This is a genomic window from Streptomyces sp. NBC_00388, from assembly GCF_036061255.1.
GTDB lineage: Bacteria > Actinomycetota > Actinomycetes > Streptomycetales > Streptomycetaceae > Streptomyces.
The window spans coordinates 2,719,723-2,922,500 of record NZ_CP107948.1 but is presented as its reverse complement, the minus strand read 5'-3'; the positions used below and the strand labels follow the sequence as shown (position 1 = coordinate 2,922,500).

The window sequence follows — 202,778 nt, the reverse complement described above, 5'->3', positions numbered from 1 at the left end:
GACTATTCGGCACGATCGGTTGTTTTTCACTAGTACTGCTTCGGCGTGGAATGTGAGAGGTGATGGGTCGGGCCGGGCACGCTGTTGGGTATCTGAAGGTACGGGCTCACTTGTTGAGTTTGTGTCTTCGGTTGCCGGCCCCAGTGCACTCGCCCTTTTGAGGGTGGGGTGATGGGTGGTTGGTCGTTGTTTGAGAACTGCACAGTGGACGCGAGCATCTGTGGCCAAGTTTTTAAGGGCGCACGGTGGATGCCTTGGCACCAGGAACCGATGAAGGACGTGGGAGGCCACGATAGTCCCCGGGGAGCCGTCAACCAGGCTTTGATCCGGGGGTTTCCGAATGGGGAAACCCGGCAGTCGTCATGGGCTGTCACCCATGCCTGAACACATAGGGCATGTGGAGGGAACGAGGGGAAGTGAAACATCTCAGTACCCTCAGGAAGAGAAAACAACCGTGATTCCGGGAGTAGTGGCGAGCGAAACCGGATGAGGCCAAACCGTATGTGTGTGATACCCGGCAGGGGTTGCGCATGCGGGGTTGTGGGATTGCACTTCAATAGTCTGCCGGCTGTTGGGCAAGTCAGAAACCGTTGGTGTAGGCGAAGGACATGCGAAAGGTCCGGCGTAGAGGGTAAGACCCCCGTAGCTGAAACATCAACGGCTTGCTTGTGTGACTCCCAAGTAGCACGGGGCCCGAGAAATCCCGTGTGAATCTGGCGGGACCACCCGCTAAGCCTAAATATTCCCTGGTGACCGATAGCGGATAGTACCGTGAGGGAATGGTGAAAAGTACCGCGGGAGCGGAGTGAAATAGTACCTGAAACCGTGTGCCTACAAGCCGTGGGAGCGTCGCTCATATTCTTCGGAATGTGGGTCGTGACTGCGTGCCTTTTGAAGAATGAGCCTGCGAGTTAGCGGTGTGTAGCGAGGTTAACCCGTGTGGGGAAGCCGTAGCGAAAGCGAGTCCTAATAGGGCGTTTGAGTTGCACGCTCTAGACCCGAAGCGGAGTGATCTAGCCATGGGCAGGTTGAAGCGGCTGTAAGAGGTCGTGGAGGACCGAACCCACCAGGGTTGAAAACCTGGGGGATGACCTGTGGTTAGGGGTGAAAGGCCAATCAAACTCCGTGATAGCTGGTTCTCCCCGAAATGCATTTAGGTGCAGCGTCGTGTGTTTCTTGCCGGAGGTAGAGCACTGGATAGGCGATGGGCCCTACCGGGTTACTGACCTTAGCCAAACTCCGAATGCCGGTAAGTGAGAGCGCGGCAGTGAGACTGTGGGGGATAAGCTCCATGGTCGAGAGGGAAACAGCCCAGAGCATCGACTAAGGCCCCTAAGCGTACGCTAAGTGGAAAAGGATGTGGAGTCGCAGAGACAACCAGGAGGTTGGCTTAGAAGCAGCCATCCTTGAAAGAGTGCGTAATAGCTCACTGGTCAAGTGATTCCGCGCCGACAATGTAGCGGGGCTCAAGCGTACCGCCGAAGTCGTGTCATTTCAGCAATAGGGCCAACGCCCGCTGGGATGGGTAGGGGAGCGTCGTGTGCCGGGTGAAGCAGCCGCGGAAGCGAGTTGTGGACGGTTCACGAGTGAGAATGCAGGCATGAGTAGCGATACACACGTGAGAAACGTGTGCGCCGATTGACTAAGGGTTCCTGGGTCAAGCTGATCTGCCCAGGGTAAGTCGGGACCTAAGGCGAGGCCGACAGGCGTAGTCGATGGACAACCGGTTGATATTCCGGTACCCGCTTTGAAACGCCCAATACTGAATCCTCTGATGCTAAGGCCGTGAAGCCGTCCTGGAGCCTTCGGGCAAAGGGAAGTGGTGGAGCCGCTGAACCAAGGTGGTAGTAGGTAAGCGATGGGGTGACGCAGGAAGGTAGTCCAGCCCGGGCGGTGGTTGTCCCGGGGTAAGGGTGTAGCCCGTCATCCAGGTAAATCCGGATGGCACATGGGGTGAGACCTGATGCCGAGCCGATTGTGGTGAAGTGGATGATCCTATGCTGTCGAGAAAAGCCTCTAGCGAGTTTCATGGCGGCCCGTACCCTAAACCGACTCAGGTGGTCAGGTAGAGAATACCGAGGCGTTCGGGTGAACTATGGTTAAGGAACTCGGCAAAATGCCCCCGTAACTTCGGGAGAAGGGGGGCCATTCCTGGTGATCTGTTTTACACAGTGAGCTGGGGGTGGCCGCAGAGACCAGCGAGAAGCGACTGTTTACTAAAAACACAGGTCCGTGCGAAGCCGTAAGGCGATGTATACGGACTGACGCCTGCCCGGTGCTGGAACGTTAAGGGGACCGGTTAGTGATCTTTCGGGGTTGCGAAGCTGAGAACTTAAGCGCCAGTAAACGGCGGTGGTAACTATAACCATCCTAAGGTAGCGAAATTCCTTGTCGGGTAAGTTCCGACCTGCACGAATGGCGTAACGACTTCTCGACTGTCTCAACCATAGGCCCGGTGAAATTGCACTACGAGTAAAGATGCTCGTTTCGCGCAGAAGGACGGAAAGACCCCGGGACCTTTACTACAGTTTGATATTGGTGTTCGGTTCGGCTTGTGTAGGATAGGTGGGAGACTTTGAAGCGGCCACGCCAGTGGTTGTGGAGTCGTCGTTGAAATACCACTCTGGTCGTGCTGGATGTCTAACCTCGGTCCGTGATCCGGATCAGGGACAGTGTCTGATGGGTAGTTTAACTGGGGCGGTTGCCTCCTAAAGAGTAACGGAGGCGCCCAAAGGTTCCCTCAGCCTGGTTGGCAATCAGGTGTTGAGTGTAAGTGCACAAGGGAGCTTGACTGTGAGACCGACGGGTCGAGCAGGGACGAAAGTCGGGACTAGTGATCCGGCAGTGGCTTGTGGAAGCGCTGTCGCTCAACGGATAAAAGGTACCCCGGGGATAACAGGCTGATCTTCCCCAAGAGTCCATATCGACGGGATGGTTTGGCACCTCGATGTCGGCTCGTCGCATCCTGGGGCTGGAGTCGGTCCCAAGGGTTGGGCTGTTCGCCCATTAAAGCGGTACGCGAGCTGGGTTTAGAACGTCGTGAGACAGTTCGGTCCCTATCCTCTGCGCGCGTAGGAATATTGAGAAGGGCTGTCCCTAGTACGAGAGGACCGGGACGGACGAACCTCTGGTGTGCCAGTTGTCCTGCCAAGGGCATGGCTGGTTGGCTACGTTCGGAAAGGATAACCGCTGAAAGCATCTAAGCGGGAAGCCTGCTTCGAGATGAGTATTCCCACCCCCTTTGAGGGGTTAAGGCTCCCAGTAGACGACTGGGTTGATAGGCCAGATGTGGAAGCCCGGTAACGGGTGGAGCTGACTGGTACTAATAGGCCGAGGGCTTGTCCTCAGTTGCTCGCGTCCACTGTGTTAGTTCTGAAATAACGAACGACCGTGTTGTATCCGGTGTTGGTTAATTTCATAGTGTTTCGGTGGTCATTGCGTTAGGGAAACGCCCGGTTACATTCCGAACCCGGAAGCTAAGCCTTTCAGCGCCGATGGTACTGCAGGGGGGACCCTGTGGGAGAGTAGGACGCCGCCGAACAATTTTTAGCCTCAGTCCCGGACCGTTATGGTCCGGGACTGAGGCATTTTTGCGTTCAGGGGCCGTTCAAATCCACGCGCGAAGGTCCCGCACTGGGGCCCTTCCCTTCCCTCCTTCTCTGCTCCAGGGAAGCCCTGAAGGGGAGCAGGGGGGGGCAGAGGCAGTGCGGTGGCACGTCAGTCGAGGGGCCGGATGCGGTTCCCTGTGCCGTCCACAGCTGTGCGGGTGCCGGTGGACTCTGTTTTGTCACGAGGGTCAACCGGCCGACAGCACCGATGAGTTCTTGCAGGCGGGTTCGGGTTGCCCGGTGGGCCGGGGGGCTCTTACCGGTGAAGGCAGGCAGGATGCGGCCCGTTCAGGCGTCCTGGTGGTGGTGAGCGCTGGGAGGGGGCGCCAGAGACCCGAGCGGGCCTCCGGAAGAGACCCGAGCGGGCCTCCGGAAGAGACCCGAGCGGGCCGGCGGAAGAGACCCCGCGCGGGCCGGCGGAAGAGACCCCGCGCGGGCCGGCGGAGCGCACGCTGACGCGCTCGGCGGTGTCGGGCTCCGCAGGGGTCGGCCTCAGGGGCGTGGGCATGTTCCGGATCCACCGGATGGGCCGTCAAATGGGCCCTCAACGGAGGCCGTGCGGCGGGCTGTTCGACGAGCTTCGACCAGCTTCGGTCAGTCGGCTGTGCCGCTGGGATGGAGACGCGATGATTCAGTGGTGCCTGCTGCTGTGGCGGGTCGTATCGTGCGCCCGCCACAGCAAGGGCCGTCTCGCGGAGGTGCAGTTGTGCCCGCTCGGTGAGCGGTGCCCACTCGTGGCGGGCAGCGCGTCAGCTTCGGGGGGTCTCGTAGCCGGGGACTCCCGCGGAGCGCGCCAGGTCGATGTCGAGCGCCTCGCGGCGGATGCGCTGGTCGACGTAGAGGAGCACCGTCACACCGGCTGTGAACGGGTACGTCAGCGCCGTCGTGAGCATCGCCCCGATGCCGCTGACGATCAGGTACGGCCAGCCGAACTCCGGTGTCTTGCCGGAGACGAGATCGTCGATTCCCTTGCCGTCGGCGATCATGGCAGCCGCGTTGAACGGCAGGTCGACCAGGGCGGATACGAGAGCTGTCAGCAGCAGGGTCAGCAGCGTGATGCCGAAGATGCGCCACCAGACGCCCTTGACCAGCTTCGCCGAGCGGCGCAGTGCCGCGGCGACGCCCTGTCGCTCCAGCATCAGCGCGGGTCCGGCAAGGCTGAAGGAGATCCACAGCCAGGCGACCACGAGGAGCGCGGCCAGCCCGCCGAGGGCCGCGAGACCGGCCCCCGCGGTGCCACCGACGAGAATGCCGGGAAGGAGACCGACGGTCATCACCGCCGCGTAGACGACCGGCAGCAGCAGGCTCAGTCCCACCAGCCGGGAGAGCTGGGGCCTGGCCTCGCGCCAGGCGTCGCTGAGCGTCACAGGGCGGCCCAGCACGGAACGGCTGACGACCACGGTCAGTACCGCGGTGGTGAAGATCGTGCCGATCAGCGTGATCGCGTACACCGGGCCCAGGCTGAGCAGACTCGTCCGCAGCTGGTCGAGGCTCTGGCGCAGCTGCTCGGAAGGAGTGGCGCCGCTGTCGACCTGGGCCGGCTCGGGCAGCACGTAGTGCTGGATGAGGATGGCGCAGACCTGGATGACGGCGGCCACGCCGATCGTGACGCCGAGGGCCGTGCGCCAGTGGGCGCGCACGGTCGACACCGCGCCGTCGAGGATCTCGCCCACGCCGAGCGGCCGGAGAGGGATGACGCCCGGCTTGGCAGCGATCGGCTGCTGGCTTCCCCAGCCGCCCTGCTGCGGTCCGCCCCAGCCGCTGTGCCCGGGGCCGCCCTGCGGGCGCGGGGTCCGGCCGGATGTCTGCTGCGGGGGTACGGGATGTGGAGCCGGCGGCGACCACTGCGCGGCCGGCGGCTGGTCGCTGGACCACTTCGGAGCGGCCTCCCCCTGGCCGGACGGCTCGGCGGGGCGGGGTACGCCCGGCTCCTGGCCGTCGGAGGGGGCGGATCCGGGCGAGGCCCAACCCGGAGAGTCATTCATGGTCGCTCCTTCACACATGCCTGTCCGCCACCTGCCTGTCCGCGCGTCGAGGCAGCAGGTCGGCAGCCATCGTGTCATGCGGGGTGAGGCAGCGGAGCCGCTGCTCTCTCACCATTGCACCTTCAATTGTCGGTGCCCCACGGGGCAGACTGTGCGGATGGCTGATCAGGACGCACAAACCCCGCCGGGTGCGGGGCCGCCCATGCTTCCTTCGCTGCGCTGGGACGAGCCGCCGGAAGGGCCGGAGGGCGCGGTCGTCATTCTGCTCGACCAGACCCGATTGCCCGGCGAGGAGGCCGAGCTGGTCTGCACGGATGTTCCCGCGCTGGTCCGCGCGATCCAGACGCTCGCCGTCCGGGGGGCTCCGCTCCTCGGTGTGGCCGGCGGCTACGGGGTCGCGCTCGCCGCCGTACGGGGATACGACGTGGAGGAGGCCGCTGCGCTCCTCGCGGGCGCCCGGCCCACCGCGGTGAACCTGGGATACGGGGTGCACAGGGTGGCCGGGGCGTACCGGGCGGCTGCCCGGGCCGGTGCGGACGCCGGTGCGGCAGCGGGGGCGGCGCTCACCGAGGCCCGGGCCCTGCACCAGGAGGACGTGGAGGCCAGCCGGCAGATGGCGGCCCGGGGGCTGGCGCTCCTCGACGAACTGCTCCCGGGCGGCGGGCACCGGATTCTGACACACTGCAACACCGGGGCCCTGGTCTCGGCCGGTGAGGGCACTGCTTTCGCCGTGGCGCTGGCGGCGCACCGTGCGGGGAGTCTGCGGCGTCTGTGGGTGGACGAGACGCGGCCACTGTTGCAGGGGGCGCGCCTGACGGCGTACGAGGCGGCCCGCAGCGGTATGGCGTACACACTGCTCACCGATGGTGCGGCCGGCTCGCTCTTCGCTGCGGGTGAAGTGGACGCCGTGCTGATCGGCGCCGACCGGATCGCCGCGGACGGCTCGGTGGCCAACAAGGTGGGCAGCTATCCGCTGGCCGTGCTGGCCAAGTACCACCATGTGCCGTTCATCGTCGTCGCTCCGACGACCACGGTCGATCTGTCCACGCCGGACGGTGCGTCCATCGAGGTGGAGCAGCGGGCAGGCAGGGAGGTCATGGAGTTCGGCGGGGTGCCGGTGGCCCCGCTGGGGACGCAGGCGTACAACCCCGCGTTCGATGTCACACCCCCCGAGCTCGTGACGGCAGTCGTCACGGAGACGGGGGCCGCGTCCCCTGTCACCAGGGACGCACTCACCGCATTGTGTGGCAGGTCACGCCAGGTAACGATTAGCTAATGGGATGATGTCGGTATGAAGGGACGCGTCCTTGTCGTCGATGACGACACCGCACTGGCCGAGATGCTCGGCATTGTGCTGCGTGGTGAAGGTTTTGAGCCGTCATTTGTAGCGGACGGCGACAAGGCACTGGCTGCATTCCGTGAGGCCAAGCCGGACCTGGTGCTGCTCGATCTCATGCTGCCCGGACGGGACGGCATCGAGGTCTGCAGGCTGATCAGGGCCGAGTCAGGTGTGCCGATCGTGATGCTCACGGCGAAGAGCGACACGGTCGATGTGGTGGTGGGGCTCGAATCCGGGGCCGACGACTACATCGTCAAGCCGTTCAAGCCCAAGGAGCTCGTCGCCCGTATCAGGGCGAGACTGAGGAGGTCGGAGGAGCCCGCGCCGGAACAGCTGGCGATCGGTGATCTGGTCATCGATGTGGCCGGTCACTCCGTGAAGCGGGAGGGGCAGTCCATCGCGCTGACCCCGCTGGAGTTCGATCTGCTGGTCGCGCTGGCCCGCAAGCCCTGGCAGGTGTTCACCCGCGAGGTGCTGCTTGAGCAGGTCTGGGGGTACCGCCATGCCGCGGACACCAGGCTGGTCAACGTCCATGTCCAGCGGCTGCGCTCGAAGGTCGAGAAGGACCCCGAGCGTCCGGAGATCGTGGTGACGGTCCGCGGTGTCGGATACAAGGCCGGACCGAGCTGACATGGGCCCGAGCAGCGCCGCTCCGGCGCCCGGGGAGCCGGGAGCACGGCCGGAGCGGCCTGCCGGGCCCGAGGTGACCGCGACCCGGTCCACCGCGTCGCCCGGCCCGTCAGGCGGGGCGCCCGGTCGGCGTTCCGCGCTGGGCAGGTTCGGCGACCGCTTTCTGCGGGGCGGCCGGCTGCTTGAGGACGGGGCCCCCGGTGGCCCCGTACTGCGACTCTTCGCGCGCTGGGTGCGGCGTCCGCTGCTGCCCGCCGTGCGTCTCTGGCGGCGGAACATCCAGCTCAGGGTGGTCGCCGGGACACTCCTGATGTCGCTGGTCGTGGTCCTGGTGCTCGGATTCGTCGTGATCGGCCAGGTCCGCAACGGTCTGCTGGACGCCAAGGAGAAGGCCGCGGTCAGTCAGGCCGCGGGAGGTTTCACCGTCGCCAAGGACAAGGCGAACGCGGCGACGGCGTCCGACAGCGGCGACGCGTCCGACCCCGGGGCGGCCAGCAATTCCCGCCAGTGGCGCACCGATCTCGTCGCCCAGCTGGCGAGTGGCGGTCAGGGTGCGTACAACGTGGTCACGCTGGCCCCGGCCTCCGAGGAGACGGGGGCGGGCAACGGCGGGGAGCGTACGTCCGGCCAGGTCAGCCCGGACAGCGTCGCCGAGAAGCTGCGCACGGACGTCGACCAGGGGACGGCGCCCTACAAGACGTACACGGACATCAAGTACGTCGACGGGCGTGCGCCGGAGCCCGGTCTCGTCGTGGGGCAGCGGCTTGAGGACATCGACCACAAGCCGTACCAGCTCTACTACCTCTTCCCGCTCTCGCAGGAGGAGAAGACCCTCAGCCTCGTGAAGCGCACGCTGGCCACCGCGGGACTGTTCGTGGTGGTGCTGCTCGGGGCGATCGCCTGGTTCCTGGTACGGCAGGTGGTCACACCCGTACGGATGGCTGCCGGGATCGCCGAGCGGCTCTCGGCGGGCCGTCTCCAGGAGCGGATGAAGGTCACGGGCGAGGACGACATCGCCCGGCTCGGAGAAGCGTTCAACAAGATGGCACAGAGTCTCCAGCTGAAGATCCAGCAGCTGGAGGAGCTCTCCCGGATGCAGCGCCGGTTCGTCTCTGACGTGTCGCATGAGCTGCGCACCCCGCTGACGACGGTACGGATGGCCGCCGACGTCATCCATGACGCGCGCAGTGACTTCGACCCGGTGACCGCGCGCTCCGCCGAGCTGCTCGGCGATCAGCTCGACCGTTTCGAGTCGCTGCTCGCCGATCTGCTGGAGATCAGCCGGTTCGACGCGGGCGCCGCGGCGCTGGAAGCGGAGCCGATCGATCTGCGGGAGACCGTGCGCCGGGTGATATCCGGTGCCGAGCCGCTCGCGGAACGCAAGGGCAGCCGGATCCGGGTCGTCGGCGACGAGCAGCCGGTGGTGGCCGAGGTCGACGCGCGGCGGATCGAGCGTGTGCTGCGCAACCTCGTCGTCAACGCCGTGGAGCACGGCGAGGGCAATGACGTGGTGGTCCGGTTCGGTGTCGCGGGGGGCGCAGTGGCGATCGCCGTCCGCGACTACGGCGTGGGGCTCAAACCGGGCGAGGCGACACGGGTGTTCAGCCGTTTCTGGCGTGCCGACCCCGCGCGGGCGCGCACGACAGGCGGCAGCGGGCTCGGCCTGTCCATCGCTGTCGAGGACGCGCGGCTGCACGGCGGCTGGCTGCAGGCGTGGGGCGAGCCGGGCGGCGGTTCGCAGTTCCGGCTGACCCTGCCGCGCACGGCGGACGAACCGCTGCGCGGCTCCCCGATCCCGCTGGAGCCCGAGGACTCACGGCGTGGCCGCGCCGGAGCGCAGGCCGACGCCGGGCGGCTGATCGCTGTGCCCGCCCAGTCAGGAGCCGACCGCTCACCGCTCCCGGCGCCGCCCCGTGCGATACCGGCCGACCCGACGGCTCTGCCGGGCAGCGGTGCCCGGGTGGTGCCGAGGGCCGGTGACTCCGCAACGCAAGCTTCGGACCGGGAGGACACCGCCCGTGGGCGATGATCGTGGGGGCAGCCGCGGCGTGAGAGGGCTGCGGGCGTACGCGTGGCTCGGCTGCGGCGGCATACTGCTGGCCGGCTGCGCTTCGATGCCGAACACCGGTGACATCGAGGCCGTCGATCCTTCGCAGCGCAGTGACTCGCAGGTCAAGGTGTACGCGGTGCCGCCGCGCGAGGGCGCTGCGCCCGCCGAGGTCGTGGACGGTTTCCTGGAGGCGATGACCAGTGACGACCTGCAGTTCGCCACGGCCAGGAAGTATCTGACCAAGGAAGCGTCACAGAAGTGGGATCCGGGTGCGCGGACCACCGTGCTCGCCGACGGGCCCACGCGCCGGGCGAATCCGGCCAACGACCGGGACGCGCCGCAGGTCTCATCGACGTTCGAACTGAGCGGCACGGAAGTCGCCGTGGTCGACAAGCAGCACGCGTACCAGCCCGACAAGGGCATGTACCGCAACTCCATCCACCTCGTGCACCAGAACGGGAAGGAGTGGCGCATCGACGATCTGCCCGCCGGTCTGCTGCTCAGCCTCTCCGATTTCCAGCGCAACTATCACTCGGTCAACAAGTACTACTTTGCGTCCGCGCAGAACTCCGGGACACCGGGGTCGTCCGGGGCGCCCGACGACTCGTCCGGCCGGAACTGGCTCGTCGCCGACCCCGTCTATCTCCGCCAGGGCATCGACCCGGAGACACGGATGGATCCGCTGACGCAGACCGTCGCCTCCCTGCTGGCGGGGCCGACCGACTGGCTGAGTCCGGTGGTCGATTCACGCTTCCCGGTGGGCACGGCGCTCAAGAAGGGCGTACGCGCGCTGGCACTCGATGACCGGAACGGCCTGAAGGTGCCGCTCAACGGCAAGGCGTCCGGCATCAGGCAGGGGCAGTGCCGGCAGATGGCGGCCCAACTGCTCTTCACCCTGCGCGATGTGACGTCCATGCGGGTCGAACAGGTGGAGCTGGAGCGGGCGGACGGCTCCCAGCTCTGTGTGCTCAGCGCGGACCAGGCGCAGGAGTACGCCCCCGACCGCACGTCGGGCAGCCCGGCGGGCGAGTACTTCGTCGATGCCAAGGGGCGGCTCGTACGGATGCAGGCCATCGGCGGTGACACCTCGGGGCAGACGGAGCCCCAGCCCGTCCCGGGTCCGCTCGGAGCGGGTGCCAAGCCGCTGAGCACGGTCGCGGTGGCGCGTGACGAACGCCGTGCGGCGGGGGTGTCGAAGGACAGCGGCACGTTGTCCGTGGCGTCGGTCGTCTCCGGCGACGACGCGTCGGACCAGCTGTACAGCAGCCATGCGAAGCTGGAGAAGAACCGTCTGTCGGCACCGAGCTGGGACGGCCGCGGGGACCTCTGGGTGGCCGACCGGGATCCGGCGAACCCGCGGCTGCTGCGGTTCCCCGGTGGTTCCGGCCGGCCGCAGACGGTCCCGGTCCCCGGCCTGGACGGCGCGCGCGTCTCGGGGCTGCGGATGTCGTCCGACGGGGTGCGGATCGCGCTGTTGCTGACGAAGGACGGGCACACGACGCTGAAGGTGGGGCGGGTGGTCCGGGAGGGGTCCGGGGACAGTCCTGCGGTCTCCGCGGTGGACGAACTGCGTCCGGCCGCACCGCAGATGGCGGATGTCACTGCGGTGTCCTGGGCGGGCCGCAGCCGTCTCGTGGTGGTCGGCAAGGAGGCGGGCGGGGTGCAGCAGGTGCGCTATATGCAGGCGGACGGTTCGGTCTCCGGTGTGAATCCGCTGCCGGGCGCCAACCGGATCACGGCTGTCGCCGCTTCGGACGACGACCGGCTGCCGTTGATGGCGCTCTCGGACGAGGACGGAATTGTGCGGCTGCCTCCGCGGGCGAATTGGAAAACGGTGGTGGAGGAAGGCAAGTCGCCGGTCTATCCGGGATAGCCGCCGGTCCGTTCCTGTCCATGACGTGACCGTGGCTGCCCGTCGTGCCCGCGGTCGTGAGTACGGGCCCGGACTGTTACGGGATGCCGGCGGGTAACCGTTTCGGGACTGCCCGGGTAAAGCGGGGGAACGGCTCCGCGGGGGAGTTGTCCGGGCCGGCCGGTGTGCCGGCGGCCGGTTATCCACAGGGGTGGCCGGATGCTGCGCCACTCGGCAGAGTGGAGTCATGCGGGGGTGGTGGCGGGAAATCTCGGGAGTGGTGCTGCCGAGCGCGTGCGGAGGCTGTGGCACGCCTCGTACGGCGCTCTGCGCGGAATGCGCCGACGCCCTGTGCGGCGGGCCGGCGCGCAGGGCCAGACCGGATCCCCGGCTGCCGGGGCTGCCCGCGGTGTGGGGCGCCGCGGCGTACGAGGACGCCGTGCGGGCGGTGCTGCTCGCGCACAAGGAGAGAGGCGCGCTGGGGCTGGCCGGGGTGCTCGGCTGTGCGCTCGCGGCGGCGGTGCGGGCCGCGGCGCGGCGGAGCGCGGGGCAGGGGGCGCTGCTGCTCGTTCCTGTGCCCTCGTCGCGTACGGCGGTGCGGGCCCGGGGCCATGACGCCGCCCGCCGGATCGCCCGTGCCGCCTCGGCCGAGCTGCGCAGGAGCGGTACACCCGCGCGGACAGTGAGCGCGCTCAGGCAGCGGCGCGCAGTGGCCGATCAGACGGGCCTGGACGCCCCGCAGAGGCTGGCGAACCTCTCGGGTGCACTCGAAGTGGTGCCGGGGGGCGTACGTCTGCTGGACGGGGGCAGGGTGGTGTTGGTGGACGATCTCGTCACGACCGGAGCATCACTGGTGGAGGCGGCACGTGCGGTACGGGCAGCGGCAGGCCGGGAATTACCCGGGCTCAGGGAGCAGGTGGCCGCGGTCGTCGCGGCGCCTCCCATATCTTTCGAAATAAACCGGAACTGATAGTTAACTTGCATCGTTGCAGGTAGTGAGGGAGAAAAACCACCTGAACGGAGGTACGCGCGAGTAGCGGGTGCCGATACCCGTCCCAGCGAGCTATGTTCGGTTGTGAGGAATGGCGAAAGCTGTGGCTCACTTGAAAGCACGGACGTGCATGGCACTTTCCGGTTCTGCCGGTCCGGTTGGGAAACCGCCGACTTGCGAGCCGGAGGTTGGTGTGGGTGGGGATCTTCCCGACGGGGGAGGAGGAGGTGAAAGTCACCAAGTCCGAGACTCCGGTGCTCACCGGGGTCTGGTGCAAAAGGGAGCTGCTCCGCCGCAGAGCGGAGCGATCCGGGAACGGAGTTCTGCGTGGACATCGTCGTCAAGGGCCGCAAAACCGAAGTACCCGAGCGGTTCCGGAAGCACGTCGCCGAGAAGCTGAAGATTGAGAAGATCCAGAAGCTGGACGCCAAGGTGATCAGCCTGGACGTCGAGGTTTCCAAGGAGCCCAATCCGAGGCAGGCCGACCGTTCGGACCGTGTGGAAATCACGCTGCACTCCCGAGGCCCGGTGATCCGGGCGGAGGCGGCGGCAGGCGACCCGTACGCAGCGCTGGATCTGGCCACGGGCAAGTTGGAGGCGCGGCTGCGGAAGCAGCACGAGAAGCGCTACAACAGGCGGGGCGCGGGCCGTATTTCGGCAGCCGAAGTCGTCGAGGTCGTGCCGGACACGGCGCAGATCAACGGCGACGGTGAGTTCACCGCCGACGTGGCAGCCCAGACCATCCCGACCACCAGGATCGGTTCGCTCGAAGTGCAGGGCGACGGGCCGCTGGTGGTGCGTGAGAAGACGCATGTCGCCGCCGCGATGACGCTCGACCAGGCGCTCTACGAGATGGAGTTGGTGGGGCACGACTTCTATCTGTTCGTGGACGCGGACACGAAGGAGCCCAGCGTCGTCTACCGGCGGCACGCCTACGACTACGGTGTCATCCACCTGACGACCGACCCGCTCGCCGACATGGAAGCGGCCGGCGCCGGCGGTGCGCTCGGCGGATGACCTCCTGAGCCGTTGCGGTGCCCCTGGAAGTGCGCAGGCGCCCCCAGGGGCACCGCCGTGCGGTGGGATCGCGCCTGGGGGGCACGTTCCGTCGTACCCGTCGTTCCGGCATGAAAGCATGACGGCACGCGCCAATCGGGCTTCTGTGAGCTGGGGTTGGTGCCGTACATGAACTTCGGGCCCATGCTTCAGGGGGAGGAACGATGGCGGACCGCTTCGGTCCCGTGCACGACCGGGACGAGGACCCCATGGACCAGGGCGGGGCTCCGTGCAAGGAGCCGATCAGAGTCCTGGTGGTGGACGATCACGCCCTTTTCCGGCGCGGTCTGGAGATCGTCCTCGCCGCGGAGGAGGACATCCAGGTGGTCGGCGAGGCGGGTGACGGCGCCGAAGCGGTGGACAAGGCCGCCGATCTGCTGCCCGACATCGTGCTGATGGACGTACGGATGCCCAAGCGCGGGGGCATCGAGGCCTGCACCTCCATCAAGGAGGTGGCCCCCAGCGCGAAGATCATCATGCTGACGATCAGCGACGAGGAGGCCGACCTCTACGACGCGATCAAGGCGGGGGCCACCGGCTATCTCCTCAAGGAGATCTCGACCGACGAAGTGGCGACGGCGATCCGCGCGGTGGCCGACGGACAGTCTCAGATCAGCCCCTCCATGGCGTCGAAACTGCTCACCGAGTTCAAGTCGATGATCCAGCGCACCGACGAGCGCAGGCTCGTACCGGCGCCGCGGCTCACCGAGCGTGAGCTGGAGGTCCTGAAACTGGTGGCCACCGGGATGAACAACCGGGACATCGCCAAGGATTTGTTCATCTCCGAGAACACCGTGAAGAACCACGTCCGCAACATCCTGGAGAAACTGCAGCTGCACTCCAGGATGGAGGCCGTGGTCTACGCGATGCGCGAGAAGATCCTGGAGATCCGCTGAAGGACCCGCCGGGCGCAGCCGCTTCGGGGCGGCTGCCGGGCTTGAGCCGCCCGGCAGCCGGACACGTCCGATGAGTGGTTCGCCGCGGGCCGCTACCGCTGTGCGTCCAGCGCCGCGGTCAGGGCCTCGGCCAACGGCGCCCGCAGCGCCGGCTCGTTGACGCGCTCCACCCGTACGTCCGTGCATCCCACCCAGGACGCCGCCTCGGCCAGCGCCTCCGCCATCGGCCGTACTGCCTTGCGGTTGTCCAGGGAGATCTGCCGGGCGACCAGGGTGGCGCCCTCCCGTGCGGGGTCGGCCCTCCCCACGAGCTTCCCGCCCGCGAGCAGGGGCATCGAGAAGTAGCCGTGGACCCGCTTGGGCTTGGGGACGTACGCCTCCAGCCGGTGGGTGAAGCCGAAGATCCGCTCCGTACGGGCGCGCTCCCAGATCAGCGAGTCGAACGGTGAGAGCAGCGTCGTGCGGTGGCGGCCGCGGAGCGGGGAGGCCAGTGCCTCCGGGTCCGCCCAGGCCGGTTTGGACCAGCCCTCCACCGTGACGGGTACGAGGCCCGATTCCGCGACGACCGCGTCGAACTGCTCGCCCTTGAGCCGGTGGTAGTCCGCGAGGTCCGTGCGGGTCCCCACCCCCAGGGACTTCCCGGCGAGCGCGACCAGCCGGCGCACACACTCCAGGTCGTCGAGCTCGTCATGGAAGAGGGCGCCGGGAATCGCGCGCTCGGCCAGGTCGTACACCCGCTTCCAGCCGCGCCGTTCGGTGCACACCACCTCGCCGTACATCAGTGCCCGCTCGACCGCGACCTTCGACGCGGACCAGTCCCACCACTCCCCGCCGTTCTTCGCGCCGCCGAGCTCGGTGGCGGTCAGCGGGCCCTCCGCGCGCAGCTGTTCGATGACGGTCTCGTAGACCGCGTCGGGGAGCTCGTGGTTCCAGTGCGGGCGGTCGCGGTAGGCCCGGCGGCGGAAGGCGAAGTGCGGCCACTCCTCGATGGGCAGGATGCAGGCCGCGTGCGACCAGTACTCGAAGGAGCGGCCACCGGTCCAGTACGCCTCGTCGACGGTCCTGCGCCCGACGGCTCCCAGCCGGGCGTACGGAACGAGCTCGTGCGAGCGGGCCAGGACGGAGATGGTGTCCAGCTGGACTGCGCCCAGATGTCTCAGCACGCCGCGCACCCCGCCCCGCCGGTCGGGCGCGCCCAGGAAACCCTGGGCGCGCAGCGCTGTCCGGCGGGCCTCGTCGGCGGAGAGTTCGACGGCTGGGGGCGGCACAGGAGTCATGCACCGAACGATAGGCCGGGGCACTGACAACGAGGGCGCGGCCGGCGGACCCGGATCAGGCGGTGGGCGGACCGGCGCGGCGGGCGGTGAGCGCCGTGGCAGCGGCGCAGGGGGAGTGCGGCGCGCGGCAGGAGGGCGGGCAGCCGCTCACGGTCCGGCCGGCAGGTACGCGTGTCCCGTGGGGTACCCCAGGTCGGAGGGGAGTATCGCGCCCACCCAGGCATCCCGGCGGGTGCCCTTGTTGAGCAGGTCCGCGCGCAGGACACCCTCGATACGGAAGCCGGCCTTCTCCGCCACCGCCCGCGACCCGGCGTTGCCGACCTCGGCCCGCCATTCCAGGCGCTCCGCGGCCAGCGTCCGCAGCGACCAGTGCGTGAGGACGGTCACGGCCTCGGCCGCGAATCCCCGGCCCCGGTGTTCCTTCGCCACCCAGTAGCCGATCTCCCAGGTGCCCGGCTGCCCGCGCTGGAACACGGAGATCGCACCGACCAGCCGGCCGTCCTCGCGGGTCAGCACGGCGAAGGCCAGGCTGGTGCCGGCCCGCCAGCCGTCCGGGACCATCCGCCGGGTGAAGCTCTCCGCGTCCTCGCGCCGGTACGGGGAGGGAACGACCGTCCAGCGCTGGATGTCCGGGTCCTGACAGGCCTGGAGGACGGCCTCGGTGTCGGCGACGGTGAAAGGGCGCAGCAGCAGCCGCTCGGATGACAGGGTGACAGGGTCCATCGGGTGATTCTCCGCCCCGTGCCGGGCGGGGGCCATGCCTTTTTCGGGGTTCTCCCGGCACCTTCCGGAGGCCCCGACCGTTGTCCTGAGCGGCAGGCCTCCCGGCGCGGTGGGGTCCTCGCTTACGATGGCCGTTGCTCTACCCCGGTTTGCCGCGTGAAAGTAAGCCGGGCTCCCTGGTCGGTCTGTTTCTCCGGCCCGGGTCCGGGGGTAGCACCCCGGGAGGTTCAGCCCTGAACTCGACCGCGCCAGGCCCGACCGGCAAGGAGACCAACCCCCGTGTCCGTCTTCAACAAGCTCATGCGTGCAGGCGAAGGAAAGATCCTGCGCAAGCTGCACCGCATTGCGGACCAGGTCAACTCCATCGAAGAGGATTTCGTCAACCTCTCCGACGCCGAGCTGCGGGCCCTCACCGACGAGTACAAGGAGCGGTACGCCGACGGCGAAAGCCTCGACGACCTGCTGCCCGAGGCCTTCGCGACCGTCCGCGAGGCCGCCAAGCGCGTCCTCGGCCAGCGCCATTACGACGTACAGCTGCTGGGCGGCGCCGCCCTGCACCACGGTTATGTGGCCGAGATGAAGACCGGCGAGGGCAAGACCCTGGTCGGTACGCTTCCCGCCTATCTGAACGCGCTGTCCGGCAAGGGCGTCCACCTGATCACGGTGAACGACTACCTGGCCGAGCGCGACTCCGAGATGATGGGCCGGGTCCACAAGTTCCTGGGGCTCGAAGTCGGCTGCATCATCGCCAACATGACCCCGGCGCAGCGCCGTGAGCAGTACGCCTGCGACATCACGTACGGCACGAACAACGAGTTCGGGTTCGACTACCTCCGCGACAACATGGCGTGGGCCCAGGACGAGCTCGTCCAGCGCGGCCACAACTACGCCATCGTGGACGAGGTCGACTCGATCCTGGTCGACGAGGCCCGTACGCCGCTGATCATCTCCGGCCCGGCCGACCAGGCCACCAAGTGGTACGGCGACTTCGCGAAGCTGGTCACGCGGCTGACCAAGGGCGAGCCTGGCAACCAGCTCAAGGGCATCGAGGAGACCGGCGACTACGAGGTCGACGAGAAGAAGCGCACGGTCGCCATCCACGAGCCCGGTGTCGCCAAGGTCGAGGACTGGCTCGGCATCGAGAACCTCTACGAGTCGGTGAACACCCCGCTCGTCGGTTACCTCAACAACGCGATCAAGGCCAAGGAGCTCTTCAAGAACGACAAGGACTACGTCGTCATCGACGGCGAAGTCATGATCGTCGACGAGCACACCGGCCGTATCCTCGCCGGCCGGCGCTACAACGAGGGCATGCACCAGGCCATCGAGGCGAAGGAAGGGGTGGACATCAAGGACGAGAACCAGACGCTCGCCACGATCACCCTGCAGAACTTCTTCCGCCTGTACGGCAAGCTCTCCGGCATGACCGGTACGGCCATGACCGAGGCCGCCGAGTTCCACCAGATCTACAAGCTCGGTGTCGTGCCGATCCCGACGAACCGGCCGATGGTCCGCATGGACCAGTCCGACCTGATCTACCGCACCGAGGTCGCCAAGTTCGACGCGGTGGTCGAGGACATCGCGGAGAAGCACGAGAAGGGCCAGCCGATCCTGGTCGGCACCACGTCGGTCGAGAAGTCCGAGTACCTCTCGCAGCAGCTCTCCAAGCGCGGAGTGCAGCACGAGGTGCTGAACGCGAAGCAGCATGACCGGGAGGCGCCGATCATCGCGCAGGCCGGGCGCAAGGGCGCCGTCACGGTCGCGACGAACATGGCCGGCCGCGGTACCGACATCAAGCTCGGCGGCAATCCGGACGATCTCGCCGAGGCGGAGCTGCGCCAGCACGGCCTGGACCCCGACGAGAACGTCGAGGAGTGGGCCGCCGCCCTGCCCGCCGCGCTGGAGAAGGCCGAGCGTGCGGTCAAGGCCGAGCACGACGAGGTCAAGGAGCTCGGCGGCCTGTACGTGCTGGGCACCGAGCGCCACGAGTCGCGCCGTATCGACAACCAGCTGCGCGGCCGTTCCGGACGGCAGGGCGACCCGGGCGAGTCCCGCTTCTACCTCTCGCTCGGCGACGATCTCATGCGGCTGTTCAAGGCCCAGATGGTCGAGCGGGTCATGGCCATGGCCAATGTGCCCGATGACGTCCCGATCGAGAACAAGATGGTCACCCGGGCCATCGCCTCGGCCCAGTCGCAGGTCGAGCAGCAGAACTTCGAGACGCGTAAGAACGTCCTGAAGTACGACGAGGTGCTGAACCGGCAGCGTGAGGTCATCTACGGCGAGCGCCGCCGGGTCCTGGAGGGCGAGGACCTGCACGAGCAGGTGCAGCACTTCATGAACGACACCATCGACGCGTACATCCAGGCGGAGACGGTCGAGGGGTTCGCCGAGGAGTGGGACCTGGACCGCCTGTGGAACGCGTTCAAGCAGCTCTACCCGGTGAAGGTCACCGTCGAGGAGCTGGAGGAGGCGGCGGGCGACCGGGCCGGGATCACCGCCGAGTTCATCGGTGAGTCGATCAAGGACGACATCCACGAGCAGTACGCGGGCCGTGAGGAGCAGCTCGGCTCCGAGATCATGCGTGAGCTGGAGCGCCGCGTGGTCCTCTCGGTGCTGGACCGCAAGTGGCGCGAGCACCTCTACGAGATGGACTACCTCCAGGAGGGCATCGGCCTCCGTGCCATGGCGCAGAAGGACCCGCTGGTCGAGTACCAGCGTGAGGGCTTCGACATGTTCAACGCCATGATGGAGGGCATCAAGGAGGAGTCCGTCGGCTATCTGTTCAACCTGGAGGTCCAGGTCGAGCAGCAGGTCGAGGAGGTTCCGGTCCAGGACGCGGCGGAGCGGACCTCGCTGGAGAAGGACGCGGTGCCCGCGGGTGCGCGCCCGGAGATCCACGCCAAGGGCCTGGAGGCCCCGCAGCGGCCCGACAGGCTGCACTTCTCCGCCCCGACGGTGGACGGCGAGGGCGGCGTCGTCGAGGGCGACTTCGAGAACGAGGACGGTCCGTCCCGCTCGGAGGCGGACGGGATGACGCGCGCGGAGCGCCGCAAGGCCCAGAAGGGCGGCGGCCGCCGCCGCAAGAAGTAGCGGCACGAGGCAGGGGCCGCGGCGCGAGCCTGGTATGCCGTGAGGGCCGGGGACGGACACCGCAGAAGCAGCGGTGTCCGTCCCCGGCCCTTTTCTGCCGGTGCGACCTGGGGCCCGTGAGCCGGCACTGCCGTGCCCGGCGGCTCAGCCGGGGGAGGGCCTCACACGCCGACCCGTTCGCCGCCCAGCTCCACCGCCGCGCACCGCCAGCGCAGATCGGCGCCCTGTTCGAGGCGGAACGCCATCGCCTGTACGTGTTCGCCCGAGCCGATCCTGGCGAATGCCTCGATCACCCCGGGCGCCGGGACGAACTCGCCGCAGTGGCGTACGACGGGCCGCGGGCCCGGTGCCCGCAGTGGTGCGCCCGGCGCCAGCGTCACCAGCTGGTCGTAGGCCTCACCGATGGTGTGGCCGAGCATCCAGTGGACGGGCCGCTGCCCGCTGAGTACGGCAAGCAGCCGCTCGGCGAACCAGTAGTGCGGCTTGAGCCGCCGGCTCCGGATCGGGGTGGTGGTGGCGGGCCTGTGCTGGTCGTGGCGGCCTGCCGGCCTGGTCCGCTGCATGAAGTGAGAGCCCCCGCTCTGCCGGGCCCGGTTCGATACCGGGCGGTAGCTTTCCTGCTGCGCCTCTTCTACGGGGGGTGGTGAAGCCGTGGCAAGGGAGACAGGGCCGCGCGGGCGCCTCGGCGGGGGATCACCTATCCGGGTGACGGGCCGGTGCGACCGGCGGATTCCGCGCGCTCCCGCGCGCCTCCGGGTGGACGCCGTCGTGGGCCGCTCCCGGCACCACGAAGGGGGACTCGGTACGTATCCTGGACTCTCTTCATCAGGCTTCACCGGGCTCTGCCCTGGCCGCGTCCGACGCCGGCCGGCTGCCCATCCGACGACGAAAGCGGCCGGCCATGCGTGTGTACGTCCCACTGACCCTCCCCGGTCTCGCAGCGGCGCACGCGGCGGGCGAACTGGGTCCCGGCCCGCTGACCGCCTACGCCGTCACCCCCGGCCTGCGGGAGTGGTACGTCTCCGACGACATCGAGGAGCTGGAGTACGCGGCCCTCAACCGTGCGGCCTCCGCCTCGCTGCGGCTGCTGGCCGGGGCCCCGGAGATCGCCCGCCGACGCGTGGTCGTCGCTGTCGACGTGCCGGACCAGGACGCGGTGGCCGACCCCGACCGCGGGCTCGACGCGGGTGCGCTCGGCGAGGTGCGGCTCGCTTCCGCGGTGCCGCTGTCGAAGGCCGCCGCTGTCCATGCCGACGCCGATGACGCCGAGCCGGACGTCGCCGCCGCGGCCGGCGCCCTGGGCGCGGCCGATCACGGCGACGACGACGCGCAGTTCACGGTGGACGGCGCCGAGGACCACGAGCTGCTCTGGTTCGGTGTGCAGGAGATCCCGCATCTGATCGCCTGACGGTCCGTTGTCGTACCCCGCGCGTACGGTTGTCGAAGTGGGGATCGCGGGGGCGCGGTCCGGCACGGTCCGGGAGGAGCCCGGCGGGCAGGGATGCCGGCCGGCGTCGAGCGGCCTGAGCGGCTGGAACGTGTGAACGGGGGCTGGACATGAGCAGGGACGCGGGTACCGGGGCGGTCGCACCGGCGGGGACGCACATCGTCTGGGACTGGAACGGGACGCTGTTCCACGACACCGACGTGGTGATCGAGGCGACGAACGCCTCGTTCGGCGAGGTCGACCTGGCGCCGATCACGCTGGAGCGGTACCGGGAGCTGTACTGCGTGCCCGTTCCGCGTTTCTACGAGCGGCTGATGGGCCGGCTGCCGACGGACGCCGAGTGGGCCGTCATGGACGAGGCCTTCCACCGGCACTACTGGGCGCTGGCCGGCGGGGCCGGGCTCGCCGCGGGTGCCGAGCAGCTGCTCACGGAGTGGCAGGCGTCCGGGCTCACCCAGTCGCTCTGTTCGCTGGCGCCGCACGAGCATCTGATCCCGATCGTGCGGACGCATGGGATCGAGCGGCGTTTCCTGCGGGTGGACGGCAGGACCGGGCCGTCGAACGAGGGCAAGGCGGAGCACATGGTGCGCCACCTGGCCGGGCTCGACGGTGTCGTTCCCGGACGCGTCGTGGTGATCGGTGACGCGGTGGACGACGCTGTGGCGGCCGCGCACGCGGGGGCGCGGGCCGTGCTGTACACGGGTGGATCGCACAGCAGGGCCAGCCTGGAGAGAGCCGGGGTGCCGGTGGTGGACTCGCTGGCCGAGGCCGTCAGGACCGCCCGCGAGTGGGGTTACTGACCGGTCCCGGACCTGGCCGGACTGTCGAAGTGCGGCATGCCGACTTGTACAGATGCGGCCCGTGACGCTCACCGGTCCGGGGGAGATAGCCTGGTCCCGTGATCAGCGCGATATCTCGCGGGGGCATTGACGCCTCTGCCCTGCGCCCGGAGCACTACGGTGTCCGGGTCATCGCTGGCACCCCTCACCCGGACAGGCCTTCGAAAATGGCCATTAACGTCGCGGGTATCTCTCATTGCGGCATAACGTCGACTTCGACCGGATACCCCGCGTCGTGGTCGTGGCGTTGTACTGCTTCTTTCACCTACGTCACGCAACGGCGCGCGACAGGAGCCAGAGGACATGCAGACCAAGCTGGACGAACCCAAGGCCGAACTGCTCGCACGCGCGGCCCAGGTGGCTGAGAACAGCCCGGCCGGAGGACTACTTCCGGGCGGGTCCACGAGCGGGGGGACTCCGGACCGGGACACTGTCCTTGCGTATCTCCAGCGCTACTACCTGCATACCGCTCCGGAGGACATCGAGTACCGCGACCCCGAGGACGTCTTCGGCGCGGCGTTCTCGCACTTCCGGCTGGCCGAGAAGCGCCCGCAGGGCACCGCGAACGTCAGGGTGCACACCCCGAGCGTCGAGGAGAACGGCTGGACCTGCAGTCACACGGTCGTCGAGGTCGTCACCGACGACATGCCCTTCCTGGTCGACTCGGTCACCAACGAACTGACCCGCCAGGGCCGCGGCATCCACGTCGTGATCCACCCGCAGCTCCTGGTCCGGCGCGACGTGACCGGCAAGCTCATCGAGGTGCTCGGCAAGGACGAGACCGGCGAGGGCCTCCACGACGTCCTGGTCGAGTCCTGGATCCACGTCGAGTTCGACCGGGAGACCGAGCGCGCCGATCTGAAGCAGATCAGCACGGACCTGCTGAGGGTGCTCTCGGACGTCCGGGAGACCGTCGAGGACTGGGAGAAGATGCGCGATGCCGCGCTGCGCATCGCCGACGAGCTGCCCGCCGAGCCGACCGTGGGCGATCTGCCGGGACGAGAGGTGGAGGAGTCCCGCGAGCTGCTGCGCTGGCTCGCCGCCGACCACTTCACCTTCCTCGGCTACCGCGAGTACCAGCTCACCGACGACGACTCGCTGACCGCGGTGCCCGGCACCGGGCTCGGTATCCTCCGCTCCGACCCGCACCACAGCATCGACGAGGAGCACCCGGTCTCGCCGTCGTTCAGCAGGCTGCCCGCCGACGCCCGCGCCAAGGCCCGTGAGCACAAGGTCCTCGTGCTCACCAAGGCCAACAGCCGCTCGACGGTCCACCGCCCGAGCTACCTCGACTACGTCGGTGTGAAGAAGTTCGACGCCAAGGGCAACGTCGTCGGCGAGCGGCGTTTCCTCGGGCTCTTCTCCTCCGCCGCGTACACCGAGTCCGTACGCCGGGTGCCCGTCATCCGGCGCAAGGTCGCCGAGGTCCTCGAAGGCGCGGGCTTCACGTCCAACAGCCACGACGGCCGTGACCTGATGCAGATCCTGGAGACGTACCCGCGCGACGAGCTGTTCCAGACCCCCGTCGACCAGCTGCGCTCCATCGTCACCAGCGTGCTCTACCTCCAGGAGCGGCGCCGGCTCCGGCTCTACCTCCGCCAGGACGAGTACGGGCGCTACTACTCGGCGCTCATCTACCTGCCGCGCGACCGCTACACGACCGCGGTGCGGCTGCGCCTCATCGACATCCTCAAGGAGGAGCTCGGCGGCACCAGCGTCGACTTCACCGCCCGCAACACGGAGTCGATCCTCTCCAGGCTGCACTTCGTCGTGCGGGTCCCCGCGGGGACCGAGCTGACCGCTCTCACCGACGCCGACGCCGACAGGATCGAGGCCAGGCTCGTCGAGGCCGCCCGCTCCTGGGCCGACGGCTTCGGCGAGGCGCTGACCGCCGAGTGCGGTGAGGAGCGTGCCGCCGAACTGCTGCGCCGCTACGGCCAGTCCTTCCCCGAGGGCTACAAGGCGGACCACTCCCCGCGCGCCGCCGTCGCCGACCTCGGCCGCCTCGAACAACTCAAGCCGGGCGAGAAGGACTTCGCGCTCTCGCTGTACGAGCCGGTGGGTGCCGGCCCCGGTGAGCGCCGCTTCAAGATCTACCGGATCGGCTCGCAGGTCTCCCTGTCCGCCGTGCTCCCGGTGCTCCAGAAGCTGGGCGTCGAGGTCACCGACGAGCGCCCCTACGAGCTGCGCTGCGCGGACCGTACGCACGCCTGGATCTACGACTTCGGGCTGCGGATGCCGCAGATCGAGGGCGCGGGCGGCGACCATCTCGCCGACGACGCCAGGGAGCGCGTCCAGGAGGCATTCGCCGCTTCCTGGACCGGTGAGGCGGAGAACGACGGGTTCAACGCCCTGGTGCTCGGCGCGGGGCTGACCTGGCGGCAGGCGATGGTACTGCGCGCGTACGCCAAGTACCTGCGCCAGGCCGGATCGACCTTCAGCCAGGACTACATGGAGGACACCCTCCGCAACAACTCCCACACCACCCGGCTGCTCGTCTCGCTCTTCGAGGCCCGGATGTCGCCGGGCCGCCAGCGGGCGGGCACCGAGCTGACGGACGGCCTGCTCGAAGAGCTCGACGGCGCGCTCGACCAGGTGGCGAGTCTGGACGAGGACCGCATCCTGCGCTCCTTCCTCACCGTCATCAAGGCGACGCTCAGGACCAACTTCTTCCAGAGCGTCCACGAGAGCGGCGACCGCAGGGACCGGGGCGCCGAGCTGGACGCGTACCACCCCTACGTCTCCATGAAGTTCGACCCGCAGGCCATTCCGGACCTCCCCGCGCCCCGCCCGGCGTACGAGATCTGGGTGTACTCGCCGCGCGTCGAGGGTGTGCACCTGCGGTTCGGGAAGGTCGCCCGCGGTGGGCTGCGCTGGTCCGACCGGCGGGAGGACTTCCGTACGGAGGTGCTCGGCCTGGTCAAGGCGCAGATGGTCAAGAACACCGTGATCGTGCCGGTCGGCGCCAAGGGCGGCTTCGTCGCCAAGCAGCTGCCCGACCCGTCCGACCGGGACGCCTGGATGGCCGAGGGCATCGCGGCGTACAAGACCTTCATCTCCGCGCTGCTCGACATCACCGACAACCTGGTGGCAGGCGAGGTCGTGCCGCCCAGCGGTGTCGTACGGCACGACGAGGACGACACGTACCTCGTCGTCGCCGCCGACAAGGGCACCGCGACCTTCTCCGACATCGCCAACGAGGTCGCCGAGTCGTACGACTTCTGGCTCGGGGACGCCTTCGCGTCCGGCGGCTCCGCCGGCTACGACCACAAGGGCATGGGCATCACCGCCCGCGGCGCCTGGGAGTCCGTCGAGCGGCACTTCCGGGAGCTCGGCCACGACACCCAGACCGAGGACTTCACCACGGTCGGCGTCGGTGACATGTCCGGGGACGTCTTCGGGAACGGCATGCTGCTCTCCGAGCACATCCGCCTGGTCGCCGCCTTCGACCACCGTCACATCTTCATCGACCCGACCCCGGACGCGGCGACGTCCTTCGCCGAGCGGCGCAGGCTGTTCGACCTGCCGCGCTCGTCGTGGGCCGACTACAACACCGCCCTGCTCTCGGCCGGCGGTGGCATCCACCCCCGCAGCGCCAAGTCCATCCCGGTCAACGCGCATGTCCGTGAGGCGCTCGGCATCGAGTCGAACGTGGCCAAGATGACCCCGGCCGATCTGATGAGGGCCATCCTCAAGGCCCCGGTCGACCTGGTCTGGAACGGCGGCATCGGGACGTATGTGAAGTCCTCCGCCGAGTCCAACGCGGACGTCGGCGACAAGGCCAACGACGCGATCCGCGTCAACGGCGAGGACCTGCGCGCCAAGGTCGTCGGCGAGGGCGGCAACCTGGGCCTGACCCAGCTCGGCCGGATCGAGTACGCCAGGTCGGGCTGCGGCGGCTCGGGTGGCAAGATCAACACCGACGCGATCGACAACAGCGCCGGCGTGGACACCTCCGACCACGAGGTGAACATCAAGATCCTGCTCAACGGGATGGTCACCGAGGGCGACCTGACCGTCAAGCAGCGCAACAAGATCCTCGCGTCGATGACCGAGGAGGTCGGCGCCCTGGTGCTGCGCAACAACTACGCCCAGAACACGGCGCTCGCCAACGCCGAGGCCCAGGCCCCCTCACTGCTCCACGCCCACCAGCGCTTCATGCGCAGGCTGGTGCGGGACGGGCATCTGAACCGTTCGCTGGAGTTCCTGCCCACCGACCGGCAGGTGCGTGAGCTGCTCAGTGCGGGCAAGGGGCTGAGCCAGCCCGAGCTGGCCGTGCTCCTCGCGTACACCAAGATCACGGCGGCCCAGGAGCTGATCGCCACCGGTCTCCCGGACGACCCGTACCTGCAGAAGCTGGTGCACGCGTACTTCCCCAAGCCGCTGCGGGAGAGCTACCCCGAGGCGATCGAGGGGCATGCGCTGCGTCGCGAGATCATCACGACGGTCCTGGTCAACGACACGGTGAACACCGGTGGCTCGACCTTCCTGCACCGGCTCCGCGAGGAGACGGGCGCCTCGATCGAGGAGATCGTGCGGGCGCAGGCGGCGGCCCGTGAGATCTTCGGCCTGGCCGAGGTGTGGGACGCCGTCGAGGAGCTGGACAACAAGGTCGCGGCCGATGTCCAGACCCGTATCAGGCTGCACTCACGCCGGCTCGTGGAGCGCGGTACGCGCTGGCTCCTGGGGAACCGTCCCCAGCCGCTCGACCTGAGCGAGACCATCGCCTTCTTCACCGAGGGCGTGGAGAAGGTCTGGAGCGAGCTGCCGAACATGCTCAAGGGCGATGACCTGCAGTGGTACCAGGGCATCCTGGACGAGCTGACCGGCGAGGGTGTCCCGGAGGCGCTGGCCCGCCAGGTCGCCGGATTCTCGTCCGTCTTCCCGGCGCTGGACATCGTGGCGATCGCGGAGCGCACGGACAAGGACCCGATGGCCGTGGCCGAGGTGTACTACGACCTCGGTGACCGGCTGGCGATCTCCCTGCTGATGGACCGGATCATCGAGCTGCCGCGGGCCGACCGCTGGCAGTCCATGGCCCGCGCCTCCATCCGCGCGGACCTGTACGCGGCGCACGCGGGGCTGACCCTCGACGTGCTCTCGGCGGGGAACGGCGTTTCGACGCCGGAGCAGCGCTTCACGGCCTGGGAGGAGAAGAACGCGTCGATTCTGGGGCGTGCGCGCACCACGCTCGACGAGATCCAGTCCTCGGACGCCTTCGACCTGGCGAACCTGTCGGTCGCGATGCGGACGATGCGCTCGCTGCTGAGGACGCACATCTGAGACACGGAGACAGCGAGGGGGCACGCGGTGTGCGTGCCCCCTCCGCGGCCCCGGCCCGCCTGTACGACAGGCGGGCCGGGGCCGCGGCGTCTCCCGCCGCGGCGGTTACTTCTTCTTCGTGAACTCCTCGTACGCGGCGACGACTTCGTCTGCGGGACCATCCATCCGCATCGTCCCCGACTCCAGCCAGATGGCCCGTTCGCAGGTCTCCAGGATCGACTTGTTGCTGTGGCTGACCAGGAAGACGGTGCCCGCGGACGCGCGCAGTTCGGCGATCCGGTCCTGGCTGCGGCGCTGGAACTTCGCGTCGCCGGTGGAGAGGGCCTCGTCGATCATCAGGACGTCATGGCTCTTGGCCGCGGCGATGGAGAAGCGCAGCCGTGCGCCCATCCCCGATGAGTACGTCCGCATCGGCAGTGAGATGAAGTCGCCCTTCTCGTTGATGCCGGAGAAGTCGACGATCTCCGCGTAGCGCTCCCGGACCTCCTCGCGGGTCATTCCCATGGCCAGGCCGCCGAGGATCACATTCCGCTCGCCGGTCAGATCGCTCATCAGGGCGGCGTTGACCCCCAGCAGCGACGGCTGGCCCTGGGTGTAGACCCGGCCCGAGGCGGGTGGCAGCAGTCCGGCGACTGCCTTCAGCAGCGTGGATTTGCCCGACCCGTTGGATCCGATCAGGCCGATGGCCTCGCCCTTGTGCGCGACGAAGCTCACCCCGCGGACGGCGTGCACCTCGCGGGTCCCCGGCCGGGGCTTGCGCGTGACGATCCGGTTGAGGGCGGAGGTGGCGGTGCCCTTGCCGGATCCGGTGCCCTGGATCTTGTAGACGATGTGGAGGTCGTCGGCGATGACGGTCGGGATCCGCGCGCCGTGCGGGCCTGCCGCGGCGAGCGGGGCCGGTGCCGCGCCCGGGGCCGTCACCGGGGTCATGGTCGGGGACAGGGTGTCCACCTGGTTCTCAGCCACGTCCGTACTGCTCCTCTGCCTTCCAGAAGTAGATGAAGCCGCCCACCCCTGCAACGACCGCCCAGCCGACGGCCAGCGCCCAGACGTGGGGCGGAAGCTGGTTCGCGTGGTAGCTGTCGATGAGCGCGTATCGCATCAGGCTGATGTAGACGGCGGCCGGATTGGCCTGCAGGGACAGCAGGACGAGGTGCGGAAGATTGTCGTGCGACAGCACCTTCTTGATGCTCCACATCACGCCCGAGACGTACATCCAGGTGCGCAGGATGAACGGCATCAGCTGGGAGACGTCCGGGGTCTTGGCCGCGAGCCTGGCCATGACCATCGAGATTCCGGTGTTGAACAGCGACTGGAGCACCAGCGCGGGGATCGCCAGCAGCCAGCTGGGCTCCGGGTACTTGCCGAAGCAGACCAGGATGACGATGAGCGCGCCCATCGAGAAGAGGAGCTGCTGGAGCTGCTGGACGGCGTACGCGATGGGGAGTGAGGCGCGCGGGAAGTGCAGCGCTCGCACCAGGCCCAGGCTGCCGCTGATCGCGCGGGTGCCCGTCTGGATCGAGTTGCTGGTGAACGTCCAGATGAAGACGCCGGTCACCAGGAACGGGATGAAGTCGGGGACGCCGTGGCTGGTGCCGAGCAGGACACCGAAGATGAAGTAGTAGACGGCTGCGTTGAGCAGCGGCGTCATGATCTGCCAGACCTGCCCCAGCTTCGCCTGGCTGTACTGGGCGGTCAGCCGTGCGGTGGCGAAGGCGGTGATGAAGTGCCGGCGCCCCCAGGTCCTGCGGATGTACGTGAACAGCGGGGGGCGGGCACCGCTGATGGTCAGGCCGTGTGCGGCGGCCAGTGCGGCCAGATCCTGCGGGGGCTGCGGGGAGACGCTCGGAATCGCCGCCTCCGTGGCGGGCGCGTTCCTGGCTGTCGTGGGGATCACAGCATTCGCTTTCGACGGAGTTCGACGGGTTCATACCGGAAGAGCGGGCGCGAGCGCCTGCGACGTACGTCGCAACGGATCCGTATCGTCGTTACGTCGAGGCTAAGTCGGAATGACGTCGAAACGCAACCGTCTCGTCGCGACGAATAGGTAAACTTCTCCCCATGGCATCCCCTGATCCCCGCACGACCCGCCGGGCCCCCGCCGGAGCCGCCGTGCTCCGCGAGGACGTGACGGAGGCCATCCGCGCCGCTGTCTTCGAGGAGCTCGCGGCGGTCGGGTACGCGCGGATGTCGATCGAAGCCATCGCCCGCCGGGCCGGCGTCGGCAAGACCGCCGTCTACCGCCGCTGGAAGTCGAAGCTGTACCTGGTCCTCGACCTGGTCACGGCGTTCGCCGCGCAGGGCCTGCCCGCACCCGCGACCGGTTCGCTGTACGGCGATGTACGCGCCCTGCTCGCCGTGGCGTCGACCGCGCTGCGTCACCCGGTCGCCTCCCAGGTCATCCCGGATCTGCTGGTCGAGGCGGCACGCCAGCCGGAGATCGCGGACGCGATCAAGGCGGCGCTGCTCGACAACCAGAAGGGCGTCGCCGCCGCGGTGGTCCGCGACGCGGTGGCCCGTGGTGAGCTGCCCGCCGACGCCGATCCGGCACGGGCGCTCGAACTGATCGTGGGGCCGCTCTACTGGCGGCTCGCCGTGGTCAGGGACGGCCTGCCCAAGGGGTATCTGGACGGACTCGCGGCGGCGGCGGTGGCTGCGCTCAAGGCGTGACAGCCGATGCGCCCAAGGCGTGACGGGGCGGGCACCCAGGGGCCGCTCGGACCCCCGCCGCGAAGCCACTGAGCAGCGGGAAAACCGGCAGATTCGCCCGGGACACGACAGACCGACCGGATGCGGCGGAGGCCCCCGGCGATAGTACTGTGCACCCGCAACGAGAGATCACCGGCGCAGAGCAGTGGGAAACGAGTGCACAGCATGACCATCAGAGTCAGCGTGATCATCCCGGTCTACAATCCGGGGCCCTACATCGAGGACTGCATCGCTTCGCTGCTGAGGCAGAGCCTCCCTGACGACGCGTACGAAGCGATCTTCGTGGACGACGGGTCCACCGACGGCACCGGCGAGCGGCTGGACCGGCTCGCAGCGGAACACCCCCTCGTGCACGTCGTCCACCAGGAGAACTCCGGCTGGTCCGGCAAGCCCCGGAACGTCGGGATCGCCGCCGCGCAGGGCGAGTTCGTGATGTTCGTCGACAACGACGACTGGCTGGGCGACGAGGCGCTGGAGCGGATGTACGACTACGGCGTCAAGAACGCCGCCGATGTCGTCGTGGGCAAGATGGCCGGCAAGGGGCGACCCGTCCCGCGTGAGCTCTTCCGTGTCAACCGGCCGCGCGCCACGGTCAGGAACGCCCCGCTGATCGACAGTCTCACCCCCCACAAGATGTTCCGCAGGTCCTTCCTGGACGAGACGGGACTGCGCTTCCTGGAGGGGCGCCGCCGTCTGGAGGACCATGTCTTCGTCGCGGAGGCGTATCTCCGGGCGAAGAGCGTCGCCGTTCTCAGCGACTACGTCTGCTACTACCACGTCAAGCGGGACGATGCCTCCAACGCCGGTTTCCGGCGCATCGAGCCGGTGGGCTACTTCCGCAACCTCGGCGAGGCCCTCGACGTCGTGGAGAAGTACACCGAACCGGGGCCCCTGCGCGACAAGCTGTACCGCCGCTGGTTCCGCAACGAGATGATCGAGCGGATGCGCGGCGCCCGGCTGCTGGCCACACCGGACGACGGCTACCGCCAGGACATGTTCCAGGAGATGCACAAGATCGCCGTGGAGCGGTTCGGCCCCGGGGTCTCCGCCTCCCTGCTGCCCACGCAGCAGCTCGTGGGCGCGCTCATCAAGGCGGACCGCTACCAGGACGTCGAGCTCTTCGCCCGCTGGGAGAGCGGCATCGCCGCCCATGCCGAACTCACCGGGCTCGCCTGGGAGGACGGCACGCTGAAGCTGGCCTTCACCGCCGGGCTGCGGGCCGGCGACGAGCCGGTCCACTTCGTCAAGGAGGGCGGCGAGGAGCTGATCGGCCTGCCCGACGGCCTGAACAGCCCCGACGTACTCGCCCAGCTCGGAGTGAGCCCGCTGGCGGCCACCGGCCGTGCCAAGGCCGAACTCGTCCTGCGGGAGCGGTCGAGCGCCGCCGAGTTCTACCAGCCGGTCGAATTCACCAGGGAGCGCGTGGACGGCCCCGGGCCCGCCCAGTTCCGGCTGGTGCTGCGGGGGACCGCGGCCGTCACCCCCGGCGTGGCGGCCGGGGGCGCACCGCTCGGCGCCGGAGTCTGGGACGTCCTGGTCCGCGTCCATCAGAGCGGATGGAACAAGAACGTCCGGCTCGGATCGGTACGGAGCGATGCGGTCACGGCAGGACGGCAGGCGGCCCTGGTGGGCGAACCGGCGCAGGTCGTCGTCCCGTACTGGACCGCGTCGCACGGCAACCTCTCGCTCGACGTCGGTGCGACGACCGGTGTGCTCGGCAGGGAGTACCGGAAGGTCGGGGTCCGGGAGACCCGGGTGATGGACGAGCCGCTGTTGCTGGAGATGCTGCTCCCGCTGCACACCGAGGCCGTTGACGGGGTACCGGCCGCGCTCCACCTCACCGAGCGCAAGGGAGCCGGGGACACCGTACGTACGGCCGCGACGCTCACCGCGTCCAGGGGGCGCGCCGGAACGGTCCTCTGTGTCGAGCGGCCCGCCGGGCAACTGCCCGCAGGCACATGGGAAATGGCGGTGAGCGCCGGCGGCGACGGTGCGGCGCGCACGCCGCTTCCCCTGGTGCTCGTCGCCTCCGGATCCTCCGGTGAGCTGACGCTCCGCCGGCCGCGCGAGAGCCTGGTGCGCAAGCGGGCCCGGCTGATGCGGAAGCTCCGGCGCAGCGTGCTGGGGCGGGCCGTGCGCAAGGTACGGCGGCTGGCTGCGTCGAGGTAGGGGCGGGTGGCAGCGGGGTGACGGGACGTCGCCGGGGGCGTACGCCGGGGTATCCGGCCCTGAGGTGCTTGGTGTGGCGGGGCGGTGCTGAGGCGGATGTCGTACGGAGGGGCGCGGAGGGGATCCTCCACGCCCCCTCGTACGACGCGGCCGTCGCTGTCCTGTCGCCGTCGGGTGATCAGTAGCCGCGCAGCGCCGTGAGCTCGCCGCGTACCGTCCGCAGACCTGCGGTGCGGCCCCGCCTGCGCGCCAGCGCCGGCCAGATCCGTGAGCCGAGCAGGGCCTCCGGCTCGACGGCCTCCACTCGTTCGAGCAGTGCCTCCGGGACCTTCTGGGGGTCCGGCGTCACCCACTCCTGGACGATGGCGTCGTACGCGTCCTTGAGGACGGTGTTCGACGGGTCCAGACCGAAGACCAGGAAGACGCCGGTGGGCTGGGTGTCGACCTGGACGGTGATGAGATCCGGCCGGTGCCTGGCCACCACCGGGATGAACTTGTAGACGTCCCCGGTCCACGGCCCCGACGGCGTGACCCGCTCGCGGACCGCCTCCGCCTGGTTGCGCGGCAGCATGTCGTCCAGGACCACCACGCTCGACCAGCCGCCGAACCGCTCGGTGTTGATGAAGTCGCGCAGCGCGTACTCGAACAGGTGCATCCCGTCGATGAACGCCAGATCGACCTGGTTGGAGCCGGTGTACGCGCCCAGCAGCGGGCGGCCCTTGCGGACGTTGCGCAGCGGATTGCGGCAGCTCATCAGATGCCCCATCGGCTGCCGTCCGGAGAAGAACGTGTCGCTGGTCGACGTCACCAGCTGCAGGTCGCAGTGGAGCCGGGTCCGGATCTTCGGGGCCGGGTCGACCGCGATGCTGGGAACGCGGGAGAGGGCGAGGCTGCGCCCGTCGTTCGTCCCGATCTCCAGATAGGTCCGCGGCTTCAGCACCGCGTGCAGCCGCTGGAGGAATTCGTGCCTGTGCATGGGGACTCTCTCACGTGGGGGGATGGCACATCGTGATCAAAAGGCCATGTCGGGCTTAACGAAGGTGTCATGAGGCGGTTGCGCCGGAGCGCGTCCCAGGTCGCCCGAACCACCCTTTCGGGCAGACGCCCGCCCCGTTCCGCCGTGCCCTGCGCTGCGCTGTCCTGCGCTGCCCTGCCTTGCGCTGCCCCGGCCTGCCACGTGGCCTCGTCCCGCCCCCCCGGCGCACGGAAGGGGCGGGCCCGCCCCGTACCTCCGGGGAGCGGACCCGCCCGGCCCCGCCTCCCGGGTGCACCGCCGGCGGGCTGCCTACTTCACGGCGCCCGCCATGACGCCGTTGACGAACTGCCGCTGGAATGCGAAGAAGACCGCCAGCGGGATCACCATCGAGATGAACGCACCGGGTGCCAGCACGTCGATGTTGTTGCCGAACTGCCTGACCTGCTGCTGGAGCGCCACCGTGATCGGCGGGTGCTTGGAGTCCGCGAAGACCAGGGCGACCAGCATGTCGTTCCACACCCACAGGAACTGGAAGATCCCCAGTGAGGCGATGGCCGGGCCGCCGAGCGGCATGACGACCCGGGTGAACAGCCGGATCTCCCCGGCGCCGTCCAGTCGCGCCGCTTCCAGGAGCTCCCGCGGGATCTCCGCGAAGAAGTTGCGCAGCAGGAAGATGGCGAAGGGCAGCCCGAACGCCACATGGAAGAGGACCACCCCCGCCGTGGTCTCGAAGAGCCCGATCTCGCCGAACAGCTTCGAGACCGGGATCAGGGCCACCTGGACCGGCACGACCAGCAGGCCGACCACGACCAGGAACCACCAGTCGCGGCCGGGGAAGTCCATCCAGGCGAAGGCGTACGCGGCGAGTGAGCCGATGACCACCACCAGGACGGTCGCCGGGACCGTGATCATGACCGTGCTGAGCAGGGAGTCGGTGATGACCTTGTTGTCGAGGATCCTGGAGTAGTTGTCGAAGGTCAGCTGCGAGGGCGCGGTGAAGACCTTCCACCAGCCGGACGCCGCGATGTCGGACGAGCCGCGCAGCGAGGAGAGCAGCAGGCCCACCGTCGGCATCAGCCAGAACAGGCCGACCAGGACGAGGAAGACCCGCATCGCCGTGCCGCCAGCGCGGGCGGCGATCCTGGCGGCCAGCGGTTCCCTCTTCGCCGCCGCCGAGGCTGCGGGCAGCCGCTCGCCGGGCACGCGGGGTGCGGGCACCTGGGCTTCGGTGGTCATCGGCGCCCCTCCTTCCGCATCCTGCGGATGTTGACGAGCATGATGGGGACGACCAGGAGCAGCAGCAGGACGGCGATGGCGCTGCCGGTCCCCAGATCGGCGTCCGTGCCGAACGAGGAGCGGTAGAGCTGGAGGGCCAGTACGTTCGCGTCGTCCTGCGAGGAGCCCGGCGCCACGATGAAGACCAGGTCGAAGATCTTCAGGACGTTGATCATCAGGGTGACCAGCACCACCGCGAGGACCGGGGCGAGCAGCGGGATGGTGATCCGCCGGAAGACCTGCCACTCACTGGCCCCGTCCACCCGGGCCTGTTCGAGCAGTTCACGGGGGAGCCCGGCAAGCCCCGCCGCGATCAGGACCATGGCGAAGCCGGCCCACATCCAGACGTAACTGCCGATGATGGACGGGGTGACGAGCGTCGGACCGAGCCAGTCGACGCCGTTGTACGGCTCGCGGAAGTTCGAGTCGGGGAGCCGCAGCAGCGCCCCGTCCGCCGCTGCGGGCAGGGTGAAGGTCCCGTCCGGCGCGGCCTTGGCGCTCGCCACCACCTTGCCGCCCTTGACCGCCTCGACCGTGACCCCCTTGAGGCCCAGTTCCCGCGGGTCGATGACGTTCGGCCGGCCGCCCCCGCCCAGGGTGAAATCCAGCCAGGCCGTACCGGTCACCGAGCCGGCCGCGGCCTTCGGCGCGACCGCGGGTTCCGCCGCCGACGGCATCTTCGCCGGCAGGACGCCGACGAGCGGCAGCCGGACCGGGGTGCCCGCGTGCACCGGCTGCCGGGTGAGGAACGAGCCGCCCCCGCCGGGCTTCAGCGGGGCGACCGGCAGCGGATGCGCGCCCGGATAGCCCGCCGAATCGGCGAAGGTGTCGTGCACGCCCACCCAGACGGCGTTGGCCACACCCCGCCCCGGATCCTGCTCGTACACCAGCCGGAAGATGATGCCGGCCGCCAGCATCGAGATGGCCATCGGCATGAAGACGACCAGCTTGAACGCCGTCCCCCAGCGGACCCGTTCGGTGAGGACGGCGAAGATCAGGCCGAGCACCGTCGCCACGGTCGGCGCGACGACGACCCAGATCGCGGTGTTCTTGATCGCGGTGCGGATCGAGTCGTCGGTGAAGAGGGTCTTGTAGTTGTCGATGCCGATGAAGCTGGAGCCTGCCTGGTCGAAGAGGGACCGGTAGACCGAGTACCCGATCGGGTAGACCACGAGCGCGCCGAGCAGCACCAGGGCCGGCAGCAGGAATCCTGCCGCCAGGACCTTACGTGTGCCTGTCACGCTCTTGTGCGGCTTTCCGGCGGGGGACGGGCCCTTGAGCACGTCCCCCGCGACAGCGGAGGTCATCGCGGCATCAGTTCTTGTACGCCTTGGCCGCGTCGGACTCCAGCTTCTGCTGGGCCCCTGCGATGTCCTTCGGGTTCTTCAGGAAGTCCTGGAGGTCCTTCCACTCACCCTTGCCCGGCGTGCCGCCGAAGGACTGCGGTGCCTGGTCCGACATGTCGAAGCGGATGTCGTTGCCCGCAGCGACGAGTGCCTTGGCGATGGTCCGCTGCACGTCATTGGGGTAGGCCGACAGATCCAGCCCCTTGTTGGGGGAGACGAAGCCACCCGACTGAGCGGCGATCTTCGCGGCGTCCGTGGAGGCGAGCCACGTCAGGAGCGCCTGCGCACCCTTCGAGTCCTTGAGGATCACCGCGGCGTCGCCGCCGGTCACCACCGGAGCCTTGGCGCCCACCGCGGGGAACGGGAAGACCTTCGCGTCGGTGCCCACCTTCGCCTTGGTCTGCGCGATGTTGGTCTGGGCGAAGTCGCCCTCGAAGACCATCGCGCCCTTGGGCTGGTCGCCGCCGGTGAAGGTCTGGGTGACCGATGCGGGGAACTCGGTCTGGAGCGCGCCGTCGGCGCCGCCCGAGATGAGGGACGGCTTGCCGAAGAGCTGCGCGAGCGAGGTCAGCGCGGCCTTCACCGAAGGGTCCGTCCACTTGATCTTGTGCTGGGCGAGCTGGTCGTACTTCTCCGGGCCCGCCTGGGAGAGATAGACGTTCTCGAACCAGTCGGTCAGGGTCCAGCCGTCCGCGCCCCCGACCGATACCGGGGTGACACCCGAGGCGGAAACGGTCTCCGCGGTCTTGAGGAAGTCCGGCCAGGTCTTGGGCTCGCTCGCTCCCGCGTTCTGCAGCGCCTTGGCGTTGTACCAGACCAGGGACTTGTTGGCGGCCTTGAAATACACGCCGTACTGCTTGCCGCCGACGGCGCCGAGATCCTTCCAGACCTGCGAGTAGTTCTTGTCCAGCTGCGCCCGCGCGTCCGGGCCCACCGGCTTGGCCCACTTCTTGGCGACGGCCTGGGTGATCGCACCGACCTGCGGCATCATCGCCACGTCCGGCGGGGCGCCACCCGCGATCTTCGTGCCGAGGAAGTTGACGATCGGGTCCTGCGCGGGCACGAACGTGACCGACGCTCCCGTCCGCTTCTCGAACTCCTTCAGCACCTTGATGAAGTTCGCCTGCTCGGGGCCGGTCCAGACGGCGGCCACCTCCAGCTTCGTACCGCTCAGCCTGGGCAGCGCGACCCCGGACGCGCTGCTCTTCCCCGCCGGCTTGTCGCTCCCGCTGTCCTTCTTGCCGTCACTGCCGCATCCCGCGGCGAGGACGAGCGAGCCCGCGGCCACCACGGCCAGAACGGTCCTGCGTGAACGTAGAGCTGTGCCTGTTGTGCGCATCTGCCCCGACCTCTCCCATGCGCGTGCGGTCGGCGCGCCCATGACATCGGCGACGCCGTTGTCCCGTGAGCACAGTCCTACGCCGGGTCACTGCGGGGCCGCAATACCGGACCTTGATCCAACTGCCTTATCGTGATGGGCCCGTGACGTTACGTCAGACATTCAGGGAGGGTATGGACATCGCGTCCACCGAGCGGGCTGCCCGCTCCAGGGCGCTGGCCAGCAAGGCCAAGTCCGTTGGCCCGTTGCCGAGTTCACGGACGGGTCGGCGGGCCGGCGGGTCTCCCATCCGCTCCCATTCCAGCGGGACGACCGTGGGGCGCAGCGTCGCCGTGCGCGGGATGCGACCGGTCACCCGGCCGCCCTGGAAGGGCGTCACCCCGCGGTCCGGGCGCCCGAGCCTGCCCCGGCCGGGCGACGGGGCGTCCGGCGCGGGCGAGGTCGGAGGCGCGTCGAGCACCACCCGCAGTCTGCTGACCCTCGCAAGCTCCGTGTCGGCCGTACGGTCCGGCCGGGCCGAAGCGGCGATCAGGTGGACACCGAGCCGCTCACCCTCCCTGGCCACCGCCTCCAGCGCGCGGACGACCGAACCGGCGGTGGGGCGGCCGGGGCTGCCGAGCGCCGGTGCGACCAGCGCGTCGAAGTCGTCGACGATCACGACGAGCCGGGGGAGCGGTGTCGGGCCGGGCATCGGGTCCGTGCGTGCCCCGGCCGGGCGCAGCCGCAGGGTGCCGCTGGTCGGTGACTCGATGTCGCCGCTCTGCTCGGCCGGTCCGGGCTGGCGCCGGCCGACCAGCCGCTCCGCCACCTCCCGGGTCCTGTGCCAGTCGGCGAAGGTACCCGAGCCCAGCAGCTCGGCCCTGCGCTTCAGCTCGCCGCCGAGCGCCTGTGCGAACTCCCGCATCCGGACCGGGTCGGACGCCACCAGATGTGTGGAGGCGTGCGGCAGCTCGGTGCAGGGCCGAAGGCCCTCGCCGCGCTCGCCGCCCGCGCCGTCGACCAGGATCAGCCCGAGCCGGTCCGGCCGGGCAGCCGCGGCCAGCGATGCCGCTGTGGCGCGCAGCAGCTCCGTACGGCCACTGCCCGCCGGCCCCTCGATCAGCAGATGCGGCCCTTCGGTGGCCAGGTCCACGGTGACGGGGCCACGCGGTCCGGCGCCGAGCACCGCGGTCGTCTCCGCCGCTGCCGCCCAGCGGGCCATCAGGGACGCGGGGGTGGCACGGGCCAGCCCCAGCTCGTCGAGCAGCCGGGACGAAGCGGGCAGCGCCGCGGCCTGCCGTGCCGGGGTACCGGCCGCTGACGCGTCGGCCCGCAGGGGTGCCAGAGCCCGGGCGAACCGCTCGGCCCAGGCCGCCGACACCGCGTCGACCACGGCGAACGTGCCGCGGCTCGCGGACTGCCCGCCGCCGGTCGCCGGACGGATCCCGCGCGCCGTGCGCAGCAGCCGCAGTGCGGTGGCCACGTCGCCGCTCAGCAGGGCGGCGGCGCCGCACTCGCGGAAGGCGAGCGAGGCGGCGCAGGCAGCCTCGTAGGTCGTTTCGAGCGGGGAGGAGGGGGAGGCCGGCGCTGTCTCGGCGAGACAGAGGACGTGGACCCCGCAGGCGGCGCCCGCCGATGCCAGCCGCGCGGTGGTCTCGCGCAGGGTGGCCGAACCGGGATCGCCGTCCACGATCAGCACGGTGCAGGGGCCGTCGTACCGTTCGGCCGCCGCAGAGACGGCCCCCGGTTCGGCCGAGGCCCAGCCGGTGCCGAGCGGGCTGTCGTCCAGGCGCCGCACCAGCTCGGCGGTGCGGGCGGTCGCCTGGTCCTTGTCGTACGCCAGCAGGAGCCGGCAGTCCTGACCGTGGGCGGGCCGGACGTGGGGCAGCCAGCCGAGCCAGCCCCAGTCGCCCCTGCGCGCCTCCAGGGAGCGCGCCCGGTCCGTGCTGATCAGCACGATCTCCAGGTCCGCCGGGGGATGCAGCGCGGCGAGCTGCGCGACCGCCGAGCGGGCCAGGCCCGCCAGGCGCTCGCGGGGACCCGCGAGACCGAGCGACCCCGCCTCGCGCAGCGAGACGGTCACCGGCACCGCGGGCACCACACCGGCCCCGCCCGGGCCGGTCCTGTCGGCCGTGCCGAGCCGGATGACGAGCGCCTCGCTGTGGTCGGGTGCCCGCTCCCAGAGCCGCGGCCCCGGGCCGAGCGCGGTCAGCAGCAGCGCGGCCGGATCGGGCCAGGTGTCCGCGCCGGGCACGCCGGCCGCCGGGCCCGCGGGGAGCTCGGACGGGCCCGCGGACTGCGCCGGCGGGCTGTCGCGTACGGCATCGGGCCTGCTGCCTGCCAGCCGCCTCGCCCAGGCCCCTATGCCGCCCCGCCTGCGCGCGCCGTCGTCCGGGCCGGACGTCTCGTCGGTCTCCCGCCGGGCCCCGTCACGCGTATCGCTGCCGTCGGAGGGGCCGCCGGAACGGGCACGCCCGCTGTCGAGGCCGCCGTCCGGCGTCCGCTCATGGGCCTCCGGCGCCCGGTCGGGCCGCACTCTGGTGCCACGCGGTGGCGTGCCCTGGCGGCCCCGGGGGGTGAACCCGGGGTCCTGGGCGTAGGCCGCCGCGGCCTCGTCGTAGAGGTTGCTGTAGGGGTCGTGCGGCTGCTGGGCGCCGGCGCTCCGCGCGCCCGGCCCGCCGGACTGTTCGGGTATCCGGGTCTCGGCGGGAGAGGAGGACGCCTGCGGTGAGCCGGAGCCCGGACGGGAAGCGGGAATCGCACCGGTACCGGCCGGGCGGGCGCCATCGGGGCCGGTGGCCTGTGCGGGCACGAACCCGTATCCGGGCTCGCCGGGCGGGCGGCCCGCGCCGGCACCGCCGCCCTGAGCCCGCGCAGCCCCCGGCCCGTATCCGGCTGCCGCTTCCTGAGCGGCCGCTGCGCCACTGCCGGTGTCCTGGCCCGGCCCGTCGCGCACGACCCGCAGATGGCCCTCGCCGTCCGGGACGGCCACCGGCCGGTCGCTCCGCGTCCCACCGCCCGCCGTGGTGATCCGCAGCGCGGACTCGCCGACCCGGAGCAGGGAGCCAGGCGTCATGCGGACCGGGGCGTCGCCGACGCCGGATCCGTCCAGCGTCGTGCCGTTCGTCGAGCCGAGGTCGGCGACCGTCACCCGGCCGTCCTGCTCCACCGTGACCGTGCAGTGCAGCCGCGAGACGTCCGGGTCGTCCAGCGGAACGTCGGCGCCCGCCGAACGGCCGACGCTGATCCGGCCGCCGTGCAGCAGATGGACACCGCCCGCGTCCGGCCCCGCGACCACATGGAGCTGGGTGGTGGAGCCGTCGCCCCGGTCGTCCTCCTCGGCCGGCACCTGGAGCGAGAGCACCGCTCCGTCCACCAGGGGAGGCTCACCGAGCGCGGAGCGCTGCAGGTCGAGGCGGTGCCCGCCCGCGTACAGCACCACGCTGCCGGAGCCGGAGCCGTCCGGACCGGCTGCTGCCGTGGCGAGGCCGGAAGCGACCGTGGCCAGCGCCGCCCCGGCGGGGGCGGTGACGAGCACGTCGCAGGAGCGCGTCCCGGACGCGGATCGGCCGCTTCGCGGCGCGAGGACGGTCAGCCGGATCTGCATAGCCGTCAGCGGTCCCTTCTGCGGAGGGTGCCTGGCAGGAGCCGCCCTGTGATCTCCCCCACCCGGCAGGTCAACACGGATCCAGGGGACTCCCGACCCCACAACTCCGTGCTGGAGGCATCCTCGCATCTGCCACTGACAACACGCCCGGCGGTCACGGCCGAGTGATCTTGAATGGTCGGCTCTGGGCCCAAAAGTGCCTGGTTGGGATCGGCCCTGACCTGCCAGGAGGCGCCGGCGGGGGCGTCGCGGCAACCAACAGGGCGGTGTTCGCGTCTTCCCTTCGAACACAGCTGGAACACGGCCCCCACCTGCTCCGGACGTCAACCGGAGCACCCACCGTCACCCCCGCCGGACCCAGCGGAAGCGGCTGCGCAAGATCGTCGGCCGGTGCCCACGCGGGCGGCACTAGAGTGGGGCGGACATCCGGGCGGGGGGCCGGTGGACCAGGCAAGGGACGACGATCACAGGGAGCGCATGACGTGCGGCCCGTAGGCAGCAAGTACCTGCTCGAGGAGCCGCTGGGACGCGGCGCCACGGGCACCGTCTGGCGTGCCAGCCAGCGGGAGACCGCGGGCGCCGAGGCGGCCGTCGCCGGTCAGCCCGGCGAGACGGTGGCCATCAAGGTCCTCAAGGAGGAGCTGGCCGGCGACCCGGACGTGGTGATGCGGTTCCTGCGGGAGCGCTCCGTCCTGCTGCGGCTGACCCACCCCAACATCGTGCGGACCAGGGACCTCGTCGTCGAGGGCGATCTCCTCGCGCTCGTGATGGACCTGATCGAGGGCCCGGACCTGCACCGCTATCTGCGGGAGAACGGGCCGTTCAGCCCGGTGGCCGCCGCGCTGCTCACCGCGCAGATCGCCGACGCGCTCGCGGCCAGCCACGCCGACGGTGTCGTCCACCGCGACCTGAAGCCCGCGAACGTGCTGGTCAAGCAGGACGCCGACGGTCAGATGCACCCGATGCTCACCGACTTCGGCATCGCCCGCCTCGCGGATTCGCCGGGCCTGACCCGTACCCACGAATTCGTCGGCACTCCCGCCTACGTCGCACCGGAGTCCGCCGAGGGCCGTCCGCAGACATCAGCGGTCGACATCTACGGTGCGGGCATCCTGCTGTACGAACTGGTCACCGGGCGGCCCCCGTTCGCGGGCGGCACGGCCCTCGAAGTCCTCCAGCGGCACCTCAACGAGGACCCGCGCAGGCCCACCACCGTCCCCGAGGCGCTGTGGACGGTCATAGAGCGCTGTCTCAGCAAGGACCCGGACCGCCGCCCCAGCGCGGAGAACCTGGCCCGCGGGCTGCGCACCGTCGCCGGTGGGATCGGTGTCCACGCGACGCCCGCACAGGTCGCCGCCGCCCTCGGAGTGGGCGCGCTGCTCGCGCCGGACCCCGCGCCCGCCGAGGTGCCAGGGACGGCCGGAGCCGCCGACCCCACCCAGGTACTGCCGAACAACGCCGGTGCCTACGACCCCGCCGCGCAGACCAGCGTGCTGCCGACGGGTGCCGCGGGCCCGGGCGGACCGGGCGGACCGGGCGCCGCCGACCCGACCGCTGTGCTGCCGCCGGTGCCGGGCCGCTCGCCCGGCCAGCCCGAGCAGCCGCACCCCTGGCAGAGCCAGCTCAGTGCGGCCCGCGACCGCAACGAGCAGACCCAGGTGCAGTACCTCGCGCCGGAGCAGGACCCGCTGCGCCACCGTCCGCAGCGGCCGCAGCGCCGTCAGCAGCAGTACCCGCAGCAGCCGCCCCAGCAGTACGCCCCCCAGCAACAGCAACAGCAACAGCCGCAGCAGTACGCGCCGCAGCGCCGGCAACAGCAGCGCCCGGAGCAGCAGTACGCGCCGCCGCAGCAGCCCCCGGCGCCCGCTCAGCGCGAGCCCCGGCCGCCGAGGCAGCGCAGCGCCAACCCTGTGAAGATCCCCGGCCTCGGCTGCCTCAAGGGCTGCCTGGTCATGGTCGTGATCCTCTTCGTGGGTTCCTGGCTCATCTGGGAACTGACCCCGCTGCAGGAGTGGATCGGTACCTCCAAGAGCTTCATCTCGGAGATCTCCGACGGCGTCGGCTCGGTCCGTGACTTCGTGGAAGGTCTCGGCGGATCGGGCGGAAACGGATCGGGCGGGAACTGACAGCCCGCGCGGGACGGCCGGGGCGGGCAGCGCACCGCACCCGGCCGACCGGTGTGTATACATGTCGACTTCCGCGGAATGAATTACCCCCGCAGAAGTGAGGGTTCCTGCCATCCGGGGCACTGAACACCCCGACGCCCGCGTATTTTGGGAGCCGGGGACCGCCCGGAGCCCTGCGCCTGTCCAGGGACACCGCCCCGGGCACGGCACAGCGCCAGCCGCTGAGGGAGCAGTCTTGGCACGGAAGATCGGCAGCCGGTACACCGCGCACCAGATCCTGGGGCGCGGGAGCGCGGGCACGGTATGGCTGGGCGAGGGGCCTTCGGGACCTGTCGCCGTCAAGCTGCTGCGTGAGGACCTCGCGGCCGACCAGGAACTCGTCGGCCGCTTCGTGCAGGAGCGCACCGCGCTGCTCGGCCTCGACCACCCGCATGTCGTCTCCGTACGTGATCTGGTCGTGGACGGCAACGACCTCGCCCTCGTGATGGACCTCGTCCGGGGCACGGATCTGCGTACCCGCCTCGACCGCGAGCGCCGCCTCAGCCCCGAGGCCGCCGTGGCCATCGTCGCGGACATCGCGGACGGCCTCGCCGCCGCGCACTCGGCGGGCGTCGTGCACCGTGACGTCAAGCCCGAGAACATCCTCCTGGACATGCAGGGCCCGCTAGGCCCCGGCGGATCCCACCCGGCGCTGCTCACGGACTTCGGCGTCGCGAAGCTCATCGACGCCCCGCGCCGGGCCCTCCCCGCAGGTCCCGCAGGACCGGGCCGCCTCCAGGCTTCGAAGATCATCGGCACCCCCGACTACCTCGCCCCGGAGATCATCGAGGGCCTGCCGCCGCGTGCGTCCGTCGACATCTACGCCCTGGCGACGGTCCTGTACGAACTCCTCGCGGGCTTCACCCCCTTCGGTGGCGGACACCCCGGCGCCGTTCTGCGCCGCCATGTCACGGAGACGGTGGTGCCGCTCCCCGGTATCCCCGACGACCTCTGGCAGCTGCTCGTCCAGTGCCTGGCCAAGGCGCCCGCGTCCCGGCTGCGCGCGTCGGAGCTGGGCCAGCGGCTGCGCGAGCAGCTTCCGCACCTCGCGGGCATCCCGCCGCTCGACGTGGACGAGCCCGACGACCCGGAACCGGCGGAGCAGCAGTACGAGGAGACGTCGTACGAGCCGGCGGCGCCTGCCGAGGCCCGCCGTCGCGGCGCCGTACCGCTTGTGCCCGGTTCCTCCGCCGACTCCAACCGGGACACCCACACGAGCATGCGCGTCCCGGCCCCCGACGAGCTGGCGGGCGGCCCGCTGGGTACGGCCCGTGCGCCCCGCTCCCCGAGCAAGCCGGGCTCCGCCCGCCACCGCTCGGCGGCCGAGGCCGTGCGCAAGCGGCGCATCAAGCTCGGCGCCGCCGCGCTGGTCGTCGCGGCCGCGGTGGGCGTCGGAGGCTGGCTGGCCACGTCGTCGGGCGACAGCGAAGGTCCCGCACCGCAGGACAGCCACCGGTCGGCGCCCTCCGCACCGTAGGGCCCGGCCCGCTGCCGTCCCGCGGCCCCGGCCCGAGCGGAGGGCCGGGGACCGCCCCCGCTCCAAGCCGTTACGCTGGTGGCGTGGCAGTCGTCGATGTATCCGAAGAGCTGAAGTCCCTCTCCTCGACCATGGGGTCGATCGAGGCCGTCCTGGACCTCGACAAGCTGAGGGCCGATATCGCCGTGCTTGAGGAGCAGGCCGCGGCGCCGTCCCTGTGGGACGACCCCGAAGAGGCGCAGAAGATCACCAGCAAGCTTTCGCACGCGCAGGCCGAGGTCCGCAAGACGGCGACGCTGCGTGGGCGGATCGACGACCTGGCGGTGCTCTTCGAGCTCGCCCAGGCCGAGGACGACGCCGACACCCTGGCCGAGGCCGAGTCGGAGCTCCAGGCCGTGCGCAAGGCGCTGGCCGAGATGGAGGTCCGCACCCTCCTCTCCGGTGAGTACGACGCCCGCGAGGCGCTCGTCAACATCCGCGCGGAGGCCGGCGGCGTCGACGCGGCGGACTTCGCCGAGCAGCTGCAGCGCATGTACCTCCGCTGGTCGGAGCGGCACGGCTACAGCACCGAGGTCTACGAGACGTCGTACGCGGAGGAGGCCGGCATCAAGTCGACCACCTTCGTCGTGAAGGCGCCGTACGCGTACGGCACGCTCTCCGTCGAGATGGGCACCCACCGGCTGGTGCGTATCTCGCCCTTCGACAACCAGGGGCGCCGCCAGACCTCCTTCGCGGGTGTCGAGGTGCTCCCGGTCGTGGAGAAGACCGACCACATCGAGATCGACGAGACCGAGCTGCGCGTGGACGTCTACCGCGCCTCGGGCCCCGGCGGTCAGGGCGTCAACACCACCGACTCGGCGGTCCGGCTGACCCACATCCCCACCGGCATCGTCGTCTCCTGCCAGAACGAGCGCTCACAGATCCAGAACAAGGCCAGCGCCATGAACGTCCTCCAGGCGAAGCTCCTTGAGCGCCGCCGTCAGGAGGAGCAGGCGCTGATGGACTCGCTCAAGGGCGACGGCGGCAACTCCTGGGGAAACCAGATGCGTTCGTACGTCCTGCACCCGTACCAGATGGTCAAGGACCTGCGCACCGAGTACGAAGTGGGCAACCCGCAGGCGGTGCTCGACGGTGAGATCGACGGCTTCCTCGAAGCCGGAATTCGCTGGCGCAAGCAGCAGGAGAAGTAGACCGCCCTTCCCGCGCCCTCGAACCAGCGCTTTATCGACATAGTCAGTAGGGGAACTGCCGTCCTGGAGACGGCAGTTCCCCTACTGCGTCACAGTCGTATTCCCGTACGCCGGGCAAGTCGCAGCATTTCAGGCATCGCGCCCGCAACGGCCTTGACGCGGTTCTTAAAAGTGGGAAAAGTGACACGCTGCATGCGTAATTCTGGGGCGCGTGTGATCGGGGGACGGATTGCACACTCCCTACGGCCTGCCTGCCCCGTGCGCTGCACCACTGACGATGAGCTACTGGGGGTAGCAGCCAGATGACCAAGAAGACGCGGATTCGCGTAGCGCGCATAGCTGCAGGCGCAGTGATCGCCGCAGGCGCCTCGCTGACCGCCGCGGGTGCGGCACAGGCCGCAGGTATCAATGTCTCGCTTCCGGGCGCCGAGGTGTCCGTACAGACGACGGGCGACGGCGGCGACAGCGACGGCTCGACCGGCGATCCCTGCTCGCCGCTCGACCCCACCTGCACGGACACGGGTGGCACCACCACGGGCGGTGACACGACCGGCGGTGACACCACGGGCGGTCCGACGACCGGCGGTGACACGACCGGCGGTGACACCACGGGCGGTCCGACGACCGGCGGTGACACGACCGGCGGTGACACCACGGGCGGTCCGACGACCGGCGGTGACACGACCGGCGGTGACACGACCGGTGGTGACACGACCGGTGGTGACACCACGGGCGGTCCGACGACGGGCGGTGACACGACCGGTGGCGACACCACGGGCGGTGACACCACGGGCGGTCCGACGACCGGCGGTGACACCACGGGCGGTGACACCACGGGTGGTACGACGACCGGTGGCGACACCACGGGCGGTGACTCCACCAGCGGCGGTAACGCCACCGGGGGTGACACCTCCGGCACGACCGGCGGTGGCGGCCACCACGGCACCTCCGGCTCCACGAGCAACGGCAGCTCCACGACCGGTGGTTCCGCCACCGGCACCCAGCCCGACAACCTCGGCTCGCAGCCGGTGGAGCAGGGCAAGCCCAAGCAGGAGCTCGCCGAGACCGGTGCGGGTGAGACCACGTTCCTGATCATCGGTGCCGCGACGATGATCGCCGGTGGCATCGGCTTCCGCATGCTGCCGCGTCTCGCCGGCCGCGGCGGAAACCTCGCCTGAGGATTCAGCGCGTACGAGGAAGGGCCCCGGGTTCCGATCGGAACCCGGGGCCCTTCCCCATGCTGAGCGGAGCGCTCAGGAAGACGTCAGATCGTCTGGTGCGCCAGCAGAGCCAGCGCGGCCACCAGCACGAGCAGCGCGCTGATCAGAACGACCGGGCTCAGTCCGCCGAAGGGGCCCTCTTCCTGCTGGAGGCGCTCCCTGCTGGCCCGGCAGACACGGCAGCGGCCCTCGCTCACTGGAGACGCGCAATTGGCGCATACCAATCGGTCGTAGGTCATGCGCACTCCTCCCATGCGGCGGAGCCGTTCCACGCGCTGTCATTCCCGACAACGCCCGGCGAACCGCAACTGTTCCCCCTACCACTGTGCCAGCTCGCACGCGTTTCGGCGCGCCCCGCCTGATTCCGCCCGGTCCGTACCCCGGCCCAACGCGGACATACCACGCATCGACGGATGCTGCATGCGGGCGCACTGCGGCTTCGCGTAATGTCACGCACACCTATTCCCGGCCGACGTGGTGCACTCGTGATCCGATTCGACAACGTCTCCAAGACCTACCCCAAGCAGAATCGCCCCGCCCTGCGGGATGTCTCCCTTGAGATCGAGAAGGGGGAGTTCGTCTTCCTGGTGGGTTCCTCAGGTTCGGGCAAGTCGACTTTTCTGAGGCTCGTCCTGCGCGAGGAGCGCACCAGCCACGGCATGGTGCATGTCCTCGGCAAGGACCTCGCACGCCTGTCGAACTGGAAAGTGCCGCAGATGCGCCGCCAGCTCGGCACGGTCTTCCAGGACTTCCGTCTGCTGCCCAACAAGACCGTCGCGGAGAACGTCGCGTTCGCGCAGGAGGTCATCGGCAAGCCGCGCGGGGAGATCCGCAAGGCGGTGCCGCAGGTGCTCGACCTGGTCGGCCTCGGCGGCAAGGAGGACCGGATGCCCGGCGAGCTCTCCGGTGGTGAGCAGCAGCGTGTCGCCATCGCACGGGCCTTCGTCAACCGCCCCATGCTGCTGATCGCGGACGAGCCGACCGGCAACCTCGACCCGCAGACCTCCGTCGGCATCATGAAGCTGCTGGACCGCATCAACCGCACCGGAACCACTGTGGTGATGGCCACCCACGACCAGCAGATCGTCGACCAGATGCGCAAGCGCGTCATTGAACTTGAGAAGGGCCGTCTCGTACGCGACCAGTCGCGCGGCGTCTACGGCTACCAGCACTGAAAGGACGCCATGCGCGCCCAGTTCGTCCTGTCGGAGATCGGCGTGGGTCTCCGCCGCAATCTCACGATGACCTTCGCGGTCATCGTCTCCGTCGCCCTGTCCCTCGCCCTGTTCGGTGGCTCGCTGCTCATGCGCGACCAGGTGAACACGATGAAGGGTTACTGGTACGACAAGGTCAACGTCTCGATCTTCCTCTGCTCCAAGGGTGATGTGGAGTCCACCCCGAAGTGCGCCAAGGGTCCGGTGACCGAGGAACAGAAGAAGTCCATCGAGACCGACCTGAACAAGATGACCGACCTTGTCCAGAAGGTCAGTTACGAGAGCACCGACGAGGCGTACAAGCACTACCAGCAGGAGTTCAAGGGCGCCCCGATGACGGGCTCCATCACGCCGGACCAGCTCCAGTCGTCGTTCCGCGTCAAGCTCAAGGACCCGACCAAGTACAAGGTGATCGCCACCGCGTTCGCCGGCCGGGACGGCGTCATGACCGTCCAGGACCAGCGCGGCATTCTGGAGAACCTCTTCGCCCTCCTCAACGGGATGAATGTGGCCGCCCTCTGTGTGATGGCCCTGATGCTCGTGATCGCGCTGATGCTGATCGTCAACACCGTGCGCGTGTCGGCGTTCAGCCGCAGACGCGAGACCGGGATCATGCGTCTGGTCGGCGCGTCCAGCTTCTACATCCAGATGCCGTTCATCATGGAGGCCGCGTTCGCCGGTCTGCTGGGCGGACTTGTGGCCTGCGGGATGCTGCTCGTCGGCCGGTACTTCCTGATCGACCACGGCCTCGCCCTGCACGAGAAGCTGAACCTGATCGACTTCATCGGATGGGACGCCGTTCTGTCGAAGCTGCCGCTCGTACTCGCGATCGGTCTGCTGATGCCCGCGCTCGCTGCCCTCTTCGCATTGCGCAAGTACCTGAAGGTGTGAGACACGCCCTGTACGCCATGGGGTGAACGCCCCATAGGGCCCACGGGCATCGGTCTACAGTGGTCGCCATGTCAGGCCCGGAATTCGTTTCGCCGCCCCGCAGCCATCGCCGCGGGGCGGCTCTGGCTTTGGTCTTCGTGAGCGTTCTCGCCACGGCGGCGGCCACCAACTCCCTGCCCGGCGACGAGCGGACACCCCGGCCCGCCCGGCCCCGTACCGCCGCCCCCACCGTCGACCGCGCCGAACTGGCCAGGGCGGCATCGGACGCGGTCGCCGACGGCAAGTCGGGTACGGAGGCGGCCGAAGGCGTCGTCAGCCGCAGCGGCGACCGCTGGGGCGCCGTCTACGACCGGACCGGCTACGAGCAGTTCGAGGCCTCGCTCGACGGCCGGTACACCGGCGTCGGGCTGCTGGCCCGGCGCAGCCGCGACGGCCGGATCGAGGTGGCCAGGGTCCAGCCGGGCGGCCCCGCGGCCCGGGCAGGTCTGCGGGCAGGCGACCTGCTTCGTACGATCGACGGCCGCCAGGTGGGCACCCGGCCGGTCACCGATGTCGTCTCGCAGCTGCGCGGAGGCGACAGCGCGTCCGTCCCCGGCACCCCGGTGGTCGTCGGCGTACGGCGCGGCGGCGACACGGTGACGCGGACCCTGCACCGGGCCACGCTCACCACCCGGCCCGTCACCGTGACGCGGCTCTCGGGCCGGGCGACCCTGATCAAGGTCACCGCTTTCACCAAGGGCTCGGGCGCCCGGGTGCGCGAGGCCGTCCGGGCCGCTCCCGCGGGCAGCGGCATCCTGCTGGACCTGCGGGGCAACAGCGGCGGCCTGGTCACGGAGGCCACCACGGCGGCCTCCGCGTTACTGGACGGCGGCCTGGTCGCCACGTACGACGTGCACGGCGCCCAGTACGCCCTCTACGCCCGGAGGGGCGGCGATACGGCCCGGCCGCTGGTCGTCCTGATCGACGGCGGCACGATGAGCGCGGCCGAGCTGCTCACGGGCGCCCTGCAGGACCGCGGCCGGGCGGTCACGGTCGGTTCCCGCACCTTCGGCAAGGGCTCGGTCCAGATGCCGAGCGCGCTGCCGGGCGGCGCGGTGGCGGAGCTCACCGTCGGCCACTACCGCACGCCCGCCGGCCGCAGCGTCGACGGGCGGGGCATCACACCGGACGTGGCGGCGGGGGATCGGGCGGAGTCGAGCGCCGAGACAGTATTGAGTGGCCTCGGGGGAGGGTCTTAGTGCGAAAATGGACGCACTATGGCTAAGGAAACCGGGCGGAAGATGATCGCCCAGCACAAGAAGGCACGGCACGACTACCTCATCCTCGACACGTACGAGTGCGGGCTGGTCCTGACCGGGACCGAGGTGAAGTCGCTGCGCATGGGCCGGGCCTCCCTGGTCGACGGCTTCGTCCAGATCGACAACCACGAGGCGTGGCTGCACAACGTGCACGTCCCCGAGTACACCCAGGGCACCTGGACCAACCACAGCGCGCGCCGGAAGCGGAAGCTTCTGATGCACCGCATGGAGATCGACAAGCTGGAGTCGAAGGCGCAGGAGTCGGGCCACACGATCGTGCCCCTGGCGCTGTACTTCAAGGACGGCCGGGCCAAGGTCGAGATCGCGCTGGCGAAGGGCAAGAAGGAGTACGACAAGCGGCAGACCCTGCGCGAGAAGCAGGACCGCCGCGAGACGGACCGGGCGGTCTCGGCGGTCCGCAGGAAGCAGCGCGCCTGACGGTGATGACCGGCCCTGAGCCTTGACCGGTCTGCGGGCTGCGACCTGCCGGGGACTGCGACCTGCCGGGAATACAGTGGCACCGTCGCACGTTGGTCACGTACGATGGCACTGCACCCCACGGGGCGCGGTACCACCTTGAAAAATCAACATGGGGATGATCGGTTTCGACAGCGGCTGTTGAAGCAGGTGAAGCGAGCCGAGGAAGCGGCAATGATCTCGTAAACCATATGTCGCAAACAATAATCGCCAATTCTAAGCGCGATTCCCAGTCCTTCGCCCTCGCTGCCTAATAAGCAGTGACTGAAGGACCCTAAATGGGTGTCAGCCCGGGGAAGTTCCCGACCCGGATCCTGGCATAATCTAGGGAACTAAACCACTGGTCCCGGTCACGGGGACCAGTGGGAAATCAAACAGTGACTGGGCCTGTCGGAGACTTGTTCGCGAGATCTCCGGGGCCGAGAAAATCGCAGCGAACTGCGCTCGGAGAAGCCCTGATTCTGCACCGTTGGACGCGGGTTCGATTCCCGCCATCTCCACCACCCCATGTGTGGCTCATGCCCTGCCGGATTATCCGGCAGGGCATGAGCTTTTTTATGGGGATCAGTCGGCTTTCATTCGCCGGGTGCGGTCACCTTGGCAGGAAGCTGCGAGGGGCGGTCGCATTTGGCGTCTTTATGGGAGGCCTTGGCGTAGTCGAGGGCCAGGTCGATCAAGTGCTGTCGAATTTGCTTGTCCGAGCCCTGCATAGGCTTGCGGGCCAGTGCGGTGACGGTCAGGTTGTGAGGCTGTCCGCTTGAGCTCTCGTGGGCGTAGCAGGGGACATCGATGACGGCCAGTTGAGGCCCCGATACGCCCTTGATGCCCGCGTCGAAGTAGGTGGTCTCGTGACTACTGGGTGGAACATGGTTTTTTTCCCACTTACGCCAAGGTGTCTCAACACCTATTTTGGCGGTGAGTAGAAGTAGTTCCTTTTTGTCGCCGTCGACAATGCAGCTGATGTTGTACGACCAGTCCGGTGTGTTGTCGGAGGTCACGCTGAAGCGATAGTGATCAGCCTGCGGAAGGCTCGAATTGAGAGTATCGGCCACCGCATTTTTGTCGGATACATTGCTGCAGACGTCGGAAGAACTTATGTGGTCGCGGGACCCGTCGAACGCTCCGACTAGATAGGCAAGGAGCATTCCGATACAGGCAATAGTAGTGCCAGCGACTGAGCTGTAGATGAGCAATTTGCGGTTGCGGGACGCTTTCACAGTAGACACCTGATCGCTCTCGAACTAGTTGGCAGAACCGTCGGCATTACTCTGGCCTACGAGGCTGTAAGCAGCACGAAATCCCTTGCCGGCCTCGTCTCCGGCTTGAGATTCAGAATTTTCGGAGCCGGTGGCAGCCTTGGCCGCTTTCTGGGAAGTTATAATGGCTGATTGTTCTGCGTCTCCCTTCTTTGTCACATTCTGGTACACCTGCCGCTTTTCCTCCGCCCCTCCGTCATCGCCGAATCCATTGATGAGGCCGTTGAAGACGGCGCCAGCGGCTGTTCCGGCCAATCCGCCGGCCACGACGCCTGCCGGGCCGGTGAACGGTGCCGTCGCAATGGTCGTTGCGCTGCCGACAACGGAGCCTCCCCATGTGCTGACTTTCCCCTTCCATGCATCGCCTCGCGCGGACTCATCGGCGTTGTCCTTTTTAGCCTGGAAAAGTTGCCCCTCCTCTAGAACCCCTTGGAATAGTCCCGTGTCGTAGGAGATCTTGTTGACGGTATTTGTGGTGCTCTCCGGGTAGGTATCAGGATGCTTTACTTGCTGTTCCATCAGCGCTGCAGCGTAGACATGTTGGGAGATGTTGAGGGTGTCGTAGCCTTCCTTGTTCCGGGCCACTGCGTGTAGGAAGCGTGCGGCATCGTAGGTGGGGATTACTGCCGTTACTCCGGAGGTTGGGAAGAGTTGGTTCCCGTTGGCGATATCCGAGTCCAAGCTACGATGCAGATCCGGCATGTATTCGGCGGACGCGTTCGCGAAGCTGTCCGACATGAAGGCATAGTTGCGTAGGCGATCCGGGTCTGCTGAAACCGACTTGACGAGGTCGGTGAAGAGGTCGGCCTGCGCCTTGGAGTGCTTCACGTCCTCGACGGTCGCTTTTTCGCCTGGGCGATGGCCCGTGGTGGCTGCTTCAATGGCCCACGCCATCGAGTTGCGTCCGGTCACGCTCTCCTTGTCATGCTGGCTGTCGTTCGGCCACTTGCGGTTCTCGAAAAGGTACGTGAAGTCGGACTCGGTTTTTCCGTTGGCTCCCTTATGCTTTGCCGCGAAGAACTTCGTTGCAGCATCCGGGCTGTTGGCGAGAGCCTTCATGTATCCGGTCATCGGGTCGTATCCCTGGTCGTTCCCCAGTTGGTTGAGGGTGCCCTCGTCGATGCCTCCTCCACCCCACCCCGAACCGCCGAGCTGCTTGGACTTGTCCAGCACCCGCTTGTCCTCTGCGACGAGGGCCTTCCCGTAGTCAGTAAGGAATTTGTCGTCGTAGTCGCCGTACCGCATAAGGTTGCTCATGACGAGAAACCCATGGGGGCCACCGGAATCGCCGTGCGGAGGGGGACCCGGCGTTCTGATCGGTTTGTCACCGATCTCGACCATTTCCTTCTTCCAGGCCTTCATGGCCGGGGTGTCGGAGTTGGTTGCCTGGGCGATTGTGAGGCTGAGGTTCTTCTGTAACTCGTCCAGATCTCCCTTTCGCTCAAAGTCCGGACGGTACGCGGGAGAGTCACTGAGTCCACTCATCTTCTCTCAGAACTGCAGCGTCCTGCTCGGTCCGAGGGCCGTGGCGAACTTCTCCGCGAACGGGTACTGGTCGTTGTTCAGCGCGAGGATCGCGTTCAGTTCGTCGAACTCCGCGGGGGAGAGGTCCTTGGGATCCTTCCTGGCGAGCTCTGCGCCGCGCTTGGCTTCTCTGGCTGCTTCCGCTATAGCGGCGCGCGAGACCTGCGACTCGGAGATCTGGACCATTCCGCCGGAGTGGGGATACGGGTCATTTTCCGTGTTCATGCTCAAGTGGTATCGCTGCTTCAGCAGGGGGAGTTCGTCTCTGGCCCAGTTCGCTACGTGCACGACGTCGGAGAGTTCCTGCCCCCCAGGCCGTAGTAAGCGAGCTGTGTCTTGTAGTAGGACGCCCGGTTCGAGAGGTTCTCCTGATCCCGCTGTATGGAATCGATTGTGGTCTTGAGGGGGCCCGGATCTATCCCGGAGAAAACGTTCTGGGTGCCTTGATTTACCCTGGCCATGCGTGGGCTTCCTCCCCCATGTCAGATGTTCAGGCAGTTCCGAGATGTCCTCATGGCAGACGCCTGTTGCGGTTCATTGCCTGAGCTTCCTCGGGGGTGACCTTCTCCGGCATCTGGTCGACTTCACGCTGAATATCTGCGATCACCTGGTCGATTCGCGTACGCACGGTTTTGCGGCGGCCGGTCACGTCGCTGTGCCATTTATCGGCGTTCTTGCCGACCCAAGATTTTTTGGAGTCCCGGCCACCATTCCCGATATCCGCTGCCGCCCGCTTCAGCGCCCCTACGAGGTCGGCTTGCTCCTTTGTGAGCTGCTGCTTCAGGCCCATCAGCCGCTCTCGGTCCGGGTTGTCCACCTTTGTTGCTTCGCTGTCGTCTGCCACGGCCCTCCCCCTTCGCAACCATCGATCCTTGCACGGGGTTTGGGATTGTGAAAATGGTCTTCCACTCCCGGCGTGCCGTAGCCGGAGTGCCGCCTTTCGTGCCGGTCTCGTGGGTGTTGGTGAACCCTGCCCAAGGGCTGTCCCGTAATCCCTGGTGGATCAGCGCGGGGCGTCGGATGCGGTGCATCGCAAGGCGGAGGGGCGCTCGCATACTGGATGTATTCGGGCGTTCCGGCAACGCGGCGAGGCGCCGTAGCTGTCGTCGTGCGCCCGCCGGGGATTACGGGACAGCCCTTACGTGCGCGTGGCCGTGCGATCGTCGGCCTCCAGGCCGCCGGTACCGGTGAGACTGTTCCGGCGGGCTTTCTCGCGTGGGCGGCGTGGAAGCAGCAGGGGAGTGGCGAGGAGGAGGATCCCCGCGGCTGCGATGGCGATACGAGGGCTCGTGGCCGCGGCGAGGAGGCCCCATGCCGCCGTCAGGGCCGCGATGGAGGCGCTGCTGCTGACTGCCCAGGCCGAAAGAGTGCGGGCGATGCGGTCCGGGTCCGTGTGGTCGAGCCGGTAGGTGGCCAGCACCGGGTTGAACACTCCGCAGCAGGTGACCAGGGAGAGCTGGACGGCGATGACGAGCACGATCCCGGGGACGCCGGGCTGGACGAACGCCAGGCCGAGAGGCCAGCACGCACGCAGCGCCCCGGAGGTGAGCATGACCGGGCGCTGCCCGTACCGCTTCACGAGCCGGGACGCGAGGCGTGAGCCGGCGAGACCGCCGACGCAGGGGGCCGCGAACACCAGGCCGTACTGCCAGGGTGCGAAGCCGAGGTGGTTCAGCAGGAGTACGGCGAGCAGCGGCTCGGAGGCCATGATCAGCCCGTTGACCACGACCGAGTTGAGGAAGAGGGGGCGCAGGCCGGAGTGGGTGAGGATGTAGCGCCATCCTTCGAGCAGGTCGCCTGCGCGCAGCCGCAGGGCTCCGGTCCGGGCGGGGCGCGGGTCGGTCCCGCCGATGGCGCGGATGCCCAGTGCCGAGAGCAGGTAGCTGACCGCATCGGCCACCACGGTCGTCATGGGGCCGAAGACCGCGATCGCGGCCCCGCCGAGTGGCGGTCCGACCACGGTCGCCGTCCATGTCGTGGACTCGAAGCGGCCGTTCGCGATCAGCAGGTCCTCCGGTGCCACGAGTGACTTCAGACAGGCGCCGGAGGCCGCCTTGAAGGCGATGTTGGCCGTGGCGACGACGACGGAGACGACGAGCAGCTGGGTGAAGGTGAGCCGGCCGAGCGCGAACGCGGCGGGGATGGTCATCATCGCCGCGAACCGGATCAGGTCCATGACCACCATGACCGACCGCTTGCGGCAGATCTCCACCCAGGGGCCGAGCGGCACAGCGATCACCGCTCCCACCGCCCGCCCCGCCGCAGCCAGCGCTGCCACCTGGGTCGGTCCGGAGTGCAGTACGAGAATCGCGATCAGGGGGAAGGCGCCGAACCCGAACCCCGTGCCGTACGAGCTGATGGCGAACGCTGCCCACAGCCACCCGAACCGCCGGCCAAGGGCCTTTCTGCCTGTCATGCCCCACGCACCTCTCGCCGGTCCGGACCGCCTCACGCCGTCCACCGGGCATCAAAGCGAGTGGCGCAGGGCGATGGCAAACAACCGCTTCACCACGGAGACACAACCATGCGTTGTACGCAGCGGCTCCGGAGGGCCGGAAGTGCGGCCGGACGCTGGTGCGGCGTCCGGTGCCCACTCTCCGGGGAAGGGCGGGGCGGCCCTCAGGTCAGATTGAGCCCTCCGTCGAGCACGATGACCTCGCCGGTGAGGTAGGCGCTGGCGATCACCGAGGACACCAGGCCGGCCACGTCGGACGGCCGGGCCGGGCGGTGCATGGGCGCCCGGTCCCGCCACAGCTCGTGCGCCTCGGCCCAGCCCGCCGTCATCGGCGTGTCCACCAGCCCCGGAGCGATCGCGTTGACCCGTACGTCCGGTCCGAGCGCGGCTGCCAGCAGCCGGGTCGTGTGATTCAGCGCGGCCTTGCTCGCCGCGTACGGCACCGACGCGCCCTTGGGGCGCACCCCCGCGTGGCTGGTGATGTTCACGATGCTGCCGCCCGCGGGGGACCGGCGCAGCGCCGGCAGTGCCGCCGTGCACAGCACCCAGGGGGCGATCAGGTTGACCTCCAGCAGCTGCCGCCAGTCCGCCGGTGTCGCCGCGGCCAGGTCGTCGTGCGGGATCGGCCGGCTGATGCCCGCGTTGTTCACCAGGACGTCCAGCCGTCCGAACCGTTCGAGCGCCGCTTCGACCAGCCCCCCGGCCTCCTCCTCCACGGCGAGATCTGCCCTCAGATACGCACCGCCGAGCTCGGCGGCCAGCGCCTCACCCGCCTCCACGCTGCGCCGTGAGTGCACGACGACCCGCATCCCGTCGGCCGCCAGCCTCCGTGCGACGGCCTCCCCGATCCCCGACGTGGATCCGCTGACCAGGGCGACGGGCCGGTCCGTCGGTTCGCTCCTCATGCCGCGAGATCCTGCCACGCCTGCTCCGGTCCGTTCCGCGCCGTCCCACAGCGGGGAGGTGCCGTCTCACGCGGCGGAAAGGCCCTCAAGGCTGCGGAGGAACGTCAGCCCGGGGCGTCCGGAGAGCCGCGTCCCGCCGGTGACGGCGAATCCCGTACGGGCCAGCACGGCCCGGGACGCCGCGTTGTCGAGGGTGGTGGCAGCCTGTAGCGCGGTCAGTCCATAGTCGCCTGCGGCCAGGCGGCACACCTCCCGTACGGCGGAAGTGGCCAGCCCGCGTCCCGAGGCCCGTTCCGCGATCCGGTAGCCGAGCGTGGCGCTGCCGTCCGCCACGTCCACCAGGTTGATCCGTCCCTGGATCTCGCCCGCGGCACCGATCAGCAGGTGGAAGTGGCAGATCCCGGCCTCCTGCTCGGCCAGCAGGTCCCGGAGCCGCTCGGCGAACCGGGCGAAGTAGTCATCGCCGCGGTCGGGGATGGAGGCCGCGAAGTAGGCCCGGTTCTCCTGCTCGAAGGCGAGGAGCGCGGGGGCGTGGTCGAGGCGGAGTCGATGGAGTCCGGGCATGGGCAGGACTGTAGGCAACCGGCCGTCCGCCCGCCAGGGGCGGGGCCCCGGCGTACCGCCGCCGCGTATCGCTACGCGCTTGTTTCCGCCCGGCGGAGCATCCCTATCGACGGCTCGGCGGCCCGCTCCCTCTAAGGGGCGTCCGCAGAGTCGCCTGAGTCGCCCGAGTCGACCTGCGGCCCGGCCCCGGCCGGTCCGTGACCCGGGCCGGCCCCGCCCCGGTACGTCGCCGCGCACAGCAGCAGGGCCAGGGCCGCCGCCGAGGTGGGGACCGTGTATCCGGCGGGGGCGCCGGCGTGTTCCACCACCCAGCCCGCCGTGGCCGAACCCGCTGCGATGCCGCCCAGCAGAGCGGTCACGACCAGCGTCATCCCCTCGTTCAACTGGCCCTGCGGGGTGCTCCGCTGCACCAGCGTCATCCCGGTGACCATGGTCGGAGCGGTGGCCGCTCCCGCCGCCAGGAGCGTGCTGCCCAGGGCGAGGATGGAGCCGGTGGCCGACGCGGCGACCAGGGGGCCCGTCATCAGTACGGTCATGGCGGCCAGGCAGCCGAGCAGGCGTCCGCGCACGTTCCGCGCCGGGCGGGCCGACCCGTACAGCAGGCCGGCGGCGCACGATCCGGCGGCCTGGAGTGCGAGGACCGCGCCGGCCGCCTGGCGGTGGCCCTGTGCGTCGGCGAAGGCGATCGTGGTCACCTCCATGGCGCCGAAGACCGCGCCGGTCGCGAGGAAGATCGCGGTCAGGGACGGGAATCCGGGGGCACGGAGCGGCGAGCGGGTCGCCGCCGTACGGGGCGCGGGCGGTGGTTCCGTGGCGCGCTGGGCGGCGAAAACCAGCACCCCGCTGACCAGGAGGACGGCTCCCACCAGGGTGCCCGCCTCCGGGAAGAGCGACGAGCAGAGGAACGCGGCCACCACGGGGCCGAGCATGAAACAGAGCTCGTCCACGGCCTGTTCGAAGGAGTTGGCGGTGTGCAGGGTGTCCGGGTCGCCGCGGTGCAGGTGCGCCCAGCGGGCCCGGGACATGCCGCCCGTGTTCGGCGTGGTGGCGGTGGCCGCGTAGGCGGCGTACAGCGTCCAGTCGGGCGCGTCGTACCGCACGCAGAGCAGCAGGGCCAGTGAACCGAGCGCCGCGAGCAGGGTGGCGGGCACGGCGACCCGGCCCTGGCCGTGGCGGTCGACCAGACGCGCCGTCCACGGGCCGACGACCGCGGTGGCGGCGAGGCCGGTGGCCGTGACGGTCCCTGCGAGCGCGTACGACCCGCGCGCCCCGGCGATCATGATCACGGCGCTGACGCTGAACATTCCCATGGGGAGCCGGGCGAGGAGGTTGCCCGCGGTGAAGGCGCGCGCTCCGGGGGTCCCCAGCAGCCTGCGGTACGGGGCGAGTGCGCCGCCCGCGGTACGCGGAGCGGGGCCGGGGCGGCCGTCGGGGCCTGAGCCATCGGCAGGGGGAGGTCCGGCGAGGGGCGTGGGGGTGGGTGTGTGCTCCGGCATGGTCACCAGCCTCCGCGGGCGGAAGACGTCCGGTCCAACACCTGTCCGGGGCCGATTGACGCGGTTGCGTTGTAGGTTCGCCGGATGCCTCAGCGCCTTCCGGACATCGAGCCCCGTCTGCTGCGCGCCTTTGTCGCCGTCGCCGAGGATCTGCATTTCACCCGCGCCGCCGCCCGGCTCTACGTGGCCCAGCAGGCGCTGAGCCGTGATGTCCGGCGGGTGGAAAGGGAGGTGGGCGCCGAACTGTTCGTGCGGACCACCCGGCAGGTCTCGCTCACGGCCGACGGGGTGCGGCTGCTGCCCTACGCCCGGCGGGTGCTCGCGGCGTACGACGAACTGGCCGCGGCCTGGACGTATGACGAGCGCCCGCTGCTGGTCGATGTGGGGGCGCCGGTCGGGACCGCTTCCCAGGTGCTGGCGCGGGCTCGCGAGATCGCGCCCGACGTCGAGTTCGTGGCGCGCTTCCACACTGGCCTGACGGGCGGGGCGGCGGAGATCGTGGCGGGGCGCCTCGACGTCTCGGCGGGCCGGATCGCCGGCCTGGCCCCGGAGGTGATCGGCCTGCTCGATCACCGGCCGGTCCGGTTCGAACGGATGGCGGTCCTGCTCCCCGACGACCACCGACTCGCTCCCCTCGCCGAGGTCCCGCTGGACGGGCTGGCCGGGGAGACGCTCTACGCGGCAGCGGGAAATCCGGCCACCGCGGAGTGGACCGACCTCGCGGCGCGGCTGTTCGCCGGACGGGGGATCTCGCTGGCCGAGCCGTTCCCGGAGATCGACGGGGCGGAGGAGTTCACGCGTGTGATGCGCAAACGCCGCTGGTCGGTGCTGGCGAGCACGGAGTTCATCCGGGTCCCGGGCATGGTGCTGCGTCCGCTGGTCGATCCCGTGCCGCTGTCACCGATCTCGCTCGTGTGGCGAAAATCCTTGCGACACCCGGGCCTCAGTGCACTTCATCAGGTGATCGACGAGGGTGTGACCGCCCACGGCTGGCTGGACCGGCCCGCGGGTTCCTGGCTGCCTGCCGTGGACATGGCGATGTTCGGGCAGATCAGGGGGGCATATGAGCAACTGTGAACAACCGTCCTGAAGTGGCTTGAACCTGCGCTAGATTCGCCCACCGGACGCAGCGAGGCAGGGGGCGCCCGGGCCTGAGTGGGGACTCGGTCCGGCGGCATCCGTCCGGTCAATGACGCGCAGTGAATCGACCTTGGGGGGATGTGCTGACAGTGGTGGAAAAATGGCGAGAAGGCGCCCGTTTCGGGCAGATGTATGAGCCGCACGATGTGACGGTCCAACTGGACGGAGCGGGCAGGGAATTGCCCGGCCCCCTGCAGCGTGTCGGTACGGCGCGCGGGTCGTACGGAGCGCGCGGTCGGAGCGTGCCCGGGGCGCGTGACGTGTCCGGGGCGCGTGACGTGTCAGGGGTGCATGAAGTGTCCGGTGGATGTGAAGTGCCCGGCGTACGCGCGTTGTTGGGTGGCGCTCCGGATACGCTCACCGGCCCCGGCGAGCTCCCCGGCCCGGCCCGGCCCGGCGGCCCGGACACCCTCGCCCGTCCGGGCGGCGGTGATGCGCCCCCGGTCCCCGAAGCCCCGATCAGTGACGCCCCGGCCCCCGACACCCCGGTCTTCGTGGACGCGAGCGGTCGCCGTGGCCGGAAGTACCGCCGGATCGGCTGGCTGGTCGCCCTCGCGTGCGCCTCCTATGCGGCGCTGCTGGTCTCCACCGTCGTCGGCGGGAGCTCCACCGCTCCCTGGCTGCTGATCCCCGGGCCCGCCGACGGGAAGAAGGCGGACAGCGTCAGGGACCCGGCAGAGCCCGTGGCATCGCCTGCGCCGGGGGAGCAGGTCCCGGGGGCGACTGCGGCCCCGGTCCCGGTGGACGCCGCGTCCACCGGAGCGCCGAGGCCGGCGACCGCCGTCTCCCACGGGGTGTGGGCCGCACCCGTGCCCGCCGGGCCCCGGGCGGCTCCGTCCCGTACACCCGGGGCGCCGGGTAAGCCCCGCAGGCCCGCGCCGCCCGTCCCGGTGCCCGGCAGCTCCGCGGATCCGGCGCCGGTTTCCGCTCCGCCCTCCGGCGGCGGGCACCTGCCGTCCCCCTCCGCACCGGCCCCTTCGGGCAGCGCGACCGCGCCGGCCGGACCCGAGCAGTCCGCACCTTCAGAGAGCACACCGTAGGCAATGAGAACTGTCCGAGGGCCGAGAGCCGCACGAGCGAAGAGAACCGCACGAGCGGGGGGAGCTGCCGGAACCGCGGCGCCCGCCCGCCCGGCCACCCCCGCCGGACCGATACCGTCCGGCGGCTCCGGCTCCGGCTCCGGCTCCGGCTCGGGCTCCGCGAGCCCCGCAGGTCAGGCAACGCCCGGCAACAGCCCCGCGCCCGCCGGACGTTCGGCGAAACCCGGCCGTCCCCAGCGGTCGCTCCGGCGCAGGCCACCGATGCGCTACCTCCTGCCGCTGCTCCTGCTCGTCGCCCTCTTCGGGGTGCTCGTGATGCGTGGCTACGTGCACAGCGAGATCGTCGCCGACCACCGGGTCCGCCCGCCGGCCCCGACCGGCGACGTCCCCGGCCACATCCTCGACGGCGGCCCGGTGATCGACGCCCGGTCCAAGGGCGAACCCACCAGTCTGCGCATCCCCGACCACCGGATCGTGCTGACCTTCGACGACGGACCCGACCCGGAGTGGACCCCGAAGGTCCTCGACGAGCTGAAGAAGTACCACGCACACGCCGTCTTCTTCGTCACCGGCACCATGGCCTCCCGCTATCCCGGGCTGGTCAGGCGCATGGTCGACGAGGGCCACGAGGTCGGTGTGCACACCTTCAACCACCCCGACCTGTCATACCAGTCGAAGAGCCGCATCGACCGGGAGCTCTCGCAGACCCAGCTGGCCATCGCGGGCGCCGCCGGTATCCGCTCCTCCCTCTTCCGGCCGCCCTACTCGTCGTTCGCCGACGCGCTGGACGACAAGAACTGGCCGGTGGTGAAGTACATCGGCAGCCGCGGCTACATCACCGTGCTCGACACCGTCGACAGTGAGGACTGGCAGCGCCCCGGCGTCGCCACGATCCTGCGCAACGCCACCCCCGGCGGCGGCCGGGGTGCTGTCGTCCTCATGCACGACTCGGGCGGGAACCGCGCCCAGACCGTCACGGCGCTCGGCCGCTATCTGCCCGAACTCCAGCGCAGGGGCTACACGTTCGCGAGCCTCACCGACGCACTGGGCGCGCCGTCGGCACAGACCCCGGTCGGCGGGGCCGAGCTGTGGCGCGGCAAGGCGTTCGTCTTCGCCGTCGGGCTCTCCGACGACATCTCCGGCATCCTGATCGGCTGCCTCGCCGTCGTGGGTGTGCTGGTACTCGCCCGCTTCGCACTGATGCTGGTGCTCTCCTTCCTCCACGCCCGCAAGGTCCGCGCACCGGGCTTCCGCTGGGGGCCGCCGGTCACCGAACCCGTGTCGGTGCTGGTCCCGGCGTACAACGAAGCCGCCTGCATCGTCAGTACCGTCCGTTCGCTGGCCGGCAGCGACCACCCCATCGAGGTCGTCGTCATCGACGACGGCTCGTCGGACGGCACGGCGGACCTCGTGGAAGCGCTGCGGCTGCCCGGCGTCCGGGTGGTGCGCCAGCCCAACGCGGGCAAGGCCGCCGCGCTCAACAACGGCATCGCACACGCCCGGCACGACCTCGTGGTGATGATGGACGGCGATACCGTCTTCGAAGCGGCCACCGTGCGCGAGCTGGTGCAGCCCTTCGGCGACCCGGCGGTCGGCGCGGTCGCGGGCAACGCCAAGGTCGGCAACCGGGACAGCCTCATCGGCGCCTGGCAGCACATCGAGTACGTGATGGGCTTCAACCTCGACCGCCGGATGTACGACGTCCTGGGCTGCATGCCCACCATCCCCGGAGCCGTCGGTGCCTTCCGCAGGACGGCACTCGACCGTGTCGGCGGCCTGAGCGAGGACACCCTCGCCGAGGACACCGACATCACGATGGCCCTGCACCGCGACGGCTGGCGCGTGGTCTACGCGGAGAACGCCCGCGCCTGGACCGAGGCGCCGGAGAGCGTCCAGCAGCTCTGGTCGCAGCGCTACCGCTGGTCGTACGGCACGATGCAGGCGATCTGGAAGCACCGGCGCGCCCTGGTCGAGCGCGGGCCTTCCGGACGGTTCGGCCGGGTCGGACTGCCACTGGTCGCGCTCTTCATGGTGCTGGCACCCCTGCTGGCCCCGCTCATCGATGTCTTCCTGCTGTACGGGCTGATCTTCGGCCCGACGGAGAGGACGGTGCTGGCATGGCTCGCCGTGCTCTCCGTGCAGGCGGTGTGCGCCGCGTACGCCTTCCGGCTCGACCGCGAGCGGATGCGCCATCTCGTCTCGCTGCCGCTCCAGCAGATCCTCTACCGGCAGTTGATGTACGTCGTGCTGCTCCAGTCATGGATCACCGCGCTCACCGGCGGCAGGCTGCGCTGGCAGAAGCTGCGCCGTACCGGAGTGGTCGCCACCCCGGGCACGCCGCCAGCACCGCGCCGGCCCGTCAGCGACGGGGACAACACCCGCAGCGAGAACCGGAGGCCCGTCGCGTGACCGCCACCACACCGGTGCCCGGGGCGTCCGTCCCCGCCCCTGCGCCACCCGCGACGCGACCGGCAGGAACGGCTTCGGGGCCCGCCCTCGCCCCCGCCCCGGGCCGTGACCGCTATCTCGATCTGCTCCGGACCACCGCACTGGTCCGTGTCGTCTTCTACCACCTGTTCGGGTGGGCCTGGCTGTCGGTCGTCTTCCCCTCCATGGGAGTCATGTTCGCCCTCGCCGGCTCCCTGATGGCCCGTTCGCTGGGGCGGCCCGCTCTCGGCGTCATCCGCGGCCGGCTCCGCCGCCTCCTCCCGCCGCTCTGGGCGTTCGCGGCGCTGATGGTGGGGATGATGATGTACGCGGGGTGGCGCCCCTCCGTCTCCAAGGTGCTGCTCTACCTGGTGCCGGTGGGCGCTCCGCCCTACCCGGACGCGCTCGGTTCCGCGTCGGGGTGGCTGGACCTGGACTGGCCGGACCAGGCGGTGGGGCCGCTCTGGTATCTGCGTGCCTACCTCTGGTTCGTGCTGCTCTCGCCGCTGCTGCTCCGGGCCTTCCGCAAGCTGCCCTGGCCCACCCTGCTCGCCCCGCTCGTCCTGACCGCGGTCGTCGGGACCGGCCTGGTGACGGTCCCCGGCGAACCGGGCCTGGCCCTCACCGACTTCGCGGTCTACGGCTCCTGCTGGATCCTGGGCTTCGCGCACCAGGACGGGCTGCTCAAGAAGGTGCCGCGCTACTTCCTGGTGTCCTGCGCCGTCCCCGTCATGGGGTTCGGCCTCTGGTGGGCGCACGGCCATCTCGGCCCCGACGGCTGGGACCTCAACGACATCCCGCTCGCCCAGGCCACCTGGTCGTTCGGTGCGTGTGCGCTGCTCCTCGCGTACTCCCCGAGCTGGCGCGAACTCCCGCCCGGGCTGGCCAGGTTCGACAAGGTGATCACGCTCACCAACAACCGGGCGGTGACCATCTACCTCTGGCACAACGCCCTCATCATGGCCACCGTGCCGGTCGTCGACCAGCTCTACAACGTGCCGTTCATCGAAGGCCGGTTCGACTCGGCGCTGACCGCGACGTACAGCGTGTGGATGTTCCTGGCCGTCTGGCCGCTGATCGCGCTGATCGTGCCGGCCGTCGGCTGGATCGAGGACCTCGCCGCCGGACGCCGCCCGCAACTCTGGCCGGACGGCGCACGGCGCCGTCGCCCCGCCGCCCCGCGTCGCACTCCTGGGTGAGAGCGCGGCAGGCCGACGGCTGCCGCACGCGCTCGCTCCGCTCCGCCTGTCCTGTCGCGATCCCGGCGGTATACCTTCGCGGTACGGCTCCGGACCCGGCGACGCCGCAGCTCAGCCACGGCAGGCCCCGGTGCGCCGGCAGGGCGGGGCAGCAGGGGAGCGCCGGTGGGGCCGGGGCCCGTCACGCGCTCCCGGGAGGCTCACGCACCATGCACGACACCGCACCACCCCAACAGGGCCCACTCGCCGGGTTCACCGTCGGCGTCACCGCCGCCCGGCGGGCGGAGGATCTCATCGCGCTGCTCCAGCGGCGGGGCGCGGAGGTCCAGCACGCCCCGGCCATGCGTACCGTGCCGCTCGCCGATGACAGCGAACTCCGTGCCGCTACGGAAGCGTTGGCCGCCACCGCCCCGGACACCGTCGTCGCGACCACCGCGGTCGGCTTCCGCGGCTGGCTCGACGCGGCTGAGGGCTGGGGGCTCGGTGAGGCGTTGACCGCGCGGCTGCGCGGGGCGGAACTGCTCGCCCGCGGCCCCAAGGTCACGGGGGCGATCCGGGCCGCCGGGCTGCGGGAGAGCTGGTCGCCCGCGTCGGAGTCCATGGCCGAGGTGCTCGACCGGCTGCTGGCGCAGGGGGTGGCGGGCCGCCGGATCGCGGTTCAGCTGTACGGGGAGCCGCTGACCGGCTTCGTGGAGGCGCTGCGGGGCGGTGGCGCGGACGTGGTCGGCGTGCCGGTGTACCGGTGGATGCCGCCCGAGGACATCGGTCCGCTCGACCGGCTGCTCGACGCGACGCTCGCCGGGTCGGTCGACGCCCTGACCTTCACGAGTGCGCCCGCCGCGACCTCGCTGCTGGCCCGTGCGGAGGCCCGCGGGCTGCACTCCGGGCTGCTCGCCGCGTTCGGTCGCGGGGTGCTCGCGGTCTGCGTGGGCCCGGTCACCGCCCTGCCTCTTGAGGCGCAGGGCGTCGAGACGCTCCAGCCCGAACGCTTCCGGCTCGGACCGCTGGTGCAGGTGCTCTGCGAGGAACTCCCGTCCCGGGGCGCTGTGCTGTCCGTCGCGGGACACCGGGTCCAGATCCGCGGCCGGGCTGTCCTGGTGGACGGTGTTCCCCACCCCGTAGCGCCGGCGGGAATGGCCCTGTTGCGGGCGCTGGCCCGCCGTCCTGGCCGGGTGGTGTCCCGTGCGGACCTGCTGGCGGCGCTCCCGGGGGCGGGTCGCGACGAGCACGCGGTGGAGTCGGCGATGACCCGGCTGCGGGCGGCGCTGGGAGCGCCGGACCTGATCAGGACGGTGGTCAAGCGGGGCTACCGGCTGGAGCTCGATCCGGCGGAGGACCCGGCGTACGGCGACGGCGACGGCGGGTGAGGTGCGGCGGTCGCGGCGCGGCAGGGGAGGGGACGATCCTCCGACCCGACCCGACCCGACCCGACCCGACCCGACCCGACCCGGCCCGACCCGACCCGGCCCGGCCCGGCCCGGCCCGGCCCGGCCCGGCCCGGCCCGGCCCGGCCCGGCCCGGCCCGGCCCGGCCCGGCCCGACCCGACCCGACCCGACCCGGCGGCCGTGGCGGCGGGCCCGTGGCGTTAACGTGCCGGGATGATGACCGAGAAGATACGGCTGCGTCCGGTCGAGCTCTCCGACGCCGAAGCCCTCGCCACCGTCCTCGACCGCAACCGTGAGCACATGCGGCCCTGGGATCCGGCGAGGCCCGAGTCCTTCTACACCGCCGACGGCCAGCTGGAGCGCCTCCGGGGCTCGCTGGCCGAGCGGGAGGCCGGGCGGGTGATGCCATGGGTGCTGGAGGAGACCGGTACCGGGAACATCGTGGGGACCATCACCCTCAACAACATCATCCTCGGACCGCTCTGCAGCGCGGTCCTCGGCTACTGGGTCGACGCGGGCTGCACCGGTCGCGGTGTGGCGTCCGGCGCGGTCGAGGAGGTCTGCCGGATCGCCCGCGACGAGTTCGGGCTGCACCGTGTCGAGGCCGGGACGCTGCTCGACAACGTTGCCTCCCAGCGGGTGCTCACCAAGTGCGGCTTCGAGTCCTTCGGGGTGGCGCCCCGCTACCTGCACATCGACGGAGAGTGGCGCGACCACCGCCTCTTCCAGCGAATCCTGCACGACCGGAACTGAGACCGGCACCGGTATCGGTCAGGAGTACCTCCCAAGCGCACCTGCGGCGGGGGTTACGGCCCGGCAGCTCGCCGGGCACTGTAAGAGGTATGGGTTCGCACGCGTACGAGCTGCGGTTCGACTCCGGGCGCATCTGCCTGGACCTGGTGGCGACGGGGACGGATTCCGTCGACCAACTCGACTGCGGGCGGCGGCTCGCCGCCTGGCTGACCGGAGCGGGACTCGTCCCGGCCGGTACCGCGCTCCCGGCCATCGGCGCAGGGTGGCTGCGGGCCTTCACCGAACTCCGTTCCTGTGTGGCCGAGTTGATCCGGGAAGAGATCGCAGGCCGCCCCGCGGAGAGGGCTCTGGAGCAGGTCAACGCGTGTGCGGCGGGCGCACCACCGGGGCTGCGCGCGGTACGTGGCGAGGGCGGCCGACTCGTCAGGGAGCTGGCCGCGGCCCCGGAGCGCGACGCCCTGCTCGCCGTCGTCGCCCGCGACGCCGTCGACCTGCTCACCGACGCCGGTGCCCGCGCGCTGCTGCGCCAGTGCGCGGGCGACAACTGCCGGCGGCTCTATCTCGACACCTCCCGCGGTCACCGCCGCCGATGGTGCTCCAGCGAGGTCTGCGGCAACCGGGAGCGGGTGGCCAGGCACCGCCGCAGGGCGGCCGTGGCGGCCCGCACCTGAGGCCGGGGCGCGTGGGCGGCCCCCCGCGGCGCGGCGGCCCGCAGCACTCGGCCCGCCGGCGGAGGGCCTCCCGCACGGCCGGTGCGCCCCGCCGCGCCGGCCGCCCGCTGAACGCCCACGAAAGTCCGGACCAAGGCCGCAGGAACGCCGCCGGAACGCCGCCTGACATACGCTCCCCCTTCGCATAAGGTTGACGGTCGCCCAATGCATGCAAGAAGGGGGCCTCAGTGGCCGCGCAGGACGCCGCTGTCGACTCGGTCAGAGACCGCGAGATCGCGACCGAGCAGGAGCACCTGGATCAGGTGTACCGACGCCTTGAGGAGAAGATCCACGAGGCTGAATTCCTCATGAACGACGCCGCCCAGCGCGGCCAGGTCGGCACGCCTGGCGCACTCGCCGAGCGGGACGCCCAGGTCTTCCGGGCCGGCATCCACCTCAACCGCCTCAACAACGAGTTCGAGGACTTCCTCTTCGGACGTATCGACCTGCTGCACGGCAAGGACGGCAAGAAGGGCCCGGACGGCGCGTACACCGCCGTCGAGCCGGCCGACGACGCCGTACGCCCCGACGACACCGCCGATGTCGCCGAGACCCTGCACATCGGCCGCATCGGTGTCCTGGACTCCGACTACTCTCCGCTGGTCATCGACTGGCGAGCCCCGGCTGCCGCACCCTTCTACCGCTCGACACCGGTCGAGCCCGGCCGGGTCGTACGCCGACGGGTCATCCGCTCCAAGGGCCGCCAGGTCCTCGGGGTGGAGGACGACCTGATGCGCCCCGAGCTGACCGCGGCCCTGGACGGGGCTCCGCTCGCCGTCATCGGGGACGGTGCGCTGATGGCCGCGCTCGGGCAGGCCCGCAGCCACACCATGCGGGACATCGTCTCGTCCATCCAGGCCGAGCAGGACCTGGTGATCCGGGCGCCCGCCGCATCCGTCACCGAGGTGTCGGGCGGTCCGGGCACCGGCAAGACGGCGGTCGCGCTGCACCGCGCCGCGTACCTGCTCTACCAGGACCGCCGCAAGTACGCGGGGGGCATCCTGGTCGTCTCGCCGACGCCGCTGCTCGTGGCGTACACCGAGGGCGTGCTGCCCTCGCTCGGCGAGGAGGGGCAGGTCGCGATCCGCGCGGTGGGCTCGCTGGTGGACGGCGCGGAGGCGACGGCGTACGACGATCCGGCCGTCGCCCGTGTCAAGGGTTCGTCGCGGATGCTCCAGGTGCTGCGCAGAGCGGCGCGCGGGGCGCTGGAGAACCCGGCGCAGCGCCCGGCCCGGCAGCGGTCCCGCGGCGGCGCGGCGGGCCGGGAGACGGAAGGACAGCTGTCCTTCGGCGACACCGGCGAGGCGGGGGAGCCGGGGCAGGCGCAGGATCCGCAGGAGACGGGGGCGCCCGTGACGCCGGACCGGCTGCGCGTGGTCGTGTTCGGCGGCCGGCTCGAACTCGACGCCGACGAACTCCAGCGCATCCGCCACAACGTCCTCGGCGGTACCGCCCCGGTCAACCTGCTGCGCCCGCGGGCGAGGCGGCTGCTGCTCGACGCGCTGTGGGCGAAGTCCGGCGGCCGGGCCCGGGGCGCGTCCGCGTACTCGGGTGACCCGGAACTCGCCGCCGAGCTGCGGTCGTCCTTCGACGACGACGTCTCGGCCGAGGACAGCTTCACCGGCTTCCTGGACGCCTGGTGGCCGGAGCTGACCCCGCGCGGTGTGCTCGCCGCGATGTCCGACGAGCGCAGGCTCGGCCGCTGGGCCCGCCGGGTGCTCAACCAGGGAGAGGTGCGCAAGCTGGCGCGCTCGCTCCGGCGCGAGGCGCTCTCGGTGCACGACGTGGCGCTCCTGGACGAGCTGCAGGCGCTGCTGGGCGCCCCGCACCGGCCCAGGAAGAAGCGCGAGTACGACCCGCTGGACCAGCTCACCGGTCTTGAGGAGCTGATGCCGCACCGCGAGGAGACCCAGTGGGAGCGGGCCGAGCGGCTGGCCCAGGAGCGCACCGAGTACGCCCACGTCATCGTGGACGAGGCCCAGGACCTCACGCCGATGCAGTGGCGGATGGTCGGACGCCGGGGGCGCCAGGCGACCTGGACGGTCGTGGGCGACGCGGCCCAGTCGTCGTGGTCGGCCCCGGACGAGGCGGCCCAGGCCCGTGACGAGGCACTCGGCGCCCGCCCGCGCCGTCACTTCACGCTGACCGTCAACTACCGCAACCCGGCGGAGATCGCGGAGCTCGCGGCCAGGGTGCTGGCGCTGGCGATGCCGGGAATGGAGTCGCCGTCAGCTGTCCGCTCCACCGGTGTCGAGCCGCGCTTCGCGGTCGTACGGGACGGGGACATGGCGGGCGCCGTGCGGGAGGAGGCCGGGCGGCTGCTCGACCGGGTCGACGGGACGGTCGGCGTGGTGGTCGCCATGAACCGGCGCGAGCAGGCCAGGAAGTGGCTGGCCGGGCTCGGTGACCGGGTGGTGGCGCTGGGCAGCCTGGAGGCGAAGGGGCTGGAGTACGACGCGACGGTTGTCGTGTCACCCGCGGAGATCGCCGACGAGTCCCCGGCCGGGCTGCGGGTGCTGTACGTGGCGCTGACCCGGGCGACACAGCAGCTCACGGTGGTCTCGGCGGCCGGTGACGCGCCGGACGACAGCGGTGTGCCGGACCTGCTTCGGGACTGAAGGACCGGCCCGCCGGGAGCCGCGGCGTCCGGCCCTCGTGACGGGCCGGAAGTCAATGCGCGTGAGGGAATCACTTTCGCGGGTGGTTTGTTAACCTGGTCGGTGACACCGGTTCGATCCAAGCCCCCGGGCCCAACCTTCGTCGCTCAGAGCGACCACTTGCCGCGAGGCGAGCATGGCGGGCCGGTGTCGCCTACTTCACAGGAAAGGTCCGTACCGCCCTCGGGTGGTGCGGACCTTTCTCGTGCGACCGGGTCCTCCGGCGTGTCCGGCCAGGCCGTGTGACGCACCGTGACCGCCCGTGATGCATCTTTCTGCGAGCTGTCGCCGCTGGGGGCTTCCCCGACCAGGCACTTTCTCGTATGGTGGAAAACACTTTCCGAATCGGAGGTCCCATTACCAGCTACTGGCTGGTAGGTGCGACCATCGGATGCGTTTTACTGAACAGCCAGGAAAAGCAAAGGAAGTCGGCCATGGCAACGGCGCCCAGCGTCTCGTACTCGATCACGGCGCGTCTGGAGGTCCCCGCGAGCGGGACCGCGGTCAGCCAGCTCACCACGGCCGTGGAATCCTCCGGAGGCTCGGTCACCGGCCTCGACGTCACCGCTTCCGGCCACGAGAAGCTGCGCATCGACGTCACCATCGCCGCCTCCTCCACCGACCACGCCGACCAGATCGTCCAGCAGCTCAGGGGCATCGAGGGGGTCGAGCTCGGGAAGGTCTCCGACCGTACCTTCCTGATGCACCTCGGCGGCAAGATCGAGATGGCGTCCAAGCACCCCATCCGCAACCGTGACGACCTCTCGATGGTCTACACGCCGGGTGTGGCCCGCGTCTGCATGGCGATCGCGGACAACCCCGAGGACGCCCGCCGGCTCACCATCAAGCGCAACTCGGTTGCAGTGGTGACGGACGGCTCCGCCGTGCTGGGCCTCGGCAACATCGGCCCGATGGCCGCACTGCCGGTCATGGAGGGCAAGGCGGCCCTCTTCAAGCGCTTCGCCGGGATCGACGCCTGGCCGATCTGCCTCGACACCCAGGACTCCGACGCGATCGTGGAGATCGTCAAGGCCATCGCGCCGGGCTTCGCCGGCATCAACCTGGAGGACATCTCGGCGCCCCGATGCTTCGAGATCGAGGCGCGCCTGCGCGAGGCCCTCGACATCCCGGTCTTCCACGACGACCAGCACGGCACCGCGATCGTCGTGCTCGCCGCGCTGACCAACGCGCTGCGCGTGGTGGACAAGGGGTTCAGCGAGGTCCGTGTGGTCATGTCCGGCGCCGGCGCGGCCGGTACGGCCATCCTGAAGCTGCTGCTGGCCGCAGGCGTCAAGCACGCGGTCGTCGCCGACATCCACGGTGTGGTGCACGCGGGCCGCGCGGACCTGGTCGACGCCGCGCCCGAGTCGCCGCTGCGCTGGATCGCCGACAACACCAACCCCGAAGGTGTGACAGGCACGTTGAAGGAGGCCGTGGTCGGTGCCGACGTCTTCATCGGCGTCTCGGCTCCCGACGTGCTGGACGGCGACGACGTCGCCGCCATGGCGGACGGCGGGATCGTGTTCGCGCTCGCGAACCCGGACCCCGAGGTCGACCCGGCGATCGCCCGTCAGACGGCGGCAGTTGTGGCCACCGGCCGCTCCGACTTCCCGAACCAGATCAACAACGTGCTGGTCTTCCCGGGTGTCTTCCGCGGTCTGCTGGACGCGCAGTCCCGCACCGTCAACACCGAGATGATGCTGGCCGCCGCGGGCGCGCTCGCCGACGTCGTCGGCGCGGACGAGCTCAACGCGAACTACATCATCCCCTCGGTCTTCAACGACAAGGTCGCCGGGGCGGTCGCGGGAGCGGTCAGGTCGGCCGCGAAGGCGGCCGGTGTGGCCGCCGCGGCGCCCACGTCCGCCTGACGCCCGGCGCGTCGCGGGACTCGCGGCGCTGAACGCCCCTCTAGGGTGGCGGGAAATGAGCCATGGGCGCCCACAGCCTGGTTTCACGGAGTCGACGGAGCGTCACCACCCCGGAACAGTGACGCGTTCGTGTGACTCCGGTGAGTGCCGGATTGGCTTTACCGCCGTAAGTGGGGGCAGGATGCATATTCGGGCGCGAGGGTCTGACGTCAGACCCGGGTCCGGGGACTGTCCTAGGGCCCTGGCAGCATCGGCTTCGATCTCACGCCTTACAGGCAAGAAGAACACGGGAGTAACAACATGAACCGCAGTGAGCTGGTGGCCGCCCTGGCCGATCGTGCCGAGGTGACTCGTAAGGACGCCGACGCCGTTCTGGCCGCTCTCGCCGAGACGGTCGGCGAGATCGTCGCCAAGGGCGACGAGAAGGTCACCATCCCCGGCTTCCTGACCTTCGAGCGCACGCACCGTGCCGCTCGCACCGCGCGTAACCCGCAGACCGGCGACCCGATCAACATCCCCGCCGGCTACAGCGTGAAGGTCTCCGCGGGCTCGAAGCTCAAGGAAGCCGCCAAGGGCAAGTAGTCCCCAAGCGCAGAGCACGGACCTGAGGGCGGCCACCCGGCAAGGGTGGGCCGCCCTCAGGCATGTCCGGGGCCCGCCCGCCCCGGGGGCCCGTATCCGTCCGTGTCCGCGCCCTCAGACCCGCCGGGCCCCGGAGTCCGCGCCGCGCTCCCGGCCCGCGTCCTCCCGGAACGTCTGCAGGTCCACGTCTGCGAGCGAAGCGGCGAAGGTGGTGCGGGGGCCAGCGGCGATGCCCGGGACCGTGGGCACGGCCAGCAGGCGGCACCCCGCGGCCAGTGCCGCCGCGGCGCCGGTCGGCGTGTCCTCCACGGCGAGACAGCGGGCCGGATCGGCCCCCAGAGCCGCCGCCGCCGCCAGATACGGGTCCGGGTGGGGCTTTCCGCGCGCCGACTCGCCCGAGGCGACGGAGGCCGCGAACCGGTGCGCGCCGAGCGCGTCGAGGACCATGTCCGCCACATGCCGCTCCGATGCGGTGACCAGCGCCACCGGGATGCCCAGCGCCGCCGCCTGGTCGAGCAGGCGCAGGGCGCCCGGCTGCACGGTGACACCGGACGCCACGCTCCGGGTGAAGTCGCGGTCGAGGCGGGCCGCCACGTCCTCCACCGTCAGGCCGACACCGTGCTCGCGGACCGCGCGTTCCGCCGCGTCGGCCACCGGAGCCCCGGCGTAGGCGGACACGATGCCGGGCCCGGCGGGGACGCCCGCCGCACCGAGCAGCCGGGCGACGGTCTGCAGCCAGGCGTGCTCGGTGTCGACCAGGGTGCCGTCCATGTCGCACAGCAGTGCTGCGGGGAGCGTCATGAGGGCTCGCTTTTCTGTTCCGGTGCGGTACGGGCCAGGGGGTTGGCCTGTATGGAGTTGCGTACGGTGAAGACGACCGAGCCGGGGCGGTAGCGGTCGTCGGAGGTCTCGACGGGCCGCCCGTCGGCGGTGAGGGTGGTGCGCCGCACCCGCAGCAGCGGACTGCCGCGGCGCACCCGCAGCTCGCGGGCGTCCAGGGTGCCCGCGGCGACGGCGTCCAGATGGTGCTCGCCGTGCGCGAAGACCAGCCCCGTGTCGTCGAGCAGCCGCTGGGTGACGGACTCGCAGTCGGCGGGCAGTGCTTCGACGGCGCCGGCCGTCCACCCCGCGTACACCGTCCGCTCCAGCAGGACCGGGGCACCGTCCAGCGTGCGCAGCCGCAGGACGCGCAGCACGCCGTCACCGGGTGCCAGTTGGAGGAGAGCTGCCTCCTCGGCACTCGCGCCGCCGCGCACCGAGTCCCGGACGAGCCCGCCCGGGACATGCCCGCCGGTCCGCGCCCACTGCGCGAAACTGCGCAATTCGGTGAAACTCTGACGGGGTGTGGTGCTCAGCACAGTGTGGCGCGTGCCCTGCCGGGATCCGAGCAGGCCTTCGGCGACCAGCGTCGCCAGAGCCTGCCGGACGGTGCCGCGCGAGACGCGGTGCACCGCTGCCAGATCGGTCTCCGACGGCAGCGCGGAACCGACCGGAAACCGGTCTTCCGCGAGGTCACGGCGGAGAGCGTCGGCAATCTCCTGATGCCGTCGGGTCACGTGTCTCCTCCTGGTGGGCCCGGTGTTCCGGGCGACGGCTGATCATGTCATCTGTGCACACCGTCATGCATCCCACGGAGGTTCGATGTATGTGTCTCACCGATCCGCGCGATCTTAAACCAAAACTTCTATAACGCTTCTGACCTGCGGTTTTTAGGATCGTTCGGGGTTGTTTGCCGGTCGTCTTGCTGTTAGCTTGCCCAGGCTTACTGACTGATGGCTTGTCCAGACAAGTGGCTGGCCTTGAATCGCAGGAGTACAACGTGAACCCATCCCGACCGGCCCGCTTCGCATCCATCGCGGCAGCCGTGCTCGCGACCGCGACGGTGGCCAGTGGCTGCGGGGCCGCTCCCACCGCCGACGCCGCGAACAGCAAGGCGGCCAAGGCGTCGTCGGCAGCGGATCTCGGCGGGATGGCGGCCCTCGCCAAGGCGGCCAAGAAGGAAGGCACGCTGAACGTCTACGCGCTCGCCCCCGACTGGGCCAACTACGGCGAGATGATCTCGGCCTTCCGGAAGAAGTACGGAATCAAGGTCAACAACGAGAACCCCGGCGGCAGCAGCCAGCAGGCACTCAACGCCGCGGCGAAGCGCAAGGGCCAGGACCGGGCCGTCGACGCGCTCGACCTCGGCACCGCGTACATGCAGCAGGCCAAGGCGCAGAAGCTGCTCGCCCCGTACAAGGTCACCGGCTGGAACGGCATACCCGCCGCGCAGAAGCAGGCCGACGGCTCGTACATGAACAACTACGGCGGCTACATCTCGATCGGCTGCGACGCCAAGGCCGTCGCGCACTGCCCGAAGACCTTCAAGGACCTGCTGAAGCCCGAGTACAAGGACAAGGTCGCCCTGAACGGCAACCCGGGCGAGTCCAGTTCGGCTCTGGCCGCCGTCTTCGCCGCCACGCTGGCCAACGGCGGCACGCTCGACGACGTACAGCCCGGCCTGGACTTCTTCAAGGAGCTGAAGAAGAAGGGCAACTACGTCCCCGCCGAGTCCACCCTGGCCACCATCCAGAAGGGCGAGACCCCGATCTCGATCGACTGGGACTACCTCAACCTCGGCTACGGCGCGAAGCTGAAGGCCAAGGGCGTCGACTGGAAGGTCACGGCGCCGTCCGACGCCGAGTACTCCAACTACTACAACCAGGGCGTCAACAAGTACGCCCCGCACCCGGCTGCCGCCCGTCTGTGGCTGGAGTTCATCTACAGCACCGAGGGCCAGAACATCTGGCTGCGCGGCTTCTCCCGGCCCGCCCTGCTCGACGTGATGGAGAAGAACGGCACCGCCGACAAGGCCGCGGCCGCGCTCCCCGACGTGAAGGGCACACCGAAGACCGCGAGCCCCGCGCAGGAGGCCAAGGCCAAGGAGGCCGTCGTGCAGGGCTGGGCCAAGGCGGTCAGCTGACGATGGCCGACCAAGCCGTTGGTACGGCGGTCGCCGCCGGGGCGAAACCGGCCGTACGCCGCCGGGGCCGCCACCGCTGGCCCGCCGTCCTCCCGTACTTCGTCTTCCTCGCCCTCTGCTTCGGCCTCCCCGCGGGGACCATGGCGTACAACGCCTTCATGGTCACCGACCCGGCGGGCGGCGCGGCGCGGTTCGGCACCGACAACGTCAGCAGCTCGCTCTCCGGGGCGTACGCGACCGGCCTCACCGGATCCGTCGAACTCTCCGTCGTCAGCGCCCTGCTGGCCACTGTCCTCGGCGCGCTGATCGCCCAGGCCGTCGCCACCTCGAAGCGTCCCGCACTGCGCAAGGCGGTCGTCGCGGCCTCCGGGGTGTTCGCCAACTTCAGCGGCGCACCCCTCGCCTTCGCCTTCATCGCCACGCTCGGTACCACCGGCACGCTCACCAGGCTGCTGTCACTGCACTCCACCGGCTTCAGCCTCTACAGCTTCACCGGCCTGGTGCTCGCCTACCTCTACTTCATGATTCCGCTGATGGTGGTGACCGTGCTGCCCGCGCTGGACGGACTGCGCACCCAGTGGCAGGAGGCCGCCGCGTCCTGCGGTGCCACCCGCCGGCAGTTCTGGCTGCACATCGGCATCCCGGTCCTCACGCCCTCGCTGCTCGGAGGGGCGGTCCTGATGTTCGGCACCGCCTTCGCCTCCCAGGCCACCGCGGCCGTGATGACGGGCAGTTCGGTGCCGCTGATCACCCTCCAGATCTCCAACGCCCTGAACGGCAACGTCCTGGCGGGCCAGGAGAACCTGGCGCTCGCCATGAGCCTCAACATGGTCGTGATCGCCCTCCTCGTGATGGCCGTACAGATCCCGCTGCAGCGACGGAGTGCACGATGGCTCGGATGACGACAGCAGGCACGGCCGGGCGCACCCGCGGCCCGGTGCTCGCACTGGCCGCGCTCTACTTCCTGGTGCCGGTCCTGGCCTCACTCTGGTTCACGGTCGACAACGCCGACGGGATCAGCTTCGACCCGTACACCAAGGGCCTCGGCTCCGACGGGATGACCAGCAGTCTGCTGCTCTCCCTGGGGCTCGGGCTGGCCACCGTCGTCCTCGGGCTCGCCCTGATGGTGCCCACGACGGTCGCCGTCGCCCTGTACTTCCCCGGGCTCCGGCGCACGGTCGAGATTCTCTCCATGATGCCGCTGGTGGTGCCCCCGATCGCCCTGGTCGCGGGCGTCAGCACCGTCCTGTCCTGGCAGCAGGACCTCGCCACGACCCCGCTCTACGGGACCTTCCAGGCCCTGCAGAACAAGGACTTCCCGCTGATCCTGGTCCTGGTCTACACGGTGATGTCACTGCCGTTCCTCTTCCGGTCGCTGGACGCGGGGCTGCGCGCCGTCGACCTCCGTACGCTCGTCGAGGCATCCCGGAGCCTCGGTGCCTCGCGCACCCAGACCCTGCTGCGGGTCGTCGTACCGAACCTGCGCTCCGCGGTGATCGGCGGCGCCGTGCTCAGCCTGGCCATGGTGCTCGGCGAGTACACCGTCGCCTCCGTCCTGGGCTTCGCCCCGTTCGCCGTCTGGATGGTGCAGGTCGGCGACAGCGAGGCTCAGCTCTCCGTCGCCGCTGCGATGTTGAGTCTCCTGATCAGCTGGGGGCTGCTGCTCCTGCTCACGACCCTGGCCGGCGGCCGCAACCGAAGGAAGACCACACGATGAGCGTTCCCGTACAACTCAGGAACCTGCGGAGGGACTTCGGTTCCACGGTGGCACTCGCCGGACTCGACCTGGACATCGGCCCGGGCGAACTGGTCGCGCTCCTCGGGCCGTCCGGCTGCGGGAAGACCACCGCGCTGCGCATCATCGCGGGGTTCGAGACGGCGGACAGCGGCGAACTGCTGATGGACGGGCGGGACGTCACCTCGGTCCCGGCCCACCGGCGCGACATCGGCATGGTGTTCCAGTCGTACAGCCTCTTCCCGAACATGACCGCGGCCGAGAACGTGGCCTACGGGCTGCGGGTACGCGGCCGGGCGGCGGCGGAGCGGCGTACGCGCTCCGCCGAACTCCTCGAACTGGTCGGCCTGCCCGGCCGCGGGGACCACTACCCGCACCAGCTCTCCGGCGGCCAGCAGCAGCGCGTGGCGCTCGCCCGCGCGCTCGCCGTGCAGCCGCAGGTACTGCTCCTCGACGAACCGCTGTCGGCGCTGGACGCCAAGGTGCGGCTCACACTGCGCGAGGAGATCCGCCGCATCCAGCTGGAGCTGGCGATCACCACGGTCTTCGTCACGCACGACCAGGAGGAGGCGCTGTCCATGGCCGACCGGGTCGCCGTGATGAAGGACGGCAGGCTTGAGCAGTGCGCGGCCCCCTCCGAGCTGTACGAGCGCCCGGCGACGCCGTTCGTGGCCGAGTTCGTGGGCACCATGAACCGGCTGCCGGGCACGGTCCGCGACGGCGGAGTGGTGGAGCTCTTCGGCCGGCGCCTCCCCATCCACGGGGACGCTCCGGCCACCGGCCGCGAGGTCGATGTCCTGCTGCGCCCGGAAGGGCTCGCGGTCGGGGCGGCCGGCGCGGGCGAGGGGACGGAGGCGACCGTGCGGGTGGCGACCTTCCTCGGTCCCACCACCCGGCTGCACCTCACCACGGACAGCGGCCTCGCGCTCAAGGCCGACCTGCCGAGCTGGGAGGCCGGCCTGCTCACGGTGGGCACCCGCTGCACCCTCACCCCGCACGAGAACCCGGTGCTGGTCGCCGAGCGGTGAGGCGACGCCGGAGGGCGGGGCGGCGGAGGGCGCGGGTGTACCGCGGCCTCCGGCGCCCCGCCCTCCTGGCCGGACGGAGCTCGCCCGCGGGCGATCAGACCAGCGAGGCTCCCGGCAGCTCGACCTTCGCGCCCAGCTCGATCAGCTTGTCGAGGAAGTTCTCGTAGCCGCGGTTGATGAGGTCGATGCCGTGCACCCGTGAAGTGCCCTGTGCCGCCAGCGCGGCGATCAGATACGAGAAGCCGCCGCGCAGGTCGGGGATGACCAGGTCGGCGCCCTGCAGCTTGGTGGGGCCGCTGACGACCGCCGAGTGCAGGAAGTTGCGCTGGCCGAAGCGGCAGTCCGAGCCGCCCAGGCACTCGCGGTACAGCTGGATGTGGGCGCCCATCTGGTTCAGCGCGGAGGTGAAGCCGAGCCGGGACTCGTACACCGTCTCGTGGACGATGGAGAGGCCGCTCGCCTGCGTCAGCGCCACCACCAGCGGCTGCTGCCAGTCGGTCTGGAAGCCGGGGTGGACGTCCGTCTCCAGCGCGATGGCGTTGAGCGGGCCGCCCGGGTGCCAGAAGCGGATGCCCTCGTCGTCGATCTCGAAGGCACCGCCGACCCGGCGGAAGGTGTTGAGGAACGTCATCATCGAACGCTGCTGGGCGCCGCGCACATAGATGTTTCCCTCGGTCGCCAGCGCCGCCGAGGCCCAGGACGCCGCCTCCAGGCGGTCCGGCAGCGCCCGGTGGTTGTAACCGCCGAGCTGGTCGACACCGGTGATCCGGATCGTCCGGTCGGTGTCCATGGAGATGATCGCGCCCATCTTCTGCAGTACGCAGATGAGGTCCTCGATCTCCGGCTCCACGGCCGCGTTCGACAGCTCGGTGACGCCCTCGGCGAGCACGGCCGTCAGCAGGACCTGCTCGGTCGAGCCGACCGACGGGTAGGGCAGCCGGATCTTGCAGCCGCGCAGCCGCTGCGGGGCCTCCAGGTACTGGCCGTCCGCCCGCTTCTCGATCGTCGCGCCGAACTGGCGGAGCACCTCGAAGTGGAAGTCGATCGGCCGGCCGCCGATGTCACAGCCGCCGAGGCCGGGGATGAACGCGTGCCCCAGACGGTGCAGCAGCGGGCCGCAGAAGAGGATCGGGATACGCGACGAGCCCGCGTGCGCGTCGATGTCCGCGACGTTGGCGCTCTCGACGTGCGACGGGTCGAGGATCAGCTCGCCCGGTTCCTCACCGGGGCGGACGGTCACTCCGTGCAGCTGGAGCAGCCCGCGCACGACGCGCACGTCCCGGATGTCGGGCACATTGCGCAGTCGGCTCGGACCGCTGCCGAGCAGGGCGGCGACCATCGCCTTGGGCACGAGGTTCTTCGCGCCACGAACGCGGATCTCGCCCTCGAGCGGGTTACCGCCGTGGACGAGCAGGACATCGTCGGTGCCAGTGCCGGTCATGAATCTCGCGTTCCGGTGGAGGAGGGTGGACAGAGGGGCAGTCTCAAAGGGTAAGGGGCGAACACCCCCCTTCCATAAGGCACAGGGGGGCTCTCGTGCGTCATGACTTCGCTACAACACGCTCCGTACGGAATCAGTCACACGGTGCCTCCGTCGCGGGGCGCGCCGCAGCCGCCCGCAGGACCGCGCTCCTGCCGCGCTGAGCTGCGCCGGGTGCGCGCTCCCGGCCCCGTGCCCCGCGGGGCGCGAATGTGCGGGATCATGTCTGCCATGACGGAGGTGTCCTCGCTCACAGGGCGGCTGCTGGTTGCCACCCCCGCCCTGGCGGACCCGAATTTCGACCGCGCCGTGGTGCTCGTCCTCGACCACGACGCGGAGGGCTCGCTCGGCGTGATCCTCAACCGCCCGACCCCGGTCGCCGTCGGTGACGTCCTGGCGGGCTGGGAGCAGCTCACGGCGGAGCCCGGGGTCGTCTTCCAGGGCGGCCCGGTCTCGCTGGAGTCGGCGCTGGGCATCGCGGTGATCCCGGGCGGCAGCGGCGGCGCGCCGCGCGAGGTCGCGGCCATCGACGAGCCCACTCCCCGGCGCAGGCCGTGGGGTGACGCGGCCGCGGGGCTGCGGCGGCGCGCCGACCGGAACGACCCTGTCGGCTGGCGGCGGGTGCACGGCGCGATCGGCCTGGTCGATCTGGAGACCCCGCCCGAACTGCTCGCGGCGGCGCTCGGTTCGCTGCGGATCTTCGCCGGGTACGCGGGCTGGGGCCCGGGGCAGCTGGCCGCGGAGGTGACCGCGGGGGCCTGGTACGTGGTGGATTCCGAGCCCGGCGACGTGTCGTCGCCCGAGCCGGACGGGCTGTGGCGGTCGGTGCTGAGGCGCCAGCGGAGTGGTCTTGCGATGGTCGCCACCTATCCGGACGACCCTTCGCTGAACTGAAGGCGGACCGAGTCAGTACCCTTGGCCCCCATGAGCACTCTTGAGCCCGAGCGCGGGGCAGGTACGGGGACCCTCGTAGAGCCGACGCCGCAGGTGTCGAACGGCGACGGCGACCACGAGCGCTTCGCCCACTATGTCCAGAAGGACAAGATCATGGCGAGCGCGCTGGAAGGCACGCCTGTGGTCGCACTGTGCGGCAAGGTCTGGGTGCCGGGCCGCGACCCGAAGAAGTATCCGGTCTGCCCCATGTGCAAGGAGATCTACGAGTCCATGGGCGCCGGAGGCGACAAGGACAAGGGCGGCAAGGACGGCGGCAAGAAGTAACACCCCGTTCCACCGCGGGCGTACGGCGCGGCCCCGCCCCTCCTCCGGGAGGCGGGCCGCCGCCGTCGCGTGCCCGGGCCGGCCGGCCGGCCCTGCCCCGGCCGTCGCACCCACGTGCCGCGCTTCCTCCGCAGGTCGGCGCCGCGTCCTGCCGTCCGCCCGGTCCGTCAGGCGCTCCCGCGCTTTGCCGCCCAATTGGTCTATGCCACTTGCCGGTAGGTCCGGCAGGATGGGCGCATGGATCTGATTCCCGCGCCTCTCGGCGCACAGGACACGCAGGACACCGGGGCGTTCACCGTGGACGCCGCGACGGTCGTCGACTCCGGCCCTGGCACCGAGGGGGTCACCCGGTGGCTGCGCCAGGCGCTCGGTGACGCGACCGGACTGCCCCTCGGGCCGGCCTCCGTGTCCGGTCCCGCTTCCGGGGAGGGTGCCGCCGGCGGGGTGATCCGGCTGCGGATCGACACCGCGGCCCCGCTCGGTCCCGAGGGATACGCGCTCCGCGTCGACGGCGAGGGTGTCCTCCTGCGCGGCGGCAGCGCGGCCGGCCTGTTCTGGGGTGCGCAGACGCTGCGTCAGCTGTTCGGCCCCGGCGCCTTCCGGCGGGCGCCGCTGCGCCCGGGCGCCCCGTGGCGGCTCCCCGCCTGCTCCATCGAGGACCGCCCCCGGTTCGCCTGGCGCGGCATGATGCTCGACGTGGCACGGCACTTCATGCCCAAGGAAGGCGTGCTGCGCTACCTCGACCTCCTCGCCGCCCACAAGCTCAACGTCTTCCACTTCCATCTCACCGACGACCAGGGCTGGCGCATCGAGATCAAGCGCTACCCGCTGCTGACCGAGGTCGGCGCCTGGCGCTCGCGTACGAAGTGGGGACACCGCGCCTCACCGCTCTGGGACGAGAAGCCGCACGGCGGTTACTACACCCAGGACGACATCCGGGAGATCGTCGCGTACGCGGCCGAACGGCACATCACCGTCGTTCCCGAGATCGACGTCCCGGGGCACTCGCAGGCCGCCATCGCCGCCTATCCGGAGCTCGGCAACGCCGACGTCATCGACACGTCCGCCCTGACCGTGTGGGACACCTGGGGGGTCAACCCCAATGTGCTCGCCCCGGCGGAGAGTTCGCTGCGCTTCTACGAGGGCGTACTGGAGGAGGTCCTCGCCCTCTTCCCCTCGCCCTTCATCCACCTCGGCGGCGACGAGTGCCCCAAGGAGCAGTGGAGGAAGTCGGCGGCAGCCCAGGCGAAGATCGAAGAGCTGGGCCTCGGCGACGAGGACGGGCTCCAGGCGTGGTTCATCCGGCACTTCGACGGCTGGCTCGCCGAGCGGGGCCGCCGCCTCATCGGCTGGGACGAGATCCTGGAGGGCGGTCTCGCGCCCGGCGCGACCGTCTCGTCCTGGCGCGGTTACGCGGGCGGGATCGCCGCGGCCGAGGCAGGCCACGACGTGGTCATGTGCCCCGAGCAGCAGGTGTATCTGAACTTCCGCGAGGACGGTGCCGAGGACGAGCCGATGCCCATCGGCTGGGTCCGCACCCTGGAGGACGTCTACCGCTTCGAACCCGTACCGCCGCAGCTGGGCCCGGAGGCAGCCACCCATGTCCTCGGCACCCAGGCCAACCTCTGGACCGAGGTGACGGAGAACCAGAGCCGGGTGGACTACCAGCTGTTCCCGAGGCTCGCCGCCTTCGCCGAGGTCGCCTGGTCGGCGCTGCCGGAGCCGGCCGCCCGGGACTTCGCCGGGTTCTCCCACCGGATGGTGGCGCACTACGCCCGGCTCGACGCGCTCGGCGTCCAGTACCGTCCGCCCGGCGGCCCGTTGCCCGCGCAGCGCCGCCCCGCGCCGGACGGGCTGACCGCGGCGGATCTCGGACGCCCGATCGAGGGACCGCCCCCGAACGTGTGAGCGCGTGGCCGGGTGGGTGCCGGCTTCCCGCCCCTCCGGAACGGTGAACCTCCGGGCCGAACAACTCGGGCAACGCGTGCAGAAGAGCGGTAATGGGCAGTTCGCGGCCATCCCGCGTGAATGCGGACGTTCAGTCTGGGAAGGGATGGATCTGCCCTTCGCGGACCCTCCCGTCGGGCAGTCCGGAAGATGTGCCAGAGTTGCCACGTCCGGGCTCCGAGCACGTACCGTACGGCGCAACAGGCGGGACAGCCGGGACACCGGGAAGGGGCAGCTGGGTTGACCACGCACGCACCGCAGGCGGCGCAGTCCGTGACGCTGCCGGCGTCGCTCGACGAGGCTGTGACGGCACTGACGGCCATGCCTGCCGCCGTCCCCGTCGCGGGTGGCACCGATCTGATGGCAGCGGTGAACTCGGGGCTCCTGCGGCCCACGGGACTCGTCGGGCTCGGCCGGATCAGCGAGATCCGCGGCTGGCACTACCAGGACGGCCACGCCCTGCTCGGCGCCGGCCTCACCCACGCCCGGATGGGGCGGCCGGACTTCGCCGCGCTCATCCCCGCACTGGCCGCAGCCGCGCGCGCCGCGGGCCCGCCGCAGATCCGCAACGCGGGCACGCTCGGCGGCAACATCGTCACCGCCGCGCCGACCGGCGACGCGCTGCCCGTCCTCGCCGCGCTGGAGGCCACCCTGGTCGTCGCGGGACCGGACGGCTCCCGCCGCGAGACCCCGGTGTCGCACCTGCTCGCGGGGCGGGACATGCTCCAGCCCGCCGAACTCGTGGGCTTCGTACGGGTGCCGCTGCTGCACGCGCCCCAGGTCTTCCTCAAGGCCACCGGGCGTACCGGCCCCGGCCGCGCCACCGCGTCGGTAGCGGTGGTCCTCGACCCGGCAAGGCGCGGCGTCCGCTGCGCGGTCGGAGCCGTCGCACCGATGCCGCTGCGGCCCATGGAGGCCGAGCAGTGGATCGCCTCGCTCATCGACTGGGACGGGGAGCGCGGGCTGGCGCAGGAGGCGCTCACCGCCTTCGGTGAGTACGTCGCCGCCGCCTGCATCCCCGAAGCGGCACCGCCCCCCGACGGGGGAGAGGCGCAGCCGCTGCCTCCGGCCGTACTGCACCTGCGGCGGACCGTCGCCGCACTGGCCCGGCGAGCACTGGGGAGGGCACTCTCGTGACCACCAACGACGACCGGGGCGGCTGGCAGCCGGTCCCGCAGGGCGGCGAGTACGACGCCGAGGCCACCGCGTTCGTACAGCTCCCCGACGACATGGACCCGTCCGGCGCCCCGCTGGCCGCGCCGGGTCACGGCTACGTACCGCCGATGATCCTGCCGCTGACCCCAGCGGCGGGCACCGACCCGGGTGCCACCGGACAGTGGTCGGTGCCGCAGATGCCGCAGGCGCCCGGGCAGCAGCCCGATCCGTCGCAGCAGCCGCACCAGCACCCCGACGCGCACCAGCAGGCGCATCAGCCGCAGGCCCCCGGGACGCCCTACTGGCCGGAGCCCGCGCAGGACCCGTACGCCGGGCAGGCGTACCCGCAGGACCCCAGGGCCACGGGCCAGTGGACGTTCGCCGACGCACAGGGCTCGCACGTCCCCGAACAGCCGCACCACCAGCAGCATCAGCACGGCGGGGATCTCACAGGACAGTGGACGATCCCGGTCGCCGAGGGGGACGTCCCCGAGGAGTCCGGCGAGTACACCGCCTCCTCGCTGGCGCGCCCGGCGACGCTGCCCGGCGGCGCGCCCGCGCCGTGGGCCGTACCCGCGGAGCCCGAGGCGGACCAGGGGACCCCGGCGGACGGCACCCCCGTACCCCAGGACGAACAGGGGCTGCCCGCCGAACCGTCCGCCGGGGCGGAACCGGCCGGGGTGGAACCGGCCGGAGCGGCCGGCGAACCGGACGCACCGGAGGCCGGTTACGAACCGGAGCCGCCTGACGAAGCCGGTTACGGAACGGACCGTGACGGCGAGCCCGGGCCCGGCGCCGAACAGGGCCCGCACGACGCGCAGATCCCGCACGACGCGCAGATCCCGCACCCGGCTCCGGCTCCTGACGTCCCGGCCCCCCGCGCGGCCGAGTCCGGCGCACCGCCCGTGGCGGAGCCGCAGACCGCCCCGCCCGCGCCCGGTCCCGACCCGGCGCACCACGATCCCGCTACCGCGCCCGGTGAGCCCCCCGCTGCCGCCTGGAGCGAGCACACGCCCGCCTCCTACGTCCTGCGCGTGAACGGCACCGACCGCCCCGTCACGGACGCCTGGATCGGCGAGTCGCTGCTCTACGTCCTGCGGGAGCGGCTCGGCCTCGCGGGTGCCAAGGACGGCTGCTCGCAGGGCGAGTGCGGAGCCTGCAACGTCCAGGTGGACGGCCGCCTCGTCGCGTCCTGCCTGGTCCCCGCGGCCACCACGGCGGGCTCCGAGGTCCGTACGGTCGAGGGCCTCGCCGTCAACGGCGAACCCTCGGACGTGCAGCGGGCGCTCGCCGAGTGCGGAGCCGTCCAGTGCGGCTTCTGCATCCCGGGCATGGCGATGACGGTCCACGACCTCCTGGAGGGCAACCACGCCCCGACGGAGCTCGAAACAAGACAGGCCCTGTGCGGCAACCTCTGCCGCTGCTCCGGCTACCGGGGTGTGCTGGACGCGGTGGGCGAGGTGGTCGCCGGGCGTGCGGCGACCGGCGCCGCGACCGAAGAGGCCCGTATCCCGCACCAGGCAGCACCCGGGTCCGGCGGCATGCAGCCGGCCAACCCGCAGCAGCACGACGGAGGCATGGCGTGAGCAGCGACGCGGCCACCGCGGCCACCGCGAACACCCCGGAGACGGAGGGCCCGGAGCAGGAGCCGCCGGCGCACGGGCTCGGCGCCTCGCTGGCCCCGGCCGACGCCCGCGCGAAGACCGAGGGCACCTTCCCCTACGCGTCCGACCTGTGGGCCGAGGGCCTCCTCTGGGCGGCCGTGCTGCGCTCCGCGCACCCGCACGCCCGGATCCTCTCCATCGACACGTCCGAGGCGTCCGCGATGCCCGGCGTCCGCGCGGTGGTCACGCACGCCGACATCCCCGGCGATGCCGCCCACGGCCGCACGGTCGCCGACCGGCCCGTCTTCGCCTCCGAACTGGTCCGCCACCACGGCGAGGCCATCGCCGCGGTCGCCGCCGACCACCCGGACACCGCCCGGCTCGCCGCTGCCGCCATCGCGGTCGAGTACGAGGTGCTGGAACCGGTCACCGACCCGGAACAGGCCTTCGAGGCCGAACCGCTGCACCCCGACGGCAATCTGATCCGCCACATCCCGCTGCGGTTCGGAGACCCGGACATCACCGGCGAGGTCATCGTCGAAGGCCTCTACCGGATCGGCCGCCAGGACCCGGCCCCCATCGGGGCCGAGGCCGGACTCGCCGTGCCCCGGCCCGACGGCGGGGTCGAGATCTACACGGCCTCGACCGACCCGCACACCGACCGCGATCTGGCCGCCGCCTGCTTCGGCCTGGAGCCCGACCGGGTCAAGGTCGTGGTGACCGGGGTGCCAGGCGCGACCGGTGACCGCGAGGACACCAGCTTCCAGCTCCCGCTCGGTCTGCTCGCGCTGAAGACCGGCTGCCCGGTCAAGCTGGCCGCGACCCGCGAGGAGTCCTTCCTCGGCCACGCCCACCGCCACCCCACCCTGCTGCGCTACCGCCACCACGCGGACGCCGACGGCCGCCTGGTGAAGGTCGAGGCGCAGATCCTGCTGGACGCGGGGGCGTACGCCGACGCCTCGTCCGAATCGCTTGCGGCGGCCGTCGCGTTCGCCTGCGGTCCCTACGTCGTCCCGCACGCCTTCATCGAGGGCTGGGCGGTCCGTACGAACAACCCGCCGTCCGGCCACGTCCGCGGCGAGGGCGCGCTCCAGGTCTGCGCCGCGTACGAGGGCCAGATGGACAAGCTCGCGGCGAGACTCTCCATGGACCCGGCGGAACTGCGGCTGCGCAACGTGCTGGCCACCGGGGACCTGCTGCCCACGGGACAGCCCGTCACCTGCCCGGCCCCCGTCGCCGAACTGCTGCACGCCGTCAAGGACTTCCCGCTGCCCGCGCTGCCCAAGGACACCCCGGAGGACGACTGGCTGCTGCCCGGCGGCCCGGAGGGTGCGGGCGAGCCCGGCGCGGTGCGCCGCGGGGTCGGCTACGCGCTGGGCATGGTCCACATGCTCGGCGCCGAGGGAGCCGACGAGGTCTCCACGGCCACGGTCAAGGTCCACGACGGCGTCGCCACGGTCATCTGCGCCGCGGTCGAGACCGGCCAGGGCTTCTCCACGCTGGCCCGGCAGATCGTCCAGGACACCCTCGGTATCGAGGAGGTCCATGTCGCGTCGGTCGACACCGACCAGCCCCCGGCCGGGCCCGCCACGCACGGCAGGCACACCTGGGTCTCCGGCGGCGCGGTGGAGCGGGCGGCGAAGATGGTCCGTACCCAGCTGCTCCAGCCGCTGGCCCACCAGTTCGGCATGTCCACCGAGCTGCTCCAGATCGCCGACGGCAAGATCACCTCGTACGACGGGGTGCTCTCCACGACGGTCACCGAGGCCATGGACGGCAAGGAGCTCTGGGCGACCGCCCAGTGCCGCCCCCATCCGACCGAGCCGCTCGACGAGTCGGGCCAGGGCGACGCCTTCGTCGGTCTCGCCTTCTGCGCGATCCGCGCGGTGGTGGACGTCGACATCGAACTCGGCTCGGTCCGGGTCGTGGAGATGGCCGTCGCCCAGGATGTCGGCCGGGTCCTCAACCCGCGGCTGCTCGCCTCCCGTATCGAGGCGGGCGTCACCCAGGGCGTCGGCGCGGCCCTCACCGAGAACCTCCGTACGACACGGGGCGTGGTCCGCCACCCGGACCTCACCGGTTACGCGCTGCCCACCTCCCTGGACACGCCGGACATCCGCATCGTGAAACTCATCGAGGAACGCGACGTGGTGGCCTCGTTCGGCGCGAAGGCGGCGAGCGCGGTGCCGGTGGTCACGTCTCCCGCCGCGGTGGCGGCAGCGGTCCGGGCCGCGACCGGGCGCCCGGTCAGCCGGCTCCCGATCCGGCCGCAGGCCGCGGTGGTCACGGGCTGAGGGCTCCGGGGGCGCCGCCCCCGGGCCGCCGGTTCCTTTCTCCTCCGCTGTGCGCGGCCCCGGGGGCCGACCGGACCCTGCCGGCCGCAGCACACCAACTCCCTTCCCGCAGTCGGTTCGTGCGCACATCACACATATGGGCCCTCCCGCACCGCCCGGAGGATGCCGCTTTCCGCTCAGGGGTAGTGCTGCTCTGATCAGCGACCTCTCGGGAAGGGCCGAACGTCAGTGTCAAAGCCTTTTGAATTGCCGGAGTTCTACCTGCCGCATCCGGCCAGGCTGAATCCCCATCTCGAAGAGGCCAGAGCCCATACCAAGCAGTGGGCCAGGGACATGGGAATGCTGGAGGGCTCCGGGATCTGGGACGAGCACGACCTCGACTCCCACGACTACGCCCTGCTCTGCGCGTACACCCACCCGGACTGCGGCGGACCCGAGCTGTCGCTCGTGACCGACTGGTACGTGTGGGTGTTCTTCTTCGACGACCACTTCCTTGAGGAGTTCAAGCGGTCGCAGGACCGGAAGGGCGGAAAGGCCTATCTGGACCGGCTGCCCGCCTTCATGCCGATGGATCTGGCCGACGGGTTCCCCGAGCCGCAGAACCAGGTCGAGGCGGGCCTCGCCGACCTCTGGGCGCGGACTGTCCCCCGTATGTCCATGGAGTGGCGGGAACGCTTCGCCGTGAGCACGGAGAACCTGCTCAACGAGTCCCTCTGGGAGCTCTCCAACATCAACGCGGGACGCGTCTCCAACCCGGTCGAGTACATCGAGATGCGGCGCAAGGTCGGCGGTGCGCCCTGGTCCGCGGGGCTCATCGAGTACGCGACGGGCGCGGAGGTCCCCGCGGTCATCGCGGGCTCGCGCCCGCTGCGCGTCCTGAAGGACACGTTCTCCGACGGCGTGCACCTGCGCAACGACCTCTTCTCGTACGAACGGGAGATCCAGGAGGAGGGCGAACTCAGCAACGGCGTCCTGGTGCTGGAGACCTTCCTGGGCTGCACGACCCAGGAGGCCGCGGAGGCGGTCAACGACCTGCTCACCGCGCGGCTCCACCAGTTCGAGAACACCTTCTTCACCGAACTCGGCCCGCTGTTCGCCGAGTTCGGTGTCGACCCGAAGGGCGCCGCCGAGACACTCACCTATGTGAAGGGGCTCCAGGACTGGCAGTCCGGCGGCCACGAGTGGCACATGCGCTCAAGCCGCTACATGAACGACGGCGGGGCGGTGGCGGAGTCCGGGATGCCGCTCGGGCCGCTGGGGCTCGGCACCTCCGCAGCGGACATCAAGAAGCTCTTCGGGAAGACCGGCGCCGGCCGTCTCCGCAACCACCTGCACGTCCCGCACCAGCGCGTCGGGCCGTCCCGCCTCCCCGACTTCGACATGCCGTTCGCGCTCACGCTCTCCCCGCATCTGGATGCCGCACGGCGCAATCTCGTCGCGTGGGCGCACCGGATGCGGATGCTCGACGACATCTGGGACGAGCGGCAGCTCATCGGGTACGACTTCCCGATCTGCTCGGCGGGCATCGACCCGGACGCCACGGCGGATGAGCTGGACCTGTCGTCCGGCTGGCTGGCCTGGGGGACGTACGCCGACGACTACTTCCCGCTGGTGTACGGGCGCACCCGGGACCTCGCGGGTGCCAAGGCGCAGAACGAGCGGTTCTCGCTCTTCATGCCGCTGGAGGGGGAGGCGCCCCCGCCGGAGAACGTCATGGAGCGGGCGCTGGCCGACCTGTGGGCGCGTACGGCGGCCCCGATGGACGAGACAGCCAGGCGTACCTTCCGTACCGCCGTCGAGAACATGACGGCCAGCTGGCTCTGGGAGCTGTCCAACCAGGCGCAGCACCGCATCCCGGAGCCGGTCGACTACATCGAGATGCGCCGGATGACCTTCGGCTCCGATCTGACGATGTCCCTGGCCCGGCTCGGGCAGGGGCACCGGATCCCGGACGAGGTCTTCCGCAGCGGCCCGGTGAAGTCGCTGGAGAGTTCGGCCGCCGACTACGCCTGCCTGATGAACGACGTCTTCTCGTACCAGAAGGAGATCGAGTTCGAGGGGGAGGTGCACAACTGCGTCCTGGTCGTCCAGGCGTTCTTCGACATCGACTACCCGACCGCGCTGGCCATGGTCGACGACCTCATGGTGTCGCGCATGCGGCAGTTCCAGCATGTGGCCGAGCACGAGATCCCGGTCGTCTGCGAGGACTTCGGGCTGGACGAGCAGGCCCGTGACGCACTGCGTTCCTATGTGCGGGGGCTGGAGGACTGGATGGCGGCCATCCTGAACTGGCACCGCGTGACCCGCAGGTACGCGGAGGCCGACCTGCTCGCCGGCGGCCCGGGATCCCGCTATCTGCCGCCCGCGTCCACCGGGCTCGGTATGGCGGCCCTGGGCCTGGCGGAGCTGGTCGGCCGCGGGTGAGGCGGCGCCCGGAGGGGTCGCCGCCCCTCCGGGCCCGCCCGGCACCCGGACGCCACGGTCGCATGTCCAGTTTGCGGCGTATTTCCTATAGTGGGCTGCGTCCTGCACCCCGATGAGGAGTCAGCCGTATGAGCAATCTGTTCGTCGTCGCCTACAACGATCTCGACACCGCCAATCAGGTCCGCGACAAGCTCATCGCGCTGAGCCGTCAGCACCTCGTCGAGCTTGAGGACGTGGTCGTGGTCGAGCGCCGGGAGGCCGACGGCAGGATCAAGCTGCACCAGGGCGTGAACCTCGCCGCTGCGGGAGCGACCGGCGGGGCGCTCTGGGGCGGGCTCATCGGGCTGCTCTTCCTGGCACCGCTGCTCGGCGCCGCCGTCGGGGCGGCGGCGGGCGCGGCCGGCGGCGCCGTCAGTGACACCGGGGTGAACGACGACTTCATGCGCGAGGTCAGTGCGAACCTCCGCCCGGGGGCCGCCGCGCTCTTCGCGCTGGCCAAGTCGGACGCGGTCGACAAGGTCGTGAACCAGCTGGCACCGTTCGGCGGCCAGCTGGTGCAGACGTCACTCTCCTCGGAGGACGAGGAGCACCTCAAGGCGATGGCCCAGGCGGCGCGGGGCGGCAGTGCGGAACAGCCGACGACGAGGCCGGAGGGGCATCCGGAGTCGATGGCCCAGGCGGCGCGGGGCAAGGACACCGAGCAGCCGACGACGAGGCCCCAGGCCTGAGTCCCGGGCGTTGCGACGGGGGTCCGGGCAGGGCCGGACACGTATCCCGGCCCGCCCCGCCGCACACCGGGCGGTCAGGCAGGTACTTCCCGGCAGTCCGCCGCCCCGACGACCCGCGTGTCGACGGTGATGCCACCGTGCGGGCGTCCGCCGGCGATCGCCGCCGCCCGCAGGCAGAAGTGCACCCACATGTTGAACTGGATCTCCTTGGAGAGCCTGAGCCGGCAGTACAGCACGTCCGCCAGCCGGTCACCTGCCCGGGACCAGGCCTCGATCCCGAAGGAGAGCAGCTCGCCCTCCCGGCGCGCCCGGAACTCGATCTGGCCGGCTTCGAGATGCCCCCGCAGCGTTCCGAACCTGAACGAGACCGGGTCGCGGTGCAGTACACGGACGGGCCCGTCCCACGGTCCGGGCATCCGTACCCGGTATTCGTCGCCGACCTGAATGGTCCCGGCGGACCCTGCCGTCTTGTCGAACACGGCGGCGCTGGACGGGGCCGCCCGGTTCAGGTCGGCCATGACGGCGCCCATCAGCTCCTGGGGACTCGCCCCGCTGCCCTCGATCAGGACGGAGAAGCGCCGGTGGAGCATGGGCCCCACGCCGTCCGTCAGTCGTTTGCTGCGCCGGTCCACCAGCGCGGCGGGCACGGCGGGAGGCAGGTCGCTGCTGTCGCCGGCCGACTCGCTGCGGTGCAGTGCGCAGACCCGCCAGAGATAGTTCCAGGACGTGATGGCCATCCCGGCGGGGAACCGCAGGAGGACCCCGATCCGGCGCCGGCGGGACGCCTGCCACGGTTGCTCGGTATGCGCTGACGTCATAGCGTTCACGATACGGTCAAAGTCGGCATTACATACTTTTCCGTACCTGATCGCTCCGGCGACGTCCTCGTCCCCGCGCGGTACGCCCTGATCCAGTGGTAGGCACGCAGTGGTAGGCACGTTGAGCAGTGGGAGGCATGGTGCAGATCTCGCGGGTGCTGAGCCGCGCAGGAGTGCGCGGCGCCCACATGGAGGTGGCCGCGATGGCCGGGGTCGCGGTCTGTATCGGGTTCTGGATGCGGGCCAAGGGATACGACCAGGACGAGCGGGGAAACGCGGAGCGGCGGGCACTGTTCGTCGGCCTCTGGCCCGCCACGCTGTGGCTCATCGGCCAGTCCGTCCGCGAATTCGAGCGGACCGGGCAGTCCGGTTAGCCGGGCGGTCCGTGCCGGTCGGTCTGTGCCGGGCAGCCCGATTGGTCAGCCCGTCCGTGCCGGCGTCAGTCCGTTCGTGTCGGTCCGTCCGTGCCGGGCGGTCCGGTTGGCGCGTCCGTCCGCTGGCGCCGGTCCGCGGAGTTCTCCAGTGAGGGGCGTCCATGCTGCGTGAAAGGCGACTCCACGGCGAGGACGCCGCGTCGGTGCTGCACTCCCTGGCCGGCCGTACGGTCAACTACTCCCTGCCGCGCGGCGAAGCGCCCGCACGGGAGGAGGGGTGGCACATCGACTCGCTCCGGCGGCTGCTCGCCCACGAGCGGCCCGGTGACCCGGAGCCCGGCGGGGCCTGGGACATCGCCTGCCGGCTGGTGCGCGACTACCAGTTCCCCGAACCGGGCATCCTCCGTGCGCTCTACCACCAGGGCGACACCCTGCTCGGGCGGGACATCCTGCTGGAGGGGCGCTTCCTCGGCCTCCGCTTCGACATGGGGGTCAGGATCACGTCGGTCACCGACGAACAGCAGGGCGCGGGGGAGACCGCGCGGCGGGTCTGGGGGTGGGGCTACCGGACCCTGGAGGGGCATCTGGAGGAGGGGGAGCTGCTCTACCAGGTCATCAAGCACCTGCACTCCGGCGCTGTCGAGTTCCTGATCACCGGATACTCGCGGCGGGCGCCGATCCGTAATCCCGTCGTCCGTGCGGGCTTCGTCCTGTTCGGCCGCATGACGCAGCGCCGCTTCTACCGCGCCAGCGCCGACCGGCTGCGGAGCCTGACCCGCGCCGAACTGCTCGGCGCCCCGCCGGCCCGGCCGCAGCCCTCTCCGGCGGGCGACGGCCTCGTCATCGTGCCGAGCGTCTCGGCCACGACCTAGAGCCAGGTCGGGCCGTGCCTCCCCCGGATACGGTGCGGTCACCCGGGCGGGAACAACCGGGGGGGGGACCCCGGCCCCCGGACCCCCGGCCGGGAACAACCAGGGGGGGGCGTCCGTACTCGGAGGCCGTGGCGGGAATCGAACCCACGTGCTGCGTCTTTCCGGGGGCGGCCCCCGGACCCCCGGCCGGGAACAACCAGGGGGGCGGGCGTCCGTACTGGGAGGCCGTGGCGGGAATCGAACCCACGTGCTGCGTCTTTCCGGGGGCGACCCCCGGGCCCCCGGCCGGGAACAACCAGGGGGACGGGCGTCCGTACTCGGAGGCCGTGGCGGGAATCGAACCCACGTGCTGCGTCTTTCCGGGGGCGACCCCCGGACCCCCGGCCGGGAACAACCAAGGGGGCGGGCGTCCGTACTCGGAGGCCGTGGCGGGAATCGAACCCACGTAACTCGCTTTGCAGGCGAGTCCCTAAACCACTCGGGCACACGGCCGGACACTCGATCGGCTCCGTCCGACTGCTCAGGACCGATCCAGTACGCCGACCGTAGGCGCCCCGCACCCCAGGCCTCAAGACCGCCGGGCGCCCCGCAACGTGACTGCCATGCCGCGTTCATGGTCGTACGACCAAGGGACGAGACGGACCCCGCCTCCCGACAGGGTTCCTCCGGGGTTTCGCCTCTTACTCTGGTTCCATGACCGCCCTGGAATCCCGCGACGCCGAGGTCGCATCCGCCACCGTGCCCGCAGACCCCTCCACCCCTGTGACCGGCGGGATTCTCGGCAGCGCGCACCGGGCCCTCAGCATCGGCATCGTCACCGTCGTCCTGCTCATCGCCTTCGAGGCGACCGCCGTCGGCACCGCGATGCCGGTTGCGGCGCGGGAGCTGCACGGCGTCGCGCTCTACGCCTTCGCGTTCTCCGCGTACTTCACCACTTCCCTCTTCGCGATGGTGCTCTCCGGCCAGTGGGCCGACCGGAACGGACCGCTGCGCCCCCTCGCCACCGGGATCACCGCCTTCGCGGCCGGACTGCTGCTCTCCGGTACGGCGTCCACGATGTGGATCTTCGTCGCAGGGCGGGCGGTGCAGGGCGTCGGCGGCGGGCTGGTCATCGTCGCGCTGTACGTCGTCGTCAGCCGCGCCTACCCGGAGCGGCTGCGGCCCTCGATCATGGCCGCCTTCGCCGCGAGCTGGGTGGTCCCCTCCGTCGTCGGGCCGCTCGCCGCCGGGGCGGTCACCGAACATCTCGGCTGGCGCTGGGTCTTCATCGCGATCCCGGTTCTGGTGGTGCCGCCGCTCGTTCTGGCGCTGCCAGCCATCCGCCGCAAGGCGGCGGGCCCCGCCGACCCCGCCATGCCCGCGCCCGCCTTCGACGGGCGGCGCATCCGGCTCGCGCTCGGGATCTCGGTGGGGGCCGGGCTGCTCCAGTACGCGGGCCAGGACCTGCGGTGGCTGTCGCTCGTCCCGGCCGTGGCGGGCACAGCGCTGCTGGTCCCGGCCGTGCTCGGGCTGCTGCCGCGCGGTACCTGCCGCGCGGCGCGCGGGTTGCCTTCCGTGGTGCTGCTGCGCGGGATCGCGGCGGGGGCGTTCGTCGCCGCCGAGAGCTTCGTCCCGCTGATGCTGGTCACCCAGCGCGGGCTCTCGCCCACGCTGGCCGGTCTCTCTCTGGCGGCCGGCGGCGGGACCTGGGCGCTCGGCTCGTACGTGCAGTCCCGGCCGCGCATGGAGCCGTACCGGCAGCGGCTGATGGTGACGAGCATGGTCCTCGTCGCGGCGGCCATCCTGGCCGCGCCGAGCGTCCTGTTCCCCTCCGTCCCGGCCTGGACGGTCGCCGTGGCCTGGGCGTTCGGCTGCTACGGGATGGGCACGGTCGTCGCGTCGACGAGCGTGATGATGCTGGAGCTGTCCGCCCCGGAGGAGGCGGGCGCGAACTCGGCCGCCCTGCAGATCTCGGACGGCCTCTCGAACGCGCTGCTGCTCGCGGCGGGCGGCGCGGCCTTCGCCGCGCTGGGCGGAGGAGCGGTGGGCATCCTGCACGACGGGGCGTCCGCCCCGCACCCCGCGGCGTTCGCTGCGGTGTTCCTGCCGATGGCGGCGGTGGCCCTGGCGGGGGCGTGGGTGGCCACCCGGCTGCGCACCGACTGAGCGGTACCACTCCGGGCGCCCGGCCTGGGTGTCCTGTGCCGTCTCCCTCACCATGGACGGCGTGCAGTTGCGCCCTGACAGCGATGCGGCCGAGTGGCCGGTGATCGCGGTAGCCGCCGGGCGCACGGGAGTGGTCAGGGAGTTCTCCCACGAACTGCGCGCCCTCGCGGAGCGATCCCGGCCCCGGCGAGTGAGCCGGGTCTCATCGTGCAGGGGGCGGCGCCGTTCGCGCCGGGGGCCGACCGGGCCGCAGGTAGGGTGGCCCGGTTGTCGTACCGACGCCCCGTGCACCTCTGAGAACCGACGGAGACCGTGACTACTACCGCCTCCCACCACCTCTCACCCGCCTTCCCCGGCCGCGCCCCCTGGGGCACCGCCAGCAAGCTGCGCGCCTGGCAGGAAGGCGCGCTGGAGCGCTACCTCCATGAGCAGCCCCGTGACTTCCTCGCGGTCGCGACCCCGGGCGCGGGGAAGACCACCTTCGCGCTGACGCTCGCGTCCTGGCTGCTGCATCACCACGTCGTGCAGCAGATCACCGTTGTCGCGCCGACGGAGCACCTGAAGAAGCAGTGGGCGGAGGCCGCCGCCCGGATAGGGATCAAGCTCGACCCGGACTACAGCGCGGGGCCCCTGAGCAAGGACTACGACGGTGTCGCGGTCACGTACGCCGGTGTCGGCGTACGCCCGATGCTGCACCGCAACCGCTGCGAGCAGCGCAAGACGCTGGTGATCCTCGACGAGATCCACCACGCGGGCGACAGCAAGTCCTGGGGGGAGGCGTGCCAGGAGGCGTTCGACCCGGCGACCCGGCGGCTCGCGCTGACCGGTACGCCCTTCCGCTCGGACACCAACCCGATCCCCTTCGTCGCGTACGAGGAGGGCAACGACGGCATCCGGCGCTCGTCCGCCGACTACACGTACGGCTACGGCAACGCGCTCGCCGACGGCGTCGTCCGCCCGGTGATCTTCCTCAGCTACAGCGGCAACATGCGCTGGCGCACCAAGGCGGGCGACGAGATCGCCGCCCGGCTCGGCGAGCCGATGACCAAGGACGCCATCGGCCAGGCCTGGCGCACCGCGCTCGCGCCGACCGGTGAGTGGATCCCGAACGTGCTGCGCGCCGCCGACCAGCGCCTCACCGAGGTCCGCAAGGGCATCCCGGACGCCGGCGGGCTCGTCATCGCCTCCGACCAGGACACCGCCCGCGAGTACGCCAAGATCCTCCGGAAGATCACCGGCGACCGGCCCGCGGTGGTCCTCTCCGACGAGAAGGCCGCGTCGAAGAAGATCGACCAGTTCGCCGCCGACGAGTCCCGCTGGATGGTCGCGGTCCGGATGGTGTCGGAGGGCGTCGACGTACCGCGTCTCGCCGTCGGTGTGTACGCCACCACCATCTCGACACCGCTCTTCTTCGCCCAGGCCGTGGGCCGCTTCGTGCGTTCCCGCAGGCGCGGTGAGACCGCGTCCGTCTTCGTGCCGACGATCCCGATGCTCCTCGACTTCGCGAACGAGATGGAGGTCGAGCGGGACCACGTACTCGACAAGCCCAAGAAGGGCAGCGACGAGGAGAACCCGTTCGCGGAGGAGGACAAGCTCCTCGCCGACGCGGAGAAGCTGGAGGACGAGGAGACCGAGGACCAACTGCCCTTCGAGGCACTCGAATCCGACGCGGTCTTCGACCGGGTGCTGTACGACGGCGCCGAGTTCGGGATGCAGGCACACCCGGGCAGCGAGGAGGAGCAGGACTACCTCGGCATCCCCGGCCTGCTGGAACCGGACCAGGTACAGCTGCTCCTCCAGAAGCGGCAGACCCGGCAGATCGCGCACAGCCGCCAGAAGCCGGCCGAGGAGGCCGACCTGCTGGAGAAGGCCGCCGAAGCACGCCCGGTCGTCACCCACAAGCAGCTGCTCGAACTGCGCAAGCAGCTCAACACCATGGTCTCCGCGTACACCCACCAGAGCGGCAAGCCGCACGGCGTGATCCACACCGAGCTGCGCCGCACCTGCGGGGGCCCGCCCAGCGCGGAGGCGACCGCCGGGCAGCTGAAGGAGCGCATCGCGAAGGTCCAGGAGTGGGCCACCCGGATGCGGTGAGGGCCGGGGCTGTCGGCGGCGGGGTACGGGCCGTCGGTTCAGTCCTCCCCCCTCCGGACCAGTGCCAAGTCCAGGCCGTTCCCCCGGGCGGCCACCACCAGGTCGTACGTCGCACGCGGGACACGCTCCCAGGACCTGCCGCTTCCGACGCGGCGGAACCGCTGCAGCGGGTGGTCGCTGTTGGTGTACCAGCGTGCGTCCGGGCCCAAGACCACGATCACATCGTCACCTGGAGGGGGACAGACCGGCCGGAGCAGTTGTCGGCACACCTCGCCGATGGACAGGCCGGACGCCTGTGATGCGAGTGCTGACCACGTGCGGAGGTCTCGGATGCCTGTCCGGATCGGCCGCCGGTCCAGCCTGTCGCCCCTGCGGCCGAGGAGGAGTCGGGCCGCGGTCTGCTCCTCGTCGATGTACTCGCCGTCAGATGGGGCTCGGAACCTCGCTTCCCCCTGGGGAAGTGTGGGCGGACGTGGTGGTCGTTCCGTGACCGGTGTCCCGGCCGGGTGAGTTACCGAAGCGGGCCGGGGAGCCGAAGGTAAAAGGTCGGCATAAAGAGATTGAAGGTAAAGGAAGGTAATCCGGTCACGGAGTGCGGCTATTCCGCCATGATCACGGCAAACCGTCGACCGACTGCCCGGATTCTGGACTTGCCCTTCCGCTGAGCGGACCGGCTCGCTACTGTCCCGGCAACGCATACGCCCCGTGGCAGAGCCGCCGCGGAGCGCAGCCGGTGCCCTGGCCTGCCGGCGGCCGCTGCGCGCGTCGCCGACGGGAACCGGCGCCGTGACTTCCGTGGTGAGCTGCCGCGACTACCACGTAAGGAGTGGGCGTCGTGACCGCCGAGACTTCTCAGACGCTCGACCGGGGACTCCGCGTCCTCAAGCTGCTCGCAGACACCGACCACGGGCTGACCGTCACCGAGTTGTCCAACAAACTCGGGGTCAATCGCACGGTGGTCTACCGACTGCTCGCCACGCTGGAACAGCACACCCTCGTCCGCCGCGACCTGGGCGGCCGCGCCCGGGTCGGGCTCGGGGTGCTGCGCCTGGGCCGCCAGGTGCACCCGCTCGTACGGGAAGCGGCGCTGCCCGCACTGCGCTCCCTGGCCGAGGACATCGGCGCGACGGCGCACCTCACGCTGGTCGACGGTTCGGACGCGCTGGCAGTCGCGGTGGTCGAGCCGACGTGGACGGACTACCACGTGGCGTACCGGGCCGGCTTCCGCCACCCGCTGGACAAGGGCGCGGCCGGGCGGGCGATTCTCGCCTCCCGGCAGGGGCTGCCCGACGGGCCCGGCTACACGCTCACCCACGGCGAACTGGAGGCGGGCGCGAGCGGCGCCGCCGCACCGCTGGTCGGGGTGACCGGGGTGGAGGGGAGTGTGGGCGTGGTGATGCTCGCCGACTCCATACCGGAGCGGGTGGGTCCCCGGGTGGTCGACGCGGCGCGGGAGGTAGCGGAGGCCCTGCGCTGAGGTGGGGGAGGGGCTGCGCCGACATGCCGGAGGGGCCGATTTGCCCCGCCCGATAGATTGTCTCCGTGCTCCTCCGCAATCCGCGCTCCCGCGCCCTCGCCGTCTGTGCCGTCCTGGTGCTCGCCCTCCTCGGTACGGCCGCGTTCGCGCCGTTGCCGTTCTCGGTGGCGCAGCCCGGCCTGACCGCCGACGTGCTCGGTGACGACAAGGGGCAGCCCGTCATCAGCGTGACGGGAGCGCCCGTACGGAAGACGTCCGGGCAGCTGAGGATGGTGACCATCGAGGCGACCGGGCCCTCCACCGACGTGGATCTGGGACAGGTGGTCGACGGCTGGTTCCGTACCGACCGGGCGGTCATGCCGCGCGACGCCGTCTACCCGGGCGGTGGCAGCGACGCGCAGATCGAGCAGCACAACCTCAACGAGATGAAGGGCTCGCAGGACGCCGCGACCGAGGCCGCGCTCTCCTACCTCGGGGACAGCTCACGCAAGGTCAAGGTGGCCCTGCACCTCGCGGACGTCGGCGGTCCGAGCGCCGGGCTCCTCTTCTCGCTCGGCATCGTCGACAAGCTGGACGGCGACGGCGCGGGCGGCGATCTCACGGGCGGCCGGACCATCGCCGGTACGGGGACGATCGCAGCCGACGGGAAGGTCGGAGCCGTCGGCGGAGTGGCGCTGAAGACGCAGTCCGCCGCCCGGGACGGGGCCACCGTCTTCCTGGTGCCGAAGGCGGAGTGCGCGGATGCCGGGTCCGGGCTGCCGCACGGGCTGCGGCTGATCCCCGTCACCACGCTCAAGGGCACGGTCTCGGTCCTGCGGACGCTGAAGATGGGCGGCTCGGTACCGAGCTGCTGAGAGCCCGGCCCCGGCCGGGAGCTCATCCCTCGGGGTCCCCTCCCCGGCTCGCCTGCTCGACCAGCGGGATGATGCGCAGCGGGACCGGGTTCTCCATGACGATCGCCGTCGAGGCGCGCACGATCCCGTCGAAACCCACCACCAGGTCGATCACCCGCTGGAGGTCGGCGTTCGACCGGGCCACCAGACGGCAGAGCATGTCGCCGTGGCCGGTCGTGGTGTGCAGTTCGAGCACCTCGGGAACCCCGCTGAGGTGTGCCCGGACATCCGCCCCCTGGCCCTGCTTGATCTCCAGCGTGGCGAAGGCGGTCACCGGGTAGCCGAGGGCCGCCGGATCCACGTCGGGGCCGAGCCCCCGGATGACGCCGTGCGACTGGAGCCGGTCGAGCCGGGCCTGGACGGTCCCGCGCGCCACGCCGAGCCGCCGTGACGCCTCCAGCACGCCGATCCGCGGCTCCCGGGCCAGCAGCACGATCAGCCGGCCGTCCAGTCCGTCGATGCCCATGCCCGGCTCCCGCCACTCGCGGATGCCACCGTTCTGTGGTCACCCTGTACAGATGGACCGCCCATCCTGGCCCCGTACTGCACATCTTGCCCAGCGAAAACCCGAACTATTGCGCACCTTGCGATACGGCGGGACGCTTCCCCCATGACTGAGACCACCCAGCACACCCCTGACACCGCGCGTGAGGCCGATCCCTTCCCGGTGAAGGGAATGGACGCGGTCGTCTTCGCCGTCGGCAACGCCAAACAGGCCGCGCACTACTACGCGACCGCCTTCGGCATGAAGCTCGTCGCCTACTCCGGACCGGAGAACGGCAGCCGCGAGACCGCCAGTTACGTCCTGACGAGCGGCTCGGCCCGCTTCGTGTTCACCTCCGTCATCAGGGCCACGACCGACCACGGCCGTTTCCTCGCCGGCCATGTCGCCGAGCACGGCGACGGCGTCGTGGACCTCGCCATCGAGGTGCCGGACGCCCGTGCCGCGTACACCTACGCGACCACGCACGGCGCCACCGGGCTCCAGGAGCCGTACGAGGTCAAGGACGATCACGGCACGGTGGTCATGGCGGCCATCGCCACGTACGGCACCACCCGGCACACCCTGGTCGAGCGCACCGGCTACGACGGCCCCTACCTCCCCGGGTACGCCGCTGCCGAGCCGATCGTCGCGCCGCCGGCCCGGCGTACCTTCCAGGCCATCGACCACTGCGTCGGCAACGTCGAGCTCGGCAAGATGAACGAGTGGGTCACCTTCTACAACAAGGTCATGGGCTTCACCAACATGAAGGAGTTCGTGGGCGACGACATCGCCACCGAGTACTCCGCCCTGATGTCGAAGGTCGTCGCCGACGGCACGCTGAAGGTGAAGTTCCCGATCAACGAGCCGGCGATCGCGAAGAAGAAGTCGCAGATCGACGAGTACCTGGAGTTCTACGGCGGCGCGGGTGTCCAGCACATCGCGCTCGCGACGAACGACATCGTCGGTTCGGTGCGTGCCATGCGGGCGGCGGGCGTCGAGTTCCTTGACACCCCCGACTCGTACTACGACACGCTGGGGGAGTGGGCCGGTGAGACCCGCGTTCCCGTCGAGACCCTCCGCCAGGAGAAGATCCTCGTCGACCGCGACGAGGACGGTTATCTGCTGCAGATCTTCACGAAGCCCGTCCAGGACCGGCCGACGGTCTTCTTCGAGATGATCGAGCGGCACGGGTCCATGGGATTCGGCAAGGGGAACTTCAAGGCGCTGTTCGAGGCCATCGAGCGGGAGCAGGAGCGCCGCGGCAATCTGTGACGGACGGCGTGACGGACGGCGCGTGCGGCAGGAGCCGGGGCTGAGCCCCGGCTCCTGCCGCACGGTCGTTCACTCCTCCTCGTCCTCCTCCGGCTCCTCCTCGTCCTCTTCGTCCTCTTCGTACTCGTCGTCCGGCTCGTCCCCTTCGTCGTCCTCTTCGTCTTCGTTCTCGTACTCGTCGTCCTCTTCGCCGGTCTCTTCTTCCTCGTCGTCCGGCTCTTCCTCGTCGGTGCCGTCCTGGTCCTCGTCGTCCTCAAGGCCCTCCTCGTGGCTGCGGACGACTTCCCCGTCCCGGATCTCACCGCGCCAGCCCTCGACCTCGTCCTCGTCCCCGGTCAGGGTGACGTAGCGCTGGAAGTGCTTGAGGTCCAGGCGCAGTCGCCGCCCCTGGGCGCGCCAGAGGTTGCCCGTCTTCTCGAAGAAGCCGGCGGGCGTGTACTCGACGACGGCGACGACTCGCGTCAGGCTCGGTGCCAGTTCGTGGAAGGTGATCGCACCGCGGGTCGTCCCCTTGGCGCCCTCGGATGTCCAGACGATGCGGTCGTCGGCCACCTGGTCCTGCACCGAGGCCTTCCAACTGCGGTTGGAGAAGGCGACCTTGAGCTTCCAGTCGCTCTCGATCTCGTCCGACTGCTTCACGCCGGTGACACCCTTGGTGAAGGAACTGAATTCCTCGATCTCGCACCAGCGGTCGTACACGATACGCAGTGGTTTTCCGATGTCGATGGCTTCGACGATATTGACTACCTTCTGGCTGCCTGCTTTACCGCTGCCGCCGCCGAAGGCGTTCTTGACCGTGTCCACCGCCTTGTCCTTCGCGGCGCCGGCCTTCTCGCCCACAAAGGCCTTGACGGGGTTCTCGCCGCCCATGACCCGTTTTCCTATGTCGAGGATGCCGCCGCCTTCGCCGTCCCCGGATTCCCCGAGGTTCTGCGCGAGGTCGGTGAGTTTTCCGCTTGCCGAATCCACCAGCCGCTGCCCCTGGGCTCCGACGTAGGCGGACAGCTGTTCCTTGACCTGGTCGAGGGGGGACGGGCCCTCGTCCGCGGGCTCTTTTTCCTGCTTCGCCATGAGAGCTACCTCCTCCGGCTGTTACCGCTTGAGGACTTCTTTGCGGCGCTCTTCTTCGCGGGCGCCTTCTTGGCCGCAGTCTTCTTGGCTGCCGTCTTCTTCGCCGCGGGCTTCTTGGCTGCGGCCTTCTTGGCCGGGGCCTTCTTCGGCGGGGCCTTCTTGGCAGGGGCTTTCTTGGCAGGGGCCCCGGCGGCCGCTCCGGCCGGTCGTTTCGCGGGCCGGCGACGGCGGGGTTCCTCTTCCTCGTCGTCCTCTTCGTCCTCGCCGTCCTCCGGCTCGTCCTCCTCGTCCTCTTCCTCGTCGTCGTACGCCTCGTCTTCCTCGTCGTCGTACGCCTCGTCGTCCTCCGGCTCCTCGTCCCGGCCCTCGTCGTCCTCTTCCTCGTCGTCGTACGCGCCGGGAGGCTCCAGCAGGGCGCTGGTGCGCTGCTGGAGGGCGTCGGCGACCGATTCGAGGCGGCGGTTGGCCTGTGCGGACAAGGCGGTGCGACCGGCGCTCAGCACCTCGCCCCGTACCTGCTCGATCAAGGGCGCGACCTGGGGGTTCTCCGCCAGCTTGCGGGCGCCCATGCTGATCATGTCCCGCGGATTCAGCGGCAGCTGCTGACCTGCTACCAGGGAAGCGAGCCCGATGGCCAGCTTTCCCTTCTTCGTCCTGCCGAGGACATAACCTGCCGCCACGGCAGCGGCGAGTGACACTTTCGTATTGTTCTCCATGAGCGCTCCTCAATCAGAGCTGGTTCGACGCCAGGGGATCTCCGGGGCGCGGACACCGTGGCGAGGATGCGGAGCGCGGCGGAGGAGACACCCACCGGGTGGGGCTCCCGCGCTGCCGCTCTGCGCACCCTCGTCGGGCTGGCCGGGACGAGCGAGCTGTCCCCCTACCGCACCCGCCCGCTCGGCTCGTCACTCTCTTCGTCGTCCGGTCCGGCCAGGTGCACGTCGGACACCTTGATGTTGATCTCGACGACTTCCAGACCCGTCATCGTCTCCACGGCGTCCGTCACACGGGTGCGGATCTCCTTCGCGGCGTCGGCGATGGGCTCGCCGTACTCCACGATGACCTCCACGTCGATCGCGGCCTGGGTCTCACCGACCTCGACCTTGACCCCCCGGCTCGGGTCGGGCGTCTTCGAGACCCTGTCGCGGACCGACCCCATCGCCCGGGACGCGCTGCCGCCCACGGCGTACACACCGTCGGTCTCGCGTACCGCGATGCCCGCTATGGTCGCGACGACCGTGTCCGCGATGGTCGTCGTCCCCCGGGTTCCGCCGCTGTCGCCGCTGCCCAGGGTGGTCGAGTGGGTGCTGTCGTTACTGGCCATGGGAAATCCTCCAGTGAGAAGAAGGCCGGCTCTGTGAGAGGCGTCCTGCAATGCGTCCGGTCAACGCCGAACCGCACCACGGTGCGCCCCTCTCATTCCAATGTCCTCCGCGCTTCGGTAAGCCGCCATTCGTGTGGATGCTGATTGGGCGGACCGCAGCCTGGTAAAGGGGCGCAGGGCCGAAACCAGCCTTTCGGGCCACCCCGCGTGCGGGGTGTCCCAGGGGTCCACAGAATGACGAACATGGCAGAACAGCGATCCCGGAAATCCGGGACCTCCCGGTCTGCGTCCTCCACCACGGCCAGAAAGAACGTCAAAGGTGCGGAGGATGCGGCAGAACGTGCATGCCTGAGCCTGAAAAGGCTGATCAGCCACAGAACCGAGGGTGTCTCCGCCGTCTCGCGGAACGACGGTGGCTGGCATGTCGACGTGGACGTACTCGAACTTCCCCGCATTCCCGACACGACGAGCCTTCTCGCCACCTACGAGGTGGACCTCGACGAGGAAGGGTCCCTCCTGCAGTACCGCAGGGTCCGGCGCTATCGCCGCGGCCAGGCGGACGAATGAGTCCCGGCGTCCGAGACCAGTGCCTACCCGGAAAGACGGTCCTCCCATGAGCACATACAGCGAGGAGGTTGTCCGCGTACCCCGCGCCGGCAGCCTCTACGACGTCCTGGAACTCATTCTCGACCGCGGCATGGTCATCGACATCTTCATACGGGTGTCCCTGGTCGGCATCGAAATCCTGAAGATCGACGCGCGCATCGTCGTCGCCAGCGTCGACACCTACCTCCGCTTCGCCGAAGCCTGCAACCGGCTCGACCTGGAGAACGACTCGACGAGCAGGACCGTGCCCGAACTCTTCGGCGGCGGCATGGCGAAGAGCGCCGGGAAGGCGGGCGCCAAGAAGGCCGCGCACTCCGTGGGGGACAAGGTCAAGAAGGCCGTCGGAGTCGGCGGCGGTGGCGACGACGACGATGACCACGACGCGCGGGAAGAGGAACGACCGAGGCGGCACAAGGCGGCCCGGTCGCGGAGCACCGACGGTGCCCGCACACGCCGGCACAGGGAGGAGAGCTGACCGATGGCTGCGACAGGCATCTACGTGTACGGAATCGTGGGCGGCGCCCACCCGCTCCCGGCGGGCGCCACGGGCGTCGGCGAGCCGCCCGCCGGGATCCGGCTCCTGCCGGCCGGTGAACTGGCCGTCGTGGTCAGTGAGGCCCCTCCGGGGCTCAGGGCACGACGCCGCGACCTCATGGCCCACCAGGGCCTCCTCCTGGAGCTGGCGGAGGACGGGCCGGTGCTGCCGATGCGCTTCGGGGTGGTCGCACCGGACGAGGCCACCGTCCTCGCCGATGTCGCGGCCCGCCGCAGCGAGCACGCCGCCGTCCTGGAGCGGCTCGGCGCGCATGTCGAGATGAACGTGAAGGTCATGCCGGTACAGGACAACCTGGCCGCACTGATCCGGGAGGATCCCGTGGTCCGCAGGGTCCGCGAGGAGACCCGCCGCCGGCCCGGCTACGAGGCCGACATCCGGCTGGGCGAGGCGGTATCGGCCGGGCTGCGGCGCAGAGCCGTCGCGGCCGCCGCCCTCCTGCCGGCCCAGTGCGCGGAGATCGCGGGCGACATGCGCCCGGGACCCGAGGTCGAGGGCTGCGTCCTGAACGCCTCCTTCCTCGTCCCGCGGCACCGCGAGGCCGACTTCCGTGCCGTCGTCGAGCGGTGCGCCGCCACCCATCCCGGCCGCCTGGAACTCCGGCTCACCGGCCCGCTGCCCTGCTACAGCTTCGTAGGCCCGGAACCCGCCCCGGCCAGGGTCTGAGATGGGACTGCTCTCCGGGGTACTGCTCCTGCCGCTGGCACCGGTACGCGGCGTGATGTGGGTCTCCGACCGGCTCGTCGACGCGGCGGAGCAGGAACTGTACGACCCCGGCGTGATCCGCGCACAGCTCGCCGAACTGAACCGCTCCCTGGACGACGGCGAGATCGACCTGCCGCAGTTCGAACGGGAGGAGGAGCGGCTGCTGGACCTCCTCGACAGGAGAACACCCGCACCCCACCGCCGTATCGACCCGACCCCAGGGGGCTCACCCATGGACGACACCGCAGAGGCGGCGCGGACGGCGCCGGGAACCGGGGGCACCCCGTGACGGAAGTGGACAGCTGGGGCCGGGAGCCCACCACGCACGCACCCAGCACGGCCAACCTGGCCGAGATCCTGGAGCGCGTACTCGACAAGGGCATCGTCATCGCGGGCGACATCAAGATCGACCTGCTGGACATCGAGCTGCTCACCATCCGGCTGCGCCTGTTCATCTCGTCCGTGGAGACGGCCAAGAAGGCAGGCATCGACTGGTGGGAGACCGACCCGGCCCTCTCGTCACGCGCCGCGCACAACGCCCTCGCGGAGGAGAACGAGCAGCTGCGTGACCGCCTCCGGGAGCTGGAGGGCGACGACGAGGACCCCATCGGCCGAAGGGAGCTGCGCCACCGATGACCGTGCCCCCGCACAGCCCGCCCGGCAGCGCCGGCCCGCCCGCCACCTATGTGTACGCCGTCTGCGGGCCGGACCGTCCCGCGCACCCGGGGCCCGGCCCAGGCCACCCGGGCGGCGGGCCCCTGCGCTTCCTCGCCTTCGGCTCGCTGCGGGCCGTGGTCCAGGACGTACCCGCGGACGCCTTCTCGGAGAGCGCCCTGCGGGACCGGCTCTCCGACCCCGCCGAACTCGAACGCTGTGCGCGGACCCACCACGAGATCGTCACCGCAGCCACGGCCGGCGGCCCCACGGTGCCGCTTCCGCTGGCCACGCTCTACCTCGGTGACGAGCGCGCGGCCGACGCCCTCAGGGAGAACCACGAACGGTTCCGCGACGCGCTCGCCCGCACCGCCGGACGGGCCGAGTGGGCCGTCAAGGTCTATCTGACACAGCCCGCGGCCGGGACGGACCGGACCGGGCCCGCAGGAACGCCCCCGGCGGGAACGGGCCCCGGAGACGCACGCCGCCCCGGGGACGGACGCGAGACGGGCCGCGCCTATCTCAACCGCCTGCGCGGCGTCCGGCAGCAGCGGGAGCTGCGCCAGGACAACGCACTGGCCGCCGCCGAGCAGGTCGACAGCGCCGTGCGCGAGCTGGCCGTCGGTGCGGTCAGGCGCCGCCCGCACGGCCCCGAGGCCACCGGTCAGGGCCGCACCCAGGTCATGAACGCGGCCTATCTGATCGCCGAGGAGCACAGCGACCGGCTGGCGAGCACGGTCGGCACGCTCCGCGGCCACCCCGCTCTCGACGGCATCGAGATCGAGATCTCGGGGCCGTGGGCCCCCTATTCGTTCACGGACGGAGGCGTTCATGCAGGGCAGCCGTAAACCCGTCCCCTGGCAGGGCCCCGAGGCCACGGCCCCCATCGGGGTCCCGCTCGTCGATCTCCTCGACAGAGTGCTCGGCACCGGTGTCGTCATCAGCGGAGACCTGGTCATCGCCATCGCGGACGTCCCGCTCGTCCGGCTCTCGCTGCACGCGCTGCTGGCCTCCGTCAGCGAACGGGTCCCCGCGCCGTGGGCCGACAGCGGGCCGCTGTGAGCGACGCCCGTGTGGACATCGATCCCGAGAGCGCCGGCCGCGACCTGGCCTCGCTCGTCCTCACCGTCGTCGAACTGCTCCGCCAGCTGATGGAGCGCCAGGCGATCCGCCGCTTCGACACCGGCGAACTGACCGAGGAGCAGGAGGAACGGGTGGGAACCACACTGATGCTCCTCGACGAGCGGATGACGGAGCTCTGCGCCCGCCACGGGCTGCGCCGCGAGGACCTCAACCTGGACCTCGGGCCGCTCGGCACCCTGCTGTCCCACGAGTCCCGCTGACGGGGCCGCCGGCCACGCCCCCGGCTCCCCCCTTCCCAGCGGAGCACGCCGGTGCCAGGCTGGGATCATGACTGATCTGCTCGAACGCCTGCGCACCGGACTCCCGGCGGAAGCCCTGATCAGCGACCCGGACGTGATGGCCTCGTACGCCAGGGACACCGCCGGGTTCTGCGACGCCGGGGCGCCCGCGGCCGTCGTCCTGCCGCGCACCACCGAGCAGGTCCAGCACGTCATGCGGACGGCGACGGCCCTGCGGACACCCGTCGTCCCGCAGGGCGCCCGTACAGGTCTCTCCGGCGCGGCCAACGCCACCGACGGCTGCATCGTCCTGTCGCTCACCAAGATGGACCGGATCCTGGAGATCAGCCCCGTCGACCGGATCGCCGTCGTCGAACCGGGCGTCATCAACGCCGTGCTCTCGCGGGCGGCCGCCGACCAGGGCCTGTACTACCCGCCGGACCCCTCCAGCTGGGAGATGTGCACCATCGGCGGGAACATCGGCACGGCGGCCGGCGGCCTGTGCTGTGTGAAGTACGGGGTGACCGCCGAGTACGTACTCGGCCTTGAGGTGGTCCTCGCCGACGGGCGGCTCCTGACCACCGGCCGCCGCACCGCCAAGGGCGTCGCGGGCTACGACCTGACCCGGCTCTTCGTGGGCTCCGAGGGCAGCCTCGGGGTGGTCGTGAAGGCCGTGCTCGCGCTGAAGCCCGCCCCGCCGCGGCAGCTCGCGCTGGCAGCCGAGTTCCCTTCGGCCGCCGCCGCCTGCGACGCGGTCTGCCGGATCATGGAGCGCGGACACACCCCCTCACTCCTCGAACTCATGGACCGCACCACCATCCGGGCGGTCAACGCGATGGCGCACATGGGCCTCCCGGAGACCACCGAGGCGCTGCTGCTCGCCGCCTTCGACACCGCCGACCCCGCCGCCGACCTGGCCGCGGTCGGCGAGCTGTGCGCGGCGGCGGGCGCCACCGAGGTCGTGCCCGCCGAGGACGAGGCGGAGTCCGAACTGCTCCTGCAGGCCCGCAGGCTGTCCCTCACCGCGCTGGAGACCGTCAAGTCGGCGACGATGATCGACGACGTGTGCGTACCGCGTTCGAGGCTCGGCGCCATGCTCGACGGCACCGCTGCCATCGCCGGGAAATACGACCTGACCATCGGCGTCTGCGCCCATGCGGGCGACGGCAACACCCACCCCGTCGTCTGCTTCGACCACGACGACCCCGACGAGTCGCGGCGGGCCCGCGAGTCCTTCGACGAGATCATGGCGCTCGGGCTCGAACTGGGCGGCACGATCACCGGGGAACACGGGGTGGGCGTCCTCAAGAAGGAGTGGCTGGCCCGTGAACTGGGGCCGGTGGGCGTCGAGATGCAGCGCGGGGTCAAGCAGGCCTTCGACCCGCTGGGCCTGCTCAACCCGGGCAAGCTCTTCTGACCCCGCCCCGTCCCCGGCCGGCCCCCGCGGCCCGGGCATCCGCCGGTCACTGGCTGTCGTCGTCGGACTCGTCCGATGGCCAGGGGTCGCGCAGCCACAGATCGTCCGCGGGCAGCGGTGTCAGCAGTGCGGCCAGGCCGTCGTCGATACCGAGACGCGAGCTCTCCGAGCCCGGGGGCACGGCCCGCAGCGTCCGCTCCAGCCAGGCGGAGACCTGCGCGGTCGGCGCTTCCAGCAGGGCGTTGCCGTCGGGGGAGGACAGCGCGATACAGATGACGCTCTTCGCGTTCACCTTCGTGGGCCAGATCCGTACGTCGCCGTGGCCGCACGGCCTGAACACGCCCTCGACCATCAACTCCCGGGCGAACGACCAGTTCACCGGGGTGTCGGAGGCGATGTGGAAACTGACGTGCACGGCATAGGGGTCGCCCGTTCTGTAGGAGAGCCGGGCAGGGACAGGGATGCTGCGCTCCGGCGACAGCACCAGCTTGAGCTCCAGTTCACGTTCCACCACGGTGTTCATGGCGTGTGCTTCCTCTCCTTGTACGTACGCCCAACGGCGGGCCGTACAGGGTGAGAGCACCCTGCCCGGTATTCATTACGCTGGTTTCGAGGATGATTTGGCGATGACCGGAAAGTGGTCGATGCAGCAGGACCGGTCCGTGGGCCCACGGCGGTCTGATAGATGTGGAGCCTTGAATTGCGGCTCTCAAGGAGATACGGGACCACGGTGATGAGCGCCCCAACCCCGGCAACCGGCGACGGCAGCCCCACGCCCGGCTACTACCCAGACCCATCCATCCCCGGATATGTGCGGTATTGGAACGGTGCTTCGTGGGTGCCGGGTACGAGCCGTCCGGCACCCGCCGACGACGGCCGGGCGATGCCGGTACCGCCCGGCGGCACGGCGCCCGCGCCCGCCGCGCCGCTCCCCGCGGTGCGCAGGCCGCCCGGCGCGTCCGGGGTCCCGCAGGCCGAGGAGACCGGGCCGGTCTTCTTCGACGAGGAGCCGGAGTACGGCCCGCAGGAGCCCGCGTCCGCCTGGCAGGCCGATGCCTCCCGGCAGGGCGGCTTCGGCGGTGACCGCGACCGCCGGATCTCCTGGGGCGGACCGGACCCGCGCACCCCGGCCGAGGCCCCGGCCAGGCCCGGGGACCCCGAGCAGTCCGACACCGCGCGGCCCGGGCCCGGCGGGCCGGTCCCCGAACCGCGCCGCGCCGAGCTGCCCGCAGGGCAGGAATCCTCCCGGCCCGCGCTCCCCACCGGCCGGCAGGCACCGCCGTCCGACGGGACGGTCACCCTGCGCGCGCTGCGGCCCGGGAGCGAGGCGGGTGGCGGCCCCGGCGGTGGCGCGCCCGGCGAGGCGGCCCCGACGAGCAGGACCGACGGCACCCTGTCCATCCGCGCCGTACGCCCGCAGCCCCAGCCGCCGCAACAGCAGACCGCGCCCGCGCAGCAACCGGTGCAGCAGTCCCAGCCGCAGTTCCCGTCCCCGCCTCATGTCCCGCAGCAGCTCCAGCCCGCACAGCCGCAGCCTCAGCAGCCTCAGTCCCCGCAGCCCCAGCCGGGCCGGCCTCCGCAGCCGTACCCGGAGGCGAGCGGCCCGCAGGCCCCTTCCTGGCCGCAGCAGGTACAGCAGCTCGCCCACGCCGCCGACGGGGGTGACCAGGAGCGGCTGCCGCCGTGGAAGCCCCCGGTCGAGGACGTGTTCCAGGCCGCCGCCCGCGCCCAGGCCGCCGCCCGGCCGGCCGGACTCGGCCGGCGGTTCGCCGCCCGGCTGGTCGACACCGTCGTCCTGGGGGCCGTGGTCGGCGCGGTGGCCGTGCCGTTCCTGACGAAGGCCGCCGACCACATCAACGACAAGATCGACGAGGCCAGGCTCTCCGGGACCACGGTCACGGTCTGGCTGCTCGACGGCACCACGGCCGGCTGCCTGGGCGTCGTCATCGGGGCGTTCCTCGTCCTGGGGCTGCTGTACGAGGCCCTGCCGACGGCCAAGTGGGGCCGCACCCTGGGCAAGAGGCTCTTCCGGGTCCAGGTCCGCGACATGGAGTCGTACGAACCGCCGACCTTCGGCGGGGCGCTCACCCGGTGGCTGCTCTACGGGGTGCTCGGGATCCTGGTGGTGGGCATCGTCAACGTGCTGTGGTGCCTCTTCGACCTGCCCTGGCGGCAGTGCCTGCACGACAAGGCCGCACGGACATTCGTGGCAGCGGGCTGACAGGGACTCACTCGTACGGTCCTGACCGGATGCGCGGCCCCGCCGGGCGCGGTCGACTCGGTAGATGAGTACCGATCAGCCGCCGTCCGGGCAGCCCCCCGAGGACGACCCCTTCCGCAAGAGGCCGCAGGGCGACTACCCGCCGCCTCCGCACGCGGGCGGCAACCCGTACGGCAGCGCGCCGCCTCCGCCGCCGCCCCCGGGCGGCGGCGATCCGTACGGTGGCGGCACGCCCCCGCCGTACGATCCGAACGCCTACGGCGGCGGCCCCTACGGCGGCGGCGAACCGCTCGCCGGGATGCCGCCGCTCGCGCCCAGCGGCAAACGGGTGCTGGCCCGCATCATCGATATCGTGATCGTCGCCGTGGTCGTCTGGCTGGTCTCACTGATCTTCGGCGGGCTGAGGTACAACACGGACCACATGAACTACGGCAGGTCGGTCGGCCAGAGCCTGATCGCGGCGGTCCTCTACGTCGGGTACGACACGATCATGACGGTCAAGCGCAACGGGCAGACCGTGGGCAAGGGGCTGCTCGGCCTGCGGACGGCCAATCTGAACGACGGTACGACGCCGACCACTCAGGCGGCCTTCGTCAGGGCCGCCGTGCTGTGGCTCCCCGCCGTGTTCTGCTGCGCCTGTGTGTGGACGGCGATCTGCGGTGGCTGGAGCTTCTTCGACAAGCCGTACAAGCAGGGACTGCACGACAAGGCGGCGAAGACCGTCGTGGTGGTCATGAAGCCGTAGCCGGTAGCCGGTAGCCGGTAGCCGGTAGCCGGTGGCTCCCGGCCCTCGCGGCCCGGAGCCGCGCCGGCTCCGCGGGTCCGCGGATCAGCCCCGCAGCGAGTGCCCGCCGACCCGTTCGGCCGTGGCGGGCGGAGCGGGGGCCCGCAGACCGGCCGGTGTGGCGGTGGCGTCGGCCGCGGTACGGTCCGTGCCGGTCTCCTCGCCTCCGGCCCGGGCGGCCCGGCGCGCCGACTTCGGCATGGGGACGGTCACCGCGACCAGGAGACCGAGGACCAGGGCCGCCACGACGATGACCGCGACTCCGACGCCCGATGAGGTGCGGGAGAGCAGCAGCATCGCGAGGGTCGAGAAGACGACGGTGGCCGAACCATACGAGAGCTGTGCGGCAGTCGGACGCGTCATGGCGGTATCCGTCCTAGGGACAGCGGTGGGTGGTCGACTCGGCGGGGCGTGTCGGCGTGTACGTCGAGCGCGACTCTAATCCGACGGATGCCCGAGCGGAACCATTAGTAAGCGTGGCCTTACCCACGGTGCCGGTGCACGGGGGGCGCACGGAGTCACGTTCACAACCCACCGGCCGGACCGACGCGCCCGTTGACCCACCGTGAGGTCCTCCGCAAGGGATGAGGGTTGGCTGTGCGGCGGCTGTGAGGCGTCCGGATACCGGAAATGACGCACTGCATAATGCAGTTGGTCTGTGCAAGTCAAGATCTGTCTTTTCTCTCGCACCTCCGATCGAATGTCGTCACTTACGACGCGTTCGGGGAGGACAGCACCAAGTGAACATCAAGAGACGGGCAACGACCCGTGTGGCCGCCGTGCTCGTGGCCATCGCCGCGACCACGGCCACCGCTTCTGCGTACGCCACCGCGCAGGCCGACACCAAGGCCCCCGCGGGCAGCGCGGCTTCGAAGAAGATCGACCGCCGCGACCCGGCGACCGGGCTGAAGGGCCAGAAGCACAACCTGGACGGCCCGTTCAGCAAGCAGCAGAACAAGGAACGCCAGTCCGCGCTGGAACAGGTCATATCCGGCCACAAGAAGGTGCAGTCGCAGGACGGTTCCAAGGTGGTGCGCCTCGACGACAAGAAGTACGTCGAGCTCGGCCGCGAGAAGACCGACAAGATATTCACGGTCCTGGTGCAGTTCGGGAACACGGTCGACAACACCACCATGTACGACCCGGACGGCCCCGACGGGCCGAAGCCGCCGGTGAAGAAGTACGGCGGCACGGCAGGCCCGGCGCACAACAAGATCGCCCAGCCCGACCGCAAGAAGGACAACAGCACGGCCTGGCAGGCGGACTACAACCGCCAGCACTTCCAGGACCTCTACTTCGGCACCGGCAAGGGCAAGGACTCGCTCAAGTCGTACTACGAGAAGACCTCGTCCGGCCGTTACTCCGTCGACGGCGAGGTCGCCGACTGGGTCACAGTGCCGTACAACGAGGCCCGTTACGGCTCCAACTACTGCGGCTCCAGCATCTGCGCGAACGCCGGTGACCTGGTCCGCGACGGCGTCACCGCGTGGGCCAAGGCCCAGAAGGCGGCGGGGAAGACCGACGCCCAGATCAAGGCGACCCTGGCCAGTTACGACCAGTGGGACCGCTACGACTACGACGGCGACGGCAACTTCAACGAGCCCGACGGCTACATCGACCACTTCCAGATCGTGCACGCCGGCGAGGACGAGTCCGCCGGCGGCGGCGCCGAGGGCGCCGACGCGCTCTGGGCGCACCGCTCCTACGTGTACGGCACGGACACCGGCAAGACCGGCCCGGCCGACAACAAGTCCGGCGGCACGCCGATCGGCGACAGCGGCATCTGGGTCGGCGACTACACCATGCAGCCCGAGAACGGCGGCCTCGGTGTCTTCGCCCACGAGTACGGCCATGACCTGGGCCTGCCGGACGAGTACGACACGACCAACACCGCTGAGAACAGCGTGGGTTTCTGGTCGCTGATGTCGGCGGGCTCCTGGCTGAGCACCGGTGACAACGCGATCGGCAACAAGCCGGGCGACATGTCCGCCTGGGACAAGCTCCAGCTGGGCTGGCTCGACTACGACACGGCCAAGGCCGCGAAGAAGTCGACCCACAAGCTCGGGCTCTCGGAGTACAACACCAAGAACAAGCAGGCGCTCGTCGTCTCGCTCCCGGACAAGCCCGTCACCACCACGATCGCCAAGCCCGCCGAGGGCAGCAAGCAGTGGTGGAGCGGAATGGGTGACAACCTCTCCAACACCCTGACCCGCTCGGTCGACCTGACCGGTAAGTCCAAGGCCTCGCTCGACCTTTCGGGCTGGTGGGACATCGAGAAGGACTACGACTTCCTCTACGCCGAGGTGTCGACGGACGGCGGCGCCAACTGGACGGCCGTCGACGGCAAGGCCGACGGTGCGCAGATCCCGCGCGACGGCGGCGACAAGCCCGCGCTGACCGGTACGTCCGGGGCGTACACGTCCCTCTCGTACCCGCTGGACGCCTACGCGGGGAAGAAGATCGACCTCCGCTTCCGCTACGCGTCCGACGGCGGCGTCTCGGGCAAGGGCTTCGCGGCCGACGCGATCTCGGTGAACGCCGACGGCGCCCCGCTCTTCACGGACAACGCGGAGACGGACGACGCCGGCTGGACCGCGCAGGGCTTCTCGCGCATCGGTGAGTCGTTCACCAAGGACTACCCGCAGTACTACATCGCGGAGAACCGCCAGTACGTGTCGTACGACCAGACGCTGAAGACGGGCCCGTACAACTTCGGCTTCTCCAAGTCCCGCCCGGACTGGGTGGAGTACTACCCGTACCAGCGCGGCCTGATGATCTGGCAGTGGGACACCTCGCAGCCCGACAACAACGTCAGCGCCCACCCGGGCCAGGGTCTGATCCTGCCCGTGGACTCGCACGCCAAGCCGCTGAAGTGGGCGGACGGCACGGTCATGCGGAACAAGATCCAGCCCTTCGACGCGCCGTTCAGCTGGTTCCCGACGCCCGGGCTCACGCTGCACAACGCGGACGTCGCCAAGCGGATCCTGCCGCAGCTCGGCCGGCCGGTCTTCGATGATCACCAGGGCACGTACTGGTACAAGGACAATGAGACCGGAAGCGTGAAGGTAACTGACACCAACACCCGGATCTCGATCCTCCAGCAGCCGCAGGATGGCTCGACGATCACGGTCCAGGTCGGCGCCTCGCACAGCTGAGTCACATCGCCGCAGGTCAAAGCATGATCGGCCGTTGCCCTCTAGCGGGCGGCGGCCGATCGTGTTTAGGTGCCTCTTGCACGGCTCTTATTGACACAACGTCTCACGGGGGAGATGAACGGTATGCCAGGTGGCGGATTCAGCAGACTTCCGAACGGCAGCGTGGTGGTCGCACTCACCCTGCCGAGCCCGGACCGGATGACCCATGTCCGGATACTCGTCCACGCGGTGAACAGGGCCCGCGCCCTGACCCGGCTGCGTAATCTCGGGATGCGGGCGGTGTATCTGCGCGGTAACGCACAGCCGCCGTCGCCGGACGAGATCACGGCGGTCCTGCACCATCCGGACGGGCTGCTGTGGCGCGCGGCGCCGCAGGAGGAGTCGGAGCTCTGGCATCCGATCCGGGCCCTGCTGGGCGAAGGCGTCTGATCCGTACGGCCGGGCCTCCGTTACGGCCGGGCCGTTTCGCGGGGCGCGCGGGCGCGGCCGGTCCCGCGGGACCGGCAGGGGTGCGGCGGGCGGGACGCCCTCACACCACCGGCTCGCCGGTCAGCTCCACCCCGGCCGCCCGCATCTCCTCCAGCGCGCGGCCGGTCGTCGCCTCGGCCACCCCGGCCGTCAGGCCCAGCAGCACATGCGTGCCGAACCCGGCCCGCGCCGCGTCGAGCGCCGTCGCCCGCACGCAGTGGTCGGTGGCGATGCCGACCACGTCGACCGCCTCGATCTCGCGGGCCCGCAGCCAGTCGGCCAGCGGGACGCCGTTCTCGTCCGAGCCCTCGAAGCCGCTGTACGCCGCCGCGTAGGCGCCCTTGTCGAAGACGGCGCTGATGGAGCCCGACGCCACGGCGGGCGCGAAGTTCGGATGGAACCCGACGCCCTCCGTGCCGGCCACGCAGTGCGGCGGCCAGGAGTGGACGTAGTCCGGGTTCCGGGAGAAGTGGTTGCCCGGGTTCACGTGGTGGTCGCGGGTGGCCACCACGTGCCGGTAGCAGGCGGAGGACTGGCCGATCAGGTCGGTGATGGCGGCGGCGACATCCGCGCCCCCCGCGACCGCGAGGCTTCCGCCCTCGCAGAAGTCGTTCTGCACATCGACGACGATCAGGGCGCGGTGCATGGCGGGATCCTTGTCCTGGTGGGAGAAGGGGTGGCGGGGGAGTGGTGTGCGCCGGCGCGTGAGGGCGCCCCGGCAGCCGTTCCATTCCCGCTCACCTGTGGTTCATGCGTACGGGAGCGGCTCATGCGTGCGCAATCGGTCACGCGTGCTCGGTGGGGATGACAGCCTCGCCGCGGGAGAGCTGGCAGGCGGACATCGGCAGGGTGGCCCGGACCGCCAGATGGCGTTCGCGCACCGTGTCGAGCGACTCACGCTCGATGACCTCGCCGCCCTTGACCAGCTGCACCAGGAGCTGCCGGTCCGCGAGGTCCGCGGGCACCGGGCCGGTACCGATCACCTCGGCCTCGGCGATGCCGTCGGCGTCGGTCCTGCGCGCCGCCCACTTGCGTCCGCCCCGCGAGGTCTTGGCGCCCATCGACTTCTTCGCCACGGGCTCCAGCGGGGCCTGCGGGTCCGCCGACGTGGCGCGGGCCACCAGTTTGTAGACCATGGAGCAGGTGGGGTGCCCGCTGCCGGTGACGAGCTGGGTCCCGACGCCGTACGCGTCGACGGGGGCCGCCGCCAGCGAGGCGATGGCGTACTCGTCGAGGTCCGACGTGACCACGATCTTCGTCCCGGTCGCCCCCATCGCGTCCAGCTGCTGGCGGACCTTGTGCGCGACGAGCAGCAGGTCCCCGGAGTCGATGCGTACGGCGCCCAGCCCCGGACCCGCCACCTCGACCGCCGTGCGGACCGCTTCGGCCACGTCGTAGGTGTCGACCAGCAGGGTGGTGTCACCGCCCAGCGAGGCGACCTGGGCGGTGAACGCCTGCCGTTCGTCGTCGTGGAGCAGGGTGAAGGCGTGGGCGCTGGTGCCCACGGTGGGGATGCCGTACCGGAATCCGGCAGCCAGGTCCGACGTGGTGGAGAAACCGCCGACGTACGCGGCGCGGGCCGATGCGACGGCTGCCAGCTCGTGGGTGCGGCGGGCGCCCATCTCGATCAGCGGCCGGCCGCCGGCCGCCGCGTTCATCCGGGAGGCCGCAGCCGCGATGGCCGAGTCGTGATTGAGGATCGAGAGGATCACGGTCTCCAGGAGCACGCACTCGGCGAAGGTTCCCTCGACGCGCAGGACCGGCGATTCCGGGAAGTACACCTCGCCCTCCGGGTAGCCCCAGATGTCGCCGCTGAAGCGGTAGGAGGCGAGCCACTCGGCGGTCGGTCCGTCGACGATCCGCTGCTCGCGCAGGAACCGGAGCTGGTCCTCGTCGAAGCGGAAGTTCTCCACGGCGTCCAGGACGCGTCCGGTGCCCGCCACGACGCCGTAGCGGCGCCCCTCGGGCAGCCGCCGGGTGAAGACCTCGAAGACCGACCTGCGGTCGGCCGTGCCCGCCTTCAGGGCGGCCTGGAGCATCGTGAGCTCGTACTGGTCGGTGAAGAGCGCTGTCGACGGCACATGTACCGGCAGGCCAAGGTCCGCAACGTTCACAACGGTCAACCTCGCACTTTCGTCCGGGCCGGTCCGGCTCCGCCGGCCGGGTCCCCCGGGGCTGTCCCCCGCTCGATGGGGCGTGCGAACGATGCTACCCCCTATTTCGTCAGAGTGACGAGATCTAGGGACCGGTGTGTGCGCCGCCACTCCACGGGTGGCAGCATGGGGGTGTGAGCGTCGCCCCCGTAGAGATCGAACGTCCCGAATCGGCCGAGGAGACCTTCGCGGTCCCCGAGCCCGACGTGCCCTGGCTGACGCTCGTCCACAACGACCCGGTCAACCTGATGAGCTACGTCGCCTATGTCTTCCAGAGCTACTTCGGCTACTCGAAGGACAAGGCCCACAAGCTGATGCTCGACGTGCACCAGAAGGGCCGGGCCGTGGTCTCCAGCGGCAGCCGTGAGGAAATGGAACGCGACGTGCAGGCGATGCATGGGTACGGCCTCTGGGCCACCCTCACCCAGGACCGCAACTGATGGCCGGACAGTTCGAGGCAGTGCCGGGCGGCGGCGCCGCCATCGCGCTCGACCAGGTCGAGATGTCCATCCTGCGCTCGCTCGCCGTGCAGCTCCTGGAGCTGGTCGGCCCGGGGGAGGAGCCCGTCGAGGGCGAGGACCCGCTCGCCGCCCTGTTCGCCGAGGGGCCGAGCAAGCCGCCGGACGACCCGGCGCTGGCCCGCCTCTTCCCCGACGCGTACGGGGAGGAGGAGCCCGGCTTCTCGTCCGAGTTCCGCCGCTTCACCGAGAACGACCTGCGCACCCGCAAGCGCGAGGACGCGCTGGCGCTCGTACGGACCCTCGACGCGGCGGGCGGGGCGAGTGAGACCGACGCCTCCGGCGAGCCCCGGGAGGCCTCCCGCAAGCCGCGCCGGCGCAGGGGCGCCCTGCCCGAGGGCACCGTGCTGCTCACCCTCTCCTCCGACGACTCGCGCCACTGGCTCGGGGCGCTCAACGACCTCCGGCTGACCATCGGCACCCGCCTGGAGGTCTCCGACGAGGACGAGAGCGAGGACGGCGGGCTCTACCGGCTCCCGGAAGAGGACCCCCGCAGGCCGATGGTGATGGCCTACCTCTGGCTCGGGGCGCTCCAGGAGACCCTCGTCGAGACGCTGATGCCCTAGCGCTCGTGCGGGCGGGCGGGAACGCCCCCGGCGGGCACGGTGACGGACGTTCCGCCGGGCATTCGCACGGATACCCCGGCGGGCTTTCACATGGGCTCCACACGGGCGCACCTGCGGGTATTCCGGCGGAGATCCATCCCGGACCCCGCCTCCCGGCACGCTCGGGCCACGTATTCGGTCGTCCGCTCAAAGGACGCTCAAATCCGGATAACGATCACATTACCGTGGCGGTTTACTTTGCTCCGCCCGGCGCGTTTCGTCCGGTTTTTCCAGTGGCGTGAGTCACATTTCACCGGGACGATCACTAATGCCGCCGTGTTAAATCTGCAGACCACCCGGGGACACCACCCCCGTCCCCGGGACCGCCAGTCAGGCCGACCGCCGACAGCACTCCATCATCCGCGGGTTCTGCCCTCCAGGATCGTCACAGTCGATCCGAGCCTCGTCAGGCCGGATCGGCATGGAGAAAGGCGCACCACCATGACCTCAGTGCAGGTCGACCAGGAATACGACGGCAGTGAGGCCGAGGACGGCCGATCGGGCGAGGGATACCAGCGCGGCCTGGGAGCCCGCCAGATCCAGATGATCGCGATCGGCGGCGCCATCGGCACCGGTCTGTTCCTCGGCGCGGGCAAGGCCATCGCGAAAGCCGGACCCAGCCTCATCCTCGCCTACGCCATCGCAGGCCTGGTCATCTTCTTCATCATGCGGGCCCTGGGCGAGCTGCTCATGTACCGCCCGGTCTCCGGCTCCTTCTCCGAGTACGCGCGAGAGTTCATAGGCCCCTTCGCGGGCTATGTCACCGGCTGGACGTACTGGCTCTTCTGGGTCGTCACCGGCATCACGGAAGTCACCGCCGCCGCCACCTATATGACCTACTGGTGGAATATCCCGCAGTGGCTCTCCGCGCTGGTCTTCACGATCATCCTCTACGGCGTGAACCTGATCTCCGTGAAACTCTTCGGTGAGCTCGAGTTCTGGTTCTCGATGGTCAAGGTCACCGCCATCGTGGGCATGATCCTGATCTGCGCCGGAATCCTCACCGTCGGTTTCTCCGACGCGGGCGACACCGCGAGCGTCACCCACCTCTGGGACCAGGGCGGCTTCTTCCCCAAGGGGATCACCGGCACCCTGATGACCCTGCAGATCGTGATGTTCGCCTTCCTGGCCGTCGAGCTGGTCGGTGTCACCGCGGGGGAGTCCAAGAACCCGAAGAAGGTCCTGCCCAAGGCGATCAACACCGTGCCCTGGCGCATCGCGGTCTTCTACATCGGTGCACTGATCATGATCCTCTCGGTCGTCCCCTGGACCGAGTTCCACGCCGGCGTCAGCCCCTTCGTCCAGGCCTTCCAGAAGATGGGCCTCGGCATAGGCGCCGGCATCGTCAACTTCGTCGTCCTGACGGCGGCCCTCTCCTCCTGCAACTCCGGTATGTACTCCACCGGCCGGATGCTGCGCGACCTGGCGCTCAACGGACAGGGCCCGAAGGCCTTCACTTCGCTGACGAAGAGCGGCACCCCGCTCCTGGGCACCACCGTCTCGGCCGCGCTGATGCTCGTCGGTGTCTGGATCAACTACCAGTGGCCGGGTGAGGCGTTCAACTACGTCGTCTCGTTCGCCACCATCTCCGGTATGTGGGCCTGGATCGTGATCCTCATCTGCCAGATCCGCTACCGCGCCAGGTCGGACCGCGGCGAACTCCCGAAGTCCAGCTTCCGGGCTCCCTGCTCCCCCTGGGCCAGCTGGTTCTCGCTCGCCTTCATCGCCCTGGTCATAGTGATGATGGGCATCGACAAGGACACCCGCGTCTCGCTGTACGCCGCCCCCTTCTGGGCCGCGCTCCTCGGCGTCACGTACCTGGTCCTGAAGGCCCGCAACCCGGAAGGTGCGGCCTTCACCAAGCGCTGAACCGGGCCGCGGCCTCCGCGCCGGCCCGGCACTTCTCAGCATGGGGGCACCCCCGTACCGCACTCCGGTACGGGGGTGCCCACATGCTTATCCTGAACGGCATGCTGACCCTTACCCAGGCCCTGTACGACCAGATCGTGGCGCACGCCCGCGCCGACCACCCCGACGAGGCGTGCGGCGTGGTCGCGGGCCCGGAGGGCTCCGGCCGGCCGGAGCGGTTCATCCCGATGCTCAATGCCGCGCGCTCACCCACGTTCTACGAGTTCGACTCGGCGGACCTCCTCAAGCTGTACCGGGATCTCGACGACCGCGACGAGGAGCCGGTGATCGTCTACCACTCGCACACCGCGACCGAGGCCTACCCCTCCCGTACGGACATCAGCTACGCGAACGAGCCCGGCGCCCACTACGTCCTCGTCTCCACGGCCGACACGGACGAGGCCGGCCCCTTCCAGTTCCGCTCGTACCGCATCGTCGACGGCGAGGTCACCGAGGAGGAAGTAACCGTCGTCCCGTAGCCGGTTCACCCCCTCTGTCCGCGATCCGGACCGATCCATCCCGTATGGCGAGATCACCCCTCGGACCGGGGTGCGGGAATCGATACGATGAGCCCATGGTTTCCCACGACGTGAGCGAAAAGACGACGGACACGACGTCCGTCACCTTGCGCGCCGCGTCCACGCTCTTCCTGGGAGCCTTTGGATGTGGAGCCGCCCGGCTGCACGTCGACCTGTGCCGCCTCGACAGCGCAATCTGTCCGTGCCGCGCTGCCGTCTGAGCCGCGGCCCCGCGTAAGCACCACGCACCACCACCGGCACTACCGGCACCACGCGCGCCGCCGCACTCTCCGCCTCACCATCCGACAGGAGCCCAGCCATGGCCATCGAGGTCCGCATCCCGACCATCCTCCGCACCTACACCGACGGCGCCAAGGCGGTCGAAGGCAGCGGTGACACCCTCGCCGACCTGCTCACCGACCTCGAAACCCGGCACAACGGCATCCGGGCCCGGATCGTCGACGGCGACCAGCTCCGCCGCTTCGTGAACGTCTACCTCAACGACGAGGACGTCCGCTTCCTCGACGGCATCTCCACCAAGCTGGCCGACGGCGACAGCGTCACGATCCTTCCGGCCGTCGCCGGCGGCATGGTCTGAGCCTCGGATGCGATACGACTCCCCGCTCGCCGCGGTGGGCAACACCCCGCTCGTACGGCTCCCACGGCTGTCCCCTTCGGACGACGTCCGGATCTGGGCCAAGCTGGAGGACCGCAACCCGACCGGATCGATCAAGGACCGCCCCGCGCTCCACATGGTCGAACAGGCCGAGAAGGACGGCCGGTTGACGCCCGGCTGCACCATCCTGGAGCCCACATCCGGCAACACCGGCATCTCGCTCGCCATGGCGGCCAGGCTCAAGGGCTACCGGATCGTCTGCGTCATGCCGGAGAACACCTCGCACGAACGCCGCGAGCTGCTCACCATGTGGGGTGCGGAGATCATCTCCTCACCCGCGGCAGGCGGCTCCAACACCGCCGTACGCGTCGCCAAGGAACTCGCAGCCGAGCACCCCGACTGGGTGATGCTCTACCAGTACGGAAACCCGGACAACGCGGGCGCGCACTACGCGACCACCGGCCCGGAGATCCTCACCGACCTGCCCTCCATCACCCACTTCGTGGCAGGTCTCGGCACCACCGGCACCCTCATGGGCGTCGGCCGCTACCTGCGCGAGAACGTCCCGGGCATCAGCATCGTCGCCGCCGAGCCGCGCTACGACGACCTGGTCTACGGTCTGCGCAACCTGGACGAGGGCTTCGTCCCGGAGCTGTACGACGCCTCGGTGCTCACCACCCGCTTCTCGGTGGGCAGCGCCGACGCGGTGACCCGTACCCGTGAACTGCTCCAGCAGGAGGGCATCTTCGCGGGCGTCTCGACCGGCGCCGCGCTCCACGCGGCGATCGGCGTCGGCAGGAAGGCCGTCAAGGCCGGTACCCCGGCGGACATCGTCTTCGTCGTGGCCGACGGCGGCTGGAAATACCTGTCGACCGGCGTCTACACGGCCCCCACGACGGAGGCGGCCATCGAAACACTCCAGGGCCAGCTCTGGGCCTGAGCCTCCCCCCCCTGAGCGACCCGGGCGGCGGCCGGAGACCACCACGGTCCGGCCGCCGCCCACGCTGCTTCGTCCGCCGCTCCGCGCGGCCGGCGCATCCCCGCCGTACGCCGGGGATGCCGTGCCCCGGGCGCCGCAGCACTACCCCGCCAGATGCCGCACCCGGTCCCACACCGCGGGATCGACATCGCCCGCCCACCGGCGGAACTCCCGCACCCGGACATCCCGCAGCTCGTCCGTCTCCAGGAAACTCTGCCGCCCCCGCGCATCGCCCACCGCCCCCGCCGGCAGCGCGATCACCCCGGGCCGCTCCTCGTGATGCTTACTGGTGATCTTGGCGACCAGGGCCGCGTCACCCCGCACCGACAGCACCAGGCACGGCCGGTCCTTCCCGCCCGGCCCGTCCTCGTACGGCACGACCGCCCACCAGATCTCACCCGCCCGCGGCCCCCGCCCGCCGGTCCGCTTCGGAGGTCGCCGCCCCGCGGGACCCCGCGGCTCACGCCCCCGCGCCCGCCCCGGAGGCCGCCTCCGCCCGCTCTGCCGGCGCCCGCCCCGCGCCCGCCCGTCGACGACCGACGCGATCAGGGCAATCAGCACCACGGCCACCAGCGCCAGCACCCACCTCGTATCCATACCCAGGACCGTACCGGTGGCGCCGGACACCCGGCAGGACCCCGGAGCCGGACCCGGAGAGGCCCCCGGGCCCGCTCGGCCCACCCGAACCGGTGACAGTGCAGGTGAGTTCGCCCACAACGGTGTCCTGTGGAGGAGCGGCCGTCGCTCCGGCGCCTTAGGCTCGATGGACCGCTCGACCCCCGTCGCCCGGCCCGTCCACGGAGGTTCCCACTCCATGAAGCTCACCGTCGTCGGCTGCTCGGGGTCGTTCCCCTCCGCGGAATCGGCCTGTTCGAGCTACCTCGTGGAGGCCGACGGCTTCCGGCTGCTCCTCGACATGGGCAACGGCGCCCTCGGCGAGCTGCAGCACTACTGCGGTCTCTACGACCTCGACGCCATCTTCCTCAGCCATCTCCACTCGGACCACTGCATCGACATGTGCGCGTACTTCGTCGCGCGCTACTACCGGCACGACGGCGGGCGCTGCCCCGCCATCCCCGTGTACGCACCCGAGGGCGCGGCCGAACGGCTGACGACGGCGTACGCGGACACGCCGTCCTCCACATCGATGGGCGAGGTCTTCGACTTCCGCACCCTGAAGTCCGCCTCGTTCGACATCGGACCGTTCTCGGTGCGCACGGAGAAGGTCCGCCACCCGGTCGAGGCCTACGCCATCCGGATCGAGCACGGCGGCAGCTCGCTCACCTACTCCGGGGACACCGGCGTCTGCGACCCGCTGCACGAACTGGCCGTCGGCGCGGACCTGTTCCTCTGCGAGGCGTCCTTCACCCACGGCAAGGAGGACGTGGCCGACCTCCACCTCAACGGCCGCGAGGCCGGAGCGCACGCGGTACGCGCCGGAGTGGGGCGCATGGTGCTGACCCACATCCCGCCGTGGACGGACGCCAAACGCAATCTGGCGGACGCACAGGCGGTGTTCGACGGACCCGTGGAGCTGGCCAGGCCGGGTGCGGTATACGAGATCTGACCTGCGGCAGGTGCGCGCGGGCCCTGGAACCGGTGCGGTTCCGGGGCCCGCGTCCGTCCGTCAGGCCTTGGTCACGTCCTCGACGTCCTCGTCCGGCTCGCGCCCAGGCGTCATCACGTTGAACTTGGTGATCACGAACCGGAAGACCACGTAGTAGACCACCGAGAAACAGAGGCCGATCGGGATGATCAGCCACGGTTTCGTATCGAGGTGCCAGTTGATGACGTAGTCGATCAGACCCGCCGAGAAGCTGAACCCCGCATGGACCCCCAGGGCCCAGGTGATGCCCATCGAGGCACCGGTCAGCAGGGCGTGCAGCCCGTACAGCAGCGGCGCCGCGAACATGAACGAGAACTCCAGCGGCTCGGTCACCCCGGTCACGAACGACGTCAGCGCGACCGAGATCATCAGCCCCGTGACCTGCTTGCGCCGCTCCGGCCGCGCACAGTGCGCGATGGCCAGGGCCGCCGCGGGAAGCCCGAACATCATGATCGGGAAGAAGCCGGACGTGAACTGACCCGCACTCGGGTCGCCCGCGAAGAACCGCGTGATGTCGCCCTGTACCCCGGTCCCGTCCGGCTTGCTGAACGTACCCGCCTGGAACCAGAAGAACGTGTTCAGGAACTGGTGCATGCCGATCGGGATGAGCAGCCGGTTGGCCACACCGAAGATCGCCGAGCCCCACGCGCCCAGGCTGATCAGATGCTTCGAGAACCAGGTCAGCGCATCGCCCACCGGCTGCCAGACCAGGCCGAACACCACACCGAGCACGACGGCGATGAAAGCCATCAGGATCGGCACGAGACGGCGGCCGTTGAAGAACCCCAGCCAGTCCACCAGCCTGGTCCGGTGGAACCGCTGCCAGACGATCGCCGTCAGCAGCCCGATGAGGATGCCGCCGAGAACGCCCGGATTCTGCGGCATGCCCGCCGGAAGCGCCTTCGTCACCGTGCCGTCGATCGGGTAGGCGCCCAGCACACCGTGGTAGACGAGGAACCCGACGACCGCGGCCAGCGCCGTGGAGCCGTCCGCCTTCTTCGCGAAACCGATCGCGACACCGATACAGAAGAGCAGCGGCAGACCGAACGCCCCGTCGAGGATCGCGTTGCCGCCGGCGAGGAAGACCTTGGACGTCCGGTCCCAGAACGCGCCGTGCAGATAGGCGGTGAAGAGGTTGCCGAGCGACACGAGCAGACCGGCCGCGGGCAGCACGGCCACGGGCAGCTGAAGGCTGCGGCCGACCTTCTGCAACCCCTGGAAGAGCCCGTTCCACCACTTCTTCTGCGGTGTGCCCTGCGGTACGGCCGCGCTGCTGGTGCTCATTCGGCGTCCTCCTGGCGTGGCCTGCCGGCGATCGCCGTACATGGCTGCAATGCGTGGCTGCAGACCACCCGCGGCGCGGTCCGATGCGGTGCCCCGGGCGCTGCACCAGTGACCGCCATCTTCCGAGGCGGCACGGCGCACCGCCCGTATAAGTGGGCCAATCGTGCGTTACCGTGACGAAACGGACCGGAGAGCCGGGCCGCCAGCAGAGACTCAGGAGTCAGACATGGCCACTAAGGCTGAGAAGATCGTCGCCGGGCTCGGCGGCCTCGAAAACATCGAAGAGGTCGAGGGCTGCATCACCCGGCTCCGCACCGAGGTGAAGGACGCCTCCCTCGTGGACGACGCCGCGCTCAAAGCCGCAGGCGCCCACGGCGTCGTCAAGGTGGGCACCTCGATCCAGGTCGTCGTCGGCACCGACGCCGACCCCATCGCCGCGGACATCGAGGACATGATGTGAACGGATGAGACGCCGACGCCCGGACCGGCGGCCCCCGGCCCCGCCACCGGTCACGGGCGTCCCTCCCCACCGCGGCCGATAGGCTCGGCCCCATGTCTCGTATCGACGGCCGCACCCCCGAAGAACTCCGCCCGGTCACCATTGAGCGCGCGTGGAGCAAGCACGCCGAAGGCTCCGTCCTCATCTCCTTCGGCGACACCAAAGTCTTCTGCACCGCCTCCTTCACCGAAGGCGTACCGCGCTGGCGCAAGGGCAGCGGAGAGGGCTGGGTCACCGCCGAGTACTCGATGCTCCCCCGCTCCACCAACACCCGGGGCGACCGTGAGTCCGTCCGCGGCAAGATCGGCGGCCGTACGCACGAGATCTCCCGCCTCATCGGCCGCTCGCTGCGCGCGGTCATCGACTACAAGGCGCTCGGCGAGAACACGATCGTGCTCGACTGCGACGTCCTCCAGGCCGACGGCGGCACCCGCACCGCCGCGATCACCGGCGCGTACGTCGCCCTGGCCGACGCCATCACCTGGGCGCAGTCCAAGAAGCTCATCAGGTCCGGCCGCAAGCCCCTCACCGACACGGTCTCCGCGATCAGCGTCGGCATCGTCGACGGAACACCGCTCCTCGATCTCCGCTACGAGGAGGACGTCCGCGCCGAGACCGACATGAACGTCGTCTGCACCGGCGACGGGCGCTTCGTCGAGGTCCAGGGGACGGCCGAGGCCGAGCCCTTCGACCGCAAGGAGCTCAACGCCCTGCTCGACCTGGCCACCGGCGGCTGCGCCGATCTCACCGCACTCCAGGCCGAGGCGCTCGGCAAGTAGCACAGCGGTCCGCCCCGGCACGGACGCCCGCGTCGCACGGGGACGGGCGCGGCCGGGTGGGCCCGGCGTGGGGGCGGCGTGGGGGCGGCGTGGGGGCGGCGTGGGGGCGGACGGGGCGTGCGGCAGGCCGCCCCGTCCGCCCCCTGATACTGGACGCATGACCCGTCTGATCCTCGCCACCCGCAACGCCGGGAAAATCACCGAACTCGAAGCGATCCTCGCCGCCGCGGGCCTGCCCCACGAACTGGTCGGCACGGACGCGTACCCGGAAGTCCCGGACGTCAAGGAAACAGGCGTCACCTTCGCCGAGAACGCCCTGCTGAAGGCCCACGCCATGGCCCAGGCCACCGGCCTCCCGGCCGTGGCCGACGACTCGGGCCTCTGCGTGGACGTACTGAACGGCGCCCCGGGCATCTTCTCGGCCCGCTGGGCAGGCACCCACGGAGACGACGAGGCGAACCTCCGTCTGCTGCTCGCCCAGCTCTCGGACATCGACGACCCGCACCGGGGCGCCCACTTCGCCTGCGCGGCGGCCCTGGCCCTCCCCGACGGCACGGAACGTGTGGTCGAGGGCAGCCTCTTCGGCACCCTCCGCACGACCCCGGCCGGCAGCGGCGGCTTCGGCTACGACCCGATCCTCCAGCCCGCGGGCGAGACCCGCACCTGCGCGGAGCTGACAGCGGGGGAGAAGAACGCGATCAGCCACCGGGGGCAGGCGTTCCGCGCGCTGGTGCCGGTGGTGCGGGAGCTGCTGGGCTGACGGAGAAAGGCGTGGCCTCCACGAAGGAGGCCACGCCTTTCTGCCCAGTGCGCCCGATCGGATTCGAACCGATATGCACGACCACCTAAAGATCGTCGCTCACCAGGTGGCGTACGGGCGCGCAGACCAGAGGAACTTTACTTCGTCCCCCGGAGCGATGGCGAGCGGTTGGCGAACGTGCCGGTCTGGCTGTGACACGACGGGCACAAGTAGCGGAGATTCTCCCGGCGGTCGTCCAGCCGGTCGCCGTTGATGTGGTCGATCTCCAGCACCAGCCGCTTGCCCTGCCAGCTCTCACCGATACCGCATTCGGCGCAGACGTGTGGGACGGTCAGGTCGTCGAGTGCTCGCCGCAGCTTCACCGTTCTGGTCCGGGGTGAGCCGGGGGCGCGTCGCCGCAGTGTCTCTTCGGCCGAACCTCGATGGGGCGAGACCGTGCCGCGAGCGTGGCCTTGACCGGTGAAGTGGTCGGTCGGAATTCCGTGGGCTTCCAGACTTCGGCCGACGCGGGCCCTGGCGGCCCCCGATTCCTTTTGCCCGAGCCCTCTGAGGACGCCGGCCAGACTGCTGGACCGGGCGACCACGGTGGCCAGTGGCTCACGGGGGAGTACAGGTGGGCCGTGCTTGCGGCCCTTGCGGAAATGCGACGTGTCGATGCCGAAGCGTTGGAGTTTGCTGCTGATGAGTCCGTACGGGCTGTCGCTCGGCGGGTAGCCCAGGTATTCCACCATCTCCCGGATGCTGTACGTGTGGGCAGCCGCGTCTTCGAGCAGTTCCCGCGAGTAGCTCCGTCTGTCGCGTGCGGGTAGCGACTCGTCGGCGAAGTGCGAGATGCCGACGCCGTAGTGCTCCAGCCGGAGCCGCAGGTACCGCATGGTGCGGGCGTCCATGGGGGAGTCCAGCCGGCGCATGAGGTCGACGAGACTCGTGGAGACGGCCGCGGTCCTGGCCAGCAGATCGCGTGGGTACTTCGCTGCGCTCACGCGGCCACCCGCCTGCGTCCGCGATACGTGTCGGTGACCGCATGGCAGTTGGGGCACAGGAGCCGGAGGTTTGCGGGATCGTTGTTCCACCATTCGCCGTTGACGTGGTCGACTTCGAGGCGGAGAGGCCGGTTGTTCCACTCCGGGCCGGTGCCGCACATCGCACACCGCTCCGGTATCCCCTTCCGCAGCAGTTCGCGGCGGAGGCGCTCGCCCGGGACTCTGCCTTCATCAGGGGACCGGACCGTCAGGACCTCGGCCCGGGAGCGCTGGGGGCCTCCGCTCGTGCGTGGGGTGAAGTGCGAGATGTCGATCCCGTACGCCCTGATCCGACGGCCGATGTGGGTGTGGTTCCCGCCGACCGGGTTGATGCCCAGACGGCACAGCACTTCCCGGATGCTCGTCGAGGCGGTGACCGCCGCGCGAAGCCTCTCCTCGGTGTGGCGTACCCATCGGTCCGGGAAGTGGGAGGTGTCCACCCCGGCCTCGGCCATCTTCCTGCGCAGATACCGTCTGCTGCCCGGTGTCGCTGTGCCGCCGCACCAGCGCACCGCCTCGTCCCAGCTCTTTGTCTCGCGAGCGGCTTCTTCCAGCAGCCCGCGCGTGTACCTCGTCGGCATGCTCCCCCTCCGTCCCGGTCACACGTTCGCAACCTCGTACGGAGTAACGAACCGCTGACCGGACAGTCACGTCCGGGAAACGGAACGTCCCGTACCGGGTGGGACCGGTACGGGACGTCGGGGGAGCCGCGGTACGGCTCCGGGGGTGGGTCAGAAGCGGGGTTCGGGGGCCTGGGACTCGACCATTTCGGCCGCCTCCTCCTTGGTCTCCACCGACGGGGGCGAGCCGTCCAGCGGCTTCTGCGCGGTCTCCTTCATGCAGGCCACCGCGATCACACCGACCAGCGATGCCGCCATCGCGTAGTAGGCCGGCATCAGATTGCTGCCGGTCAGGCTGATCAGGGCGGTGATCACCAGCGGTGTCGTGCCGCCGAACAGGGAGGCAGAGAGGTTGTAGCCCACCGAGAGCGAGCCGTACCTGACCTGCGTCGGGAAGAGCGCGGGCAGCGCCGCCGACATCGTGCCGAGCAGGCAGACCAGGGCCAGGCCCATCAGCAGCAGGCCCGCCGTGATGGCCGGGATGGAACCCTGCCTGACCAGCAGGAACGACGGCAGCGAGAGGAAGAAGAAGCCGAGCATGCCGGTCATCAGCAGAGGCTTGCGGCCGAAGTGGTCGCTCAGCTTGCCCACCTGGTTGATGATCAGCATCAGGAAGACCATGACGCCCAGCAGGATCACCAGGCCGTGCGTCTCGCTGTAGTGCAGCTCGTCGGAGAGGTACGTCGGCATGTACGACAGCAGCATGTAGTCCGTGACGTTGTACGCGCCCACCAGGGCGATGCACAGGATCAGCGAGGGCCAGTAGTCCCGGAAGATCTTGCCCAGGTCGCCCTTGGCCGAGGTCTCGACGCCGTCGGCCGCGTCGACCGCGTGGACGCTCTCGCCCTCCAGCCGCTGGAAGGCGGGGGTCTCGTCGAGCCGGAGCCGCAGATAGAGGCCGACCAGGCCCAGCGGGCCCGCGACCAGGAACGGGACGCGCCAGCCCCAGCTGTCCATGCCGTCACTGCCGACGAATGTGGTCATGATCGTGACAAGCCCGGCGGCGCCGACGTACCCGGCCAGCGTGCCGAACTCCAGGAAGCTGCCGAAGTACCCGCGCCGCTTGTCGGGCGCGTACTCGGCTATGAAGGTGGAGGCGCCGCCGTACTCACCGCCGGTGGAGAAGCCCTGCACCAGGCGGAAGAAGATCAGCAGCACCGGGGACCAGAAGCCGATCGCCGCGTACGAGGGCAGGATGCCGATCGCGAAGGTGCCGATCGACATCATGATCATCGTCATGGCGAGGACCTTCTTGCGGCCGATCTTGTCCCCCATCGGCCCGAACACCATGCCGCCGACCGGACGGATCAGGAAGGCCACCGCGAAGGTCGCGAACGACGAGAGCAGCTGGACCGTGCCGCTTCCTCCGGGGAAGAAGACATGGCCGATCGTGGCCGCCAGGTAGCTGTAGATGCCGAAGTCGAACCACTCCATGGCATTACCCAGGCTGGCTGCCTTCACCGCCCGCTTGATCGCGGCCTCGTCCGTCACCGTGATGTCGGTGCGGCGCAGCCGCGGGTTCTTCCTTCGGTCGATCACCCGGAAGAGTTCGCGGTGGCGTTTGACCGCCTCGGGGTCGGCGGCGGTCTCGTGGCCGGTGTCCGCCATGGTGATCGTCCTCTCTGTGGGCATACAAAAACACGCAGGAGGCTCTTCTGCACAGCGATGGCGATCGCAAACCAGGGCTCCGAAGAATTGGGACCTTGGTCACGTATTTTCAGCGGATACCGGCCACTACCGCAACTTTTCGGGCTTTTCGACCTTTCGGGCGGTGCCTCTCACCGGGCCCGGCGGGCCGAGGGGTGAGGGGTGAGGGGTGGTGATCAGAGGTGCTCGGAGCCATTCGGGAGGTGCTCAGAGGCGCCAGGAAGTACTGGTGCCTGGAGGTGGCCCCCTGAAGGCGCCCGGAGGGCCCCCGTGAGGTGTCCGGAAGCCGTTCAGAGGCCGAGGTCCTTGATGATCTTGGCGACGTGACCGGTGGCCTTGACGTTGTAGAAAGCGTGTTCGACCTTGCCGTTCTCGTCGACGACGACGGTCGACCTGATCACGCCGGTCACCGTTTTGCCGTAAAGCTTCTTCTCCCCGAATGCGCCGTACGCGGCGAGGGTCTCCTTGGACGGGTCGCCGACGAGCGTGACCTTCAGGGACTCCTGCTCGCGGAATTTGGCGAGCTTCTCCGGCTTGTCCGGGGAGACCCCGATGACGTCGTATCCGGCGCCGGCCAGGAAATCGAGATTGTCCGTGAAGTCGCAGGCCTGCTTGGTGCATCCGGGGGTAAGAGCCGCCGGATAGAAGTACACGATGACCTTGCGCCCCTGGTGGGCGGCGAGAGAGATCTCGTTGCCGTCCGCGTCGGGCAGGGTGAAGGCGGGGGCGGTGTCGCCGGGCTGCAGTCGCTCGCTCATCGGGCTCTCCTCGGGAGGATCTGTGATCGTGACGTAGGGATGGGGCAGAGCGTAATAGGGGTGCCGCGGGGTGCGTTCCCGCTGGAGCTGACAGACTGTCGAGCAACGACTACCGGACACGACCACGGAGGCAGCGCAGTGTCGGATGCCACGGATGCCAGGACCCCGGCGCAGATCGAGGCGGACATCAAGACCCGGCGCGCGGATCTCGCGGACACGCTGGACGAGATCGGTGTGCGGCTGCACCCCAGCACGATCGCGGGGGACGCCAGGGCCAAGGTCACATCGGCCGTCGACCAGACGGCGGGGCGCGCGTTCGTCGCGCTGAACCGGGCCGCGAACGGGGTGCGGGCGCAGTTCGTGACCGAGGAGGGCTCGCCCCGGCTGGAGCGCGTGATCCCGGTGGCGCTCCTCACGGTGGGCCTGGTGGGTCTCTGCGTGACGTCGGCGACGAAGACGAAGCGGCGGCAGCCGGGGCTCTGCGCGACGACGAAGCGGCGGCGCTGAGCTGCTCGCCCGGGCCCGCCCCGTGCGGCCGGTGGTCCGCGGGCGCGGACCCTTCGGTGAACACCGTGCTCCGGGCCAGGTAGGTTCGAGCCCGTGAGCGAGAAGATCCACGACGACAAGCTGCCCATCCGGATGCTGCACGACCGTGTGCTGGTCAGGTCCGACACCCCGGAGGGTGAGCGGCGCTCCGGTGGCGGGATCCTGATCCCGGCCACCGCGGCTGTCGGCAAGCGGCTGGCCTGGGCCGAGGTGGTGGCGGTCGGGCAGAACGTCCGCACTGTGGTGGCGGGGGACCGGGTGCTGTACGACCCGGAGGACCGCGCCGAGGTCGAGGTCCGGGGTGTGGCGTACATCCTGATGCGGGAGCGCGATCTGCACGCGGTGGCTTCCGAGCGCGTGTCCGACGACTCCACCGGCCTGTATCTGTAGCGCTCCGCCCGGCCCTGCTGTGGCGCTGCCGGCCCTGCTGTGGTGCTGCCCGGCCCTGCGGTAGAGCTCCGCCCGGCCCTGCGGTGCGCAGCCGCCGCCGCCCCGCACGCTCTTTGCTACGGTGGAACGACCCCGACGAGACGCGCCGTACCGGGCAGACCGACAGCAAAGACGACGCACCCTGCTGATCCGTCTCGCGGAGGTGCCGTCATGGCCTGGATTCTGCTCGTCGTCGCCGGTCTGCTCGAAGTGGCCTGGTCGATCGGGATGAAGTACACCGAAGGTTTCACGAGGCTGTGGCCCAGCCTCTTCACCGGCGTGGGCATCGTCGCGTCCATGCTGTTGCTGTCCCAGGCGGCCAAGACCCTGCCGATCGGTACGGCGTACGGGGTCTGGGTGGGGATCGGCGCCGCCGGTGCGGCGGTGCTCGGCATGGTCGTGCTGGGGGAGCCGGCCACCGCCGCCCGGATCTTCTTCGTCTGCCTGCTGCTGGTCGCTGTCGTCGGCCTGAAGGCGACGTCCGGGCACTGAACGCCCCTGGGGCCGGCCGTGCGGGCGACAGTCCGCCCTGCGGCCGGCCCTCTTGCCCCGTTCTTCCGCCGGTGACTCAGGCGCGCCCGGCCGCGAACGGTCCGGTGGCGCCGAAGGCCAGCTCGGCGAAGCGTTCGCCGATGCGACGGTGGGTCGCGGCGTCGGGGTGGAGCTGGTCGGGCAGCGGCAGTTCGGCGAAGTCAGCTTCGCCGTAGAGAGCGTTGCCGTCGAGGTAGTGCAGATGGGGGTCGTCCTCCGCCCGCTGCGCCACGATGCGGGCGAGCTCCGCGCGGATGACGTTGAGGGTGAGCTTCCCCGCGGCGGTCTCCGCGGGGTCTCCGACGGCCTTGAACTGCACTGTGCCGTTGCTGAAGTCCGGGGCGCAGGGCCCCGGGGTGTCCTCGTGGATGGGGCAGTGGATGGGGGAGACGACCAGCAGTGGCGTGGTGGGGTGGCCCTCCCGGATCGTGTCGAGGAAACCGTGCACGGCCGGGGTGAAGGCACGCAGCCGCATCAGGTCGGCGTTGACGAGGTTGATGCCGGTCTTGACGCTGATCAGGTCCGCTGGGGTGTCCCGCAGGGCGCGCGCGGTGAACGGGTCGAGCAGTGCGCTGCCGCCGAGCCCGACGTTGATGAGTTCCGCGCCGCCGAGCGCGGCGGCGAGCGCCGGCCATGTGGTGGAGGAGCTCTCGGCGTTGGAGCCGTGGCTGATCGAACTGCCGTGGTGCAGCCAGACCTTGCGACCGCGGGCCGGCACGGCTTCGACGGGGGCGTCGGTGCGCAGGGCGATGAGTTCGGTGACCTCGTTGTACGGCAGCCAGATCTCCAGGTCCTTCGGTCCTGCGGGCAGACCGGTGAACCGGACGGTGCCGACCGGGCCCGGGTGGGTCTCCGCTGAACCGGTGGCCATGTCCACCAGGCGTACGTTGCCTCCGGTCACGGAGGCCCGGTCGGTCAGCCGGCCGTCGATGAGCAGGTCGTACAGCCCGTCGGGCCGGGGCGGGACGCCCTGGTAGGCCATCTTGGTGCGGAGCGTGTCCAGCTCGATGGTGGTGGCCTCGGTACGGATGGCCAGCCGTACACCGGACGGCTGGGCCTCCGCCATGGCCAGCTGCTCGTCGGAGTACTGGGCGCGGGCCCGGGCGGGCAGCCGGTGCGGCAGGATGCCGTGCTCGGTGCGTTCCAGGTCGAGGGCGCCCCGTATGAGGTCCTCGGTGAGGGGGATGCTGAGGGGGGCGGCTTCGTGGTGCGGGGAGTTCATGCTCCCAGCCTGTCAAGGGGATTACCGATCCGCACACCATTTTGAGCCGGGAGCCGGGAGCCGGGAGCCGGGAGCCGGGAGCCGGGAGCCGGGCCCGCCCGCTTCCCACCGCCGCCCGTGCCTACCCGTCGCCCCTGCCGTACCGCGCCGCCCCTGCCGTACCGCGCCGCCCGTGCCGTACTCCGCCGTCAGCCGCCCGTGGTGCCGCCGCCCCCGTCCTCGCCCCCCGGGCCTCCGTCGCCCCCGCCGTTGTCGCCACCGCCCGTGTCCCCGCCGTCCGTCAGCCCGCCGATCACGCCGGGGTCCTCGGTGCTGGGAGCCTCCGACGGCTCAGGGGGCGCCGTCGTGGGCTCCGTGCTCGGCGGTGCGGACGACGGCCCGGACGGGCTCTCGCCCGGGGAGGGCGAGGCCGTTGCCGAGGGCGAGGCGGAGCTCTCGGCCGGAGAGGGCAGTGCCTCCCGGCCGGCGCCCGACTGGAGGTCGAGGTGGAAGGCCGTGCGCGGGGTGCCCGAGAGCGCGGCGCCCGTGTACTGACCCCAGATCTGGGCGGGCGCGCCGCCACCGTTGATGCGGGCGAGGCCGAGGGCCCCGTACAGCGGCTTCTGCACGCCGGTGGCCGGGTCCTGGCCCATCACGGAGATGACGGTGGACAGGTCGGGTGTGTATCCGGCGAACCAGGCGGCCTTGTCGTTCTCGGCGGTGCCGGTCTTGCCCGCGGCCGGCCGTCCCGCGGACTTCGCCGCGGTGCCGGTGCCGCTCGCGACGACGCTCTTCAGGATCGATGTCGTGGTGTCCGCGGCCTGCCGGCTGATGCTCTGGACGGTGCTCCTCTTCGGCAGCTTCAGCGTCTGGCCGTTCTTGGTGACCTTCTCGATGATCGTGTACCGCCCGTGCTTCCCGTGGCCCGCGAGTGTCGCGTACGCCTCGCTCATGTCCAGCACGCTGGCGGTGGCCGGGCCGAGCGCGATGGAGGGGTACGGGTTGAGGTCGGGGGTGTTCCTGGCGATGCCGAGGTCGATGGCGGTCTGCTGGACCCGGGAGGGTCCGACGTCCTCGGCCATCTGCGCGTACACCGCGTTCACGGACTTGTCGGTGGCGGCGGAGACGGTGATGCGGCCGTACGACTTGTCGTCCTCGTTGCCCGGTGCGTAACCGGTGGAGCCGTTCGGTCCCTGCACCATGCGGTGGTTGGTGCCGTCGTAAATGGTGTTCGGGGTGATCCTGCGCCCGTCCTGGGTGGTCGACCGGTTCTCCACGGCCGAGGCGAAGACGAACGGCTTGAAGGTGGAACCGACCTGGTAGTCCCGGCGGGTGGCGTTGTTGACGTACTGCTTCGTGTAGTCGATGCCGCCGTACATCGCGACGACCTTGCCCGTGTCGGGTTCCACCGAGGCGCCGCCGACCCGGACGTTGCGGTCGGCGCTGCGGCTCTTGCTGAGCTTGCTGGTCACCTGGTCGCGCACCGCTGTGCCCAGCGCCCGCTGCTTGCTGCGCTGGAGGGTGGTCGTGATGCGGTAGCCGCCGGTGGCGAGGGTGTCCTCGTCGATGATCTTGTTGCTGGTGAGGTCGTCCTTGACGGCCTGGACGAGGTAGCCGCGCTGTCCGGAGAGGCCGGACGACGGCTTGGCCTTGCCGGGCACCGGAAACTTCTCCCGCGCCCGTGCTCCGGGGCTGAGCCACTTCTTCTTGACCATGCCGTCGAGGACGTAGTTCCAGCGGGCCTCGGCCCGGCCCTTGTTCTCCGGGTGCGCCACGACGTCGTAGGCGCTGGGGGCGTTGAGCAGGGATGCGAGGTAGGCGCCCTGGCCTGCGTCGATGTCCTGGATGTTCTTGCCGTAGTAGGCCTGGGCCGCGGCCTGGATGCCGTAGGCGTTGCGCCCGAAGTAGCTGGTGTTCAGATAGCCCGCGAGGATGTCGTCCTTGCTCTCCTCGCGGTCGAGCTTGATCGAGATGAAGAACTCCTTGACCTTGCGGCTGATGGTCTGTTCCTGGCCGAGGTAGTAGTTCTTGACGTACTGCTGGGTGATGGTCGAGCCGCCCTGCGTGCCCTTGCCGGTCACGGTGTTCCACGCCGCGCGGACCATGGCCTCGGGGTCGATGGCGCTCTCGGAGTAGAAGTCGCGGTCCTCGGCGGAGAGCGCGGCGCGCTGGACGACGAGGGGGATCTGGGAGAGCTGCACGTTCTCGCGGTTCACCTCGCCGTCGCGGGCGAGTTCGGTGCCGTCGGAGTAGAGGTAGATGTTGCTCTGGGCGGTGGCCGCGGTGTTGGCGGTGGGGATGTCGACGAGGTTGTAGCCGGCGATGAAGCCCCCGACGATCAGCAGCAGGATCACCAGGACGGTGCCCAGGACCATCCGCCAGGTGGGGATCAGCCGGCGCCAGCCCGTGCGCCGGGGGCGCTTGCGTTTCCCGGCGGGCTGTCCGGCGCCGGCGTCCCCGGGGCCCCCGGGTGCGCCGCCGCTGCCGCCGGGCGGCCGGGGGCCGCCGCCTTCGCGGTCCCGCGGGGTCCAGCCGGGCTGCTGTGGCTGCTCGTCGCTCACTGTCTCTCCAGCGTCCGGCACAAGGGTGGCGTATCGGGTGAATCGTTACGTACGCCCATAAAACACTGTCGGGGCGTCCGGTTCGAACTGCGCGGATTATTCGGTCGCGGCGCACGCCCTACTGGACTAGGGTCGGCCGCTTTGGTGCTGCGCGGGGCGGGCGACAGGCGAGGGGGCTCAGGGTGCGGCTGTACGCGGTGGTGGCCTCGGGAGGGTTCCGGCGCTTCGCGACCTACCGGGTGGCGACGGCGGCGGGGGTGTTCACCAACACCGTCTTCGGTTTCATCATGGCGTACACGTACATCGCCCTCTGGGACGAGAGCCCGCACCTCGGAGGCTACGACCAGGCGCAGGCCCTCACGTATGTGTGGCTCGGCCAGGCGATGCTGACGACGATGGCGCTGATCGGCGGCGGCCTGGAGGAGGAACTCATCGAGCGCATCCGCACGGGGGATGTCGCGATCGACCTCTACCGCCCCGCCGACCTCCAACTCTGGTGGATGGCAGGCGATTTGGGGCGCGCCGCTTTTCAGGTCCTCGGACGCGGAGTGGCGCCCATGGCTCTGGGGGCGCTCGCCTTCGATCTCGCGCTGCCTTCCGACCCTTTCGTGTGGCTCGCGTTCGCGGGGGCGCTCCTCCTGGGGGTGATCGTGAGCTTCGCGATCCGCTATCTCGTGGCGCTCTCCGCGTTCTGGCTGATGGACGGGGCGGGTGTCGCCCAGATCGCGGGGATCGCCGGGATGTTCTTCTCCGGGATGCTGCTGCCGCTGAATCTCTTCCCCGGGCTGCTGGGCGAGATCGCCCGGGTGCTGCCCTGGTCGGTGCTGCTCCAGGTGCCCGCCGACATCCTCCTGGGCAAGCGGACCGGGTGGGGGCTGGTCACCGCGTACGCCTTCCAGCTCGGCTGGGCCGTCGTGCTGCTCGGCGCCGGGCGGCTGCTGCAGTCCGCCGCGACCAGGAGGGTGGTGGTGCAGGGTGGCTGACGGACTGCGCGCGTACGGGCTGATCGCGGGGATGTGGATCCGCTCGACGATGGCGTACCGGGCGTCGTTCGTGATGACGGCCCTCGGCAACTTCGCCGCGACCGGCCTCGACTTCGCCGCGATCCTGCTGATGTTCTCGCACGTGGACCGGCTCGGCGGCTACTCGCTGGGCGAGATCGCCTTCCTGTACGGGCTCGCGTCGACCGCCTTCGGCCTCTCCGATCTGGTGATGGGCTCGATGGACCGGCTGGGCCGCCGGGTCCGCGACGGGACCCTGGACACGCTCCTGGTGCGCCCGGTCCCGGTGATCGCCCAGATCGCGGCCGACCGCTTCGCCCTGCGCAGACTGGGCCGCCTCGCCCAGGGGCTGCTGATCCTCGGCTACGCGGTGGCGGTCGTCGATATCCGCTGGACGCCGCTGGCGGTCCTGATGGTGCCGATGATGCTGGTCAGCGGGGCGGTGGTGTTCTCCGCCGTGTTCGTGACGGGTGCGGCCCTCCAGTTCTGGGCGCAGGACGCTTCGGAGGTGCAGAACTCCTTCACGTACGGCGGCGTGACGCTGCTCCAGTACCCGCCGACGGTCTTTGCGAAGGACCTGCTGCGCGGCGTGACCTTCGTGATCCCGCTGGCCTTCGTCAACTGGCTGCCCGCGCTGTACGTGCTGGGCCGGCCGTACCCTCTGGGCCTGCCGCAGTGGCTGGCGTTCATGCCGCCGGTGGTGGCGGCGGTGTGCTGCGCGGTGGCGGGGGTGGCCTGGCGGGCGGGGCTGAGGGCGTACCGCAGTACGGGGAGTTAGCGCCGGGCCCGGTGATGGCCCCCGTTGCCCGGCGGCCTGCGTCTGCCCGGAGCGCCGCACCCTGACATGGGGTCAGGGGCGTTTCGGGGTAGGGCCCGGGGCTTCCCCGTGGTGGCCCGGCGGGGCGCCGCAGCAGGGTGGGAGTCATGCAGATCACCACTGAGAAGCGCCCCCCGGCCGTCCTCCGCGGGGCCGCCGGGCTCGCCTTCGCCGCCGCCCTCGCGGCCATGGCCACCGGTGCGGCGAGCGCTCCCGCCGCCGCTGCCGGCGCGCCTCCTGCTCCCTCGTACGACTTCAGCGACTGCCCGGACATCCCGGCCGGTGTCGACGCGGCCGACTGGAAGTGCGAAGTTCTCACCGCGAGCGGCCCGTTGACCCTCGGCAGCCGCAGTATTCCGGCACTGGCGCCGATGACCATCACTCATGCCGAGGGTCCGCTGCCCGACGGGAGCGACGGGCAGGTCTGGGGCGCTCTGCGCAGCGCCGCGACCGCTGTCCCCGGCGGGCTCCCCGGGAGCACCGCAGGCCGCAGCCCGCTGCTCGCCCTGTCCCTCCGGCCTGAGTACGGCGGCCGGTCCGACTTCTACTCCGTCGGGGACAGCATGGGCCTGTTCACCCTGCGCTTCCGGGTACTCGGCCCCCTGTTGCCGCACAACTGCGTCATCGGCGCCGACAGCCCCGTCGAACTGCACCTGAAGCGGGCCGGTGACTCGCAATGGGTCTCGAAGAACCCGCCGGTCATCAAGTTCGACGCGTACGACGACGCCTTCACCGCCCCGGCCGCCGACGGCTGCGGGCCACTGGGCAGGCTCGTCAACGACCGGCTGGGCCTCCCGGCACCGGCCGGGAACACGATCACCCTGTCCGCGCGGTACACCTTCAAGACGTACGACCGGCTTCCGCCGCGCTGACGCCGTGCCCGTTCCCGGGGCGCAGGCGGCGCCCGGCGGCGGTGCCGGCCCGCCGAAGGATCATCTCAAGCGTGCCGGCCCCAGTGCCCCCGGTGGATGACCTCACCCATGCCACGTCGCCGCTCTTCGACGCGAGGACTCTGCGCGGGCATGTCGTCAGCGCGGTAGCCGACCGTGATCCCGCCGATGGGGGCGTACTCGTCAGGTATCCCGAACTCGGCGCGGAAAGGCCGCAGATGTTCGGGCATGATGCCGAAGAAGCATGCGCCGAGGCCCTCGTCGACAGCGGTCAGCAGCATGAGCAGGGATGCCATCCCTGTGTCGATGTACCAATAGGGTGCGGGCCAGCGGGCCTCGGCCCGGTCCTCCCACCCCTTGTCGGGCTCAGCGTAGCGTTCGAGATAGGCCGCCTTGTGCGCCAGAGGCACTACAACCAGCGGGGCGTCCTGCATGGTCGGTGTCTTCTCGACACGGGTAGGTACGAATGGCCAGAAGCGGGCGCGGTCCTCAGGGTCGGTCAGGGCCAGAAATGACCAGCCCTGGGAGAAGCCGGCCGACGGTGCTCGCAGAGCAGAGCCAAGGAGTCGCTCGACCACATCGGGTGCCAGCGGTTTGTCGGAGTAGTGCCGGACCATGCGCCGGCGCCGAACCACTTCGGAAAATTCCATGTCGGCAGATGCTGCCACGCAGGCCCGGCTGTGTCAGTGCCGGCGGCCGGGCTCGGGCGTCCTCTGCGGCTGAACCGCCGAGCCGACGCGTAAGTCCGTGCCTCCGCCGAAAAGGCCGGTGCCCGCAGCCCTGCCGCTGGGCATGATGGCCCTTCCGCCTCCATGCGACCCGGAGCCGGTACGGGAGCGCACGACGGGAGCTGAACCACTGTGACCAGCACGACTGCCGGCTTCATCGAACTCGAAGCCCTGGAGAAGGTCTTCGACGTACGCCGCAAGTCCGGCTTCCTGCGCCGGGAGAAGCATCAGGTGCGCGCCGTCGACGGCATCACCTTCCGGGTCGCCCGGGGGGAGATGGTCGGCTACATCGGGCCCAACGGCGCGGGAAAGTCCACCACCATCAAGATGCTCACCGGCATCCTCACCCCCAGCGCCGGGCACATCCGCGTCGCGGGCCTCGACCCCTCACGCGAGCGGACGAAGCTCGCGCAGCGCATCGGCGTGGTCTTCGGGCAGCGCACCACCCTCTGGTGGGATCTGCCGCTGCGCGACTCGTACCGGCTGGTGCACCGGATGTACCGCATTCCGGACGCCCGGTTCCGCGAGAACATGGACCGCTGTGTCGAACTTCTCGATCTGGGCGAGCTGTTGGAGGTTCCCGTACGTCAGCTCTCGCTCGGACAGCGGATGCGCGGTGACATCGCGGCCGCGCTGCTGCACGACCCCGAAGTGCTCTACCTGGACGAGCCGACGATCGGCCTCGATGTCGTGTCCAAGGCCAAGGTCCGCGGCTTCCTCAGGGACCTGAACGCCGAGCGCGGCACCACCGTCCTGCTCACCACGCACGATCTGACCGATATCGAGCAGCTCTGCAAGCGGGTGATGGTGATCGATCACGGGCGGCTGATGTACGACGGTGCGCTGGCCGGGCTGCACGAGGTGGGGGAGAGCGAGCGGACCCTGGTGGTGGATCTGGAGCGGGAGCTCCCGCCGATCGACATCCCGGCGGCTCGCACCATCCGGGTGGAGGGGCCCCGGCAGTGGCTGACGTTCCCCGCGGCCGACTCGGCGGCGCCGCTCGTCGCGGCCGTCGCGGCCGACTACCCACTGGTCGATCTCGCGGTGCGGGAGCCCGACATCGAAGCCGTCATCGCCAAGATGTACGCGGACCGCAGCTATCAGTAGCCGTATCAGGATCCGTAGCCGCACCAGCAGTCCCGGGATCCCCGGCGGGAAGCTTCGGAGCCGGGAGCGCCGCCCGGCCCGTCCCGCGGGCACCGGACGCCCCGCCGTTTTCCGCGACGGGGCTCCGGGGGCCGGCGCGGCCGGGTCAGGCGCTGGCCGGCGCGGACCTGGTCAGCGCGTCCAGGTCGAGGGTCATCGCCATCGTGCGGTAACCGGCGTCGCTCGGGTGCAGGTGGTCGCCGGAGTCGTAGTCGGGCCGGAGCCTGCTCGGGGCGTACGGGTCACGGAGCGCCTTGTCGAAGTCGACCACCGAGTCGTAGACCCCGCCCGCCCGGATGATGGCGTTGACCTGCTGGCGTACGGCCTCCAGCTGCGGAGTCACCCCGAAGTGGCCGCCGAACGGCGTCAGCGTCGAACCGACCACGTGCAGCCCGCGGGCCCGTGCCTGCTGGGCGAGCTTGCGCAGCCCGTCGGTGATCTGCCGGGCGTTCACGTTGTGCGGCAGGCGCAGGATGTCGTTGACCCCCAGCTCGATCACGACGGCCTTCGCACCGGAGCGCCCGAGGACATCGCGGTCGAAGCGGTCGAGGCCGCTCTGTCCCTTGCCTGCCAGCAGGACGCGGTTGCCGCTGATGCCCTCGTTCAGCACCCCGTAGTGGCCGCCGAGCCGCCCGGCGAGTACGTCCGTCCAGCGCTGGTTGGTGTCCGTGGTCGAGGTGATGCCGTCGGTGATCGAGTCGCCGAAGGCCACGACCGAGCCGCGTGCCTCATGGGTGAGGACGTCCACGGCGGTGAGGTAGCGCCAGTACGGCGTCTCGACGGTGTGGCCGCCCAGGTCGGCGTACGAGACCTGCCGGGCGTGCGGGTGGTAGGTGACCGGGCCGCTCGGCGACGGGGTGGTGAAGGAGACCGTGACGTTGCCGTTGCTGGGCACCTGGATGCGGGCCGCGTCGCTGATGGTCTGGCCACCGGCCGGGATCGTCACGTAGTGGCGCCCGTCGAAGGTCACCGCCTGGACCGAGCCGTCGGCCGCGACGGACGCCTCGGTGACCTTCAGCGGCTGGGTGCCGAACAGGTTCGAGAGGGTGATCCGGGTCAGCGAGCCGCCGATGCTGGTGTGCACGACGTTACGGATGGTGCTCCCGGGGAGCCCGTTCGGCGTGCCGGGCTCGGGGCCGACGGGCGCCGCGGACCAGGTGCCCGTCCAGGTGCCGGAGGCCGGCACCCCCGACGAGACCCGCGAGGGGACACCCGCGGACACCGTGGTGGCCGGGGTTCTCACCATCGCGAAGATGCCAACGGAAACGAGCGTCACCACTGCCGCAAGCGTGGCGAGCAGGGCGTAACCACGGCGCCTGGTCATGAGCGGTCGGTCTCCTCGGGAACTCGACGTGCGTCCCAGGAGTAGCTCAGGCAGGGACAATACGTACGGGGGCGGTACAGGTGCAGGAACGGGCGGAGCAGGCGGAGCTGATGGAACGTACTGGCAGGGAAACGGAAGCCGGGGCCGGACCTGGGACGGAAGGCGTCACAGGTACCGCGCCACTGGGCTCCGTTGCCTACAGCGCGGCAGACGAGGAGAAGCGGCGTGGGGTCCGCCGTATGAAGACGACGGCCACCGGGCTTCTCCTTCTGGTCGCTCTCATTTTCGTACTCGCCACTTGGGCCTCGCACACCGGGGGCGGGTCCTGGACAGGCTATGTCGCTGCGGCTGCCGAGGCGGGCATGGTGGGCGCCCTGGCGGACTGGTTCGCCGTGACGGCACTGTTCCGCCGGCCACTTGGTCTCCCCATTCCTCATACCGCGATCATCCCCAACAAGAAAGACCAGCTTGGGGAGTCACTTGGTTCCTTTGTTGGTGAAAATTTTCTGTCTGAATCTGTCGTAAGGGCCAGATTGCGGGCTGTGGGCGTCGGCGGGCGCCTCGGATCGTGGCTCGCGGAGCCCGAACACGCCGATCGGGTGACGGCGGAGCTGTCTACGGCGCTGCGCGGCGCCCTCACCGTCCTGCGCGACTCCGACGTCCAGGCAGTGGTCGGCGAGGCCATCACCCGCCGCGCGGAGGCCGCCGAGGTGGCACCCGGTGTCGGGAAGATGCTGGAGAAGGTCGTCGCCGACGGCGGTCACCGCCGGGTCGTCGACCTGGTCTGCGTACGGGCCCACGACTGGCTGACCGTCCACTCCGACTCGGTGATGGACGCGGTGCAGGGCGGGGCGCCGGGGTGGACACCGCGGTTCGTGGACAAGAAGATCGGCGACCGCGTCTACAAGGAGCTGTTGCGCTTCATCACGGAGATGCGCGACATGCCCGAGCACCCGGCCCGCGGCGCCCTCGACCGGTTCCTGGAGGACTTCGCGACGGACCTTCAGTCGGACACGGACACCCGGGCGCGGGTGGAGCGCCTCAAGTCGGACCTGGTGGGCCGTACCGAGGTACAGGACGTGATCGCCTCGGCGTGGTCCTCCGTACGCGCCATGATCATCTCGGCGGCGGAGGACGAGCAGAGCGAGCTGCGGCTGCGCGCCCGTGCCTCGCTGCTCTCCCTGGGGGCCCGGCTGGCGACCGACGGCCGCCTCCAGCAGAAGCTGGAGGGATGGCTGGAGGACGCCGCGGTGTACGTGGTGACCACGTACCGCGACGAGATCACGTCCCTGATCTCGGACACGGTCGCGGGCTGGGACGGCGAGCAGACCTCCCGCAAGATCGAGGCACACATCGGCCGTGACCTGCAGTTCATCAGGATCAACGGCACGGTGGTCGGCGCGCTGGCGGGCCTCGTGATCTATACGGTGTCGCACGCGCTGGGGGCGTGACGCGGGGGCTTGACGGAGGAGGCGGGAGGCAGAGGAAGCCGGGTGGGAGCCGGGCAGGAGCCGGGGGGAGCCGGAGGGAGCCGGGCGGAGCCGGGCAGGAGCGGGCGGGGTGGTCGTCCGGCTGCCGGGGCTCCGGCACTCGGCTGGTTTTCCTCTTCCTATGCCCGGCGCGCGACCACGGTCGAGGCTGCGGCGACCGCCCCTGCGACGGAGAACACGGCAGGCCAGGCACCGATCTTCTTGGCGAGGGGGTGGGACCCGCCGAACGCCGCGAGGTAGACACCGGTGAGCGCGGCGGCCTTGGCCGTACCGGCCTCCTGCTGCCACTGCCGGGCGGCGACCGCACCGGCGGCGGCGAGCGTCACTCCGCCGAGGGGGCGCTTCCTGGTCCAGCGGGCCACGGCGAAACCGCCGACGAGACCGGTGGCTGCTACGGCTGCTGCGGGAATCTTTGCCATGAGGACGAGGCTAATGGCGCGGATCCGGAGGCCGGGGGCGGGGGCAGCCCTCAGGCGTCGTGAGCGTCGGGCGCCGTCGCGCACCCGCCCCGGCAGGGGCAGCGCCGGGACATCACCGCGCTACCCGGCCGCCCCTCGGGCCGCGTCGCGTGCGGGGGCGGCGACCACACCGTACGTACGCCCGCCCGCGACGTACTCACCGAGCGGGCGCATACCGAAACCGTCCACATGCACCCGCCACGACGCCCGGTTGTCGGCCTCGATGAAAGCCACCACGACATCCGCCCGGCCCCACGCCGCCTCGACCGCCATGGTGAAGAGCCCCTTGGCCACTCCGCGCCCCCGGAAGGCGGCGTCGACCACGACCGGTCCGTACAGCAGCCACCGTGACGCACTCAGCGGACGCCCCTGCCAGCGCAGCGAGTCCTGAGCGTCGAGCAGCGCCCGGACCGGGGGAGGCGGCGCGGACAGACTCCCGGGAGCGGACAAGGCGAGCAGACCGGCCACGCGCCCCGGGCCGGCGTGGCTGCCCCCGCCTCCCGACGCGTCCGCCGCACCGGCATCCTCCGCCGCGTCGGCGACGAGGAGACTCCCGCCCGTGGCCATGGCGCGCAGGGCGGCGGCATCGAAGCTGCCCTGCACAAACCCCTGCTCGGAGCGTTGCCGCTCGGTGAGTGCGTCGCGGTGGTTGGCGGCGAAGAGCGCCGCCATGGCGGGAACATCGGCCTCAGTGGCATACCGGTACTGCATGCTCCCGATCGTGCCACGGGCACCGTCAACGCCGGGTGAGGCGATCCGCCGGCCCGGCGCCGGGCCGGGCCGGGGCCGATGCCAGGCTCCTTTGCCGGCCGAGAGGGCGCGGACTCCGTCCCTCCGCCCCACACCGCACGCGGCCGGCGCCGGCCGGGGGCAGCCCCTCACTCGGGCCGGTCGGCCCGTTCTGGCTGGTCCTGCTCGGTCTGCTGGTCCTGCTCGGCCTGCGGGGCCTGTTCGGCCTGCTCGTTCTGTGGGGAGGGGGTTGCTGCCTGCGGGTACGGGACGAACATGCTCAGGCGATAGGTCGTCGGCTGCTCCGACCGACCGCACAACGTGTCCACCCGCAGCATCGACGCATCGGCCAGCCCGAGTTCGTCCCGGACACGGGGCACCGAGCGCTGCCACTCCGCCGCGTCCTGAGTCTCGAATACGACTTCCCAACGCCCTGCACCGGCGCCCCGCAACGGGCCGCCCCGCTGCTGATTCCTCCGCTTACGCTGCTTCGGCACGTGCCCAGCATGTCCTCCGGCCGGCCTGGCGGGCAAACGCGGGGCGGGGCGGGGCGGGGGAGGAGGACGCGGGGTAGACGGTGCGCGGGCAGCCGGGCACACAGCTGCGCGTAGCTCGCGACCGCAGGCCCGTTGGCAGCCGACGAACACACTGGGACGCTAGCCGCGTGATCGCAGAGGGAGCACAACCCATGGACATCGAGAACCTGGCCAGGGGCGGTCTGGACTGGCTCGTCGGCTCGGCGCGGGAAACGGACACCAGCAATGGCTTGGGGTGGGCGGACACGGCCGACGACGAGCGGAACTCAACCCTCTACAGCGGTGCTGCGGGAATCGTGCTGGCGCTGCTCGAAGGACGGGAGCACTTCGGTGACGACAGATACGGGGATGTCGCTGTGCGAGGCGCGCGGACAGTCGCGGCCTCCGTCGACGCGTGCGCGGACAGCTCTCTGTATCTCGGCCTGACCGGGATGGCCGTGGCCCTGCGCGCGGCCAACGACCTACTGGGAGACGCTGCCGCAGGAGCCGCCGCCGACCGGGCGATGGACCGGGTGCGCGGTCAGTTCGACGGGACGCGCTGGGGCAACTGGTTCGAACTGCTCGCCGGCAACGCGGGTATTGCCCTGGGCGCTCTTGCCACTGGTGACGTGGAGCTGGCCGTACTGGCGGTAGAGCCCTACCTGCGTACCGCAGAACGGAGTGCGGGAGGCGTTAACTGGGAGGTTCTGTCCGGGGTATCGGCGCGATTCCACCACATGTCGCACGGCACGCTGGGCATTGCGTACGCACTTGCCGCCGTCGGACGCGCCGCCGATCGCCCCGATCTGAGGGAGCTTGCGGTGGCGGGCGCATCGGATGTGGTGGCCCGTAACGAGGCGGGCCCGGCGGGCTTCCTGGTCCCGCACTCCGACCCACAGCACAGCCCAGCCCATACCGACCGCTACAGCTACGGCTGGTGCCACGGACCAACCGGCGACGCCCAAGCATTCAGACTCCTGGCTGCGGCCCTCCAGGATCCGGTCTGGCAGGCACACGCGGACCAGTGCTGGCACACGGTCACCCGCTCAGGGCTCCCACAGAGGCTGCGCCCGGGCTTCTGGGACAACAACGGCCGGTGCTGCGGGACGGCAGGGGTGCTGGCACTGGCTTGTGACCGGCACGTGGAACACCGCGACGGACTGGACTTCGCCCATATCCTCGCCGCAGACCTGGCTTCCCGCGCAACACAGGACGCCGACGGGGCGCGCTGGTCGAACGTGGAGCACCGGGCCATCCCGAACACGCTCGAACCCCGGCCGGGCTGGGCCATGGGCAATGCGGGCATCCTCCGAGAACTGCTTCGCTACGCCCGCATCGGAACGGGACGAGATGCGGGGTACGCGGTCGACTTGCCGGACCACCCGGTCGCGAGGCCGGGTCAGTCGTGAGCGGCGAGGACTCGGCGGCAGCGCGCGGCGATCCGAGTGGCCTCAGCCGAGTTGATCCGTTCGCACAGCGCCTATGAATCCTGCCCAAGCAGCTCCGCCCACGGTGAGACGTACGGAGTTCGGCCGTGACGAATCCCGCACCAGCGCGCCGTCGCGCACAGGCGCGTACTCGACGCACTCCGTGCCGCTACCCCCGCTGTAGGTGGACTTGAACCAGCGAGGTTCCGACTCCTTGGCCATCAACTCTCCTGAGCGACAGTGCGGATGAGGTCGGCGGAGGCGGTGATATCGAGTGCCTGCGCACAGAGGTACTGGAAGGCCAATCTATAGCGTTCGATTTCCTTCGGCTTCTCCATGAAGAGGCCGCCTCCGATGATGTCCACGTACACCACGTCCAGGTCGGGAGTTTGGCCACCGAGGACGATGAAGCTGCCCACTGCGGCGGCGTGTGCTCCGGCACTGAAGGGCAGGATCTGCACGGTGATGTGCGGACGGTCGGCAGCCGCCAACAGATGGAGCAGTTGGCCCCGCATCGTGTCGAGACCGCCCACCTGGCGACGGATAGCCGCTTCATCGATGACGGCCCACACATGCGGCGGCTGTTCGCGGTTGAGGAGGTCCTGTCTCTTCATGCGGATGTCGACCATGTGCTGCACCTCCTTCTCGGTGCAACGCATTTCAGAGGCGCGATGGACGGCCTCTGCGTACCCCCGGGTTTGGAGAAGGCCTGGGATGTACATGCAGGCGTAGTGATCCTCGCTGATCACCTCATCCTCAAGCGTGAGCATGAGATTCATCGAGTCAGGGATGGGATCGTCCAGTGAGCGCCACCACCCCTGGATCTTGGCACCCTTTGCCAGCTCGACCAGGGCTGCACGTTCAGCGTCAGTGGCGCCGTATTGGCGGCAGAGAGCGTCCACGACCGGCCACTTGACCGGCCCCTCCTTCGTCTCGTACCGGCTCAACGTCGCTTTGGAGATACCGACGCCCACTCCTGCCCCTTCGAGGGTGAGGCCCCTCTGCTCGCGTAGGCGACGGAGATCTGAGCCCAACTGGCGCCTGCGTGTGGTGGGGCCAACAACCATGATTCCAGCCCTTCGTGTTGATGAGAGGGTGCCCGCCGTCTCACCGCGGGAGCAAGGAGGCGTACGCAGGGGGCGCGCCACATGGCGTAGTGCTCCTCCCGAGTCGTTGTGAGAGTTCCATTTTGAGAGTTTCACTGCGACTCTAGGTGAGGCGGCGACTACGTGACGCTAACCATCACTCAGTATCGAGGAGTTGAGGGACATGGCTTACTACAGCTTCGAAGCCCCGCGTCAGGACTGGAAGCTGGCCTTCCTGGCGGAACCGGAGGAAGTCGCCAGACTTCGTGGTGCGCTGCGCCAGCGCTTGGCCCTCTGGGGCCTCTCGCAACAGGTTGATGCGGCCCAGCTGTGTGTCAGTGAACTGACCGCCAACGTCATCAAGCATGTGGGGGCGGGGACGCCTACCACTCTTACTGTGTCCACGGACGGAGCGCGTCTGCGCATGGAGGTTCGTGACCCGGACAGACGCGCGCTGCCGACACTTCTCTCTCCTGACATGAACTCTGAAGGCGGACGCGGTATGGCACTTGTTGACGCTCTTGCCGACCGTTGGGGAGTGCTGCTTTCAGCGGACTGCAAGATCACTTGGTGTGAGCTTGATCTGGCCCCGACCGCTAAAGGCGCCCCTGCTTCGGACCGAATCATGCGTGCCGAAGCTCTGCTCGGACTGCATGGCGAGTCAGCTGGGGGAGGTGAGGTTCCTCGCACCCGGCTAGGCGCCGCCTGCGCAGAGGAGGCTGTGACGGGCGTGATCACAGATCTCCTCTACTGGCTGAGGGCTCGCGGATGCGATCCGGAAGTGGCCCTGGATCAAGCGCAGATGCACTTTGAGGCGGAAGCGTTGTCGATGGCGGGACGAATGGAGGACACAACTTCGCGTGGGATGAATCCTGTCCAGTCGGAGTGAGCGTCTTGATTACCCTGTGGCGATCATCGAGTACGACCAAACGTCTGCTGGGATCTTGTGTTTCAGATCCCAGGTGATCGCCATCGGGCGACTGCCCCTGTGCTCCACGTAGGTGGCCTGACCAAGCAGCATCCACGGCTGGGCTCCGCCGATGTCGGTGCTCTTGTAGCGGCGGGCGAAGAGCAGGACGTGGCTACCGTGCGCCGTGTGATTCTGGTACCGGAGCCCGGTGCGAGACGTATCTGAGGTCTGGTTCTGTGATTCCCAGTGGAAGCGGGTCTCGCTCAACGCATAGTCCCGGTAGCGAGTTTGAGGAGAGAAATCCTTCTCGTCCTTGTCGATCGTGATGAGGAGAGCGTCGGTCTGCACGGACTCGCACCACTTCACGCCTTCGCGGAAGTCCCCAGGCATGAAGCCGCCAACGAACGATTGGCCGAGGGCGGGCAAGATTTCCTCGCGACTGTACGAGGCGTGCACGGTAAGGGGCAGGCCGGCATGGTCGCCGAGGAGTGGTACCGGGATGTGTTCGGTGTGAGCCAAGTTGTAGTCGAGTACTTGGCGCACTTCGCTGCGGAATGCGGGCTGGCGTCGAAGGGTATCGAAGCCTTCGTCGTAACTCGTAAAGCCTTTACGCGTAATTCCGCCGAGTGGCCAGAGTTGAAAGAAGAACATACGGGCGTAGGCCTGGCTGTGTTCGGGGAGCTCACCGTAGCGCGGAGCGTCGTCTTGGAGTAGGCGCTGGTACTCGCCCACCCGCAGCGGGTCGTCCACGTGCAAGAAGGCTGGCACGCGCTTGAGTAGGGATGATTCCCCATCGGGTCCTACGCGTGTCATGAGGCCAGCACGACGCAGAATGCCAGTCCAGGAATTGCCGTTTCCCTTGTAGAGCTCTTTGATTTCACGACCACTGTCCTCCAGGTATGCGGAGATGAGAGGTTCCCCATACGCGGAAACCTCGCGAGCGAGCGTGGTGACGTTGACCCCGATTTGATCCTTAATATTTGCAAGGATCGTCGCCTTCGCCTTCTCCTCAAGCACAATTTGGCAGCCAGAAGGAAGTTGCGGAAAATCATCTGCGATGTTGTCCAGGAGACGTTTACGGCTCAGGTTCGTGAGAGCCCGAAACTGATTCTCGAAGCGGAACTCCTTACGGTGCTGACCAATGAAGTCCAGTACAGTCAACACGGACTTGTTCTCGTAGTGGCGGAGCCCCCTGCCTAGCTGTTGCAGAAATACGGTCGCGCTGGAAGTGGGGCGGAGCAGGAGCAGCGCGTCCACGCTAGGTATATCGAGCCCTTCGTTGAAGAGGTCGACTGAGAAGACCACTTGAAGCTTTCCAGCGCTGAGTTCGGCGAGCGCCTGCCTGCGTTGATCGGCTGGAGTCTCTCCGGAGACAGCGACGGCGTTCAGCCCAGCCGTGCGGAAGTATTCCGCCATGAAGTGGGCGTGGGCCACCGATACGCAGAAGCCGAGCGCCCGCATGTGTCCCAGATCGGTGATCTTCTCCTCTACGGCCTGTACTACTAGCCGCGCACGTGCATCGTTGCCAGTGAGTACATTGCTCAGCGCTGCGGAGTCATAGGCCCCGCGCTTCCACTCAACGGCACTTAGATCAGTGTTGTCGCTGATGCCGAAGTAATGGAAGGGGCAGAGCAGTCCGTTCTCCAGGGCTTCCCAGAGGCGCATCTCGGCGGCGATCCGACCGTCGAAGAACTCATCCTGAATATTCTTTCCGTCCATCCGCTCCGGCGTCGCGGTCAAGCCTAGTAGTTCCTTCGGGCGGAAGTGGTCGAGGATTTTACGGTAGGTTGGCGATGTTCCATGATGGAACTCATCGATCACAATCACGTCAAAGTGGTTTGGATCTAGCTGGTCAAGCATCCTTTCATTGAGTGACTGCACGCTGGCGAAGACGTGGAACCAGCGCTTGGGGATCTCTCCGCTGTGTAGTTCCTCGCCGAAATTAGCATCGACTAGAACATTCTGATATGTCTGCAATGACTGTTGCAGAATCTCCTTTCGGTGAGCGACAAAAAGCAGGCGAAGGTCTCTCCCCTTTTCCGCGCGCAGCGCCTTGTAGTCAAGAGCAGCCATTACTGTCTTGCCTGTACCGGTAGCCGCCACGAGGAGATTGTGATGGTGCTGGTGAATCTCGCGCTCAACCTGCAAACGCTCCAGCATGTCTCGTTGATGTGGATACGCGGTTACTTCGCGTGTGGACAGTGTGATTTCGGAACCGCCCGACCGTGGCGAGCCCTTGCCGGCCAGGGCCAGCGCCTCGTCAAGACGCTCCGCGTCGCGCTCAGGGTCGTATGACTCGAAAGTCGGGTCGCTCCAGTAAGAGTCGAAGGTAGCTTCGAACTTCCGGAGCACGTCCGGTGTAGCGACGGAGGAGAGCCGTACGTTCCATTCCAGTCCGTCGAGCAGAGCTGCCTTCGATAGGTTCGAGCTTCCGACATACGCCGTGTCGTATCCACTGTTGCGCCGGAAGAGCCAGGCTTTCGCGTGGAGGCGTGTCGAACGCAACTCGTAGCTGATCTTCACCTGCGCGTTGTACCTCTGTACCAAGCGGTCAAGGGCCTTGCGCTCCGTGGCGCCGATGTAAGTCGTGGTGATCACGCGGAGAGGCACCCTGCGTTGATGCGCTGCCTGCATTGCCTGCTCCAACACTCGGAGCCCGGTCCAGCGGACGAAGGCACAGAGCAGGTCGACGCGGTCGGCTGTGGCCAGCTCTGCGCGCAGTTCGAAGCCCAGGCTCGGGTCCTCCGGCGCGTTGGTGATGAGGGCACTCTCAGACAGGGGTGTGGCGGGCCGAATTGCGTACACGCCTGGCGCCTTCTGATCGGCTACTGCCAGCAGTTGACGGGGGCCTTCGGCGACGAGGTCTATCCACTCGCGAGCGCCTTCGATGGTGCTTAGCGACTTCAAGATCTGGTTGACCGTGAGCACTTGCTCTTCGAAGGCCAGGCCCCGGAGTACGCGTTGCACGATCTCGGCGATGTAGCGAGACAGGACGTGAGGGGAGGACTCCTCACCCACCAGGCTGTCGATCGCCTTCCAGCCCTCAGCCTCAAGCTCCGCGATCCGCTTCTGGAGCCGGTGAGTGATCAGCGTCTCGTACAGACCAACTACCGGTGCGACATCGGTGAGTTCTCGGGGCATAGCAACACCTCTCGCCAGACGATCACTGCGTCCGTTGTATCAAGCACCACCGACAATCGACCGCCCGTGGGTTGCGGGTGATCAGTTCAGACCATCCGACACGTAGAGAACGGTCTAACTCATGCGCAAATTCAGGCTTGTTCGAATAGTTTCTGATCATGACCATGCGCGAACTGCTCGTTGAGATAGCCGGAACGTACGACCGGACGGCTGGGACGGGAGTCGATGTGCCTGGCCAGCGCGTGTTGCGTGGTGTAGCCGCGCGGACTGATCTGTCATGTCCAGATGGGTTTGTGATCAGGGGGTATGGCGGACAGGGTTCCGCAAGCACCTGTCCGTGGATAGGTGTATTTGACCCGGTAATTAACGACGACCCGAAGACCGGTCTCTACGTCGCCTACATCTTCAGTGCGGACCTGTTGGCCGTGACCCTCACTCTTCAGCAGGGCGTCACGGAGCTGGAACCAAAGTTCGAGAGGAGGCGGGACTTCTACTCGTACCTTGAGGGCAAGGCCGTCGAGCTCCGCAGCACACTCCCGGATGTCTTGGTGGACGGCTGGCAGGCGCGACCGCTCTTCGGGTCGAAGGGTGACCGTCCGATGGCGTACGAATCCGCCAGTGTCACCGCACGTCGCTACCAGATCGACGCATTGCCGACAGACGCTGCCCTGAGGGCGGAGCTTGACCACGCCGCCAACCTGCTCCAGCGGGTATCGGCGAGTGGACGCGCGATGGAGATCGACTGGTCCGACAGCGGGCTCGTCGTGAACTTTAAAGGGGACGGGCACAGCAAGAGCGGCGGACTGGGGGGCTTCGTACCGAAAGACAGCAGCGAGTACAAGGTGAAGATCCCGGCCCGAGAAGCCATGAGGTCCAAGGACCACGAGCGCCTGATCGGCGAGTTCGGTCCCTATATCGCAGCGCGGGGGTTCGTCCCCAGGAACCGTGGCGTCCACCCCAAGGACGTCACGTTGCATCTGGTCGACGAGCCTGAAGGGCCGCAGGTGGAGTGGCTGGTGGAAGCCAAGGTGGTGCGGAAAGGCAATGTCACTCAGGCGGTTCGGGAGGCGGTGGGCCAGCTCAAGGAGTACAGCTATTTTCTCTACAGAGAAAGCAAGCTGTCGCAGCCATATCTGGTGGGGCTCTTCACCGAAGATATCGGGGTATACGCCGCATATCTTGAGGCGGAGGGTATTGCATCCCTCTGGCAGACGGATCGCGGCTGGGCGGGCTCGCCGAAGGCTGTCAACTGGGGTCTAGTTGAGCCCTAAGAGTTGCCCGCTTCGCCTGGGCTGATCGTGGCGGGCTGGATCCGCCCCATTCTGTCCAAGCTGTGAACTCAGAAGGGGGCGTGTCAGGGGGCCAGCGGCGCTGGAAGAACTGGGCGCCTACGCCCCATGACACCCCCGATAAGCATCCCCCGACCCGCACCAGCACGCCGCGTTCCGCGCCGGCGGCCAGGAGACGGCCCGGCCGCGGGCTGCCAGGGTGGTCGCGTACTGGGGGAGCAGTGCCGTCTCCGACGGGGACGCCGACTCGGAGGCCGCGAAGGCTTCGTACGACGGGATGCTTCCCGTCACGATGCCCAGGTTCGTCGTGCCCGCCGCCGACAGTTCGCGCAGCGCCGCTTCGATCTCGATCAGGTGCGTCATATGGGAGGGGTACTCGGACTCCAGGTCCGGGTAGGCCGCCAGCAGTTCGGCGAGCTCCGGGGCCTGCCAGTGCAGCACCGCCACCGGGAACGGGCGGGACAGCGCCGCCCGGTATGTGCCCAACTCCGACTGGAGGCGGGCGATTTCCGCGCGCAGGACCGCCGGGTCGTCCGAGCCGAGTGCCCACAGGCGGTTCGGGTCGTGCAGTTCGTCGAGGCTGATGTCGCCCGTGTGCAGGGAGTCCGCCAGGGCGTCCCAGGTGTCGTGCTCGTGGCCCAGGGCGCGGCTGACGCGGTGGCGGCCCGTCAGGAGGGCCTGGGCCGCGTACGGCACCTCCTCCGCCGGGTCCACCAGGAGGGTCAGGGCCTTCGTGAAGGTGGCGTGCGCCGCCTCCGGTTCGTCGTGGGCCTCCAGGGTCTCCGCGACGATCGCCCAGGGCGACGGGTCCTGCGGGGTGGAGGCGCGGATGCCGTCGATCATGGCGCGCGCTTCCGCCTCGTGGCCGTACTCCCAGAGGTTGGCCGCTTGCAGGGCCTTGATCAGGGCGAGGTTCTCCGCCGGGCCGGTCAGCAGCCGGTCGTAGAGGGTCGTGGCGCGGGCGCGGTCGCCGGCCAGTTCCAGGTGGGCCGCGGCCTGCAGCAGCAGCGGCTCCTGGTCCTCCGGGTACTGCTCGGCGGTGCGCAGCAGCCGCTCGGCTTCGGCGAGGTGATCAGCGGGAGTATCGGGGCGCATGCTGCACACCGTACTGCGGTGCGGGCCTCTGGAGACTTCTGGATCCAGAGCTTATGGTGCCGCCCGTGCAGCAGCCGATGCGGAATGTGATTCCGGTAGTGGTGCAGCGGGCGGCCTCGCGGCGCCGCACCGTCCTCGCGCGCGGGCTGTGGACCGGCGCCGAAGTCACCGTGACGCTGGGCCTCGTGGTGCTGCTCTTCGTCGTGCACCAGCTGTGGTGGACCAATCGCGAGGCCCGGCAGGGCGCAGCCCGTCAGGTGCGGGCGCTGGAGCGGCAGTGGGACGGCGGCCCTGGGCGCGGAAGCGGTCCCGGCGGCAGGAATGTGACTCCTGCCACTCCGTCGTCCGGTCGGGCCGGCAGTCCGGATGCCGGCTCCGGGCCGGACGGCCGGTCGCGGTCCGGGGGCGGTGCGGCCGGCCGGCGGTCGGCTCGCGGGCCCGTCTGGGACAAGGCGTACGCGGTGATCCGCATCCCGCGTATCGGGATCACCGCGCCGATCGCCCAGGGCATCAGCAAGCAGAACGTGCTCAACAAGGGATATGTGGGGCATTACGTGCAGACCGCCGGCCCCGGTCAGGCGGGGAACTTCGCGCTCGCCGGGCACCGCAACACCCATGGCGAGCCCTTCCGTTACATCAACCGGCTGCGCCACGGCGACACCGTCACCGTCGAGACGGACAGCGCCGTCTACACCTACGTGGTCGACAAGGGCATCCCGCAGACCTCCGCGCGCGACAGCGGGGTGATCGCCGCCGTGCCGCGCAGCACCGTCGAGCCGCAGTACGGCTACCGCACCCCCGGCTACTACCTGACGCTGACCACCTGCACGCCCGAGTACACCTCCCGCTACCGGCTCGCGGTCTGGGCCACGCTGCGGTCCATGCGGCCCCGTTGAGCCGCCGGGCAGGGCCTAAGGTCTTGGGCGTGCTCAGACGTCGTCCTCAGCTGTTGTGGCTGCTTGTGCCCTTTGTCCTGTTCCTCGGGGCGGTGCCGTTCGTCAATCGCGTGCGGCCCGTTCTGCTCGGACTGCCCTTCCTCTTCCTCTGGATGATCGCGGCGACGCTCCTCACGCCGCTCGCCGTCTGGCTCACCCACCGTGCGGACCGGCGGGGTGAGCGCCGGTGAACGCCGCCGTCGCCACTTCGATCTTCGCTGTGTTCATGGTGGCGACCGTGGCTCTGGGCCTGGTCGCCGTCCGGGGTGGCCGGACCGGCGGGCTCGCCGAGTGGTCGGTGGGCGGCCGGAGCCTGGGGCCGGTCTTCATCTGGGTCCTGATGGCCGGTGAGGGCTACACGAGCTTCAGCTATCTCGGCGCGGCCGGCTGGGGCTACAACTACGGGGCCCCGGTGCTGTACGTCGTCGCGTACATGTCGTGCGGGTACGCCCTCGGCTACGTCGTCGGGCCGACCCTCTGGGCGTACGCCCGGCGGCACGGCCTCGTCTCGATCACGGACATGATCGCCCACCGGTACGGCAGGCCCTGGCTCGGCGCCGCCGTCGCCGTCCTCGCGACCGTCTTCCTGCTGCCGTACATCCAGCTTCAGATCACCGGCATGGGTGTCGTCGTCTCGACCATCTCGTACGGGGCGATCAGCCTCAACTGGGCCTATTTCGTGGCCTTCGCCGTCACCACCGGGTTCGTCGTGATCAGCGGGCTGCGGGGGAGTGCCTGGGTCTCCGTCCTCAAGGACGCACTCGTCATCGGCACGCTCGCCTTCCTCGCTCTCTACGTGCCGCTGCACTACTTCGACGGGTACGGGGACTTCCTCCACCGCGTCGTCACGGAGAAGGGCGACTGGCTGACGTTCCCCGGCCACGGGGGCGGCGGGCCGGGCGGCAGCGGGCTCGGGCAGGCCTGGTATGTGACCACGTCCCTGCTCAACTCCCTGACCGTCGTGATCTTCCCGACCACCGTCGCCGGGTACCTCGGGGCGCGCAGCGCCGATGTCCTGCGGAAGAACGCGGTCTGGCTGCCCGCGTACAACATCCTGCTCTTCGTCCCGATGTTCCTCGGCCTGGCCGCTCTGTTCGTGGTGCCGCACCTGACCGGCGCCGACTCCAACCTGGCGCTCTTCAAGCTGGTGGTGGACTCGCTGCCCGCCTGGGCCGTCGGTGTCATCGGGGTCGCGGCGGCGCTCTCCTCGATCGTGCCGATGGCCATCTTCATGCTGGTCATCGGCACGATGTGGGGGCGCAGCGTGCTCTCGCTCGTACCGCGCTTGCGGGACCGGCAGAAGGGCGCGTCGCAGTGTGTGGTCGTCGTGGCGGGCGCGCTGGCGCTGCTCCTGACGTACACCGCGCCCAACACCCTGGTACGGCTCTCCCTCATCTCGTACGAAGGGATGGCGCAGCTCCTGCCGATGCTGCTGCTCGGACTGGTGTGGCGGCGGCTGACGCTGCTCGGCGCGGGCAGCGGGCTGGCCGTGGGGGTGGCGGTGGTCTGCGCGTTCGTCTTCAGCGACCACGATCCGGTGTGGGGGGTGAACGCCGGGATCGTCGCGCTGGGCGCCAATCTCGTGGTCGCCCTCGCCGTGACGTACGCGGGGCCGCGCGACCGCGATCCACGGCCGGACGGCGAGGTGCTCGCCCGCGATCCGGTCGGGGCTCAGGGCGGGGCCGCCGAGGGCGGGGAGGGAGCCTGGGGCTGAGCGGCCGGGGCCGTGGTCCGAGGCGTGTCGTCAGGCGCCGTCGGGGCGCTCACCGCGTGCAGGGGAGCCCGGGCCGGCCGGTGAGCCGTGCCCCCTCCCGGCGCCGCGCGGACTGCTGGAACCGATCGATACGGGTCGTGTATAACGGCTGAAGGTACGTTTTTCGGCATGGGGTACTCGGTGAAGTACCCGATTCTCGGCGTGGAGCACCCGGTGCCCTCGTGACACGGACACCGGAAGGGGTGGGAGACATGGCCGCTCGGCTCATGCGTCTGTCCCGCCCCGCGGTGGCCCTGCTCCTCTTCCTGCTCGCCCAGGCGCTGCTCACCGAGGGCGGCACCCTCTCCTCCGCCGTGGCGCTCGCAGCCACCGCGGCGGTCGGCTCCGCGCTCGCCGCCTGCGCGCTCATCAGCTCGCGGAACGCGCCCGCCGTGCCGCGCACCCGGATCCGTACGGCCATCCGCGACCGTGAGCGGCGTACGGCCTTCCTGCCGCAGCGCGATCCCGACGCCTCGGGCAGGCCCAGGCCCCGAGCGCCCGGTCGTCCCGTCCCGACGGCCGCGTAGGACACCCTCCGCACTCTTGTGCACCCCGGTCCCCACCGCGGTCCGTCACGCCGACATGTCTCCCTGTCCGGCCCGCGACGAGACCCCCGGAGGGTTTTCCCGTGTTCTCTTCCTTCTTCGCTGCGTTCGCCAGTCTGGTCACGCACCTCGCCGACCTGCTCCAACCGCTCTTCCACGGGTCGGCGACCGCCGCCGCGATCGTGCTCTTCACGCTGTGTGTCCGGCTCGCCGTGCACCCTCTCTCGCGGGCCGCGGCGCGCGGGCAGAAGGCCCGCACCAAGCTGGCCCCGCGCGTGGCCGAGCTGCGCAAGAAGCACGCCAAGGATCCGCAGAAGATGCAGAAGGCCATCATGGAGCTGCATGCCGAGGAGCAGATCTCCCCGCTCGGCGGCTGCCTGCCGAGCCTGCTGCAGATGCCCGCGTTCTTCGTGACGTACCACCTCTTCTCCAGTGCGCGGATCGGCGGCTCGTCGAACTCGCTGCTCGGTCACACCCTCATGGGCAGTCCGCTCGGCGGCCGGCTCAAGGACGCGATCGGGAACGGCGGGCTCCTCGGTGAGCAGGGCGCCGTCTATCTGGTCCTCTTCGTGATCGTCGCCGCTGTGGCCACGTTCAACTACGGCCGCACCAAGCGGATGATGGCCGCCGCCCCGGCGCCCGCGGCGGAGGGGCCCGGAGCCGGTGCGATGGGCGCGATGACCAAGATGATGCCGCTCATGTCGTTCGCCACACTCCTCACGGTGGCCTACGTGCCGCTTGCCGCCGCGCTGTACGTCGTCACCAGCACCACCTGGACCGCCGTCGAGCGGGCCTTCCTCTACCGGGACACGCTGCCCGCGGCGGCGGCGGTCGCCAGCCCGCTGTAGGGGCCCGGCACCCGGCCCGGCCTGCGGTCCTGTGTGCGGCCGGTCTCCGGCGACGGGGGGGGCGGTGGTCCAGCTTGTGAACGGGGTCTTGCGGCCTGGACCTCGAACTTGGAGGATCAGCCAATCCCCCCGATGGCCGCAACCCATCGGCCGGACCGGTCCAATCGTTGGGAGACTGACCATGAAGCTGCTGCGTGTCGGAACGGCCGGGGCCGAGCGCCCCGCACTGCTCGACGCCGACGGAACCCTCCGTGACCTCTCCGCGCTGGTCACGGACATCGACGGAGAGCTGCTCGCCGATGAGGCCGCCCTCGACCGGATACGGGCTGCCGCCACCGCGGGGGAGCTGCCCGTCCTCGGGGGCGAGGCGCCGCGCATCGGCCCGCCGATCGGCGGGATCGGCAAGATCGTCTGTATTGGGCTGAACTACCACGACCACGCGACGGAGACGGGTGCGGACATCCCCGCCGAGCCGATCGTCTTCATGAAGGCGCCGGACACGGTCGTCGGCCCCGACGACACCGTGCTCGTACCGAGGGGCAGCGAGAAGACCGACTGGGAGGTCGAGCTGGCGGTCGTCATCGGGCGTACGGCCCGCTACCTCGGTTCTGCGGAGGAGGCGCTGGGGCACGTCGCCGGATACACGGTCGCGCACGACGTCTCCGAGCGGGCCTTCCAGATCGAGCGCGGTGGCCAGTGGGACAAGGGCAAGAACTGCGAGACGTTCAATCCGCTCGGCCCCTGGCTGGTGACCGCCGACGAGGTGGCCGACCCGCAGGCGCTGCCGCTGAAGCTCTGGGTGAACGGTGAGCTGAAGCAGGACGGCACGACCGCCGACCAGATCTTCCCGGTCGGCGAAGTCGTGCGGTACCTGAGCCAGTTCATGACGCTCTACCCGGGCGACGTCATCAACACCGGTACGCCCGCCGGGGTGGCCATGGGGCAGCCCGACCCCAAGCCGTACCTGCGGGCGGGCGACGTGGTGGAGCTGGAGATCGAGGGGCTCGGGCGGCAGCGGCAGCCGCTGAAGGACGCGTAGCGGCCGACCCGGTCCAGCCCGCTGGGAGCCCCTGTCGGAGCCGGGGGCCGGCGGGACACCGCGGGAAGAAGCTGCGGGCCGGTGGTCGTCCACCGGCCCGCAGGCCCGTATACCCGCAGACCCGCAGACCCGCAGACCCGCTGTACGGCGCACCGCGCGTCCTGCCCGCCGCAGCGCACGTTGTGAGGAGTGCAACGTCCGTTGTGGATAGGGTGATGCGCATGACGAAGGAGCGCCGATGACCAGCACGGGTGCCGGAGGGGCGGCGAGGGGCGGGGCCCCGGAGGTCCGGCTGCGCCGGGCCAGGTCCGACAAGGCGGCGGCGATCTCCCGCGCCGCCTGTGAGGTCTTCGGCCGCGACGGCTACTCGCGCGCGAGCATCGACACGATCGCCGCCGAGGCCGGCGCCTCCACCCGTACCCTCTACAACCACTTTCCCGGCGGGAAGGAAGAGCTCTTCCGCACGGTGGTGCAGTGGAGTTCCGGCCAGATGCGCGAGGCCCAACTGGCCCTGCTGGCACGGTATCTGGACGCGGACCGGCTGCCGGGCGCGGGGGAGCTTGAGCAGCAGCTGCTCGCTCTCGCCCGTGACTGGGTCGGTCTGATGGCGGATTTCCGCGACCACTTCTCGCTGGTGCGGCACATCTACGCGGAGGCCGGGCATGTGCCTGCCGAAGTGCTGGATGCCTGGCAGGAGGCGGGACCGCGCGCGGTGGGGCGGCAGTTCGCCGTCTCGATGGCCGCGCTGGACGCGGCGGGGCTGATCGATGTGCGGGACGACCCGGCTCTGGCCGCCGCGCACTTCATGGCGCTGACGTCGACCGACATCGTGCACCGGTCGTACTGGGGCATCAGCCCGCTGCCCCCCGGGGAGGTCGACCGGATAACGGCGGTCGGGGTGCAGGTCTTCCTGCGCGCGTACGGCCGCTGACCCGGCGCGGGCCGGGTCAGCGGGAACAGCCGTAGCGGCGGCGGGCTTCGGCGCCGGACGGGATACGGCGCCGGGGTGCGGGACGCTGAGGTGCCGGTGATTCGGGCGGCCGGGCGCCCGGGATCAGTCGCCGACGGCGAGGAAGCGGGTCAGCGCCTCCACGACCAGCGCGTGGTCCTCGGCCTGCGGCAGGCCGGAGACCGTGACCGTGCCGACGACACCGGTGCCCGCGACGGTCAGCGGGAACGAACCACCGTGCGCCGCGTACCGGCCAGGATCCAGCCGGGACGCGTCCTCGAACGTCGTCCCCTTGGCGCGGAACCGGGCGCCGACCAGCAGCGAACTCGCCGCGTACCGCTCGACGACCCGGCGTTTGCGCTCGATCCAGGCGTCGTTGTCGGCGCTTGACCCGGGCAGCGCGCAGTGGAACACCTGCTGGGTGCCGCGCCGGATGTCGATCGCCACCGGGGCATCGCGCTCGCGGGCGAGCCCGGTCAGCAGGGTGCCCAGCACCCAGGCGTCGTCCAGGCCGAACTGCCGCAGCACCAGGCGGCGTTCCTGCTCCTCCAGCTCCGCCACTCCCGGCAGCCCGGGCCGGGCGGCGCTCACAGCTCCACCGTGACGCCGTCGCGCGCGGAGCGGCGTGCGGCCTCGATGACGTCCAGCGCGGCTGCCGCCTCCTGCGCCGTGACCGGCGGCCGGCCGCCGTCGCGCAGAGCCGCGGCGACACCCGTGTAGAACGCCGGGTAGTCACCCGGCAGCGTCGGTACGGGCGTACCGCCGCCCGTCAGCGGGGACTCGCCCGCGCCGACGCGGCCCCACAGCGACTCGGGCTCCTCGCCCCAGTGCGCCGCGGAGTGCGGGCGCGCGCCCGCGCGGAGCGCCGCCTCCTGGGGGTCGAGGCCGTGCTTCACATACCCGGCCGCTGAGCCGAGCACCCGGAAGCGCGGGCCGAGCTGGGCGGTGGTGGCGGAGGCGTACAGGTGGGAGTGGACGCCGTTCGCATGGGTGATCGCGATGAAGGTGTCGTCGTCGGCGCGCGCGTCCGGGCGGCGGACGTCCGACTCCGCGTACACGCGCACGGCGGGGCCGAAGAGGACCAGCGCCTGGTCGACGATGTGGCTGCCCAGGTCGTAGAGGAGTCCGCCGATCTCCGACGGGTCGCCGGATTCGCGCCAGCCGCCCTTGAGCTGCGGGCGCCACCGCTCGAAGCGGGATTCGAAGCGCTGGACGTCGCCCAGCCGGCCGTCCGCGACGAGCTCGCGGAGCGTCAGGAAGTCGTTGTCCCAGCGGCGGTTCTGGAACACGGAGAGCAGCAGCCCGCGCTCGTCGGCGAGGGCCGCCAGGGCCCGCGCGTCGGCTGCCGTGCCCGCGATCGGCTTGTCCACGACGACCGGCAGCCCGGCCCTGAGCGCGGCGGTCGCGAGCGCCACGTGCGTCCGGTTCGGGGAGGCGATCACGACCAGGTCGAGCTCGTCGGCGCGCGCCCAGAGGTCGTCCGGGCTCTGCGCGAACCGGACGCCGGGGAACTCGGCGCGCGCCTGTTCCCGGCGCTCTTCGTTCGAGGTGACGATGGTGTCGAGTACCAGGCCTTCGGTGGCCGAGATCAGCGGTGCGTGGAAGACGGAACCCGCGAGGCCGTAGCCGACGAGTCCGACGCGGAGCGGGGTTGCAGTCATGCGTTCCACTTAAGCAACGGTGTTTCCAAAGTGCAAGTGTGCCGCACAATGGGGGTGTGAACAGGAGCGACACCGCCGGGTCCGGCGCCAATCTGCCCGCGCTGCGCAGCCATAACGCGGCGCTCGTGCTCGAACTGCTGCGGGCGGCGGGGGAGGCCGGGATCAGCCGCCTCGAACTGGCCGAGCGGACCGGACTCACCCCCCAGGCCGTCAGCAAGATCACCGGCAGGCTGCGGGCGGAGGGCTTCGCGGCGGAGGCCGGCCGCAGGGCCTCCACCGGGGGCAAACCGCGCACGGTACTGCGGCTGGTGCCCGGCGCCGCGTACGCGGTCGGGCTGCACCTGGACCGGGACCGGGTGAGCGCCGTACTGGTGGATCTGGCCGGGGCCGTCGTCACGGGGCGCAGCGCGGAGCTGGACTTCGGGGCGGGAGCGGACGCGGTGGTCGCCGCGGCGGCCGGTGCGGTGGCCGGGGCGGTGGCGGAGGCGGGTGCGGCAGGTCCGGCGGCCGGCCGGCCCCCGGCGCCGGACATCCTGCCCCCAGACCCCCGGTCCCCGGGCGTTCCCGTCCTCGGGGTCGGTGTCGCCGCCCCCGGCCCTCTCGACCACGACACCGGGGTGCTGCGCCGGGTCACCGGGTTCCCGCAGTGGGACGGCTATCCGCTGCGGGACGCACTCGCGGAACGCCTCGGGCTGCCCGTCGTCCTCGACAAGGACACCAACGCGGCCGCGCTCGGCCTGGCGCTGCGCGGGCCCGGCGACTCCTTCGCCTATCTGCACCTCGGGACCGGGCTCGGCGCCGGGCTCGTCCTGGGGGGCGCGCTCTACCGGGGGCCGCGCACCGGCGCCGGGGAGTTCGGGCACCAGACCGTGCAGCTCGACGGGCCGCCGTGCGGCTGCGGCGGCCGGGGCTGTGTCGAGGCGCTCTGCCTGACCGCGGTCGCCAGGGGCGACCACGTGGCGGCAGCGCGCTTCCTCGGCGTCGGTGCGGCCAATCTCGTGCGGCTGCTCGATGTCGACCGGGTGGTGCTCGGTGGCCGTACGGTCGACGCCGCCCCTGATGTCTTCGTGCGGGGCGTGGGCGCCGTACTGGCCGAGCGCGCCCGGCAGGGCGGAGGCGGGGACGCGGTCCCGGTGGAGGCCGCGGGCGGCGGTCGGCGTCTCGTCGCCGAAGGGGCCGCGCAGCTGGCGCTCGCCCCGGTTTTCGGCCATTTCGGGCGGGCGGCGGTGCCCTTCAACGCCCGGCGGACCTGATGGCCATGGGCTGATCGGGCGGGAGGGCGCGGGCATTCGGCGGTACGCGGTCGTGGCGGGGGCGGCCCGGCGGGGCGGTGCGGTTCGGTGTCCGGAGCCCGGACCCACGCGATCAGCAAAGGCGTCCCCCCATGCGACTGCGCAGTGCCCTTGCCACCGGGGCGGCCCCGGCCGCCGCCTCCGCTCTGGCCTCCCTGCTGCTCGCCGCCGCACCGGCCGCCGCCGCACAGGACCACGCCGCCCGGGACGCCACGGCCCCGGCCGCACCCGTCCGGGCCGGAGCGCCCTCCGCGGCTGCCTGCGTCGGGCGGAACGGCTCCGACTTTCCCGTCGAGGCCCGGATCCAGGGCGGCCCGACCGCGTACACGGCAGGCGGCGCGTACGACACCTGGTCGCTCGAACTGACCAACACCTCCGACGGGGCCTGCCTCGACATCCACCCCGTGGTCGTCCTCGTCGACCGTGGACGTGAGCTGCAGGACCGCCAGATCCGGCTGGAGTTCGAGGACCCCGACGCGCACCGCTGGCAGCCCGTGGCCTTCACGACCACCGACGAGGACGAGCACATCGGGCCGTTCGCCGACGGGACCGGCGGGACCGAAGGGGCCGGGGGCACCGGTGGGGTCGAAGGGCCCGGCGGGCCCGCCGGGTTCGACGTCCCGGCGGGGCGGACCCTCTCCGTCCCGGTACGGCTCGCGTTCGCCGGGGGGACCGTCCCGGACGAGGTCACCGCCAGTGCCGCCGTCGTCCGGCGCCACGGCGACGACGGCGACTGGGTCGGCGACTCCGGCGACTACCGCTTCGCCATCACCGACACCCCGCCCTCCGCCCCCACCGGGACGGACGTCCCGGGCGAGCGGGTCCCGGGGGAACGGATCCCCGGCCGGGTGCACGACGGGGCGATCGGAGGCCGGATCGGTGACGGACCAGGGGTCGGCCCCCGCAGGTTCGCGGGCCAGCTCGCCAGGACCGGCACCCAGCACCACCGGCTGCGCACGCTGGGCGCCATCGCCTGCACCTGTGTCGTGCTGGGCGCGGCCCTGGTCGTGGGGTCGCGGCGCCCGAGGATCCAGCGCCGCCGGTGGGGCCAGCGGGTGTCGTAGAGGGTCCGCTGCCGGCCGGGGCGCCGCGGGGCGTGCCCGTTCACCCGGGTCTGGGACCATCGCCCCGTGGACTACCCGCACAGCCAGGCACCTGGCGCACCGATCCGCTCCGGGATCCCGGAGCACGGCCGCATCCCCAAGTACTACGCGGTCAAGGCCCATGTCGCGCTGCTCATGGAGGAGTTGGGCGAGGGCGAGGCGCTGCCCACCGAGCGCGATCTGGCCGTGCGGTACGAGGTGTCCCGCGAGACCGTACGCCAGGCGCTGCGCGAACTGCTCCTGGAGGGGCGGCTGCGGCGGCAGGGCCGGGGGACCGTCGTCGCGGGCCCCAAGCTCGAACAGCCCCTGTCGCTGGCGAGTTACACCGAGGGAGTGCGACGTCAGGGCCGCACGCCGGGGCGCCACCTCATCTCGCTCGACCGCTTCCCCTGCCCCGACGCGCTCGCCGCCGAGACCGGTCTCGGCCGGGGCGAGCCCGTCTGGCATCTGGAGCGGGTACTCCTCGCGGACGACGAGCGGGTCGGCCTGGAGAGTACCTATGTGGCGGTGGCCCGAGTCCCCTCGCTGGAAAGCGAATTCGACCCCGACTCCTCCTTCTACGACTTCCTCCGGGACCGGCTGGGCATCCGCTTCGGCGACGCCGACGAGCGGATCGAGACGGTCCTGGCCACCCCGCGCGAGGCGCTGCTCATCGGGACGCCGCCCGCGCTGCCGATGCTGTTGATCCACCGTGTCTCCCGTGACACGGAGGGGCTGCCGCTGGAGCGCGTACGGACGCTCTTCCGCGGCGACCGGTTCAGCTTCACCACCCGGCTCGCACCGAACTGAGCCCGCGGGGGCGTGGAGGGGCCGCGCCGTCCGCGGGCGGGTGCGGGCCGCACTCGAGCCTCTCCGGTAACGGGTAGGTAACGGGTCTAGTCCAGTCTTGTGGGGCTGTTCACCGTGCCGTTGCCCCGGGGTCGGCGCGGGGTCACCGGCCGCGCGCAGCGTGGACGTCGTGAGAGTCATCGTCGTAGGAGCCGGCGTGGTGGGAACCATGCACGCCTGGCACGCAGTGGAACGCGGCCACGAGGTCGTACAGATCGAGCGGGAGACGGAGGCGCGGGGCGCCTCGCTCCGTAACTTCGGGCAGGTGTGGGTCAGCGGGCGGGCCGGCGGGGAGGAGCTGGAGACCGCGCTGCGCGCCCGGGAGCTGTGGGAGGAGATCGGCAAGCGGGTGCCCGGCATCGGTTTCCGCGCCACCGGCTCGCTCACCCCCGTACGCAACGGCCTGGAACGGGCCGTCGCCGAGGCCGCGCTGGAGCGGGACGACGCGGCGGCCCGCGGATACCGGCTGCTGACGCCGCGGGAGGCGCGCGGGGTCAACCCGGCTCTGCGCGGGGAGTTCGAAGCGGCGCTGTGGTGCGGGCAGGACGCGGCAGTGGAGCCGCGCACCGCCCAGCTGGAGCTGAAGAAGGCGCTGCTGGCCTCCGGGAGATACCGCTATCTCGGCGGACGGGAGGTCCGTGAGGTCGTCGGCTCCGGCGCGGTGCGCGACGACCACGGCGACGTGCACACCGGCGATGCTGTCGTCCTCTGCACGGGCGCCTGGCTCGGCGGGCTGGTGCGCGAACTGGCCCCCGCGCTGCCCGTACGGCGGGTCCGCCTGCAGATGATGCAGACCGAGCCGCTCGGCGAACGCCTCACCACGTCCGTGGCCGACGCCGACTCCTTCCGCTACTACCCGGCGTACGCCTCAGGGGCGCTCGACGCCCTCAACGCGCACCAGGCCCAGGACCCGGTGGCCGCCGAGCACCGGATGCAGCTGCTGATGGTGCAGCGCGCCGACGGCGGGCTGACCATCGGCGACACCCACGAGTACGCGCACCCCTTCGCCTTCGACGTGCGCGAGGAGCCGTACGAGCATGTGGCGCGGGTCGCCGCGGCCTTCCTGGGGCGTCCGCTGCCGAAGATCCGCCACCGCTGGGCCGGGGTGTACGCGCAGTGCACCGACACCGCCCGCGTCATCCACCGCGAGCAGGTGCGCGACGGTGTGTGGCTGGTCACCGGGCCCGGCGGGCGCGGCATGACCTGTTCCCCGGCGATAGCCGAAAAGACCGCGAACGACCTTGGCTGGTGAGTGAGTTGACCGTGAACAAGCCGATCAATCTGGTGGTGCTCGACATGGCGGGCACCACCGTCGCCGACGACGGGCTCGTCGAGCGGGCCTTCGCCGCGGCGGCGCGGCGGATGGGATCCGAGCCGGATCCGATGCTCGACCACGTGCGCGCCACCATGGGCGAGTCCAAGATCTCCGTCTTCCGGCACCTCTTCGGGGACGAGACGAAGGCCCAGCAGGCCAACACCGTATTCGAGACGGCCTACGGGGAGCTGGTGACCGCCGGGCACATCGCCCCGGTGCCCGGCGCCCGCGAAGCCATCGGGCAGCTGCGTGCCGAGGGCAGGACCGTGGTGCTGAGCACCGGATTCGCCCGCGTCACGCAGGACGCGATCCTCGCCGCACTCGGCTGGCAGGACCTCGCCGACCTGACGCTCTGCCCGGCCGACGCGGGCGGCAGGGGCCGCCCCTACCCGGACATGGTGCTCACCGCCTTCCTGCGGACCCGCGCCGTCGAAGGGGTGGACCGGCTCGCGATCGCGGGTGACACCTCGTACGACATGCTCAGCGGCGTGCGGTCCGGGGCCCGGGTCGTCGCCGGGGTGCTCACCGGGGCCCATGACCGGGAGCAGCTGGAGCAGCACGGGGCCACCCACGTCCTGGGTTCGGTCGCCGAACTCCCGGAGCTGCTGGCCCGGGTGGAGATATGACCAGCGGGATCCGCTTCGACGGGGTCTCCGTCGCGTACGGCGACAACACCGTCCTCGACTCGCTGGACCTGACCGTCGAGCCGGGGGAGGTGATGGCCCTGCTCGGACCCTCCGGATCGGGCAAGACCACCGCCCTGCGCGCGGTCGCCGGCTTCGTCCGGCCCCGCGCGGGCCGGGTCCTCATCGGCGGGCGCGACGTGACGCGGCTGCCCCCGCACCGGCGGGGTGTCGGCATGGTCGTCCAGCAGTACGCGCTCTTCCCGCACATGCGGGTCGAGGACAACGTGGCCTTCGGGCTGCGGGCGCAGAAGGTGCCCAGGGCCGGGATCCCGCAGCGCGTCGCCGAGGCGCTCGGGATGACGGGCATGGCCGACTACGCCAGGCGCTACCCCCGTGAGCTCTCCGGCGGCCAGCAGCAGCGCGTCGCCATCGCGCGGGCGCTGGCCATCCGGCCCGGGGTGCTGCTCCTCGACGAGCCGCTCTCCGCGCTCGACGCCCGGCTGAGGTCCGGAATGCTGGCCGAACTGGCCAGGCTGCACCGCGAACTGCCCGAGGTGTCGATCCTCTATGTCACCCACGACCAGGTCGAGGCGCTCACCCTGGCGGACCGTATCGCCGTGATGGACCGGGCCCGCCTCCAGGACTGCGGCACCCCGCAGGAGCTGTACCGCCGCCCCCGCTCCGAGTTCACCGCCTCCTTCGTCGGCAACGCCAACCTGCTGCCGGTCACGGTACGCAGAGCGACCGCGGACGGCGCCGTCGTCTCCTTCGCCGGTGAGGAACTGACCGTGACCGGCGCCGAGGGCGCCGCGGGCGGCGCGGCGGCCACGCTGTGCGTCCGCCCCCACCTGGTCGGAATCGGCGCGGGCCCGAACGGCCTGCGCGGCCGGATCACCGAGGTCCAGTGGCGCGGCTCCACCCACCGGCTGCTGGTCGACGTGGACGGCCACCGGGTCACGGCCGACGTACGAGAACTGCGTGAGACCCCGGCGCTGGGCGACCCGGTGGCACTGCACTTCGCCACCGAGGACGCGGTGCTGCTCACGGCGGGCGTGGCGCCCGGCGGTGCGCCGCCCGGGATCGAAGCCGGGACTGCCACCGGAGCCGGGGGCACCCCGGCGGGCGAGTCATCCGGCGCCGGGGCGCCGGCCCCGCGGGCCAACGCGGGGGCGGGGGTGTCCGATGGCTAGCGCCACCACGGTCGCGGCGACCGCCGGGAGCACCCCGGCCGCATCCCGCTCACTGCCCCGCTGGGTCTGGGCGCTGCCGCCCGTCACCGCACTGGCTCTGGTCTTCCTCTACCCGCTGGCGCTCGTCGTCCAGCAGTCCTTCACCCCCGACACGGGCGGCACGTCCATCGCGCCGTACACCGACGTCTTCGCGTCCGACGCCTTCCGGCAGGCGCTGACGACCACGGTCTGGCTGGCCGCCGGCTCCACTGCCGGCTGTCTCGTCCTCGGGTTCGCCCTCGCCGTGGTGATCGCCTTCGTGCCCTTTCCCGGCGCGAAGGCGGTCGCCCGCTTCGCCGACGTCTTCCTCTCCTTCCCGTCCTTCCTGATCACGCTGGCGCTGCTCTTCGTCTACGGCTCGGCCGGTATGGCGAACGGGGCCTGGACGGACGTCACCGGAGCGCACCAGGGGCCGTTCCACTTCCTCACCACCCCGTGGGGCGTTCTCCTCGCGGAGATCACCTACTTCACCCCCTTCGTGATGCGCCCGCTGCTCGCGGCCTTCTCCCAGCTGGACACCGCACAGCTGGAGGTGGCCTCCTCACTGGGGGCGGGGCCGGCCCGGATCGTGCGACGGGTCGTCCTTCCGGAGGCACTGCCCGCGCTCGCCGCAGGCGGCAGCCTGGTGCTCGTCATGTGTCTGAACGAGTTCGGCATCGTGCTCTTCACCGGCGCCAAGGGCGTGACGACGCTGCCGATGCTCGTGTACAGCAAGGCGATCCTCGAATCCGACTACCCGGCCGCCTGCGTGGTCGCTGTCGTCAACGTGGCCATCTCGGTCGGCCTCTACGCCCTCTACCGGATGGTGGTGCGCCGTGCTGGTGCATAGCCGTGCGGGCAAGTGGACCACGTGGGTCCTCTTCTTCGCCCTCTTCCTGCCCCTGTTCGCCCTGCCGCTCCTGGTGATCCTGCTGGCCTCGTTCGCCACCAACTGGTCGGGGGCGCTCCCCTCGGGGGCGACGCTGAGCCACTACGCCGCCGCCACCAGCGGGGGCTCCTTGCAGGCACTGACCACCAGCCTGGTCACCGCCGGGTGTGCGAGCGTGCTCGCACTGACCGCCGGGACCTGGTCCGCGCTGGCGGGCGCCGCACTGAACCGGCGCGGACGGCGCTTCATGGACGCGCTGTTCATGCTGCCGGTCGCGGTGCCCTCGGTGGTCGTGGGCCTCGCCGTGCTGGTGGCGTTCAGCAAGCCGCCGGTGCTGCTCAACGGCACCTCCACGATCGTGATCCTCGCGCACACCCTTCTCGTCACGGCCTTCGCCCACCAGTCGGTCGCGGCTGCCCTCGTGCGGCTCGACCCGGCGTACGAGCAGGCGGCGGCCTCGCTGGGGGCCGGCCCCGCGTACGTCCTGTGGAGGGTGAGACTGCCGTTGCTGCTGCCCTCCCTGACGGCGGCGGCCGGGCTCTGCTTCGCCCTCTCGATGGGGGAGCTGAGCGCCACGATGATGCTCTATCCGCCGGACTGGACCCCGCTTCCCGTCCAGATCTTCGCGGCCACCGACCGCGGCTCGCTCCTCACGGGCGCGGCGGTCTCCGTGGTCCTCATGGCGGCGACCCTGCTCGTCCTGTCCGGAGTCTCCCGCATCCGCACCCGCGCGTCCTACCGCTGAACTCCCTCTGCCACCCCACCGGCCGACCCGACTTCCAGGAGACACGAACGTCATGCGCCACCCCATCAAGCCGCTCGCCGCCGTCGCCGGGGCGCTGGTACTCGCCGGTTCCCTCACCGCCTGCGGCGGTTCCTCCGCAGCGTCCGACGCCAAGGTCGTCACGGTCTACAGCGCCGACGGCCTCAAGGGCGAGAACAACGACGGCTGGTACGACCGGGTCTTCAAGGACTTCGAGAAGCAGACCGGTATCAAGGTCGAGTACGTGGAAGGCGGTTCGGGGGAGGTCGTGCAGCGCGCGGTGCGCGAGAAGTCCAACACCCAGGCCGATGTCCTCGTCACGCTCCCGCCGTTCATCCAGCAGGCCGACTCCAAGGGGCTGCTCCAGAAGTACGCGCCCAAGGGCTCCGGCCAGGTCGCCCCGGCCGACAAGGGGGCCGACGGCACCTGGACCTCGGTCGTCAACAACTACTTCGGGTTCGTCTACAACAAGAAGGAGCTGAGGACCGCCCCCACGACCTGGGACGAGCTGCTCGGCTCCCGGTACAGGAACAAGCTCCAGTACTCGACGCCGGGCGTCGCGGGCGACGGCACCGCCGTGGTCGTCAAGGCGATACACGACTTCGGCTCGAAGGAGGCGGCCATGACGTACCTGGGCAGGCTCCAGTCGAACAACGTCGGCCCTTCCGCCTCGACCGGCAAGCTCGCTCCCAAGGTCGACAAGGGGGAACTGCTGGCGGCCAACGGCGATGTGCAGATGAGCTACGCGCAGTCGAAGACCATGCCGAACCTCGGCATCTGGTTCCCCGCGAAGGCGGGCGGGAAGCCGACCACCTTCGCGCTCCCGTACGCGGCCGGCCTGGTCAGCAAGGCGCCGCACTCGGCGAACGGCCGGAAGCTGCTGGACTTCATGCTCGCCGAACAGGCGCAGAAGCAGGTCAGTGCCATCGGGGGCGGCTTCTCCTCCCGCCAGGACGTCAAGGCGTCCGACGCCGACGCGACGGCGCTCGGCGCCCTGATGAAGGGTGTCGACGTCTTCGCCCCCGACTGGGACGACATCTCGAAGAACCTCGCGGCGTACGTCGAGGACTGGAAGTCCGCCACCCACAGCTGACCGGTCGCCGGCCACCGCCGTCCGGCTGCCGTCCACGACCGGCCACGCTCTGCTGAACAACCCATGGAACACCGGGCGTTGGTGAGAACTTCACCGCACGCCCCTGGTCGTTCGCGATCTATTGCGAAAGGATAACGGGTCTAGTCCGAGTCCGGTGCCCCTGCTGCTGCGGGGGCACCGGACTGCCCGGCTCCGCCCCCGCACCACCCCATCCCTCACCGGAGGATCACGTGTCTTCGCAGCTGTCGCGCCGCTCCCTCCTCATCGGCGCCGCCTCCCTCGCCGTCGCGGCGGGCCCCCTCGCCCAGGTCGCCCGCGCCGCGGACAGAAAGCCCAAGGTCCTGGTCATCGGCCTGGACGGCACCCTGCTCAGCAAGATCGACGTGGCCGACGCACCCCACATCAAGGCGCTGAGGGCGGCAGGTCTGACCGCGCCGAGCCCGCTGTACGCAGCGCCTTTCGCCCCCACACTCTCCGGCCCCGGCTGGTCGACGATCATCACCGGTGTCTGGCCCGACAAGCACAAGGTCATGGACAACACCTTCGCCGGACAGGACTTCGCCAGGTACCCGGACTTCCTGACCCGCGCCGAGAACGCGAAGCCCGCGCTCGGCACGTATGCCATCGCGTCCTGGAACCCGATCACCACCACGGTCTTCTCGGCGAAGGTGGACACCCGCGTCAACACCCCGAGCGCCGAGTACGACACCGGGACCACCTCGCGGCTCGTCAGCAGGCTCGCCACCGGCGATTCCGACGCGCACTTCGTCCAGCTCGACGGGGTGGACGAGGCGGGGCACGCGCACGGCGCCGCGAGCCAGGAGTACCTCGACGCGATCCACGCCGTGGACACCTCGGTCGGACAGTTCGTCGCGGCGGTCGAGTCCCGTCCGGCCTACGCGTCGGAGAACTGGCTGATCATGGTCACCGCCGACCACGGCCACACGGACCCCGGCGGTCACGGTGGCTCCAGCTGGCAGGAGCGCCAGACCTTCCTGATAGCCCGGGGGGCCGGGATCGGCGCCGGGACGACCCGGTACGACATCCGGATGCCGGATGTCGCCGCCTCCGCCCTCGCCCACCTGGGCATTGCCATCGACCCGGCCTGGGGGCTCGACGGAAGGCCGCTCCAGCAGCCCGGTGACGACGCGTTCGACGCCCTGCGCCCGCAGCTGACCGGGCCGGCCGACGAGAGCGGCATCGGTGCGGGCGTCATCGGCTTCACCCACACCCCGCCGCCCGGCTGGTCGGTCGACAACTCCCGGATGGGCACCGGCGGGGTCACCGAGTGGCGCGGCTGGTCGTTCACCACCGACGAGTTCTGGACGAAGGCCCAGCCCGACCAGCAGCGCGAGTCCAACGTCAGGGCGCGCGGCGTCTTCGCGGTCGCCGACGGTGACGAGTGGTCGGACAAGGCCCTCACGGGAACCTACGACTCGACCCTGATCAGTCCGGCCTACCCGGTGCGGGGCGGGCGCACCGCGACCCTCACCTATACGACCTACTACCGGCAGGAATCCCCGCAGCGAGGTGAGGTGCTGGTCAGCTACGACGGCGCGGCCCCGGTGAGCGTGCGGACGTACACCGCCGACACCTCGTCCCGGGTGGAGAGCCTCACGCTCCAGGTCCCGGCCGGAGCCACCAGCGCCCAGGTGCGCTTCCGCTACACCGGCGGGAACAACTGGTTCTGGACGGTCGACGGGGTCAGGGTCACCGCGGGGTGACGCGGCAGGGTGCCCGCAGCACTGCCCGGTGCTGCGGGCACCCCGGGACCGGCCGGCCGAGCGGGGCGGCCGGACCCGGGGCGGCCGGGTCAGACGAGGTCGACGAGGTCCGCGATGGAGTCGACGACCGTGGTCGGCCGGTACGGGTAGCGGCCGATGTCGTCCTTGCCCGTCAGCCCGGTGAGCACCAGGAAGGTCTCCATCCCGGCCTCCAGCCCGGCCAGCACATCGGTGTCCATCCGGTCGCCGATCATGGCGGAGGTCTCGGAGTGGGCGCCGATCGCGTTGAGACCGGTGCGCATCATCAGGGGGTTGGGCTTGCCGACGAAGTAGGGATCCTTGCCGGTCGCCTTGGTGATCAGCGCGGCCACGGAACCGGTCGCCGGCAGGGCGCCCTCCGGCGAGGGGCCGGTGTTGTCGGGGTTGGTGGCGATGAAGCGCGCACCGTTGTTGATCAGCCTGATCGCCCGCGTCAGCGCCTCGAACGAGTAGGTCCGGGTCTCCCCGAGGATCACGAAGTCCGGGTCGGAGTCGGTCAGGACGTATCCGGCCTCGTGCAGGGCGGTGGTCAGCCCGGCCTCGCCGATGACGTACGCGGTGCCGCCCGGGTGCTGGTTGTCGAGGAACTTGGCGGTGGCGAGGGCGGAGGTCCAGATGTTCCCCACCGGCACCTCCAGGCCGATCCGCTGGAGCCGTGCGTGCAGGTCACGCGGGGTGTAGATCGAGTTGTTGGTGAGCACGAGGAACGGCTTGCCGGTGTCGCGCAGCTTCTTGATGAAGGCATCGGCTCCCGGCACGGGAACGCCCTCGTGCATCAGTACGCCGTCCATGTCCGTGAGCCATGATTCGATGGGCTTGCGCTCTGTCATGCGGGCTGGCTCCTGGCGGCTCGGCGGATGATCACCGGAGATCCGAAGATACGGGGGCTCCGAGGCGGCCATCCTATTCACGCCGGTGCGGTGGCCGGAATGGGCTGTCCACCGACGGCCACCTCCCCCTGTGCGTACCGGATGCGGACCGGCAGGACCGGCCTCCGCCGTGACCCGCCCCGGTGCCGCGGCCGGGGGCGCCCCCCGATCGGACGTATGTGCGGCTTTCCGGGATGCGGGGCGCAGACCCAGACGGCAACCTTCGTAGCAGGAGGTTCACTATGCGTCTGATACCTATCACTCTCTGTGCCGCTACGGCAGTCGCGGCTGCCCTCGTCCCCACGGCCGCGATCGCTTCCCCGGGCGAAGGGTCCTCGGGAACGGTCACGGTCAGCCCGTCCGTCATCGCTCCCGGCGAGGAGGTGGACCTGAGGGTGAGCTGCAAGAGCGGCACGCCCTTCGGCAGGTCCGACGCCTTCGACTCGCAGGCCGAGTTCTCGCCCGCCGCCGCCCGCGGCTCCATGTACGCCGCCGCCAGGATCCGCGCCGACGCCGTGTCCCGGGACTACACGGTCCAGGTCAAGTGCGGGCGCACGACCGTGACCGGCACGATCACCGTCGTCCGCGAGGGCGGCCACGGCCACCACCCCAGGCCGCTGATCACTCCGACCGCGCCCGTGCACGCCGGTGGCGGGGCCACGGCCACGGTCGCGTCCGAGGAGTCGGCTCCGGGTACCCGGCAGACCGTCGTCGGGCTGGTGCTCGCCGGGATCGCCGCCGTGGCGGTGGCCGGTCGGAGCGTCCGGCGCCGGCGCAGCAACTGAGATGTCGTCCGAGGGCTCGTCATCGGGCAGCGGACGGCTGATGACCGGGGTCGCCTGGGCCGTGCTGCTGCTCGGGCTGTGGCTCTGGGGCCGTCAGATCACCGAGGGTCCCGAGGGGAGCTCGGGGCCGAAGACCGGTGACGTGGCCGCGGTGGGCCGCCCGCTCGGCGTCTCGCTGCCACCGGCGCACGACCCGCTCGCCGGTGAGCGGCCGGAGCGCGTGCAGATCCCGTCGGTGGGGATCAATGCCCCGGTCGTGCCCCGCGGTCTCGACGCCCATGGCGCGGTCGACCCGCCGCCGTTCGAGGCCCCGGACGAGGTCGGCTGGTTCGGTGGCGGTGCCCGTCCCGGCGCCGCAGGCCCCGCGCTGCTCGTCGGTCATGTCGACACGAACACCAGGAAGGCCGTCTTCTACGGCCTGAGCGCGGTGCGGCCCGGCGAGAAGGTCCGGGTGACGGGGTCCGACGGCTCGGTCAGTGAGTTCACCATCGACGACGTCCAGGTCTTCCAGCGCAGCCACTTCAACGCGAAGAAGGTGTACGGGGAGCGGGTGCACGGCCGTGCCGAGTTGCGGCTGATCACCTGTGGCGGCTCCTTCGACCGTACGACGCGGGCGTACAGCGCGAACGTGGTGGTGTCGGCCTACCTCACGGGTGTACCCAGGGGCTGAGCCCCGGGGGGCGTGCGGGGTGGCCCGTCCGGACGTGTCCCGACCCGTTTGCACCAAGGGGCCGGTGTGATCCGGCGGTGAGGATCATGACCGTTCGCGCAGGGGCGCCCCTGCGCTCCTGAGGGCGAACGAACGAAGCCCCTCACCGTGCGGTGAGGGGCTTCGTTATCGCGTGCGCCGCCAGGGACTCGAACCCCGGACCCGCTGATTAAGAGTCAGCTGCTCTAACCAACTGAGCTAGCGGCGCCTGCTGACCTGGAGAACTTTACCGGACCGGGGGAGGTGCTCAGGACCCCGCTGTGGGCGAGATGTGTGCTTTGCCCCCATTCAACACGTCAAAATGCGATTCCTCCGCACCGTTGGAAAACTGACGACCGTGCAGATGCGCCCTGGGTGGCGCTTCAGACGACGCGGAGGGGACAGGCATGACGGTTCCGGTCTTCGAGGAGTACGAGCCTGCGGGCGACTGCGGATGTGCGGGATGTGCCGCCAGGCGCCGCTCGGCCGCCCACACTCTCTCCCGGAGAGAGGGCGGCCACCCGGCGGCCCATGGCGTGCGGCGTGCGCTCGTGCTGGCGACCACCGCCGGTGTGGTGCTCGGCGGGGGCACGGCAGTGGCCGCCCCCGGGCCCGGAGGCCAGGGCCAGGAGCCGGCCGCCGCACCCGTCGAGGCCGCGAAACTGCCCGCCACCACCCGGTCGGCGATCATCAGCCGCGCGGCGAGGTGGGTGGCGGCCAGGGTCCCGTACCGCATGGACAAGAAGTGGAAGGACGGGTACCGGGAGGACTGCTCCGGCTTCGTCTCGATGGCCTGGGGGCTGGACCGCAGCGAATGGACAGGGAGCCTGGCCGGGTACGGGACCCGGACGCACAAGAGCCGGCTCCGGCCCGGCGACATCCTGCTCTTCCACAACCCGGCGAACCCCAACAAGGGCTCCCACGTCACCATCTTCGGGGGCTGGACCAACTCCGCCCACACCTACTACCTGGCGTACGAGCAGACGCATCCGCACACCCGCGCCCAGTCCACTCCGTACAGGTACTGGGCCAACTCCAGCCGCTACGTGCCCTACCGCTACAAGGGGCTGCGGGCCGGCGCCGGTGGTTCCGTACCGACCGCCGGCTACCCGGGGAGGGCGGTCTTCGGCAAGGGTGCGAAGAACAGGCACGTCACCCGTCTCGGCCGGATGCTCGCCGCGCACGGCGGCGGCCGTTTCTACCGGGAGGGGCCGGGCCCGCGCTGGGGCGAGGCCGACCGGCTGGCCACGCAGGCCTTCCAGCGGGCGCAGGGCTGGACCGGCGCCGACGCGGACGGCCTGCCCGGCCGCACCACCTGGAACCTGCTGGTGAAGGGCGGTGGCAAGAACATCCCGGCGGCCGGGAGTGCCACCGCCTCCGGAAGCAGGGCCACCGCCTCCGGCATCAAGGGCAGCAAGGGCATCGAGGGCAGCACGGGCGGCAGGACCGGCGCGGGCGGTAAGAGCGGCCGGGGGAGCACGGGCGCTGCCACGGCCGGTGGCGCTGTCCCCGCCGCGAGCGCCACTCCGGCTGCCGGGACCGGCGGTACGACCGGTGTGGGCACTGCGGGCGGTGCGACCGGAACGGGCAGCGCGACCGGTACGGGCAGGGTCACGGGCGCCGGCATTCCCGGAAGTACGGACAGCGCCGGCAGCACCGGCAGCACCGGCAGCACCGGCACTGTCGGCGGTACCGGTGGCCCCCGCAGGCCCAGCAGCCCCCACGGCGCAAGCAGGCACGGCAGGCCCGGCGGTGCCCGGGGCACCGGCGCCACCGCCGGTCACGCGGCCGGGCCCCGGGCATTTCCCGGCGCCGCGTTCTTCAGGCCGGGCCGGTCCGGTCCTGAGGTGCGCAGGCTCGGCGAGCAGTTGGTGAGGAAGGGCTTCGGCCGGTACTACACATCCGGCCCCGGGCTCCGGTGGAGCGAGGCGGACCGGCGCAATGTGCAGGCGTTCCAGCGGGCCCAGGGATGGTCAGGCACGGCGGCCGACGGATATCCCGGGCCGGAGACGTGGAGGCGACTTTTCGCATGACCGAGACGACAGCAGCGACCGGCGGCCCTTCGCGCAGGTCCGCGCCGGGTGTGAACGAGACGACGGCCGAGATCCCCGTCCACCTCCTGTTCGGTGACGATCCCGGGGGCGGTGTCGCGGGTCCGGCCGCCACAACCGGGGAAGCGGCGGGGCGGACCGGACTCCCGGGAGGAACCGCCGGACGGATCGGACTCCCGGGGGGTCCGGCCGGTCCGGAGCGCAGGCCGCCGGGGAGCGGCGCGCCCGTCCAGGGCTCCGTCCGGCCCGCACCGCCGGTCGATTCCCGGCTCGCCGAGCGGCGGGGTGCCGCGCTGCCCGGCGCCGTCGCACTGCTCGCCGGCGCCGTGGCCCTCACCGGCTTCGTGGTGGTGCTGTGGAAGGCCAGGGCGGTCCCGGCGCCGGTGGCCGGGCTGCTTCGGCTGGACACGGCGCCGTACGACGGGATCGGGCCGGGGGCCGGCGCGGTGCTCGCGGTGCTCGGTGCGCTGGCCCTCCTGGCCTTCGGCGGGCTCGGGCGCGGCCGGGTCGGTCACGCGTGGGTCCTCTCGCTCTTCGGCGGCTACCGGGGGAGCGTGCGGCGGACCGGGCTGGTGTGGATGAGTCCGCTGCTGCTGCGCCGCCGGGTCGACGTACGGCTGAGGCACTGGCGCAGCGAGCCGCTGCCCGCCGCGGACGCCGACGGTACGGCGCTGAGCGTCGTCGTCCTGGTGGTGTGGCGGATCAAGGACACGGCCCGGGCCGTCTACGCCGTGGAGGACCACGAGGCCTATCTGTCCGAGCAGGTGGAGGCGGCGGTCACCCGCGTGCTCTCGCGGTTGCCGGCCGACGCCTTCCACGAGGACGGGCCCACGCTGCGCGACAGCGAGGCGGTCGGTGACGCGCTGACCCGGATGCTGCAGGCGGAGACCTCTCCGGTGGGCGTCCAGGTGTTCTCGGCGCAGCCGACCCGGATCGAGTACGCCCCGGAGGTCGCGGGCGCGATGCGGCGGAGCCGGGTCGCCGCACTCGACGCCAGGCACCGGGACACCGTGCTGACCTCGTTGGTGGACGCGGTGGACGACACGGTGACCCGGCTGACCGCACGCGGGCTCGTCGAGCTCGACGGCTATGAGCGCAACGCGCTCGTCAGGGACCTGACGGTCGCCTTCTGGTCGGGGGGCAACGGTGCCCCCTCCTGAGCCACCCTCCTGAGCCTGGTGCCGGACTCCCGCCAGGGGGGCCTCTTCCCGCACTCCTCGCCGAATGGGTACAGACCTGTTTTTGATATGGACACGGCGAACCGACGTCCATACTCTGGGGCTTGGTCTAGACCGCAGCTCGGCACACCGAACTCCCCCAAGTTCCGAGGAGTGCAGCATGCGCAAGAGAATAGGTGCGGCCGTGGTCGGCCTCGCCGTGGCGGGGGTCTCCCTGCTCGCCACCGGCAGCGCCAGCAGCCACGGGTACACCGACCAGCCCATCAGCCGGCAGAAGCTCTGTGCCAACGGCACCGTCACCAACTGCGGTGCCATCCAGTACGAGCCGCAGAGCGTCGAGGCCCCCAAGGGGTTCCCCGGCGCCGGTCCCGCCGACGGCAAGATCTGCTCCGGCGCGCACGACGACTTCGCCCAGCTCGACGGCGCCAAGGCGCCGAACGGCGGGGCGTGGCCCACCACCAAGCTCACGGGCGGTCAGGCGTACACCTTCCGCTGGCAGTTCACCGCCCGCCACGCCACGACCGACTTCGAGTACTTCATCACCAAGAACGGCTGGGACGACTCGAAGCCGCTCACCAGGGCCGACCTCGATCCGCAGCCGTTCATGACGGTCCCCTACGGCAATCAGCAGCCGCCCGGAACCGTCTCCCAGCAGGGCACCATCCCGACCCAGAAGACCGGCCACCACGTGATTCTGGCCGTGTGGAACATCGCTGACACCGGCAACGCCTTCTATGCCTGCTCGGACATCACCCTCTGACCGTGCGCTTCCGGCCATGCCCGGGTGGTGCGCGGACCGCCGCGCACCTGTGACCGCGGGCCGCCGGCCCTTCATTTCTGACGGCACGTCAATTACCTTGCGGCGCCATGGGAAACGCAGAGACCTTCGCGGAGCTCGTGCAGCGCCAATGGGGCGATCAGCGGCCCGGGCTGCGCTCGGGCGACCTGGTGATGACTCATCACCAGGTCGCGTCGGGCGCAGCCGCGCGGGCCGCGCTTCTGGTGGATCTGCTCCCGGCCGGGGCCGAGCCCCACGTCGGGGTGCTGCTCCACAACACCCCGGAATTCCCGCTCTGGCTGAGCGCGGCGGCCCTCGCGGGGGCCGCCGTCGCCGGGATCAACCCCACCCGGCGCGGGCCCGAACTGGCCCGTGACATCGTGCATACCGACTGCCGTGTCCTGGTCGTGTCGCGGGAACTGCTGCCGCTGCTCGACGGCCTGGAACTCCCCGGTGTGCGGGTGCTGATCACCGGATCCGACGCCTATCGCGCGCTGCTCGCCCCCTACGCGGACGCGGTCCCCGGCGAAGCGGTCGCGCGCTCCGTGAGCCCGTCCACGCGGATGCTCCTCACTTTCACATCGGGCTCCACGGGCGCCCCGAAGGCCGCGATCTGCACCCAGGGGCGGCTGGCGGCCGCCGGACAGTCCCTGGTCACACACTTCGGGACCGGCCGGGACGATGTCCACTACATCTGTATGCCGCTCTTCCACGGCAACGCGGTGATCGCCAACTGGGCCCCCGCCGTGGCGGGCGGCGCCGCCGTCGCGCTGCGCGCCCGCTTCTCGGCCTCCCGCTTCCTGGCCGACGTACGGGCCCACGGCGCCACGTACTTCACCTACGTCGGCCGCGCCGTGCAGTATCTGCTCGCCACCCCCGAACGCCCCGACGACCGCGCGCATCCGCTGCGGGTCGGTTTCGGTACGGAGGCGGGGGCGGTGGACGTGGCGCGCTTCGCCGAACGGTTCGGCGTCCGGCTGGTCGAGGGGTACGGGTCGTCCGAGGGCGGCGCGGCCGTCCAGCGCACCCCGGGCACACCCCCGGGGGCGATAGGCCGGGCCGCGCCGGGTGACGATCTGGCGGTGCTCGACCCGGAGACGTCCGATGAGCGGCCGCGCGCCGTCTTCGACGAGCGCGGCCGCCTCACCAACGGCACCGCGGCGATAGGGGAGCTGGTCAACCGCGGCCCCAGCCCGTTCGAGGGGTACTGGCGCAATGAGGCAGCGGAGGCCGACCGCAGGCGCGGCGGCTGGTACTGGACCGGCGACCTCTTCTACCGCGACACCGAGGGGTTCCTCTACTTCGCCGGCCGTACGGACGACCGGCTGCGCGTCGACAGCGAGAACCTGGCCGCCGCGATGATCGAGAACATCCTGGCCCGCTGGCGGGACGCGGCGGCGGTAGCGGTGTACGCGGTGCCCGACCCGGTGGCGGGCGACCAGGTGATGGCGGCGCTCGCCCTGCGCGAGGGCGCCGCCTTCGACCCGGCGGCCTTCGCCGCCTTCCTGGACCAGCAGCCCGATCTGGGCACGAAGATGGCCCCGGCCTTTGTGCGGATCGTCCCCGCGATGCCGGTCACTGCGACCAACAAGGTGCACCGGGTGGGGCTGCGCAGGGAGGGCTTCCGCTGCGCCGACCCGGTGTGGCGGGCGGCCGGCGGGGTGTACGGGCGGCTCACGGACGAGGAGTCGGAGCGGCTGGTGGCGGAGTACAGGGAGCGGGGCCGCGCCGAACTGCTGACCCGGTAGCGGAGTTGCGGGTCCGGGGTGAGCCGCCCGTCCCCGGGGGCCGCAGGAGCGGCAGACCCTGCGCCGCCGGCTCGGCCGCACGCCCACGCGGTACCGCGTCCCCCCGCTCCCGGAGCAGCACCAGGGTCAGCGCCGCCCCCGCCAGCAACAGCACCGCGCCGCCCGCCGCCGCCACCTGCATGCCGTGCACGAAGGCCTCCCGCGCCAGGTCCACGATGCCCGGATCCCCCACGGCCCGTGCCCCGCCCAGCGTCTCCCGTGCCTGGCCGGGCGCCGACGCGGGCATACCGGCGCGGTAGACGGCCGTGCCGACCGAGCCGAGGACCGCCATCCCCATCGCCCCGCCGAACTCCTGTCCCGTCTCCAGGAGCGAAGCGGCCGAACCCGCCTTCTCCCGTGGCGCCGAGGCAAGCGCCATATCGGCGACCAGGGCCATCACGGTCACGATGCCGCTGCTGCTGATCGCGGCGCCCGCCAGCAGCAGCCAGAGCGAGTCCGGGCCGACGAGAGCCAGGACGGCGAACCCCGCCGCCGCGATGACGAACCCGGCGGCCACCACCGACGAGCGCTTCACCCGCTGGGCGACCGCGGTGGCGGTCGGCGCGGCGGCACCCACCGCGATCGAGGGGGCCATGGACCAGAGCGCCGCCTCCATCGTGCTCATGCCGAGCACCGACTGGAGGTACTGCGTGGTGAAGTACGAGGACCCCATCATCGCGAAGGCGGCCAGCGCGTTGAGCGTGATCCCGGCCCCGAACCCCCGCTTCCCGAACAGTGCGGGACTGATCATCGTGGAGCGGCCCGAGCGCTGCCGGCGCACGAAGACCGTGCCCACGGCCGCTCCGGCCAGGACGCAGAGCAGCATCGGGACCCCGAAGCCGTGCGCTGCCATCTCCTTGACGCCGTAGATCACCGGGAGCACGGACCCCATCGACAGCGGCACGCTCAGCAGATCGAACCGGCCGGGCTCGGGGTCCTTGAACTCCGGCACCAGGAAGGGGACCAGGACCAGCAGCAGAAGCATCGCGGGCACATTGATCAGGAAGACCGAGCCCCACCAGAAGTGCTCCAGCATGATCCCGCTCATCACCGAACCGAGCGCGATGCCGCCGGCCATGGCGCCCGACCAGATACCGACGGCCTTGGAGCGCTGTCTCCCGTCGGTGAACATGTTGCGGATCAGCGCCATGGTGGAGGGCATCAGCGTCGCTCCGCCGACGCCGAGCACGGCTCGTGCGGCGATGAGCATCTCGGCGCTCTGCGCGTACGCGGCTCCGACCGATGCCACTCCGAAGGCCGCGGCCCCGAACAGGAGCAGCTTGCGGCGGCCGATCCGGTCGCCCAGCGAGCCCATCGTGATGAGGAGCCCGGCCAGGGCGAAGGCGTAGATGTCGAAGATCCAGAGCTGCTGGGTGCTGCTCGGGCCGAGCTCCCGGCTGATGGACGGGATGGCGAAGAACAGGACGGACACGTCCATCGATACCAGCAGCAGGGGCAGCAGCAGGACGACGAAGGCGGTCCACTCCTTGCGGCCTGCGCGGGCCGCCGTGGTTCCTCCGGATCGGGCGGGGTGCACGGGACCGGGCTGGTGCGTCGATTGCGTCATGCAGGAAACTGTACGAGCGTATTAAACGGCTGTCTATGACGATTGTGTAATACATTTGTACGTCGCGAACAGGGTGCGGAAACATGCATAAAAGGTGAGGAAAGGGCCGCAGGAGACGGTGCGGGGGCGGGGAGGGGCGTGCGGTGCGGCCGTCCGGGCGGGCCCCGCGCACGAAAAAGCCCCCCGCTTTCGCGAGGGGCTTCTTCCGTCGGTGCGCCGCCAGGGACTCGAACCCCGGACCCGCTGATTAAGAGTCAGCTGCTCTAACCAACTGAGCTAGCGGCGCCTGCTGACTCGGAAATACTAGCGGGTCCCGAGGGGTGCTCCAAACCGGCTCGGGATCGCCCGCGGGACCGGCCTCAGATGGCCAGTGAGAGCACCACGGGCGCGGCCTGCCGGTTCAGTGAATCCGCGGCCGCGCGCAGCCGGTGGGCGTGCTCGATCGGCAGGGACAGGGCCAGGCATCCGACGGTGGAGCCCGCGGTGAGCGGCACCGCGGCGCAGACCGTGCCCACCGCGTACTCCTGGATGTCGAGCACCGGGACCGTGGCCGGCTGGGAGTCCAGCTTGGAGAAGAGGACCCGCTCGTTGGTGATCGTCTTCGAGGTGAGGCGGGCGATCTTGTGGCGGGACAGGTGATCGCGGCGGGCGTCCTGGTCGAGCTGGTTCAGCAGGCACTTCCCGGCCGCGCTGGCATGGACCGACGAGCGGAAGTCCACCCACTCCTGGACCGCGGGTGTCAGCGGGCCGTCGGCGACCTGGGTGATCTTCATTTCCCCGTCGATGTACCGGCTGATGTAGACAGCGGCACCGACCGAGTCCCGCAGCTGGTCGAGGGTGCTCTGGAGCTTGGCCTGGAGCGCGGCCTCGCGGGAGACGCCCGAACCGAGCAGGACGAGAGAGTCCCCGATGATGTAGGCGCCGTCGCTGACCTGCTCGACGTACCCCTCGCGGCGCAGCATCAGCAGCAGGGCGGAAAGGTGGAAGGTGGGCAGGCCCGTCTCGCGCGCGATGTCGGCGTCGGTCACGCCGCCGCCGTACTTGGAGACGGTCTCCAGTACGCGGAGCGCGTACTGCACCGAATGGAACGGCGCGGTCGGCTCGGGCTTCAGCGCCACGGTTCCCCCTACAGGTTGTGACCGTTTGCTCGCGTACCACGATAGCCGCCAAGGGCCTGTTGTGGGGGGCCTGTTGATGAGTTGATGGCGCGCCCCGTGCCGTCAAGCTGGGGCGCGCCACCGTGGCATATGCCAGAGTCAAGGTTCCGACTGGGAGCCTGAGGTCAGAGCACTGCGCTGAGGAACTCGCGGGTACGCGCGTGCTCCGGATCGCTGAAGATTTTCTCCGGGGAGCCGGACTCGATCACCTTCCCGGAGTCGAACATCAGCACGTCGTCGGAGATGTCCCGGGCGAAGTTCATCTCGTGGGTGACGCACAGCATGGTGATGTCGGTCGTCCGGGCGATGTCGCGCAGCACATCCAGCACCCCCGCCACCAGTTCCGGGTCGAGCGCCGATGTGACCTCGTCGAGCAGCAGCACCTGAGGACGCATCGCCAGGGCGCGGGCGATGGCGACGCGCTGCTGCTGGCCGCCGGAGAGCTGGTTCGGTCTGGCGTCCGCCCGGTCGCCGAGGCCGACCAGGTCGAGCAGGCCCTTGGCCCGCTCGGCCGCTTCGTCCTTGGACATCCCGAGGACCCGGACCGGGGCCTCGGTGATGTTGCGCAGCACCGACATGTTGGGGAAGAGGTTGAACTGCTGGAACACCATGCCGATGTTCTTGCGCACCTCACGGAGCTGCTTCTCGCCCTTCGACGGGAAGAGCTGTTCACCGTTGACGGTGATCACCCCTTCGTCCGGCTTGAGCAGGGTCATCAGCAGTCTGAGGATCGTGGTCTTCCCGGAACCGGAGGGTCCGATCAGGGTGACGTGCTTGCCGGGCCTGACCGAGAAGCAGAGGTTGTCGAGGACGGTGTTCTCGCCGAACCGCTTCGTGACGTTGTCGAAGCGGATCAACTCGTCCGTGGTGACCGGCTTCGCCGGGCTCCGGACGGCCTCGACCGCTGCGGCGGCCGGGGTTATGGGGGTCTCGGGGGTCTCGGGGTGCGTGGGGTTCGCGTCAGCGGACAAGGCGGCGCTCCAGGGCTCGTACAAGAAGAGATGCCGGATAGGCGATGACGATGAAGGCGACGCCGACGACGGTGAGCGCCTCGTTGTACCGGAAGGTCATACCGCCCTCCAGGCGGGCCTGGCCCAGCAGGTCCAGCACGCTGATCGCGACGACCAGCGGGGTGTCCTTCAGCATCGCGATGACGTAGTTGCCGAGGGCGGGAAGCACCCGTCGGATCGCCTGCGGCAGGATCACCGCGGTCCAGGTGCGGCTGCGGGGCAGGGAGAGTGCGGTGGCCGCCTCCCACTGCCCGGCCGGCACCGCGTCGATGCCTGCCCGGTAGACCTGGGCGGTGTAGGTCGAGTAGTGCACGCCGATGGCGACCGTGCCCGTGGTCAGCGCGGAGAACTGGATGCCCCACTCGGGCAGGACGAAGAAGAGGAAGAACAGCTGTACCAGCAGCGGGGTGTTGCGGATGAACTCGGTGACGAGGTTCACCGGCCACCGGACGAAGCGTGTCCGCACCCGGTAGCCGAGCGCCCAGACCAGGCCCAGCGTGAAGGAGAGCACCGAGCCGAGCACCAGGATCTGGAGGGTGGTGAGCAGCCCGTCCCAGAATCGAGGCATGAAGTCCGCGACGGCGGACCAGTCCCAGCTGTTCATCGGGTACCTCCGGTGGCCGTGAGGCCGAGATTGGCCCGGGTCTTGCGCTCAAGTGCCCGCATCCCGCGGGTGAGTACGAACGCGATGACGAAGTAGATCACCAGGACCACCGAGTAGATCTTGGAGCTCTCCTGCGTGGCGAGCCGCACCAGGTAGGCGGCGAACGACACGTCCCCGACGCCGAGCAGCGAGACCAGCGCGGTGCCCTTGAGCAGCTCGATCAGCAGGTTCGAGAAGGGCGGCATCATCTCGGGCACCGCCTGCGGCAGAAGGATCAGCCGCATCCGCTGCCACGGGGTGAAGTTGAGCGCGATACCCGCCTCGCGCTGCGCGGGCGCGACCGCGTTGAGCGCGCCGCGGACGATCTCGGCGCCGTACGCCCCGTACGAGAGGCCGAGGGCGAGTACGGCGGCCCACATCGGGACCAGCGCCCAGCCGAACAGGTTCGGCAGCACGAAGAAGATCCAGAACATCAGCACGAGGGACGAGGTGCCGCGGAAGATCTCCGTGTAGAACCCGGCAAGGAACCGCACCACGCGGGAGCGGTGCGCCCTGGCCATACCGACACCGAAGGCCACGACGACGGCCAGCGCGGCACTGTAGAGGGTGAGTTGGATGGTGATCCAGATGCCCGGAAGCACCCAGTGCTGCCACAGTCCGGACGTCATGCGCACAGCTCCTTGGCCGTCAGCGTGGTCATCTCGTCCTTGGTGAACCCGAACGGCTGGAGCACCCGGAAGAGTTCGCCGCTCTTCTTCATCTTGTGGATCTCGACGTTGAAGGCGTCCCGGAGCGAGGTGTCGGTGGGGCGGAAGGTGAACCCGCCGCCGTCGATCTTCTTCTTGCCGTCGATGGTGGTCGCGAAGGCCTGGGTGGCCTCGGCCTTGTGGCTCTTCTTCACGACCTCGCGCACGGTCAGCGAGGTGCCGGCGAAGACATCGACCCGGCCGGACTCGACGGCGTTCAGACCCGCCACCTGGTCCTGGAGAATGACGATGTCCTTCTCCTTGTAGCCGGCTGCGACGGCGTAGGCGATCTCGGCGTACGCGGTCCCGGTGGCGAACCTCGCCCTGGCCCGCACACAGTCCTGGTAGTTGTGCAGGTTCTTCGGGTTGCCCTTGCGGACGATGAAGGCATCCAGCATCTGGTACTCGGGATCGGCGAAGATGACCTGCTGACAGCGGTCCTTGTTGATGTACATCCCGGCCGACACACAGTCGAACTGCTGGGAGTTGAGCCCCGGGATCAGCGAGGCGAAGTCGGTGGCCACCGGCTGTACATGGCCGACGCCGAGCCGTTTGAAGATGATTTTCGCGAGCTCCACGGCCTCGCCGGTGAAGTCGCCCTGCTCGTTGATGTACCCGTACGGCACCTCACCCGCGATGCCGAGTCTGACCGTGCCCTGGGACTTGAGTCTGGCGAGGGTGTCCCCGCTCGGTACGCGGCTGCATCCCGCCGCTCCGAGCGCCCCCGCGGCGCCCAGACCCGCCATGCCGAGGAGAAGTGAACGGCGGCGCATGCTCTCGATGGGGCGTATGAGACGTCTTGTTGTGCTTTCTGAGTCGTTCCCTGGTGGTGAAGCCATGGGCGCGCGGCTACCCGGCAACAGCGGGGGTATGCCGGTCAATTTCAGCCCCTCGCTCGGAGAGGCGGCCTTGACCGCGTGGGGGCCCCGGGGGAAACCATGGGGGGATGAGCGATCGATTCGTGGAACTGTCCCTCGACAAGCGCGGTGTGAGCTGCACGGCGAAGCTCCTCGACGACAAGGCGCCGGTGACCTGCGCGGCGGTGTGGGACGCGCTCCCGCTGGGCGGCGACGTCTACCACGCGAAGTACGCGCGGAACGAGATCTACACGCTGGTCCCCGGCTTCGCACCGCAGGAACCACCCCTGGAGAACCCGACGGTCACCCCCATTCCGGGAGATCTCTGCTATTTCACCTTCTCCGAAACGGTGTTGGGGACCGATGCGTACGGATACGAGACGGCGGCCGATCACCGCGGGCGGAAGACGGTGGTCGACCTCGCGCTGTTCTACGAGCGCAACAACCTGCTGATCAACGGGGATACGGGATGGGTGCCGGGCATCGTCTGGGGCACCGTGGTGGACGGGCTCGACCGGATGGCGGAGGCGTGCCAGGACCTCTGGCGGTCGGGCGCGACGGGGGAGACCCTGAACTTCCGGCGGGCGTAGGCCCCGTGCCGCGGCCCGCCCCCGGCGCCCGGAGGCGGGCCGCCGGACGGGGCCCGCGCAAGCTGCCGGACAGGCCCGCGGTGCCGGCCGACATTGGCCGGAACCAGCCTGCCCGGCGCTTGACGGCGCCGCGCGGTAGTGCAGTGGGTTACGGGGCGGCCACCTCCGCGGCCACACCCGCCCCGTACAGCGCGTGAGCCGCCCGCAGCACCACCGCGTCGGCATGGCGCGGGCCCACCAGCTGCACCCCGACCGGCAGCCCGGCCGCGTCCGTTCCGCAGGGCACCGTGGCCGCGGGCTGCTGGGTCAGGTTGAACGGATAGGTGAACGGCGTCCAGCCGGTCCAGCGCCGGTGTCCCGAGCCCCGGGGCGCCTCGATGCCCGCCTCGAAGGCGGTGACCGGCAGGGTCGGGGTGACCAGCAGGTCGTACCGCTGGTGGAAGAGGCCCATACGCCGGCCCAGCTCCATCCGTACGTCCACGGCCGCCAGATAGTCGAGGGCCGAATACCGCTCGCCCTCCGCGACGATCTCGCGCAGCCCCGGATCCAGCAGTGCGCGCTGCTCGCGGCTCAGGTGCTCCGCCACCCGGGCCGCCCCGCTGAACCACAGCGTGTGGAAGGCGGCCACCGGGTCGGTGAGATCAGGGTCCGTCTCCTCGACGTACGCGCCCAGCCCGGCGAGACGCTCCACCGCCCGCCGGACCGCAGCGGCCACCGCGGGGGCCACCGCGACCTGGCCGCCGAAGCTGGGCGAGTACGCGATCCGCAGCCCTTTCACCCCGTCGTCGAGGCCGGTGCGCAGGCTGCCGCCGGGCGGGGCCAGCTGCGACCAGTCGCGGGGGTCGGGGCCGCTGATCACATCCATCATCAGTGCGGCGTCCGCCGCGTCCCGGGTCATCGGCCCCACGTGCGCGAGTGTCCCGAAGGCGCTCGCCGGATAGAGCGGGACCCGCCCGTACGTCGGCTTGAGCCCGAAGATCCCGCAGAACGACGCCGGGATGCGGACCGAGCCGCCGCCGTCCGTCCCCAGCCCCAGCGGCCCGGCCCCGAGCGCCACCGCCGCCGCTGTGCCGCCGCTTGAGCCGCCCGACGTGCGGGTGGTGTCGTGCGGGTTGCGGGTCACACCGTGCTGCGGGGAGTCGGTCACGCCCTTCCACCCGAACTCGGGTGTCGTCGTCTTGGCGACGAAGACCGCGCCGTGCTCCCGCAGCCGGGCCACCGAGGGGGCGTCCTCGTCCCGGCTCGCGTCCTGCCGTACGGTCCGGGAACCCCGCAGCGTGGGCTGCCCGCGCAGCAGCAGGATGTCCTTGACGGTGACGGGTACCCCGTCGAGGAGCCCCTGCGGCTCACCGGCACGCCAGCGTGCCGCCGATGCCTCCGCCTGGGCCAGCGCCGGGGCGGAGTCGATCCGGACGAAGGCGTTCACCACGGGCTGCACCGCCTCCGCCCTGTGCAGCACGGCGCGGGCGGCGTCGACGGGGGTGAAGCTGCCCCTCCGGTAGCCGGCCAGGAGTTCTCGGGCGGTGAGGTCGCAGAGCTCAGTCATGGCTGTGGACGTACCCACGTTGCTTGTCGACCACGTTCGGGAGGGGCTCCCCGTTGGCCCACTTGTCGTACAGATCGAGGAACTGCTCCCCGAGGGCGTCGCGCCAGCCGACCGTGTCCCCGCTCATGTGCGGGGAGATCACCAGGCCGGGGACGTCCCAGAGCCGGCTGCCCGGGGGCAGCGGCTCGTCCGTGAAGACGTCCAGAGCGGCGCCGGCCGGCTGCCGCCGCGCGAGGGCCGCGGCGAGGTCGTCCTCCACGACGAGCGCCCCGCGCCCCACGTTGATGAAGTGCGCGGACGGCCGCATGGCGGCGAAGGCGCGGGCGTCGAACATGCCCCGGGTGGTGTCGGTGAGGGGCGCCGCGCAGATCACCCAGTCGGCGCCGGACAGCAGCGGACCGAGTTCGTCCGCCCCGTGCACCTCGCCGCGCGCGGTCCTTCCGACGAGCGCGACCCGCACGCCGAGCGCGGTCAGCGTGGCGCCGATCGCCCGGCCGATGGGGCCCGAGCCGACGACCACCGCGTGCGTGCCGGCGATGCGCCGGGTCTCGCGGTGCTGCCAGCGCCGCTGGCGCTGGAGCTCCAGGGTGCCGGGCAGATCCTTGGCGAACGCGAGGACGAGCCCCGCGACATACTCCGCGATCGGCTGGTCGAAGATGCCGCGGGCGTTGGTCACCACGGTGTCCGAAGCGGCCAGCTCGGGGCAGAGGAGGTGGTCGACCCCGGCGCTCGCGGTATGGACCCAGCGGGGACGCGGACCTTCCCCCGGCCACGTTCTGCGGACCGCGTCGGACTGGAAGTCCCAGACCAGCAGGGCGTCCGCGGAAGGGAGTTGATCGCCGAGTGTGTGGGCGTCGGCGTGTACGACACGCGCCCGGCCTGCGAGTTTCCCGAGGCGGGGCGGCGGGTCGGCGTCCAGTACGAGAAGGGTGGGTTCAGCGGCTTCTGACATGCGCGCGTTCCTTCGACTGGGGTCGGTCGGGTTTCGTCGGAGTAAGCGATTTGCAACGTCTGACATGTACTGATTGACCGGGCTCGCACGGTGACCCTACCGTCGACAGCAGAGACACAGAGGCCTCACCCACATCACTTGGGGGGCAGTAATGGACATCTCCTTTCTCGGTGGACCACAGCCGCAACGCGGTGTGGGTGTCGTCGCCCCTTTTGACTTCGCTCTCGACAGAGAGCTGTGGCGCTGGGTGCCGGACGACGTCTCTCTCCACCTGACGCGTACCCCCTTCGTACCGGTCGAAGTCTCCCTGGATCTCGCCCGGCTGATCAGTGAGCACGAGACGCTCCGGGAGGCGGTCCGTGCCCTGGGCGCCGTCGCACCGCAGGTGGTGGCGTACGCCTGCACCAGCGGCAGCTTCGTCGGCGGAGTCGCAGGTGAACGGGCCATGTGCACGGCGATGACCATGGCGGGCGGGCTGCCGTCTCTCACCACTTCCGGTGCGCTGCTTGCGGCCTTCCGCGAGCTCGGCGTCCGGCGGATCGCGCTGGTCACGCCCTACACTGAATCTGTGACGTCCTCCTTGGAGGAATACCTCGGTGAAGCGGGGACAGTCGTCACCGGGCGGGCCTTTCTCGGCCTCACCAGGCACATCTGGAAGGTCCCGTACCGCGATGTGGTGGACATGGCTCGACAGGCGGTGGTCGGTTCGGCGGACGCGCTCTTCATCAGCTGTACCAACCTTCCGACGTACGACGTGATCCCGCAGCTCGAAGCGGAGCTGCGGATGCCGGTGCTTTCGGCGAACCAGGTCACGATGTGGGCGGCGCTGCGGCAGATCGGCGCCCACGCCGTCGGTCCGTACCAGCGGCTGCTGATCGATTCGGCGCCCGCACCGGCCCCGGCGCCCCTGCCCGAGCCAGAGCCCGCCAGCGCACTGGCAGAAGATCCGCCCGAAGAGCAGGGAGGCTGGACATGACAGCGGTCGGGTTCCTTTACCCGGGACATTCGGCGGAGGACGACTACGAGCGCATCGAGCAGCTCCTGGCGTCCGACGTGCGACTGTCCGTCGTCCACACCGATATCGGCGAGGACGCGCACCGGGTGGACGCGCTCATCGAGATGGGCTCGGCGAACCGGCTCGCGGCAGGCGTCGAGGAGCTGCGGCTCGCCGGGGCCGAGACCGTGGTGTGGGCGTGCACGAGCGGCAGCTTCGTCTACGGCTGGGACGGGGCCCAGGAGCAGATCAGGGAGCTGGCCCGCGCGTCCGGGATGCCCGCGTCCAGCACCTCCTTCGCCTTCGCCCACGCGATCCAGTACCTCGGGGCGCAGAAGGTCGCCGTCGCCGCGACGTATCCGGAGGACGTGGCTGAGTACTTCGCCGCCTTCCTCAAGGCGGCGGGTGTCGAGGTGACGGCGACGCGCGGCAGCGGCGTCATCACCGCGGCCGAGGTCGGCACCTGGGACCGGGACCAGGTCATCGAACTCGCGCTGGCGGGCGACCACCCGTCGGCCGAGGTGCTGCTGCTACCGGACACGGCCCTGCACACGGCCGCGTACGTGCAGGAGCTGGAGCAGGTCCTGGGCAAGCCGGTGCTCACGGCGAACCAGGTCTCCGTGTGGGAGGGGCTGCGGCTGGCGGACCGGAGGGTTCCCGGCGACCGGCTCGGGAAGCTCTTCGCGCGGCGCGGCTGATCCGGGCAGGGGGCGGCACGGGAATAACCGGAGACCGTCCCCTGTTGGCGAAGCCGTACCTGGCCGACAACCAGAAAGGCCGAGCCCGGTGGACCCGATTCAAGGCAAGGCGGCCGGAACCGCCCCCGTACCCCTGTCCGTACTGGACCTGGTGACCGTGGGGGAGGGCCGCACCGCCACCCAGGCCATCCGTACCGGAGTGGAGATCGCGAAGCTCGCCGAGCGCCGCGGTTTCCACCGGTACTGGGTGGCCGAGCACCACTCCATGCCCGGGGTCGCCTCCTCGTCGCCCGCGGTGCTGCTGGCGCACCTCGCCGCCCACACCGACCGCATCCGGCTCGGCTCCGGCGGAGTGATGCTGCCCAACCACGCGCCGCTGGTGATCGCCGAGCAGTTCGGCACGCTGGAGGCGATGGCCCCGGGCCGCGTCGACCTGGGCCTCGGCCGGGCCCCCGGCACCGACGGCGCCACCGCCGCCGCGCTGCGCCGCTCCGACCGGCTCCACGAGGGCGCCGACGAATTCCCGCAACAGCTGGCGGAGTTGATCCGGTTCCTGGACGACAGCTTCCCCGATGGGCACCGGTACGCACGGATCCACGCCGTGCCCGGCCCGGTCCAGGGCCCGGCGGGCCGCCCCCCTGTGTGGCTCCTCGGCTCGTCCGGCTTCAGCGCCCGGCTGGCGGGCACGCTGGGACTGCCGTTCGCCTTCGCGCACCACTTCTCGGCGCAGAACACCATCCCGGCCCTCGACCTCTACCGCGAGTCGTTCCGGCCTTCGGCGGTGCTCGACGCCCCGTACGCCCTGATCGGCGTCGCCGCCCTCGCGGCCGACGACGAGAAGGAGGCCCACCGGCAGATCCTCTCCGGCGCGCTCTCGATGGTCCGGCTGCGTACCGGGCGGCCGGGTCTTGTGCCGACGCCCGAAGAGGCGGCGGCACACGAATTCACCGCCGTGGAGCGGGACTTCGTGGACGGCTGGCTCAGCAACATCATCGCGGGGACCGCCGACGAGGTCCGCTCCGGGCTCGACGACCTCCAGAAGCGCACGGGCGCCGACGAGTTGATGATCACAGCCAACGCCCACGGCGGCGAGGCGCGGCTGCGTTCGTACGAACTGATCGCCGACGCGTACGGGCTGCCCGGGTAGTACGGCCGCCACCACGGGGTGCACCGTCACTGCGGTGCGCCCCGCCGGGGCGGGCGCTCCCGGCGTCAGCGCCGCAGTGCGACGGTGCCCGCCAGCAGGGCGCCGATCTCCTCGGGGGCCACCGCCGGTGAGTACAGATAGCCCTGTCCGGTGTCGCAGCCGATCCTGCGCAGCCGGGCCGCCTGCCCCGTCGTCTCCACGCACTCCGCGGTGACCGTGAGACCCAGCCGGTGCGCGAGCTGTACCAGCGCCTCGACGATCATCTCGTCCGCCGGGTTCGGGTGCGCGCCCGCGTCGTAGCGGAATCCCCGCACGAACGACCCGTCCAGCTTCAGCACGGACACCGGCAGCCGGCTCAGATACGCGAGGTTCGAGTAGCCGGTCCCGAAGTCGTCGATCGCGATCTGCACCCCCATGTCGCTGAGGTCCTGGAGCGCCTGGAGAGGACGGCCTGCCGATCCCATCACCGCCGACTCGGTGAGCTCCAGCTGGAGCAGCTCGGGAGCCAGGCCGGTCTCCGTGAGGATCCCGGCGACATCGGCGACCAGATCCGAGTCCCACACCTGCCGTACGGCGATGTTGACGCTCACGAACAGCGGCGGACGGGAGGGGTGTTCGAGCTGCCACGCCCGGGCCTGGCGGCAGGCGGTGCGCAGCACCCAGGCGCCGAGCTGGACGATGGAGCCGTCCTCCTCGGCCAGCCCGATGAACTTGTTCGGCGCCAGCCGCCCGAACTGCGGGTGGTCCCAGCGGACCAGCGCCTCCACCCCTTTGATCTCCCCGTCCGCCAGATCCATCAACGGCTGGTACTCCAGCACGAATTCGCCGTCGTCCACGGCGGGACGCAGGGTCGACGAGAGCGCCTGCCGGGTCATCCGGTGGGCGTTGCGCTCCGGGTCGAAGAGCGTCCAGCGGGCCTTGCCGTCCGCCTTCGCCCAGTACAGCGTGGTGTCGGCGTCCTGCATCAGGCCGGTGGCGCCGGTGCCGTCGATGAGCCGCTCCACCACCCCGATCGACGCGGAGACCGAGAGCCGCTGGCCTCCGAGGTCGAACGGCTCCTGGAGCGCGGTCAGTACGGAGGCCGCCAGCGCGGCGAGCTGCTCCGTGCCGGTGGAGTCCTCGACCAGCAGGGCGAACTCGTCGCCGCCGAGCCTGGCCACCAGATGGCCGCTGCGGCCGTCGCCGGTCTGCTCGGCGCAGCGGGTCAGCCGGGCGGCGACCACCCCGAGCAGCCGGTCGCCGAAGTGGTGGCCCAGGGTGTCGTTGACCGCCTTGAAACCGTCCAGGTCCAGATAGCAGAGCCCGATCCGGCCGGTTCCCCGCTGGTCGCGCGCCGACGGGTCGAGCGCCGCCGAGAGCCGTTCGAAGAAGAGGGTGCGGTTGGGCAGCCGGGTCACCGGGTCGTGCATCTGGAGGTGGCGCAGTCTCGCCCTGAGCTCCCGCCGGTCGCTGACGTCGGCGACCGAGAGCAGTACCTGGGAGCTGTCGGGGAAGGGGGCGACGCTGACCTCCGCCCAGAGGGAGTGACCGTCGGAGTGCTTGATGCGCCGGGTGCAGCGGAAGCTGGCGCGGCGGCCCCGGAGCACGTCGTGATACGCGTACCAGGTGTGCGTGTCCGCTGCGAGATCCATCAGACAGGACGCGGTCTGCCGGGTCAGTGCGGCGGGCTCGGCGCCGAGCAGCCCGCCGAGTGCCGCGTTGGCGGAGACGACGAGCCCCTCGCGGTCGACGACGGCCATACCGAGCCGTGCGGTGTTGAAGGCGGCGCGGTAGTCGTGCAGCTCGGCTGCGGTTCGGCCGACGGTCTGACGCTCTGTGACCGGTGGCCGGACGGATCCCGGCACCGGACCCGGTCCTTCGGGGGTTCCGTTCACGGCTGGCTCCTGCGGTGCAGTCGTCTCGAACAGGTGGGTCCTGGGTTCGTCGGCCCGGCGGCGGAGGAACGCCGGAAGCGCGTGTCCACATGGGAAAGTGTGCCGATCATAGAGGTTGAAGCAAGGACCGTTCCAGCCTTGATGGCGCGCGGTGGTCCCTCCCGCGCCCAAGGGTGATCGTTTCTGCACGGCTGTGGTCCGGGGTCTTTCTGACGTGATCAGTTGTGACTTTCCGTAAAGGTCCGGGGTGTCGGCCGAGTCACTCGCCTGGGGCAGCTGGACAGGACATAACCATATAAACCGGCCCAGGGTGGGTGGGGTGTCCCCCCGCCCCGAACCCGGAGGTCTACGTGCAGCGTCGGCAGGCACCCGGGGGAGTGGACCGGCGCCGTCTGCGGCAGGCCGCCGCCATCTTCGTCTCGTTCATGGCGCTCACCGCGACATCCCTGGTCGCCGGGCCCGCGGTCGCCACCGTGGGCGGCGCGGGCGCGTGCGCGCTGCCGCGTACCGACGCCCACCACTCGCTCGGCCTCGACAGCTGGAACTCCGCCTACCCCCGGCCGGTCGGGACGCTCGACGCGGTCATGATCTTCCTGTCCTTCCCCGGGGCCGTCCCTGACGACACCCCGCAGGAGCTGACGGCCGACTACTTCCCCTCGACGACCACGTTCTTCCGGCGGGCCTCGTACGGGAAGTTCACGCTGCGGCCGCATCCGATGAAGCGGTGGACCACCATGCCGAAACCGGCCTCCGCCTACGCGATACGGCGCGACTGGAGCCCGGATGAGCGCGACGCGTATCTGCGGGACGCGGTGGACGCGGCCGATCCGGCGGTGGACTTCAGCAAGTACGACCTCGTCTATCTGATCGCCGACCCGGATGCGCCGGGCGTCGACTCGGACGCCACGAAGGTGGTCAACCTGGATACCCCGCTGCACGCCGACGGTACGGAGATCCGGCGCTTCGTCACGGGCTTCGAGCGGCACCCGCCCGACCGCAACGTGCTGGCCCACGAGACCGGCCACGCCTTCGACCTGCCGGATCTCTACCACCGCCCGTCGGACGACAAGGGCGACTGGGACACCTATGTGGGCGACTGGGACGTCATGGGCAGCCAGTTCGGGCTCGCCCCCGACTTCTTCGGCTGGCACAAGTGGAAGCTGGGGTGGCTGGACCGTCGGCAGGTCGGCTGTCTGCGGGGGACCAACGCGCAGATGTTCACGCTGGAGCCGCTGGAGGAGGTCCCGGCCCCCGGCGCCGACACCGCGGGGACCCGGCTCCTCATCCTGCGGACCGGGCTGGAGAGCGCCCTCGCCATCGAGGCGCGCACGGCGGCGGGCAACGACGCGACGACCTGCTCGGAGGGGATCCTCATCTACCGGGTGAAGGCGGATCTGGCCTCCGGCGACGGTGCGGTCCGGGTGGTCGACGCCCACCCGCACAGCTCCGCCTGCTGGGGGACATCGGTCTATCCGCCGCTGGCCGACGCGCCGCTCGGGGTCGGGGAGACGTTCACCGTGCCCGGCAACGGGACGAAGGTGGAGGTGGCGGACCGTACGCCGTCTGGGGCCTGGACCGTCAAGGTCACGCCGGTGGTCTGAGAGGCCGGCGCCCTGCCGTTCGAGGCCGCAGAACGAAGAAGCCCCCCGCTTCCGCGAGGGGCTTCTTCCGTCGGTGCGCCGCCAGGGACTCGAACCCCGGACCCGCTGATTAAGAGTCAGCTGCTCTAACCAACTGAGCTAGCGGCGCCTGCTGACGTCGTAGACCTTAGCACCCGGATCGGCGCGGAGAAAAATCGATAAGCCGCCCGCCTTCGGCACCGGAGCCGCCGCTGCCCGCGCCGCGCGGACGCAGGCCCAGAGCATCACCTCGGGCCCCGGGAGCCAGGGATGGCGAGTGTCGGGGGCCACCAGCCAGCGCGGCCCCGTGCGGGGAACCGAGGAGGTCAGCGCGGGTACGGTCACGGCGTCGCCGGTGCCGTGGCAGAGCAGCGGCGGTACCGCGTCGCCCCACTCCTCCCAGTGCAGCAGGGACGGCAGCCGCTGGGCCGTGCCGGGGGCGGCGAAGAGCAGGACCCGGCCGCGGTGACCGGCGACCGGGCCCGATCCGGGGCCCTCCGACCACAGGGTGTCCAGCATCCGCCGGCCGAAGATCGCGGGCACGTTGACCACGTCGAAGACCGACCCGCAGTCCAGCACGTTCGGGGTGGTGGGCCTGGACTCCCAGAGCGAGAGCGCACTGCGCGGGTACGGGGCGGCGGAGGCGAGCCATCCCGCGCCGGCCGGGGTGACCGCCGTGGCGTGCTGCCCGTCGTCCTGTGCGTCGAGAATCCGGCTGAGCCCCGCGGAGGAACGGCTGCCGGAGCCCTGGATCCCCTGGGCCCGGCTGTCTGAGGCCCGGCGCCCCGTGACCTTGCCGGAGAGGACTGTCGCGCTGTCGTCGTTTCGCTGCCATGCGCTCATGCCGACCAGGTCTACCCGGAGTGAGAGAACCACTCCGCTGGGTTGGCAGAAACCGGGACAGGCGGCCCGGGAAGGCGTATCTTGCCCGTCGGTCTTGCCTGGAGGCCCTGTCCTACGGCATATGCCCGGGTGGCTCGCGGGCCGGCCGGGCCGCCCCGGCCGGCGCGTCAGGACGGCTGACCTCGCAGCAGATCCCGGCCGAACTCGACCATCTTCTTCGCGTAGTCCTCGGTCCAGTGCGCCCGCGCGGCGATGTCCGCCGCCGTCAGCCGGTCGAAGCGGCGCGGGTCGGCGAGCTGTGCGGCGGCGACCGCCTGGAACTCGACAGCCCGGTCCGTCGCCGCCCGGAAGGCCAGGGTCAGCTCGGTGGCGCGGGTGAGCAGCGCCGCCGGGTCGTCGATCGACTCCAGGTCGAAGAAGTGCTCGGGGTCGGCGGTGGCCTCGGAAGGCTCGAAGAGCAGCGGCGCGGGCCGCGGCTTCCGTTCGCGCTGTTCGGGCTCCGCCATGTGTGCCTCCTGCTGTGCCGTTCCGCGTCTCGCCGGCGGGCCCGGCGGGCCCGGACTCCGGATGGTGCGTGGTGCCCCGGTCCCCGCGGTGGGTTTCCGGCCACCGTCCATTGTCCCGCCCCGCGCAAGGAGGCGTCGGGGACAGCGCCCCGCACCGTGTCACACCGCAGGGACGGCACGGGGTGTCCTGCCGGACGGGGTTTGTTCGGGGTCGGGCCGGGCGGTAGGGGACGCGGTGTTCCGCGAGGTGGGCCAGGACCGCGTGGTTCGCCTCCCAGCCGTCCGGGCTGTGCCTGTCTGCCGTCTGCGACGGCGTGCCGGACTCCGCCCGGCCCCTGCGCGGCACGGGGTGTCCTGCCGGGCGGGGTTTGTGCGGGGTCAGGCCGGGCGGTAGGGGACGCGGTGTTCCGCGAGGTGGGCCAGGACCGCGTGGTTCGCCTCCCAGCCGTCCGGGAACTTCACCGTCACCCCCAGTTGGACCGGTTCCGTCGACGGGTGCTCGTCCAGGAGGTCGGCCACGCCCTCCCGGCACACGACGATGCAGGCGTGCCGGTGCCGCGACGCCAGTACGCAGAGGCGGCCCGTCTCCAGATGGAACGCCGTCGCGTCCGGGCGGCCCGACAGGGGGTGCAGCACCACCGTGACGTCGAACTCGCGTCCCTGGAGGCGGTTGGCCGTGTCGACCGCGACGCCCGTCGCCCCGAGCTCCGCGAGCGCGGACCGGACCGCCGCCGCCTGGTCGCGGTGCGCGGTGCCCACCGCGATCCGGTCGGCCGTCAGCGGTACCGGATCCGCCGACTGCTCGCTCACCGCCGCACCCCCGCGGTCGAGCAGCCGCCGCACCACCAGGGCCACCGCGCGCACCGCCTCCGGATCCGTACGCGGTGTGTGTCTCGCGGGCAGTTCGAGCAGGCCCCAGCCCGCTTGCGCCGCCTCGTCCAGCACCCGGTCGGGCCCCGAACCGTCCGACGCCACCCCGAAGGTCAGCCGCCGGTCGCCGTGGTCCGTACCGCTGCGGAACGGCGTGTACGGGTAGAACGCGTCCGAGACCAGCGGCGCCGCCGAAGCGGGCAGCCGCCAGGAGACCGGCAACCGGTGCTGCGGCAGCTCCGGATTGTGCGCGAGCAGAGTGGAGACCGCACTGGACGACGGGTCGTAGGCCAGACCCGCCCACTGCTCGGCGCCGACCACGCTGAACGGGTCGAGCTGGCCCGGATCGCCCACGAACAGCGCCCGTTCGAACAGCCCGGCCACGGCGAGCAGCGCGTCCGAGCGCATCTGGTACGCCTCGTCCACGATCGCGTGCCGCCAGGGCTCGACGCCCTTCACATGGGCCCACTTCGCGGCTGTCGAGATCACCACGTCGAGCCCGGCGAGGTCCGCGGCCTTGGCGGATGTGCGGACGTTCGGCAGGTCGTCCAGCACCTTGTCGTACGGGTCGGGATCGCTGCTGTGCAGCCGCCCGACCGGCAGGCCGGGGTCCTTGCCGGCGAGCCTGACGACCAGATCGTCCACCTGGGCGTTGGTCTGCGCGACCACCATCAGCGGCCTTCCGGCGGCGGCCAGTTCACGCGCCGCGCGCACCACGAGCGTCGACTTGCCGGCTCCCGGCGGGGAGTCGACCACGACACCGCGGGCGGTGCCGTGCAGGGTGTCGTCGAGGATGGCCTGCGTGGCGCGGGCCGCCTCCGCACCGGGATCGAAGGTCACAGCAGGTCCTCGGGGGTGACGGGGTCGGGGCTCGTAGCGGAGCCGGAAGCCGCGGGCAGCGCGGATCCACCGGACACGGTGGACGACAGGTCCGACGGGCCGGTGGCGGCCGGCGGGCCGCCGTGCGTCCACGGGGTGTCCTCCTGGGCGGGCAGCTCGGGGCCGCCGCGCGAAGTGTGCTCGAACAGCGTCCAGCACAGCCGGTCGCCCTTCTCCGGCACGGTCCCCGGGGCCGGGTCCTTCGAGCGGCCCATGCCGTTGGTCAGCCGCAGCACCAGCGAGCCGTCCTCCTCGTACCGCACGAACTCGGCCGTCTGTGCCCTGGGCGGATCGCCCGGGAGCGCGCGGTGGACCTTGGCCCGCTCCCCGAGGTGCGGTGCGTCGTCCGTGCGGAGCGTCACCAGCGGACGCGGGCTGGGACGCTTCGACTCGCTCCACGCCATCACCACGTCCGTCACCTCCCCGGCGAACGCCTCCCCGGCCAGCCGCCGCCCGGCCATCACCAGGGGGTCGTCCAGCGCCTCCTGTGCCTCCAGCTGTGTCTGCGCGGCCTCACGCGTCGCGAGCTTCTGCGCCGCCGTCACCGCGTCGTCGTGGCGCGGCTGCGGCGGCTCACCGGCCCGCACCCGGTCCCGGTGGCCGGTGAACGACCAGCGGTCCCGGGTCCACCGGTCACCGGCCCTGGCCCCTTCGGGCAGGCCGTTCAGCAGCCCGATGCCGTGCCACACCGCGTCCCAGGTGGGGCGCAGCTGCCCGGCCAGCAGCCGGCGGATCTCCCGTTCGGCCGCCGTCAGCTCACCGAGCCGGTCGTCGGCCGCGGGGCCGTCCTCGGCGGCGGCCAGCGCCGTACGCGCGGCGTCGTACCGCTCGACGGCCGGGGCCAGCAGCCTGTTGTCGAAGGCCGGATCGGTGGCGGGCCCGGCGGGCGGGCAGAGCAACTGCCCCTCCCCGTCGCGTCCCAGCTCGGCACGGAGCGCGGCCTCCGCCCCGGACTCCCCGCCGGCCGGGTCGATCCAGGCGAGCAGCGCGCCCAGGTGCTGGTCCTCCAGGCTGCTCTGGCCGGTGGCCCAGTGGCGGTTGAGCAGGTCGGTGACGGCGAGCAGCAGCGAGGAGCCCGGGACCCGGGCGCGCTCCCCGTAGTGCGTCAGCCAGCGGCCGAGCAGTGGGACGCGGGGCGGTGCGGGATAGGGCGTCTGCGGATCCTCTTCGGCCGTACGCCGGAAGCGCATCGACCGGCCGAGGAGCCGGACGAAGTCGATGCCCGCCCGGCCCGGCACGATCAGCTGCGGGGCGTCCGCGCACAGCTCGGTCTCGACCTTGACCTTCTTCCTGGTCTCCGGGTCGGTCTCGGAGCGCTCGGCCGCCTCCACGTCGTCGGCGTACCCGTCGATGTACGGCAGGACGGCCTCGGCCAGCTCGGCGAGGAACGCGAACCGCAGGTCCCGGTCGCGCGGCTGGGCGACGACCAGCAGTCTCGGCGCGGCGGGGTCCGTACCGACGAGCGCCCCGAGCGGGGCTCCGGCCTCGCCCGACGTGGTGAGCGGGACGAAGACCAGCGGACGGGCGGAGAGGTGGCGGTGGCGGACCGTGGCGGCGGGCTCCGCCCGTCCGGAGCGCACTGCTTCCAGCCGGGCGAGCGTACTGATCAGAGACATGGCGGCGCTCCTTCCTGCTGCGGGATTCCGGCGGCGCGCCGGACGCGGGCGGCCGTCAGCACGCGGCGCTCCCCAGGGCCTCCGCGCGCAACGCCGCGGCCCTGCGCAGCGCGGCCACCGTCGGATCCGACGGGTCGCCCTCCTCGCCGTGCGCCGCGGCCAGCACCGCGTCGACCGTCGTGAGTCCGCCCAGCTCCCCCCGGACCCCGCGGCCCAGCGCCTCCACCGCGCCCGCGCCACGGGCCCGGGTGCGGCAGTGGAAGGCCAGCTCGCACGCGGCCAGACACTCCGGTGCGTAGGCCGCGCCGACCGATTCGACCGCGGCCGTGAGCTCGGCGGGCGGCAGTCCCGGGTCGAAGGTGGTGCCCTCGGGCAGGGCGGCGGCGATGTCCTCGATACGGGTCAGCCGGGCCAGCTGACGGCGGGTGACCGCGAGCTGTTTCCTTACGTCGACGGCCGAGGCCGTCGGGAGATTGGAGAAGTCCTTCGGGCAGACCAGCAGGGCCCGGTCGTGCACCGACGCACCGGGGGTGTGCGCCGCGATCCGCTCCAGCGCCAGGACGTAGACCGCGGACTGGCGGGCGGCCGCGCCCACCTTCGCCGCGTCCGCCGACGCGTCGATCATCGGGAAGGACTTGATCTCGATCACCGTCCAGCGCCCGGCCGGGTCCACCACCACCGCGTCC

Annotated in this window: 178 protein-coding genes, 5 tRNA genes, 2 rRNA genes, 1 other RNA gene, 1 pseudogene and 1 riboswitch (1 of these 188 running past the window's edge); of the genes and pseudogenes, 115 read left to right on the top strand and 72 right to left on the bottom strand. The window is 70.5% G+C overall.

Annotated features, from left to right (window positions below; all coding sequences use genetic code 11):
- The first annotated feature begins 222 nt into the window (after positions 1-222).
- Positions 223-3,346: ribosomal RNA gene (locus OG917_RS13215) — 23S ribosomal RNA — on the top strand.
- Positions 3,347-3,424: 78 nt separating this feature from the next.
- Positions 3,425-3,541 (top strand): 5S ribosomal RNA (gene rrf / locus OG917_RS13210).
- An 816-nt stretch (positions 3,542-4,357) separates the two neighbouring features.
- Here the strand turns inward: rrf and OG917_RS13205 are convergent.
- Positions 4,358-5,593 (bottom strand): hypothetical protein, encoded by a 1,236-nt coding sequence (locus OG917_RS13205; protein ID WP_328317780.1) that lies wholly within the window; start codon positions 5,591-5,593, stop codon positions 4,358-4,360.
- 157 nt (positions 5,594-5,750) lie between these two features.
- Between OG917_RS13205 and mtnA the strand changes: the two genes are divergently transcribed.
- From mtnA to OG917_RS13170, 7 genes are all read left to right on the top strand, one after another.
- Positions 5,751-6,869 carry an S-methyl-5-thioribose-1-phosphate isomerase gene (gene mtnA / locus OG917_RS13200; RefSeq protein WP_328317779.1) on the top strand — a complete coding sequence of 373 codons (1,119 nt, stop codon included), beginning with the start codon at positions 5,751-5,753 and terminating at the stop codon, positions 6,867-6,869.
- Between the two features lie 15 nt (positions 6,870-6,884).
- Complete coding sequence (mtrA, locus tag OG917_RS13195) at positions 6,885-7,562, top strand: two-component system response regulator MtrA (RefSeq protein ID WP_005486885.1); 678 nt, start codon at positions 6,885-6,887, stop codon at positions 7,560-7,562.
- Between the two features lies 1 nt (position 7,563).
- Positions 7,564-9,591 (top strand): MtrAB system histidine kinase MtrB, encoded by a 2,028-nt coding sequence (gene mtrB / locus OG917_RS13190; protein WP_328317778.1) that lies wholly within the window; start codon positions 7,564-7,566, stop codon positions 9,589-9,591.
- Between the two features lie 85 nt (positions 9,592-9,676).
- The gene (locus OG917_RS13185; protein ID WP_328321855.1) at positions 9,677-11,485 is read left to right on the top strand and encodes an LpqB family beta-propeller domain-containing protein; all 1,809 of its coding nucleotides are present in this window, start codon (positions 9,677-9,679) and stop codon (positions 11,483-11,485) included.
- A gap of 226 nt (positions 11,486-11,711) precedes the next feature.
- Positions 11,712-12,434, top strand: a complete 723-nt coding sequence (locus tag OG917_RS13180) for a ComF family protein (RefSeq protein ID WP_328317777.1) — start codon at positions 11,712-11,714, stop codon at positions 12,432-12,434.
- Positions 12,435-12,782: 348 nt separating this feature from the next.
- Positions 12,783-13,472, top strand: a complete 690-nt coding sequence (gene hpf / locus OG917_RS13175) for a ribosome hibernation-promoting factor, HPF/YfiA family (protein WP_328317776.1) — start codon at positions 12,783-12,785, stop codon at positions 13,470-13,472.
- 203 nt (positions 13,473-13,675) lie between these two features.
- A complete protein-coding gene (locus OG917_RS13170) occupies positions 13,676-14,407 on the top strand; it encodes a response regulator transcription factor (protein ID WP_328317775.1) in 732 nt (243 codons plus the stop codon).
- Between the two features lie 92 nt (positions 14,408-14,499).
- On the opposite strand, the gene OG917_RS13165 is transcribed toward OG917_RS13170, so the two are convergent.
- Together OG917_RS13165 and OG917_RS13160 are read right to left on the bottom strand one after the other, a co-directional pair.
- Complete coding sequence (locus tag OG917_RS13165) at positions 14,500-15,684, bottom strand: winged helix-turn-helix domain-containing protein (protein WP_328317774.1); 1,185 nt, start codon at positions 15,682-15,684, stop codon at positions 14,500-14,502.
- Positions 15,685-15,831: 147 nt separating this feature from the next.
- Positions 15,832-16,407, bottom strand: coding sequence for a GNAT family N-acetyltransferase (locus OG917_RS13160; protein WP_328317773.1), 576 nt, complete (start codon positions 16,405-16,407; stop codon positions 15,832-15,834).
- A gap of 279 nt (positions 16,408-16,686) precedes the next feature.
- Between OG917_RS13160 and secA the strand changes: the two genes are divergently transcribed.
- Complete coding sequence (secA, locus tag OG917_RS13155) at positions 16,687-19,500, top strand: preprotein translocase subunit SecA (protein WP_328317772.1); 2,814 nt, start codon at positions 16,687-16,689, stop codon at positions 19,498-19,500.
- A gap of 161 nt (positions 19,501-19,661) precedes the next feature.
- Here secA and OG917_RS13150 read toward each other — a convergent pair whose 3' ends face one another.
- Positions 19,662-20,063, bottom strand: coding sequence for an Rv3235 family protein (locus OG917_RS13150; protein ID WP_328317771.1), 402 nt, complete (start codon positions 20,061-20,063; stop codon positions 19,662-19,664).
- Between the two features lie 338 nt (positions 20,064-20,401).
- On the opposite strand from OG917_RS13150, the gene OG917_RS13145 reads away from it, so the two are divergent.
- The 3 genes from OG917_RS13145 to OG917_RS13135 all read left to right on the top strand — a co-directional run bounded on the left by OG917_RS13145 (position 20,402) and on the right by OG917_RS13135 (position 27,069).
- On the top strand, positions 20,402-20,908 hold the full coding sequence (locus OG917_RS13145) for a DUF6912 family protein (protein ID WP_328317770.1): 507 nt from the start codon (positions 20,402-20,404) through the stop codon (positions 20,906-20,908).
- A gap of 149 nt (positions 20,909-21,057) precedes the next feature.
- Positions 21,058-21,747: an HAD family hydrolase gene (locus OG917_RS13140; protein ID WP_328317769.1), complete on the top strand. Its 690-nt coding sequence runs from the start codon at positions 21,058-21,060 to the stop codon at positions 21,745-21,747.
- Between the two features lie 342 nt (positions 21,748-22,089).
- Complete coding sequence (locus tag OG917_RS13135) at positions 22,090-27,069, top strand: NAD-glutamate dehydrogenase (protein WP_328317768.1); 4,980 nt, start codon at positions 22,090-22,092, stop codon at positions 27,067-27,069.
- A 105-nt stretch (positions 27,070-27,174) separates the two neighbouring features.
- Here the strand turns inward: OG917_RS13135 and OG917_RS13130 are convergent, their stop codons facing one another.
- Complete coding sequence (locus OG917_RS13130) at positions 27,175-27,999, bottom strand: ABC transporter ATP-binding protein (RefSeq protein WP_328321853.1); 825 nt, start codon at positions 27,997-27,999, stop codon at positions 27,175-27,177.
- Between the two features lie 28 nt (positions 28,000-28,027).
- Positions 28,028-28,921 carry an ABC transporter permease gene (locus OG917_RS13125; RefSeq protein WP_328321851.1) on the bottom strand — a complete coding sequence of 298 codons (894 nt, stop codon included), beginning with the start codon at positions 28,919-28,921 and terminating at the stop codon, positions 28,028-28,030.
- Between the two features lie 209 nt (positions 28,922-29,130).
- On the opposite strand from OG917_RS13125, the gene OG917_RS13120 reads away from it, so the two are divergent.
- Both OG917_RS13120 and OG917_RS13115 read left to right on the top strand, forming a co-directional pair.
- Positions 29,131-29,739 carry a TetR/AcrR family transcriptional regulator gene (locus OG917_RS13120; protein WP_328317767.1) on the top strand — a complete coding sequence of 203 codons (609 nt, stop codon included), beginning with the start codon at positions 29,131-29,133 and terminating at the stop codon, positions 29,737-29,739.
- A gap of 204 nt (positions 29,740-29,943) precedes the next feature.
- A complete protein-coding gene (locus tag OG917_RS13115) occupies positions 29,944-31,947 on the top strand; it encodes a glycosyltransferase family 2 protein (RefSeq protein ID WP_328317766.1) in 2,004 nt (667 codons plus the stop codon).
- 178 nt (positions 31,948-32,125) lie between these two features.
- Here the strand turns inward: OG917_RS13115 and OG917_RS13110 are convergent, their stop codons facing one another.
- From OG917_RS13110 to OG917_RS13090, 5 genes are all read right to left on the bottom strand, one after another.
- Positions 32,126-32,923, bottom strand: a complete 798-nt coding sequence (locus tag OG917_RS13110) for a class I SAM-dependent methyltransferase (RefSeq protein WP_328317765.1) — start codon at positions 32,921-32,923, stop codon at positions 32,126-32,128.
- Between the two features lie 309 nt (positions 32,924-33,232).
- Positions 33,233-34,159: a carbohydrate ABC transporter permease gene (locus tag OG917_RS13105; protein ID WP_443058952.1), complete on the bottom strand. Its 927-nt coding sequence runs from the start codon at positions 34,157-34,159 to the stop codon at positions 33,233-33,235.
- A complete protein-coding gene (locus OG917_RS13100) occupies positions 34,156-35,505 on the bottom strand; it encodes a carbohydrate ABC transporter permease (RefSeq protein WP_328317764.1) in 1,350 nt (449 codons plus the stop codon). The genes OG917_RS13105 and OG917_RS13100 overlap by 4 nt, the downstream gene beginning before the upstream one ends.
- A gap of 7 nt (positions 35,506-35,512) precedes the next feature.
- Positions 35,513-36,883 (bottom strand): ABC transporter substrate-binding protein, encoded by a 1,371-nt coding sequence (locus OG917_RS13095; protein ID WP_328317763.1) that lies wholly within the window; start codon positions 36,881-36,883, stop codon positions 35,513-35,515.
- 154 nt (positions 36,884-37,037) lie between these two features.
- A complete protein-coding gene (locus tag OG917_RS13090) occupies positions 37,038-40,469 on the bottom strand; it encodes an FtsK/SpoIIIE domain-containing protein (protein WP_328317762.1) in 3,432 nt (1,143 codons plus the stop codon).
- Positions 40,470-40,951: 482 nt separating this feature from the next.
- Here OG917_RS13090 and OG917_RS13085 point away from each other — a divergent pair, with 482 nt between their 5' ends.
- The 4 genes from OG917_RS13085 (at position 40,952) to OG917_RS13070 (ending at position 46,479) form a co-directional block, all read left to right on the top strand.
- Positions 40,952-42,595: a serine/threonine-protein kinase gene (locus tag OG917_RS13085; RefSeq protein WP_328317761.1), complete on the top strand. Its 1,644-nt coding sequence runs from the start codon at positions 40,952-40,954 to the stop codon at positions 42,593-42,595.
- Positions 42,596-42,830: 235 nt separating this feature from the next.
- Complete coding sequence (locus tag OG917_RS13080; RefSeq protein WP_328317760.1) at positions 42,831-44,111, top strand: serine/threonine-protein kinase; 1,281 nt, start codon at positions 42,831-42,833, stop codon at positions 44,109-44,111.
- An 83-nt stretch (positions 44,112-44,194) separates the two neighbouring features.
- The gene (prfB, locus tag OG917_RS13075) at positions 44,195-45,301 is read left to right on the top strand and encodes a peptide chain release factor 2 (protein ID WP_328317759.1); all 1,107 of its coding nucleotides are present in this window, start codon (positions 44,195-44,197) and stop codon (positions 45,299-45,301) included.
- Positions 45,302-45,603: 302 nt separating this feature from the next.
- Positions 45,604-46,479, top strand: coding sequence for a hypothetical protein (locus OG917_RS13070; protein ID WP_328317758.1), 876 nt, complete (start codon positions 45,604-45,606; stop codon positions 46,477-46,479).
- An 86-nt stretch (positions 46,480-46,565) separates the two neighbouring features.
- Here the strand turns inward: OG917_RS13070 and OG917_RS13065 are convergent, their stop codons facing one another.
- Positions 46,566-46,760, bottom strand: coding sequence for a hypothetical protein (locus OG917_RS13065; protein ID WP_328317757.1), 195 nt, complete (start codon positions 46,758-46,760; stop codon positions 46,566-46,568).
- A 246-nt stretch (positions 46,761-47,006) separates the two neighbouring features.
- On the opposite strand from OG917_RS13065, the gene ftsE reads away from it, so the two are divergent.
- From ftsE to ssrA, 5 genes are all read left to right on the top strand, one after another.
- Positions 47,007-47,696: a cell division ATP-binding protein FtsE gene (gene ftsE, locus OG917_RS13060; RefSeq protein ID WP_164266073.1), complete on the top strand. Its 690-nt coding sequence runs from the start codon at positions 47,007-47,009 to the stop codon at positions 47,694-47,696.
- A 9-nt stretch (positions 47,697-47,705) separates the two neighbouring features.
- Entirely contained in the window at positions 47,706-48,626 is a 921-nt protein-coding gene (ftsX, locus tag OG917_RS13055; RefSeq protein WP_327297304.1) for a permease-like cell division protein FtsX, read from the top strand.
- 68 nt (positions 48,627-48,694) lie between these two features.
- Positions 48,695-49,864 carry a S41 family peptidase gene (locus tag OG917_RS13050; RefSeq protein WP_328317756.1) on the top strand — a complete coding sequence of 390 codons (1,170 nt, stop codon included), beginning with the start codon at positions 48,695-48,697 and terminating at the stop codon, positions 49,862-49,864.
- An 18-nt stretch (positions 49,865-49,882) separates the two neighbouring features.
- Complete coding sequence (smpB, locus tag OG917_RS13045; protein WP_266856477.1) at positions 49,883-50,362, top strand: SsrA-binding protein SmpB; 480 nt, start codon at positions 49,883-49,885, stop codon at positions 50,360-50,362.
- A 153-nt stretch (positions 50,363-50,515) separates the two neighbouring features.
- Positions 50,516-50,904, top strand: a transfer-messenger RNA (tmRNA) gene (gene ssrA / locus OG917_RS13040).
- Between the two features lie 72 nt (positions 50,905-50,976).
- Here the strand turns inward: ssrA and OG917_RS13035 are convergent.
- From OG917_RS13035 to OG917_RS13000, 8 genes are all read right to left on the bottom strand, one after another.
- Positions 50,977-51,453 (bottom strand): hypothetical protein, encoded by a 477-nt coding sequence (locus OG917_RS13035; RefSeq protein WP_328317755.1) that lies wholly within the window; start codon positions 51,451-51,453, stop codon positions 50,977-50,979.
- A gap of 189 nt (positions 51,454-51,642) precedes the next feature.
- Positions 51,643-53,142: a DUF6571 family protein gene (locus OG917_RS13030; protein WP_328317754.1), complete on the bottom strand. Its 1,500-nt coding sequence runs from the start codon at positions 53,140-53,142 to the stop codon at positions 51,643-51,645.
- Positions 53,143-53,148: 6 nt separating this feature from the next.
- A complete protein-coding gene (locus OG917_RS13025; RefSeq protein ID WP_328317753.1) occupies positions 53,149-53,406 on the bottom strand; it encodes a hypothetical protein in 258 nt (85 codons plus the stop codon).
- Positions 53,407-53,692: 286 nt separating this feature from the next.
- The gene (locus tag OG917_RS13020; RefSeq protein ID WP_328317752.1) at positions 53,693-54,025 is read right to left on the bottom strand and encodes a hypothetical protein; all 333 of its coding nucleotides are present in this window, start codon (positions 54,023-54,025) and stop codon (positions 53,693-53,695) included.
- A 294-nt stretch (positions 54,026-54,319) separates the two neighbouring features.
- Positions 54,320-55,597 (bottom strand): MFS transporter, encoded by a 1,278-nt coding sequence (locus tag OG917_RS13015; protein WP_328317751.1) that lies wholly within the window; start codon positions 55,595-55,597, stop codon positions 54,320-54,322.
- A 203-nt stretch (positions 55,598-55,800) separates the two neighbouring features.
- Entirely contained in the window at positions 55,801-56,541 is a 741-nt protein-coding gene (locus OG917_RS13010; RefSeq protein ID WP_328317750.1) for an SDR family NAD(P)-dependent oxidoreductase, read from the bottom strand.
- A 66-nt stretch (positions 56,542-56,607) separates the two neighbouring features.
- Positions 56,608-57,105 (bottom strand): GNAT family N-acetyltransferase, encoded by a 498-nt coding sequence (locus tag OG917_RS13005; RefSeq protein ID WP_328317749.1) that lies wholly within the window; start codon positions 57,103-57,105, stop codon positions 56,608-56,610.
- Between the two features lie 131 nt (positions 57,106-57,236).
- On the bottom strand, positions 57,237-58,601 hold the full coding sequence (locus tag OG917_RS13000) for an MFS transporter (protein WP_328317748.1): 1,365 nt from the start codon (positions 58,599-58,601) through the stop codon (positions 57,237-57,239).
- A gap of 84 nt (positions 58,602-58,685) precedes the next feature.
- Here OG917_RS13000 and OG917_RS12995 point away from each other — a divergent pair, with 84 nt between their 5' ends.
- The 10 genes from OG917_RS12995 to OG917_RS12950 all read left to right on the top strand — a co-directional run bounded on the left by OG917_RS12995 (position 58,686) and on the right by OG917_RS12950 (position 72,363).
- Positions 58,686-59,678 (top strand): LysR family transcriptional regulator, encoded by a 993-nt coding sequence (locus OG917_RS12995; RefSeq protein ID WP_328317747.1) that lies wholly within the window; start codon positions 58,686-58,688, stop codon positions 59,676-59,678.
- Positions 59,679-60,055: 377 nt separating this feature from the next.
- Positions 60,056-60,781 carry a hypothetical protein gene (locus OG917_RS12990; protein ID WP_328317746.1) on the top strand — a complete coding sequence of 242 codons (726 nt, stop codon included), beginning with the start codon at positions 60,056-60,058 and terminating at the stop codon, positions 60,779-60,781.
- 261 nt (positions 60,782-61,042) lie between these two features.
- On the top strand, positions 61,043-63,190 hold the full coding sequence (locus tag OG917_RS12985; RefSeq protein WP_328317745.1) for a bifunctional polysaccharide deacetylase/glycosyltransferase family 2 protein: 2,148 nt from the start codon (positions 61,043-61,045) through the stop codon (positions 63,188-63,190).
- Complete coding sequence (locus OG917_RS12980) at positions 63,187-64,407, top strand: acyltransferase family protein (protein WP_328317744.1); 1,221 nt, start codon at positions 63,187-63,189, stop codon at positions 64,405-64,407. Before OG917_RS12985 ends, OG917_RS12980 begins: the two co-directional genes overlap by 4 nt.
- 209 nt (positions 64,408-64,616) lie before the next feature.
- Complete coding sequence (locus OG917_RS12975) at positions 64,617-65,774, top strand: uroporphyrinogen-III synthase (RefSeq protein WP_328317743.1); 1,158 nt, start codon at positions 64,617-64,619, stop codon at positions 65,772-65,774.
- A gap of 232 nt (positions 65,775-66,006) precedes the next feature.
- Positions 66,007-66,546 carry a GNAT family N-acetyltransferase gene (locus OG917_RS12970; RefSeq protein ID WP_328317742.1) on the top strand — a complete coding sequence of 180 codons (540 nt, stop codon included), beginning with the start codon at positions 66,007-66,009 and terminating at the stop codon, positions 66,544-66,546.
- 89 nt (positions 66,547-66,635) lie between these two features.
- A complete protein-coding gene (locus OG917_RS12965; RefSeq protein WP_328317741.1) occupies positions 66,636-67,217 on the top strand; it encodes a CGNR zinc finger domain-containing protein in 582 nt (193 codons plus the stop codon).
- A gap of 227 nt (positions 67,218-67,444) precedes the next feature.
- Positions 67,445-69,874, top strand: a complete 2,430-nt coding sequence (locus OG917_RS12960; RefSeq protein WP_328317740.1) for a HelD family protein — start codon at positions 67,445-67,447, stop codon at positions 69,872-69,874.
- A 473-nt stretch (positions 69,875-70,347) separates the two neighbouring features.
- Positions 70,348-71,781, top strand: coding sequence for an NAD-dependent malic enzyme (locus tag OG917_RS12955; protein WP_328317739.1), 1,434 nt, complete (start codon positions 70,348-70,350; stop codon positions 71,779-71,781).
- A gap of 300 nt (positions 71,782-72,081) precedes the next feature.
- Positions 72,082-72,363, top strand: coding sequence for an HU family DNA-binding protein (locus tag OG917_RS12950; protein ID WP_003968811.1), 282 nt, complete (start codon positions 72,082-72,084; stop codon positions 72,361-72,363).
- Between the two features lie 114 nt (positions 72,364-72,477).
- On the opposite strand, the gene OG917_RS12945 is transcribed toward OG917_RS12950, so the two are convergent.
- On the bottom strand, positions 72,478-73,164 hold the full coding sequence (locus OG917_RS12945; protein ID WP_328317737.1) for an HAD family hydrolase: 687 nt from the start codon (positions 73,162-73,164) through the stop codon (positions 72,478-72,480).
- Complete coding sequence (locus OG917_RS12940) at positions 73,161-73,919, bottom strand: GntR family transcriptional regulator (RefSeq protein ID WP_328317736.1); 759 nt, start codon at positions 73,917-73,919, stop codon at positions 73,161-73,163. The genes OG917_RS12945 and OG917_RS12940 overlap by 4 nt, the downstream gene beginning before the upstream one ends.
- Positions 73,920-74,182: 263 nt before the next feature.
- On the opposite strand from OG917_RS12940, the gene OG917_RS12935 reads away from it, so the two are divergent.
- The 4 genes from OG917_RS12935 to OG917_RS12920 are packed head-to-tail and all read left to right on the top strand — an operon-like array spanning position 74,183 to position 78,088.
- Positions 74,183-75,325: an ABC transporter substrate-binding protein gene (locus OG917_RS12935; RefSeq protein WP_328317735.1), complete on the top strand. Its 1,143-nt coding sequence runs from the start codon at positions 74,183-74,185 to the stop codon at positions 75,323-75,325.
- Positions 75,326-75,327: 2 nt separating this feature from the next.
- Complete coding sequence (locus OG917_RS12930) at positions 75,328-76,227, top strand: ABC transporter permease (protein ID WP_328317734.1); 900 nt, start codon at positions 75,328-75,330, stop codon at positions 76,225-76,227.
- Positions 76,215-77,042 (top strand): ABC transporter permease, encoded by an 828-nt coding sequence (locus OG917_RS12925; protein WP_443058951.1) that lies wholly within the window; start codon positions 76,215-76,217, stop codon positions 77,040-77,042. Before OG917_RS12930 ends, OG917_RS12925 begins: the two co-directional genes overlap by 13 nt.
- Positions 77,039-78,088: an ABC transporter ATP-binding protein gene (locus tag OG917_RS12920; protein WP_328317732.1), complete on the top strand. Its 1,050-nt coding sequence runs from the start codon at positions 77,039-77,041 to the stop codon at positions 78,086-78,088. Before OG917_RS12925 ends, OG917_RS12920 begins: the two co-directional genes overlap by 4 nt.
- 94 nt (positions 78,089-78,182) lie before the next feature.
- On the opposite strand, the gene murA is transcribed toward OG917_RS12920, so the two are convergent.
- A complete protein-coding gene (murA, locus tag OG917_RS12915) occupies positions 78,183-79,529 on the bottom strand; it encodes a UDP-N-acetylglucosamine 1-carboxyvinyltransferase (protein ID WP_328317731.1) in 1,347 nt (448 codons plus the stop codon).
- Positions 79,530-79,799: 270 nt separating this feature from the next.
- On the opposite strand from murA, the gene OG917_RS12910 reads away from it, so the two are divergent.
- From OG917_RS12910 to OG917_RS12875, 8 genes are all read left to right on the top strand, one after another.
- Positions 79,800-80,462, top strand: a complete 663-nt coding sequence (locus OG917_RS12910; protein ID WP_328321847.1) for a YqgE/AlgH family protein — start codon at positions 79,800-79,802, stop codon at positions 80,460-80,462.
- 30 nt (positions 80,463-80,492) lie between these two features.
- Positions 80,493-80,786 carry a DUF3039 domain-containing protein gene (locus OG917_RS12905; protein WP_164266014.1) on the top strand — a complete coding sequence of 98 codons (294 nt, stop codon included), beginning with the start codon at positions 80,493-80,495 and terminating at the stop codon, positions 80,784-80,786.
- Positions 80,787-81,023: 237 nt separating this feature from the next.
- Positions 81,024-82,694 (top strand): beta-N-acetylhexosaminidase, encoded by a 1,671-nt coding sequence (locus tag OG917_RS12900; RefSeq protein WP_328317730.1) that lies wholly within the window; start codon positions 81,024-81,026, stop codon positions 82,692-82,694.
- A 279-nt stretch (positions 82,695-82,973) separates the two neighbouring features.
- Entirely contained in the window at positions 82,974-83,870 is an 897-nt protein-coding gene (locus OG917_RS12895; RefSeq protein ID WP_328317729.1) for an FAD binding domain-containing protein, read from the top strand.
- A complete protein-coding gene (locus tag OG917_RS12890) occupies positions 83,867-85,474 on the top strand; it encodes a 2Fe-2S iron-sulfur cluster-binding protein (protein ID WP_328317728.1) in 1,608 nt (535 codons plus the stop codon). Before OG917_RS12895 ends, OG917_RS12890 begins: the two co-directional genes overlap by 4 nt.
- Positions 85,471-87,786, top strand: coding sequence for a xanthine dehydrogenase family protein molybdopterin-binding subunit (locus OG917_RS12885; protein WP_328317727.1), 2,316 nt, complete (start codon positions 85,471-85,473; stop codon positions 87,784-87,786). Before OG917_RS12890 ends, OG917_RS12885 begins: the two co-directional genes overlap by 4 nt.
- A gap of 228 nt (positions 87,787-88,014) precedes the next feature.
- Positions 88,015-90,210 carry a terpene synthase family protein gene (locus tag OG917_RS12880; RefSeq protein WP_328317726.1) on the top strand — a complete coding sequence of 732 codons (2,196 nt, stop codon included), beginning with the start codon at positions 88,015-88,017 and terminating at the stop codon, positions 90,208-90,210.
- A 128-nt stretch (positions 90,211-90,338) separates the two neighbouring features.
- Positions 90,339-90,938 (top strand): DUF1269 domain-containing protein, encoded by a 600-nt coding sequence (locus OG917_RS12875; RefSeq protein WP_328317725.1) that lies wholly within the window; start codon positions 90,339-90,341, stop codon positions 90,936-90,938.
- Positions 90,939-91,012: 74 nt separating this feature from the next.
- On the opposite strand, the gene OG917_RS12870 is transcribed toward OG917_RS12875, so the two are convergent.
- A complete protein-coding gene (locus OG917_RS12870; RefSeq protein WP_328317724.1) occupies positions 91,013-91,756 on the bottom strand; it encodes a DUF1990 family protein in 744 nt (247 codons plus the stop codon).
- A gap of 137 nt (positions 91,757-91,893) precedes the next feature.
- Here OG917_RS12870 and OG917_RS12865 point away from each other — a divergent pair, with 137 nt between their 5' ends.
- Both OG917_RS12865 and OG917_RS12860 read left to right on the top strand, forming a co-directional pair.
- The gene (locus OG917_RS12865) at positions 91,894-92,130 is read left to right on the top strand and encodes a hypothetical protein (RefSeq protein ID WP_328317723.1); all 237 of its coding nucleotides are present in this window, start codon (positions 91,894-91,896) and stop codon (positions 92,128-92,130) included.
- A 161-nt stretch (positions 92,131-92,291) separates the two neighbouring features.
- Positions 92,292-93,002, top strand: coding sequence for a DUF1990 family protein (locus tag OG917_RS12860; RefSeq protein WP_328317722.1), 711 nt, complete (start codon positions 92,292-92,294; stop codon positions 93,000-93,002).
- Positions 93,003-93,422: 420 nt separating this feature from the next.
- Here the strand turns inward: OG917_RS12860 and OG917_RS12855 are convergent.
- A tRNA-Cys gene (locus OG917_RS12855) sits at positions 93,423-93,494 on the bottom strand.
- Positions 93,495-93,695: 201 nt separating this feature from the next.
- On the opposite strand from OG917_RS12855, the gene OG917_RS12850 reads away from it, so the two are divergent.
- Positions 93,696-95,147 carry an MFS transporter gene (locus tag OG917_RS12850; RefSeq protein WP_328317721.1) on the top strand — a complete coding sequence of 484 codons (1,452 nt, stop codon included), beginning with the start codon at positions 93,696-93,698 and terminating at the stop codon, positions 95,145-95,147.
- A 312-nt stretch (positions 95,148-95,459) separates the two neighbouring features.
- Complete coding sequence (locus OG917_RS12845; protein WP_328317720.1) at positions 95,460-97,241, top strand: DEAD/DEAH box helicase; 1,782 nt, start codon at positions 95,460-95,462, stop codon at positions 97,239-97,241.
- Between the two features lie 38 nt (positions 97,242-97,279).
- On the opposite strand, the gene OG917_RS12840 is transcribed toward OG917_RS12845, so the two are convergent.
- Positions 97,280-97,462 (bottom strand): hypothetical protein, encoded by a 183-nt coding sequence (locus OG917_RS12840; RefSeq protein ID WP_328317719.1) that lies wholly within the window; start codon positions 97,460-97,462, stop codon positions 97,280-97,282.
- 614 nt (positions 97,463-98,076) lie between these two features.
- On the opposite strand from OG917_RS12840, the gene OG917_RS12830 reads away from it, so the two are divergent.
- Both OG917_RS12830 and OG917_RS12825 read left to right on the top strand, forming a co-directional pair.
- Positions 98,077-98,718 (top strand): IclR family transcriptional regulator, encoded by a 642-nt coding sequence (locus tag OG917_RS12830; RefSeq protein WP_328317718.1) that lies wholly within the window; start codon positions 98,077-98,079, stop codon positions 98,716-98,718.
- 65 nt (positions 98,719-98,783) lie between these two features.
- Entirely contained in the window at positions 98,784-99,572 is a 789-nt protein-coding gene (locus tag OG917_RS12825) for a S16 family serine protease (RefSeq protein WP_328317717.1), read from the top strand.
- Between the two features lie 22 nt (positions 99,573-99,594).
- Here OG917_RS12825 and OG917_RS12820 read toward each other — a convergent pair whose 3' ends face one another.
- Positions 99,595-100,077 carry an Lrp/AsnC family transcriptional regulator gene (locus tag OG917_RS12820; RefSeq protein ID WP_328317716.1) on the bottom strand — a complete coding sequence of 161 codons (483 nt, stop codon included), beginning with the start codon at positions 100,075-100,077 and terminating at the stop codon, positions 99,595-99,597.
- Between the two features lie 144 nt (positions 100,078-100,221).
- Between OG917_RS12820 and hppD the strand changes: the two genes are divergently transcribed.
- Positions 100,222-101,367, top strand: a complete 1,146-nt coding sequence (gene hppD, locus OG917_RS12815) for a 4-hydroxyphenylpyruvate dioxygenase (RefSeq protein WP_328317715.1) — start codon at positions 100,222-100,224, stop codon at positions 101,365-101,367.
- 69 nt (positions 101,368-101,436) lie between these two features.
- Here hppD and OG917_RS12810 read toward each other — a convergent pair whose 3' ends face one another.
- The 3 genes from OG917_RS12810 to OG917_RS12800 all read right to left on the bottom strand — a co-directional run bounded on the left by OG917_RS12810 (position 101,437) and on the right by OG917_RS12800 (position 103,762).
- Entirely contained in the window at positions 101,437-102,438 is a 1,002-nt protein-coding gene (locus OG917_RS12810; protein WP_328317714.1) for an SRPBCC family protein, read from the bottom strand.
- A gap of 5 nt (positions 102,439-102,443) precedes the next feature.
- Positions 102,444-103,154: a histone protein gene (locus tag OG917_RS12805; protein ID WP_328317713.1), complete on the bottom strand. Its 711-nt coding sequence runs from the start codon at positions 103,152-103,154 to the stop codon at positions 102,444-102,446.
- Positions 103,155-103,318: 164 nt separating this feature from the next.
- Positions 103,319-103,762, bottom strand: coding sequence for an Asp23/Gls24 family envelope stress response protein (locus OG917_RS12800; RefSeq protein WP_328317712.1), 444 nt, complete (start codon positions 103,760-103,762; stop codon positions 103,319-103,321).
- A gap of 243 nt (positions 103,763-104,005) precedes the next feature.
- On the opposite strand from OG917_RS12800, the gene OG917_RS12795 reads away from it, so the two are divergent.
- From OG917_RS12795 to OG917_RS12755, 9 genes are all read left to right on the top strand, one after another.
- Entirely contained in the window at positions 104,006-104,329 is a 324-nt protein-coding gene (locus OG917_RS12795) for a gas vesicle protein GvpO (RefSeq protein WP_328317711.1), read from the top strand.
- Between the two features lie 46 nt (positions 104,330-104,375).
- Positions 104,376-104,843: a gas vesicle protein GvpJ gene (gene gvpJ / locus OG917_RS12790; protein WP_328317710.1), complete on the top strand. Its 468-nt coding sequence runs from the start codon at positions 104,376-104,378 to the stop codon at positions 104,841-104,843.
- A gap of 3 nt (positions 104,844-104,846) precedes the next feature.
- Positions 104,847-105,587: a GvpL/GvpF family gas vesicle protein gene (locus tag OG917_RS12785; protein WP_328317709.1), complete on the top strand. Its 741-nt coding sequence runs from the start codon at positions 104,847-104,849 to the stop codon at positions 105,585-105,587.
- A gap of 1 nt (position 105,588) precedes the next feature.
- The gene (locus OG917_RS12780; RefSeq protein ID WP_328317708.1) at positions 105,589-105,915 is read left to right on the top strand and encodes a gas vesicle protein GvpG; all 327 of its coding nucleotides are present in this window, start codon (positions 105,589-105,591) and stop codon (positions 105,913-105,915) included.
- Entirely contained in the window at positions 105,912-106,262 is a 351-nt protein-coding gene (locus OG917_RS12775) for a gas vesicle protein (RefSeq protein WP_328317707.1), read from the top strand. Before OG917_RS12780 ends, OG917_RS12775 begins: the two co-directional genes overlap by 4 nt.
- On the top strand, positions 106,259-107,128 hold the full coding sequence (locus OG917_RS12770) for a GvpL/GvpF family gas vesicle protein (protein WP_328317706.1): 870 nt from the start codon (positions 106,259-106,261) through the stop codon (positions 107,126-107,128). Before OG917_RS12775 ends, OG917_RS12770 begins: the two co-directional genes overlap by 4 nt.
- A complete protein-coding gene (locus OG917_RS12765; protein ID WP_328317705.1) occupies positions 107,112-107,342 on the top strand; it encodes a gas vesicle protein in 231 nt (76 codons plus the stop codon). Before OG917_RS12770 ends, OG917_RS12765 begins: the two co-directional genes overlap by 17 nt.
- On the top strand, positions 107,339-107,623 hold the full coding sequence (locus OG917_RS12760; RefSeq protein ID WP_328317704.1) for a gas vesicle protein K: 285 nt from the start codon (positions 107,339-107,341) through the stop codon (positions 107,621-107,623). The genes OG917_RS12765 and OG917_RS12760 overlap by 4 nt, the downstream gene beginning before the upstream one ends.
- Positions 107,624-107,690: 67 nt before the next feature.
- Positions 107,691-109,058, top strand: a complete 1,368-nt coding sequence (locus tag OG917_RS12755) for an FAD-binding oxidoreductase (RefSeq protein ID WP_328317703.1) — start codon at positions 107,691-107,693, stop codon at positions 109,056-109,058.
- A 46-nt stretch (positions 109,059-109,104) separates the two neighbouring features.
- On the opposite strand, the gene OG917_RS12750 is transcribed toward OG917_RS12755, so the two are convergent.
- Positions 109,105-109,581: an SsgA family sporulation/cell division regulator gene (locus OG917_RS12750; RefSeq protein WP_328317702.1), complete on the bottom strand. Its 477-nt coding sequence runs from the start codon at positions 109,579-109,581 to the stop codon at positions 109,105-109,107.
- Between the two features lie 210 nt (positions 109,582-109,791).
- On the opposite strand from OG917_RS12750, the gene OG917_RS12745 reads away from it, so the two are divergent.
- Together OG917_RS12745 and OG917_RS12740 are read left to right on the top strand one after the other, a co-directional pair.
- Positions 109,792-111,279 carry an RDD family protein gene (locus OG917_RS12745; protein ID WP_328317701.1) on the top strand — a complete coding sequence of 496 codons (1,488 nt, stop codon included), beginning with the start codon at positions 109,792-109,794 and terminating at the stop codon, positions 111,277-111,279.
- 64 nt (positions 111,280-111,343) lie between these two features.
- Positions 111,344-112,024, top strand: coding sequence for an RDD family protein (locus OG917_RS12740; protein WP_328317700.1), 681 nt, complete (start codon positions 111,344-111,346; stop codon positions 112,022-112,024).
- 84 nt (positions 112,025-112,108) lie between these two features.
- Here the strand turns inward: OG917_RS12740 and OG917_RS12735 are convergent, their stop codons facing one another.
- On the bottom strand, positions 112,109-112,426 hold the full coding sequence (locus tag OG917_RS12735) for a hypothetical protein (protein ID WP_328317699.1): 318 nt from the start codon (positions 112,424-112,426) through the stop codon (positions 112,109-112,111).
- Between the two features lie 377 nt (positions 112,427-112,803).
- Between OG917_RS12735 and OG917_RS12730 the strand changes: the two genes are divergently transcribed.
- Together OG917_RS12730 and OG917_RS12725 are read left to right on the top strand one after the other, a co-directional pair.
- The gene (locus OG917_RS12730) at positions 112,804-115,218 is read left to right on the top strand and encodes an immune inhibitor A domain-containing protein (RefSeq protein ID WP_328317698.1); all 2,415 of its coding nucleotides are present in this window, start codon (positions 112,804-112,806) and stop codon (positions 115,216-115,218) included.
- 123 nt (positions 115,219-115,341) lie between these two features.
- Positions 115,342-115,647: a hypothetical protein gene (locus OG917_RS12725; protein WP_328317697.1), complete on the top strand. Its 306-nt coding sequence runs from the start codon at positions 115,342-115,344 to the stop codon at positions 115,645-115,647.
- Positions 115,648-115,747: 100 nt separating this feature from the next.
- Here the strand turns inward: OG917_RS12725 and OG917_RS12720 are convergent, their stop codons facing one another.
- Together OG917_RS12720 and OG917_RS12715 are read right to left on the bottom strand one after the other, a co-directional pair.
- The gene (locus tag OG917_RS12720; RefSeq protein WP_328317696.1) at positions 115,748-116,332 is read right to left on the bottom strand and encodes an isochorismatase family protein; all 585 of its coding nucleotides are present in this window, start codon (positions 116,330-116,332) and stop codon (positions 115,748-115,750) included.
- Between the two features lie 139 nt (positions 116,333-116,471).
- A complete protein-coding gene (locus tag OG917_RS12715; protein ID WP_328317695.1) occupies positions 116,472-117,800 on the bottom strand; it encodes a nicotinate phosphoribosyltransferase in 1,329 nt (442 codons plus the stop codon).
- Positions 117,801-117,973: 173 nt separating this feature from the next.
- On the opposite strand from OG917_RS12715, the gene clpS reads away from it, so the two are divergent.
- The 6 genes from clpS to OG917_RS12685 all read left to right on the top strand — a co-directional run bounded on the left by clpS (position 117,974) and on the right by OG917_RS12685 (position 122,944).
- Positions 117,974-118,279 carry an ATP-dependent Clp protease adapter ClpS gene (gene clpS / locus OG917_RS12710; protein ID WP_328317694.1) on the top strand — a complete coding sequence of 102 codons (306 nt, stop codon included), beginning with the start codon at positions 117,974-117,976 and terminating at the stop codon, positions 118,277-118,279.
- On the top strand, positions 118,279-118,923 hold the full coding sequence (locus tag OG917_RS12705) for a DUF2017 domain-containing protein (RefSeq protein ID WP_328317693.1): 645 nt from the start codon (positions 118,279-118,281) through the stop codon (positions 118,921-118,923). The genes clpS and OG917_RS12705 overlap by 1 nt, the downstream gene beginning before the upstream one ends.
- A 480-nt stretch (positions 118,924-119,403) precedes the next feature.
- Positions 119,404-120,831 carry an amino acid permease gene (locus OG917_RS12700; protein ID WP_328317692.1) on the top strand — a complete coding sequence of 476 codons (1,428 nt, stop codon included), beginning with the start codon at positions 119,404-119,406 and terminating at the stop codon, positions 120,829-120,831.
- A gap of 101 nt (positions 120,832-120,932) precedes the next feature.
- The gene (locus OG917_RS12695; protein WP_328317691.1) at positions 120,933-121,349 is read left to right on the top strand and encodes a M67 family metallopeptidase; all 417 of its coding nucleotides are present in this window, start codon (positions 120,933-120,935) and stop codon (positions 121,347-121,349) included.
- Between the two features lie 358 nt (positions 121,350-121,707).
- Positions 121,708-121,986, top strand: a complete 279-nt coding sequence (locus tag OG917_RS12690; RefSeq protein ID WP_328317690.1) for a MoaD/ThiS family protein — start codon at positions 121,708-121,710, stop codon at positions 121,984-121,986.
- A 7-nt stretch (positions 121,987-121,993) separates the two neighbouring features.
- Complete coding sequence (locus OG917_RS12685) at positions 121,994-122,944, top strand: PLP-dependent cysteine synthase family protein (RefSeq protein WP_328317689.1); 951 nt, start codon at positions 121,994-121,996, stop codon at positions 122,942-122,944.
- Positions 122,945-123,085: 141 nt separating this feature from the next.
- On the opposite strand, the gene OG917_RS12680 is transcribed toward OG917_RS12685, so the two are convergent.
- Positions 123,086-123,580 (bottom strand): type II toxin-antitoxin system PemK/MazF family toxin, encoded by a 495-nt coding sequence (locus OG917_RS12680; protein ID WP_328317688.1) that lies wholly within the window; start codon positions 123,578-123,580, stop codon positions 123,086-123,088.
- 217 nt (positions 123,581-123,797) lie between these two features.
- Here OG917_RS12680 and OG917_RS12675 point away from each other — a divergent pair, with 217 nt between their 5' ends.
- Positions 123,798-124,550, top strand: a complete 753-nt coding sequence (locus OG917_RS12675; protein WP_328317687.1) for an MBL fold metallo-hydrolase — start codon at positions 123,798-123,800, stop codon at positions 124,548-124,550.
- Between the two features lie 60 nt (positions 124,551-124,610).
- Here the strand turns inward: OG917_RS12675 and OG917_RS12670 are convergent, their stop codons facing one another.
- On the bottom strand, positions 124,611-125,873 hold the full coding sequence (locus tag OG917_RS12670; protein ID WP_328317686.1) for a PTS transporter subunit EIIC: 1,263 nt from the start codon (positions 125,871-125,873) through the stop codon (positions 124,611-124,613).
- A gap of 163 nt (positions 125,874-126,036) precedes the next feature.
- Between OG917_RS12670 and OG917_RS12665 the strand changes: the two genes are divergently transcribed.
- The 3 genes from OG917_RS12665 to rdgB all read left to right on the top strand — a co-directional run bounded on the left by OG917_RS12665 (position 126,037) and on the right by rdgB (position 127,911).
- The gene (locus OG917_RS12665) at positions 126,037-126,333 is read left to right on the top strand and encodes a PTS glucose/sucrose transporter subunit IIB (protein ID WP_328317685.1); all 297 of its coding nucleotides are present in this window, start codon (positions 126,037-126,039) and stop codon (positions 126,331-126,333) included.
- 92 nt (positions 126,334-126,425) lie between these two features.
- Positions 126,426-127,151, top strand: coding sequence for a ribonuclease PH (rph, locus tag OG917_RS12660; RefSeq protein ID WP_328317684.1), 726 nt, complete (start codon positions 126,426-126,428; stop codon positions 127,149-127,151).
- A 157-nt stretch (positions 127,152-127,308) separates the two neighbouring features.
- Positions 127,309-127,911 carry an RdgB/HAM1 family non-canonical purine NTP pyrophosphatase gene (gene rdgB / locus OG917_RS12655; protein WP_328317683.1) on the top strand — a complete coding sequence of 201 codons (603 nt, stop codon included), beginning with the start codon at positions 127,309-127,311 and terminating at the stop codon, positions 127,909-127,911.
- Positions 127,912-127,959: 48 nt separating this feature from the next.
- Here rdgB and OG917_RS12650 read toward each other — a convergent pair.
- The 5 genes from OG917_RS12650 to bcp form a co-directional block, all read right to left on the bottom strand.
- Positions 127,960-128,032: transfer RNA gene (locus tag OG917_RS12650), tRNA-Leu, on the bottom strand.
- 16 nt (positions 128,033-128,048) lie between these two features.
- The gene (locus tag OG917_RS12645; RefSeq protein ID WP_328317682.1) at positions 128,049-128,894 is read right to left on the bottom strand and encodes an HNH endonuclease signature motif containing protein; all 846 of its coding nucleotides are present in this window, start codon (positions 128,892-128,894) and stop codon (positions 128,049-128,051) included.
- Positions 128,891-129,514 (bottom strand): HNH endonuclease signature motif containing protein, encoded by a 624-nt coding sequence (locus tag OG917_RS12640; protein WP_328317681.1) that lies wholly within the window; start codon positions 129,512-129,514, stop codon positions 128,891-128,893. The genes OG917_RS12645 and OG917_RS12640 overlap by 4 nt, the downstream gene beginning before the upstream one ends.
- 150 nt (positions 129,515-129,664) lie before the next feature.
- Positions 129,665-131,161 carry a glycine betaine/L-proline transporter ProP gene (proP, locus tag OG917_RS12635; protein WP_328317680.1) on the bottom strand — a complete coding sequence of 499 codons (1,497 nt, stop codon included), beginning with the start codon at positions 131,159-131,161 and terminating at the stop codon, positions 129,665-129,667.
- A gap of 329 nt (positions 131,162-131,490) precedes the next feature.
- Positions 131,491-131,958, bottom strand: coding sequence for a thioredoxin-dependent thiol peroxidase (gene bcp / locus OG917_RS12630; protein WP_328317679.1), 468 nt, complete (start codon positions 131,956-131,958; stop codon positions 131,491-131,493).
- Between the two features lie 138 nt (positions 131,959-132,096).
- On the opposite strand from bcp, the gene OG917_RS12625 reads away from it, so the two are divergent.
- The 3 genes from OG917_RS12625 to OG917_RS12615 all read left to right on the top strand — a co-directional run bounded on the left by OG917_RS12625 (position 132,097) and on the right by OG917_RS12615 (position 133,425).
- Positions 132,097-132,465, top strand: a complete 369-nt coding sequence (locus OG917_RS12625; RefSeq protein ID WP_328317678.1) for a DUF3618 domain-containing protein — start codon at positions 132,097-132,099, stop codon at positions 132,463-132,465.
- Between the two features lie 93 nt (positions 132,466-132,558).
- On the top strand, positions 132,559-132,894 hold the full coding sequence (locus OG917_RS12620) for a GroES family chaperonin (protein WP_328317677.1): 336 nt from the start codon (positions 132,559-132,561) through the stop codon (positions 132,892-132,894).
- A 110-nt stretch (positions 132,895-133,004) separates the two neighbouring features.
- A riboswitch (guanidine-III (ykkC-III) riboswitch) is annotated at positions 133,005-133,075 on the top strand.
- A 29-nt stretch (positions 133,076-133,104) separates the two neighbouring features.
- Complete coding sequence (locus OG917_RS12615) at positions 133,105-133,425, top strand: DMT family transporter (RefSeq protein WP_327297391.1); 321 nt, start codon at positions 133,105-133,107, stop codon at positions 133,423-133,425.
- Between the two features lie 76 nt (positions 133,426-133,501).
- On the opposite strand, the gene OG917_RS12610 is transcribed toward OG917_RS12615, so the two are convergent.
- Complete coding sequence (locus OG917_RS12610) at positions 133,502-134,686, bottom strand: GDSL-type esterase/lipase family protein (protein ID WP_328317676.1); 1,185 nt, start codon at positions 134,684-134,686, stop codon at positions 133,502-133,504.
- Positions 134,687-134,874: 188 nt separating this feature from the next.
- Positions 134,875-137,226 carry a transglycosylase domain-containing protein gene (locus OG917_RS12605; protein WP_328317675.1) on the bottom strand — a complete coding sequence of 784 codons (2,352 nt, stop codon included), beginning with the start codon at positions 137,224-137,226 and terminating at the stop codon, positions 134,875-134,877.
- Positions 137,227-137,408: 182 nt separating this feature from the next.
- Between OG917_RS12605 and OG917_RS12600 the strand changes: the two genes are divergently transcribed.
- The 3 genes from OG917_RS12600 (at position 137,409) to OG917_RS12590 (ending at position 139,916) form a co-directional block, all read left to right on the top strand.
- Positions 137,409-138,209 (top strand): ABC transporter permease, encoded by an 801-nt coding sequence (locus OG917_RS12600; RefSeq protein ID WP_328317674.1) that lies wholly within the window; start codon positions 137,409-137,411, stop codon positions 138,207-138,209.
- Positions 138,202-139,005 carry an ABC transporter permease gene (locus tag OG917_RS12595; protein WP_328317673.1) on the top strand — a complete coding sequence of 268 codons (804 nt, stop codon included), beginning with the start codon at positions 138,202-138,204 and terminating at the stop codon, positions 139,003-139,005. Before OG917_RS12600 ends, OG917_RS12595 begins: the two co-directional genes overlap by 8 nt.
- Positions 139,006-139,151: 146 nt before the next feature.
- The gene (locus tag OG917_RS12590) at positions 139,152-139,916 is read left to right on the top strand and encodes a hypothetical protein (RefSeq protein WP_328317672.1); all 765 of its coding nucleotides are present in this window, start codon (positions 139,152-139,154) and stop codon (positions 139,914-139,916) included.
- Positions 139,917-139,981: 65 nt separating this feature from the next.
- Here the strand turns inward: OG917_RS12590 and OG917_RS12585 are convergent, their stop codons facing one another.
- Entirely contained in the window at positions 139,982-140,584 is a 603-nt protein-coding gene (locus OG917_RS12585) for a nitroreductase family protein (RefSeq protein ID WP_328317671.1), read from the bottom strand.
- Positions 140,585-140,794: 210 nt separating this feature from the next.
- On the opposite strand from OG917_RS12585, the gene OG917_RS12580 reads away from it, so the two are divergent.
- On the top strand, positions 140,795-141,769 hold the full coding sequence (locus tag OG917_RS12580; protein WP_328317670.1) for an ABC transporter ATP-binding protein: 975 nt from the start codon (positions 140,795-140,797) through the stop codon (positions 141,767-141,769).
- Positions 141,770-141,914: 145 nt separating this feature from the next.
- On the opposite strand, the gene OG917_RS12575 is transcribed toward OG917_RS12580, so the two are convergent.
- Positions 141,915-143,132 carry an SGNH/GDSL hydrolase family protein gene (locus tag OG917_RS12575; RefSeq protein ID WP_328317669.1) on the bottom strand — a complete coding sequence of 406 codons (1,218 nt, stop codon included), beginning with the start codon at positions 143,130-143,132 and terminating at the stop codon, positions 141,915-141,917.
- Positions 143,133-143,242: 110 nt separating this feature from the next.
- Here OG917_RS12575 and OG917_RS12570 point away from each other — a divergent pair, with 110 nt between their 5' ends.
- The gene (locus OG917_RS12570) at positions 143,243-144,583 is read left to right on the top strand and encodes a DUF445 domain-containing protein (protein WP_328317668.1); all 1,341 of its coding nucleotides are present in this window, start codon (positions 143,243-143,245) and stop codon (positions 144,581-144,583) included.
- Between the two features lie 158 nt (positions 144,584-144,741).
- On the opposite strand, the gene OG917_RS12565 is transcribed toward OG917_RS12570, so the two are convergent.
- The 3 genes from OG917_RS12565 to OG917_RS12555 form a co-directional block, all read right to left on the bottom strand.
- The gene (locus OG917_RS12565; protein WP_328317667.1) at positions 144,742-145,041 is read right to left on the bottom strand and encodes a hypothetical protein; all 300 of its coding nucleotides are present in this window, start codon (positions 145,039-145,041) and stop codon (positions 144,742-144,744) included.
- Positions 145,042-145,161: 120 nt separating this feature from the next.
- The gene (locus OG917_RS12560) at positions 145,162-145,791 is read right to left on the bottom strand and encodes a GNAT family N-acetyltransferase (protein ID WP_328317666.1); all 630 of its coding nucleotides are present in this window, start codon (positions 145,789-145,791) and stop codon (positions 145,162-145,164) included.
- Between the two features lie 167 nt (positions 145,792-145,958).
- Positions 145,959-146,306 carry a hypothetical protein gene (locus OG917_RS12555; RefSeq protein WP_328317665.1) on the bottom strand — a complete coding sequence of 116 codons (348 nt, stop codon included), beginning with the start codon at positions 146,304-146,306 and terminating at the stop codon, positions 145,959-145,961.
- 191 nt (positions 146,307-146,497) lie between these two features.
- On the opposite strand from OG917_RS12555, the gene OG917_RS12550 reads away from it, so the two are divergent.
- The gene (locus OG917_RS12550) at positions 146,498-147,733 is read left to right on the top strand and encodes a lanthionine synthetase LanC family protein (RefSeq protein ID WP_328317664.1); all 1,236 of its coding nucleotides are present in this window, start codon (positions 146,498-146,500) and stop codon (positions 147,731-147,733) included.
- 42 nt (positions 147,734-147,775) lie between these two features.
- Here OG917_RS12550 and OG917_RS12545 read toward each other — a convergent pair whose 3' ends face one another.
- Complete coding sequence (locus OG917_RS12545; protein ID WP_328317663.1) at positions 147,776-147,973, bottom strand: DUF397 domain-containing protein; 198 nt, start codon at positions 147,971-147,973, stop codon at positions 147,776-147,778.
- Complete coding sequence (locus OG917_RS12540) at positions 147,973-148,818, bottom strand: helix-turn-helix domain-containing protein (protein WP_328317662.1); 846 nt, start codon at positions 148,816-148,818, stop codon at positions 147,973-147,975. The genes OG917_RS12545 and OG917_RS12540 overlap by 1 nt, the downstream gene beginning before the upstream one ends.
- A 202-nt stretch (positions 148,819-149,020) precedes the next feature.
- On the opposite strand from OG917_RS12540, the gene OG917_RS12535 reads away from it, so the two are divergent.
- A complete protein-coding gene (locus OG917_RS12535) occupies positions 149,021-149,725 on the top strand; it encodes an ATP-binding protein (RefSeq protein WP_328317661.1) in 705 nt (234 codons plus the stop codon).
- 9 nt (positions 149,726-149,734) lie between these two features.
- Here OG917_RS12535 and OG917_RS12530 read toward each other — a convergent pair whose 3' ends face one another.
- The gene (locus OG917_RS12530) at positions 149,735-152,887 is read right to left on the bottom strand and encodes a DUF3427 domain-containing protein (RefSeq protein WP_328317660.1); all 3,153 of its coding nucleotides are present in this window, start codon (positions 152,885-152,887) and stop codon (positions 149,735-149,737) included.
- A 158-nt stretch (positions 152,888-153,045) separates the two neighbouring features.
- Here OG917_RS12530 and OG917_RS12525 point away from each other — a divergent pair, with 158 nt between their 5' ends.
- On the top strand, positions 153,046-154,158 hold the full coding sequence (locus OG917_RS12525; protein ID WP_328317659.1) for an MrcB family domain-containing protein: 1,113 nt from the start codon (positions 153,046-153,048) through the stop codon (positions 154,156-154,158).
- A 117-nt stretch (positions 154,159-154,275) separates the two neighbouring features.
- Here OG917_RS12525 and OG917_RS12520 read toward each other — a convergent pair whose 3' ends face one another.
- Positions 154,276-155,271, bottom strand: coding sequence for an SEC-C domain-containing protein (locus OG917_RS12520; RefSeq protein ID WP_328317658.1), 996 nt, complete (start codon positions 155,269-155,271; stop codon positions 154,276-154,278).
- Between the two features lie 77 nt (positions 155,272-155,348).
- Between OG917_RS12520 and OG917_RS12515 the strand changes: the two genes are divergently transcribed.
- The 7 genes from OG917_RS12515 to OG917_RS12485 all read left to right on the top strand — a co-directional run bounded on the left by OG917_RS12515 (position 155,349) and on the right by OG917_RS12485 (position 161,322).
- Entirely contained in the window at positions 155,349-156,167 is an 819-nt protein-coding gene (locus OG917_RS12515; RefSeq protein ID WP_328321845.1) for a class E sortase, read from the top strand.
- A 29-nt stretch (positions 156,168-156,196) separates the two neighbouring features.
- On the top strand, positions 156,197-156,397 hold the full coding sequence (locus OG917_RS12510; protein ID WP_328317657.1) for a DUF3311 domain-containing protein: 201 nt from the start codon (positions 156,197-156,199) through the stop codon (positions 156,395-156,397).
- Complete coding sequence (locus OG917_RS12505) at positions 156,394-157,920, top strand: sodium:solute symporter family protein (RefSeq protein ID WP_328317656.1); 1,527 nt, start codon at positions 156,394-156,396, stop codon at positions 157,918-157,920. Before OG917_RS12510 ends, OG917_RS12505 begins: the two co-directional genes overlap by 4 nt.
- Before the next feature lie 251 nt (positions 157,921-158,171).
- Positions 158,172-158,486 carry a DUF6412 domain-containing protein gene (locus OG917_RS12500; protein ID WP_328317655.1) on the top strand — a complete coding sequence of 105 codons (315 nt, stop codon included), beginning with the start codon at positions 158,172-158,174 and terminating at the stop codon, positions 158,484-158,486.
- A gap of 101 nt (positions 158,487-158,587) precedes the next feature.
- Positions 158,588-159,352: a YidC/Oxa1 family membrane protein insertase gene (locus tag OG917_RS12495; protein ID WP_328317654.1), complete on the top strand. Its 765-nt coding sequence runs from the start codon at positions 158,588-158,590 to the stop codon at positions 159,350-159,352.
- A gap of 181 nt (positions 159,353-159,533) precedes the next feature.
- Positions 159,534-160,391: a fumarylacetoacetate hydrolase family protein gene (locus OG917_RS12490; protein ID WP_328317653.1), complete on the top strand. Its 858-nt coding sequence runs from the start codon at positions 159,534-159,536 to the stop codon at positions 160,389-160,391.
- A 238-nt stretch (positions 160,392-160,629) separates the two neighbouring features.
- Complete coding sequence (locus OG917_RS12485; protein WP_328317652.1) at positions 160,630-161,322, top strand: TetR/AcrR family transcriptional regulator; 693 nt, start codon at positions 160,630-160,632, stop codon at positions 161,320-161,322.
- 123 nt (positions 161,323-161,445) lie between these two features.
- Here OG917_RS12485 and OG917_RS12480 read toward each other — a convergent pair whose 3' ends face one another.
- Both OG917_RS12480 and OG917_RS12475 read right to left on the bottom strand, forming a co-directional pair.
- Entirely contained in the window at positions 161,446-161,931 is a 486-nt protein-coding gene (locus OG917_RS12480) for a heme-degrading domain-containing protein (protein ID WP_328317651.1), read from the bottom strand.
- The gene (locus tag OG917_RS12475) at positions 161,928-163,001 is read right to left on the bottom strand and encodes a Gfo/Idh/MocA family protein (RefSeq protein ID WP_328317650.1); all 1,074 of its coding nucleotides are present in this window, start codon (positions 162,999-163,001) and stop codon (positions 161,928-161,930) included. Before OG917_RS12475 ends, OG917_RS12480 begins: the two co-directional genes overlap by 4 nt.
- Positions 163,002-163,057: 56 nt before the next feature.
- Here OG917_RS12475 and OG917_RS12470 point away from each other — a divergent pair, with 56 nt between their 5' ends.
- The 10 genes from OG917_RS12470 (at position 163,058) to OG917_RS12425 (ending at position 173,842) form a co-directional block, all read left to right on the top strand.
- Positions 163,058-164,254, top strand: a complete 1,197-nt coding sequence (locus OG917_RS12470) for an ROK family transcriptional regulator (RefSeq protein ID WP_328317649.1) — start codon at positions 163,058-163,060, stop codon at positions 164,252-164,254.
- Between the two features lie 131 nt (positions 164,255-164,385).
- A complete protein-coding gene (locus OG917_RS12465) occupies positions 164,386-165,357 on the top strand; it encodes a hypothetical protein (protein WP_328317648.1) in 972 nt (323 codons plus the stop codon).
- Positions 165,358-165,423: 66 nt separating this feature from the next.
- Positions 165,424-166,185 (top strand): GntR family transcriptional regulator, encoded by a 762-nt coding sequence (locus OG917_RS12460; protein WP_328317647.1) that lies wholly within the window; start codon positions 165,424-165,426, stop codon positions 166,183-166,185.
- Positions 166,186-166,354: 169 nt separating this feature from the next.
- Complete coding sequence (locus tag OG917_RS12455; protein ID WP_328317646.1) at positions 166,355-167,476, top strand: TIGR03364 family FAD-dependent oxidoreductase; 1,122 nt, start codon at positions 166,355-166,357, stop codon at positions 167,474-167,476.
- 11 nt (positions 167,477-167,487) lie between these two features.
- Entirely contained in the window at positions 167,488-168,165 is a 678-nt protein-coding gene (locus OG917_RS12450; RefSeq protein WP_328317645.1) for a phosphonatase-like hydrolase, read from the top strand.
- Positions 168,162-169,355, top strand: a complete 1,194-nt coding sequence (locus OG917_RS12445; RefSeq protein ID WP_328317644.1) for an ABC transporter ATP-binding protein — start codon at positions 168,162-168,164, stop codon at positions 169,353-169,355. Before OG917_RS12450 ends, OG917_RS12445 begins: the two co-directional genes overlap by 4 nt.
- A complete protein-coding gene (locus tag OG917_RS12440) occupies positions 169,348-170,223 on the top strand; it encodes a 2-aminoethylphosphonate ABC transporter permease subunit (protein WP_328317643.1) in 876 nt (291 codons plus the stop codon). Before OG917_RS12445 ends, OG917_RS12440 begins: the two co-directional genes overlap by 8 nt.
- Entirely contained in the window at positions 170,210-171,007 is a 798-nt protein-coding gene (locus OG917_RS12435) for an ABC transporter permease (RefSeq protein ID WP_328317642.1), read from the top strand. Before OG917_RS12440 ends, OG917_RS12435 begins: the two co-directional genes overlap by 14 nt.
- 52 nt (positions 171,008-171,059) lie before the next feature.
- Positions 171,060-172,118, top strand: coding sequence for a 2-aminoethylphosphonate ABC transporter substrate-binding protein (locus OG917_RS12430; protein ID WP_328317641.1), 1,059 nt, complete (start codon positions 171,060-171,062; stop codon positions 172,116-172,118).
- A gap of 230 nt (positions 172,119-172,348) precedes the next feature.
- Positions 172,349-173,842 carry an alkaline phosphatase family protein gene (locus OG917_RS12425; RefSeq protein WP_328317640.1) on the top strand — a complete coding sequence of 498 codons (1,494 nt, stop codon included), beginning with the start codon at positions 172,349-172,351 and terminating at the stop codon, positions 173,840-173,842.
- A gap of 89 nt (positions 173,843-173,931) precedes the next feature.
- On the opposite strand, the gene OG917_RS12420 is transcribed toward OG917_RS12425, so the two are convergent.
- Positions 173,932-174,711, bottom strand: a complete 780-nt coding sequence (locus tag OG917_RS12420) for an HAD-IIA family hydrolase (protein ID WP_328317639.1) — start codon at positions 174,709-174,711, stop codon at positions 173,932-173,934.
- 281 nt (positions 174,712-174,992) lie between these two features.
- Between OG917_RS12420 and OG917_RS12415 the strand changes: the two genes are divergently transcribed.
- Positions 174,993-175,535, top strand: a complete 543-nt coding sequence (locus OG917_RS12415; protein WP_328317638.1) for a hypothetical protein — start codon at positions 174,993-174,995, stop codon at positions 175,533-175,535.
- A 1-nt stretch (position 175,536) separates the two neighbouring features.
- A complete protein-coding gene (locus tag OG917_RS12410; RefSeq protein ID WP_328317637.1) occupies positions 175,537-176,205 on the top strand; it encodes a class F sortase in 669 nt (222 codons plus the stop codon).
- A 173-nt stretch (positions 176,206-176,378) separates the two neighbouring features.
- Here the strand turns inward: OG917_RS12410 and OG917_RS12405 are convergent.
- Positions 176,379-176,452: transfer RNA gene (locus OG917_RS12405), tRNA-Lys, on the bottom strand.
- A gap of 178 nt (positions 176,453-176,630) precedes the next feature.
- Between OG917_RS12405 and OG917_RS12400 the strand changes: the two genes are divergently transcribed.
- The 4 genes and pseudogenes from OG917_RS12400 to OG917_RS12385 all read left to right on the top strand — a co-directional run bounded on the left by OG917_RS12400 (position 176,631) and on the right by OG917_RS12385 (position 181,978).
- Positions 176,631-178,256 carry a peptidoglycan-binding protein gene (locus tag OG917_RS12400; RefSeq protein WP_328317636.1) on the top strand — a complete coding sequence of 542 codons (1,626 nt, stop codon included), beginning with the start codon at positions 176,631-176,633 and terminating at the stop codon, positions 178,254-178,256.
- 23 nt (positions 178,257-178,279) lie between these two features.
- Positions 178,280-179,434: pseudogene (locus tag OG917_RS12395) on the top strand (SPFH domain-containing protein); the annotation flags it as partial.
- Between the two features lie 178 nt (positions 179,435-179,612).
- Positions 179,613-180,212, top strand: a complete 600-nt coding sequence (locus tag OG917_RS12390) for a lytic polysaccharide monooxygenase auxiliary activity family 9 protein (RefSeq protein ID WP_328317635.1) — start codon at positions 179,613-179,615, stop codon at positions 180,210-180,212.
- 107 nt (positions 180,213-180,319) lie between these two features.
- Positions 180,320-181,978 (top strand): AMP-binding protein, encoded by a 1,659-nt coding sequence (locus OG917_RS12385; protein ID WP_328317634.1) that lies wholly within the window; start codon positions 180,320-180,322, stop codon positions 181,976-181,978.
- Here the strand turns inward: OG917_RS12385 and OG917_RS12380 are convergent.
- The 7 genes from OG917_RS12380 to ehuB all read right to left on the bottom strand — a co-directional run bounded on the left by OG917_RS12380 (position 181,905) and on the right by ehuB (position 187,874).
- Positions 181,905-183,584, bottom strand: a complete 1,680-nt coding sequence (locus tag OG917_RS12380; protein WP_328317633.1) for an MFS transporter — start codon at positions 183,582-183,584, stop codon at positions 181,905-181,907. The genes OG917_RS12385 and OG917_RS12380 overlap by 74 nt on opposite strands.
- A 212-nt stretch (positions 183,585-183,796) precedes the next feature.
- A tRNA-Lys gene (locus OG917_RS12375) sits at positions 183,797-183,870 on the bottom strand.
- 73 nt (positions 183,871-183,943) lie between these two features.
- Positions 183,944-184,702: an IclR family transcriptional regulator gene (locus tag OG917_RS12370; protein WP_328317632.1), complete on the bottom strand. Its 759-nt coding sequence runs from the start codon at positions 184,700-184,702 to the stop codon at positions 183,944-183,946.
- Positions 184,703-184,866: 164 nt separating this feature from the next.
- Entirely contained in the window at positions 184,867-185,664 is a 798-nt protein-coding gene (ehuA, locus tag OG917_RS12365; RefSeq protein ID WP_443059073.1) for an ectoine/hydroxyectoine ABC transporter ATP-binding protein EhuA, read from the bottom strand.
- 37 nt (positions 185,665-185,701) lie between these two features.
- Entirely contained in the window at positions 185,702-186,355 is a 654-nt protein-coding gene (gene ehuD / locus OG917_RS12360; RefSeq protein ID WP_328317631.1) for an ectoine/hydroxyectoine ABC transporter permease subunit EhuD, read from the bottom strand.
- Positions 186,352-187,023, bottom strand: coding sequence for an ectoine/hydroxyectoine ABC transporter permease subunit EhuC (gene ehuC, locus OG917_RS12355; RefSeq protein ID WP_328317630.1), 672 nt, complete (start codon positions 187,021-187,023; stop codon positions 186,352-186,354). Before ehuC ends, ehuD begins: the two co-directional genes overlap by 4 nt.
- Positions 187,020-187,874, bottom strand: a complete 855-nt coding sequence (gene ehuB / locus OG917_RS12350; RefSeq protein WP_328317629.1) for an ectoine/hydroxyectoine ABC transporter substrate-binding protein EhuB — start codon at positions 187,872-187,874, stop codon at positions 187,020-187,022. The genes ehuC and ehuB overlap by 4 nt, the downstream gene beginning before the upstream one ends.
- A gap of 173 nt (positions 187,875-188,047) precedes the next feature.
- On the opposite strand from ehuB, the gene OG917_RS12345 reads away from it, so the two are divergent.
- Positions 188,048-188,548 (top strand): DUF3830 family protein, encoded by a 501-nt coding sequence (locus tag OG917_RS12345; RefSeq protein WP_328317628.1) that lies wholly within the window; start codon positions 188,048-188,050, stop codon positions 188,546-188,548.
- A gap of 148 nt (positions 188,549-188,696) precedes the next feature.
- On the opposite strand, the gene OG917_RS12340 is transcribed toward OG917_RS12345, so the two are convergent.
- Both OG917_RS12340 and OG917_RS12335 read right to left on the bottom strand, forming a co-directional pair.
- Positions 188,697-190,094 carry an amidase gene (locus OG917_RS12340; protein WP_328317627.1) on the bottom strand — a complete coding sequence of 466 codons (1,398 nt, stop codon included), beginning with the start codon at positions 190,092-190,094 and terminating at the stop codon, positions 188,697-188,699.
- On the bottom strand, positions 190,087-191,046 hold the full coding sequence (locus OG917_RS12335; RefSeq protein ID WP_328317626.1) for a D-2-hydroxyacid dehydrogenase: 960 nt from the start codon (positions 191,044-191,046) through the stop codon (positions 190,087-190,089). Before OG917_RS12335 ends, OG917_RS12340 begins: the two co-directional genes overlap by 8 nt.
- 151 nt (positions 191,047-191,197) lie before the next feature.
- Between OG917_RS12335 and OG917_RS12330 the strand changes: the two genes are divergently transcribed.
- From OG917_RS12330 to OG917_RS12320, 3 genes are all read left to right on the top strand, one after another.
- Positions 191,198-192,022, top strand: a complete 825-nt coding sequence (locus OG917_RS12330; protein ID WP_328317625.1) for a maleate cis-trans isomerase family protein — start codon at positions 191,198-191,200, stop codon at positions 192,020-192,022.
- Positions 192,019-192,738: a maleate cis-trans isomerase family protein gene (locus OG917_RS12325; protein WP_328317624.1), complete on the top strand. Its 720-nt coding sequence runs from the start codon at positions 192,019-192,021 to the stop codon at positions 192,736-192,738. The genes OG917_RS12330 and OG917_RS12325 overlap by 4 nt, the downstream gene beginning before the upstream one ends.
- Positions 192,739-192,826: 88 nt before the next feature.
- Positions 192,827-193,885, top strand: coding sequence for an LLM class flavin-dependent oxidoreductase (locus tag OG917_RS12320; protein WP_328317623.1), 1,059 nt, complete (start codon positions 192,827-192,829; stop codon positions 193,883-193,885).
- Between the two features lie 65 nt (positions 193,886-193,950).
- Here the strand turns inward: OG917_RS12320 and OG917_RS12315 are convergent, their stop codons facing one another.
- Positions 193,951-195,759 carry a putative bifunctional diguanylate cyclase/phosphodiesterase gene (locus tag OG917_RS12315; RefSeq protein WP_328317621.1) on the bottom strand — a complete coding sequence of 603 codons (1,809 nt, stop codon included), beginning with the start codon at positions 195,757-195,759 and terminating at the stop codon, positions 193,951-193,953.
- Between the two features lie 350 nt (positions 195,760-196,109).
- Between OG917_RS12315 and OG917_RS12310 the strand changes: the two genes are divergently transcribed.
- Positions 196,110-197,360 carry a M6 family metalloprotease domain-containing protein gene (locus tag OG917_RS12310; RefSeq protein ID WP_328317620.1) on the top strand — a complete coding sequence of 417 codons (1,251 nt, stop codon included), beginning with the start codon at positions 196,110-196,112 and terminating at the stop codon, positions 197,358-197,360.
- Between the two features lie 74 nt (positions 197,361-197,434).
- Here the strand turns inward: OG917_RS12310 and OG917_RS12305 are convergent.
- From OG917_RS12305 to OG917_RS12280, 6 genes are all read right to left on the bottom strand, one after another.
- Positions 197,435-197,508, bottom strand: a tRNA-Lys gene (locus OG917_RS12305).
- Positions 197,499-198,221 (bottom strand): hypothetical protein, encoded by a 723-nt coding sequence (locus OG917_RS12300; RefSeq protein WP_328317619.1) that lies wholly within the window; start codon positions 198,219-198,221, stop codon positions 197,499-197,501. Before OG917_RS12300 ends, OG917_RS12305 begins: the two co-directional genes overlap by 10 nt.
- Positions 198,222-198,388: 167 nt before the next feature.
- Positions 198,389-198,727 carry a hypothetical protein gene (locus OG917_RS12295; protein WP_328317618.1) on the bottom strand — a complete coding sequence of 113 codons (339 nt, stop codon included), beginning with the start codon at positions 198,725-198,727 and terminating at the stop codon, positions 198,389-198,391.
- Positions 198,728-199,105: 378 nt separating this feature from the next.
- Positions 199,106-200,437, bottom strand: a complete 1,332-nt coding sequence (locus OG917_RS12290; protein WP_328317617.1) for an AAA domain-containing protein — start codon at positions 200,435-200,437, stop codon at positions 199,106-199,108.
- Positions 200,434-202,092, bottom strand: a complete 1,659-nt coding sequence (locus tag OG917_RS12285; protein ID WP_328317616.1) for a hypothetical protein — start codon at positions 202,090-202,092, stop codon at positions 200,434-200,436. Before OG917_RS12285 ends, OG917_RS12290 begins: the two co-directional genes overlap by 4 nt.
- Positions 202,093-202,147: 55 nt before the next feature.
- Positions 202,148-202,778 carry the 3' portion of a hypothetical protein gene (locus OG917_RS12280; RefSeq protein WP_328317615.1) on the bottom strand. 533 nt of this gene lie beyond the right edge of the window, so the window shows 631 of its 1,164 coding nt (coding positions 534-1,164); the start codon falls outside the window, past its right edge; its stop codon occupies positions 202,148-202,150.

Coding starts and splice junctions, on each gene's coding strand:
- rdgB (WP_328317683.1), top strand. CDS start 127,309: ATGACCCGTCTGATCCTCGCCACCCGCAACGCCGGGAAAATCACCGAA.
- mtnA (WP_328317779.1), top strand. CDS start 5,751: ATGGCTGATCAGGACGCACAAACCCCGCCGGGTGCGGGGCCGCCCATG.
- OG917_RS12300 (WP_328317619.1), bottom strand. CDS start 198,221: ATGAGCGCATGGCAGCGAAACGACGACAGCGCGACAGTCCTCTCCGGC.
- OG917_RS13145 (WP_328317770.1), top strand. CDS start 20,402: ATGCGTGTGTACGTCCCACTGACCCTCCCCGGTCTCGCAGCGGCGCAC.
- OG917_RS12410 (WP_328317637.1), top strand. CDS start 175,537: ATGTCGTCCGAGGGCTCGTCATCGGGCAGCGGACGGCTGATGACCGGG.
- OG917_RS13015 (WP_328317751.1), bottom strand. CDS start 55,597: ATGACAGGCAGAAAGGCCCTTGGCCGGCGGTTCGGGTGGCTGTGGGCA.
- murA (WP_328317731.1), bottom strand. CDS start 79,529: ATGACCGGCACTGGCACCGACGATGTCCTGCTCGTCCACGGCGGTAAC.
- OG917_RS12695 (WP_328317691.1), top strand. CDS start 120,933: ATGCTGACCCTTACCCAGGCCCTGTACGACCAGATCGTGGCGCACGCC.
- OG917_RS13135 (WP_328317768.1), top strand. CDS start 22,090: ATGCAGACCAAGCTGGACGAACCCAAGGCCGAACTGCTCGCACGCGCG.
- OG917_RS13030 (WP_328317754.1), bottom strand. CDS start 53,142: ATGAGTGGACTCAGTGACTCTCCCGCGTACCGTCCGGACTTTGAGCGA.
- OG917_RS12860 (WP_328317722.1), top strand. CDS start 92,292: ATGCTGCGTGAAAGGCGACTCCACGGCGAGGACGCCGCGTCGGTGCTG.
- OG917_RS12995 (WP_328317747.1), top strand. CDS start 58,686: ATGCCTCAGCGCCTTCCGGACATCGAGCCCCGTCTGCTGCGCGCCTTT.
- OG917_RS12550 (WP_328317664.1), top strand. CDS start 146,498: ATGGACATCGAGAACCTGGCCAGGGGCGGTCTGGACTGGCTCGTCGGC.
- OG917_RS12570 (WP_328317668.1), top strand. CDS start 143,243: ATGGAACGTACTGGCAGGGAAACGGAAGCCGGGGCCGGACCTGGGACG.
- OG917_RS12515 (WP_328321845.1), top strand. CDS start 155,349: ATGCGGAATGTGATTCCGGTAGTGGTGCAGCGGGCGGCCTCGCGGCGC.
- OG917_RS12850 (WP_328317721.1), top strand. CDS start 93,696: ATGACCGCCCTGGAATCCCGCGACGCCGAGGTCGCATCCGCCACCGTG.
- OG917_RS12810 (WP_328317714.1), bottom strand. CDS start 102,438: ATGGCGAAGCAGGAAAAAGAGCCCGCGGACGAGGGCCCGTCCCCCCTC.
- ehuB (WP_328317629.1), bottom strand. CDS start 187,874: ATGCGCCGCCGTTCACTTCTCCTCGGCATGGCGGGTCTGGGCGCCGCG.
- OG917_RS13050 (WP_328317756.1), top strand. CDS start 48,695: ATGTCAGGCCCGGAATTCGTTTCGCCGCCCCGCAGCCATCGCCGCGGG.
- OG917_RS12690 (WP_328317690.1), top strand. CDS start 121,708: ATGGCCATCGAGGTCCGCATCCCGACCATCCTCCGCACCTACACCGAC.
- OG917_RS12640 (WP_328317681.1), bottom strand. CDS start 129,514: ATGCCGACGAGGTACACGCGCGGGCTGCTGGAAGAAGCCGCTCGCGAG.
- OG917_RS13070 (WP_328317758.1), top strand. CDS start 45,604: ATGACCAAGAAGACGCGGATTCGCGTAGCGCGCATAGCTGCAGGCGCA.
- OG917_RS12285 (WP_328317616.1), bottom strand. CDS start 202,092: ATGTCTCTGATCAGTACGCTCGCCCGGCTGGAAGCAGTGCGCTCCGGA.
- OG917_RS13110 (WP_328317765.1), bottom strand. CDS start 32,923: ATGCACAGGCACGAATTCCTCCAGCGGCTGCACGCGGTGCTGAAGCCG.
- OG917_RS12870 (WP_328317724.1), bottom strand. CDS start 91,756: ATGACGTCAGCGCATACCGAGCAACCGTGGCAGGCGTCCCGCCGGCGC.
- ftsX (WP_327297304.1), top strand. CDS start 47,706: ATGCGCGCCCAGTTCGTCCTGTCGGAGATCGGCGTGGGTCTCCGCCGC.
- OG917_RS12560 (WP_328317666.1), bottom strand. CDS start 145,791: ATGCAGTACCGGTATGCCACTGAGGCCGATGTTCCCGCCATGGCGGCG.
- bcp (WP_328317679.1), bottom strand. CDS start 131,958: ATGAGCGAGCGACTGCAGCCCGGCGACACCGCCCCCGCCTTCACCCTG.
- OG917_RS12680 (WP_328317688.1), bottom strand. CDS start 123,580: ATGGATACGAGGTGGGTGCTGGCGCTGGTGGCCGTGGTGCTGATTGCC.
- OG917_RS12540 (WP_328317662.1), bottom strand. CDS start 148,818: ATGGTTGTTGGCCCCACCACACGCAGGCGCCAGTTGGGCTCAGATCTC.
- OG917_RS12875 (WP_328317725.1), top strand. CDS start 90,339: ATGAGCAATCTGTTCGTCGTCGCCTACAACGATCTCGACACCGCCAAT.
- OG917_RS13165 (WP_328317774.1), bottom strand. CDS start 15,684: ATGACTCCTGTGCCGCCCCCAGCCGTCGAACTCTCCGCCGACGAGGCC.
- OG917_RS13010 (WP_328317750.1), bottom strand. CDS start 56,541: ATGAGGAGCGAACCGACGGACCGGCCCGTCGCCCTGGTCAGCGGATCC.
- smpB (WP_266856477.1), top strand. CDS start 49,883: ATGGCTAAGGAAACCGGGCGGAAGATGATCGCCCAGCACAAGAAGGCA.
- OG917_RS12335 (WP_328317626.1), bottom strand. CDS start 191,046: ATGTCAGAAGCCGCTGAACCCACCCTTCTCGTACTGGACGCCGACCCG.
- OG917_RS12735 (WP_328317699.1), bottom strand. CDS start 112,426: ATGACGCGTCCGACTGCCGCACAGCTCTCGTATGGTTCGGCCACCGTC.
- OG917_RS12700 (WP_328317692.1), top strand. CDS start 119,404: ATGACCTCAGTGCAGGTCGACCAGGAATACGACGGCAGTGAGGCCGAG.
- OG917_RS12750 (WP_328317702.1), bottom strand. CDS start 109,581: ATGAACACCGTGGTGGAACGTGAACTGGAGCTCAAGCTGGTGCTGTCG.
- OG917_RS12985 (WP_328317745.1), top strand. CDS start 61,043: ATGCGCTACCTCCTGCCGCTGCTCCTGCTCGTCGCCCTCTTCGGGGTG.
- OG917_RS12970 (WP_328317742.1), top strand. CDS start 66,007: ATGATGACCGAGAAGATACGGCTGCGTCCGGTCGAGCTCTCCGACGCC.
- OG917_RS12800 (WP_328317712.1), bottom strand. CDS start 103,762: ATGGCCAGTAACGACAGCACCCACTCGACCACCCTGGGCAGCGGCGAC.
- OG917_RS12615 (WP_327297391.1), top strand. CDS start 133,105: ATGGCCTGGATTCTGCTCGTCGTCGCCGGTCTGCTCGAAGTGGCCTGG.
- OG917_RS12520 (WP_328317658.1), bottom strand. CDS start 155,271: ATGCGCCCCGATACTCCCGCTGATCACCTCGCCGAAGCCGAGCGGCTG.
- OG917_RS12485 (WP_328317652.1), top strand. CDS start 160,630: ATGACCAGCACGGGTGCCGGAGGGGCGGCGAGGGGCGGGGCCCCGGAG.
- OG917_RS12865 (WP_328317723.1), top strand. CDS start 91,894: ATGGTGCAGATCTCGCGGGTGCTGAGCCGCGCAGGAGTGCGCGGCGCC.
- OG917_RS12465 (WP_328317648.1), top strand. CDS start 164,386: ATGCGACTGCGCAGTGCCCTTGCCACCGGGGCGGCCCCGGCCGCCGCC.
- OG917_RS12965 (WP_328317741.1), top strand. CDS start 66,636: ATGGGTTCGCACGCGTACGAGCTGCGGTTCGACTCCGGGCGCATCTGC.
- OG917_RS12390 (WP_328317635.1), top strand. CDS start 179,613: ATGCGCAAGAGAATAGGTGCGGCCGTGGTCGGCCTCGCCGTGGCGGGG.
- OG917_RS12345 (WP_328317628.1), top strand. CDS start 188,048: ATGAGCGATCGATTCGTGGAACTGTCCCTCGACAAGCGCGGTGTGAGC.
- OG917_RS13130 (WP_328321853.1), bottom strand. CDS start 27,999: ATGACCCCGGTGACGGCCCCGGGCGCGGCACCGGCCCCGCTCGCCGCG.
- OG917_RS12755 (WP_328317703.1), top strand. CDS start 107,691: ATGACTGATCTGCTCGAACGCCTGCGCACCGGACTCCCGGCGGAAGCC.
- OG917_RS12340 (WP_328317627.1), bottom strand. CDS start 190,094: ATGACTGAGCTCTGCGACCTCACCGCCCGAGAACTCCTGGCCGGCTAC.
- OG917_RS12415 (WP_328317638.1), top strand. CDS start 174,993: ATGCGTCTGATACCTATCACTCTCTGTGCCGCTACGGCAGTCGCGGCT.
- OG917_RS12670 (WP_328317686.1), bottom strand. CDS start 125,873: ATGAGCACCAGCAGCGCGGCCGTACCGCAGGGCACACCGCAGAAGAAG.
- OG917_RS13180 (WP_328317777.1), top strand. CDS start 11,712: ATGCGGGGGTGGTGGCGGGAAATCTCGGGAGTGGTGCTGCCGAGCGCG.
- mtrB (WP_328317778.1), top strand. CDS start 7,564: ATGGGCCCGAGCAGCGCCGCTCCGGCGCCCGGGGAGCCGGGAGCACGG.
- OG917_RS12525 (WP_328317659.1), top strand. CDS start 153,046: ATGACCATGCGCGAACTGCTCGTTGAGATAGCCGGAACGTACGACCGG.
- OG917_RS12930 (WP_328317734.1), top strand. CDS start 75,328: ATGGCCGACCAAGCCGTTGGTACGGCGGTCGCCGCCGGGGCGAAACCG.
- OG917_RS12805 (WP_328317713.1), bottom strand. CDS start 103,154: ATGGAGAACAATACGAAAGTGTCACTCGCCGCTGCCGTGGCGGCAGGT.
- ehuC (WP_328317630.1), bottom strand. CDS start 187,023: ATGACGTCCGGACTGTGGCAGCACTGGGTGCTTCCGGGCATCTGGATC.
- OG917_RS12475 (WP_328317650.1), bottom strand. CDS start 163,001: ATGACTGCAACCCCGCTCCGCGTCGGACTCGTCGGCTACGGCCTCGCG.
- OG917_RS12745 (WP_328317701.1), top strand. CDS start 109,792: ATGAGCGCCCCAACCCCGGCAACCGGCGACGGCAGCCCCACGCCCGGC.
- OG917_RS12905 (WP_164266014.1), top strand. CDS start 80,493: ATGAGCACTCTTGAGCCCGAGCGCGGGGCAGGTACGGGGACCCTCGTA.
- OG917_RS12820 (WP_328317716.1), bottom strand. CDS start 100,077: ATGGGCATCGACGGACTGGACGGCCGGCTGATCGTGCTGCTGGCCCGG.
- OG917_RS12420 (WP_328317639.1), bottom strand. CDS start 174,711: ATGACAGAGCGCAAGCCCATCGAATCATGGCTCACGGACATGGACGGC.
- OG917_RS12925 (WP_443058951.1), top strand. CDS start 76,215: ATGGCTCGGATGACGACAGCAGGCACGGCCGGGCGCACCCGCGGCCCG.
- OG917_RS12575 (WP_328317669.1), bottom strand. CDS start 143,132: ATGACCAGGCGCCGTGGTTACGCCCTGCTCGCCACGCTTGCGGCAGTG.
- OG917_RS13205 (WP_328317780.1), bottom strand. CDS start 5,593: ATGAATGACTCTCCGGGTTGGGCCTCGCCCGGATCCGCCCCCTCCGAC.
- OG917_RS12720 (WP_328317696.1), bottom strand. CDS start 116,332: ATGCACCGCGCCCTGATCGTCGTCGATGTGCAGAACGACTTCTGCGAG.
- OG917_RS12445 (WP_328317644.1), top strand. CDS start 168,162: ATGACCAGCGGGATCCGCTTCGACGGGGTCTCCGTCGCGTACGGCGAC.
- OG917_RS13150 (WP_328317771.1), bottom strand. CDS start 20,063: ATGCAGCGGACCAGGCCGGCAGGCCGCCACGACCAGCACAGGCCCGCC.
- OG917_RS12740 (WP_328317700.1), top strand. CDS start 111,344: ATGAGTACCGATCAGCCGCCGTCCGGGCAGCCCCCCGAGGACGACCCC.
- OG917_RS12610 (WP_328317676.1), bottom strand. CDS start 134,686: ATGAACTCCCCGCACCACGAAGCCGCCCCCCTCAGCATCCCCCTCACC.
- OG917_RS12725 (WP_328317697.1), top strand. CDS start 115,342: ATGCCAGGTGGCGGATTCAGCAGACTTCCGAACGGCAGCGTGGTGGTC.
- OG917_RS12705 (WP_328317693.1), top strand. CDS start 118,279: ATGGCCGGACAGTTCGAGGCAGTGCCGGGCGGCGGCGCCGCCATCGCG.
- OG917_RS12675 (WP_328317687.1), top strand. CDS start 123,798: ATGAAGCTCACCGTCGTCGGCTGCTCGGGGTCGTTCCCCTCCGCGGAA.
- gvpJ (WP_328317710.1), top strand. CDS start 104,376: ATGAGCACATACAGCGAGGAGGTTGTCCGCGTACCCCGCGCCGGCAGC.
- OG917_RS12490 (WP_328317653.1), top strand. CDS start 159,534: ATGAAGCTGCTGCGTGTCGGAACGGCCGGGGCCGAGCGCCCCGCACTG.
- OG917_RS13100 (WP_328317764.1), bottom strand. CDS start 35,505: ATGACCTCCGCTGTCGCGGGGGACGTGCTCAAGGGCCCGTCCCCCGCC.
- OG917_RS12500 (WP_328317655.1), top strand. CDS start 158,172: ATGGCCGCTCGGCTCATGCGTCTGTCCCGCCCCGCGGTGGCCCTGCTC.
- rph (WP_328317684.1), top strand. CDS start 126,426: ATGTCTCGTATCGACGGCCGCACCCCCGAAGAACTCCGCCCGGTCACC.
- OG917_RS12780 (WP_328317708.1), top strand. CDS start 105,589: ATGGGACTGCTCTCCGGGGTACTGCTCCTGCCGCTGGCACCGGTACGC.
- OG917_RS12950 (WP_003968811.1), top strand. CDS start 72,082: ATGAACCGCAGTGAGCTGGTGGCCGCCCTGGCCGATCGTGCCGAGGTG.
- OG917_RS12330 (WP_328317625.1), top strand. CDS start 191,198: ATGGACATCTCCTTTCTCGGTGGACCACAGCCGCAACGCGGTGTGGGT.
- OG917_RS12380 (WP_328317633.1), bottom strand. CDS start 183,584: ATGACGCAATCGACGCACCAGCCCGGTCCCGTGCACCCCGCCCGATCC.
- OG917_RS12385 (WP_328317634.1), top strand. CDS start 180,320: ATGGGAAACGCAGAGACCTTCGCGGAGCTCGTGCAGCGCCAATGGGGC.
- OG917_RS12440 (WP_328317643.1), top strand. CDS start 169,348: ATGGCTAGCGCCACCACGGTCGCGGCGACCGCCGGGAGCACCCCGGCC.
- OG917_RS12900 (WP_328317730.1), top strand. CDS start 81,024: ATGGATCTGATTCCCGCGCCTCTCGGCGCACAGGACACGCAGGACACC.
- OG917_RS12585 (WP_328317671.1), bottom strand. CDS start 140,584: ATGGAATTTTCCGAAGTGGTTCGGCGCCGGCGCATGGTCCGGCACTAC.
- OG917_RS13000 (WP_328317748.1), bottom strand. CDS start 58,601: ATGCCGGAGCACACACCCACCCCCACGCCCCTCGCCGGACCTCCCCCT.
- ehuD (WP_328317631.1), bottom strand. CDS start 186,355: ATGAACAGCTGGGACTGGTCCGCCGTCGCGGACTTCATGCCTCGATTC.
- OG917_RS12685 (WP_328317689.1), top strand. CDS start 121,994: ATGCGATACGACTCCCCGCTCGCCGCGGTGGGCAACACCCCGCTCGTA.
- OG917_RS13115 (WP_328317766.1), top strand. CDS start 29,944: ATGACCATCAGAGTCAGCGTGATCATCCCGGTCTACAATCCGGGGCCC.
- OG917_RS12920 (WP_328317732.1), top strand. CDS start 77,039: ATGAGCGTTCCCGTACAACTCAGGAACCTGCGGAGGGACTTCGGTTCC.
- OG917_RS13005 (WP_328317749.1), bottom strand. CDS start 57,105: ATGCCCGGACTCCATCGACTCCGCCTCGACCACGCCCCCGCGCTCCTC.
- OG917_RS12770 (WP_328317706.1), top strand. CDS start 106,259: ATGACCGTGCCCCCGCACAGCCCGCCCGGCAGCGCCGGCCCGCCCGCC.
- OG917_RS12545 (WP_328317663.1), bottom strand. CDS start 147,973: ATGGCCAAGGAGTCGGAACCTCGCTGGTTCAAGTCCACCTACAGCGGG.
- OG917_RS13025 (WP_328317753.1), bottom strand. CDS start 53,406: ATGAACACGGAAAATGACCCGTATCCCCACTCCGGCGGAATGGTCCAG.
- hppD (WP_328317715.1), top strand. CDS start 100,222: ATGACTGAGACCACCCAGCACACCCCTGACACCGCGCGTGAGGCCGAT.
- OG917_RS12295 (WP_328317618.1), bottom strand. CDS start 198,727: ATGGCGGAGCCCGAACAGCGCGAACGGAAGCCGCGGCCCGCGCCGCTG.
- OG917_RS12590 (WP_328317672.1), top strand. CDS start 139,152: ATGCAGATCACCACTGAGAAGCGCCCCCCGGCCGTCCTCCGCGGGGCC.
- OG917_RS12785 (WP_328317709.1), top strand. CDS start 104,847: ATGGCTGCGACAGGCATCTACGTGTACGGAATCGTGGGCGGCGCCCAC.
- OG917_RS13065 (WP_328317757.1), bottom strand. CDS start 46,760: ATGACCTACGACCGATTGGTATGCGCCAATTGCGCGTCTCCAGTGAGC.
- OG917_RS13160 (WP_328317773.1), bottom strand. CDS start 16,407: ATGGACCCTGTCACCCTGTCATCCGAGCGGCTGCTGCTGCGCCCTTTC.
- OG917_RS13170 (WP_328317775.1), top strand. CDS start 13,676: ATGGCGGACCGCTTCGGTCCCGTGCACGACCGGGACGAGGACCCCATG.
- OG917_RS13185 (WP_328321855.1), top strand. CDS start 9,677: ATGCCGAACACCGGTGACATCGAGGCCGTCGATCCTTCGCAGCGCAGT.
- OG917_RS12955 (WP_328317739.1), top strand. CDS start 70,348: ATGGCAACGGCGCCCAGCGTCTCGTACTCGATCACGGCGCGTCTGGAG.
- OG917_RS12910 (WP_328321847.1), top strand. CDS start 79,800: ATGACGGAGGTGTCCTCGCTCACAGGGCGGCTGCTGGTTGCCACCCCC.
- OG917_RS12795 (WP_328317711.1), top strand. CDS start 104,006: ATGGCAGAACAGCGATCCCGGAAATCCGGGACCTCCCGGTCTGCGTCC.
- OG917_RS12565 (WP_328317667.1), bottom strand. CDS start 145,041: ATGGCAAAGATTCCCGCAGCAGCCGTAGCAGCCACCGGTCTCGTCGGC.
- OG917_RS12430 (WP_328317641.1), top strand. CDS start 171,060: ATGCGCCACCCCATCAAGCCGCTCGCCGCCGTCGCCGGGGCGCTGGTA.
- mtrA (WP_005486885.1), top strand. CDS start 6,885: ATGAAGGGACGCGTCCTTGTCGTCGATGACGACACCGCACTGGCCGAG.
- OG917_RS12765 (WP_328317705.1), top strand. CDS start 107,112: ATGCAGGGCAGCCGTAAACCCGTCCCCTGGCAGGGCCCCGAGGCCACG.
- OG917_RS13120 (WP_328317767.1), top strand. CDS start 29,131: ATGGCATCCCCTGATCCCCGCACGACCCGCCGGGCCCCCGCCGGAGCC.
- OG917_RS12945 (WP_328317737.1), bottom strand. CDS start 73,164: ATGACGCTCCCCGCAGCACTGCTGTGCGACATGGACGGCACCCTGGTC.
- proP (WP_328317680.1), bottom strand. CDS start 131,161: ATGGCGGACACCGGCCACGAGACCGCCGCCGACCCCGAGGCGGTCAAA.
- OG917_RS12535 (WP_328317661.1), top strand. CDS start 149,021: ATGGCTTACTACAGCTTCGAAGCCCCGCGTCAGGACTGGAAGCTGGCC.
- OG917_RS13095 (WP_328317763.1), bottom strand. CDS start 36,883: ATGCGCACAACAGGCACAGCTCTACGTTCACGCAGGACCGTTCTGGCC.
- OG917_RS12975 (WP_328317743.1), top strand. CDS start 64,617: ATGCACGACACCGCACCACCCCAACAGGGCCCACTCGCCGGGTTCACC.
- OG917_RS13090 (WP_328317762.1), bottom strand. CDS start 40,469: ATGCAGATCCGGCTGACCGTCCTCGCGCCGCGAAGCGGCCGATCCGCG.
- OG917_RS13140 (WP_328317769.1), top strand. CDS start 21,058: ATGAGCAGGGACGCGGGTACCGGGGCGGTCGCACCGGCGGGGACGCAC.
- OG917_RS12400 (WP_328317636.1), top strand. CDS start 176,631: ATGACGGTTCCGGTCTTCGAGGAGTACGAGCCTGCGGGCGACTGCGGA.
- OG917_RS12325 (WP_328317624.1), top strand. CDS start 192,019: ATGACAGCGGTCGGGTTCCTTTACCCGGGACATTCGGCGGAGGACGAC.
- OG917_RS13105 (WP_443058952.1), bottom strand. CDS start 34,159: ATGACCACCGAAGCCCAGGTGCCCGCACCCCGCGTGCCCGGCGAGCGG.
- OG917_RS12530 (WP_328317660.1), bottom strand. CDS start 152,887: ATGCCCCGAGAACTCACCGATGTCGCACCGGTAGTTGGTCTGTACGAG.